This window comes from Aeromonas sp., assembly GCF_051657805.1.
Lineage (GTDB): Bacteria > Pseudomonadota > Gammaproteobacteria > Enterobacterales > Aeromonadaceae > Aeromonas.
This window is the reverse complement of record NZ_JBOFLJ010000024.1, coordinates 108,676-336,894: the sequence shown is the minus strand read 5'-3', so window position 1 is coordinate 336,894 and position 228,219 is coordinate 108,676. Positions and strand designations below refer to the sequence as shown.

General features: G+C 61.2%; 204 protein-coding genes, 4 tRNA genes, 1 other RNA gene, 4 pseudogenes and 1 riboswitch (2 of these 214 cut by a window edge). Of the genes and pseudogenes, 101 read left to right on the top strand and 112 right to left on the bottom strand.

All coding sequences use genetic code 11. The features are described from left to right. Positions 1-2,534, top strand: the 3' portion of a protein-coding gene (locus ACRCYW_RS10625; protein ID WP_438550072.1) for an AAA family ATPase. It extends 1,219 nt beyond the left edge of the window; the window shows 2,534 of its 3,753 coding nt (coding positions 1,220-3,753); the start codon falls outside the window, past its left edge; the stop codon is at positions 2,532-2,534. Between the two features lie 219 nt (positions 2,535-2,753). Here ACRCYW_RS10625 and crr read toward each other — a convergent pair whose 3' ends face one another. The 4 genes from crr to cysK all read right to left on the bottom strand — a co-directional run bounded on the left by crr (position 2,754) and on the right by cysK (position 6,745). Next, positions 2,754-3,263: a PTS glucose transporter subunit IIA gene (gene crr / locus ACRCYW_RS10620; protein WP_042061931.1), complete on the bottom strand. Its 510-nt coding sequence runs from the start codon at positions 3,261-3,263 to the stop codon at positions 2,754-2,756. Positions 3,264-3,305: 42 nt separating this feature from the next. After that, positions 3,306-5,033, bottom strand: coding sequence for a phosphoenolpyruvate-protein phosphotransferase PtsI (ptsI, locus tag ACRCYW_RS10615; protein WP_438550071.1), 1,728 nt, complete (start codon positions 5,031-5,033; stop codon positions 3,306-3,308). Positions 5,034-5,077: 44 nt separating this feature from the next. Next, positions 5,078-5,335 carry an HPr family phosphocarrier protein gene (locus ACRCYW_RS10610; RefSeq protein ID WP_005303128.1) on the bottom strand — a complete coding sequence of 86 codons (258 nt, stop codon included), beginning with the start codon at positions 5,333-5,335 and terminating at the stop codon, positions 5,078-5,080. A 441-nt stretch (positions 5,336-5,776) separates the two neighbouring features. Further along, a complete protein-coding gene (gene cysK, locus ACRCYW_RS10605) occupies positions 5,777-6,745 on the bottom strand; it encodes a cysteine synthase A (RefSeq protein WP_438550070.1) in 969 nt (322 codons plus the stop codon). Positions 6,746-6,908: 163 nt separating this feature from the next. On the opposite strand from cysK, the gene ACRCYW_RS10600 reads away from it, so the two are divergent. Genes ACRCYW_RS10600 through ACRCYW_RS10590 form a run of 3 tightly spaced genes read left to right on the top strand, consistent with a single transcriptional unit; the run spans position 6,909 to position 10,093 of the window. Next, positions 6,909-7,751 carry an AAA family ATPase gene (locus ACRCYW_RS10600; protein WP_438550069.1) on the top strand — a complete coding sequence of 281 codons (843 nt, stop codon included), beginning with the start codon at positions 6,909-6,911 and terminating at the stop codon, positions 7,749-7,751. Then, entirely contained in the window at positions 7,752-8,918 is a 1,167-nt protein-coding gene (locus ACRCYW_RS10595; RefSeq protein WP_438550068.1) for a vWA domain-containing protein, read from the top strand. A gap of 53 nt (positions 8,919-8,971) precedes the next feature. Beyond that, positions 8,972-10,093, top strand: coding sequence for a beta-ketoacyl-ACP synthase III (locus ACRCYW_RS10590; RefSeq protein WP_438550067.1), 1,122 nt, complete (start codon positions 8,972-8,974; stop codon positions 10,091-10,093). Positions 10,094-10,166: 73 nt separating this feature from the next. Here ACRCYW_RS10590 and tsaA read toward each other — a convergent pair whose 3' ends face one another. Then, positions 10,167-10,871 carry a tRNA (N6-threonylcarbamoyladenosine(37)-N6)-methyltransferase TrmO gene (gene tsaA, locus ACRCYW_RS10585; RefSeq protein ID WP_438550066.1) on the bottom strand — a complete coding sequence of 235 codons (705 nt, stop codon included), beginning with the start codon at positions 10,869-10,871 and terminating at the stop codon, positions 10,167-10,169. 227 nt (positions 10,872-11,098) lie between these two features. On the opposite strand from tsaA, the gene ACRCYW_RS10580 reads away from it, so the two are divergent. Next, on the top strand, positions 11,099-12,094 hold the full coding sequence (locus ACRCYW_RS10580; protein WP_438550065.1) for an NAD-dependent epimerase/dehydratase family protein: 996 nt from the start codon (positions 11,099-11,101) through the stop codon (positions 12,092-12,094). Between the two features lie 106 nt (positions 12,095-12,200). Here ACRCYW_RS10580 and ACRCYW_RS10575 read toward each other — a convergent pair whose 3' ends face one another. The 4 genes from ACRCYW_RS10575 to cydD form a co-directional block, all read right to left on the bottom strand. Then, on the bottom strand, positions 12,201-12,587 hold the full coding sequence (locus tag ACRCYW_RS10575; RefSeq protein ID WP_438550064.1) for a DUF488 domain-containing protein: 387 nt from the start codon (positions 12,585-12,587) through the stop codon (positions 12,201-12,203). A gap of 4 nt (positions 12,588-12,591) precedes the next feature. Then, positions 12,592-12,966 (bottom strand): Rcs stress response system protein RcsF, encoded by a 375-nt coding sequence (gene rcsF / locus ACRCYW_RS10570; RefSeq protein WP_438550063.1) that lies wholly within the window; start codon positions 12,964-12,966, stop codon positions 12,592-12,594. 189 nt (positions 12,967-13,155) lie between these two features. Further along, positions 13,156-14,925 carry a heme ABC transporter ATP-binding protein/permease CydC gene (cydC, locus tag ACRCYW_RS10565; protein WP_438550062.1) on the bottom strand — a complete coding sequence of 590 codons (1,770 nt, stop codon included), beginning with the start codon at positions 14,923-14,925 and terminating at the stop codon, positions 13,156-13,158. After that, positions 14,918-16,699: a heme ABC transporter permease/ATP-binding protein CydD gene (gene cydD, locus ACRCYW_RS10560; protein WP_438550061.1), complete on the bottom strand. Its 1,782-nt coding sequence runs from the start codon at positions 16,697-16,699 to the stop codon at positions 14,918-14,920. Before cydD ends, cydC begins: the two co-directional genes overlap by 8 nt. A 201-nt stretch (positions 16,700-16,900) precedes the next feature. On the opposite strand from cydD, the gene ACRCYW_RS10555 reads away from it, so the two are divergent. Then, positions 16,901-16,974, top strand: a tRNA-Gly gene (locus tag ACRCYW_RS10555). A gap of 102 nt (positions 16,975-17,076) precedes the next feature. Continuing rightward, a tRNA-Gly gene (locus ACRCYW_RS10550) sits at positions 17,077-17,151 on the top strand. Between the two features lie 172 nt (positions 17,152-17,323). On the opposite strand, the gene arcA is transcribed toward ACRCYW_RS10550, so the two are convergent. Then, the gene (arcA, locus tag ACRCYW_RS10545) at positions 17,324-18,043 is read right to left on the bottom strand and encodes a two-component system response regulator ArcA (RefSeq protein WP_010673581.1); all 720 of its coding nucleotides are present in this window, start codon (positions 18,041-18,043) and stop codon (positions 17,324-17,326) included. 377 nt (positions 18,044-18,420) lie between these two features. On the opposite strand from arcA, the gene ACRCYW_RS10540 reads away from it, so the two are divergent. Next, a complete protein-coding gene (locus tag ACRCYW_RS10540) occupies positions 18,421-18,837 on the top strand; it encodes a DUF3293 domain-containing protein (protein WP_438550060.1) in 417 nt (138 codons plus the stop codon). Between the two features lie 69 nt (positions 18,838-18,906). After that, positions 18,907-19,386 (top strand): putative 4-hydroxy-4-methyl-2-oxoglutarate aldolase, encoded by a 480-nt coding sequence (locus ACRCYW_RS10535; protein ID WP_438550490.1) that lies wholly within the window; start codon positions 18,907-18,909, stop codon positions 19,384-19,386. A gap of 4 nt (positions 19,387-19,390) precedes the next feature. Here the strand turns inward: ACRCYW_RS10535 and ACRCYW_RS10530 are convergent, their stop codons facing one another. Continuing rightward, the gene (locus ACRCYW_RS10530) at positions 19,391-19,867 is read right to left on the bottom strand and encodes a hypothetical protein (RefSeq protein ID WP_438550059.1); all 477 of its coding nucleotides are present in this window, start codon (positions 19,865-19,867) and stop codon (positions 19,391-19,393) included. A gap of 168 nt (positions 19,868-20,035) precedes the next feature. On the opposite strand from ACRCYW_RS10530, the gene ACRCYW_RS10525 reads away from it, so the two are divergent. After that, positions 20,036-20,425, top strand: a complete 390-nt coding sequence (locus ACRCYW_RS10525; protein ID WP_438550058.1) for an META domain-containing protein — start codon at positions 20,036-20,038, stop codon at positions 20,423-20,425. Positions 20,426-20,548: 123 nt separating this feature from the next. Here the strand turns inward: ACRCYW_RS10525 and aceK are convergent, their stop codons facing one another. Further along, positions 20,549-22,276 carry a bifunctional isocitrate dehydrogenase kinase/phosphatase gene (aceK, locus tag ACRCYW_RS10520; RefSeq protein ID WP_438550057.1) on the bottom strand — a complete coding sequence of 576 codons (1,728 nt, stop codon included), beginning with the start codon at positions 22,274-22,276 and terminating at the stop codon, positions 20,549-20,551. Between the two features lie 194 nt (positions 22,277-22,470). On the opposite strand from aceK, the gene ACRCYW_RS10515 reads away from it, so the two are divergent. The 6 genes from ACRCYW_RS10515 (at position 22,471) to ACRCYW_RS10490 (ending at position 28,912) form a co-directional block, all read left to right on the top strand. Further along, positions 22,471-23,163 (top strand): tRNA/rRNA methyltransferase, encoded by a 693-nt coding sequence (locus ACRCYW_RS10515; RefSeq protein ID WP_438550056.1) that lies wholly within the window; start codon positions 22,471-22,473, stop codon positions 23,161-23,163. A 270-nt stretch (positions 23,164-23,433) separates the two neighbouring features. Further along, on the top strand, positions 23,434-25,893 hold the full coding sequence (gene thrA, locus ACRCYW_RS10510) for a bifunctional aspartate kinase/homoserine dehydrogenase I (RefSeq protein ID WP_438550055.1): 2,460 nt from the start codon (positions 23,434-23,436) through the stop codon (positions 25,891-25,893). A gap of 2 nt (positions 25,894-25,895) precedes the next feature. After that, positions 25,896-26,870 (top strand): homoserine kinase, encoded by a 975-nt coding sequence (gene thrB, locus ACRCYW_RS10505; protein WP_438550054.1) that lies wholly within the window; start codon positions 25,896-25,898, stop codon positions 26,868-26,870. Next, complete coding sequence (gene thrC, locus ACRCYW_RS10500) at positions 26,867-28,141, top strand: threonine synthase (RefSeq protein ID WP_438550053.1); 1,275 nt, start codon at positions 26,867-26,869, stop codon at positions 28,139-28,141. Before thrB ends, thrC begins: the two co-directional genes overlap by 4 nt. Positions 28,142-28,238: 97 nt before the next feature. Beyond that, the gene (locus ACRCYW_RS10495; RefSeq protein WP_438550052.1) at positions 28,239-28,640 is read left to right on the top strand and encodes a YybH family protein; all 402 of its coding nucleotides are present in this window, start codon (positions 28,239-28,241) and stop codon (positions 28,638-28,640) included. A gap of 167 nt (positions 28,641-28,807) precedes the next feature. Continuing rightward, the gene (locus tag ACRCYW_RS10490; protein ID WP_438550051.1) at positions 28,808-28,912 is read left to right on the top strand and encodes a threonine synthase; all 105 of its coding nucleotides are present in this window, start codon (positions 28,808-28,810) and stop codon (positions 28,910-28,912) included. Between the two features lie 90 nt (positions 28,913-29,002). On the opposite strand, the gene kwaB is transcribed toward ACRCYW_RS10490, so the two are convergent. The 3 genes from kwaB to ACRCYW_RS10475 all read right to left on the bottom strand — a co-directional run bounded on the left by kwaB (position 29,003) and on the right by ACRCYW_RS10475 (position 31,298). After that, a complete protein-coding gene (gene kwaB, locus ACRCYW_RS10485; RefSeq protein WP_438550050.1) occupies positions 29,003-29,965 on the bottom strand; it encodes an anti-phage protein KwaB in 963 nt (320 codons plus the stop codon). Between the two features lie 2 nt (positions 29,966-29,967). After that, entirely contained in the window at positions 29,968-30,573 is a 606-nt protein-coding gene (gene kwaA / locus ACRCYW_RS10480; protein ID WP_438550049.1) for an anti-phage protein KwaA, read from the bottom strand. A 209-nt stretch (positions 30,574-30,782) separates the two neighbouring features. After that, positions 30,783-31,298 carry an REP-associated tyrosine transposase gene (locus tag ACRCYW_RS10475; protein WP_438550048.1) on the bottom strand — a complete coding sequence of 172 codons (516 nt, stop codon included), beginning with the start codon at positions 31,296-31,298 and terminating at the stop codon, positions 30,783-30,785. A gap of 577 nt (positions 31,299-31,875) precedes the next feature. Between ACRCYW_RS10475 and ACRCYW_RS10470 the strand changes: the two genes are divergently transcribed. From ACRCYW_RS10470 to tsgA, 3 genes are all read left to right on the top strand, one after another. After that, a complete protein-coding gene (locus ACRCYW_RS10470; RefSeq protein ID WP_438550047.1) occupies positions 31,876-32,256 on the top strand; it encodes a hypothetical protein in 381 nt (126 codons plus the stop codon). A gap of 287 nt (positions 32,257-32,543) precedes the next feature. Beyond that, positions 32,544-33,245, top strand: a complete 702-nt coding sequence (gene deoD / locus ACRCYW_RS10465) for a purine-nucleoside phosphorylase (protein WP_438550046.1) — start codon at positions 32,544-32,546, stop codon at positions 33,243-33,245. Positions 33,246-33,299: 54 nt separating this feature from the next. Next, on the top strand, positions 33,300-34,463 hold the full coding sequence (gene tsgA / locus ACRCYW_RS10460) for an MFS transporter TsgA (protein WP_438550045.1): 1,164 nt from the start codon (positions 33,300-33,302) through the stop codon (positions 34,461-34,463). A 78-nt stretch (positions 34,464-34,541) separates the two neighbouring features. Here tsgA and ACRCYW_RS10455 read toward each other — a convergent pair whose 3' ends face one another. Further along, positions 34,542-35,219, bottom strand: a complete 678-nt coding sequence (locus tag ACRCYW_RS10455) for a Crp/Fnr family transcriptional regulator (RefSeq protein ID WP_438550044.1) — start codon at positions 35,217-35,219, stop codon at positions 34,542-34,544. Positions 35,220-35,830: 611 nt separating this feature from the next. On the opposite strand from ACRCYW_RS10455, the gene ACRCYW_RS10450 reads away from it, so the two are divergent. The 8 genes and pseudogenes from ACRCYW_RS10450 to ACRCYW_RS10415 all read left to right on the top strand — a co-directional run bounded on the left by ACRCYW_RS10450 (position 35,831) and on the right by ACRCYW_RS10415 (position 41,183). Continuing rightward, entirely contained in the window at positions 35,831-36,094 is a 264-nt protein-coding gene (locus ACRCYW_RS10450; protein ID WP_438550043.1) for a BufA1 family periplasmic bufferin-type metallophore, read from the top strand. A gap of 66 nt (positions 36,095-36,160) precedes the next feature. Then, complete coding sequence (gene bufB / locus ACRCYW_RS10445) at positions 36,161-37,012, top strand: MNIO family bufferin maturase (RefSeq protein ID WP_438550042.1); 852 nt, start codon at positions 36,161-36,163, stop codon at positions 37,010-37,012. 37 nt (positions 37,013-37,049) lie between these two features. Then, the gene (locus ACRCYW_RS10440) at positions 37,050-37,805 is read left to right on the top strand and encodes an HvfC/BufC family peptide modification chaperone (protein WP_438550489.1); all 756 of its coding nucleotides are present in this window, start codon (positions 37,050-37,052) and stop codon (positions 37,803-37,805) included. Continuing rightward, a complete protein-coding gene (locus ACRCYW_RS10435; RefSeq protein WP_438550041.1) occupies positions 37,798-38,247 on the top strand; it encodes a DoxX family protein in 450 nt (149 codons plus the stop codon). The genes ACRCYW_RS10440 and ACRCYW_RS10435 overlap by 8 nt, the downstream gene beginning before the upstream one ends. A gap of 94 nt (positions 38,248-38,341) precedes the next feature. Then, positions 38,342-38,806 (top strand): GNAT family N-acetyltransferase, encoded by a 465-nt coding sequence (locus ACRCYW_RS10430; protein ID WP_438550040.1) that lies wholly within the window; start codon positions 38,342-38,344, stop codon positions 38,804-38,806. Positions 38,807-39,146: 340 nt separating this feature from the next. Beyond that, positions 39,147-39,917 (top strand): annotated as a pseudogene (locus ACRCYW_RS10425) (PAS domain-containing protein); the annotation flags it as partial. A 105-nt stretch (positions 39,918-40,022) separates the two neighbouring features. Next, on the top strand, positions 40,023-40,451 hold the full coding sequence (locus tag ACRCYW_RS10420) for a methyl-accepting chemotaxis protein (RefSeq protein WP_438550488.1): 429 nt from the start codon (positions 40,023-40,025) through the stop codon (positions 40,449-40,451). Between the two features lie 174 nt (positions 40,452-40,625). Beyond that, entirely contained in the window at positions 40,626-41,183 is a 558-nt protein-coding gene (locus tag ACRCYW_RS10415; protein WP_438550039.1) for a DUF3332 domain-containing protein, read from the top strand. A gap of 107 nt (positions 41,184-41,290) precedes the next feature. Here the strand turns inward: ACRCYW_RS10415 and ACRCYW_RS10410 are convergent, their stop codons facing one another. From ACRCYW_RS10410 to mobA, 3 genes are read right to left on the bottom strand one after another with little or no spacing between them, the layout of a single operon-like run. Next, a complete protein-coding gene (locus ACRCYW_RS10410) occupies positions 41,291-42,349 on the bottom strand; it encodes an FUSC family protein (protein ID WP_438550038.1) in 1,059 nt (352 codons plus the stop codon). A gap of 41 nt (positions 42,350-42,390) precedes the next feature. Further along, on the bottom strand, positions 42,391-43,164 hold the full coding sequence (gene mobB / locus ACRCYW_RS10405) for a molybdopterin-guanine dinucleotide biosynthesis protein B (RefSeq protein ID WP_438550037.1): 774 nt from the start codon (positions 43,162-43,164) through the stop codon (positions 42,391-42,393). Next, the gene (mobA, locus tag ACRCYW_RS10400; protein ID WP_438550036.1) at positions 43,161-43,799 is read right to left on the bottom strand and encodes a molybdenum cofactor guanylyltransferase MobA; all 639 of its coding nucleotides are present in this window, start codon (positions 43,797-43,799) and stop codon (positions 43,161-43,163) included. The genes mobB and mobA overlap by 4 nt, the downstream gene beginning before the upstream one ends. 255 nt (positions 43,800-44,054) lie before the next feature. On the opposite strand from mobA, the gene ACRCYW_RS10395 reads away from it, so the two are divergent. The 4 genes from ACRCYW_RS10395 (at position 44,055) to ACRCYW_RS10380 (ending at position 49,033) form a co-directional block, all read left to right on the top strand. Continuing rightward, positions 44,055-45,761: an NAD-dependent malic enzyme gene (locus ACRCYW_RS10395; protein ID WP_438550035.1), complete on the top strand. Its 1,707-nt coding sequence runs from the start codon at positions 44,055-44,057 to the stop codon at positions 45,759-45,761. A 410-nt stretch (positions 45,762-46,171) separates the two neighbouring features. Continuing rightward, positions 46,172-47,410 (top strand): uracil-xanthine permease family protein, encoded by a 1,239-nt coding sequence (locus ACRCYW_RS10390; RefSeq protein WP_438550034.1) that lies wholly within the window; start codon positions 46,172-46,174, stop codon positions 47,408-47,410. A 154-nt stretch (positions 47,411-47,564) separates the two neighbouring features. After that, a complete protein-coding gene (locus ACRCYW_RS10385) occupies positions 47,565-48,305 on the top strand; it encodes a dienelactone hydrolase family protein (RefSeq protein WP_438550033.1) in 741 nt (246 codons plus the stop codon). A 152-nt stretch (positions 48,306-48,457) separates the two neighbouring features. Beyond that, positions 48,458-49,033: a hypothetical protein gene (locus ACRCYW_RS10380; RefSeq protein WP_438550032.1), complete on the top strand. Its 576-nt coding sequence runs from the start codon at positions 48,458-48,460 to the stop codon at positions 49,031-49,033. Between the two features lie 85 nt (positions 49,034-49,118). Here ACRCYW_RS10380 and pgl read toward each other — a convergent pair whose 3' ends face one another. The 5 genes from pgl to ACRCYW_RS10355 form a co-directional block, all read right to left on the bottom strand. Next, entirely contained in the window at positions 49,119-50,132 is a 1,014-nt protein-coding gene (gene pgl / locus ACRCYW_RS10375) for a 6-phosphogluconolactonase (RefSeq protein ID WP_438550031.1), read from the bottom strand. Between the two features lie 118 nt (positions 50,133-50,250). After that, complete coding sequence (locus ACRCYW_RS10370) at positions 50,251-50,862, bottom strand: LysE family translocator (RefSeq protein ID WP_438550030.1); 612 nt, start codon at positions 50,860-50,862, stop codon at positions 50,251-50,253. A 128-nt stretch (positions 50,863-50,990) separates the two neighbouring features. Continuing rightward, positions 50,991-54,314: a mechanosensitive channel MscK gene (gene mscK, locus ACRCYW_RS10365; protein WP_438550029.1), complete on the bottom strand. Its 3,324-nt coding sequence runs from the start codon at positions 54,312-54,314 to the stop codon at positions 50,991-50,993. A gap of 147 nt (positions 54,315-54,461) precedes the next feature. After that, on the bottom strand, positions 54,462-55,874 hold the full coding sequence (gene pykF, locus ACRCYW_RS10360) for a pyruvate kinase PykF (protein WP_438550028.1): 1,413 nt from the start codon (positions 55,872-55,874) through the stop codon (positions 54,462-54,464). 434 nt (positions 55,875-56,308) lie between these two features. Then, positions 56,309-57,520: an RsmB/NOP family class I SAM-dependent RNA methyltransferase gene (locus tag ACRCYW_RS10355; RefSeq protein WP_438550027.1), complete on the bottom strand. Its 1,212-nt coding sequence runs from the start codon at positions 57,518-57,520 to the stop codon at positions 56,309-56,311. 209 nt (positions 57,521-57,729) lie between these two features. Between ACRCYW_RS10355 and ACRCYW_RS10350 the strand changes: the two genes are divergently transcribed. The 4 genes from ACRCYW_RS10350 (at position 57,730) to ACRCYW_RS10335 (ending at position 61,789) form a co-directional block, all read left to right on the top strand. After that, positions 57,730-59,709 carry a reprolysin-like metallopeptidase gene (locus ACRCYW_RS10350; protein WP_438550026.1) on the top strand — a complete coding sequence of 660 codons (1,980 nt, stop codon included), beginning with the start codon at positions 57,730-57,732 and terminating at the stop codon, positions 59,707-59,709. Then, entirely contained in the window at positions 59,706-60,020 is a 315-nt protein-coding gene (locus tag ACRCYW_RS10345; protein ID WP_438550025.1) for a hypothetical protein, read from the top strand. The genes ACRCYW_RS10350 and ACRCYW_RS10345 overlap by 4 nt, the downstream gene beginning before the upstream one ends. 171 nt (positions 60,021-60,191) lie before the next feature. Then, positions 60,192-60,830, top strand: coding sequence for a pyridoxamine 5'-phosphate oxidase (gene pdxH, locus ACRCYW_RS10340; RefSeq protein WP_438550024.1), 639 nt, complete (start codon positions 60,192-60,194; stop codon positions 60,828-60,830). Next, positions 60,830-61,789 (top strand): LysR substrate-binding domain-containing protein, encoded by a 960-nt coding sequence (locus tag ACRCYW_RS10335; protein WP_438550023.1) that lies wholly within the window; start codon positions 60,830-60,832, stop codon positions 61,787-61,789. The genes pdxH and ACRCYW_RS10335 overlap by 1 nt, the downstream gene beginning before the upstream one ends. Positions 61,790-61,922: 133 nt before the next feature. On the opposite strand, the gene ACRCYW_RS10330 is transcribed toward ACRCYW_RS10335, so the two are convergent. The 3 genes from ACRCYW_RS10330 to ACRCYW_RS10320 are packed head-to-tail and all read right to left on the bottom strand — an operon-like array spanning position 61,923 to position 64,368. Then, positions 61,923-63,104 (bottom strand): M20 metallopeptidase family protein, encoded by a 1,182-nt coding sequence (locus ACRCYW_RS10330; protein ID WP_438550022.1) that lies wholly within the window; start codon positions 63,102-63,104, stop codon positions 61,923-61,925. Further along, positions 63,104-63,553: a hypothetical protein gene (locus ACRCYW_RS10325; protein ID WP_438550021.1), complete on the bottom strand. Its 450-nt coding sequence runs from the start codon at positions 63,551-63,553 to the stop codon at positions 63,104-63,106. The genes ACRCYW_RS10330 and ACRCYW_RS10325 overlap by 1 nt, the downstream gene beginning before the upstream one ends. After that, complete coding sequence (locus ACRCYW_RS10320; RefSeq protein ID WP_438550020.1) at positions 63,550-64,368, bottom strand: DUF3100 domain-containing protein; 819 nt, start codon at positions 64,366-64,368, stop codon at positions 63,550-63,552. The genes ACRCYW_RS10325 and ACRCYW_RS10320 overlap by 4 nt, the downstream gene beginning before the upstream one ends. A 294-nt stretch (positions 64,369-64,662) precedes the next feature. On the opposite strand from ACRCYW_RS10320, the gene ACRCYW_RS10315 reads away from it, so the two are divergent. Both ACRCYW_RS10315 and ACRCYW_RS10310 read left to right on the top strand, forming a co-directional pair. Next, complete coding sequence (locus ACRCYW_RS10315) at positions 64,663-65,901, top strand: GNAT family N-acetyltransferase (protein WP_438550019.1); 1,239 nt, start codon at positions 64,663-64,665, stop codon at positions 65,899-65,901. A 157-nt stretch (positions 65,902-66,058) separates the two neighbouring features. Beyond that, a complete protein-coding gene (locus tag ACRCYW_RS10310) occupies positions 66,059-66,565 on the top strand; it encodes a GNAT family N-acetyltransferase (protein ID WP_438550018.1) in 507 nt (168 codons plus the stop codon). Positions 66,566-66,641: 76 nt separating this feature from the next. Here the strand turns inward: ACRCYW_RS10310 and ACRCYW_RS10305 are convergent. Both ACRCYW_RS10305 and ACRCYW_RS10300 read right to left on the bottom strand, forming a co-directional pair. Then, positions 66,642-67,682 (bottom strand): annotated as a pseudogene (locus ACRCYW_RS10305) (GGDEF domain-containing protein). A gap of 254 nt (positions 67,683-67,936) precedes the next feature. Then, positions 67,937-68,437 carry an SRPBCC family protein gene (locus tag ACRCYW_RS10300; RefSeq protein WP_438550017.1) on the bottom strand — a complete coding sequence of 167 codons (501 nt, stop codon included), beginning with the start codon at positions 68,435-68,437 and terminating at the stop codon, positions 67,937-67,939. 179 nt (positions 68,438-68,616) lie between these two features. Between ACRCYW_RS10300 and ACRCYW_RS10295 the strand changes: the two genes are divergently transcribed. Continuing rightward, complete coding sequence (locus tag ACRCYW_RS10295) at positions 68,617-69,048, top strand: GNAT family N-acetyltransferase (RefSeq protein ID WP_438550016.1); 432 nt, start codon at positions 68,617-68,619, stop codon at positions 69,046-69,048. 964 nt (positions 69,049-70,012) lie between these two features. Here ACRCYW_RS10295 and ACRCYW_RS10290 read toward each other — a convergent pair. The 4 genes from ACRCYW_RS10290 to ACRCYW_RS10275 all read right to left on the bottom strand — a co-directional run bounded on the left by ACRCYW_RS10290 (position 70,013) and on the right by ACRCYW_RS10275 (position 76,863). Continuing rightward, the gene (locus tag ACRCYW_RS10290; RefSeq protein ID WP_438550015.1) at positions 70,013-71,791 is read right to left on the bottom strand and encodes a restriction endonuclease subunit S; all 1,779 of its coding nucleotides are present in this window, start codon (positions 71,789-71,791) and stop codon (positions 70,013-70,015) included. Next, entirely contained in the window at positions 71,791-73,281 is a 1,491-nt protein-coding gene (locus ACRCYW_RS10285; RefSeq protein WP_438550014.1) for an N-6 DNA methylase, read from the bottom strand. The genes ACRCYW_RS10290 and ACRCYW_RS10285 overlap by 1 nt, the downstream gene beginning before the upstream one ends. A 99-nt stretch (positions 73,282-73,380) precedes the next feature. Further along, positions 73,381-75,840 (bottom strand): EcoAI/FtnUII family type I restriction enzme subunit R, encoded by a 2,460-nt coding sequence (hsdR, locus tag ACRCYW_RS10280; RefSeq protein ID WP_438550013.1) that lies wholly within the window; start codon positions 75,838-75,840, stop codon positions 73,381-73,383. A gap of 138 nt (positions 75,841-75,978) precedes the next feature. After that, positions 75,979-76,863, bottom strand: a complete 885-nt coding sequence (locus tag ACRCYW_RS10275; protein ID WP_438550012.1) for a hypothetical protein — start codon at positions 76,861-76,863, stop codon at positions 75,979-75,981. A gap of 840 nt (positions 76,864-77,703) precedes the next feature. Here ACRCYW_RS10275 and hcp1 point away from each other — a divergent pair. From hcp1 to ACRCYW_RS10230, 9 genes are all read left to right on the top strand, one after another. Then, on the top strand, positions 77,704-78,222 hold the full coding sequence (gene hcp1 / locus ACRCYW_RS10270; protein WP_438550011.1) for a type VI secretion system effector Hcp1: 519 nt from the start codon (positions 77,704-77,706) through the stop codon (positions 78,220-78,222). 287 nt (positions 78,223-78,509) lie between these two features. Beyond that, the gene (locus ACRCYW_RS10265) at positions 78,510-80,546 is read left to right on the top strand and encodes a type VI secretion system Vgr family protein (protein WP_438550010.1); all 2,037 of its coding nucleotides are present in this window, start codon (positions 78,510-78,512) and stop codon (positions 80,544-80,546) included. 9 nt (positions 80,547-80,555) lie between these two features. Further along, positions 80,556-81,944, top strand: coding sequence for a PAAR domain-containing protein (locus tag ACRCYW_RS10260; RefSeq protein WP_438550009.1), 1,389 nt, complete (start codon positions 80,556-80,558; stop codon positions 81,942-81,944). A gap of 77 nt (positions 81,945-82,021) precedes the next feature. Next, entirely contained in the window at positions 82,022-82,720 is a 699-nt protein-coding gene (locus tag ACRCYW_RS10255; RefSeq protein WP_438550008.1) for an ankyrin repeat domain-containing protein, read from the top strand. A gap of 81 nt (positions 82,721-82,801) precedes the next feature. After that, positions 82,802-83,500, top strand: coding sequence for an ankyrin repeat domain-containing protein (locus ACRCYW_RS10250; RefSeq protein ID WP_438550007.1), 699 nt, complete (start codon positions 82,802-82,804; stop codon positions 83,498-83,500). Between the two features lie 174 nt (positions 83,501-83,674). Beyond that, positions 83,675-84,616 carry a hypothetical protein gene (locus ACRCYW_RS10245; RefSeq protein ID WP_438550006.1) on the top strand — a complete coding sequence of 314 codons (942 nt, stop codon included), beginning with the start codon at positions 83,675-83,677 and terminating at the stop codon, positions 84,614-84,616. Positions 84,617-84,619: 3 nt separating this feature from the next. After that, the gene (locus tag ACRCYW_RS10240) at positions 84,620-85,537 is read left to right on the top strand and encodes a DUF4123 domain-containing protein (RefSeq protein WP_438550005.1); all 918 of its coding nucleotides are present in this window, start codon (positions 84,620-84,622) and stop codon (positions 85,535-85,537) included. A gap of 12 nt (positions 85,538-85,549) precedes the next feature. After that, positions 85,550-90,430, top strand: a complete 4,881-nt coding sequence (locus ACRCYW_RS10235; protein WP_438550004.1) for an RHS repeat-associated core domain-containing protein — start codon at positions 85,550-85,552, stop codon at positions 90,428-90,430. A 14-nt stretch (positions 90,431-90,444) separates the two neighbouring features. Further along, a complete protein-coding gene (locus ACRCYW_RS10230; RefSeq protein WP_438550003.1) occupies positions 90,445-90,951 on the top strand; it encodes an Imm26 family immunity protein in 507 nt (168 codons plus the stop codon). 180 nt (positions 90,952-91,131) lie between these two features. Here ACRCYW_RS10230 and ACRCYW_RS10225 read toward each other — a convergent pair. Beyond that, a protein-coding gene (locus tag ACRCYW_RS10225; RefSeq protein WP_438550002.1) for an IS1 family transposase occupies positions 91,132-91,826 on the bottom strand; the annotation gives its coding sequence in 2 pieces (ribosomal slippage) (positions 91,132-91,580 and positions 91,580-91,826; 696 coding nt in all). 126 nt (positions 91,827-91,952) lie between these two features. On the opposite strand from ACRCYW_RS10225, the gene ACRCYW_RS10220 reads away from it, so the two are divergent. After that, positions 91,953-92,645 (top strand): hypothetical protein, encoded by a 693-nt coding sequence (locus ACRCYW_RS10220; protein ID WP_438550001.1) that lies wholly within the window; start codon positions 91,953-91,955, stop codon positions 92,643-92,645. A gap of 240 nt (positions 92,646-92,885) precedes the next feature. Here the strand turns inward: ACRCYW_RS10220 and ACRCYW_RS10215 are convergent. After that, positions 92,886-93,090 (bottom strand): annotated as a pseudogene (locus tag ACRCYW_RS10215) (IS5/IS1182 family transposase); the annotation flags it as partial. Here ACRCYW_RS10215 and ACRCYW_RS10210 point away from each other — a divergent pair. From ACRCYW_RS10210 to ACRCYW_RS10185, 6 genes and pseudogenes are all read left to right on the top strand, one after another. After that, a complete protein-coding gene (locus tag ACRCYW_RS10210) occupies positions 93,055-93,168 on the top strand; it encodes an RHS domain-containing protein (RefSeq protein WP_438550487.1) in 114 nt (37 codons plus the stop codon). The pseudogene ACRCYW_RS10215 and the gene ACRCYW_RS10210 sit on opposite strands and share 36 nt — an antisense overlap. A gap of 30 nt (positions 93,169-93,198) precedes the next feature. Then, positions 93,199-93,381, top strand: a pseudogene (locus tag ACRCYW_RS10205) (RHS repeat-associated core domain-containing protein); the annotation flags it as partial. 15 nt (positions 93,382-93,396) lie between these two features. After that, positions 93,397-93,750 carry a hypothetical protein gene (locus tag ACRCYW_RS10200; protein WP_438550000.1) on the top strand — a complete coding sequence of 118 codons (354 nt, stop codon included), beginning with the start codon at positions 93,397-93,399 and terminating at the stop codon, positions 93,748-93,750. 14 nt (positions 93,751-93,764) lie between these two features. Beyond that, entirely contained in the window at positions 93,765-94,349 is a 585-nt protein-coding gene (locus tag ACRCYW_RS10195) for a hypothetical protein (protein WP_438549999.1), read from the top strand. A 48-nt stretch (positions 94,350-94,397) separates the two neighbouring features. Then, positions 94,398-94,892 (top strand): Imm26 family immunity protein, encoded by a 495-nt coding sequence (locus ACRCYW_RS10190; protein WP_438549998.1) that lies wholly within the window; start codon positions 94,398-94,400, stop codon positions 94,890-94,892. A 110-nt stretch (positions 94,893-95,002) separates the two neighbouring features. Beyond that, entirely contained in the window at positions 95,003-95,386 is a 384-nt protein-coding gene (locus tag ACRCYW_RS10185) for a hypothetical protein (protein ID WP_438549997.1), read from the top strand. Between the two features lie 630 nt (positions 95,387-96,016). On the opposite strand, the gene ssrA is transcribed toward ACRCYW_RS10185, so the two are convergent. Then, positions 96,017-96,376: a transfer-messenger RNA gene (gene ssrA / locus ACRCYW_RS10180) on the bottom strand. Between the two features lie 108 nt (positions 96,377-96,484). Beyond that, the gene (smpB, locus tag ACRCYW_RS10175) at positions 96,485-96,973 is read right to left on the bottom strand and encodes an SsrA-binding protein SmpB (protein WP_025326288.1); all 489 of its coding nucleotides are present in this window, start codon (positions 96,971-96,973) and stop codon (positions 96,485-96,487) included. A gap of 249 nt (positions 96,974-97,222) precedes the next feature. On the opposite strand from smpB, the gene ACRCYW_RS10170 reads away from it, so the two are divergent. Further along, the gene (locus ACRCYW_RS10170) at positions 97,223-97,657 is read left to right on the top strand and encodes an SRPBCC family protein (protein ID WP_438549996.1); all 435 of its coding nucleotides are present in this window, start codon (positions 97,223-97,225) and stop codon (positions 97,655-97,657) included. Next, the gene (locus ACRCYW_RS10165) at positions 97,650-98,009 is read left to right on the top strand and encodes an RnfH family protein (RefSeq protein WP_438549995.1); all 360 of its coding nucleotides are present in this window, start codon (positions 97,650-97,652) and stop codon (positions 98,007-98,009) included. Before ACRCYW_RS10170 ends, ACRCYW_RS10165 begins: the two co-directional genes overlap by 8 nt. 105 nt (positions 98,010-98,114) lie before the next feature. On the opposite strand, the gene ACRCYW_RS10160 is transcribed toward ACRCYW_RS10165, so the two are convergent. From ACRCYW_RS10160 to yiaY, 3 genes are all read right to left on the bottom strand, one after another. Further along, positions 98,115-98,750, bottom strand: coding sequence for an NAD(P)H-binding protein (locus ACRCYW_RS10160; RefSeq protein WP_438549994.1), 636 nt, complete (start codon positions 98,748-98,750; stop codon positions 98,115-98,117). 148 nt (positions 98,751-98,898) lie between these two features. After that, complete coding sequence (locus ACRCYW_RS10155; RefSeq protein ID WP_349918784.1) at positions 98,899-99,237, bottom strand: outer membrane protein assembly factor BamE; 339 nt, start codon at positions 99,235-99,237, stop codon at positions 98,899-98,901. A 136-nt stretch (positions 99,238-99,373) separates the two neighbouring features. After that, positions 99,374-100,525, bottom strand: coding sequence for an L-threonine dehydrogenase (yiaY, locus tag ACRCYW_RS10150; RefSeq protein ID WP_438549993.1), 1,152 nt, complete (start codon positions 100,523-100,525; stop codon positions 99,374-99,376). 390 nt (positions 100,526-100,915) lie between these two features. Between yiaY and udp the strand changes: the two genes are divergently transcribed. Next, positions 100,916-101,671, top strand: a complete 756-nt coding sequence (gene udp, locus ACRCYW_RS10145) for a uridine phosphorylase (RefSeq protein ID WP_438549992.1) — start codon at positions 100,916-100,918, stop codon at positions 101,669-101,671. Between the two features lie 139 nt (positions 101,672-101,810). Here udp and ACRCYW_RS10140 read toward each other — a convergent pair whose 3' ends face one another. After that, a complete protein-coding gene (locus ACRCYW_RS10140) occupies positions 101,811-102,509 on the bottom strand; it encodes an RluA family pseudouridine synthase (protein WP_438549991.1) in 699 nt (232 codons plus the stop codon). A gap of 197 nt (positions 102,510-102,706) precedes the next feature. Between ACRCYW_RS10140 and rihA the strand changes: the two genes are divergently transcribed. After that, positions 102,707-103,645 carry a pyrimidine-specific ribonucleoside hydrolase RihA gene (rihA, locus tag ACRCYW_RS10135; protein ID WP_438549990.1) on the top strand — a complete coding sequence of 313 codons (939 nt, stop codon included), beginning with the start codon at positions 102,707-102,709 and terminating at the stop codon, positions 103,643-103,645. A 24-nt stretch (positions 103,646-103,669) separates the two neighbouring features. Continuing rightward, positions 103,670-104,140, top strand: coding sequence for a hypothetical protein (locus ACRCYW_RS10130; protein WP_438549989.1), 471 nt, complete (start codon positions 103,670-103,672; stop codon positions 104,138-104,140). A 188-nt stretch (positions 104,141-104,328) separates the two neighbouring features. On the opposite strand, the gene ACRCYW_RS10125 is transcribed toward ACRCYW_RS10130, so the two are convergent. Both ACRCYW_RS10125 and ACRCYW_RS10120 read right to left on the bottom strand, forming a co-directional pair. Further along, entirely contained in the window at positions 104,329-104,625 is a 297-nt protein-coding gene (locus ACRCYW_RS10125) for a winged helix-turn-helix domain-containing protein (RefSeq protein WP_438549988.1), read from the bottom strand. Between the two features lie 38 nt (positions 104,626-104,663). After that, a complete protein-coding gene (locus ACRCYW_RS10120) occupies positions 104,664-105,194 on the bottom strand; it encodes a DUF1523 family protein (protein WP_438549987.1) in 531 nt (176 codons plus the stop codon). A 411-nt stretch (positions 105,195-105,605) separates the two neighbouring features. Here ACRCYW_RS10120 and ACRCYW_RS10115 point away from each other — a divergent pair, with 411 nt between their 5' ends. After that, positions 105,606-106,238 (top strand): LysE family translocator, encoded by a 633-nt coding sequence (locus ACRCYW_RS10115; RefSeq protein WP_438549986.1) that lies wholly within the window; start codon positions 105,606-105,608, stop codon positions 106,236-106,238. Between the two features lie 66 nt (positions 106,239-106,304). Here ACRCYW_RS10115 and ACRCYW_RS10110 read toward each other — a convergent pair whose 3' ends face one another. The 7 genes from ACRCYW_RS10110 to ACRCYW_RS10080 all read right to left on the bottom strand — a co-directional run bounded on the left by ACRCYW_RS10110 (position 106,305) and on the right by ACRCYW_RS10080 (position 112,504). Next, positions 106,305-107,405: a beta-N-acetylglucosaminidase domain-containing protein gene (locus ACRCYW_RS10110; protein WP_438549985.1), complete on the bottom strand. Its 1,101-nt coding sequence runs from the start codon at positions 107,403-107,405 to the stop codon at positions 106,305-106,307. Positions 107,406-107,453: 48 nt separating this feature from the next. Beyond that, a complete protein-coding gene (locus ACRCYW_RS10105) occupies positions 107,454-109,181 on the bottom strand; it encodes a potassium/proton antiporter (RefSeq protein ID WP_438549984.1) in 1,728 nt (575 codons plus the stop codon). Between the two features lie 301 nt (positions 109,182-109,482). Beyond that, on the bottom strand, positions 109,483-109,629 hold the full coding sequence (locus ACRCYW_RS10100; protein ID WP_005325762.1) for a hypothetical protein: 147 nt from the start codon (positions 109,627-109,629) through the stop codon (positions 109,483-109,485). 103 nt (positions 109,630-109,732) lie between these two features. After that, positions 109,733-110,422, bottom strand: coding sequence for a M15 family metallopeptidase (locus ACRCYW_RS10095; protein WP_438549983.1), 690 nt, complete (start codon positions 110,420-110,422; stop codon positions 109,733-109,735). A gap of 67 nt (positions 110,423-110,489) precedes the next feature. Beyond that, positions 110,490-111,620: a succinyl-diaminopimelate desuccinylase gene (gene dapE / locus ACRCYW_RS10090; protein WP_438549982.1), complete on the bottom strand. Its 1,131-nt coding sequence runs from the start codon at positions 111,618-111,620 to the stop codon at positions 110,490-110,492. A gap of 10 nt (positions 111,621-111,630) precedes the next feature. Further along, positions 111,631-111,981, bottom strand: a complete 351-nt coding sequence (locus ACRCYW_RS10085; protein WP_438549981.1) for an ArsC family reductase — start codon at positions 111,979-111,981, stop codon at positions 111,631-111,633. A 208-nt stretch (positions 111,982-112,189) separates the two neighbouring features. Then, positions 112,190-112,504, bottom strand: a complete 315-nt coding sequence (locus tag ACRCYW_RS10080) for a hypothetical protein (RefSeq protein ID WP_438549980.1) — start codon at positions 112,502-112,504, stop codon at positions 112,190-112,192. 285 nt (positions 112,505-112,789) lie between these two features. Between ACRCYW_RS10080 and dcuC the strand changes: the two genes are divergently transcribed. Together dcuC and ACRCYW_RS10070 are read left to right on the top strand one after the other, a co-directional pair. Continuing rightward, positions 112,790-114,166: a C4-dicarboxylate transporter DcuC gene (gene dcuC, locus ACRCYW_RS10075; protein WP_438549979.1), complete on the top strand. Its 1,377-nt coding sequence runs from the start codon at positions 112,790-112,792 to the stop codon at positions 114,164-114,166. An 84-nt stretch (positions 114,167-114,250) separates the two neighbouring features. Next, complete coding sequence (locus tag ACRCYW_RS10070; protein WP_438549978.1) at positions 114,251-115,390, top strand: M20 family metallopeptidase; 1,140 nt, start codon at positions 114,251-114,253, stop codon at positions 115,388-115,390. A gap of 95 nt (positions 115,391-115,485) precedes the next feature. Here the strand turns inward: ACRCYW_RS10070 and ACRCYW_RS10065 are convergent, their stop codons facing one another. The 5 genes from ACRCYW_RS10065 to bioA form a co-directional block, all read right to left on the bottom strand. Beyond that, entirely contained in the window at positions 115,486-116,142 is a 657-nt protein-coding gene (locus ACRCYW_RS10065) for a hypothetical protein (RefSeq protein WP_438549977.1), read from the bottom strand. Between the two features lie 146 nt (positions 116,143-116,288). Beyond that, positions 116,289-117,632 carry an anaerobic C4-dicarboxylate transporter gene (locus ACRCYW_RS10060; RefSeq protein WP_438549976.1) on the bottom strand — a complete coding sequence of 448 codons (1,344 nt, stop codon included), beginning with the start codon at positions 117,630-117,632 and terminating at the stop codon, positions 116,289-116,291. 317 nt (positions 117,633-117,949) lie between these two features. Then, positions 117,950-119,350 (bottom strand): asparagine--tRNA ligase, encoded by a 1,401-nt coding sequence (gene asnS / locus ACRCYW_RS10055; protein ID WP_438549975.1) that lies wholly within the window; start codon positions 119,348-119,350, stop codon positions 117,950-117,952. Positions 119,351-119,803: 453 nt separating this feature from the next. Then, on the bottom strand, positions 119,804-120,625 hold the full coding sequence (locus tag ACRCYW_RS10050; RefSeq protein WP_438549974.1) for a HAMP domain-containing protein: 822 nt from the start codon (positions 120,623-120,625) through the stop codon (positions 119,804-119,806). A 129-nt stretch (positions 120,626-120,754) separates the two neighbouring features. Then, complete coding sequence (bioA, locus tag ACRCYW_RS10045; protein WP_438549973.1) at positions 120,755-122,029, bottom strand: adenosylmethionine--8-amino-7-oxononanoate transaminase; 1,275 nt, start codon at positions 122,027-122,029, stop codon at positions 120,755-120,757. Between the two features lie 197 nt (positions 122,030-122,226). On the opposite strand from bioA, the gene bioB reads away from it, so the two are divergent. From bioB to htpX, 5 genes are all read left to right on the top strand, one after another. Further along, complete coding sequence (gene bioB / locus ACRCYW_RS10040) at positions 122,227-123,348, top strand: biotin synthase BioB (RefSeq protein WP_438549972.1); 1,122 nt, start codon at positions 122,227-122,229, stop codon at positions 123,346-123,348. After that, a complete protein-coding gene (gene bioF, locus ACRCYW_RS10035) occupies positions 123,345-124,559 on the top strand; it encodes an 8-amino-7-oxononanoate synthase (RefSeq protein WP_438549971.1) in 1,215 nt (404 codons plus the stop codon). The genes bioB and bioF overlap by 4 nt, the downstream gene beginning before the upstream one ends. A 103-nt stretch (positions 124,560-124,662) precedes the next feature. Next, entirely contained in the window at positions 124,663-125,496 is an 834-nt protein-coding gene (gene bioC, locus ACRCYW_RS10030) for a malonyl-ACP O-methyltransferase BioC (protein ID WP_438549970.1), read from the top strand. A gap of 149 nt (positions 125,497-125,645) precedes the next feature. Beyond that, positions 125,646-126,326: a dethiobiotin synthase gene (gene bioD / locus ACRCYW_RS10025; RefSeq protein ID WP_438549969.1), complete on the top strand. Its 681-nt coding sequence runs from the start codon at positions 125,646-125,648 to the stop codon at positions 126,324-126,326. Between the two features lie 111 nt (positions 126,327-126,437). Beyond that, complete coding sequence (gene htpX, locus ACRCYW_RS10020) at positions 126,438-127,310, top strand: protease HtpX (RefSeq protein ID WP_438549968.1); 873 nt, start codon at positions 126,438-126,440, stop codon at positions 127,308-127,310. Between the two features lie 115 nt (positions 127,311-127,425). Here htpX and ACRCYW_RS10015 read toward each other — a convergent pair whose 3' ends face one another. From ACRCYW_RS10015 to ACRCYW_RS09985, 7 genes are all read right to left on the bottom strand, one after another. After that, positions 127,426-129,228 (bottom strand): MOSC N-terminal beta barrel domain-containing protein, encoded by a 1,803-nt coding sequence (locus ACRCYW_RS10015; RefSeq protein WP_438549967.1) that lies wholly within the window; start codon positions 129,226-129,228, stop codon positions 127,426-127,428. Between the two features lie 175 nt (positions 129,229-129,403). Then, positions 129,404-129,619: a YdcH family protein gene (locus ACRCYW_RS10010; protein ID WP_438549966.1), complete on the bottom strand. Its 216-nt coding sequence runs from the start codon at positions 129,617-129,619 to the stop codon at positions 129,404-129,406. A gap of 285 nt (positions 129,620-129,904) precedes the next feature. Then, positions 129,905-130,495 (bottom strand): hypothetical protein, encoded by a 591-nt coding sequence (locus ACRCYW_RS10005; protein ID WP_438550486.1) that lies wholly within the window; start codon positions 130,493-130,495, stop codon positions 129,905-129,907. 11 nt (positions 130,496-130,506) lie between these two features. After that, complete coding sequence (locus tag ACRCYW_RS10000; protein ID WP_438549965.1) at positions 130,507-131,865, bottom strand: MATE family efflux transporter; 1,359 nt, start codon at positions 131,863-131,865, stop codon at positions 130,507-130,509. 130 nt (positions 131,866-131,995) lie between these two features. Then, positions 131,996-133,819: a SulP family inorganic anion transporter gene (locus ACRCYW_RS09995; protein ID WP_438549964.1), complete on the bottom strand. Its 1,824-nt coding sequence runs from the start codon at positions 133,817-133,819 to the stop codon at positions 131,996-131,998. A gap of 68 nt (positions 133,820-133,887) precedes the next feature. Next, a complete protein-coding gene (locus ACRCYW_RS09990) occupies positions 133,888-134,472 on the bottom strand; it encodes a nucleotidyltransferase family protein (RefSeq protein WP_438549963.1) in 585 nt (194 codons plus the stop codon). After that, positions 134,462-134,719, bottom strand: a complete 258-nt coding sequence (locus tag ACRCYW_RS09985; RefSeq protein ID WP_438549962.1) for a GNAT family N-acetyltransferase — start codon at positions 134,717-134,719, stop codon at positions 134,462-134,464. The genes ACRCYW_RS09990 and ACRCYW_RS09985 overlap by 11 nt, the downstream gene beginning before the upstream one ends. A 200-nt stretch (positions 134,720-134,919) precedes the next feature. On the opposite strand from ACRCYW_RS09985, the gene cysM reads away from it, so the two are divergent. Then, complete coding sequence (gene cysM / locus ACRCYW_RS09980; protein ID WP_438549961.1) at positions 134,920-135,804, top strand: cysteine synthase CysM; 885 nt, start codon at positions 134,920-134,922, stop codon at positions 135,802-135,804. Positions 135,805-135,878: 74 nt separating this feature from the next. Here the strand turns inward: cysM and ACRCYW_RS09975 are convergent, their stop codons facing one another. From ACRCYW_RS09975 to ACRCYW_RS09960, 4 genes are read right to left on the bottom strand one after another with little or no spacing between them, the layout of a single operon-like run. Further along, on the bottom strand, positions 135,879-137,063 hold the full coding sequence (locus tag ACRCYW_RS09975) for an iron-containing alcohol dehydrogenase (RefSeq protein WP_438549960.1): 1,185 nt from the start codon (positions 137,061-137,063) through the stop codon (positions 135,879-135,881). A gap of 47 nt (positions 137,064-137,110) precedes the next feature. Next, positions 137,111-137,611, bottom strand: coding sequence for a hypothetical protein (locus ACRCYW_RS09970; RefSeq protein WP_438549959.1), 501 nt, complete (start codon positions 137,609-137,611; stop codon positions 137,111-137,113). Further along, positions 137,598-138,179 carry a TetR/AcrR family transcriptional regulator gene (locus tag ACRCYW_RS09965; protein WP_438549958.1) on the bottom strand — a complete coding sequence of 194 codons (582 nt, stop codon included), beginning with the start codon at positions 138,177-138,179 and terminating at the stop codon, positions 137,598-137,600. Before ACRCYW_RS09965 ends, ACRCYW_RS09970 begins: the two co-directional genes overlap by 14 nt. Positions 138,180-138,187: 8 nt before the next feature. Beyond that, complete coding sequence (locus ACRCYW_RS09960; protein WP_438549957.1) at positions 138,188-139,621, bottom strand: coniferyl aldehyde dehydrogenase; 1,434 nt, start codon at positions 139,619-139,621, stop codon at positions 138,188-138,190. Positions 139,622-139,831: 210 nt separating this feature from the next. Here ACRCYW_RS09960 and ACRCYW_RS09955 point away from each other — a divergent pair, with 210 nt between their 5' ends. Further along, positions 139,832-140,125: a hypothetical protein gene (locus ACRCYW_RS09955; RefSeq protein ID WP_438549956.1), complete on the top strand. Its 294-nt coding sequence runs from the start codon at positions 139,832-139,834 to the stop codon at positions 140,123-140,125. Between the two features lie 56 nt (positions 140,126-140,181). On the opposite strand, the gene ACRCYW_RS09950 is transcribed toward ACRCYW_RS09955, so the two are convergent. From ACRCYW_RS09950 to ACRCYW_RS09915, 8 genes are all read right to left on the bottom strand, one after another. Next, positions 140,182-140,637: a C40 family peptidase gene (locus ACRCYW_RS09950; RefSeq protein WP_438549955.1), complete on the bottom strand. Its 456-nt coding sequence runs from the start codon at positions 140,635-140,637 to the stop codon at positions 140,182-140,184. Between the two features lie 129 nt (positions 140,638-140,766). After that, entirely contained in the window at positions 140,767-141,687 is a 921-nt protein-coding gene (locus ACRCYW_RS09945; protein WP_438549954.1) for a hydrogen peroxide-inducible genes activator, read from the bottom strand. A 303-nt stretch (positions 141,688-141,990) separates the two neighbouring features. Then, positions 141,991-142,956, bottom strand: a complete 966-nt coding sequence (locus ACRCYW_RS09940; protein WP_438549953.1) for an alpha-L-glutamate ligase-like protein — start codon at positions 142,954-142,956, stop codon at positions 141,991-141,993. Between the two features lie 3 nt (positions 142,957-142,959). Then, complete coding sequence (locus tag ACRCYW_RS09935) at positions 142,960-144,498, bottom strand: inactive transglutaminase family protein (RefSeq protein WP_438549952.1); 1,539 nt, start codon at positions 144,496-144,498, stop codon at positions 142,960-142,962. Positions 144,499-144,501: 3 nt separating this feature from the next. Further along, on the bottom strand, positions 144,502-145,260 hold the full coding sequence (locus ACRCYW_RS09930; RefSeq protein WP_438550485.1) for an ATP-dependent zinc protease family protein: 759 nt from the start codon (positions 145,258-145,260) through the stop codon (positions 144,502-144,504). Between the two features lie 82 nt (positions 145,261-145,342). Then, complete coding sequence (cmoB, locus tag ACRCYW_RS09925) at positions 145,343-146,320, bottom strand: tRNA 5-methoxyuridine(34)/uridine 5-oxyacetic acid(34) synthase CmoB (RefSeq protein WP_438549951.1); 978 nt, start codon at positions 146,318-146,320, stop codon at positions 145,343-145,345. Positions 146,321-146,323: 3 nt separating this feature from the next. Further along, entirely contained in the window at positions 146,324-147,061 is a 738-nt protein-coding gene (gene cmoA, locus ACRCYW_RS09920; RefSeq protein WP_438549950.1) for a carboxy-S-adenosyl-L-methionine synthase CmoA, read from the bottom strand. 325 nt (positions 147,062-147,386) lie between these two features. Next, positions 147,387-148,235, bottom strand: coding sequence for a DUF72 domain-containing protein (locus ACRCYW_RS09915; protein ID WP_438549949.1), 849 nt, complete (start codon positions 148,233-148,235; stop codon positions 147,387-147,389). 415 nt (positions 148,236-148,650) lie between these two features. Between ACRCYW_RS09915 and aspS the strand changes: the two genes are divergently transcribed. The 3 genes from aspS (at position 148,651) to ACRCYW_RS09900 (ending at position 153,103) form a co-directional block, all read left to right on the top strand. Continuing rightward, entirely contained in the window at positions 148,651-150,435 is a 1,785-nt protein-coding gene (gene aspS / locus ACRCYW_RS09910; RefSeq protein WP_438549948.1) for an aspartate--tRNA ligase, read from the top strand. Between the two features lie 74 nt (positions 150,436-150,509). Further along, positions 150,510-151,250 carry a YebC/PmpR family DNA-binding transcriptional regulator gene (locus ACRCYW_RS09905; protein WP_438549947.1) on the top strand — a complete coding sequence of 247 codons (741 nt, stop codon included), beginning with the start codon at positions 150,510-150,512 and terminating at the stop codon, positions 151,248-151,250. 233 nt (positions 151,251-151,483) lie between these two features. Then, on the top strand, positions 151,484-153,103 hold the full coding sequence (locus ACRCYW_RS09900; protein ID WP_438549946.1) for a phosphoethanolamine transferase: 1,620 nt from the start codon (positions 151,484-151,486) through the stop codon (positions 153,101-153,103). A gap of 70 nt (positions 153,104-153,173) precedes the next feature. On the opposite strand, the gene nagC is transcribed toward ACRCYW_RS09900, so the two are convergent. Genes nagC through nagB form a run of 3 tightly spaced genes read right to left on the bottom strand, consistent with a single transcriptional unit; the run spans position 153,174 to position 156,348 of the window. Continuing rightward, complete coding sequence (gene nagC, locus ACRCYW_RS09895; RefSeq protein WP_438549945.1) at positions 153,174-154,388, bottom strand: DNA-binding transcriptional regulator NagC; 1,215 nt, start codon at positions 154,386-154,388, stop codon at positions 153,174-153,176. A 4-nt stretch (positions 154,389-154,392) separates the two neighbouring features. After that, on the bottom strand, positions 154,393-155,538 hold the full coding sequence (gene nagA / locus ACRCYW_RS09890) for an N-acetylglucosamine-6-phosphate deacetylase (protein WP_438549944.1): 1,146 nt from the start codon (positions 155,536-155,538) through the stop codon (positions 154,393-154,395). A gap of 9 nt (positions 155,539-155,547) precedes the next feature. Further along, complete coding sequence (gene nagB / locus ACRCYW_RS09885; protein WP_438549943.1) at positions 155,548-156,348, bottom strand: glucosamine-6-phosphate deaminase; 801 nt, start codon at positions 156,346-156,348, stop codon at positions 155,548-155,550. 270 nt (positions 156,349-156,618) lie between these two features. Between nagB and nagE the strand changes: the two genes are divergently transcribed. Further along, on the top strand, positions 156,619-158,073 hold the full coding sequence (nagE, locus tag ACRCYW_RS09880; protein ID WP_438549942.1) for an N-acetylglucosamine-specific PTS transporter subunit IIBC: 1,455 nt from the start codon (positions 156,619-156,621) through the stop codon (positions 158,071-158,073). 121 nt (positions 158,074-158,194) lie between these two features. Further along, the gene (locus tag ACRCYW_RS09875; RefSeq protein ID WP_438549941.1) at positions 158,195-160,858 is read left to right on the top strand and encodes a beta-N-acetylhexosaminidase; all 2,664 of its coding nucleotides are present in this window, start codon (positions 158,195-158,197) and stop codon (positions 160,856-160,858) included. Between the two features lie 249 nt (positions 160,859-161,107). Here the strand turns inward: ACRCYW_RS09875 and ACRCYW_RS09870 are convergent, their stop codons facing one another. From ACRCYW_RS09870 to ACRCYW_RS09850, 5 genes are read right to left on the bottom strand one after another with little or no spacing between them, the layout of a single operon-like run. Then, on the bottom strand, positions 161,108-161,674 hold the full coding sequence (locus tag ACRCYW_RS09870; protein WP_438549940.1) for a nucleotidyltransferase family protein: 567 nt from the start codon (positions 161,672-161,674) through the stop codon (positions 161,108-161,110). A 38-nt stretch (positions 161,675-161,712) separates the two neighbouring features. Next, the gene (locus tag ACRCYW_RS09865; protein WP_438549939.1) at positions 161,713-162,702 is read right to left on the bottom strand and encodes an XdhC family protein; all 990 of its coding nucleotides are present in this window, start codon (positions 162,700-162,702) and stop codon (positions 161,713-161,715) included. Further along, positions 162,695-163,912 (bottom strand): c-type cytochrome, encoded by a 1,218-nt coding sequence (locus ACRCYW_RS09860; protein ID WP_438549938.1) that lies wholly within the window; start codon positions 163,910-163,912, stop codon positions 162,695-162,697. Before ACRCYW_RS09860 ends, ACRCYW_RS09865 begins: the two co-directional genes overlap by 8 nt. Then, a complete protein-coding gene (locus ACRCYW_RS09855) occupies positions 163,909-164,439 on the bottom strand; it encodes a (2Fe-2S)-binding protein (RefSeq protein ID WP_438549937.1) in 531 nt (176 codons plus the stop codon). The genes ACRCYW_RS09860 and ACRCYW_RS09855 overlap by 4 nt, the downstream gene beginning before the upstream one ends. After that, positions 164,436-167,267 carry a xanthine dehydrogenase family protein molybdopterin-binding subunit gene (locus ACRCYW_RS09850; RefSeq protein WP_438549936.1) on the bottom strand — a complete coding sequence of 944 codons (2,832 nt, stop codon included), beginning with the start codon at positions 167,265-167,267 and terminating at the stop codon, positions 164,436-164,438. The genes ACRCYW_RS09855 and ACRCYW_RS09850 overlap by 4 nt, the downstream gene beginning before the upstream one ends. Positions 167,268-167,795: 528 nt before the next feature. On the opposite strand from ACRCYW_RS09850, the gene glnS reads away from it, so the two are divergent. After that, positions 167,796-169,457: a glutamine--tRNA ligase gene (gene glnS, locus ACRCYW_RS09845; RefSeq protein WP_438549935.1), complete on the top strand. Its 1,662-nt coding sequence runs from the start codon at positions 167,796-167,798 to the stop codon at positions 169,455-169,457. A gap of 104 nt (positions 169,458-169,561) precedes the next feature. Here the strand turns inward: glnS and fur are convergent, their stop codons facing one another. Then, the gene (fur, locus tag ACRCYW_RS09840; protein ID WP_100860447.1) at positions 169,562-169,990 is read right to left on the bottom strand and encodes a ferric iron uptake transcriptional regulator; all 429 of its coding nucleotides are present in this window, start codon (positions 169,988-169,990) and stop codon (positions 169,562-169,564) included. 243 nt (positions 169,991-170,233) lie between these two features. Here fur and ACRCYW_RS09835 point away from each other — a divergent pair, with 243 nt between their 5' ends. Next, positions 170,234-170,716 (top strand): DUF4442 domain-containing protein, encoded by a 483-nt coding sequence (locus tag ACRCYW_RS09835; protein ID WP_438549934.1) that lies wholly within the window; start codon positions 170,234-170,236, stop codon positions 170,714-170,716. A 61-nt stretch (positions 170,717-170,777) separates the two neighbouring features. Here the strand turns inward: ACRCYW_RS09835 and fldA are convergent, their stop codons facing one another. The 4 genes from fldA to ACRCYW_RS09815 are packed head-to-tail and all read right to left on the bottom strand — an operon-like array spanning position 170,778 to position 172,701. Beyond that, complete coding sequence (gene fldA, locus ACRCYW_RS09830) at positions 170,778-171,302, bottom strand: flavodoxin FldA (RefSeq protein WP_349921596.1); 525 nt, start codon at positions 171,300-171,302, stop codon at positions 170,778-170,780. Positions 171,303-171,342: 40 nt separating this feature from the next. Then, positions 171,343-171,639 (bottom strand): LexA regulated protein, encoded by a 297-nt coding sequence (ybfE, locus tag ACRCYW_RS09825; RefSeq protein ID WP_438549933.1) that lies wholly within the window; start codon positions 171,637-171,639, stop codon positions 171,343-171,345. A 20-nt stretch (positions 171,640-171,659) separates the two neighbouring features. Beyond that, positions 171,660-171,881, bottom strand: coding sequence for a DUF2788 domain-containing protein (locus ACRCYW_RS09820; RefSeq protein WP_042077338.1), 222 nt, complete (start codon positions 171,879-171,881; stop codon positions 171,660-171,662). A 55-nt stretch (positions 171,882-171,936) separates the two neighbouring features. Then, complete coding sequence (locus tag ACRCYW_RS09815; RefSeq protein WP_438550484.1) at positions 171,937-172,701, bottom strand: alpha/beta fold hydrolase; 765 nt, start codon at positions 172,699-172,701, stop codon at positions 171,937-171,939. A gap of 288 nt (positions 172,702-172,989) precedes the next feature. Here ACRCYW_RS09815 and seqA point away from each other — a divergent pair, with 288 nt between their 5' ends. Together seqA and pgm are read left to right on the top strand one after the other, a co-directional pair. Then, the gene (seqA, locus tag ACRCYW_RS09810) at positions 172,990-173,502 is read left to right on the top strand and encodes a replication initiation negative regulator SeqA (RefSeq protein WP_438549932.1); all 513 of its coding nucleotides are present in this window, start codon (positions 172,990-172,992) and stop codon (positions 173,500-173,502) included. Between the two features lie 57 nt (positions 173,503-173,559). Continuing rightward, entirely contained in the window at positions 173,560-175,209 is a 1,650-nt protein-coding gene (gene pgm / locus ACRCYW_RS09805) for a phosphoglucomutase (alpha-D-glucose-1,6-bisphosphate-dependent) (protein ID WP_438549931.1), read from the top strand. A gap of 73 nt (positions 175,210-175,282) precedes the next feature. Here the strand turns inward: pgm and ACRCYW_RS09800 are convergent, their stop codons facing one another. After that, positions 175,283-176,164: a DMT family transporter gene (locus ACRCYW_RS09800; RefSeq protein WP_438549930.1), complete on the bottom strand. Its 882-nt coding sequence runs from the start codon at positions 176,162-176,164 to the stop codon at positions 175,283-175,285. A 94-nt stretch (positions 176,165-176,258) separates the two neighbouring features. Between ACRCYW_RS09800 and ACRCYW_RS09795 the strand changes: the two genes are divergently transcribed. Beyond that, positions 176,259-176,741: a MarR family winged helix-turn-helix transcriptional regulator gene (locus ACRCYW_RS09795; protein WP_438550483.1), complete on the top strand. Its 483-nt coding sequence runs from the start codon at positions 176,259-176,261 to the stop codon at positions 176,739-176,741. Between the two features lie 40 nt (positions 176,742-176,781). On the opposite strand, the gene mltB is transcribed toward ACRCYW_RS09795, so the two are convergent. The 10 genes from mltB to ACRCYW_RS09745 form a co-directional block, all read right to left on the bottom strand. Next, a complete protein-coding gene (gene mltB / locus ACRCYW_RS09790; protein ID WP_438549929.1) occupies positions 176,782-177,873 on the bottom strand; it encodes a lytic murein transglycosylase B in 1,092 nt (363 codons plus the stop codon). A gap of 95 nt (positions 177,874-177,968) precedes the next feature. Then, positions 177,969-178,574, bottom strand: coding sequence for a CDP-alcohol phosphatidyltransferase family protein (locus ACRCYW_RS09785; protein ID WP_438549928.1), 606 nt, complete (start codon positions 178,572-178,574; stop codon positions 177,969-177,971). Beyond that, complete coding sequence (locus ACRCYW_RS09780) at positions 178,567-179,244, bottom strand: ATP-binding cassette domain-containing protein (RefSeq protein WP_438549927.1); 678 nt, start codon at positions 179,242-179,244, stop codon at positions 178,567-178,569. The genes ACRCYW_RS09785 and ACRCYW_RS09780 overlap by 8 nt, the downstream gene beginning before the upstream one ends. 14 nt (positions 179,245-179,258) lie before the next feature. Beyond that, positions 179,259-180,890, bottom strand: coding sequence for an ABC transporter permease (locus tag ACRCYW_RS09775; RefSeq protein ID WP_438549926.1), 1,632 nt, complete (start codon positions 180,888-180,890; stop codon positions 179,259-179,261). A gap of 39 nt (positions 180,891-180,929) precedes the next feature. Then, positions 180,930-182,117, bottom strand: a complete 1,188-nt coding sequence (locus tag ACRCYW_RS09770) for an ABC transporter substrate-binding protein (RefSeq protein WP_438549925.1) — start codon at positions 182,115-182,117, stop codon at positions 180,930-180,932. Between the two features lie 22 nt (positions 182,118-182,139). Continuing rightward, positions 182,140-184,305, bottom strand: a complete 2,166-nt coding sequence (locus ACRCYW_RS09765) for an FAD-dependent oxidoreductase (protein ID WP_438549924.1) — start codon at positions 184,303-184,305, stop codon at positions 182,140-182,142. Further along, entirely contained in the window at positions 184,302-184,937 is a 636-nt protein-coding gene (locus ACRCYW_RS09760; protein ID WP_438549923.1) for a carboxymuconolactone decarboxylase family protein, read from the bottom strand. The genes ACRCYW_RS09765 and ACRCYW_RS09760 overlap by 4 nt, the downstream gene beginning before the upstream one ends. A 7-nt stretch (positions 184,938-184,944) precedes the next feature. Next, the gene (locus tag ACRCYW_RS09755; RefSeq protein WP_438549922.1) at positions 184,945-185,631 is read right to left on the bottom strand and encodes a DUF1499 domain-containing protein; all 687 of its coding nucleotides are present in this window, start codon (positions 185,629-185,631) and stop codon (positions 184,945-184,947) included. A 337-nt stretch (positions 185,632-185,968) separates the two neighbouring features. Continuing rightward, on the bottom strand, positions 185,969-186,247 hold the full coding sequence (locus tag ACRCYW_RS09750; RefSeq protein ID WP_438549921.1) for a peptidylprolyl isomerase: 279 nt from the start codon (positions 186,245-186,247) through the stop codon (positions 185,969-185,971). A gap of 118 nt (positions 186,248-186,365) precedes the next feature. Next, positions 186,366-186,740: a hypothetical protein gene (locus ACRCYW_RS09745; RefSeq protein WP_438549920.1), complete on the bottom strand. Its 375-nt coding sequence runs from the start codon at positions 186,738-186,740 to the stop codon at positions 186,366-186,368. Between the two features lie 540 nt (positions 186,741-187,280). Between ACRCYW_RS09745 and tamA the strand changes: the two genes are divergently transcribed. Further along, positions 187,281-189,053: an autotransporter assembly complex protein TamA gene (tamA, locus tag ACRCYW_RS09740; RefSeq protein ID WP_438549919.1), complete on the top strand. Its 1,773-nt coding sequence runs from the start codon at positions 187,281-187,283 to the stop codon at positions 189,051-189,053. Positions 189,054-189,174: 121 nt separating this feature from the next. Then, the gene (tamB, locus tag ACRCYW_RS09735; protein ID WP_438549918.1) at positions 189,175-193,023 is read left to right on the top strand and encodes an autotransporter assembly complex protein TamB; all 3,849 of its coding nucleotides are present in this window, start codon (positions 189,175-189,177) and stop codon (positions 193,021-193,023) included. A 114-nt stretch (positions 193,024-193,137) separates the two neighbouring features. Here tamB and ACRCYW_RS09730 read toward each other — a convergent pair. Continuing rightward, a tRNA-Tyr gene (locus tag ACRCYW_RS09730) sits at positions 193,138-193,222 on the bottom strand. 32 nt (positions 193,223-193,254) lie between these two features. Continuing rightward, positions 193,255-193,339, bottom strand: a tRNA-Tyr gene (locus tag ACRCYW_RS09725). Between the two features lie 126 nt (positions 193,340-193,465). Between ACRCYW_RS09725 and ACRCYW_RS09720 the strand changes: the two genes are divergently transcribed. After that, entirely contained in the window at positions 193,466-193,990 is a 525-nt protein-coding gene (locus tag ACRCYW_RS09720) for a VC2046/SO_2500 family protein (protein ID WP_438549917.1), read from the top strand. Positions 193,991-194,066: 76 nt separating this feature from the next. Here the strand turns inward: ACRCYW_RS09720 and hpf are convergent, their stop codons facing one another. Next, positions 194,067-194,405, bottom strand: coding sequence for a ribosome hibernation-promoting factor, HPF/YfiA family (gene hpf, locus ACRCYW_RS09715; protein WP_438549916.1), 339 nt, complete (start codon positions 194,403-194,405; stop codon positions 194,067-194,069). A 388-nt stretch (positions 194,406-194,793) separates the two neighbouring features. Between hpf and ACRCYW_RS09710 the strand changes: the two genes are divergently transcribed. From ACRCYW_RS09710 to yciA, 5 genes are all read left to right on the top strand, one after another. Further along, positions 194,794-197,319, top strand: coding sequence for a putative bifunctional diguanylate cyclase/phosphodiesterase (locus ACRCYW_RS09710; RefSeq protein ID WP_438549915.1), 2,526 nt, complete (start codon positions 194,794-194,796; stop codon positions 197,317-197,319). A 75-nt stretch (positions 197,320-197,394) separates the two neighbouring features. Continuing rightward, the gene (locus ACRCYW_RS09705) at positions 197,395-199,311 is read left to right on the top strand and encodes a transglycosylase SLT domain-containing protein (protein ID WP_438549914.1); all 1,917 of its coding nucleotides are present in this window, start codon (positions 197,395-197,397) and stop codon (positions 199,309-199,311) included. A gap of 181 nt (positions 199,312-199,492) precedes the next feature. Then, a complete protein-coding gene (locus ACRCYW_RS09700; protein ID WP_438549913.1) occupies positions 199,493-200,491 on the top strand; it encodes a LacI family DNA-binding transcriptional regulator in 999 nt (332 codons plus the stop codon). 244 nt (positions 200,492-200,735) lie between these two features. After that, complete coding sequence (locus ACRCYW_RS09695) at positions 200,736-201,551, top strand: NAD-dependent epimerase/dehydratase family protein (RefSeq protein WP_438549912.1); 816 nt, start codon at positions 200,736-200,738, stop codon at positions 201,549-201,551. Positions 201,552-201,761: 210 nt separating this feature from the next. Continuing rightward, the gene (yciA, locus tag ACRCYW_RS09690) at positions 201,762-202,160 is read left to right on the top strand and encodes an acyl-CoA thioester hydrolase YciA (protein WP_438549911.1); all 399 of its coding nucleotides are present in this window, start codon (positions 201,762-201,764) and stop codon (positions 202,158-202,160) included. A 6-nt stretch (positions 202,161-202,166) separates the two neighbouring features. Here the strand turns inward: yciA and ACRCYW_RS09685 are convergent, their stop codons facing one another. Further along, positions 202,167-202,391 carry a hypothetical protein gene (locus ACRCYW_RS09685; protein ID WP_438549910.1) on the bottom strand — a complete coding sequence of 75 codons (225 nt, stop codon included), beginning with the start codon at positions 202,389-202,391 and terminating at the stop codon, positions 202,167-202,169. A gap of 111 nt (positions 202,392-202,502) precedes the next feature. On the opposite strand from ACRCYW_RS09685, the gene ACRCYW_RS09680 reads away from it, so the two are divergent. After that, positions 202,503-203,348: an endonuclease/exonuclease/phosphatase family protein gene (locus ACRCYW_RS09680; RefSeq protein ID WP_438549909.1), complete on the top strand. Its 846-nt coding sequence runs from the start codon at positions 202,503-202,505 to the stop codon at positions 203,346-203,348. Between the two features lie 67 nt (positions 203,349-203,415). Here ACRCYW_RS09680 and ACRCYW_RS09675 read toward each other — a convergent pair whose 3' ends face one another. Further along, positions 203,416-204,672, bottom strand: a complete 1,257-nt coding sequence (locus ACRCYW_RS09675; protein WP_438549908.1) for a LysM peptidoglycan-binding domain-containing protein — start codon at positions 204,670-204,672, stop codon at positions 203,416-203,418. 54 nt (positions 204,673-204,726) lie between these two features. Here ACRCYW_RS09675 and ACRCYW_RS09670 point away from each other — a divergent pair, with 54 nt between their 5' ends. Continuing rightward, on the top strand, positions 204,727-204,945 hold the full coding sequence (locus tag ACRCYW_RS09670; RefSeq protein WP_438549907.1) for a hypothetical protein: 219 nt from the start codon (positions 204,727-204,729) through the stop codon (positions 204,943-204,945). 86 nt (positions 204,946-205,031) lie between these two features. On the opposite strand, the gene gloB is transcribed toward ACRCYW_RS09670, so the two are convergent. Next, a complete protein-coding gene (gene gloB, locus ACRCYW_RS09665; RefSeq protein ID WP_438549906.1) occupies positions 205,032-205,796 on the bottom strand; it encodes a hydroxyacylglutathione hydrolase in 765 nt (254 codons plus the stop codon). A gap of 81 nt (positions 205,797-205,877) precedes the next feature. Between gloB and ACRCYW_RS09660 the strand changes: the two genes are divergently transcribed. Continuing rightward, positions 205,878-206,600, top strand: coding sequence for a methyltransferase domain-containing protein (locus tag ACRCYW_RS09660; RefSeq protein WP_438549905.1), 723 nt, complete (start codon positions 205,878-205,880; stop codon positions 206,598-206,600). Positions 206,601-206,640: 40 nt separating this feature from the next. Here the strand turns inward: ACRCYW_RS09660 and rnhA are convergent, their stop codons facing one another. Beyond that, the gene (rnhA, locus tag ACRCYW_RS09655) at positions 206,641-207,105 is read right to left on the bottom strand and encodes a ribonuclease HI (protein WP_438549904.1); all 465 of its coding nucleotides are present in this window, start codon (positions 207,103-207,105) and stop codon (positions 206,641-206,643) included. 52 nt (positions 207,106-207,157) lie between these two features. Between rnhA and dnaQ the strand changes: the two genes are divergently transcribed. Both dnaQ and ACRCYW_RS09645 read left to right on the top strand, forming a co-directional pair. Next, complete coding sequence (gene dnaQ, locus ACRCYW_RS09650; RefSeq protein WP_438549903.1) at positions 207,158-207,892, top strand: DNA polymerase III subunit epsilon; 735 nt, start codon at positions 207,158-207,160, stop codon at positions 207,890-207,892. Next, positions 207,889-209,133 carry a TIGR03503 family protein gene (locus ACRCYW_RS09645; RefSeq protein WP_438549902.1) on the top strand — a complete coding sequence of 415 codons (1,245 nt, stop codon included), beginning with the start codon at positions 207,889-207,891 and terminating at the stop codon, positions 209,131-209,133. Before dnaQ ends, ACRCYW_RS09645 begins: the two co-directional genes overlap by 4 nt. A 60-nt stretch (positions 209,134-209,193) precedes the next feature. Here ACRCYW_RS09645 and ACRCYW_RS09640 read toward each other — a convergent pair whose 3' ends face one another. Then, complete coding sequence (locus tag ACRCYW_RS09640; RefSeq protein WP_438549901.1) at positions 209,194-210,711, bottom strand: HD domain-containing phosphohydrolase; 1,518 nt, start codon at positions 210,709-210,711, stop codon at positions 209,194-209,196. A gap of 166 nt (positions 210,712-210,877) precedes the next feature. Then, positions 210,878-213,334, bottom strand: a complete 2,457-nt coding sequence (fadE, locus tag ACRCYW_RS09635; RefSeq protein WP_438549900.1) for an acyl-CoA dehydrogenase FadE — start codon at positions 213,332-213,334, stop codon at positions 210,878-210,880. A gap of 251 nt (positions 213,335-213,585) precedes the next feature. On the opposite strand from fadE, the gene lpcA reads away from it, so the two are divergent. The 3 genes from lpcA to ACRCYW_RS09620 all read left to right on the top strand — a co-directional run bounded on the left by lpcA (position 213,586) and on the right by ACRCYW_RS09620 (position 215,707). Continuing rightward, positions 213,586-214,164: a D-sedoheptulose 7-phosphate isomerase gene (gene lpcA, locus ACRCYW_RS09630; protein WP_039038837.1), complete on the top strand. Its 579-nt coding sequence runs from the start codon at positions 213,586-213,588 to the stop codon at positions 214,162-214,164. 109 nt (positions 214,165-214,273) lie between these two features. Further along, on the top strand, positions 214,274-215,071 hold the full coding sequence (locus tag ACRCYW_RS09625) for a class II glutamine amidotransferase (RefSeq protein WP_438549899.1): 798 nt from the start codon (positions 214,274-214,276) through the stop codon (positions 215,069-215,071). Between the two features lie 300 nt (positions 215,072-215,371). Further along, the gene (locus ACRCYW_RS09620; RefSeq protein ID WP_438549898.1) at positions 215,372-215,707 is read left to right on the top strand and encodes an Hpt domain-containing protein; all 336 of its coding nucleotides are present in this window, start codon (positions 215,372-215,374) and stop codon (positions 215,705-215,707) included. Positions 215,708-215,722: 15 nt separating this feature from the next. Here the strand turns inward: ACRCYW_RS09620 and ACRCYW_RS09615 are convergent, their stop codons facing one another. After that, a complete protein-coding gene (locus ACRCYW_RS09615) occupies positions 215,723-216,646 on the bottom strand; it encodes a gluconeogenesis factor YvcK family protein (RefSeq protein WP_438549897.1) in 924 nt (307 codons plus the stop codon). Between the two features lie 108 nt (positions 216,647-216,754). On the opposite strand from ACRCYW_RS09615, the gene ACRCYW_RS09610 reads away from it, so the two are divergent. Both ACRCYW_RS09610 and ACRCYW_RS09605 read left to right on the top strand, forming a co-directional pair. Further along, entirely contained in the window at positions 216,755-217,939 is a 1,185-nt protein-coding gene (locus ACRCYW_RS09610; protein ID WP_438549896.1) for an FIST signal transduction protein, read from the top strand. 23 nt (positions 217,940-217,962) lie between these two features. Then, the gene (locus ACRCYW_RS09605; RefSeq protein ID WP_438549895.1) at positions 217,963-220,044 is read left to right on the top strand and encodes an ATP-binding protein; all 2,082 of its coding nucleotides are present in this window, start codon (positions 217,963-217,965) and stop codon (positions 220,042-220,044) included. Between the two features lie 264 nt (positions 220,045-220,308). On the opposite strand, the gene ACRCYW_RS09600 is transcribed toward ACRCYW_RS09605, so the two are convergent. The 4 genes from ACRCYW_RS09600 to narQ all read right to left on the bottom strand — a co-directional run bounded on the left by ACRCYW_RS09600 (position 220,309) and on the right by narQ (position 224,189). Beyond that, complete coding sequence (locus ACRCYW_RS09600) at positions 220,309-220,884, bottom strand: LON peptidase substrate-binding domain-containing protein (protein ID WP_438549894.1); 576 nt, start codon at positions 220,882-220,884, stop codon at positions 220,309-220,311. Positions 220,885-221,200: 316 nt separating this feature from the next. Next, positions 221,201-221,626 (bottom strand): globin domain-containing protein, encoded by a 426-nt coding sequence (locus tag ACRCYW_RS09595; protein WP_438549893.1) that lies wholly within the window; start codon positions 221,624-221,626, stop codon positions 221,201-221,203. Positions 221,627-221,838: 212 nt separating this feature from the next. Next, complete coding sequence (gene narL, locus ACRCYW_RS09590; RefSeq protein ID WP_438549892.1) at positions 221,839-222,477, bottom strand: two-component system response regulator NarL; 639 nt, start codon at positions 222,475-222,477, stop codon at positions 221,839-221,841. Continuing rightward, a complete protein-coding gene (narQ, locus tag ACRCYW_RS09585; protein WP_438549891.1) occupies positions 222,477-224,189 on the bottom strand; it encodes a nitrate/nitrite two-component system sensor histidine kinase NarQ in 1,713 nt (570 codons plus the stop codon). Before narQ ends, narL begins: the two co-directional genes overlap by 1 nt. A gap of 79 nt (positions 224,190-224,268) precedes the next feature. Further along, positions 224,269-224,409: riboswitch (molybdenum cofactor riboswitch) on the top strand. Between narQ and moaA the strand changes: the two genes are divergently transcribed. The 4 genes from moaA to napA all read left to right on the top strand — a co-directional run. Further along, positions 224,397-225,389, top strand: a complete 993-nt coding sequence (gene moaA / locus ACRCYW_RS09580; protein ID WP_438549890.1) for a GTP 3',8-cyclase MoaA — start codon at positions 224,397-224,399, stop codon at positions 225,387-225,389. (Overlaps the previous riboswitch by 13 nt.) A gap of 237 nt (positions 225,390-225,626) precedes the next feature. Beyond that, complete coding sequence (gene napF / locus ACRCYW_RS09575) at positions 225,627-226,139, top strand: ferredoxin-type protein NapF (RefSeq protein ID WP_438549889.1); 513 nt, start codon at positions 225,627-225,629, stop codon at positions 226,137-226,139. An 82-nt stretch (positions 226,140-226,221) separates the two neighbouring features. Beyond that, positions 226,222-226,488 (top strand): chaperone NapD, encoded by a 267-nt coding sequence (locus ACRCYW_RS09570; RefSeq protein WP_438549888.1) that lies wholly within the window; start codon positions 226,222-226,224, stop codon positions 226,486-226,488. Between the two features lie 195 nt (positions 226,489-226,683). Beyond that, on the top strand, positions 226,684-228,219 hold the 5' portion of the coding sequence (gene napA, locus ACRCYW_RS09565) for a nitrate reductase catalytic subunit NapA (protein ID WP_438549887.1). It continues 954 nt past the right edge of the window; 1,536 of the gene's 2,490 nt are visible here — the first part of the coding sequence; its start codon is at positions 226,684-226,686; its stop codon lies beyond the right edge, outside the window.

Genomic DNA, 228,219 nt, shown 5'->3' with positions numbered 1-228,219 from the left:
TGCTGCAGGAGTGCCGGCAGCAGCGTGAGCGGGTACAGGCGCTGGAGGCTGACCGACAGCGCTGGGCCCAGTGGCTCGACGATCGCAAGACCCAGATCCCCTTGGCGCCCCAGTGGCAACCCCTGCTGGCGGCCATGCAGGATTGGGCCGAGGGGCGGGGACAACAGCAGCGATTGCAGCAGCTTCATGCGCAGCGAATCCAGGCACTGCGGGAGCTGAATGGGAGCCTCGAACAGGGGCGGCGGGAGCGGGATGACTGGCAACAGGAGCATATCCGGCTGCAGCAACAGCACGATCGGCTGCTGGCCGAGGAGTGGGACACCAGGGTCGCCAGGGTGCAGGAGCAGCGTCAAGCCGACACCCAGCAACTGGCACGGGTGCAACAATTGCTGGAGCTGGCCCAGAGCGGGCGCAGTCACAGCGAGCAGCAGGAGCGGCTCTGCCAGGAGCTGAGCCAGCTCGAGCAACAGCTGACCCGCCTCGCCGCCTCGCACGGCGAGCGGGAGCCCGTGCTGGCCCGTCTCGCCATCCAGCGGGACGAGGCCCGCCTCGCCCTCGAACAGGCCAGGGCCGTGGCCAGTTTCGAGCAGCATCGCCACGAGCTGCAAGATGAGATGCCCTGTCCGCTCTGCGGCTCGACGGCGCACCCCTACCGTCAGAGCCAGCCCCAGGTGGCGGGCATTCTGGCCCAGCAGGGGGAGCGTGCCCGCCAGTTGGCGCTGGAGTGGGATAGGCTCAATCACCAGCATATCCAGGAGCAGAGCGAGCACGCGGAGCTGGCTCGTCAGCTGGCGGCCCGCCAGCAACAACTGCCAGCACTGACGGCGAGATCCGAGCAGCTTGCCCAGCGCTGGGCCGAACTCGGTGGGTTGGGACTGTCAGGGCAGCAGCTGCCACTGAGCCGGGGCCCTGCCGAGTGGACCGAGCTGCAGGCCCGGCTGCTGGCAGAGAGTGATGCGTTGGAGCAACGCCTGGCCGCGGGCCAGCAGCAGTTGCAGCAGGCCCGGCAGGGGCAACAGACATTGGCGGGGTTGCGAGAGCAGCTCGCCCAGCTCGGCGCCCGCCAGCAAGCCTTCGAGCAGAGATGGCACGAACAGGGGCGGCAGAAGGCCGAGTGGGAGGCCGAGCTCAAGGGGCTGGCGGAGCAGGAGGAGCACTTGTGCCAACGGCTGGCTCAGGGAGAGGCCAGGCTGGATCGTCAGATGGGAGCCGAGCCCTGGCGCCCCTGGGCCGAGGAGGGGCGCTGGCAGGAGTGGCAAGAGTGCTGTGAGGCCTGCCTGCAGGGGCAGAGGGAATGGGAGCGACTCGGTGCCGAGTTGGCGAATCTGACCCCCATCCTGAGTGCCCAGGAGGCGCGGACGGCGAGCCAGAACGAGCTGTTGCACAGGCTGGAGCGCGATTACAAGGAAGGGGAGCAGCAGCGGCAAGGGTTGCTGGCCAATAGGGACTCCTGCCTCGCCGGACGCCCCATCGCCGAGGTGGAGGAGGAGTGGCAGCGGCGGCTGCAAGAGGTGAACCGTCAGCTGGAAGCGGCCGCCCTGGCCTTGCGCGCCCTGCGTGAGAAACAGACGGAACTCAAGACCCGCTTGACCCAGTTGGAGCAGGACAAGCAGGTGAGCAGCCGCCGTCAGCGGGAGGTGCTGGGGCGCTGGGCGGCCCATGCCAGCAGCCTCGGCATCGCCGAGCACGAGCTGCGCCGCCTGCTCTCCCTCTCTGCCGACGAGATCAAGGGGCGGCGCGCCGCCTTGCAGCAACTGGACGAGGCTTTGGCCGAGGCCCGCACCCGGCTTGGGGAGCGTCGGCGGGCGCAGGCATTGGAGGAGGCCAAGCTCGAGCGTTACCGCGAGCATCACGGGGAGCTCAGCGCCCTCTCCGGCGAGGCGCTGACCCAGGCCCTGGTCGCCAGCGAGGCCCGCTGCCGCGAGCTGGAGGAGCAGTGGTTCCAGTGCAAGAGCACCCTGGCTCAGGCCGAGGCGGCGGCGCAGCAGGCGGGCAGTCTGCAGGCTGAGCTGGTGCGCCAGCAAGGGGTGGCGGATCACTGGCAGCAGCTCTCGGATCTCATCGGATCGGCCAGCGGGGCCAAGCTGCGCACCTTCGCCCAGAGCCTCACCCTGGAGCGTCTGTTGCTGGAGGCCAATGCCCAGCTCGCCGAGCTCTCCCCTCGGTATCGGCTGGAGCGGGTGCCCGGCACCGATCTGGCGCTGCAGGTGGTGGATCTCGACATGGGGGACGAGGTGCGCTCGGTGGACTCCCTCTCCGGCGGTGAGAGCTTCCTGGTCTCCCTGGCGCTGGCCCTGGCCCTCTCCAGCCTGTCGTCGCGCCAGACCCAGGTCGAGTCGCTCTTTATCGACGAGGGCTTCGGCACCCTGGATCCGGACAGCCTGGATCTGGCCCTCTCCAGCCTCGATTCCCTACAGGCGGCGGGACGTCAGATAGGCGTCATCTCCCACGTCCAGACCCTGGTAGAGCGTATCGGGGTGCAGATAAGGGTCGAGGCCCTAGGGGGGGGCGAGAGCCGGGTATGCCTGCCCTGAGCCCCTGAATGCCGATTTAAGCCAAAACCCCTGTCAGGCGTGGGTCTGACAGGGGTTCTTAGTTGGTTAATGTTTAACTGGATAGCATACGGCGGCAATAGCCAATTCATGGTGTGACACGCCGGATACGCCTCCAAGGTCTGGCAAACGACCATAAAAAAACCGAAGCCCAAGGCTTCGGTTTTTTGTTGCGGCAGCTGGCTTGAGACCAGGGTCGCCTTATTTCTTGATGCGGATCACCGGAGTCTCACCGACGGTCACGGCGCCAGTCATCTTGATCAGCTCTTTGATCTCGTCCATGTTGGAGATGACCACGGGCGTCAGGGTAGACTTGGCTTTGGCTTCCAGTACGGCCAGATCGAACTCGATGATGGTATCACCGCGCTTGACCTGTTGACCTTCCTGAGCGATACGGGTGAAGCCTTCGCCTTTCAGCTCAACGGTGTCGATACCGAAGTGAACGAACAGCTCGATACCAGAGTCGGATTCCAGAGAGAACGCGTGGTTGGTCTCGAAGATCTTGCCGATGGTGCCGTCGCACGGAGCCACCATCTTGTTGCCAGCCGGCTTGATGGCGATGCCGTCGCCGACGATCTTCTCGGCGAAGACCACGTCGGGCACATCTTCGATCGGTACGATTTCGCCTGACAGGGGGGCAAAGATCTCGATGCCACCGGTGTCAGAGCTGTCATCGGAAACCAGTTTCTTCAGTTTATCAAACAGACCCATAGTAAAAGCTCCTAGAGATGATTGTCGCTGTTTGCAGCGATCTTAGCAGACTGCCTTCTGCTTAATAAAGTTATCTACACAGGCTTCGATTTCGGCGGCGGTCGCAAAGCTCAGGGCCTGGTCTGCCATTGCCTTCACATCTTCGAAGTTGGTGTTACGGATAAGCTTCTTGATACGCGGTACAGAGATGGCGCTCATGGAGAACTCATCCAGACCCATACCCAGCAGCAGCAGGGTGGCGCGTTCGTCACCCGCCAGTTCGCCGCACATACCTGTCCACTTGCCATTGTCATGGGAAGCGTCGATGACCATCTTGATCAGGGTCAGGACGGAGGGTGACAGCGGGTTGTACATGGCGGAAATCATCTCGTTACCACGGTCGACGGCCAGGGTGTACTGGGTCAGGTCGTTGGTACCGATACTGAAGAAATCCACTTCCTTGGCCAGATGATGTGCCATCACGGCTGCAGCCGGGGTCTCGATCATGATACCCACTTCGATGGATTCATCAAAGGCTTTGCCTTCGGCGCGCAGTTCAGCTTTCAGCGTCTCTACGGTGGCCTTCAGGCTGCGGAACTCTTCGACGGAGATGATCATCGGGAACATGATGCGCAGCTTGCCGAAGGCGGAGGCGCGCAGTATGGCCCGCAGCTGGGCGTTCATGATGTCGGCGCGATCGAAGAAAATCCGCACGGCACGCCAGCCCAGGAAGGGGTTCATCTCTTTCGGGAAATTCATGTAGGGCAGTTCTTTGTCGCCGCCGATGTCCATGGTACGGACGATGATCGGCTGATCCGGCATGGCCTCTGCCACTTCTTTGTAGGCCTTGAACTGCTCGTCTTCGGTCGGCAGCGCATCACGGTCCATGAACAGGAACTCGGTGCGGTACAGACCCACGCCCTCGGCGCCATTGCGGATGGCACCCTCGGTATCCTTGACGGTACCGATGTTGGCGCACACCTCGACCTGATGGCCGTCCAGGGTGATGGCGGGCAAGTCTTTCAGCTTGGCCAGCTCATCTTTCTCAGCCTGGAACTGGGCCTGCAGCTCTTTGAACTTGGCCAGTTGATCGGCGGTCGGATTGAGGACGATCTGATTGTTGATCGCATCCAGTACCAGCACGTCACCATTCTTGACGCGCTCGGTGATATCGTTTGTCCCCACGATGGCCGGCAGCTCCAGGGAGCGGGCCATGATGGAGGTGTGAGAGGTACGGCCACCGATGTCGGTGACAAAACCCAGCACGTATTTCAGGTTGATCTGAGCGGTTTCGGACGGGGTCAGGTCTTTGGCGACCAGGATGACCTCTTCGTCTATGGTGCTCAGGTTGACAACGGCGATGCCCAGCACGTTCTTCACCAGACGGGTACCGATGTCACGGAAGTCGGTGGCGCGCTCACGCAGATAAGGGTCATCCAGCTCGGCCATCATCTTGGCGTACTGCTCGATCACCTCATAGATGGCTTTGTCGGCGGATGCCTTGTTGTCTTTGATGAAGGATCTGATATCCCCTTCGAGCTCCTCATCTTCGAGCAGCATGATGTGGCCTTCGAAGATGGCCTCTTTTTCTTCACCGAAGGTGCGACCGGCCATCACCTTGATGGCTTCCAGCTGTGCGGCTGACTTGGTGCGGGCTTCGAGGAAGCGGTTGATTTCGGCGTCAATCTGGTCAACAGAAATCTTGCCCTGATTGATAACGATTTCATCTTCTTTCAGAAGAAGCGCCTTGCCGAATGCGATACCGGGGGACGCAAGAATGCCAGATATCATAATCCTTCCTATTAAAACGACTGTGGGGGAGGAATAAAGCTGGATTACTCCAGCTCGTCCATCAGGGCAACCAGCTTCTCAACGGCTTTCTGAGCGTCCGGGCCGTCGGCCTGGATGGTCACGTTGGTGCCTTTGGTCAGGCCCAGGGTCTGCAGCTTGAACAGGCTCTTGGCGCTGGCGGATTTGCCACCGGAGACCACAGTGATCTCGCTTTGGAATTCTTTGGCTTCTTTCACGAACTGAGCTGCGGGACGGGTGTGCAGGCCGTTTTCAGCAGTAATAACAACAGACTTCTCGTACATGGTTTCACCCCATATTATTGATATTGTGTGGAGAGGTGGTTGCTTTTGAGGCTTCCAGTCTCACCGTGTCAGTATGGATATGTTGTAAAGTAACGAAATAAGACCTGCAATGGTTTAATCCAGGTCAATTTTCTGTGCAGTATTCGGTGCCCCGGCTAACTCTTTTTCGTTATCGCTCTACAGGCCGCACCAGTGCTGGCTTGAGATTAATTTATAACGAAAAATAACACTTTGTTACCTTGTGATACTTAGCCGGTAATCACCTCGTGACGCGGCACAGGATATGAGATTTATCACAGAATGTCTGCTTTTTTTGTCATCTCGGGATTTGTTATTTTACCCCAAAAAATAAGGGTCGTCTGACACTGTTGGCTACTGAGTTTAGCTCATAAAGAAAACGGCGCCCCGAAGAGCGCCGTTGTTTTGATGTAAGGGGATCAATTATTGCTGCAGTTCCTGCTCGCTGAACACCCCGGCGAACAGGGCGCTGGAGAGGTAACGCTCGGCTGCGCTCGGCAGCACCACCACTATGGTCTTGCCTTCGAACTCCGGCAGTTCGGCCAGACGGGCGGCAGCCACCACGGCGGCGCCAGAGCTGATACCGGCCAGGATGCCTTCCTCTTCCATCAGGCGACGAGCCATCTCGATGGACTCCTCGCTGCTCACCTGCTCGACGCGATCCAGCAGGGTCAGGTCCAGGTTGCCCGGAATGAAGCCGGCGCCTATGCCCTGGATCTTGTGGGGACCCGGCTTGATCTCCTGGCCAGCCAGCTTCTGGCTGATGACCGGGGATTCTGACGGCTCGACAGCGACGGAGACGATGGTCTTGCCCTTGGTCTGCTTGATGAAGCGGGAGACGCCCGTGATGGTGCCGCCAGTACCGACGCCTGCCACGAACACGTCGATGTCACCGTCGGTGGCTTCCCAGATTTCGGGGCCCGTGGTCTTCTCGTGGATCTCGGGGTTGGCGGGGTTCTCGAACTGCTGTAGCAGTACGTACTTGCCCGGCTCGGATTCCAGGATCTCGTTGGCCTTGGCGATGGCGCCCTTCATGCCCAGCGGGCCTTCGGTCAGCACCAGGTTGGCGCCCAGGGCCTTGAGCAGCTTGCGGCGCTCCAGGCTCATGGTGGCCGGCATGGTCAAGGTGATGGGATAGCCACGGGCGGCCGCCACGAATGCCAGAGCAATACCCGTGTTACCGCTGGTGGGCTCGATGATCTCCTTGCCCTTGGTCAGCACGCCGCGTTTCTCGGCATCCCAGATCAGGTTGGAGCCGATCCGGCACTTGACGCTGAAGCTCGGGTTGCGGCTCTCGATCTTGGCCAGCACACGGCCCTTGGTAACACGGTTGAGACGAACCAGCGGGGTGTTGCCTATGGTCTGGCTGTTGTCCTCAAAAATTTTGCTCATGGTGCTATCCCTGTGTTTGTTAAGGCGATGAAACAAGATTACCCTGTGATTTCTGAATGAGAAGTGACGAATCGTTATAACAATATGTTATTACAACATATAGAACTTATTCTTTATTACCTAGGCCCAGGGCGGGCCTTGTGCTACCAAGGAAACGGACGCCATGGGATTTGCAGGAAGCGATCGCTATCTCGCCTCAAAGGATCTGAGTATGGCCGTCAATGCGGCCGTGGTGCTGGAGAAGCCGCTGCTGATCAAGGGAGAGCCCGGCACCGGCAAGACGGTGCTGGCGGAGGCGGTGGCCGAGTCCCTCGGCGCCGAGCTCATCGCCTGGCACATCAAGTCCACCACCAAGGCTCAGCAGGGGCTCTATGAATATGACGCCGTGGCGAGGCTGCGGGATTCCCAGCTCGGGGATCCCAGAGTGGGGGACATCAACCACTACATCCGCCGTGGCAAGCTGTGGCAGGCCTTCAGCGCCGAACAGAGGCCCGTGCTGCTCATCGACGAGATAGACAAGGCGGACATAGAGTTTCCCAACGATCTGCTGCTGGAGCTGGATCGGATGGAGTTCGATGTCTATGAGACCGGCGAGCGGGTGAAAGCACGCCAGCGCCCCGTGGTCATCATCACCTCCAACAACGAGAAAGAGCTGCCGGATGCCTTCCTGCGCCGCTGCTTCTTCCACTACATCCGCTTCCCCGACAAGGCCGAGATGCAGGCCATCGTTCATTTGCACTACCCCAAGCTGAAAGACGAACTGCTGGACGAGGCCATGAGCCTCTTCTTCGAGCTAAGAGCGGTGGAGGGGCTGCGCAAGAAGCCGTCCACCTCGGAGCTTTTGGACTGGATCCGCCTGCTGCTGGCGGACGGCATCTCCCCCGAGGCGATGCGCAATCGCGAGCCGGGCAAGCTGGTGCCGGCCCTCTACGGTGCCCTGCTCAAGACGGAGCAGGATCTGCACCTGTTCGAGAAGCTCGCCTTCCTGGCCCGGCGCGGCGGCTGAATGCTGATCGATTTCTTCACTCACCTGCGTCGCCACAAGCTGCCTTGCAGCCTGCGCGAATTGCTGGACCTGCACGGGGCGCTGGCGGCCCGGCTCGCCCGCCTCGACATGGATGAGTTCTACCTGCTCGCCCGCTGCCTGCTGGTGAAAGACGAGGCCCACTACGATCGCTTCGATCGCGCCTTCGCCGAATATTACGACGGCCTGCAGGCCAGCCCATTGTTGCCGGAAACCTTGCCGGACGACTGGCTGCGCCAGGAGTTCGCACGGCTGCTGAGCCCGGAGGAAAAAGCCCTGCTGCAATCCCTGGGGGGCCTCGACAAGCTGCTGGAAACCCTCAATCAGCGGCTGGCGGAGCAGAAAGAGCGTCACGCCGGCGGCAACAAGTGGGTGGGCACGGGGGGCAGCAGCCCCTTCGGTCACGGCGGCTTCCACCCCGAAGGGATCCGGATGGGGGGTGAGGGCGAGCACGGCCGTGCCGCCAAGGTGTGGGAGGCACGCCACTTTCGCAATTTCAGCGACGATGACGCGCCCCTGGGGCAGAGGGCCATCCAGCTGGCCCTGCGCAAACTCAGGCGCTGGGTACGCAAGGGCAACCCGGATGAGCTGGATCTCGATGACACCATACGCAGCACGGCCCGTCAGGGCTGGCTCGATGTGAAGCTCAGACCCGAGCGCCATAACGGGGTCAAGCTGCTGGTGTTCTTCGACGTGGGGGGCTCCATGGACAGCCACGTGGCCGAGGTGCAGCGACTGTTCTCTGCCCTGCGCCACGAGTTCAAGCACCTGGAGTTTTTCTATTTTCACAACTGCCTCTACGACTTCGTCTGGCAGGACAACAACCGTCGCTTCGAGGAAAAATTCGATACCTGGCGCCTGCTGCGCACCTATGGTAGCGACTATCGGGTGATTTTGGTGGGGGATGCCAAGATGGGCCCCTATGAGATCACCTGGCCCGGCGGCAGCGTCGAGTACTGGAACGAGGAGCCGGGCCAGCTGTGGCTCGCCCGGCTGCAGCACCAATACCCCAAGCTGGTGTGGATCAACCCCCTCCCCAGACGGGAGTGGCTCTGGCATCCTTCCATCAAGCTGATGAATGACCTGATCGGCGGGCGCATGCACCCGCTGACCCTGGCCGGTCTCGCCGAGGCGATAGATCGGCTATAACCGCTTACCCTACAAAACAGACAAGCCGGGATTGCACCCGGCCAGGAGCAAAGATGACTTCCATAGTAATCAGCGGCTCAGGCCTCTATACCCCTCCCTTTGCCGTCAGCAACGAAGAGCTGGTGGCCGCCTTCAACCAATATGTGGATCTCTACAACGAGGAGAACGCCTCCGCCATCGATGCCGGTCAGCTGGATGCCAAGCAGCATTCGAGCTGCGAGTTCATCGAGAAGGCCTCCGGCATCAAGAGCCGTTACCTGGTGAGCAAGGAGGGGGTGCTGGATCCGGACATCATGCAGCCGCTGCTGCCCGAGCGCCCGGACGACAAGCCCTCCATCATGGTGGAGATGGCTGTGGCCGCCGCCGAGCAGGCGCTGATCGCCGCCGGTCGCGAGCCGGGCGAGATCGATCTGGTGATAGTGGCGGCCTCCAACATGCCGCGCCCCTATCCGGCGCTCTCCATCGAGCTGCAGCACTATCTCGGCACCACTGGCATGGCATTTGACATGAACGTGGCCTGCTCGTCCGCCACCTTCGGCATCAAGACGGCGGCGGATCTGCTGGCGGCGGGCACAGCCCGGCTGGCGCTGGTGGTGAACCCGGAGATCTGCTCGGGTCACCTCAACTTCCGGGACAGGGACAGTCACTTTATCTTCGGCGACGCCTGCACCGCGGTGCTGCTGGAGCGGGCCGAAGACTGCAAGGTGGCCAACCCCTGGCAACTGGTGGCCAGCAAGCTGGTGACCCAGTACTCCAACAACATCCGCAACAACTTCGGCTTCCTGAACCGCTTCAGCCCGCGCACCCGCTATGGGGATGACAAGCTGTTCCGCCAGCAGGGGCGCAAGGTGTTCAAGGAGGTGCTGCCGCTGGTGTGCGATCAGATCGCCGGCCAGCTGGCCGAGCAGGGCTGGGAGGCGGGGGAGCTGAACCGGCTCTGGCTGCATCAGGCCAACCTCACCATGAACCAGTTCATTGGTCGCAAGCTGCTGGGGCACGATGCCAACCAAGCGGAAGCGCCTGTGATCCTCGACCGCTACGGCAACACCAGCTCGGCGGGCTCCATCATCGCCTTCCACCTGTTCAATCAGGACCTGCCGAGCGGCGCCCGCGGCGTGCTCTGCTCCTTCGGCGCCGGCTACTCCATCGGCAGCCTGCTGCTGCAGCGTCGCTAATCATTCCGACCTTGCTTTCGCAATGAAAAAGCCACCCGTTTGGGTGGTTTTTTATACTGCATTGTTCGTGTTTTCACGCCATTTCTATGGCTATAACCAGGCAATCTGGTTCAGTTATCTTAAATTTTACGTTCAGGTCGAACAATCTCACCCCGTACTCTTTGTCGTCCGGCTTGCCCTTCTTGTAGGCCGGGCGCGGATCCTGGGCCAGCACCTCGCTCACCAGCTGGCGCAGCTCCGGGTGACGGGAGGCGAGTTGGTCGAGCTGCTGCTCCGCTTCAGGGCTGAAACTGACCGCCAGCGGCGGAGTGGGGGCATCCGGGGCGAAGCCGCCACGGGCGTCCGGCAGGCTGTCGGCGTAGGGGATGTAGGGCTTGATATCGACGATCGGGGTGCCGTCCAGCAGGTCCACCGCGCCGAGTTCGAGCCACAGCTTGCCGCGCTCACGGCCCACACCGTGCAGCTCCACCACAGAGAGGCCGAGCGGATTGGGGCGGAAGGTGGAGCGGGTGGCGAAGACCCCGACCCGCTCGTTGCCGCCGAGGCGCGGCGGGCGCACCGTCGGGTGCCATCCCTGGGCCATGGTCTGGTGGAACACGAAGCTGAGCCAGAGGTGGGAAAACTGCTCGATGCCGCGCAGCACATCCGGCTGATCGTAGGGAGGTAGAAGCTCGAGACGGGCACGGGCCGATTTGACCAGGCCGGGCTGGCGGGGGATGGCGAACTTCTCCTTGTAGGGGGAGCGGATGATCCCCAGGGTGTCGATTTCGAACTTCATGGCGCACTCGTGGCTAAAAAAACCCCGGCAATTTAGCACAGGCGCCCCCAAAACGCAGGCTCAGCGCCTCGCTCATCCCTTCGATGCCGTCGTGATCCCCGTCCCATCCCGGCTCGCCGGGGGCTGCCTCTTGGCGCCGACTTGCGTAGGGTAGGGGCAGGAAAAACGATTGCCATCCGCTCCGTGACTCTCGAGGTCGCCGAGCCGGTCGACAGGGAGTCACAGGGATGAAACTGCTTATCATAGGGGGCACCGGGTTTCTGGGCCGCCACCTCAGCGCCCTGGCGCTGGATTGGGGCCATGAGGTGACCCTGTTCAACCGCGGTCGCCGCCAGCACCCGGACTGGCGGGATCTGCATCAGCTGCACGGGGACAGGGACCATGATCTCGGTGCCCTGCACGGGGCCGGGCTGCATTGGGATCTGGTCATCGACACCTGCTGCTATAGACCCGAGCAGGCAGCCCGTCTCTCGGCGGCGCTGCTGGGGCGCTGCGAGCGCCTCATCTTCATCTCCACCATCAGCGTTTACCGCGACTTCGCCCTTAAAGGAATGGATGAGTCCGCGCCCCTGCACGCTATTCCTCCAGGGGAGATGCCGGAGGAGTACGGCCCCCTCAAGGTGCTGTGCGAGGCCGAGTATCGCGCCCGCTGGGGGGAGAGACTCTGCATACTGCGCCCGGGCGTCCTGTGCGGCCCCCAAGATCCCACGGGCCGCCTCGCCTGGTGGGTGAAGCGGGTGCAGCGGGGCGGCCCCTGGCTGTTGCCGGGGAGCGGGCAGGACAGGTTGCAATACCTGGACGTGCGGGACTGCGCCGAGTTCGTGCTGCGCGCCGCCGAGCAGCGCCTTGGGGGCGTGTTCAATCTGCTCAAGCCCGGTATATCGCTCGAAAACTGGGTGGAGCGCATTGCCGCTCGGCTAAACCCGGCAGTGCCCATCCAGCCCGAATGGGTGCCCTGGCCAGCGTTGCTGGCCGCCGGGGTGGAGCCCTGGCAGAGCTATCCGACCCTGCTGCCGAGCGAGCAGGCCGAGTATGCGGGTTACGGCCGGATCAGCGCCGAGGCCGCCATCGTCCAGGGGCTCAACTTCCGGCCGCTGGAGGAGACGGTCGCGGATCTGGCGAACTGGTTGGTGGAAGGGGGACAGGGCGCCACGACCGGGATGACGGCCGAGGAGGAGCAAACCCTGCGCCAGCGGGTGTTGGCCGCGCACGCCATACCCTAGTCGTACCGAGTCGGGACCCTGAATACGGAACGGTGTAGGGAGTGAAAAACCTCATAAAAAAAGAGGGCGCCTCGCGGGGCGACCTCTTTTATTGGGGGATGTGGCGCTAGCGCAGCATGGCGCCGCAACCGGCCAGCAGCTCTTTCAGTATGCCGCGATGGCAGCGGGATTCGTGCTCGCAGTAACAACCCACGGAGAGATCCGTGTGATGGGAGAGGGAGGCCAGCAGGGCGAGATCATGCTTGGCGGCCGGGGTGGCCATCTCGGCCTTGTACTGCTTCGAGAAGGCGGCCCACTGGGCCTGGGTCTCGGCGCCCTGACCGAGCTTCATGGTCTCGGGGCTGGGGGCCAGGTTGGGGAACCAGACGTCGTACCAATCCTGGCTCGCGAATTCGCTCTTGGGCACGCCACGGGGTGGCCTGCGCACGGTGCCGATGCGAAGCCCCTCGTTAGGCAGGCGGGGAGTGCCGAGGCGAACGACGGCGAGAGCCATGGGCTTATTTCTCTTCGGCGACTTTCAGCGCCTGGCCGTAGCAGATCACCTGCTTGAGGCAGCCCGGCACATCGCTGAACTCGGCGCACTTGTCAAAGCTCACGCCGTTGCCCCCCATGTCCGCCACCCGGCGGCGAGCCAGGGTACGGGCCTCACCGGCGTTTGGAACCGCTTGATTGGCATCGCTCTGGCAGGACTCCCCCTCGACGGTGCCGAGGTAGAGGTAGTTGAGGTCGGCGAGCTCCCCCTGTTCATAGATCCGCACGCTACCCGGCTTGAAGTACTCGTCGAAGTTTTCCTTGTCCAGATTGCTGTTGAAGGAGAAGTAGGAGCAACCGGAGGTGAAGAGGGGCAGCAGCAATAGGGTCAGGCGTTTCATGGCGATGTCTTGTTGAACAGTGAGGGGGCCATTATAGGGGCCAGTCGCAGCTGGCGACCAGCCCCATTTTTAGCCACCGGGATGGGATGTGACTGGGATCTGGCTTGGATCGGCATCGGCATCGACGGGCCGCCATCGGATTGGCGTCCTGCCAAAAGCAGAGAGGGGGCATGATGCCCCCTCTTGTTTTTAACGGATCCAGACCGGCGCGAGTCGCTGGTGCAGGCTGCGATAGTAGTCATCGCTCAGCAGCTCCTCGTGGGGGGCACACAGGCGGATCCGCCCCTCTTCCATCAGGGCGATCCGGTCCATCTGCTCCAGCCCCAGCAGGCGGTGGGAGATAAACAGCAGGGTGCGATCCGCCCCCAGCCTGAACAACAGGGCCATGATCTCCCGCTCGGTCTGGCTGTCGAGCCCCTCGGTCGGTTCGTCCAGCAGCCAGAGGGGGGCGTCGTGCAGCAGGGCGCGAGCGAGACCGATACGGCGGCGTTCACCACCGGAGAGTGGACGGCCGCCATCCCCGAGCCAGGCATTCAGCCCCCCCTCGACCAGTTCATCCGGGTTGTCCAGCAGGTTGGCAAGACCCACCTGCTCCAGCACTGCGATGAGCCGCTCGTCGCTGGCATCCGGCGCCGCCAGCTTGAGGTTGCCTCTCAGGGTATCGGCAAACAGATGCACCCGCTGGCTCACCACGGAGAAGGAGGCGCGCAGTGCCCCTTCGCCGTAATGGGTCAGCGGCTTGCCATCCAGAAGGATCTCCCCGCTCGCGGGCGTCCACTCCCGGGTCAGCAGCCCCATCAGGGTGGACTTGCCGCAGCCGGTCTGGCCGAGCAGCGCCAGCTTCTCGCCGGCATTGAGGTGCAGGGTGCAGCCGTGCAGCACGGGCTCGGCGTCTGTGCCGGGCTGAGCGACCGGGTAGCTGAAACTGAGATCCTTTATCTGCAGGCTGCCCGTGGCGGCCGGCTGTTGCTCGCTACCCCACTCGGGGGCCTTGGCCTCCTGCAGGATCTCGTTGAGACGGCGGGCCGAGGTGAGGCTGGTGGAGAGGTGCTGGAAGGCCCCCGCCAGCGGCAGCAGGGCCTCGAAGCTTGCCAGGGTGGCGAACACCATGAGCGCCGTGATGGGATCCGGGGTCGCCTCGCCCACCCCGTGGCCGGCCAGCCAGAGCATCAGGGTCAGGGTCCAGCCGCTCAGCAACTGGACGGAGGCATTGGCCAGCGCGCTGACCCTGGCCATGCGGGCCTGGGCGCGGATCAGCGCCTGCTCGGCCTGCTGCAGCTCATGGAGTGCCTGGGGGGCGGCAGCAAACATCTGCAGCTCGGCCTGGCCGTCCAGATAGTCCACCAAGCGGGTGCGCAGGCTGGACTTCTCGGCGATGAGGGCCTGACCCGGTTTGCGACCGAGGAGGTAGAACACCAGGGGCAGGGCCAGCATGCCGGCCAGCAGGATGGCGCCCAGGGTCAGGGTCAGCTCGCTGTCGAAGAAGGAGAGGAAGAACACCAGGCCGGCGCAGCTCAGCAGGGCCGCTCCTATGGGGGTGATGAGACGCAGGTAGACGTGATCCAGCGCATCGATGTCGGTCACCAGCCGGTTGAGCAGATCCGTCTGGCGGAAGCTGGCCAGGGTGCCGGTGGAGAGCGGCGAGAGCTTTTGCCAGAACCAGACCCGCAGCCGGGTCAGCACCCGGAAGGTGGCGTCATGGCTCACCACCCGTTCGCCCCAGCGACTGGCGGTACGGATGATGGAGAAGAAGCGCACCCCGCCGGCGGGGGTCATGTAGTTGAAGGTGTCGCGGGTGGCGACGGCCAGCCCGGCCACGGCGGCGGCGGAGAGGAACCAGCCGGAGAGGGACAGCAGTCCCATACCGGCCACCAGGGTGACGAAGGCCAGCAGCAGACCGGTGGAGAGGCTCAGCCAGTGCTGGCGATAGAGGCGCAGGAACGGCAGTAGATCACGCATCGAGAGAGTCTCCGCTAGCTTGTGACTGGTGTTGCGACAAGAGTCTGGCGAAGGGGCCGCTGGTCTCGCTGAGGTGCTGGAAGTTGCCTTGTTCCACCAGTTGGCCGCGCTCCAGCACCAGGATCTTGTCCATCTGGCTGAGCTGATCGAGGCGGTGAGTGATCATCAGCAGGGTCTGGCCTGCCGCTGCCTGTTCGAGGGTATTCATGATGGCGCGCTCCGAGTGGCGATCCAGGCTGGCGGTGGGTTCATCCAGCACCATCATCTGGGTACGCTTGAGCAGGGTGCGGGCGAGGGCGATGCGCTGGGCCTGACCCACCGAGAGGCCGCCCGCCTGATCCCCGATGCCATAGTTGAAGCCCTTCTCCCGCACGAACTCCCAGGCCTCTGCCCGTTTGAGCACGGCTTCCAGTTCGTCATCGCTGGCCTTGGGGTTGCCCAGCAGCAGGTTGTCGCGCAGGGTGGCGTGGAACAGCTGGGGGTTCTGGGAGAGCCAGCCGAGCTGCGATCGCCACTGGCCCATGTCGAGCTCGGCGAGCTCCTGGCCGTTGACCCTGAGGGAGCCGCGATAGGGGGCGAAGCCCAGCAGGGCGTTGACCAAGGAACTCTTGCCCGCGCCGCTGATGCCGACCAGGGCGGTGCGAGAACCGGGTTCCAACTGGAAGTCTATGGGACCGACCAGCACCTTGCCCTCGGCGCTCAGCACCTCGAGTGCCCTGGCCTCAACCCGGATGGGACCCTGGGTATGGAAGGGGGTTGTGCCGGACGCGGGTTCGCTGACCTCGGCTTCCAGGAATTCCAGCAGCTGTTCGGCGGCGCCGATGGCCTGGGCCTTGGCATGATAATGAGCGCCGAGCTCTCGCAGCGGCGCATAGAACTCGGGGGCGAGGAAGAGCACGAACAGACCGGTGAACAGGGTGACCTTGACGCCGTAGCTGCCGAAATCCAGGTGGTCGATGTAGGAGAAGCCGAAGTAGACCGCCACCAGGGCCACCGCGAGGGCGGCGAAGAACTCCAGCACGGCGGTGCTGAGGAAGGCCAGACGCAGCACCTCCATGGTGCGTTCCCGAAAATCTTCCGAGGCCTCGCGGATGGCCTCCCCTTCCGCCTGGGTGCGCATGAAGAGCTGCAGGGTGCGCAGGCCCTTGAGGCGGTCGAGGAAGTGGCCGGAGAGGCGCGCCAGGGATTGGAAGTTACGGCGGTTCGCATCGGCGGCGCCCACTCCCACCAGGATCATGAACAGCGGGATCAGGGGGGCCGTGCCGAGCAGTATGATGCCCGCTGCCCAGTTGACCGGGAACACGGCCACCAGGATCACCAGGGGGATGAAGACGGCGACCGCCATCTGGGGCAGGTAGCGGGAGAAGAAGTCCTGCATCTCTTCGATCTGCTCCAGCAGCAGGCTGGCCCAGCTCCCGGCAGGGAGGCGCTGGATATAGGCAGGGCCGAGGCGGGCGAGGCGGGTAAGTACCAGCTCACGGATGGCCAGGCGCACCGCGCTGCCGGCCTTGAAGCTGACCACTTCCCGGCCATAGGCCAGCACGGCCTTGCCGAGGGTCACCAACAGCAGGCTGATGAAGAGGGGGATGGATTGCTCCGGGGTCTGGCCCTCGATGATGAAGCCATGGAGCAGGGTGGCCAGCAGCCAGGCCTGTGCCACCATCAGCATGCCCTGGCCCAGGCCAAAACCGATGGAGAGACCGATCCAGCGTCGGCCATGACTCGACTGCTTGCGCAACCAGCCATAGAGATGTTTCTGCGTATCTTTGTCCATTACCACCCTCCTCAAACGAGTGGCGCAAGACTATCGTCGCCCCCATGGCTTGGCAACCTTACAGATGCGGGAGCCTTGGGTCGTTTGCCTGAAAAATAGACTGCATGCTCATTAGTTGGCCGAACAGCTTGATTTACTGCAAAAAACACCAGGGTGGTGATTGCGCTTGCCGGCAAAATGCATATAGTAGAGGCCACTGACGCGGGTGTAGTTCAATGGTAGAACGGTAGCTTCCCAAGCTGCATACGTGGGTTCGATTCCCATCACCCGCTCCAATTTCAAGTCCCGATAGAGCGCCGTCTTGTTCCTGCCTCTGCCTAGCACGCCATCCTGACGTTGACCCCATATCCGGTACTTATCGCTAGTTTTGATGCTTTGCGGGCATCGTATAATGGCTATTACCTCAGCCTTCCAAGCTGATGATGCGGGTTCGATTCCCGCTGCCCGCTCCAGCTTCCATGCAAAAAGCCCACTCCTGCGAGTGGGCTTTTTGTTTTCCGCCTCCTTGTCTGGCAGGCATTCTCTGCCGCGACTCTGTGCAAGGCAGCCATCGACGGCTCGCCGGAAACAGAAGAGGCGCCATCGGCGCCTCTTCTTACCACACAGGGATCTGACAAGCAGGGATTATTCCTGCTCCAGCTCGCCGCAGAAGCGGTAGCCTTCGCCATGGATGGTGGCGATGATTTCAGGGGTGTCGCCCACGCTCTCGAAGTGCTTGCGAATGCGGCGGATGGTGACATCCACGGTACGATCGTGGGGCTTGAGCTCACGGCCAGTCATCTTCTTGAGCAACTCGGCACGGGTCTGGATCTGGCCCGGGTTTTCGCAGAAGTGCAGCATGGCGCGGAACTCGGAGCGCGGCAGCTTGAACATGTCGCCCGCCGGGCTGACCAGGGCGCGGCTGTTGATGTCCAGCGCCCAGCCGTTGAACAGGTAACGCTCGACCAGCTTCTTCTCTTCACCACCGGCGGCCACGTTCATGGTGCGGCTCAGCAGGTTGCGGGCACGGATGGTCAGCTCGCGGGGGTTGAACGGCTTGGTGATGTAGTCATCTGCGCCGATCTCTAGGCCCAGGATCTTGTCGACTTCGTTGTCACGGCCGGTCAGGAACATCAGGGCGATGTTGTCATCTTCGCGCAGCTCGCGCGCCAGCAGCAGGCCATTCTTGCCTGGCAGGTTGATGTCCATGATCACCAGATTGATGGTGTGGGAGGTCAGGGCCTGATGCATCTCGTCGCCATTGTTGGCCTCGAGGACGATATAGCCTTCGGCCTCGAAGATGCTCTTCAGGGTATTGCGGGTGACCAGCTCGTCTTCGACGATCAGAATGTGTGGTGTTTGCATTGAGTATTCCCAGATTCTTATCAGTTAATTTTCGAAATTTTAACACTCTTTGGCGTTATCCGACCGGTCCTGAAAATTTATTACGTCATCCTGGGTATGAATATCAGGTCGAATCATCGCGAATTTGGTAGCTATGTCGGCAAACATCCATGTGCCACACACGGGGTCTCAACAAGTCTGGCTGAGCGGAGCCCTGAAAGGTAGTCCATTACAAAAGTTGCTGCATTTTATCAGTTAACAGGCGCATAACAACACTCTTTGCCGTCAGATAGCAACTTTTTAACTCTGGTTTGATATAAGTCAAACCCTGAGTTATCTGCATGATACTTGGGCTGGCTCGCTTTTTCGCCCCTATGAAATGTAATGGGATGTAACATGTGATTGACATGCGTTTGTGGGAAAACTACAGAAAAGTGTGCTTTATTGCCCCTTTCGCCCCGCCGGACTGGTCCGACTATGCCATTGTGACGGCCTGGAACCCGGGGAGCCAGGCGGTGGGAGGCCGCCGCAATGCCCGCCGCCAGCGCGCCTTGTGGCGCCTCATCCAACGTGCTGACGCCATGCAGGCCATGGGCCCGGTATGGGGTAGTGCCCTTGACGAGGGCTGGCAGGAGGAATCCTTGCTGTTGCTTGCCCCTCGTGCCGATGCCGTCCGGCTGGCGGCCGCCTTCGGCCAGAATGCCATCTACCGGGTCGAGGAGGGAGAACTCTGGCTGGAGCCTGTCCTGCTCAAAGGGGAGCCCTGCCATCTGGGTAGCCTGGCCGCTCACTGGATTGTCAGGGGCCCGGCATGATGAAAGAATGAGCGACGCACTCACCTATCTACCCACCTATATTCACTCACCCATGGAAGGATGACGATGATGCTGGATCTACTGCCCGATCTCTGTGATGAACACCCCGATAGCGTGCAGGTGGCCGAGCCGCTGTTTCGCGATTATGGCGGCAAGGCGCTGTTTCATGGAGAAGCGGTCACCCTCTCCTGCTTCGAGGATAACAGCCTGGTGCGGGAGCTGGTGACTCGCCCAGGTCACGGCAAGGTGATGGTGATCGATGGTGGCGGCTCATTGCGCCGAGCCCTGCTTGGGGATCAGCTGGCCATCAAGGCGGCGGAGCAGGGGTGGGAGGGGATCCTCATCTATGGCGCCGTGCGGGATGTGGGCACCTTGGCAACCCTGGCTCTCGGCGTCAAGGCGCTGGCGGCCTGCCCGGTGAAGACGGAGAAACGCGGCCTGGGGGAGATCGATGCCACCGTCTCCTTCGCGGGCGTGACCATCACGCCCGGGGATTATGTCTACGCCGATCTCAACGGCGTGTTGGTGAGCGCCAGCCGGCTGATCTGACGGCCTAGAAGTGCAGGCCCAGCCCCAGCACGAGGAACTGCTCGGTGCTGAAGGGGCTGACGCCGTAGTTGGCCGTGAGTGCCAGCTGGGGCGTTAGCAGCAGGCTGCTGTTGAGCTCCACCAGGGTGCTGGGCTTGCTCGTCTCCAGCTGTTTGACCTGGCTGCCGATGTTGAGGGAGGGGGAGAGCTGGTAGCGCACCCCTGAGCTGATGTTGAAACCGGCCTGATCGCCGCGAGTGCCGAGGGCGGGGCCGGCCTCCATGTAGAGGCTGATATCCTCTTCGACCGGATACTGATAGCCGGTATTGATGAGCCAGATGTCGAAGCTGTCGCTGGGGTGGGTCTGAGAGCCGAGCAGTACGCCGGAATAGCTTTTCACGTAGAGCTGGCTGTCGGTATCGTTCTGGAGAAAACTCCAGTCGGCTGCCTGGGCCGAAAGCGCGAATACGGATACGAGTGCGATGACGAGAGACTTGACCATTCGTTTCCCCTCCCTGGGTCCGAACAGGACTACAAGCATGGCACATAGCTTCTGGCTGTAAAGGCAACATTCGTCACAATAAAAGAGTTTAAATTGGCACCCGACTCATGCTACACAGGCCCGGTCACTCTGAGTCTTCATTAATTTTCTTCATCAAGAGGCGAACTCATGAACAAGAAACTGACCCTATTGGCCGCACTGGCCCTGGGAGGCTGCGCCATGGCGACGGGTTCCAATCTGGCTGCACTGCAGGCATCGACCTGGCAACTGCAAGGGGCGAGCGGCGATACCTTCACCCTGCAACTGACCGGGGACAAGGTGGCGGGCAAGGGCGGCTGCAACCGCTACTTTGGTGCCATCACCCAGCAGGGGGACGGTGTCCTGGCCCTGGGCCCCATGGGGGCGACCCGCATGATGTGCATGGGGGATCTGGCCGGCAAGGAGAACAGCTACCTGCAGGCCCTGGAGAAGGTCGCCGGCTTCGAGATCAAGGGCCAGCAGCTGGTGTTGCAGGATGCCAGCAAGGCGCCTCTGCTCACCTTCGATGCGATGAAATAATCCCGGGTACCGTCAGTGGCTGTCGCAACCAGACCGCCATGTCGTGCACAACAAGAAGGGACGCCGCGGCGTCCCTTCTTGTTGTAGGAAGACTTGTGTCGTGAAGAGCCTTGTTGGGCCTCCTCATCCCCCGCGCTGGAAGCGAAAGCGCTTCTTGCGCCGGTAGGGATAGACGTCCTCGAACACCCCCTCCTTGATGTTGCTTTGCAGCCGTTTCCAGTAGTTGGCGTCGAACAGCTCCTTGTGCAGCTGCATCATGATCTCCCGCACCTGGGGCTTTTGCAGCAAGAAGGTGGCGAACTCCTCGGGGAAGATGTCGTTCGGTGCCACCGAATACCAGGGCTCGGCGCTCCACTCGTCCTCCGGGTAGCGGGGCGGCGGGATCTGGCGGAAGTTGCACTCCGTCATGTAGCAGATCTCGTCGTAGTCGTAGAACACCACCCGGCCGTGACGGGTGACACCGAAGTTCTTGAACAGCATGTCGCCGGGGAAGATGTTCGCCGCCGCCAGCTGTTTGATGGCATTGCCGTACTCCTCCAGCGCGAGCCGGGTTTGCTGCTCGTCGGCCCTGTCCAGATAGAGGTTGAGCGGGATCATCTTGCGCTCCGTGTAGAGGTGCTTGATCACCAGCTTGTCTGCCGTGATGGTCAGCGCCGAGGGGGCCACCGTCTTGAGCTCCGCCAGCAGCTCGGGGGAGATCCTCTCCAGGGGGAACTCGAAGTTGGTGAACTCCTGGGTGTCGGCCATGCGGCCCACCCTGTCGTGCTGTTTCACCAGCCGATATTTGGCCTTCACCTGCTCGTGGCTCACGTCCTTCGGGGGCGTGAACTCGTCTTTTATCACCTTGAACACCACGTCGTAGGAGGGGAGGGTGAACACACTCATCACCATGCCCTTGATGCCGGGGGCTATGATGAACTGCTCCCGACTCGCTGCCAGGTGCTGCTGGTAGTGGCGATAGAGCTCCGTCTTGCCGTGCTTCTGGCAACCGATGGCGTTGTAGATCTCGTAGTCCGGCTTGCGGGGCATGATCTGGCGCAGGAACAGCACATAGAGGGCCGGCACCGGGGCATAGACCATGAAGTAGGCGCGGGCGAAGCCGAAGACGATGGAGGCGAGCTCGGGCTCGAAGATGACGGTATCCACGTAGATGTGCTGGCCCGTGCTGAGCAAGGGCAGTATGAAGGGATGCACCTCGTCCCTCACCCGGATCAGCCCCACCAGATAGGCCCCCTTGTTGCGGTAGAAGACCTCCTTCAACAGCTCGATGGCGAACGGCTCCTCATGCAGGATACTCGGGCCGTTCTCGGCAAGATGGCGGTGGATGTCGACAATATCCCGCTGTTTGTCCTCGTAGGGCAGGGTGAAGCTGTAATCCCCCAGCAGCTTGCTCAGGGTCTGAGGCAAACGAGTCAGATCCGTGCGATAGACCCGCAGCAGAGCACCGAGATCCGGGTGCTCCCCCCGGCTCACGAAGGGATGGATGTAGAGGTTCTCGTCGCGGATGTTGCGATGGCGGAAGATGCGGCGATAGACGGAGTTGAAGAAGGACTCCGCCACCTCGAAGTTCTCGCATTGGGGCAGCAGATCGCTGAAGGCCCCCTTCACCTGCTTGAGCAGGGACTGGCTTGGCAACTGCTCCCCCATCATCTGCTTGATCTGGGCCGTGGTGGCGCCCACGTGATGATCGTAGAGGCGGATGCGCTCGCGCCCGGCGAGTTGCACTCCCAGCCAGTCGCTGTTCTCGAAGCGGCTCTTGCTGCCCTGAGTGATCTCGAGAAAGCGGCTGTAAAATGACTCGAAGCGCTGCAAGATCGTTTCTGCGACCGCCTGTTCCAATGGCTGCGGCATCTCTACCTTCCTTGTGATCTGTCAGTCCGATGACGTCTGCGTTTGTCTGCAGTTTGTTCACATATCGGGCCACTATGGCAACATTCAAACATCCGTTCAAGTGGCATTTTTTGAGGATAAACGGTAGATTGCGCCCCTGTTTTGCCGATGGTCCACCGCCCTTCTCGACCGCGGCCCCTCCAGGAGAAAACCCGATGAAACTCTATTTTGTACTGGTGGCTCCGGCCCGCGCCGCGAACGTGGGGGCCGCCGCCCGCGCCATGAAGACCATGGGCTTCGATGCCATGCGACTGGTGGCGAGTCGGGTGCACGAGGAAGAAGAGGCGAGCTGGGTCGCCCACGGTGCGCAGGAGATTTTGACCGAGGCCCAGGCCTTCGACACCCTGGAGGAGGCGCTGGCGGACATGGATCTGGTAGTCGCCACCACGGCCCGTCAGCGTGGCCGCTATCAGCACTACCTAACCCCGGCCGAGATCCGGGATCAGATCCGTGCCAAGCCCTCATTGAACAGGGTCGCCATCGTGTTCGGCTGTGAGGAGTCCGGCCTCTCCAACGAGCAACTGGCCCAGGTGGATCTCATCAGCTATCTGCCCCTCAAGGTGAGCTACCCCTCTCTGAACCTGGGTCAGGCGATCATGCTGTATGCCTACGAGATGAGTCCGCTGCTGGATGAACCCGAAGCCGTAGCAGAAAATTTTGATAACGCCGGGCAGGTTCGGGTGCTGAAAACCAAAACAGCAGAAATTCTCGGCGAACTCGGAGTTTCACAGGATGAAAAACTGCATCAATGGGTGATGGACCGAGTACCCATGCTGCCGCAGCGGGATCTGAATATGCTGCATCTGCTCTGTAAAGACCTAGTTCGCCGATTTGAACGCAAGGAGTAAAGCGGTTTAGGTTGACAGCCCATCACCCGGCGCGGTATTGCTAAAAGCCAGCTTCGTTCAAGAGTGTTCGTCATGCAGTCATTCATCAACGTCATCACCACCACCATTATTACCGGTACCACCACAGGTGGCACTGGGGCCGGTTGATGCGCTGACGAACAAGCACAGAAATCAGAAAAGGCCCGTACCCACCCAGTACGGGCCTTTTTGTTGGATGATTTTCAGAACCATAGTCGGGCAGATTTTTAAGGATCAGAGGGAGAGAAAGCGATGAGAGTGTTGAAGTTTGGCGGGTCTTCACTGGCCGATGCAGAGCGTTTCTTACGGGTAGCCGATATCGCGGTGAACACCCACGGTCAGTCTCAAGTAGCCCTGGTGCTGTCGGCCCCGGCCAAGGTGACCAACCACCTGGTAGCCCTGGTGGAGCAGACCAGCCGCGGCATGGATGCCAGCAGCACATTGTTCGAGATCAACGGTATCTTCTCCCGCCTGCTGGCGGGGCTGAAAGCCGCCTATCCGGCGCTGGATGACAAGGCGCTGCTGGCGCGTCTGACAGCTGAGCTGGATCAGGTGGAGCGGCTGATGCAGGGTATCCGGCTGCTGGGGCTCTGCCCGGACAACGTGCAGGCCCGCATCCTGAGCCGCGGCGAGAACCTCTCCATCGCCTTCATGCACGAGCTGCTGCGGGTGCGCGGCCTCGAGCTGGATCTCATCGTACCGGAGCAGTTGCTGGTCACCGACGGCGGCTATCTGGAAGCCCACGTCGACATCGAGGCCTCCCGCCTGCGCTTCGCCGCCAAAGGCTTGCGCAGCGATTGTCTCTACCTGATGCCGGGCTTCACCGGCGGCAGCGACAAGGGCGAGACCGTGCTGCTCGGCCGTAACGGCTCCGATTATTCAGCAGCCGTCTTGGCCGCCTGCGTCGATGCGGAGTGTTGCGAGATCTGGACCGACGTGGAGGGTTGCTACAACTGCGATCCGCGCCTGGTGCCGGATGCCTACCTGCTCAAAACCCTCTCCTACAAGGAGGCGATGGAACTCTCCTACTTCGGCGCCAAGGTGCTGCACCCCAAGACCATCGCCCCGGTGGCCCAGTTCCATATTCCCTGCCTCATCAAGAACAGCTTCAACCCGCAAGGGCCGGGGACGCTTATCGGTGTCGAGCAGGGGGATGACGATCTGAAAGTGAAGGCCATCTCGGATCTCTCCGGCATGTGCATGTTCAACGTCTCCGGCCCCGGCATGAAGGGCATGGTGGGCATGGCGGGCCGCATCTTCTCTGCCGTCTCCCGCGCCGGGGTCAGCATAGTCCTCATCACCCAGTCATCCTCCGAGTACAGCGTTAGCTTCTGTATCCACAGCTATGACAGCGACAAGACCCGCAAGGTGCTGGAGCGCGAATTCGAGCTGGAGTTCAAGAACCAGCTGCTGGATCCGCTCGAGATCATGACCGATCTCGCCATCATCTCCCTCATCGGCGACGGCATGCGCACCAGCAAAGGGATGGCGGCCCGCTTCTTCACCTCATTGGCGCAGGCCTCCATCAACATCGTCGCCATCGCCCAAGGGTCGAGCGAGCGCTCCATCTCCGCCGTGGTGCGGGATCGCAAGGTCGCTGAAGCCATCAAGGCCTGCCATCAGAACTTCTTCGGCAGCCAGCAGTTCATCGACCTCTTCGTTGTCGGTGTCGGCGGTGTCGGCGCAGCCCTGGTGGATCAGATCGCTCGCCAGCAACCCGTGCTGGCCGAGCAGGGCACCGGCCTGCGGGTGGTGGGCATCGCCAACAGCCGCCAGATGGCGGTCAACAAGGATGGGCTCAATCTCGCCAACTGGCGTGAACAGCTGGTGGAGGCCCGCGATAGCTTCAGCCTGGAGGCGGTGAAGAAGGCGGTGGAAGAGAGCCACCTCATCAACCCGGTGATCGTCGATTGCACCTCCAGCGAGGCGGTCGCCGTCCAGTATGCGGACTTCCTGGCCGCCGGTTTCCACGTGGTCACCCCGAACAAGAAGGCGAACACAGGGTCGCTGGATTACTACAAGGCGCTGCGCCGCACCGCCCGCCAGACCCGTCGCAAGTTCCTGTACGAGACCAACGTCGGCGCCGGCCTGCCGGTCATCGAGAACCTGCAGAACCTCATCAAGGCCGGTGACAAGCTGCGCGCCTTCGACGGCGTCCTGTCCGGGTCGCTGTCCTTCATATTCGGCAAGCTGGACGAGGGCATGGCCTTCTCCGAGGCCACCGGCATTGCCCGTGGCAACGGCTTCACCGAGCCGGATCCCCGCGACGATCTGAACGGCATGGACGTGGCGCGCAAGCTGCTGATCCTGGCGCGCGAGGCCGGCATGGCGCTGGAGCTGTCCGATGTGGAAGTGGAGCAGGCATTGCCGCCGGGCTTTGATGTGAGCGGCGATGTTGAGGCCTTTATGGCTCGCCTGCCACAAGCCGACGGCTGGTTCCGCGACCAGTTCGCACTGGCCCAGAGCGAGGGCAAGGTGCTGCGCTACGTGGGGTCGATTGAGGGAGGCAAGTGCAAGGTCGCCATCAAGGCAGTCGGCGCCGATGAGCCGCTGTTCAAGGTCAAAGACGGGGAGAACGCGCTCGCCTTCTTCTCCACCTATTACCAGCCCATCCCCCTGGTGCTGCGCGGCTATGGCGCCGGTACCGAGGTGACTGCCGCCGGCGTCTTCGCCGACGTGCTGCGCACCCAGAACTGGAAGCAGGAGCTATAAGCATGAGTTCAGACATGTACGGCAGTGTAGTGGCCTATGCCCCGGCCTCCAGCGCCAACCTGAGCGTGGGTTTCGATGTGTTGGGGGCGGCCCTCGCCCCCGTGGATGGCTCCCTCTTGGGGGATCGCGTTCAGGTCAAGGCCGCGGGTGTACCCTTCGCCCTCTCTTCCGTGGGCCGCTATGCCCACAAGCTGCCGGATGATCCCAAGAAGAACATCCTCCATGACTGCTGGCTCGCCTATGGCGAGGCGTTGGAGAAGCGCGGCCTTGGTCTCAAGCCGCTCGAAATGGTGCTGGAGAAGAACCTGCCGGTGGGCTCGGGCCTGGGTTCCAGCGCCTGCAGCGTGGTGGCGGCACTCGAAGGCCTCAACGCCTTTCACGGCGCCCCCCTCAATGAACACGACCTTCTGCTGCTAATGGGGGAGATGGAGGGGCGCATCTCCGGCTCCGTGCACTACGACAACGTGGCCCCCTGCTATCTCGGCGGCATGCAGCTGATCGTGGAAGAGGCGGGCGTCATCAGCCAGGGCATTCCTGTGTTCGAGCAGTGGTACTGGGTGGTCTGCTACCCGGGCACAGTGGTCTCCACCGCCGCCGCCCGCGCCATACTGCCTGCCCAGTATCGCCGCCAGGATTGCCTCACCTACGGTCGTCGACTGGCGGCGTTTGTGCACGCCAGCTACAGCCAGCAGGAAGGGTTGGCGGCGAGTGTGCTCAAGGACGTTATTGCCGAGCCCTATCGCGCGGCCCTGATCGAAGGTTTCAACGAGGTGCGGGCCCAGGCGGCCCAGAACGGGGCATTGGCCACCGGCATCTCGGGCTCCGGTCCCAGCGTCTTCGTGGTGATGAAGGATCTGGCCCAGGCCGAGCGCATGAAGGATTGGATGGACGCACATTTCGTGCAGAACGAAGATGGATTTGCCCGGGTCTGTAAATTGGACATGGCCGGGGCACGGGTAACAGGAAGCGAGCTATGAATCTTTACAATATCAAGGACAAGAGTGAACAGGTCAGCTTCGCCCAAGCGGTGCGCCAGGGGCTGGGTCGCGAACAGGGGCTCTTCTTCCCCGAAAGACTCGAGCCGCTGGCCGACGTGGACGCCCTGCTAGCGCTGCCGCTGGCCGAGCGTTCCGCTCGCATCATCAGCCACCTGTTGGGGGACGAGGTGCCTGCGGCCAAGGTGAGCGATCTGATCGATGCCGCCTTCACCTTCCCGGCGCCCCTGGTGAAGCTGAAAGATGGCACCTATGCCCTGGAGCTGTTCCACGGCCCGACCCTGGCGTTCAAGGACTTCGGTGGCCGCTTTATGGCCCAGTGCTTGGCGACCTTCAGAACCAACGACAAAATTACTATCCTCACCGCCACCTCGGGCGACACAGGCGCCGCCGTGGCCCACGCCTTCTACGGGCTGGAGGGGATAGAGGTGGTCATCCTCTATCCCAAGGGCAAGATCAGCCCATTGCAGGAGGCGCTGTTCTGCACCCTGGGCGGCAATATCCGCACCATCGCCATCGACGGCGACTTCGATGCCTGTCAGGCGCTGGTGAAAGATGCTTTCGACGACGAAGAGCTGAAAAAGGCCATCGGCCTGAACTCCGCCAACTCCATCAACATCAGCCGCTTGTTGGCCCAGGTCTGTTACTACTTCGAGGCGCTGGCCCAGTTGCCCAAGGCGGATCGCGCCAAGGCGGTCATCAGCGTGCCGTCCGGCAACTTCGGCAACCTGACTGCGGGCCTCATCGCCAAGGCGCTGGGGCTGCCGGTGAAGCGCTTTATCGCCGCCACCAACGCCAACGATACCGTGCCGCGCTACCTCAAGACCGGCCAGTGGGAGCCGCACCAGACGGTCGCGACCCTGTCCAACGCCATGGATGTGAGCCGCCCCAACAACTGGCCTAGGGTAGAAGAGCTGTGCCGTCGCAACGGCTGGGCGCTGGAGACCCTGGGCTCTGGCATGCGCAGTGATGCCGAAACCCGTGATGCGCTGAAACGCCTGCATGAGCTGGATTACCTGTGCGAACCCCATGGCGCCATCGCCTGGGATCTGCTGAACGAGCAACTCGGTGAAGATGAGGTGGGGGTGTTCCTCTGCACCGCCCATCCCGCCAAGTTCAAGGAGTCGGTGGACGAGATCCTGGGGCTGGATGTGCCGCTGCCGGGCCCGCTTGCCAAGCATGCCGCCCTGCCGCTCTTGTCCCACAACCTGCCGGCGGAGTTCGCCCCGCTACGAGCCTTCCTGCTCGGTTAAGCACTTATCAAACATCCCCGGCCTCGGGGGATGTTTGTTTTCAGCCTCAGGCGGGGAAATCCGCATTGGATTATCGCTTTGGATTAAGGAGCACTGCATGAGCCAGCATCCACTACGCGCGCTTATCGAGACCTGCGACGCCGCCATCTCCCGGCGCAACTTCGACGCCCTGATGGCCTTCTACGCCGAGGACGCCGCTTTGGTGGTCAAACCCGGCATGGTGGTGCGCGGCATTCCCGCCATCCGCCGCGCCTTCGGGGCCATCTCGGATTACTTTGACGGGCAGCTTGAGGTGACTCAGGGCGCCATGGAGGTGATCGAAGGGGCCGACAATGCGCTGGTAATTATGGAGACCAAGCTGAATTACCCGGATGGTAAAGGCGGCCGGATCGACGAAACCCGCCGCGCCACCTATGTGTTTCGCAAGGAGGCAGATGGGCAGTGGCGCTGTACCATAGATAACTCCTATGGCACCACCTTGCTGGATGCAGACCTATAAGTTGCAGAATCTGCTGATAGTGCTGTCCTACTACCCGGGCACCTTGCTGTTGATCTCCCACGATCCCGACTTTGTGGCGGGGGTAGGGATTGAGAGGGAGTATTGGTTGAAGGGGGAGAAACAGATACTGACAAACGTATGAGCCTCTACACAAATTTAAGGAGTCGGTGGACAAGATTCAGGGTCTGGATGTGCCGCTGGCCAAGCTACCGCTGCTCTCCGTTAATTTGACTGCGGAGTTTGCCCGGTTAAGAGCCTTTCTGCTGGCTTGAGTCTTGGCCGCGAGCTAACCGATAGAAATAAAAATCCCCCGGTAACGGGGAATTTTTATAGCCAAGGGTATAAAACACGGTCGTGCATTGTTAGTGAGTTTCAACTTCATCCTTCGCGACACTTTCATAGTAAAAGTCAGTTAATTGCGAAGTTAAAAAATCATCCATTAATATCTTTATAAATAGATCTTTGGATACTTTGGTATCGAGCATTATTTTTGTTTTTTCAGGGTTAAAGCGGATTCTGTTTTTTAATGCTGGATATGCTTGGCAAAATGCAATGATTTTATCATTGCTAATATTTGAGGAAAGCACTGGAGATGATTTCGCGACCCTTGTTAACTTTCTTGCATATTTTACGTCACTTACCAAATTCTCCAACTCACTGATGTTGGATAAAATGTCTTTGTTTCTAATTGCAGCTATGCCTAATGCGGCTTCTTTTTTTATGACGTCATGAAAGCCAAAACTCTTTTCAATGACATCCAATTCAAAAATAAAAATACCTTTTTCTGTTCGTATTAGCTGAAAGTTATCACTAATCCTAAAAAAGTCATCATTTATTTTTTCAAATTTCGAATGAGATTGTTTCAAAAAGAAATGCTTTTTCGAAAAAATGTTTACTGGAGCCATAGTTTTATATAAAACTATCTGTTTATTGTGATCCCCAATCTCTATCAGTAGTACTTTGATATTATCAATGCCATCCTCATCTACTTTAAAAAACTCATGGTCATCAGTCTCAACTACTTTGTTCATAGCATTGAGTTCATCAGGTATATCAAGATCATAGTAGTAAATAACCTTTGATCTGCTATCTGATGAGGATAGGTTTAAAATGCTTAAATCTTCGTTATCGATCACTGTCGACTGTAATTTGGTAAGAAATAGTGAAATTAATCCACCTTGTGCTTCAGGATTAATATCCATTTTCTTCGGAGTATCATCTCCCTTTACTAGTGCATATACAACAACTGATATTTTATCTTTATTTTCAATGAAATATTGTAGCTCAGCATTTAATAGCTGTTTTCTTTCAATGGCTTTTGTCATCATCAAACCTTATAATCTGAATAGTAAATTCTGTCATCTAATTTTATGTACCTTACAAGGTCATTATTTTTTAGCTTTTGGCGGGTAATAACAATAATGTCATCTCTAGTTTGATTGCCTTTAAATTCACCACTAACTTTGTAAATATGAAACCCCAGTAAAGCCAATGATGGATTTGCATAAAAAAGATCTGTTTTTATATATATTACGCCCATGACAATTAGTAGTATTACAAGAACGAAAATATATTTTGTTTTTTCAAGATCAAAGGTTATCAATGGTATTACGTATGTTGCCAAAAAAGTCAGGTGTTCATAGTTTATGCTTTCAATTTTTGTTATTTTAAAAGGGATTTCAGGTGTTTGTCTAACGTCACTTTTGAATTTTAAATAACAGCAAACACTATATATAAAAATGCCAATGAAGATTATTGATGTTGTATTTCTTTCAATTAAATTATAAGTTCCAATGAATTCGCATTGTTCTCCAAAACAAACTGGAATATCAATTGTAATGATTATAAAAAATAAAAAAAGTAGTGATAGAGACAATATGTAGAGGCTGGCTTTTTTATATGTATTACTCCAGTGATAATTTTCTTTATTCATAGAACCTCCGTTCTATTACCTTATCCTGTATATTGGGCTAAATACTGTAGGTTGGTGCTGAACGAAGTGAAGCCCAACGTTTACCGAGAAAGCTAAATTCGGTTTCTTATTTTCTATTGTCACGATTCCTATCGTATTTTAGACATCATATCTCTCATTTGTTGGGCTTCGCTGTGCTCAGCGCCAACCTACAACAAATCCCAAGCCGATTATTCCCGACCCGAGTTACTATCAATGGCCCAATCTGGCCCTATCCATCCTGCGGTGATATGGCGATGAATGGAGGAGTAAGGCCAATCGACCGGCTTGGCACAATAACCATGTTTGACCGGATTGAAGTGGATGTAATCGACATGGGCTTGCAGATCCTTGTCATCCCGGATCAGATATTCCCAATAACGGCGTTGCCAGATACCGCGTTCCCGTTTTCTGAGTCGGCTCTCCTGTATCCGCTCTGTTTTGGCGAGCCTTCGTGAAAAGCCAGCCTTGATCAGAGACCAGCGCATGGGATAGTCACTGTCATCGGGCGGTAGTTGCCAGATGGCATGGAGATGATCCGGCATCACTACCATGGCAATAATTTCGAAGGGGTGTTGCTGTTTGACGTAGCGGATCACTTCGCGCAGCAGGTCGATGTGACGTACCAGCAGATCCTGTTTTCGGTCAGCCAGGTTGACGGTGAAGAACCAACATGCCCCACTGGTTGTTGCTCGGCGATAGCGCATGGTTCTCCTTTCCGGTATCGGGCGGAAATATCCAGTCTGTTCGGTTGCACCGAATGACCACCAACTGACCGAGGGCATGCGTGTTGGGCTAACTTCATCAATCACAGTGCAAAGCCACGCTACCGCCCGTGGATTAAAGCTTCCAATATGCTCCATTGACCAGCGAGGGCTGAGGCCCATCGCAGCAATAGGCAACGGATGGCTATGTTAAGCCAATTGAATCTGCTCTCACCAGACAAAAAGTGACGTAACTATCAGGAATATCTGCGTTTTATGCGCCAGCTCAATAAATCGCAGTGGCTGGGTACAGGATTCCCATGGCCCTTGATTTTATTGGGGGCGGCGAGCGTCGCGGAGTAGAGGGGGATGGCTTGCTGTTGAAGAAGGGCTGGCCGGGGAGAATCCCGCTCAGCCAATCGGCGCTATAGTGCGGGCTATGGTGCCCTGTGCTCCGTGGCCCTTGCTGGCGAGGCGGAGGATCTGCGGCAACAATCAGCTGTTGTCATAACAGTTACTTGCAATCAGATCACCATGCAAACAGGTCACCATGCCAACACATCACAATAAGGAACGTCATATGAAGCGTATTGCCATCCTGTTCGGCCTGCTCTGCGGCAGCGTGCTGCTGGCCAATCCGGTCTTTGCCAACGACGCTGCCCAGTTGCAGTGCGAGGCGCAGGCTGTGGCCAAAAAACTGGCGGGCGCCGCCAAGACCAGCTTTGTCGGCAAGTGCGTGAAAGATGCTGCTGGCGCTGCGACCGGCGAGTGCGAGAAGGCGGCGGCCGACAAGAAGCTGGCCGGCGCGGCCAAAAACAGCTTTATCCAGAAGTGCGTGAAGACGGGCGCGGCGATGGATCCGGCGGCCAAGTGCGAGAAGGCTGCGGCCGACAAGAAGCTGGCTGGCGCGGCCAAGAACAGCTTTGTCCAGAAGTGTGTGAAGGATAGCGCCGCCAAGTAAGGGGTTTTCTTGTCCGGTGTGTTTGCGGGGGGCCATCAAGGCCCCCCGCGCTTTTTGGGCGCAGGGGCGTTATTGCTGAATGGGTGACGGGGCGTTTGCCGCAGGGGCAGGGTTGGGTTGTGTGGAGGCAGATAAGCAGCGGCGCAGGGTGGCAAGCGGGGCTGCCCCGGAGAAGTTGCCGGAACTGGGATCTCGATCGGGGCAACAGGACTTTTGTCCTGCAAGGGGCGAGGGGGCGGGGGCTAGGATGCCCTCATCCACACGAGTCAAACTGGAGCACAACAACAATGACCGCTCATATCAATGCCAACCCGGGCGATTTCGCCGAGACCGTCATCATGCCGGGGGACCCGCTGCGGGCCCGCTATATCGCCGAGACCTTTCTGACCGATGCGCGCGAGGTGACCAATGTGCGCAACATGCTGGGCTACACCGGCTATTACAACGGCCAGCGCATTTCGGTGATGGGCCACGGCATGGGGATCCCCTCCATGGTGCTCTACGCCCACGAGCTGGTGAACGACTTCGGGGTCAAGCGGATCATCCGCATCGGCAGTCTGGGGGCGACCCAGCGCCACGTGCAGATGCGTGACGTCATTCTGGCGCAGGCGGCGGGCACCGACTCCCCGACCAACGCCAAGCGCAGCGCCGGCTACCAGATGGCCACCTCGGCCGACTTCGCCCTGCTGTACAAGGCATTTACCAAGGCGCAGGAGAAGGCGATTCCGGTCAAGGTGGGCAATATCTTCACCGGCGATCTCTATTACGATCCGGACGAAAACCTCATTCCGGCGCTGGAGAAGTTCGGCGTGCTCGGCATCGACATGGAGGTGGCCGGTCTCTACGGGCTGGCCCATCAGCAGGGGATCGAGGCGCTCGCCATCCTGACCGTCTCCGACCACTGCCTGACCGGTGAAGAGACCACTGCCGAGGAGCGGCAACTCTCCTTCAACCAGATGATCGAGCTGGCGCTGCACACCGCGCTGTAAGCGCCGCAGCCCGCCCAACCCTGCACGCACCCTGACCCTTATGAGAGATCCAATATGAACAATAAGCTCTCCCTCACTGCCATCAGCTTCCTGGCCAACTTCGTGATGGCCGGTTTTGCGACCCAGTTCGGCATGCTGATCGACCCCATCGCCGCCAAGTTCGGCGCTGACGTCAATCAGGTGGCCTCCATCTTCTCCCTGCTCAACGGCGGGGCGCTGGCGGGCACCATTGCCGCCTTCTTCCTCATCGAGAAGGTGGGCCTCAAGCGGATGACGCTGCTCTGCTACGGCCTGATCGCGCTGGCGGCGGCCGCGCTTCATCTGACCGGCTCGCTCTATGTGGTGATGGCGGCCATGACGGTGATTGGCCTGTGCGGCGGGGTGGGGCTCTGCATCGCGGGGACGCTGGTGGTGAGCGTCTGGCAGGCGCGGATGCAGAGCACCATGCTGGTGGTGCAGGATGCCACCTTCAACGTGGCCGGGGTGGTCTTTCCACTCATCACCACCTACACCCTGACTCACGCCATGGCGTGGAGCTGGAGCTATCTGGCGGTGGGCGTGGTGGCGCTGGCGACCATGCTGGTGGCGGTGCTGACCAACTTTCGCAGCTGCGAGGCAGGCGGCGAGAGCGCCGGCAACGAGCACTCGGAGTGGAACCTCGGCATCATCAGCGGCGGGGTCGGGCTCTTTCTCGGCATGCTGGCGCTCTACACCTTCCTCACCTGGGCGCCCATGTTCGTGAAGAACAAGTTCGGCATCCCCTTCGAGGAGGCGGGCAACATCATCACCCAGTACTGGACGGCGGCCCTGCTCGGTGCGCTGGTCTCCACCGCCATCGTGACCCGCATTGCGATCCGCACCTTCCTCTTGGTGATCATCACCCTGGCGATGGGGATGACGACGCTCATCGTCACCACCGACAGCCTGAGCCAGCTGCCTTACCTCACCTATGGTTACGGCTTTGTCTGCGCGGCCCTCTACAACGCTTTTATCGCCTACGGGGTGTCGTTTGTGCGGCAGGCATCGAGCAAGAACGTCTCCTATATCCTTATCAGCGGCAGCGCGGGGGCCATGTTCAGCCCGGCCATCAGTGCCCTGCTGGAGCAGGTGATCGGCCTGCAGGCGGTGATGTACGCCATTCCGCTCATCTATGGCGTGATCCTCGCCATGCTGGTAGCGTCGCTGCGCATGGCCCGGCCGCAGCCTTGTCTCGCCTGAGCGGGAGAATGAACAGCAAGAGGGGCGGTATAAACCGCCCCGCTTTTTTGTCTTTAACTGGCAACTGATGTCCGCGACTTATGGCTGCTCCAGAAAGGCCTGGAGCCCCGCCAGATCGCGGATCTGCAACCCCTCTTCGCCGCGCTCCACGAGTCCCTTATCCATCAGCTCTTTCACCGCCCGCCGGTAGACCCGATCCGTGGTGCCAAAGCGCTCCGCCTCCTGATACCCCTTGCGAAAGCCGCTCACCGGGTTGTGGTGACAGTGGCTGTGATAGAGGTCGAGGGCGATGTTGTAGCTGATGGGGTAGAGCATGCGGCAGGTGAAGATATCCACCGTGTCCTGATAGTCGATGGCAATGGCGGTGGCAAAGAAGAGCGCCACCCTGGGGTGGGCGACCAGCGCCTGCTCCAGCTGTTCGCCATCGATGCGGGCCACTTCCAGCGGCTCCTCGGCGATGATATCGAGCTGGCAGCGATAGCCGGTGAAGAACTCCATCTCGCCAAACAGCTGGTGGTCGCACTCCAGGGTGCCGAGCTGAAAGCGGCGGCCATTCATGGCGGTGTGGCCCATGGCGATGCGGCCGCTCTTGACCAGCACCAGATCCCGCAGCGGTTCGCCCTGGCGCATCAGGGGCTCCCCCTCGGGGAGCAGGCGCCGCTCCGTGATGCAGGAGCCGACCACCTGTTCGATGAGATCGTGGCCGGCTTGCCAGTGGGGCTGAAAGCGCCCCTTGAGAAGGGGTTTGAGTTGCATGGGGTTCCGGGTCGTCGCCAAACACAAACGGCTATTACACACGTTCGCACCCGGATACTCCAGCCCCTGGTAGCCTGACGTCTTGTCAAGGACACAAGCGATCCCTGCCTTGTGTGTCATCGCATAGCGGCAGACGGGCAAGCAGCAAGAGATTTTGTGGCAGATATGGCCAAGAACAACTTTATCCAGAAATGCGTCAAGACGGCCTGAGTACCGGGCATGGCTGGTGGAAGGGGCCTCTGGCCCCTTTCTCTTTTTATCGAGACCCATCAGTGACTCTCACGGCCTGGGAGGTGGCGGCAGCACGTGTGATAGGTTTTTGACTGCAGGCCGTGTTTGATGCGGTTTGACGGGGTAGGGCATCTATTCCCGTACCGTGGTCGCCGCTGCCGGGCAGAGGGGCAGGCTCCCGTCTTTTTATCTGCATTTATTTTTCATATATAAAACAGCTTGTTACCTGAATTTTCTTCATCTATTTCTCCCAATATCGCCTTTTGATGAAATCTTTTCTGCCCGGCACCGGTTCTATAGGGGGTAGCCGGCGCGCAAGCCCGGCAACACATTCACACCGCAGATATCAGCCATTCGGCTCAACAATAAGGAAGATCCCAATGAACGTGAAAAAAAGCACAGTCCTCACCTGCGCCATGACCGGTCTGCTTGCCCTGGGGGCCCAGATGGTCGCCGCCCCGGCCATGGCCGCCGAGGAGAAAGAGAAGTGCTACGGGGTGGTGAAGGCGGGCAAGAACGACTGCGCCACCAAGACGGCCTCCTGCGCCGGCACCGCCAAGATGGATGCCCAGGGGGATGCCTTCGTGGTGGTGCCCAAGGGGTTGTGCGAGAAGCTGGCGGGTGGTTCCCTGCAACCCAAGTAAGCGACACACCATGATGTGGCGACTGGGCCACATCATGGTTTTCCCTCGATGACTGCGAGCCTCGCCATGAACCCTTTGATCGGTATCGGATTACGCCCCCCTCACTATGACGACCTTCGCCAGACCCGCCCAGCCGTGGGCTGGCTGGAGGTGCACAGCGAGAACTACTTCGAGCGCCACGGCCTGGGCTTCGAGGTACTGGCCGAGCTTGCCGGTCACTACCCCATCAGCCTGCACGGGGTGGGCATGTCGCTCGGCTCCGCCGATCCCCTGGATCCTGTCCATCTGCGTCAGCTCGGAGCCCTGGTGCGGGATATCCGGCCGGTGCGGGTCTCCGAGCACCTGAGCTGGGGCAGCATCGGCGGGCGTTACTTCAACGATCTGCTGCCGGTGCCCTACACCCAGGCGGCGCTGGCCCGGATGAGCGACAAGATAGAGGAGGTGCAGCAGACCCTGGGGTGTCAGCTGCTCATCGAGAATCCCTCCTCCTATCTGCAACTGCCCGGCGAGATGAGCGAATGGGCGTTTCTGGCCGAACTCGTCCGGCGTAGCGGTTGCGGCATCTTGCTCGATCTCAACAACCTTCATGTCAGTGCCTTCAACCACGGCTTCGACTGCGCCGACTATCTCTCGGCCATAGACCTTGACCGGGTGGGGGAAATTCACCTCGCCGGTTACACCGACAAATCCCTGCCCGAGGGGCACCTCTACATCGATACCCACAGCGCCCCGGTGGCCGAACCTGTGTGGGAGCTTTATCGCCAGAGCTGCGCCCGGCGAGCCATCCCCACCCTGATCGAATGGGATCTGGATATACCGCCGCTGCCGGTACTCCTGGGGGAGGCGCAGCTGGCGAGCGACATCATCAGCGCCGCCCAATCCATGCCCCCCGTGGCCGGGGAGGTCTTTCATGCCTGAGCTGGCCCCCTTGTTCTGCCCATCGCACCCTGTCGATCTGGCGCCGTTGCGGCGTGTACAGCAGGGGTTTGCCGCGGGGTTGCTCGGCGACGACGATGCGGCCCTGGGGCTGATCGCCCCCTCGACCCTGCCTGCCGAAGCCCTCTTGCAGGTCTATCGCAACAACTTCGTGCTGGGCCTGAGCGAGGTGTTGGCCAGCACCTATCCCGCCGTCGAGGCCATGGTGGGGGGAGCGTTCTTCGCCGCCGCGGCCCGCGGCTTCGTGCTGGCCGAGCCGCTGAGAGAAGGCTCTGTCATGCACTATGGCGAGGGCTTTGGTGATTGGCTGGCGGCCCTGCCCACTACGGCGACACTGCCCTGGCTGGGGGAGCTGGCCCGCTTCGAGTGGACGCTGGAGCGCGCCGCCCTGCTGCCAGCGGATCCCCGTGTCTGGCCGACGGAGCGTCTGGCAGCCGTCCCCCCGGTGCGCTGGGAGCAGTTGGTGCTGCAAGTGGCGGGCGACATATTGCCGTTCGAGAGCCCCTATCCGGTGCTGGCGCTCTGGAGGATGGCCCTGCACGGCGGCCCCGAGGCCGGCGATCTGGACGCCCCTTGCTGGCTGGCGCTCAAGAAGCGGCCGGATCACAGGGTCGAACCCGTCTCCCTCGGCCTGCCCGCCTGGCAACTGCTGCAAGGCTGTCGCCAGGGGCAGCCGCTGGCCACCTTGCTTGGTCAGGATCCCGTCTTGGCCAAACACCTGCCCACCCTGGTTACCCTCGATCTGCTGGTCGATCTGGAGCTTGCCTATGACTGAACACACCGCATCCTCGTGCCCCTGGTCCGAGCGACTTCAACCCAGCCTCGCTGGCGCCGTGCTGCTGCTCGCCCGGCTCTGGGTCGCCTTTGTCTTCCTGCGCTCCGGCTGGCTCAAGCTGAGCGCCTGGGACTCCACCCTCTATCTGTTCGAGTTCGAGTACCGGGTACCCCTGCTGCCCTGGCAGTGGGCGGCCTATGTGGGCACGGCCACCGAGCTGCTGTTGCCGCTCTTGCTGGTGGCCGGCCTCTTTACCCGTCCGGTCGCCCTCTTGCTGTTTGGCTTCAACATCATGGCGGTCGTCTCCTACCCCACCCTGTGGGCGGGGGGCTTTTACGATCACCAGCTGTGGGGCTGGATGCTGCTGACCCTGGTGGTGTGGGGGGGCGGACCCCTGGCGCTGGACCGCTGGCGCCTTGAAAGGGGGCGCCGGCAGGGTTAGCCTGCATGAGCAACGAAGGGGCCTTTGGCCCCTTTTTCATCCCCGGTGACGGCGGACCAAAGAGGAGGATTTTCATGGGTTCAGGGAGCGCGAGATGAGAGTACGAGAGGCCGGGCTGGCCGATATCCCCGCCCTGGTGGCGCTGCGTTTGCAGCTGTTTTGCGAGTTGGGGGAGCTTGCCACCCCCGAGGCGGATCCTGCCCTCTGGCAGGCGACCCAGGCCTATTTCACGCAGTCGATGCAAGAGGGCAGTGGTCGCTCCTGGCTGGTGGAGGTGGACGGGCAGCCAGTGGCCTGCGGGACCCTGGCATTCTTCGTGCGCCCGCCCTATCCCGGCAATCTGAGCGGGCGGGAGGCCTATCTGCTCAACATGTATACCCGCCCGGATTGGCGAAATCTGGGCATGGCGAGCGCCCTGCTCGATGCCATGGCCAACTGCGCCAGGGAGCTGCAACTCGGCAAGCTGTGGCTCCATGCCAGCGAGGAGGGGCGCCCCCTGTATGAGCGCATGGGCTTTGTGGCCAACCCCGCCTATCTGGAGTGGTGCCCCGCCGACTGATGCCGCCGACATTGAGCGGATAGGCCTTCTGGGTAAGGCGGCCAATCTGGAATGGCGCCCGCCGGGCTAAACCGCTGACACCGATGATCCGAAACTGTGTGTTTGACGTACTGTCTGCCCTTGGCACCCTTGCTGCTTTTCTATACACTGCGCGCCCCCGGTAAATGAGAGGTATCTGGGGCAAGTTGATGTCTGCTCATCGGACCTCAACAGGCGTGTTCCCTTCGGGTTCGGCTCTGTCGATAACAGGCTGCCTTGAGGGTGCTCAGTGGCTGTGCAGGCGTGATAGGAACAAGGGGCGACATGGCTCCATTCATACGGGTTCAGAGGTAGATCATCCATGTTCAATAACAAACTGAAGGCGCAGCTGCAGGCTTGCCAGAACGAGCTCGATGAGCGACAGGGGGTGGTGGAGGCCATCAGACAGGGGGTCGCCACCGTCATCTTCTCTCTACAAGGGGAGATCCTGGAGGCCAATCCGGCCTTTGCCAGCCTGGTGGGGTATGGGGCCGGTGAGCTGGTGGGGCAGGATCACCGCCTGCTCTGCCCAAGGGACTGGGCCCAGTCTCCCGCTTATCAGCAGTTCTGGGACAGGCTTCGCCAGGGGCAGGTGGAGTCCGGTCTGTTCGAGCGCGTCAACCAGGGCGGCGAGACGCTCTGGCTGGCGGCGAGCTACTTGCCGGTGAGGCAGCAGGGCAAAATGGTGCGGGTGATGCTGATTGCCAGCGACACCACGGCCCGGGAGCAGCAGTTGCAACGTCAGGAGGCGCTGGCCCAGGCGCTGGACAAGTCTCAGGCGATGATAGAGTTCACCCCGAACGGTGACATCCTGAGCGCCAATGCGAACTTCCTCGCCTGCATGGGTTACAGCGCGAGCCAGCTGCAGGGCAAGCATCACAGGATCTTCTGCGACGAGGCCTTCCTGCGCGAGCAGCCCCACTTCTGGGAGGAGCTGGCCCGCGGCCAGTTCAAATCCGGCCTTTTCATGCGCTACAACAGCCAGGGCGAGGCGATCTGGCTGGAGGCGACCTACAACCCCATCCGGGACGGGAGCGGCAGGGTGGTCAGGGTGGTCAGGGTGGTCAAGTTTGCCAGCGACATCACGGCGCGGATCCACCAGAACAATGCCACCCGGGATGCGGCAAGGCTCGCCCACAGCACGGCCCAGGAGACCCTGAGCAGCGCAGAGCAGGGGGCGGGCTTGCTGCGCGCCGCGGTGGAGACCTCCTCCCTCATCGCGACCCAGGTGGAGCAGGCCATCGACCTCATCGGCCAGCTCAACGAGCAGTCGAGGCACATAGAAGCCATCGTCTCCACCATCAGCGCCATCGCCGATCAGACCAATCTGCTGGCCCTCAACGCGGCCATTGAGGCGGCGCGGGCGGGGGATCAGGGTCGCGGCTTCGCCGTGGTGGCGGACGAGGTGCGCCAGCTGGCGGCCCGCACCTCACTCTCGACAGGCGAGATAGCCAAGGTGGTGCAGAAGAACCGGGAGCTGACCGCCCAGGTGACCGGCGACATGGCCGGGGTGGCGGGGAGCGCCGAGCTCGGCAGGGAGCAGATAGCCCGGGTCGACGCCGTCATGGTGGAGATCCGCCAGGAGGCGAACCGGGTGTCTGAGACGGTCTCCAACCTCTCCATCTGATCGGACCCGCGCGGGGGGCGGCCCCCGCGACGGGTTCTGGCACGATCGCCAAAAGTGTGAGCGGTCAGTCAGCCAAACTGAATACCGCCTGTACCGACTCCCCCTTGTGAATTGTTCAGCCCTCTCCCCTTGATTAGTCTGCCGGCTCATTATTCATTGAGCTGGAGTCAAGTGATGGCAGTTGGACAGAAAGGCAGGGCCGCGGCCCTGTTGCTGGGTATGGTGGCGAGCCTTGGATTGAGTGGTTGCATGGGGTCCATGGGCCTCTCCGCCATGGTGACCAAGGGCAACCTGAGCGTGGTGGATAACCGCTATGGCCGCGCCGGGGTCTTCGTGCTGCTCTCCCCCGTCTATGGTCTGGCGGCGACCGCGGATCTGTTCGTGTTCAACACCATCGAGTTCTGGTCCGGCAAGAACCCCATTACCGGCAAGTCGCCGGCCCTGGTGGATCAGAAGGCGGATGCGGTGATCAAGGTGAACCAGCACCTGGATCCGGCCCTCAACAAGGTGCCGCTCGCCATGTTGCCCCAGGGAGTGCGGGAGGTGGAGGTCACCTATCCTGACGAGCGTACCGCCCAGATGGAAATTCACTATTTGGATGGCCGCAGCAGCATGATGCGCGGTGAAAAGCGCGGCGATCAGGTGGATCTCTATCTCGACGGCAAACTGGTCTCGACCCTGACCGAGCAGCAGCTGGCCGAGATGAGCCAGGCGAAACGCACCCTGGCCTGATGCCGCGGCCGGTCAAGGCTGGCGTGATGATGGTTGTGAAAAGCCCCGCATTCGCGGGGCTTTTTTATGGGCGTATGCTGCTTCATGGGCACCGGCTTAGGGATGCCTCAGGGGCGCTGGAGCGGCTTGCCGTAGGGCTGCAGCACTAGCCCGAGCAATCGACTCAGTTGCTTGAGCTGCAGGGTGAGCTGCAGGTTGAGCCAGAGGTAGCCGCTGATGCTGGCCTCTTCGGCACTCAGGCGCACCCGGGTGGTGGTCTCGTCCAGGCAGGCGATGGCGAACTCCAGCTCCCGCTGATCACCGCTCTTGAGCATGAGGGCGAGTTGGGTGATCACCGTCTCGGTCGCCTGCTGACAGGCCCGCAGCTCGGGGGCGCTCTGCATCAGGAAGTGGCTGTGGCGATTGTTCCAGTAGGTGTTGGCCAGCATCTCCAGGGTGCAGAGGGTATTGCGAAGGGTGGTCTGGATGGCCTCGAAATGGGGGGCGTTGAGGCGGGTCTCCTTGACCGCCGGGGCCAGCAGGGGGCGCAGGCTGACCATCTTGGCGAGCAGGCGGGCGTGGCTCCGGGCCAGCTTGGGTCGCTCCAGCACGTTGGGGGAGAGGTGAGTGTGATAGAGGCGCTGGGCCATCATCAGGGTGTCGTGCATCTGCAGCCGCCAGTGGAGGTAGGCCCGCTGGGGATAGATGCTGCAAAACAGCAGCGCCAGCAGGGAGCCCAGGATCACGTCACCGCTGCGCCACAGGGCCGTCTCTATGTCGCCGGGCTTGCCCCCCATGACCACCCCCAGGGTGATGCCGATGAGCAGCCCCACATAGGGCCGCTTGCCGAGGGCCAGATAACCGCACAGGAACATGATGGCGCAGCTCCAGGCCAGCATCAGCGGCATGGAGTAGAGCTCCAGATAGAGGGCCACCACACCGCAGGCCGCCCCGAAGATGGTGCCCACCACCCGCTGCAGGGCGCGGGAGAAGACATTGCCCCAGAACGAGATGGGTCCCATCACCACTACCAGGGTGATGAGGGGCCAGGTGCTCTCCGGCAGCTGGAGCTCCCGGGTCAGCAGGAAGGTGAGGGTGAAGGCCAGGGCGATGCGCAGGCCGTGCACCAGGCGGTAGCGGCCATAGACCAGCAGATCGAGGCGGGAGAGGGGGGCGTTCAGGCGCAAGGGCGTCGTCTCATCTCGGGTTGAATGAAGAGGCCGGGGGCTTAGGTCGCTCCGGTCGGCAACAGGCGGATCCAGACCTCCTCTCCCTGTGCCACGGGCCGGGAGGAAGGACGCTCGATGAGGCAGTTGGGATCCGGCGGGGCCGCTGACATCAAACCACTTGCCGGCTGTACCTGCAAGCGGCCACTGGCATCCTGGCTCACATGACCGAGCAGAGGGCCGCTTTCCCCCGTCGGTATCACCGTGCGGATGCGGGCGAGCAGGCGCAGGGGGGCCGACGCCCTGGGGGGCACTGCCGCGCCTGCCCGTTCGGCCAGCCGCTCACAGATAAAGTCGCAGAGGGGGGAGAGGGCCGCGAAGCCGAAGCGGGGCAGCGCCGTGGCGACGGGGTCATCGCTCACCAGGGCGATCACATCGGGGTCCGTGGGGAACATCAACGGTCGGCCGATGGCCGCTCTGTGCAGCTCTATCTTGGGGAAGTGCTCGTGCTTGAAGCCCTCGATGAGCAGCAGATCGAGGCGCGACCAGTCAAAGCTAGCCAGCAGCTCGGCGAAGGGGGGCTCGCCCTCCGGGGTCTCGCGGATGAGGGCATGGCGCAGGCTGGAGGCGGCCATCACCTGGCCGGCCCCGGCCTGGCGCAGGCGGTAACTGTCCTTGCCCGGCTTGTCCATGTCGAACTGGTGGTGGGTGTGCTTGAGCACCCCGAGCCGCAGGCCGCGCTCGCGGAGCCGCGGGATAAGCTGCTCCAGCAGGGTGGTCTTGCCGGTGCCGCTCCAGGCCACGAAACCGAGCAGAGGCAGCGGGTTGTCCATCATGGCTTCTCCTCGCAGGCGCCCTTGCCGCTCGCCTTCAGACGCGCCTCGTACTCGGCTAGCTCGTCGGGGCTGTTGAGGTTGATAAAGGCGTCAGGCTGGTCGGCAAAGGGCACCACCGCCATCTTGTGGCGGCCAAACCAGGCGGCAATCTTGCGCTCCCCTTGCGCCAGCGCCTGCTGGAGGGAGGGGGCCAGGGGGCGGCTCAGCAGGGCGACCACGGGTTGCAGATGGCTGCCGTCGTGGGCCACCACCAGCTCGGCGTCCGGCTGCTGGGCCAGCGCCGCGCGAAAGCGGCTCATCAGATCCTGCGGCAGGCCGGGTCCATCGCAGGGGACGAACAGCACCCAGTCGTGGCGAGCGGACTTGAGGCCCGCCAGCATGCCGGCGAGGGGTCCCTGAAAATCGGCGAATTCATCACAGATGACGGGGGCGAGCGCGCGGTAGCGCGCCTGGCTGCGATTGGCGTTGATCAGCACCTCGTCCACCTGGGGCCGCAGGCGCGTCAACACATGTTCGATGAGGGGCTGGCCTGCCAGGGGTACCCAGCCCTTGTCATCCCCTCCCATACGGGTGGCGCGGCCACCGGCCAGGATCACGGCACTGACGGGAAAGGGGTGGGGGTCGCGGATTGTCATGGCGCTCCAGATGGTTGAATCAAGGTGTAGGTCGGCGGCGCACTCCTTGTGCGGGGGCGTTCGCTGGCTGACGATCTTGCGTCAAGGGCGCCGGGCCTGCAACCCAATCCGGGGCTCGGGGCCGAGAATGGCGGGCTTTGGCCGCAGGGTATGGCTGAGGTCACAAAACCGGAAGGCCAAAGGGCTTATGATGCGCTGTTATGAGTCTTGCTCTCCTGCCGAATGGCAACTTCATGTAAATCAAAGAGAATGACTATGGCTACCGGACAATATCTGCTGTGGAAAGACGCACAGGGAGAGGATTTTCGCCCCGTCTCGCTGACAGGCACCAACCTGCTCAACGATCGCAACCTCAACAAGGGCACCGCCTTCACCGAACAGGAGCGGGCCGACTTCGAACTCGACGGCCTGCTGCCCCCCCAGGTGCAGACCTTCGAGGCGCAGCTGGAGCGGGTCTATGAGGCCTTCCTGAGCGCCTGCAGCGACATGGAGAAGTACCAGAACCTGAGGGCGTTGCAGGATCGCAACGAAACCCTGTTCTATGCCCTGCTGTCCCGTCACGTGGAGGAGATGACCCCCATCATCTACACCCCGACCGTGGGCAAGGCGTGCCAAGAGTTCAGCCACCGCTACCAGAAGGCGCGTGGCCTCTACATCACCCAGCACAACGTCGATGACATGGGCTCCCTGGCGCGGCACATGGATGCCAAATCGGTGCGCATCATAGTGGTCACCGACAGCCAGGGCATACTCGGCATCGGCGATCAGGGGGTGGGCGGCATGGGGATCCCCATCGGCAAGCTCTCCCTCTATACCCTGGCCGCCGGCATCCACCCCGCCTGCTGCCTGCCCATCGCCCTGGACGTGGGCACCGACAACCAGGCCCTGCTGGATGACCCCATGTACCTGGGGCAGCCCCATAGACGCATCCGTGGCAAGGAGTATGACGACTTCATCGACAAGTTCGTGGCCGGGGTCAAGCGTCACTTCCCGAACGCCGTCTTGCAGTGGGAAGACTTCAGCAAGTCCAACGCCTTCAACAATCTCTCCCGCTATCAGCAGGCGCTGCCGTCCTTCAACGACGACATCCAGGGCACGGGGGCCGTGGTGCTGGCGGGGATCATCGGGGCGGTCAAGTCCAAGAATGAGACCCTGGGCCAGCAGAACTACCTGGTCTATGGCGCCGGTGCCGGCGGGGTCGGGGTGGCGGATCAGATCTGCGCCGGCATGATCCGCGAGGGGCTGGATCCCCAGGCCGCGCGGGATCGCATCTATATCATGGATACCCAGGGGCTGGTGTGCGACAACCGGGAAGAGCTCGACGAGTACAAGCGCCGCTACGCCAAGCCGGGCCTGCTGCTGGCCCAGTGGGGCGTACAACGCGCCTGCTTGAACGACATTCTGCGCCATGTGCCCATTACCGTGCTGCTCGGTACCAGCGGCTCGGGCGGCGCCTTCAAGGAGGAGCACATCCAGTTGATGCTGGAGCACAGCGATCACCCCATGGTGTTCCCGCTCTCCAACCCGACTGCAAACTGCGAGGCCCTGCCGGAAGACATCTACCGCTGGAGCCAGGGCCGTGCCATCGTCGCCACCGGCAGCCCGTTCAAGGACGTGCACTTCGAGGGGCAGGACTATCGCATCGGCCAGGGCAACAACGTCTTCATCTTCCCAGGGGTGGGGCTTGCGGCCATCGTCAGCCAGATCCGAGAGATCAGCCCGGATATCTTCACCACAGCGGCCTTTGCCCTGGCGGAGTGCGTGAACGAGGCGGATCTGGCCCGTGGCTCCGTCTACCCGCGCATCAGCGATCTGCGCAACATCTCGGTGCATGTGGCGACTGCCGTGCTCAAAGACATAGTGCGCCGGGATCCGTTCCACCCCCTCATCGGCCAGGATCTGCAGCAGCATATCCTGAGTCACATGTGGGAGCCCGTGTATCTGCCCTACAGAAGGGTGTGATGGCCGCGGGTCTCACAGGCCTATAGCCCGAAGCCGGGCTGACACGGAGAAGGGGATGGCCATGCCATCCCCTTTGTCATTGCACCCGGGTCAGGATGGGGGTCAGTGTTGGGGTAAAGATGCGGGACTCAGGGAAATGATCGGGTCGGCGCTCACAATTTGCCCCCCTTGCCAGCCTTGTCAATAAGATCTGGATGAAAAACGTTTTGCGCCGGCCGTAAAAGTGCGTAAAATCGCTTCCTCGATGCTTGTAGCAACGAATCCCGCCTAAAAAGCCAGTTTCATGCCCTCCCCAAGCAGTAAAAGGTAACGAATGACGCCATTTCGTGCGTTTCTTGCCTTGAAGATCTGTAGTGATGACTGGAAAGTGTCAATTATCCCTGTCAGTTATCAAAAAATTAAGGACACCCATGTTTTCCTTGGTCAAGCAAAGTGTCGCCGGGCTGCAAATTCTGTTTGTCGCCTTCGGTGCCATGGTTCTGGTGCCCCTGCTCACCGGACTGAACCCCTCCATGGCCCTGCTTGGCGCCGGTGTAGGTACCCTGCTGTTCCAGCTCTGCACCCGTCGCCAGGTGCCGATCTTCCTCGGCTCCAGCTTCGCCTTCATCGCCCCCATCATCTACGCCACCCAGACCTGGGGCCTGCCCTCCACCATGTTCGGCCTGTTCGCCGCCGGTTTCATGTACTTCATCCTGGCCGGCATCATCCGCGCCCGGGGCATGGGGTTCGTGCACAAGCTGCTGCCCCCCGTGGTGATTGGCCCGGTGATCATGGTGATCGGCCTCTCGGTCGCCCAGGTGGCCTGCAACATGGCCATGGGGCGCGCTGGTGGTGAGCAGGTAGTGCCCCCCGCGACTGCCCTGACCCTGGCGGGCATCTCATTGGCGGTGACCCTGATCGCCGCCGTGTTCTGCAAGGGCTGGATCAAGCTCATCCCCATCCTCTCCGGCGTTATCGTCGGTTATGTGGCCGCGGTCATGATGGGTCAGGTGAGCTTCGATGGCATGGTCAACGCCCCCTGGCTGGCGTTGCCCCACTTCGTGACCCCGGAGATCAACTGGGCCGCCGCCCTGTTCATGCTGCCGGTGGCCATCGCCCCCTGTATCGAACACATCGGCGGCGTGCTCGCCATCGGTGGCGTGACCGGCAAGGATTACACCAAGGATCCGGGCCTGCACCGCACCCTGGCCGGTGACGGCATCGGCGTCTGCTTCGCCGGTTTCATCGGTGGCCCTCCCGTCACCACCTACGCCGAAGTGACCGGCGCCGTGATGATCACCCGCAACTTCAACCCGGTCACCATGACCTGGGCTGCGGTGTTCGCCATCATTCTGGCCTTCTTCGGCAAGTTCAACGCCCTGCTCACCTCCATCCCCATGCCGGTGATGGGCGGCATCATGCTGCTGCTGTTCGGATCCATCGCCGCCATCGGTCTCAAGACCCTGGTGGAGTCCAAGGTGGACTTAGGGCTAGCCCGCAACATCGCCATCGTGGCCGTGACCCTGACCGTCGGCGTGGGTGCCCTCGAGATGAAGATCGGTGACTTCGCCCTGGCGGGCGTGGGCTTGGCCTCGGTAGCCGCCATCCTGCTGAACCTTATCCTGCCGGCTCACTCCGAGATTGGTGCCATGGAGAGTGCCAAGGATTAAGGCTCCATCCTTCATCTGATTCGACAAGAGGCCACCATCCGGTGGCCTCTTGCTTTGTGTCACCCGCCGAGTCGGTGCCGTTTGGGCTTTTGTCCTTCACCCCGGTCCCTGACGGCTACAATCAGGGGCGTCATTACAGGTAGAGGGAAACGCGATGAAGAAGGCATGGATCCTGGCCCTGATCGGGCTGATATGGGGCGGTGCGGCTCAGGCCGGCGCTGTGCGCTACGAGATCGATGGCCAGCAATTCGAGGGCTATTACCTGGCGGCGGGCAAGGGGGCGCCCCTGGTGCTCCTGGTACACGACTGGGATGGTCTGACCGATTACGAGGTCAAGCGGGCCGAGATGCTGGTGGCCCTGGGTTACAGCGTGTTTGCGGCCGATCTGTTTGGGGCAGGGGTGCGGCCGACCGTGGTGGAGGAGAAGAAGAAGCTCACCGGCGCCCTCTATCAGGACAGGCCCAGGATGCGCAAGCTGCTGGCGGGGGCCCTGGCCGAGGCGGGTCGGCAGGGGGGACGGCTCGACAACGCCGTGGCGCTCGGCTACTGCTTCGGCGGCGCCGCCGTGCTGGAGCTGGCCCGCAGCGGCGCCGATCTCAAGGGGGTGGTGAGCGTGCACGGCGGGTTGGAGACCCCGGCTGGCCAGGATTACAAGCAGACCAAGGCCCAGCTGCTGATCCAGCACGGCAGCGCGGATCAGGCGGTCTCCCTCGGGCAGTTCGCGGCCCTGATCGCCGAGCTGGAGAGCGCCGGCATCAGGCACGAGGCGACCAGCTATGGCGGCGCCCCCCACGCGTTCAGCGTGTTTGGCTCCGAGAACTACAGGGCCGATGCCGATGCCAAGTCCTGGCGGCGCTTCACCGAGTTTCTGGGGGAGGTGACCAAGGGCGAGTAGGCTGACCCTATACTCAGTCGACAGGCCCTTGCCCCGCGTGTTCGTCGCAGCGGGCAAGGGATGGCGATGACGGGCCGGCACCCACCGGCTCGCCGTCAGATGGCGGAAAGGGGCCGGCGCCTCTTTTCGGTCAACTGGAAAGGAGTCATGACATGCGTCACTTACGGCTATGGAGCCAGATCCTGCTCCTGTTGCTGCTGGCGGGTTGCGGTGCCAAGGGGGATTCCCCGGCCGAGCAGCGCAGCAGCATCTTGCAGATGCGCGAGCAGGCGCTCTCAACCCTCTATGCCAAGGATGGGAAGATCAGACAGGAAGTGGCCAGATCCAAGGGGTATGCGGTGTTCAGCAACGTGAACAACAACCTGCTGCTGCTCAGCGCCGGCAGCGGCTATGGGGTGCTCCGGGATAACCGCAACGGCCGGGATACCTATATGAAGATGGCTACCGCCGGTTTCGGGGTGGGCATGGGGATCAAGAAATTCCAGGCCCTGATCATCTTCAACGATACCACCGCCCTGGACAGATTCATCACCACAGGCTTCGATGCCAGCGCCCAGGCCGATCTGGCGGCCAAGTCGGCGGACGATGGCAAGGTGGTGGTGAGCGAGGCGGCCAACGCGGACTTCCAGAAGGTGAAGATGTATCAGCTCACCGAGCAGGGGGTGGCGGTGCAGGCCACCATGCAGGGTTACAAGTATTGGCCGGATGAGGATCTCAACGGCAGGTGATCGCCTGTCTGTCCTTGAACGCAGGCGGCGCTCCATGAGCACCGCCTGTTTCTTTATGGCTGTCAGGGCCCTGAGCCCGGATCACTCAGGCGGTGCGCCCATCCAGCGCCAGGACCCTCACCCACATGGCCCCCTTACCCACCTCATGGCGAGCGGCTGGTGTGAGTTGGCCCGTCTCCCCGTCGATGCGGTGCAGGATCAGATCCTCGCACGTCTGCCCGGTGGCGATGAGCCAACGACCGCCGTGGTCGATGGCAAAGCCGCGGGGGCAGGAGGCGGTGGGGAAGTGGGTGAGGACGCTGAGGCTGCCATCCGTCTCGCTCACCCCGAACAGGGTCAGCAGGCTGCTGGCCCGCTCGCTGGTATAGAGGAAGCGCCCGTCCGGGGTGAGGTGCAGGTCCGCCCCCCAACGCTCCCCCTCATAACCCGATGGCAGCATGTCCAGGGACTCCCGCAGCAGGATGCGTCCGTCCGCCTCCCTGTGGTAGCGGTTGAGGGTGCCGTCGAGCTCGTTGAGGCAGTAGAGATCGCCGTTGCTCGGATGCAGTGCCAGATGACGTGGCCCGGCACCGGGGGCTGTGTGCCGATCCCCCAGAGGGTGAGGCACCAGCCGACCCTCTTCACTCAGGGCGAAGCGGCGGATGGCGTCCTCTTTGAGGCTGGCCACCAGCAGCTCCTGCCGCCCCTGTCCATCCACCAGCAGGGTGACCGAGTGGGCGGCCATGAGATCGTCGATGCGCTGATGCATCCCGAGGACCCGGCCGGCTTCATCCATACGGGAGACGCTGAGGTGGTTGAAGGCATAGGAGGCGGCGAAGAAGAGCTGACCCGCCGCATCGGTGCAGGTGTGGGAGGCACTGCCCGCGAGGGGCGCCGAGGCGGGGTCACCGAGGCGGCCATCCGGGCCTATGGGGTAACTCAACACCTTGAAGTCGGGCCGCACCCCGGCATAGAGCCAGCGCCTGTCCGGGCTGATGACCAGAGGCTGCACCTCGCCGCCGGTCTGCACCTGCTGCAGGGGCTGGAGCCCGGAAGCGGTCAGCTCGAAGACATGGATCAACCCGCTCACCGGGTTGGCGATATAAACCACTTGCTGCATGACGCCTCCTGATGGCGATAGGGCCCGCGTGGCGCGGGTGGGATGGCTTGGGGATGGTGGCACAGATGGGGGCTTGAGCCCAGCACGGCCGCGGCCCAATTCCCCTGGCTGGGCGGACTCAGGCCAGCTGTTGCCAGAGCTCCCGCACCACGGGGGCGACGGAGAGGGCCAGCAGCGCCCCCATGGCCTGATTGAAACGGCGGCGGGCCCGCTCGCCGGCGAGCCAGCGCTTGAGCACGGAGCCGAACAGCAGCCAGATGCCGACGCTTGGGAAGGAGATGATGAAGAAGGTCAGCGCTAGGGTGAGGTTCTGCTCATAGAAACCGGCCCCGGCGCTGGTGAAGGCGGCGATGGCGCCTGTGGCCACCACCCAGGCCTTGGCGTTGACCCACTGGAACAGGGCCCCCTTGAGAAAGCCGAGGGGACGGGCCTGCCCCTTGCCCGCCAGTTCGTCCGCCGAACGGGCGATGAGCCAGGCCAGATAGAGCAGGTAGAGGGTGCCCACGCACTTGATGACGAGGTGCAGGGAGGGGAAGAGGGTAAATAGTTGGCCGAATCCCAGCCCCACCAGCAACAGCATCAGGGTGAAGCCGACGCAGATGCCGGCCAGCAGCGGCAGGCTTCTTCGTACCCCGAAGTTGACCCCGGAGCTCATCACCATCAGGTTGTTCGGCCCCGGGGTGACCGAGGAGGAGATGGCAAACAGCACCACGGCATAGAGATAGTCCATTCAATCCTCGCGCTATGACATTCCTTGTCCCCTCTATATTGGGGAGCCCGCCTCCCTTTCAAGGGGAGCCAGGCCGCAAAAAAAACGGGCCCCGTGATGGGGCCCGTTGTGTGTCGAGATGAGCAGGATCAGCTCGCTTCGCCGTTGCGCCGGGGAGGCGGCAGGCTGGTGCGGGACTCAATTTTCTGTTCATCCCCCTGCTGGTTCTTGATGTGCACGTCCATCTGGTTGAAGGCGATGTCGATGCCGTGCTCACGGAACAGCACGTCGATACGGCGGTTCAGCTCATCGATGGCCGGGTTGCGATCCCCGAGCTCGCTCACGAAGAAGCGCAGCTCGTGATCCAGGGTGCTGGCACCGAAGGTGAGGAAGTAGACGATGGGGGCCGGATCCTTCAACACCCGGCTGTTCTCCATGGCTGCCTGCATCAACAGCTTGCGGGTCAGCTCCAGATCCGAGCCATAGGCCACCCCGACCCGGGCGATGACCCGGGTGACGGTGTCCGACAGGGACCAGTTGACCAGCCGCTCTATCATCAGCTGCTGGTTCGGGATGATCACCTCTTTGCGATCGAAATCGGTCAGGGTGGTGGAGCGGATGCGGATCTTGTTGACCGTGCCCGAGATGGTGCCGATGGTGACGGTGTCACCGATCCGGACCGGGCGCTCGAACAAGATGATGATCCCCGAGATGAAGTTGGAGACGATCTGCTGCATGCCGAAGCCGATACCCACCGAGAGGCCGGCGGCCAGCCACTGCAGCTTCTCCCACTGTACCCCCAGCATGGCCAGGGCGGTGAGTGATCCCACCCCGATGAGCGCATAGTTGAGCATGGTGGTGAAGGCGTAGGCGGTACCCTGGGCCAGGCGCATCTTGGAGAGCACCAGCACCTCCAGCAGGCCAGGCAGGTTGCGGGCCAGGGAGAGAGCGGCCCCGAACAGGAAGAGGCCGGTCAGCACATCGCTCAGGCTGATGGGGAAGAGCACGGCGTTGGCGCCAGTCCCCTCGCTCTTGTGCCAGAGCACCACGCTGTCGAGGTAGGTGAAGACCGCCACCAGATCGGACCAGAGCCAGTAGAAGGCGACGCCGAACACCAGCAGCAGCATGATCCGGGTCAGGCGCAGGGACTGCTGGCTGACATCCTCCAGATCCATGGGCTGCTCTTCGATGGCCTCGCCCCCTTCCGCATCTTCCTGGGTCTTGTGCTCACGCTTGGCGACGGCGCGGCGATAGGCCAGGCGGCGGGCTGCCAGCTCCAGGCCTCGCAGGGCGGTGCGATAGACCAGGCTCCAGATGATGATGAGGTAGAAGGACTCAATCAGTCGTCCGGTGAGTTTCAGGGCCGTGTAGTAGTAGCCGAGCGCCGCCAGCACCATGAGCGCCACCGGTGCCAGAGCCAGGGCGACCGCCGTCAGGATCTGCAGCATGCTCGCCTCGCCCTTGATGCGGGCGCGGGAGATGGGCAGCACCAGATAGCCGGCGAGCCCCAGCAGCACCAGGGTCAGGGCCTGACCGATCACGTCGTTGCCAAGAGAGGAAGGCTCTACCACGGCCTTGGTGGAGAGCATGATCAGCGGCAGCAGCGGGATCCACAGGTAGCGCATGCTGGCACGCTTGGCCTGCAGCTCGGCCCTCGGCATGCGGAAGTGGCTCTCGCCGATGCCGCCGGGTCGCATCACCGACAGGTAGACGCTGAACACCAGGTAACCCATGGCCAGGTTCAGGGTGATCTGGAAGATGAGTTTGGGGCTCAACAGGCCGCAATAGGTGAGCAGCAGGCCGGCGGCCAGGATGAAGAGGGTGCCGGGCAGGCGCTGCAGCACTGTGTAGAACAGGGCGCGCGGGGTGTGCCACTGGCTGTCCTGGCGGAAGCGGCCGAGATCCTTGGCGATCTTCTGCTGGCGGGCGATGATGGTCGGCCGTTTCCACAGCAGCAGGCCACCCACCAGCAGCAGCGGGAAGGCGAGCAATGAGATGGGCAACAGCATTTCGCCCCACTTGCTCCAGTCCGGCTTGAGCACCCAGTCGGAGGCCTGCTTGTAAGCCTGTGCGGGCCAGTTGATCAGCCACTTGCCATCGATGGGCTTGTTGCTGCTGACCCAGAAGATGTGCTGCTGCAGGGTGAACTCGATGGAGGCATAGACCCGGCTCAGCTGTTGCTGGGTCAGCTGCAGGCTGATGGCGTTGGTCAGCTGGCTGTCGAGTTGACGGTTCAGCTGATCGAGCAGGCTGATGCGGGTGTCGATGAGCTTGGAGAGGCTCTCCTTGTCCTCTTCGCTGACCGGCTCGCTGCTGCCGGCGATCAGGCTGTCCAGATACTGGGTCTTCTGGAACAGCTGGTCACGCTGCTGGCTCAGCTCGAACTGGGCCAGGTGCAGATCGGCGATCTGCTCCTCCAGGTTCTTCACCAGGGTGGAGGGAGCCGCCTCCAGCTGCTGGTAGAGCTGGTAGAGGATGCGTGACAGCAGCAGGTTGCCCTTGAGCATCTGCACCTGTTCATTTAGGTTGCGCTCGGTCTGGGTACCGCGCTCCAGCCAGCTCTTGGCCTGCAGGTTTTTCTGGGCGAGGGAGTTCAGGTTGGCGGTGGCGCTGATGAGCTGCTGGCTGAGCTGGTGGTTGATCTCCTGCTCTTTTTGCACCAGGGGATTGTCGGCGGTGGCTACCAGCTCGCCGGTCTGCTCGGCGGTCTTCTCGGTGTCGCCGAGGCGCTTGGCGCTGCTCTGCTCCTGCAGGGCCTGCAGCCGTTGCTCCTCGTAGGCGAGGCGAGCGCTCTGGTAGTCCCGCTGCTTGACCACGAGATCCTGCATGCTGGTGCGGTTATCCAGCTCCTTTTGCAGGTTGGCCAGTTGCAAGTCCAGCAGGTTCAGCTCGGTATTGAGCTTCATCTTCTCGGCGCTGCTGATGCTGTCGCCGGAGTTCAACCGGGTGCGGATCTCCTGGCTGCGCTGATAGGCGCGGCTCATGTTGGCCTGGGCCCGCTCCGGCAGTGTCTGCAGGCTGGTGATCTGGCTGCCTATGGTGCCGAGCGCCTCCTGAGATTCCTGCAGATTGGCCATGATCTCGGCCTGGCGGTTCTCCAGCTCGGTCAGGCTCATGGTGGCGTATTCGCTCTTGAGCTGCTCCGGGCTCTTGCCCTGGGTCAGGTTGTCGAGCTTGGCGCCGATCTCCCTGAGCTCGCTGGGCAGTGAACGGACCCGCAGGGTCTGGGCCTTGGCCTTCTCCTGCTCCTTCTCGATGCTGTCGAGCAGGCTCAGGGTATCGGTCAGGAACTTCTGATCCGCCTGCTGGCTGACGGTGAGCGTCTCGGATTTGCCGAGGGCATCGAGGGAGCGCTGAACCGTTGCCCGTTGCGGCACGTCCTGCGCCAGGGCTTGCGGGGCGCAGAGGCTGAAGAGTAAACAGAGCAGCGGCAACCACAGGGCCGAGGCTCTTCTGAACTGTAATGAGGGCATAAAACTTCCGGGTTATTACGCGATATTGTGGAGATTTCTGACTTGACTGAAATCCGCGTGGATTCTAACACCGGGCCGGAGGGGGCAGCAGGGGGGAGGATAAAAAAAACGGCGCCCGCAGGCGCCGTTTGATCGGTTCAGGACTGATTACAGAACGTGAACGGAAGCGGTGTTGGTCGTGCCGCTCGGTACCAGAGCACCGGAGACCATGACGACCACGTCACCCTTCAGACCCATGCCGCTGGCCAGAGCCGCTTCTTTGCCGATGCGATAGAAATCGTCGGTAGAGGCGATGCTGTCAACCACGTGAGCAACCACACCCTTGGTCAGAACCAGCTGGGCAGCAGTCTTCTTGTTGGTGGTGATGGCCAGGATCCAGGCTTTCGGGAAGTACTTGCGGATGGCCTTGGCAGACTTGCCGCCTTCGGTGGCAACCACGATCAGCGGGGCGTCCAGCTTCTCGGAGGTCTCGACGGCGCCCTTGCAGACGGCTTCGGTGATGCGCAGCTTGTTGCTGTCGTTGGCAGCAGACAGGTTGGACGGCATCACGGCATCGGTACGCTCGCAGATGGTGGCCATGATGGTCACGGCTTCCAGCGGGTACTTGCCCTTGGCGGATTCACCGGACAGCATGACCGCGTCGGTACCGTCCAGGATGGCGTTCGCCACGTCGCCGGCTTCGGCGCGGGTCGGACGCGGGTTCTTGATCATGGAATCCAGCATCTGGGTGGCGGTGATGACCACTTTGCGTGCCTTGTTGCACTTGGTGATGATCATCTTCTGGGCGAAGATCACTTCTTCTACCGGGATCTCAACACCCATGTCGCCACGAGCGACCATGATGCCGTCGGAGACAGCCAGGATGTCGTCGAAGTTGTCCAGGCCTTCCTGGTTTTCGATCTTGGAGATGATCTGGATGTTCTCGCCACCGTGGGCCTTCAGGTGCTCACGGATTTCCAGCACGTCTTCTTTCTTGCGAATGAAGGAGGCGGCAACGAAATCAACGCCTTGCTCGCAACCGAAGATGAGGTCGCGCTTGTCTTTCTCGGCCAGGGCCGGCAGCTTGATGGAGACGCCCGGCAGGTTGACACCCTTGTTCTCGCCCAGGTCACCGTTGTTCAGCACCTTGCAGATGACTTCGCGTTCGGTGATCTCGATGACGTCCAGACCGATCAGGCCGTCGTCCACCAGGATGCGGTTGCCGACGCGCAGGTCGTTGGCGAAGCCGGCGTAGGTCACGGCGACCTTGTCCTTGTTGCCAACCACGGTCTGGTCGGTGGTGAAGGTGAAGGTCTGGCCAGCGACCAGAGACACATCGTTGCCACCTTCCAGTTTCATGGTACGGATTTCCGGACCCTTGGTATCCAGCAGGATGGCTGCGTGCTTGCCGGTCTCGGCCATCACTTCACGCAGGTTGCTGATACGGGTGCCGTGCTCTTCGTAATCACCGTGAGAGAAGTTCAGGCGCATGACGTTCATGCCGGCGTCGAGCATCTTGCCGAGCATTGCTTTGGATTCGGTCTTGGGACCTATGGTGCAGACGATTTTGGTCTTTTTCATGTCAGTCTTCATGGTTAAGGAGTTTCCGCCGTGCAATATACACCAGTTTTTGGATACTTTTTATGATCCAGAAACAACGTTTTGAGCTAAAACAGCCTCATTTCACAAGATAACGTTTTCGCTCACGGTTGATTTTAGGGGCTAAAATAATTGGTTTCGCTCACCACAGCCCATTTGGTGCCCATCATCCATGCACAGGGGCGCACCGATCTTATGTAGTTAAATAACAAAAGCGGTTCAAGAAGCGGGCGATGGCATCTGGATGGGCCAGGGTCTGCCGGAGCGCCTTCAAGTGTAGCGAGAAGCCGAGCCGTCGCCAGGCAAAGGGAAGGGTAAAATGGTGGCGGCTGTGCAGGGTAGATGACAAAAGAGGGGCACCGCTGAGATAGCGGTGCCCCTCCTATTAAGCAGCTTTATATAGTGGTGGCAGAGAATCAGCCGATACGCTCGATCCGCGCCATGTAGAAGCCGTCGAAGCCGGTCTCGGCCGGGCTGACGCTGTGATCATCCAGCAACCTGTAGTTCGCGTTGGCAGCCAGGAACTTGTCCACCTGCTGGCGGTTTTCTTCGGGCAAGATGGAGCAGGTGGCGTAGACCAGGATGCCGCCCACCTTGGTCATCTGGCTGTAGCGCTGCAGTATCTCTTCCTGCAGGGCGACCAGCACAGGCAACCGCTCGGCGGTGTCGCGCCACTTGGCATCCGGATTGCGCTTGAGAACACCCAAACCGGAGCAGGGCACGTCCAGCAGCACCCGATCGGCGGTGCCCTTGAGGCGCTTGACGGTCTTGCTGCTCTCGATGACCCGGGTCTCCACGTTGTGGGCCCCGGCGCGGCGGGCGCGTTGCTTGAGGTTCTCCAGCTTCCACTCTTCCACGTCCATGGCGAGCAGACGGCCCTTGCCGTTCATCATGGCGGCCAGGTGCAGTGTCTTGCCACCGGCGCCGGCGCAGGCGTCGATGATGCGCATGCCGGGGGTGACTTCCAGGGCCGCGGCCACCAGCTGGGAGCCCGCATCCTGCTGCTCGAACCAGCCATCGGCGAAGGCCTTGGTGCGGAACAGGGCCGCATCCGAGGTGACCTGCAGGGCGCTCTCCACCCCCTCCACCGGGACTGTGGTGACATGCTCCTTGGCCAGGGCTGCTTGCAGCTCTTCCTTGGTGCATTTGAGGGTATTGACCCTTAGATAACGCTTGGGCATCCAGGCCAGGGCGGCGCGCTCGGCAGGCCAGGCCTCGCCGAGTTGCTCGCTGCCGAGTTTCTCCAGCCAGGTGGGGCAGCCATCCATCAGCACAGGGTTCTTCTTGGCCTCGGTGAGGCGGCGGCGGAAGGCCTCTTCATTGAAGCGATCCAGCGTCGGGTTGTTCGGTTGGGCTATCTTGTGGAAAGCGTGCCAGCTGTGCAGCAGCGGCCAGACGTTCTTCGAGGCTTGGCGTACCTGGATGCCGGTCAGGAAGCAGTAGAGGCTGAGGCGGCGCAGCAGATCGCCGGTGACCAGGGCAATCCTTGCCTGTTCTTGGGGTTTGAGTTCGATGCCGGAGAAGTGACGGGCATAGGCCCTGTCCAGGGTGAGACCCTGAGCCAGCACATCGTCAACGATGGCAACGACCAGATCCCCGAAACGGGGCAACAGTGGGGACTTGAGCATGAGATTAACCTTGGCCAAAAAAGGATGAACCGGCCCCATCACGGAGGGGGTTCTGAAACGGACAAATCCGCGCAATGATAGGGGCTAGACTGAGCCGGTGCAACCATCCCCATTCGGGGAATGTACAGGGGATGGGGCTGGACTAATGACGGCAGCGGGCAAATGATGCCGTGGCAGTTCGGGTGAACGCATTAAAAAGGAATAAAAAGATGCAGTTGATGAAATTCTCCCCGCTGGCATTGCTGGTGGCAGGCCTGATGGCCTCCACCGGTCTGGCCGCCAAGGAGTGGCAGACCCTGGTGGCGCGCGCCACCAATAGCGACGGCTACGAGGTGCGGGCCAATCAATACCGGATAGCCACAGTACCGGTCGGGTACTTCGATGCCCTGAAGGCGGGTACGCGCGAGCTGACCCTGCCCCTGCCGGATGGCAAGGAGGTCGTCTTCGCCCTGCAGCCCTATGATCTGCTGCCTGCCGACCTGGCAGCAAAATATCCCGATATCCTGACCTTCAAGGGGCAGAATATACGATCGCCGACCGACACGGGCCGCTTCGATCTGAGCCCCCAGGGGTTCCACGCCATGTTCAGCCACGAGGGCCGCATGGTGTTCGTCGATCCCCTGCGCAATGGCGAAGGCTACGCCGTCTATTACCAGCAGGATGCCCACAGCCGGCTGGAAGAGGAGGCGGACAAGGTCATCGGCAGCGAAGCCAGGGCGCTGGCGCGTCAGGTGCTGGTGAATGGCAACGAGCGCAAGCGCTACGTCATCGCTGTCTCGGCGGCGGGGGAGTACACCCAGTATCACGGCGGCACGGTGGCGGCCGGGCTGGCAGCCATCACCACCATGCTGAACCGGGTCAACGAGGTGTACCAGCGGGATGTGGCGGCCGAGTTCCAGCTCGCCAGCGGCAACGACACCATCATCTATACCGATGTCGCCACGGATCCCTTCATGAACGATGACAACGACATCGATATCAACGTCAATGTGCAGAAGAGTGCCCAGAGCCTGGCCGGCACCAGGCTCGGCCCCTTCGATATCGGCCACGTGGTCAACACCGGCGGCGGTGGCCTGGCACAGCTCAACTCCCTGTGCGGGGGGGATGAGCGCTCGGCGGGGATGACGGGATCCCCCAATCCGGTGGGGGATGCCTTCTTCATCGACTACGTGGCTCACGAGATCGGCCACCAGTTCGGTGCCGAGCACACCTTCAACGGCACCACGGGCAGCTGTGGCGGCGGCAACCGTTCCCCGGGCCAGGCCTGGGAGCCGGGCAGCGGCAGCTCCATCATGGCCTATGCGGGGATCTGCGGGGAGGAGAACCTGCAGGCCAACAGCCTGCCCTACTTCCACAGCAAGTCCATCGAGCAGATGCGGGCCCACATGGCCACAGTGCCGAGCTGCGGCACGGCCCTGAGCCTGACCAACAACGCCCCCCAAGTCGCCGCCGGCAGTGATTATGCGATCCCGGCCAACACCCCCTTCGTGCTCAAGGGGGCGGGCGCGGATCTGGATGGGGATCCCCTCTCCTACACCTGGGAGCAGATCGATCTGGGCAACGCCTCGGTCAGCGCCGCCAGCATGATCGACGACGGTACCCGCCCGATCTTCCCCTTCGTGGCCCCCACGGCGGTGCCGGAGCGCACCCTGCCGAGCCTGCCCTCCCTGCTCACCAATACCCTGGTGAAGGGGGAGGCCTGGCCGACGACCAATCGGATGCTGAACTTCCGCCTCACGGCCCGGGATGGCAAGGGCGGGGTTGGCAGCGACGAGATGCAGATCCAGGTGGTCAACACCGGCCAGCCCTTCCGCCTGACCAGCCCGCTGGTGACCCCCCTGGCCGCCGGTCACAACCAGACCATCGGTTGGGCGGTGGCGGGCACCAATGCGGCACCCATCAACTGCAGCACGGTCGACATCGCCATGACCCGTGACGAGGGGGCGAGCTGGACCCTGGTCGCCGGCGGCCAGCCCAATTCGGGCTCGGCGAACGTGGCCATTCCGGCCGGCAGCGACGGCACCGCCCGCCTGAGGGTCGCCTGCAGCGACAACCTCTTCTTCGCCATCAGCCCGTTCAAGCTCTCCGTGACCCAGCGGGTGGAAGAGAGCGGTGGCGGCGGCGGTGGTACCCTCGGCCTCTGGACCCTGGCCCTGGCGCTGCTGGGTTGGCAGCGGAGACGGGGATGAGAGCCGGTTACGCCCTGCTGCTGGCCCTGCTCACCGGTTGTCAGGCGGATGCCGGCACCCTGGAGCAGGCGGTGGAGCAGAGTCTGACCCTGCAGGATTACCGGCTGATCGTGCGGGCCGGGCGCGGCGAGGTGGCGCCAGGTATCCCGGCCGAGGAGCAGGCCGAGGCCAAGGCGCGCTGCGGCGTGCGCTACCTCGACGGCCTGGGGGATGTGATCCGCCCCGAGCAGAAGGAGGAGCATGCCAGGCTCAGCGCCTATGCCGCCGAGTACAACAGGCACATGCTGGCCCACTGTCCTCCCATAAAATAGCCGCAGGAGAAACAATGGCGGGCCTGGCTGGGTCAAGGATCGGGGAGGCGCAAGCCTCCCCGCTTTTTTGGGCGGCCGTTTGCGGGGATGCGGGCTTGAACCCCGCCCCCGCTCGTCGCACAATGCCCCCATGCAGGCCGCACTGGCGGCAAAGAGAGAAGGAAAATCAAGATGATGGATGTAGCCGATCTGCGCCGTGAGTACACCAAGGGTGGATTGCACCGGGCCGATCTGCCGGCCCAGCCCCTCGAGCTGTTCGAGAAGTGGCTGGCCCAGGCCTGTGAGGCCAAGCTGACCGATCCCACCGCCATGGTGGTGGCGACCGTGGACGCGGACGGCCAACCCTGGCAGCGCACCGTGCTGCTCAAGCACTACGACGCCCTGGGCATGGTGTTCTACACCAACATGGGCAGCCGCAAGGCGGGTCAGCTGGAGGGCAACCCCCGCATCAGCCTGCACTTCCCCTGGCACCCCCTGGACCGCCAGGTGCACGTCACCGGCCGGGTGGAGAAGCTCGGCACCCTGGAGGTGATGAAGTACTTCCACAGCCGCCCGAAAGACAGCCAGATCGCGGCCTGGGTCTCCCAGCAGTCCTCCCGCATCTCGGCGCGCGGCGTGCTGGAGGCCAAGTTCCTCGAGCTGAAACAGAAGTTCGCCAAAGGGGAGGTGCCGCTGCCTAGCTTCTGGGGCGGCTATCGGGTCGTCATCGACACCGTGGAGTTCTGGCAGGGTGGGGCCCATCGCCTGCACGATCGCTTCTACTACAGCCGGGAAGGAGAGGGCTGGCACATCGAGCGTCTGGCTCCCTGATGAACATCGCCCGTCTCAAGAACTTCACCGAGATAGTGAAGAACAACTTCAACATCTCGGCGACGGCGGAGAAGCTCTACACCTCCCAGCCGACCCTCAGCAAGCAGATGAAGATGCTGGAGGATGAGCTGGGGCTGGCGCTGTTCACCCGCAAGGGCAAGAACCTCATCGGCCTGACCCCCATGGGGGAGCAGGTGATGGAGCTGGCCAAGGGGGTGGTGGCCCAGGTGGATCAGATTGGTCAGCTCTCCTCGCGCGAGCAGCTCGCCACCAGCGGGGTGCTGCGCATCGCCACCACCCACACCATGGCGCGCTACAAGCTGCCCGCCGCCATCACAGAATTTTCCCGTCGCTATCCCGAGGTCAGCCTCCATCTGCATCAGGGGGCGCCGGCTCAGCTCGCCCAGATGGTGCAGAACGGGGACGTGGAGATGGCTATCGCCACCGAGTCCATGCACCTGTTCGACGAACTGGCCACCGTCCCCTGCTACCGCTGGGGCCGCAGCGTGGTGGTGCCCCACGGCCATCCGCTCATCGACTGCCAGCCGCTCTCCATGGGGGATCTGGCCCGCTACCCCCTCATCACCTATGTGTTCGGCTTCACCGGCCGCTCCAAGATGGACGTGGCGTTCGGCCGCCACGGTCTCAGCCCCCGCATCGTGCTGACGGCGACGGACACCGACATCATCAAACACTATGTGCGCCTCGGCATGGGGGTGGGGGTGATCGCCTCAGCCGCCTTCGACGAGGGGGACAAGGAGAGCCTGGTTGCGCTCAACATCGATCACCTGATCGCCTCCAGCGTGGTCCACGTCTGCCTGCGCAGGCACGTGCACCTGAGGGACTACATGTATGACTTCATCCATCTGCTGGCCCCCCACGTGAGCCGGGAGACGGTGCAGCTCTCCCTCCTCAATCAGCCCCAGGCGACCAATTTGGCGACCCTGCCCTGGCTCTGACGCCGGGGCATAAAAAAAGAGAGGCCAGTGGCCTCTCTTTACATTGGGTTGCAGGTTTTTACGCCGCCCGGGTCGCCAGATTGACGAAGATCCGGGCGCCGATCAGCGGGCTGCCGCCGATCCTCCTTGCCCGTCAGTCGGTCCTGGTCGCCAGATTGACGAAGATCTGGGCCCCTATCAGCAGGCAGTCGTCGTCCAGGTAGTAGGGGTTCGCATGCAGGTAGTTGCAGATCCCCTTGGCCTGGCAGCCGCTGCCGAGGAAGAACATGGCTCCCATGCGCCCCGGCGTGGCGTTGATCATGTAGCTGAAGTCCTCGCTACCGGTCATGGGCTGGCCCTGGGCATTGATGCCCTCGGCGGGCAGCACGGGGCTCGCGGCCTGACGCAGCCGCTCGCAGGCGGCGCCGTGGTTCTCCACCGCCGGGTAGCCGGCATAGACCATGCTGGTCTTGAAGCCGCGCAGCTCGCTCTGGGCGACCATGTCCTTGAAGCTGTTTTTCAGGATCTGATCCGTCTCGGCATCCATGGCGCGGATGGTGCCACGGGCCTGCACGTGATCGGCCACCGCATTGGGGATGGTGCCGCCGTTGATCATGCCGCAGCCGAATACCGCCGGGCTGAAGGGGCTGGTGCGCTTGGCTACTATGTAGTCCATGTCTTCGATGATGCGCACCGCCTCGCGGATGGCGTCCAGCCCCTTGTGGGGAGTCGAGCCGTGGGCGGAGATGCCGTGCACCTCTAACGTCCAGGCCGAGCCCCAGGAGGACATGACCCCCTGGTTGAACTTGATGGTGCCGGTCTCCATGGCGCCGTCGTTGTGCAGGGCGTAGACCTCGTCCACCCCCTCCATGCAGCCGAGTTCCACCATCTTGCCGGCCCCCGGCACCCGCATGTCCTCTTCCGCCATCTGGAAGATGATGCGCACATTGTATTGCAGCCGATCCTGGTGAGCGGCCAGGAACTTGGCGGTGGTCAGCGCGATCGCCATGTGGGAGTCGTGGCCGCAATTATGGGCCATCCCCTCGTGGGTGGACTTGAACGCCACCTCGCTCATGTCGTGCATCTCGAGGCCGTCCATGTCGGCGCGAAACGCGATGGTGGGCAGGCTGGGGTCTATGTGCAGATCCCCGTGAAAGCCGGTGAAGCCCGGGTAGTCGGTGATCTGGTAGCCGAACTGTTCCATCAGCTGGCGGCAATAGGCCGAGGTCTTGAACTCGGCGCCGGAGTATTCCGGGATGCTGTGCAGGTGGTGGCGCACCTCGCAGCTGAAATCACGCAGGGCGAGCAGGTCAGGTTCGATATGGTAGTCGTGCATCAGATGATCCCTTGAATGGAGAAGCCGAGTTGGGCAACCAGCGAGGCGCCGAAGAAGCAGCAGGTGGAGACGATCATGAAGATGAGGATCACCTTCCAGGACATCTTCTTGAGCTCCTCGAGTTGACCGCCGACGGAGAGGCCGGCGAAGGCCAGGAGCGGCACGCAGCAGGAGAGGAAGGAGATCTTCGCCACCGCGTCGATGAAGAGGCCGCGCACCGGGGTCTCCGGCAGGCAGATGAGGATGCCGATGATGGTCGCATAGGCGAAGGCCGGCAGGGAGGAGGGCAGGTAGCGCTTGGTCACCAGGGAGGCGAACACCACCAGGGACATGGCGACGAAGCTGTCCCCCATCTGCCACAGCGGCAGGCCCGTGGTCAGGGTCTGGGTGAACATGGCCAGCAGGATCGCCAGGAAGACGAAGCGCATATCCATCACGATGCTTTTCATGCTTGCTCTCCTTTGGAAGAGATGGCGAAGATCTTCTCGGCAAGGGGCAGTCCCAGATAGGTGAGGGAGAGGGCGCCGAGGGCCGATGAGAGCAGGTTGGAGGCAGCGGCGATACTCAGCACCTGCTGGGCCAGCGCCTCGTCCAGACCGTTGATGAGGGCGCCTGAGGCGGCACTCAGCATGGATCCCGAACCCACCCCTGAGCCGGCGGCCAGGGCCAGCGGATGTAGGCCGGTCAGCGGCGCTATGCTGCCGAGCACGCTGAACCAGAGGGTGCCGATGACGGAGCCGCATAAGTAGATGGCGAGCACACCTATGTACTCCTGGGAGCCGGTGCCGAACTTGCCCTGAATGACCGCGACCGAGGGTTCACGGCTGATGGAGGAGCAGGCCCCGATGGCGCGGCGACCGAAGCCGAACTTCACCGCCAGCGGGATGGCGATGAGGATGGGCAAGAGGTTGCCTATCTCCTGCAGGAAGAGCGGCACCCCGACGCTCAGGATCATCTTGAGGTTGGGGATGATCATGCCGGCATACTGGGTACCGAGGATCAGCAGGCTGAAGCCCACCATCTTGCCGCAGAAGCCTTCCTCCTTTTCGGTGAAGAGCTTCTTCCAGCCGGGGATGCGATCCTTGACCGGTTTGGCGGAGACTATCATGCCGATGATGACGGCGAACAACATGGGCAAAATGGGGATGATGGCGATGCCGATCTTGATCTCCTGTTTCCCAATCAGATACTGGGCCACGAAGATCAGCAGGGCGGTCGCCAGGGTACTGACTAACACCGTCTTGAGGGGAGTGGTTTGCTGCATAGTCTTTTCTCTTGTTATGCATGGTTATTCATGAACCCGCGCTGGTGGTGCATGATGTGGCCATGATAGGAAGGGAGAGACCCCATTAATGTGACCTTCATCAAGGCGGACATATGGCATTTTTTCATGGGGTATGCCGTTTAACCATGATAAAAATAGGGTTTAACAGCCGGTTAGCAGGCTGTCATGCTAGCGGTTGAATCGTGGCCCGTGACGGGACGCAGGGTGAGGAAGTTGCATACGGCAGGCCCTCCAGAATGCCCTGCCATCACAACGGTGCACCTTGGGGGAAGGATGGAGCTATTGATTGAAGGGGGCCTCTGGCGGCCCCATTGGCTGGCGGCCCTGCAGGCATGGCGCGGGCAGGGGCACAGCTGGCAACTGCTGCAGAGCAAGCGGGCCGGGCGGGATCCACAGATCCCGGCTCCCTGGGCGGCCTGCCCGCCGGACGGCATCCTCTCGGCCAGCGCATTGCTCGCCGCCTGGCTGGACGGGGACGAGGCCCCCGTGATGGCGGTCGATCCGAGCCGGCAGATCCTGATCTGCACCTCCAGCGCCCTGCTGATCCTGGCCAAGGAGAGCGGTCTGCTCACCCTGGGGCCCGTGGGGGCGGATCTGACCCTGGGGCCGGACGACGATCTGGCCGTGGTGCTGGAGAGGCTGCTCGCCCGGCGCCTCTCCATCCCCGAGCTGCGTGAGCCGGGCCCGGGAGCCCTGGTGTTGCGCCCCTTGCGGGCGGAGGATGAAGCCGAGATCGCGCGCTACTGCGCCGACGGCGCGCTCGCCCGCTATACCCTCAACATTCCCCACCCCTATCCGTCGGAGGCGGCCCGGGACTGGCTCGCCATGAGCGGGCGCAAGGCCGCTCTCGGCCTTGGCCGAACCTGGGCGCTGAGCCTGCCAACCGGATCTGAACCTGCCCCCTTGCTCGGGGTCATCTCGTTGCACTGGAGCGGGGAGCTCGCCTGGTGGGTGGGGGTCCCCTGGCAGAACCGGGGGCTCGCCACCCGGGCGGCGACCCTGGTCAAACGCTTTGCCTTCGAGCAATGGCAATTACCCGCCCTGACGGCCCGCCATATGCCGGACAACCTGGCCTCCGGCAGGGTGATGGCCAAGATAGGCATGCACTGCTGCGGGGTTCGGGCCGGGACTGACGGTCAGGGGACGCTCAGCCACTGGCGACTGGATCGCGCCCCCATCCTGTCCGCCCCCCTGCGGGCTAGCCTGATCCCCTGGCTTGAGGATGAGAGGGTAGTGGTGGCCATACTGCACGGCCCCTGGGAGCGGGAAGGGAGTGGTAATACCCCAGAGCTGGCGCTCTTTATGGATGACGAGATGGATGGCGAGGGGCAGGACGGCACACCTGGGCGGGCGACGGCCGGGCTGGTGGTGAGATCCCATCCCGTCTCATGGCTAGAAGGGGAGGGGCCCCTCTCCTGGACTCATGGGGATGGCGTGCTGCTCAAGGAGCGGGGAGAGCTTGGCCTCAACTATCTGCTGGTTCTGAGGGATCCAAGACGGGGGGATCGCTGATACCGCATCGGGTGGGATGAGCGGGTCGCGCGGGGGCCGTCCCCGCGGCCGCATTCGTTTTCCTGAGTCCGGCCTCCCATTTTCGGATAAAGCCATTCAGGTCGGGGGCCACTTGTGTGGAATAATGGCCGCCCTGCCGTACGAGGAGTTATGCCCTATGTTGAGAACCGAGCGTCCCGGCGACATGCTGCCAGTCTATGAGCTGGTGAGCGCCGCCTTTGGCCGATCCGATGAGGCCGAGCTGGTTAATCGCCTGCGCGAATGTGGGGCCGCCGTGGTCACCATGGTCGAGGAGGAAGAGTACGAGTTCATGGGACACCTGATGCTGAGCCCGATCACCATTAACGGTCAGGAGGGGCCCTGGCTCGGCCTGGCGCCGGTGGCCGTGCACCCGGACTGGCAAGGACAGGGCATCGGCTCGGATCTGGTGCGCGAAGGCTTGGACACGGCGCTGGAGATGGACTGGAAGGCGGTGGTGGTGCTCGGGGATCCCGCCTACTACGCCCGCTTCGGCTTTCGTCCCGCCAGCGAGTTTGGCCTGAACTGCATCTACGAGGTGCCCGCCGACTGCTTCATGGCGATGGAGCTGCAGCCCGGTGGCCTCGCGGGGTTATCGGGGGAGGTGCTCTATCACCCCCTGTTTGACGAGATGGAAGAAGAGTAACGCAGCGACCCTCTCCTGAGTCCAGGATGCCGCTCCCCAAGGGGAGCGGCATCTGTTTTGGGTCGTCGGAAAGCCGTCAGGAGGATTGCTGCTTGGCCTCGTACATCGCCTTGTCGGCCCCCTCGATGAGCTCGTTGGCGGTGACGAACTGCTCATTCCCCGTCACGCAGATGCCGATGCTGATGGAGTACTCGGGGTAGGCGGTGGTGAAGGCGGCCTCGATACGATCGCCGATGTGCAGGGCGGTGGCCCGGCTCGCCTCCGGCAGGATGACGCAGAACTCGTCGCCACCGATCCGGCAGGGGAAGTCCGACGCGCGACAGCTCTCGGTGATCGCCTGTCCCAGGGTTTACAGGACTTCATCCCCCTTCGCATGACCGAAGGTGTCATTGATGAACTTGAACTTGTTGACGTCGATGTAGATCACCGACAGGAAGCTCTTGCGGCGGATGGCCGCATTGAGTTCACGCATGATGGTGCGATGCATGGCCCGCTTGTTGTAGAGCTCGGTGAGGGGGTCCCGCTCCGCATGGGCGCTCAGGATCTTGGACTTCTCCTCCAGCTCGCGGGCATAGGTCTCCATCCGCTTCTTGGCATTCTCGACCGCACTCAGCAGGGTGCCGATATAGGTGTCGAACACCAGTGCGGTGTCGAAGCTGATGAGCTTGTCGAGGGCCCGCAGCACCTGGGGCAGCTCGGACGGGTTGGCCATGTGCTCGATCAGCACGTCTTCCACCAGGTATTTGAGGGTACAGCTGGCGGAGAGGTAGAGCTTGGGCTCGACGCCGATACGCTTGTGCACCAGGCCGATCCGCAGGCGGCTGTTGACATAGGCGTTGTCGTAATGGCCTGAGAACAGCTCCTGGATGTAGCGGCGCTGGGCGTTGCGCAGCCGCTGCAGGGTGTCGGCGTCGCCGATCAGCAGAGCTATCTCGTCAAATTGCGTCTGCTTGTCGTAGAACTTGGCGACTAGGCTGTCCAGATGCTGTTCTATGATGGGCTGCTGCTGCGCCAGCAGATCCAGCTCCCCCTGGGTCAGCTTGAAGAGCTCCATCCGGCGTTGGATTTCGATCTCATTGATGTTGAATTGCTCAAGCAGTGTTTTCTCGATCAACATGGCTACCTCATGTTCCCCGGCTTGGGGCCGGGTATGGTTCTTATTATGTGTTATCTCGTGATGGGGCAGGGAGGACATTCCCTGCCGGAGGCGATACTTCCATGAATAGCCGGTGTTGATGAAGGTTTCAATATTATCTGTTTGTTTTTATTGATAAACACAGCTGAACGGAGGGCTTTCATCCCTGCCGGGCGAGAGGCGACAGCCCGCGCCATGGCCCCGCCATTTCGGCTTGGAAAGGCCGAGGTTGCCCATCACTGTGCCAGGGCCTTGAGCTGCTGCCGGGTGGGGGGATTGCTCCAGTCGATGGGGCCGTGGGTGAACCTGTATTGCAGTCTGGGGAGGCTGATCTCCAGCCACTCTTCCCGGAAGTAGGCATAGCCGAGGTCCCAGTCGGGATCGTTGGCCCAGCCGGTCTGCAGGAAGTGGAGGCGGGTGCCCTGGCCCTCCGGCACGAAGCGCAGGCTGATGAGGGTCTTCTGCTGGCGGATATGGGGAAACTGGGTGGGGAAATTCCAGCTGAAGCTGAGCAGGTCGTGAGGCATCACCGCCATCACCCGGCACCCCTCGCTGCCTCGCTCACCCAGGGGGGCATCCGGCCGGAAATAGATCTCGAACGGGCCGTTTGGCTCGGCCACCATCAGGCACTCTGGTGCCAGAAAACTGCGCAATCCGCTCTCCGTGGTCCAGGCGCGCCAGACATCGTCGATGTGGGCCGGAACCAGAATGCTGCCTTCTATCTGCTTGTTATCCATAAATCAGTGAACCTCGAACCAGTCATGGATGGGACCCAGGCAGTATAGTCCCTCGGGCGATAAAATAGGCAGCCCTGGGTCACGCATTATGTATTCAAGAGGGTCTGTGCTGCGCATTTGACAGCGCGGCGGGATCCACCGCAAAGTGGGCGAGGACGACCAGGAAAAAGGACATCTTCATGATCAGAGCGATGCGAGCGGCGGATGCGCCCGTGCTGGCACAGTTGTTCCTCAAGGGCAGGCGGCAAGCCTTCGAGTGGGTCGAACCCTCCCTGTTCCGGCTGGAGGATTTCGCCGAACAGACCCGGGGGGAGCGGATCTGGGTGGCGGAGAAGGGGGGATCCCCCTGCGGCTTTGTCTCCATCTGGGGGCAGGAGAGCTTCGTGCATCATCTCTATGTGTCGGCGGACTGGCATGGGCAGGGGGTCGGTCGGGCCCTGCTGGCCGAAGGGTTGGCCGGATTCAGGAAACCGGCGTCCCTCAAGGTGGCCACCCGCAACACCACGGCGCTGGCCTTTTATCATCGCCTCGGTTGGCAGAACACGGACGAAACCGGCCACTGCGACATCACAGGCCCCTGGCGGCGGTTGGTGCTGACCGCCGAGGAGTGACTAGGCGAGAGATGGCGTGAACACCGGCAATCGAGCATAAAAAAGGCCACTTCCTGCGCTGGGGGAGTCTGAATCAATGGCTCATGGTATTGATTTTAAATGATTTAATGATGTGATCTAGAGCTGTGGTGTTGCCGTTGGTGTTACTGGCGAATAAGCCACCCCACATTTTTGCCATTGAGGCGTACCGGTCTACCCCGCGGAAAAGCCAGCCAGATTTCCGGCTACTTAGAGCGCTCGCGACGCAATTCTCGGGATGCGGGTTCAAATCCCTATGACCCGGATCCCACGATTCATTCTCACCGTGTTTTTCTTTGCGCCGATGTAATTCGTTTTGCGCAGAACTGCGCAATTGCGCAATCTCTAAGCCTCCCACTTCCTCCCCAGGCCTTGCCACGCCTCGAGCATCCAATATTGGTCTGTCCGTTGCATTTCGTTTTTGCGCAGTTCCAGTACGCAGAGAAGTGCGCAATTTGCGAAGTTAGTAGTGCGCAGTTCAGAGGGGATTGCGCAGGTGGTGAAAGAGGCAAGTAGCCGGCCCAGGAGGAATAGTTCATCTGGTAGCTGTGGGGTGTTGTTTCACCTGCCGTGGCAGGAGCGCTCCATCACCCCCTTGGCTTTCTGCCGGCTTAGGCGCGGAGTTTGCGGTCAGTACCGGTACCGGGTGTAACGGAGCCTAGTCGAGTTAGGTGCGGAGTTACCGTTATCGGAGCGTTCGAGCATAGCCGTATCAGGGAAACGACGACGCTGGTGAGCACAGCTAATGGCCAGGGAATGGCGCCGCATGAACAGAGCCCACCAGGTGGCGGGAGGGAACATAGACGACTTCGGATGAAAACATGAGGCCTTTATCCTGCAAAGCATGTAAAAGAGGGGGCTACTAGATGCCCATGCTGGGCATGCCTGCAACCCCCTATGGCGACTCAATCAGCAGGCCATCCCCAACGTGGCGGGGGATTCATCATCAGCTAAGAACGCCCTCCACCAGCGACTCAGCCAGGGCAAGCTGGGTCTGCTGGCTGGTTTGCAGGCGGGATTTTAGTTGGTCGCAGAGGATCATTAGTTCATCAACTCTCGCAACAATTCGATATTGTTCTTCTAATGGTGGACATGGAAAAGTATATAGAGTAACGCTATTTGCAGATAAATTAGGTTGTGCTGAGCCATTATCAAAACGATAAATCTGTGAGCGTCCCACCGGGCTTATTAAATATTTATAAATGAATTCACCTAAACCCTTAATATGTGGCCTAATAATCATTAATGAAGATGCAATTGCGCCCTCCTCAAATGGTTTGACGAATGCGGTCTTGCCAAATGTTGCCCCACGCAAACAATAAACTAAATCATCAGGTTTAATCTTCCCACTTTTTAATGAATTGAACTTCTCTTGAGAAATAAAATTCATGTCTTGTGTAGATAATGTGCCATCTGGATTAATGTGGCCAGTATTAATCCAAGCAATCCCTGCGCTAACATATTCATCCTTATTAGGATAGTTCTTACTTCTATCCCCATTGATGAAATCTGCTAAAAATCCAAATTTGCACCACATCCACCCCTCTGGCAACTCAAACAGCATTTCCTCTTCGCTAATCGCAGGCAGCGGTTTCTCTTTTTTAATTTTCTTCTCTTTAACCAAACGTTCCTTTTCTGCGGCGATACGTTCCAGCAGTACTGAGGCGGGATCATCGTTGGGGTCTTGAGGCACGAGCTTGCCCATCACCGCTAATTGCAGAATGATCTGCTTGAGAGCGTCGATGCTGGCATCGGTGGTAAAGAGGGTATCGAAGTGAGTGCTTAGCCGCGCCCAGTTTTTCGCCAGCTCGTCGGCATCGGCACTGTCTGTCAGCGTGGTGAGCAGGGTTTCCACCAGCGTCTGATGGGCCGCCAGCTGCGCCTCGCTCTGCTGCTCCAACTGGTCGCAGAGGGCCATAAGCTCATCCACTTTGGCAACGATGCGGTGCTGTTCTGCGAGTGGAGGAATCGGAAACTCAAACTGCTCTAATGTTCTCTTGCTGAGACCTTCGATGGCCATTCCAACTTGTCGACCCCATATCAAGTCTTGAACGAGGGGAGACTTTATTCCTAAATGAACAAATGGAGCCAACTCATCAATTAACAAACGGATAATTGTGACATGCTGACTTACGTTAGCCTCTTTAATCGAATCAGGAAATATCAATGTTCGCCCTAATGATGCGCCTGTAATATTTAAAAGCACATCACCAGGAATGACTTTAGTTCCTTCCATCTTTAGATGTGTGTTTTCATCGATATACACAACATCATCCAATCTCAGCCCCTCATTCCACACGTTCTGAGAGCGCAGGAAAGGAACACCTTCCGAGACATAGGCACTTTGTCCACCTCTAGGTGTGCTACCCGACCCCATTTTACTGGTTAAGTCTCCCAGACGAATACACTCCCACCCTTCCGGTAGTTCGAATGGCTTCTCTTCCTCGCTAATTTTTGGCAAGGCTTTGGTTTTTTTTATTTTTCCCTCTTTCACTAACCGCGTCTTTTCGGCAGCAATCCGCCCAAGCAAGACAGAGGCGGGCTCATCGCTGGGATCTTGCGGTACCAGTTTGCCGCGTACGGCCAGCTCCAGGATCAGCTCACGCAGCTTTTTGATGCCGGTGAGCTCTAGCTTGCTGTTACTGCCACGGCCGGCACTGCTCTTGGGGCGTACGGCGGAGGTCCATAGGTCCAGGTGGTCGGTAATCAAGTTCTCGATCGCCATTACGCCTGCTCCCCATGTTTGGCCGCGTCCTTGCCCAGCGCTTCGCTCAGGATGGCTTTTAGCTGGTCGCGCAGGGTCTGGATATCAGCCTGTTGGCTGGCATAGCTGGCCAACAACTCATCCGGATCGTGGCTGACCTGCTCACCGACATGGGGGTTTTTGATATCGAGGTTGAAGTTGCGCTCGATGATGGTGTCGATACTAACCTTCCAGGCCTGCTCGGTCTCAACCCGGGCGGCAAACCCATCTGCCTCGTCACCCCACCAAGCGATCTCGGTCTCGAATTCCTCAAACTTCATCGGCTTGGTCTTGCTGTAGCTTTTGGCCCCGGCCGGGTAGGGATGCTCATAGAACCAGATATCTTTGGTTGGCAGGCCCTTGGTGAAGAACAGGATATTGGTCTTGATGCCGGTATAGGGGGCAAAGACGCCGTTGGGCAGCCGCACTATGGTGTGCAGGTTGCATTCGCTGGTGAGCAGTTGCTTGATCTTGGTCTTGACCCCTTCGCCAAACAGAGTGCCATCTGGCAGCACCACGGCAGCGCGGCCGCCCTTTTTCAGCACCTCGATGATGAGTTGTAAGAAGAGATCGGCAGTCTCACGGGTGCGCATATCTGCAGGGAAGTTCTGCTCGATACCGTCCTCTTCAGTGCCACCGAATGGTGGGTTACTCAGGATGACATCGATGTCGCTGTCCCAACTGGAGAGCGGTTGGTTGAGGGTGTTGCAGTGGCGGACCTGAACTGGTACTTCAATGCCATGAAGAAGCATATTGGTGGTACAAAGCAGGTGTGGCAGTTGCTTCTTCTCCACCCCCATGATCTGCTGCTGCAGAGTTTGATGGTCGCTGACTGACTGGACGTAACGCTCTTTCACATGGTCAAACGCACAAGCCAGGAAACCGCCGGTACCGCAAGCCGGGTCCATGATCCTCTCCCCCAGTTTGGGGTCGATGCGGTTGACCATAAAGCGGGTCACTGCGCGTGGGGTGTAAAACTCACCGGCGTTACCAGCGCTCTGAAGGTCACGCAGGATCTGCTCGTAGATATCACCAAACAGGTGGCGCTCACTGCTGTCGGTAAAGTCGATTTCGTTGAGCTTGTTGATCACCTGGCGCAGCAGAGTGCCGTTCTTCATGTAGTTGAAAGCGTCAGAAAACGCCTCTTTCACCACAAAGCCACGGGGATTAAGTTTGATGCTGACAGGCAGGTTTTTCAGGCTATCAAACAGATCGTTGTTGATGAAGTCGAGCAGTTCATCGCCAGTGATCCCTTCACCATCTGCAGCCCAGTTACGCCACAAGAAGCGCTCGGGGATGGGGTGGCGATATTCACTGCCATGTTCAAATTCCAACTCCTCTTCCTGGGCATCGAAGATTTTAAGAAACAGCAGCCAGGAGAGCTGGCCTAGGCGCTGGGCGTCGCCGTCGATACCGGCGTCCTTGCGCATGATGTCCTGGATAGATTTGATGACTGAGCTGATGGATGACATGGTTTTCTCTTTCTTGCGAAGACGTCAGAAACATCGATAAAAACAAGTGGCCATAGTCTGTATGGCCACTCGGGTTACTGTTCTATTGCCGGGAAACCGTCAGGCGCGCTGTTGCTCGCTGTAGATCTCTTGCTCCAGCTCGGTGATGGCCTGCTCAAACTGTTGGGGGCCACCAAAGCCTTTTTTGGCCAACTCCAGCGGACGCCCCAGCTCGGTAAAGGGGGCGACTTTGAGCGCGTCCTTGGTTTCTATTTCGGCAACGCCTTGGTCAGCATATTTGTCGAGCAGATTTGTCAGCACTTGCTGAGCGGTCTCGTTGTACTTGGTGAAGTAGTTACGCTTTTTGACGTTGTCGGCCCGCTCGCGGCGGGTCAGCGGCGGCTGATCGTATACCACATGGCAGATAAGGTCGAACGGGTCGAGCTCTTGGCCCACTTCGGCACTTAGGACATCCCACAGCACCCCTACCTGGGCCAGCTCATCCATGATGGCCTGCTTGCGCTCAGCAGCTTGCCAACGTCTAGTGAAGTCATCAAGGGTGGCGCACTCCTTGAGCAGGGTCTTACGGGTGTAATCCTTGAACGACTCGGTCACCAGCTTGCCATCAGCATCGTAATACTGCACCCGCTCGGCAATGATACTGACGGAAACCCCGTTGACATAATACTTGCGGACTTCCGACTGAGGATCACCTGTTGGGTCAAAGGCCCCCCCCTGGCCACCACCCGTGCTACCTGTGGTATAGGTTCCTTCTCCTTCCCCAGTATTGCCAACAGCTCCCGGCTCACTTCCATCACCTCCCTCATCTGCTGGTAAGGGGTCTGCACCATCGATGATGTCGCTAAGACCATCATCTGGGTCATTAATGGCTTCCGGCTTGGTAACGATGACTCGTACAGGGTCACCATCAAAACGAGGATCGGCAAACAGCTCCGTGGCCTTCTTGAAGTCGAGAATGGTGAACCAGAGCTTGCCGTACTTGTCGTCGATACGAGTGCCACGGCCGATGATCTGCTTGAACTTAGTCATGGACTGAATGTTCTGATCCAGCACTACCAGCTTGCACGTTTTGGCATCCACCCCTGTGCTCATCAGTTCAGAAGTCGTGGCGATGACAGGATATGCTCTCTTGGGGTTGATGAAGTTATCGAGCTGGGCCTTGCCAAGGTCATCATCACCGGTGATTTTCATCACGTAGCGCTCGTCCTTGGCCATCTGCTCTGGATTGAGGTTGACCAACGCCCGTCGCATCCTGTCGGCATGATCGATGTCGTTACAGAAGACGATGGTCTTTGCCATTGGATCTGTTTTCTTGAGGTAGTTCGTTATAGTCTCGGCCACCAGCTGAGTTCGCTCATCGATCACCAGGGTGCGGTCAAAGTCCTTCTGGTTGTAGATGCGATCTACTATCTCGTTGCCCTGTTTATCCAACTGTCCCTTCGTGGGCCGCCACCCCTGCAGGTCCACGTTGATATCGACCCGCACCACTTTGTAAGGGGCAAGAAAACCATCCTCTATTCCTTCTTTCAGAGAATAGGTATAGACGGGGTCACCGAAGTAATCGGTGCTGGAGACGGTCTCGGTTTCTTTGGGCGTGGCTGTCAGGCCAATCTGTGTGGCCGATGAGAAGTATTCGAGGATCTCGCGCCAGGCACTATCCTCGGCAGCACTGCCGCGGTGACACTCGTCGATGATGATCAGGTCGAAGAAATCTGGAGAGACTTGTTTGAAAGCTTTCTGAGTCTCTTCTGGTCCAGTCAGCGCTTGGTAGAGGGCAAGATGAATTTCAAAAGCTGGATCGACGGTGCGACCCGTCACCTTGGTCATCGCTGAACCGAAGGGCTGAAAATCGTTCTGCTTAGTCTGATCCACCAGAATATTACGGTCGGCAAGGAATAGGATGCGCTTCTTGGCTTTGGCCTTCCACAAGCGCCAGATGATTTGAAAAGCGGTATAGGTCTTGCCGGTACCGGTAGCCATCACCAACAGCACTCTATCCTCGCCGGCAGAGATAGCCTCTATGGTTTTGTTTATAGCCTGCAGTTGATAGTAACGAGGGCTCTTGTCGCTACCATCCGAATAATAGTCCTGGCTGATCATGGGTAGTTGAGCTGATGTGTAGCCTTTCCAGCTACAGAACTTATCCCACAACTGATCGGGGGTGGGGAAATCAACTAGCGAGACCTCGGTCTCCAGCTGCTGACCATTAGTTTTGTCATGGAAAATAAAACCGTCACCGTTGCTGGCAAAGACAAAGGGCACATCCAGCATGCGGGCGTAGTCGAGCCCCTGTTGCATGCCCTTACCGACCTCATGCTTGTTGGCTTTGGCCTCGATCACCGCCAATGGCAAGCCCATCTTGTGATAGAGCACGATATCGGCCGATTTCACCTTCTTGCGGGCCGCCATCTGGCCACGTACCACCACTTTACCGTCCCGCAGTTTCACCTCCTGGCGGATCTGGGTCAGGTCATCCCACCCGGCGGCCTTGATAGCAGGCAACAGGTATTTGGAGATGATATCGGCTTCGGTGAGGGTTGCCTTGTTGATCTCGGCCATGAGTGATTTCCGTATACGGGACAGAATTAGTCGAAATCATCTCATAGAATCAGCCAGATTGGGTTGATCTTGGACTCATTAAGGATACGAATAGAAACGCCTTGGGACGACATGGCACTCAGGCATCACTGGCCCACACTAGCTGACGAGGTTTTCCAGGATTTGCTCCGCTTCTGGCATATCTTGGCGATCGCTGACCATCAGGTAGCGGAGGGTGTCCTTGGCTTCTTCCCGGGTCCGCGGCCGTAGCTCTGCCAACAAGCCGAAGATGAACCAGTCTCGGGCAGACGACTCCATGCGGTGCTCGTAATCGCCACTGGTATCACAGGCCTTTCGCAGGTAGTGAAGGTCATTCCAGTAGGCCAACTCGTGAAGGCAGTCACTCAAAGTGTGCGGCATCAGTTCGGGTAGAGCCTTGAACCGATCGGCCACCTGTTCCGGCGGGTAGTCCCATTCCACTCGCTCAACCGTTCGCAGGCTCTCCAGGCAAAATACCTCCGCCGGTGTGTCATCCCACAGTTCATCCCCGAAGCGCCCGACCGCCTCGGCTTCCTTGGCTCGTCGTTCGATGGCACGCTCTGCCAGGCCATCTAGGTTGGCAAAGCCGATGCTGCCAAGGCCTGCCATGATATGCCCGGCACTGGCCGCCAGCCACTTACCGTAGCGCGTCTCAAGCTCCTCGAGTGGGGTGGTTATCCGGCATGCAGCTTCCTTGGCTTGTTCAATCCGGTCCGGATCACCAGTCTCCATCATCTGGCGTAGCCAGAGTAGGGCATCGATTTCCTTGTCTCCTGTCACCACCAGCTGGGGTGGCAACTCTGGAACTGTCGGCAAGGTCTCCCTGCTGCTTTGCCGTGGAGGCAAGGTGAACATGGCCCGGTGCTTTGAATTATCGGCAAACAGCCCCGACCGGCTGATGATGGACTTCACGGTACCCAATGGCAGGCCGGCTATGTCAGCCACCTCCCTCATTGAGTGCTGGCGGCGCAGTTCGAGCACCCGCTCTCGTTGTTCGTTGGTCAATCTCAAGGCAACCCCCTGTTGCAGTAAAAGTGTGATCTCGATCGGCTGTCTGCACTCTATGTATGAAAAAAACGGTGGCTACAGTGGCTACGCGGCTACAACTCCCCTCTAGGCCGCGCCATTGCTGGGTTTGTCGTGTAGCCACTACTCAAAAAGGTGGTGGCTACAGGTGGCTACAGCCCCCTTTTGTAGCCACCATTTTTGTTTCTTCTTTCACGCCCGCGCCTGAGGCAGAGAAGGCAAGGGTCACACTCGGTGGCCCTTTAGTTCCTGTTGGCAGAGACTCTGGGGTAGTAAGGTTGTTTTTGAGACTTCCACTTGTCGCTTCAGTCGACATAGATAGGTGACAGTACAGCGTGATTCCAGCCAGCAGTTTGCTCTATATATCAAGTAGGCGCTGGTTGCACTGGTTACGAGGTTACATTGCCTTCTAACTCACGCCATCATTGGCTTCTACTGTAACCATGTCCCTAAGAAATGGTGGTTACCGGTGGTTACACAACCACTCTAACAGTGGCGATAGGTTCTTGGCGAAGCCAAGTCGTTCCTATGGCTAGGGCTAAATATCTATACAGTAAGCCTGTGTGAATAATAACGATATCGGTAGTCATTAATTTCTGCTGAAGCAATTCTTAGCATGGAAATAAGAATTAATAACTATTATTTCAAGTCTTGCCAGTCCATGACATCTGTTTGAGCAAATTATTGCGCAAGCACTATCACACAGTTCAAATATGTGAACATAAAATATTGATTATTAAGTAATTAAGTGAGTGGCATAGTCACTGCTAATGGTTCCGGTTGAGTGTCATTACCGTTTGACCAATCAGGAGCATACCTATGCCAACCCCATGTTATATCAGCATCGAAGGTAAAACCCAGGGCAACATCACCGCCGGTGCTTTCACTTCTGACTCCGTCGGCAACATCTTCGTGCAGGGCCATGAAGACGAGATGCTGGTACAAGAGTTTCAGCACGTTGTGACCGTACCAACTGACCCGCAATCCGGTCAGCCGGCTGGTCAGCGCGTCCATAAGCCGTTCAAATTCACCGTGGCCCTGAACAAGGCAGTGCCGCTGATGTACAACTCCCTGGCCTCCGGCGAAATGCTGCCGAAAGTGACCCTGAAGTGGTACCGCACCTCTGTTGAGGGCAAACAAGAGCATTTCTTCAGTACCCTACTGACCGATGCCACCATCGTCGACATCGACTGCCAGATGCCCCATTGCCAGGATCCGGCGAAGTCTGACTTCACCCAGCTGATCCAGGTCTCTCTGGCTTACCGCAAGATCGACTGGGAGCACACCGTCGCCGGGACTTCAGGTGCCGATGACTGGCGCGCCCCGATCGAGGCATAAGACTCGCCTTTTATGCCCGTTATTTCTTCTAATCAGGCCGGTTATACAACCGGCCTATTTCCTTATTTTTCAGTTAGTTAATTTTTTCGTGGTTTTTATGTTTTGCCATCTCCCTGCTTACGCGGAGTGATTGCAAAGCAATAAGAGGTGTCCTGTTATGCAGAGACAATCAACGTATTACCCGTCTTGTTACTTATCTCTAGTTGTCGAAAATGGACCGGAGAGGGCGGTAGCGTGTTGTTTTAGCAGGTTTCAGGTGGTGTTTGGAGAAGTGACAGGGAGATATCATGGCTAATCAGACCGGACTGCAGTTCACCGTTAAGGTGGGGACGCTGCCAGATCCCACTTTTGTAGTGGCCGGCTTTACATTGAATGAGGCGTTAAGCGATCCGTTCACACTTGCGTTGGAACTGGCAAGTAGCCAGCCTGATATCGATTTTGGCGCTGTACTGGATCAGCCGTGCGAACTGTTGGTGTGGTATGAGGGCGAGCTGCAGCGGCGTGTGAACGGTGTTGTGAGCCAGTTCGAGCAAGGTGACAGTGGTTTTCGGCGTACTCGCTACAGCATGGAAGTCAAACCAGCTCTGTGGCGATTAGGTCTGCGTCACAATGCCCGAATCTTTCAGGCACAAAAGCCGGAAGAAATCATGGGGGCCTTGCTGCAGGAGCATGGCATTACTGATTACGCCTTTGCACTCAAAAACGCCCATGCTCAGCGGGAGTACTGCGTACAGTACCGGGAGTCCGACCTTGAATTCATCAATCGCCTCGCAGCAGAAGAGGGGATGTTCTATTTCCATGAATTTGAGCAAGGCAAGCATCGTCTTGTGCTTGCAGACAATACAGCCGCACTCACCGATGGCCCCGCGCTCTTCTTCAATTTGGGCAACCGCTCGCTAGAGCAAGGGCCCTATGTTCGCAAGTTTCACTATCGAGAAACGGTGCGCCAAGCTGAGGTTGAACTCAAGGACTACAGCTTTAAAACCCCGGCGTATGCCTTATCTCATAAAAAGCTAGGGAGTGAACTTGAGCACCAGCGTGACACTTATCAGCACTTTGACTATCCAGGGCGTTTCAAGCAAGACCCCAGTGGCAAATCCTTCACCCAATATCGGCTCGATGCGTTGCGCAGCGATGCCATGGCGAGCCGAGGTCAGTCGAACTGTGCGGTGCTGTTACCAGGTCAGACTTTTGCACTCAGTGAGCATCCTAATGCTGTCCTGAATACCAACTGGCAAGTTGTCAGCATTCTCCATACCGGTAAACAACCTCAAGCCTTGGAAGAGGAAGGCGGAGATGGGGCAACAACTATCACTAATGAGTTCACGGTAGTCAAAGCACTACAAACCTGGCGACCACAATTACCTCATAAGCCCATGGTAGACGGTCCCCAAGTTGCCATGGTCGTGGGCCCTGCAGGTGAAGAGATCTATTGCGATAAATATGGCCGGATCAAGCTGCAGTTCCCATGGGACAGATATGGCGCCAGCAATGATCAGAGCTCCTGTTGGGTGCGAGTCAGCCAAGGTTGGGCCGGTGGCCAATATGGCATGATGGCAGTGCCCCGTATCGGTCATGAGGTCATCGTCTCATTCCTGGAGGGGGATCCGGATCAGCCTATCGTGACTGGTCGTACCTATCATGCCACTAATCAAACCCCCTATGTGTTACCCGAGCATAAGACACGTACGCTGTTGCGAACTGATACACATAAAGGCAAAGGATTTAATGAACTGCGCTTTGAAGATGAAGCATCTAGAGAGCAGATCTACATCCATGCCCAAAAGGATATGGACGTCGTCATCAACCATATTCATCGCCAAAGTGTGGGACTGGATCAACATCTGACAGTCAATCAAGATCAGTTCCAGCGGGTGGACCGCCATAGTCATCGCACGGTAGCCCAAGATGATTTTGAACAAATTGGGCAGGATCATCATCAGCTTATCGGCCGCCATTTTGTACAAAAAGTGATGGCTTCATTTAAGCGCTTCATTGGTGGGGGAGAGATAACCCATTTAGATGGTAGCCGCCAGACATCGATCTCCGGTGGGGAAGAGATGATAGTTGGCGCACATCAGCGTGTAGTGGTGGGAACAGATAGCTACCTCAAGGCTACCGACATTGTGCTGGAAGCAGGGCAGGCTCTGACCATCAAAGGACCCGGTGGTTTCATCAAACTTGACGCAGCCGGGGTAACTATCTCGGGCAATGTGGTCAAGATCAATGACGGTGGCTCTCCCGGCGCCGGCACTGCGCCGGTTGCAATAGAGCCGGAAGCACCCAATAAGCCCACCTTGCCGGATGCGCCGGATCGCCGCTAAGGAGTCGATATGCCAAGTGCTGCTCGATTGGGCGATAGCTGCGCCGGTCACGGCTGTTTTCCTGCCACACCGATCATTGCTGGTAGTGGCGATGTCATCATTAATGGCAAGCCTGCTGCACGCAAAGGTGATTCCGTGTTACTCCATGCTTGCCCGTGTCCCAACATGCCCCACGGCATTCATAGCCGCGCTATTTCTGGTGGCTCTAGCAATGTGTTTATCAACGGCAAAGCGGCGGCCAGGGTAGGAGATGCCATTGGCTGTGGGGGCTCTGTCGCCGCAGGCAGTGGCAATGTGATTATTGGGGATAGCCCCTATCAATCGCCGGCCAAAAGCTGCGCCGAACAAGCCGCCAAAAAGCGACTGCCACTGCTGGCGCTTTCTCCCATGCTGGTGCCATGGCAAACACTGCTCGAGTGGGCTGCCCCTGTGGCCTTGCCAGAGGTGGAAAAAGCCTTAACGGAAGCTCAGCGTAAGCTGCGCTACCAGGCGCGTAAGCAATTATCCGAGCGTGCCGCCAAGGTGCCTGGGCTGGCTGATGCAGGCAAGCGTCTTGGTTTTAACAATGACAACATATTACGGGCAGAGGCCGCGAAGCATGTCTATGCCGTCGATGAATTTAATCGAGGAGCTCGGACGGCTTTACCCACAGCCCCTGTCGGACTTGAGTTACTTGATACCAAGAAAATACCCGGCCTAGAAAAAACGGAATTTACGAATAAAACGACAGGATTTGGTGCGGCCTTGTTCAAATCTTCCATTAACAACGAGACCATGCTCACCTATCGTGGGACTAACAATGCGGTCACCGGCCGATTGGATTGGATGACCAATGCCGCTCAGGGAATTGGTTCGGAAACCAAGCAATACAATCAGGCAATGGACTTAGCTCGACAGGTAAAAATGGCGGTTGCTTCTCCTTCATCCCCATTGGTTGCGGTGGGGCATTCCTTGGGGGGAGGAGAAGCCTCAGCAGGGGTTGGTGCTACCGGTCTGCCCGGTTATACCTTCAATGCTGCTGGGTTACATGCCAACACGGTCAGCCGCAAAGGTGGCTTACCACTGGACAAAATAGGTGAGCTGATCACGACTCAGGCAGTCGATGGGGAGGTACTCACTATGGTGCAAGGAGTGGGAAAAATGGCGGTACCCACTTTGTTTGCTGGAATTGGTAGTGCGGTGGGGGGCTCGGGCGGTGCGGCTATTGGTGGGGCCTTGGGAGGTATGCTATTGGCAGGGGGAGCGCTGCCTTCTGCTGCCGGTAAGATGTTACCCTTGCCCTCTCAAGGGGGGAATCCCATCGCTCGCCACGGTATGGATCAAGTTATTGCTGGTATTGAAGCGCAAAAGAGCGAGGATATTGGCACCATAACCAGCAAGCTTGGAGGAGTAAAATGATATGGGTTTCTCGTTTGAAGATGTTTTGTGTAGGGGTGTTGGGTCTGTTATCAGCATGTCAGGTGGGAGGAAAAAGTATGCAGGCCAGTGAGTTTTTTCCAGCCCCAGTAGTTAGCGTGTTGGATGCTATCCAACGCGGTGATGAGGCAGCTGCGCGTCGCCAGATAGAGCAAGGTGTTAATCTAAATATCCAGGGAGAGGAAGGGATAACTCCACTGCTTTGGTTAGTTTATGAAACTAAAGATCATAAAGCGGTCAAGCTTGCTCTCAAGGTTGGTGCCGACCCAAACTATAAGAATGGGTTTGGTGAAAATATTGTCAGCTCTGTTGCTGGTTCCAAGTTTCCCGAACTGCTGGATGTGGTATTAGATGCGGGAGGAGATCCCAATTCGTTAGGGGAGAATGGTGTCCCTGCGATATTTAATGCAATAGGAGAGGCTCGATGGGCCGATATCAAGTTATTGGTAGAGCATGGTGCAGACCTCAATTTAGTCGATGGCCCTGGTCGTAATAGTGCTTTATATGGGGCATTTATCAATCAATATGAAGTTGTCTACTGGTTGCTGCAGCATGGTGCCGATTTTAGACAACGAAGTTCAGTAGGAGCGGATCTGGCCTACATCGTCGACGATAGCCTCTCACTTATGGATAAGTCTTCTCCTCAGTATCCTTGGGCTATAAAAGTAAAGCAGTTTTTGATAGATAACGGTGTTAAATTTCCTCCTTTGACGCCTGCTGAAGTACGTGAACGATGGGCCAAGGGTGAGCAGCTCTAAATGTGCTCGAGGTCCTGCCTAATGCTTCTCTGGGTCACTGTGCTGAGCTCGTTATCTGCGTGCCAAGTGGGAGGGAAAAGTATGCAAGCCAGTGAGTTTTTTCCAGCCCCTGTAGTGAATGTTTTGGATGCAATCCAGCGTGGTGATGAGGCTGTAGCTCGTCGTCAGGTTGAGCAAGGGGTTGACCTTAATATACAAGATGAAGAAGGTATTACTCCGTTACTATGGCTAATTCTTGAGACTAAAGATTACAAAGCGGTCGAACTTGCCCTGAAAGTGGGGGCAGATCCCAATTATAAAGATGGGTTTGGTGATAACGCAGTTTGCTCCGTTGCTGGTTCTAAATATCCAGAACTGCTCAAGGTTGTTTTGGATGCAGGAGGGAATCCAAATTCTCTGGATAGAAATGGTGAGCCAGCTATATTCAATGCAATTGGTGAAGCTCGCTGGGCTGATATTAAATTATTAGTAGAGCGTGGTGCAGATCTTAATCTGACAGATGGACCTGGTAGCAATAGCGCATTGTATGGTGCATATATTAACCAATATGAGGTTGTTTATTGGCTGTTGCAGCATGGTGCCGACTATAAAATGAGAGACAGCGGTGGTTCAGATTTAGCCTACTCAGTGGAAGACAGCCTATCTTTAATGGATAAATCATCACCTCAATATCCATGGGCTATTAAGGTAAAACAGTTTTTGATTGATAAGGGAGTTAAATTCCCACCGTTGACTCCTGCGGAAGTACGTGAGCGTTGGGCTCGCGGAGAAAAGGTATAGTGATGTGTAATAGTGGGCAGGGAAATTCCGGCCCACCGTTTAACGACTGAATTACGTTGTGCGGCTGATAATTTTAGCCATGTTCTGCAGTTACTTAAACCCCTCCTGTCCTATAGGCATGTGTATATAAGAGCAGCTTGCTCCATTAAAGCCACAACTAGATAGGCAATTCTGATGCTGTTTCCTATATTCGATATCGTTAGAAATGAAACATCGAAATTATATGTTGTTGTTGACATCACCAAATTTGAAGGTGGTATTGATTATTGGAAATCTTTATGTAATAGATGCCAAGAATATTGGCGCTTATTGCCTAATAAAAATCATGTTCAAGGTTACCCCGCCTCTGAACTTCTGCTGCTTTCCATCGAAGAAGGCGCGGCAACGGAAAGCCTGCTGTTATGGATCTTGTCACATGAATGCTACCCTGACGTGGGTGTCGTGCTACTGACAGCAACTGCTGAGATAAATGAAGTTCAGCGAGTGTGCATGGCTCGCCTCACCTGTATTTACCCGGATGAGCGTCACACATTTTTCCCCTTTCACGAACCCACCTTGCTAAGGACATGGCTCGCAATGGTTGACTTGCCAACGAAGCAACAGTTTGAGGCTCAATTTCTAGCGATATATGTACCCGAAGTGGTGGGCGCCGGCTATTCAAGGTCGCAATTTGAATGTCTCGGGGAGCGAGGGCTGTCCACTAACCAGCCTTCACAAAAATATGAAAACAGACTGAGCGCAGAGAATTATCGAGTATTGACCAATCAAGCTCGCTATCAATATCTAACCAAAACCCTGTTCATCAGGGCCAGCGAGTATTATCCCTTTGAGCTGAGTATTGAGTGGCTGGAGCTGCGCTTTATCAGCGGAATTACATTGGCAAAAGAGTTTTATCCCTCTGCATCGGAGGATGAGTGGGAATCCTGGTCAGCACATCGCTGGATTATAGGTTCTGATTATTATCGGCACCCTCAGTTTATCAAATTGGTTTCCCACTACTCGCTATCGATGGCCATTAAAAAATTCAAGATGGACGCTGTGCTGGTGAGTGATTCAAGAGCTCATTTTCATCGGCGTGAATGGATGTTTGGCCTGGCAGACGACAAAGGAGCGTAATGCGTGACCGATAACAAGATGATGGTATCTGGTAGGTATAACGATGATGAGTGGCAGAGCCTGCTTGATGGGCAAGGTCTGTTCATGTTTGCCGAGGCAGCCATCAATGATGCTGTGCCCAGCTTGGCTGAAAAATGGGGTGGCAGCCTCGAACAGACCAGGCTGTATTGGGGGGAGACGGGAAAGCTGCATAGCACTATCTCGCCTTATCTCATCCCGGTTCATCGTGGAAGTTGGCCAGAGCTCCAGCGCCTTGTCATCCATCAAGCTGGATGGGGGCTGATGCTGCAACTCGATTGGTTCATGTTGGCGTATACGCCGCTCCAGCAGTTGCAAGCATTGCTGGCTCATCTGCGGCAGTGGTCCTGGATAGAGACACCCGAAAATGAGACTGCCATATTGCGGCTCAGTGATTGGCAGGTGGTTAAGCCCCTTTTGATGGCAAGCTCTCCCGCCGAAGCCACTGCGCTGTTTGGCCCTAGCGCCAAGATCATCGATGTGTCACCCGAGGGCGGATGTGAACATCTCAATCTTGTTGAGCGGGTTGAACATGACCTTGCTGGACGCACACCCCAACAGTTGTCGCCCACTCAATGGTCTGCATTGAACTCGCAATCAGATCGTATTGCACACGATGAGTATGTTGCGCATATCCAAGCGCATCATCAGGTGGTTAAGGGGTGGCAGCCAGAACAGTTGTTCTATTTCGTCAAAGAAGGTGAGAAAGAAGCAACCTCCCATGGGTTCAAGAATCAACAAGATGTTATCCGTTTCTTGAGTCTCAAATTGGAAATGCCGGCGGGGTTTATGGCGTTTCCCTGGGCAAAAAAAATAATGGATGACCCAATCGAATTAGTTGGTCAACAAAACCGCATGGATAGGTTGTTTGAACAGGCACTTCATGAATTGGATAAGGAATAGGTTGAGGGACTCATGAGTAAAAATAAAACAGCAAGCCTGATGTCCAGTGATGAGGCTGCCAAGAACAACTTTTCGACCGATAACATCATTTCTGGCGGATGCGTAAAGTGTGGCTGTGAAGTCATCATTCATTATCATTATGACGATGGGAAACCAGTCCCTAATGCCCCTTTCGTGTTGACAGACAGCAATAAGAAAGAGATCAGTGGCAAGACGGATAAAAATGGACTCTGTAAGATAAAGGATATGGGGTGCGGCCCTTTTGAATTACTGCTGGAAGAAGGGAGTGACTCATTCAAACCTCAGGAAACGTTGCAAAATAACCCGGTCTTTCAATCCAATCCTGCCCATGCTGCATTAGCTGCCGAATATTTCACGTTGTTTCTTATTCTGCGCCAGCAAGGACTTATTGAATATGACGCCTCTGACAGTGACGCAGATGAAGTTGATGTCGATGACGTCGGTATGCTCGGTGGGATTTTCAATAGTGTTCCGGACAAGTACAACCAGGCCTACAAGCGCTTTTGGGAATTGGATAAAAAAATAAACAAAGGTAGCCGTGAGCTCAAAGTTGCCGTCAACAAGATACATCACAGCTTAGCTGCTGAGTTAGGTGATAAGGCCAGCAGCAATGAAGCGGTACTCTTGGTGTGTGAAGTACTGCTGGGGTTTGTTCCTGTGGTTGGTCAGGTCATCGACCTGTATGCGATTGGTGAGTGGGGTTACGTCTCCTACAAGGAGCCAGCAAAGCTGGATGATAATCTGCACTTGGCGGGAGGGGCGCTGTGCTTGATAGGAGTTATCCCCGGCTTTGGTGATGCCATCAAGGTCAGTGGTAAGGCCATTATCAAGGCATTGAAACTGGGCGATAGGAAGGCGATCCAGTTTGCCATCAAGACTATTCGCAGCCTGTCTAATGGCAACCTGATTAAAGGGTTGACGGAGCTACGTTCCCAGATATCGACATATGGGCAAAAAGCCAAAGCCATTTTGCTGCAGGTGATTGCGGCCCTGAAGAAAATGCTGATAGACCCGGCGAGCAACCGCTGGTTGATTGCCATGATGAAGGAGCAAATTACCGGGATTATCCACGCGCTGGAGAAACTCTCGGCAAAATACGACTCAGCACTTGCCTATATAGCAGCAAAATTTGATGAATTTATTGGCAAGGTGGTCACCCGTGTCACTGGTTCACCTCGGGCGAAAGGGCGAGCTGAACTGCCTGAAGGCGTCAATGCCGGCCGCAACAAGGGTGATGGTGATCTCGATAAACCTCCCACCGAAACAACCCAAGCTGGGCAGGCAGATGGTACTAACTGTGCCTCAACAAAAACGTGCCAAGGGAAAGGTGAGCCGGTCGACATGGCCACCGGTTTCGTGTTCGAACGCCGGGAGGATTGGCGCTTAGCCAGCTTGTTGCCAGTTGGATTTACTCGTTACTACCGCTCTGGCGGGCCGCGTCGGCCCGGCATCCTGGGTTCGCTCTGGCGTACGGAATGGGACATGTCACTGGAGCTGCAAGGAGGCATGGTTGTCTTCACCGATGGTGAATTTAACCAAGCCTTCTTTACCCTACCTGATGAGGGGGAGTGGGCGCAAAGCCTCTCTAACCCTGAGTGGCGGCTGACCCGTACTGAAGGTCTGCTGCAACTGCATCATTTGGATGGTCGTCGTTATGGGTTCGAGCATGCCCGTGGTCCTCACCTCTACCTGACGTCCATGAGCGATGCCTATGACAACACCATGCGTTGGGTATGGGAACGGGGTCGGTTGGTACGCGTGCTGCTAGCCGATGGCCGCTATATTCGGGTCAGTCATCAGGGGCGCTATGTCAGGGCGCTCACCTTGGTAATGTCGGAATTTGACCCTCCGCGCCAGCTCTCCCGTTATGAGTATGATGCCAATGGTGAGCTGCTTGAGGTGCGGGCCGGAGCCGGGCGCAGTTTTGACTATCAGTATTCACCGCAAGGGTGGCTCACCCGCTGGAGTGATCTGGCCCAGACCTGGGTTGAGCATGAGTACGATGTGCAGGGGCGCTGTCTGGTCAACCGCTGCGCCGACAACTATTGGGATGGCTACTTCCGTTATGACGATACCAACCTTACCAGTTACTACCACAGTGGTTTTGGTGGTGTTACCACCTATGTGAGGGATGAGCGTAACAATATCCTACTGCGCCGTGAGCCAGATGGCGGCGAGACCCGCTTTGAGTGGATGAACAATCAGTTAGCTGCGCTGGTCAATCCGCTGGGCCAGCGTACCGAGTTTGAGCGTAACGAATGGGGTCAAGTCACCCAGATTATCTTGCCCGATGGCACGACACACCATTATGGCTACGATGAGGCGGGTAGGCTGCAGGCCTATATCGATCCCCTCGGTCAACCTTGGCAATACAGCTATAACCATCTGGGGCAGCTTGAGACGGTGACGAATCCTATGGGGCAAACTTGGAGTCATGAATATACCCCCCAAGGGTTGCTTTCGGCCATGACCGATCCGAGTGGGCTGCGTAGTCAATGGCAATATACCCCACGTGGCTTGCTGGTTCGCTACGAGCCGGCAGTAGGTGCGCCCTGGCGCTTTGAGTACGACCCGCAGGATCGTTTGGTTGCCCGTTATCAGCAGAGTGACCAACACACCTTGGTTCGTCGCTGGGAGTATCGCCATCACGAGCAGCAGCCAAGCAAGGTTATCTATGAAGATGGCACCGAAAGCCGCTTCGATTATGATATCGAAGGCAATCTGGTGCGACTGACTGATGCCCTTGGTCAGCAACATCAACTTGCCTATAGCGCCTTTGACAACCTCCAGAGCGTGACCGACCCGCTGGGGGCGACTACCCGTTATTACTACAATGCCGAGAGTGAGTTTGCCGGTGTTACCAACAGCCTAGGGCGTAGTTGGCGGTATGAGTTTGACCACTGTGGCCGGGTGGCCAGAGAGGTACACTACGACGGTCGTCGCTATGACTACCGTTATGATATGGTCGGCCAGCTTGTCTTGCGTCGTGCGCCGGATAACGCCGAGCTGCACTATCACTACGATGCGTTGGGGCGGTTAAGCAGAGTTGAAGCTTTGCGTGAGCATGGCGAGCGTGAGGGGGAGACTCATTTTGCCTATGACGCTGCCGGTCGTTTGCTGCGAGCCAGCAATGCAGATGCCCTGGTGGAATACGAGTGGGATGTGCTGGGGCGGGTGGTGTGCGAGCGCGTCAATGGCGAGAGTATCGAGAGTCGTTACGGCGAGGCTGGCCAGCGTGAGACCATCACCGGCTTGCTGGCGCCACTGGGGCTGGCTTGGCAGCAAGGGCGACTGACCCAGCTCACCGTGGGCAGCCGCCAGCCCCTGCAGTTTGCCCATGACCGGCAAGGGCGTGAGCAGGTGCGCCAGAGTGAGGCCGGTTTTACCCTCAATCAGGGGTGGAGCGCGACTGGGCTCTTGCTCTCTCAATCCCTGGTGCCGGCGAGCGGCGCTGTACCCGACACCCTGTCGCGTCACTATCAGTATGATGCCCTCGACCGCCTGGTTGGGGTCAACGACAGCCACTGGGGCGAACAGGGCTGGAAGCTCAATGGCAACGGTCAGGTGGTGGCTGAGCGCAGCAAGCGCGGTCACGAGCGTCAGGCCCGACTGTTTGGCTATGACAGTGAACTGAATCTCTGCGAGCTCTCCCATATTCTGCCAAGCGATGGGCAACCGCTGTCCAGCCAGCAGGCACAGGCCGAGCCGCTGCGTCAGTATGATGAAGCAGGCAGAGTTAGCCAGATTGGGCAACGTCAGTACCGCTATGACAAATGCGGGCGTTTGTGTGAAAAGGTGGTATCACGGCCCGGATTCCGCTCCCAAACCACCGAGTTCCGGTGGGATGCCCACGACCGCCTGCAGCGAGTTACTTTGCCGGATGGCAGCCGCTGGCGTTATCGCTACGACCCCTTTGGCCGCCGTATTGGCAAGGAGCGGGAAGGTCAGGTGTCAGCGTTGGCCGCCATTACCCGGGTTCATTATCGCTGGGATGGTGACCAGATGGTACAGCAACAAAGCTACCGGGCCGATGGCAACGCCGCCCGTCAAGTGCAGTGGGTCTATGAGCCGGGCAGCTTCAGACCGCTGGCACAGTGGGAAGTCGAAGCAGAGGGCGAGCGTCTGCACTATATCGTGACCGATGTGGCGGGCACCGCCCGCGAGCTGTGCAGTGAAGCTGGTGACATCCTCTGGCGTGGTGAGCAGCGGCTGTGGGGCAACTATCGCGCCGATGTTATCCCACAACAGCTCAGACGCTTCCTCGGGGATGCAGCCAACGAAGAGACCTACTGCGAATTACGTTATCAGGGTCAGATCTATGACCAGGAGACGGGGCTTTACTACAACCGGCACCGTTACTTTGACCCTGAGTTGGGGCAGTATATCTCGTCGGACCCGATAGGATTTGCAGGAGGGCTGAGGCCACAAGGGTATGTGCATAACCCGCTGGAGTGGGTGGATCCGTTAGGGCTCGTTGCCCTTGATGATAAAGGGTGGAGTTTGTATCACATCATGAAAGGTGATGATGTTGTGTATGTCGGGATAACAAAGGATGTTCGGACGAGAACAACACAGCATACAAATTCAGGAAGACTGGGGCGTGGTTATGAGCTTGTAGAGGTTGAGAGCGACCTTACTCATGCTCAAGTCAGAGGGTATGAACAAGCGGATATTGAACATTACAAAACGTTAGATACTTCTCAGCGTGGAGTCTACACAGAAGATGGTAAATTTAATGCTGGAGCAGGCAACCGTGCCCGCTCTTACGACCCCAGCAGATTGAATGATCCTAATGATAAGAGGGCCAAAGCGTTTGATGAAAATTATAGAAATAGAATGTCATCACATTCATCTTCGAAGAAAAAATGCTAACTTCGTGGGGGCGTATGAAAAAAATTGATGTAGGTACTTGTTTTTACATTCCGCTTGAAAACGGTGAGTTTGGTTTCGGGTATATTGTTTATGATGAGCAGTTTCTCATTGTGAATATATTTGATTTTAAATCGAACAGTTGCAAGGATGTTATCTCTGCTTTTAGTAGACCACTTTTGATTGAGGGGTGGCTAATCGATGTGGTTGTTTTTGCTAAGATAAAAAATGCAATGTACCCAAAGTGGGAGTTACTACGTAAAGTTATATATGACAACCCTAGGTTCCCTGTAAATCCTATAGTAGTATATGGACTACCAAGCAGGCTCAAATGCCTAAATTATGTAACTGGCGACACGTTTGATGCTACGGATGATGATGTGAAAACTTACCCTAAATTTATTACGAGACATTGTGATTATTACTCTGCTTTCGTAAGGTTAAAGTATTCTGGGGTTCAGTTTGATAGTCTGCAGTTCGATGAAAATCTTGATTGCTATATACCAGTGCTCAATGGCTTGTAATTTTTGCCATTAGCAGAGGTTGCATTAATGTTACGTGATTGGATGTGTTGGTAGCCAAGCGTCAGTGAAGTGTTGGCGTTTTTACTTGCAGTAAAATAGGTAATATATCTGAAGTCGCAGCTTCAAAGGAAGGAAATGAGTTTTTGATGATTTTGTTGAAATTCCTGGTAATGCCTCCAATCAGTTTAAATGGTATTTCTCGATAAAGGCACCGATCACCTTCTCGTGCAAATCGACAGAGCGCGAAAAGCAGATGGTCTTGCGAGCCAGCCGTTTGATCCGGGTTCGAAGTGTCAGGTTATTACGCTCAATCCGCTGCGTGAATATCTTCCCGGTCAGATGCTTCTCAGCCGGGACTTCCCTGGCGTAGCTGCCCCAGTCATCGCTGGTGATGAACCTTATCTGAAACGGTGAGAGCAAGGCTAACAACTGACGGCATGTGGCATCAGTCCGGGGGCCAAAGGTGTAGGCCACAACTCGCTTTCGCTTGGTGTCAAAGGCATACCAGAGCCAGTTTCGCAGTGCTTTGTTACCGACGAAGGACCACTGCTTATCGAGTTCGCAGATAAGGGCTACATCGTCCAGCGCGGCTTGGTTAGAGGTTACTTGCCTTGGGTTGAGTTTTTTAAGGTGCGCAGGACGGTGTTGATGCCAATCTTAAGCACTCGAGCGGTGTCACGGATGCCGGCGCCATTGAAGGTCATGTCGACAATCTTGTCTTTCACCCCGGGTTTGCGGGCCTCGTAGGTATAGGTGAGCTGGAAGACATGAGGGCAAGCAGGGCAGCGGTAACGGGCATGACCCGCTGGGGTCTTGCCATGGCGGTAGACGCGGTCGGATTGGCAGCGAGGGTAATGGACGTTGATGGTGGCCATGAGAAATGCTGAGCCTCAAAAGCCACCATCATACACACTCAACTGATTGGAGGCATTACCGAAAAAATATACCGGAAGTGATGGACTTTCTGACTTCAACAACCCTTATTTTAATTAAGTGATAGCATGGATATCTCATCGTTTAAAAAATATATAAAATTGGCACCAGAAAATGTATCCGAGTGGCAGCGGTGGGAAGAATCATTGCCTACCTTCGATTCTATATTGCCAGTTTTGGATTGTGTATATAACTCTGAGTGGCAGCGTGATGATTGGAAAGCAATAATGGCGTTCATTCGAAAAGGTTATTTGGAGCGAAATGAAACGTCTGAGTTGGTTAGTGGTGTTAAGCATGTCAACATATTTAACTCTAAAGTTATTAATGTGAAAATAGATGTCGCAATTTCATTAAACTTCTCCATTGTTCGTTCATTGGAATCGATAAATTTATACTCGAACTCAGTAGAGTCATTAAGTGTGTCTCATGCAAGCAAACTCGCTGAGATTACTGGGAACATCCAGGGTTTAAGTTATTTATCTTTAAATAAATGTCAAAAACTAGATATTGGCTCGATCATTCCAACTCTTGATAGAGTAAGAATTCTAGATCTCAGTGGGAACCCACAGTTGTCTAGTATTGACGAATTACGTGGAAATAAAAATATTTTTGCGTTGTATCTGATTGAGACGAATGTAATTAAGAATAAAGAGACAGTGGATGTCTTGGCTTCGATGCCAAGCTTGAAAAAACTTTGGATTAAAGCAAACAAAAATGAGTTGGAAGTTTTGAGAGAAGCTTTACCAGAGATTGTAAATTAAGTATGGAAAAATCAGGGAATATATGGCCCTAGGCTCGGCTAGCGAAGCGTAATTGGGCGTTCGTGAATGATAAATGACAATAAAACTCGGGACAGTTACCGCGTTATTCATTACCAGCCGCGCTAGATATCCTGCCTTGCCACTATCGTTACGATGTCCTCAGCCGCCTAGTTGGAGCGAACAAGGCATTGTTTCCAAAATAAACTATCAAGCCACAACTGCTGTAGCCCCAAGTGACCGTTACCCTTGGGGCTTTCTGACTGGCAGACCAAGGGCATCCAGTTTGTTTATCGCTCTTACATATGCCATTACTTTTCCCACTTGGCCGTTTGTAGTTATGCAGACTGATTTTCTCCGCCATCAACTCTTCAAACTCGCACATCGCCGTTGCCGCCAGCGAGCGACCGTTATCCCTTCTTCCGCATCGGGAACTGCCAGAGAGCTTTGCAGTGAAGAGGGAGATATTGTCTGGCGGGGTGAACAGCTCTTTTGGGGCAACCATCGCACCGATACGATACCGTAACAGCTCAGGCGTTTCTTAGGGGATACTGCGAATGAAGAAACCTACTGCGAGTTACGCTATCAGGGTCAGCTTCATGATCAGGAAACAGGTCTCTACTACAACCGCCACCGTTACTTTGACCCTGAATTGGGGCAGTATATCTCGTCAGACCCGATAGGATTTGCTGGGGGGCTTAGACCACAAGGGTATGTACATAACCCGTTGGAATGGGTGGACCCGCTGGGGTGGGTGGGTGATCCAGCTAATGCGACCCATATCACGTATCAAGGTATAAAAGATGGAAAACCCTATGTCGGTTATGCAAGTAAGCCGGGATTCGGCCATAGCGCTCAAGATGTTTTAGATTATAGATATGGTAATAACTACGACGCATTTGATATCGAACCTAAGCCGTTCTACCGAGGGGAGGGGATAGAGGGGAAATCTACCGCAAGAGGCTTAGAACAGCGGCGATTTGAAGAGCTAGGTGGATTAGAAGGAACATCAAACAAACAAAATCCTGTAGGCCCAAACAACCCTAGAAGGGATGAGTATTTACGTAAGGCTGATGAGCATAACAACAAACCACCTAAAGGGTGTTAAGAGGGTCGACTAATATGGTCGTTAGGAAAAAAGATTTACAAGTTGATACTGTCTTCTCTATTGAAGTGCCGGAGCATGGATACATTTTGGCTCAATTGAGAGAAGATTGTTGCATGGATGTTTTCGACAACCTGAGAAAAAATAACTCATGGGAAGGTGAGGATCTCAGCACTACCCCCATTTTATTCACCATTGTGGTCGCGGCACATAGGCTATTAAAACTATTCTCAATGCAAGTGACGAGTATAGTTAAAGTCAACGATAGACCACAACCTTCAATGAGTTTGGCATTCAGTTCAGAGGTAAGACCGTCTACAGGCCTACCTGGCCTAAGACTTGAAAAACATGGTAAAATATATGATCCAAATAATGTGGATATTATAGTGCCTTTATTAGATGCTGAAAAGCATCGCGATATACTATACTCATTTGAGTATCACGGGGTGGTGGGAAAGCCAGATGTTTTATTAGAGCGCATTAGCAATTTTTATAAAACTGGAATTAACTGGGACAAGCAAAAAACAATATTATACCCTGAGCTGCCACCACCTCCTAAAGGATACATCAAGGTTACGAGTGATAATCTTGTTGGAGTATGATTCCAGCTGGTTTTTAGTTGATGTGATTGACCCTAAGAAGGGGGGGGCATGAAAGCTGGCGATGTATACTCAATTCCATTGTTTTTAACAGATGTTAGTGGGCTGACAAGTTTTTCTCGCTATGATTTTACTAAGGAAGGAATGACTTTCTGTTTTGCTAGGGTAATTGAACATAGAGGGGGAAATGGTCTTATCATCGAAGTGTTTAATATTCAAGGAAGCATAAACATACCACTTTCGGAAATCATTAGTTCTTCTCGCCTTTTCAATCCAGTAACTGTCGCTGGTGAAGCTATTAAGAAGAAGAGATGGAGGCTAGTTGGTTCGACTGATTACGATAAAGAAAGAGACTCTAAGTATAGTGAAATTACTTTTCTTATCGGTCCTCGAGAAAATCGCTCGATTTGGAAAGGAGGGCATGAGTTATCTATAGAGAATTCAACTCACTCTGGTATTGAAGAATTTATTGTTTGGCCAGCCGTACAAATTGAACGAAGGATAGTTCACGATCTTGAAAAGCTAAACGATATTAAAAAAGTATAAACTTGAGCTTTAGGTTTATATCATTATACCGGCATTGCGCCGGTTTTTTAACGAAAAAATAAATTGCAGGCATTCTTGAGTAATGTAATCAAATGATCTCGGAGATAGCCATGGATGCAATTGGTTTTTATGAAGATGACGAAGGTATTTGCTGTGATATTACATTGGAATCATTTGTAGATGTTCCTGTCCAGGTTGTAAATCTCGAGACCTATGAAATTGATGGTAAATTCATCACGGATGTTGAGTATCTTCGTAATAACCAGCGCGAGATGAATTCGAAAGTTAATGAAGCAATATCCGAGTATATTAAAAGAAAATACCATTCTGATACTGTTGATTTCAAATTAGTCAAAGTGTATGCCTTTCATGATGAAAAAAGTATATATGGGCTTGTCTTCACTTGGGATGGTGATTCAGAACACGGAGTTGGTGTTAAAGTCGATAATACCGATGTAATTAAAGTCGGTCCTGCAGAGGTATCATTCACATAAGCTATATATAACTTAGCCTAGAGGGTGCTTGCATAATAAAGCACCCTTTTTGATACGTCCATTTTTGAAAGAGTTTACTATCTTGACTAATACGTCAGATACCAGAGTAAACATTTAGATCGAGATTAACCAGTGTAACCAATGTGTAACCATTCAATTTTATGTCAGTGGTTACAGCGGAATCTCTTGATACATGAGGCTTTGGTTATTTTTCTGTAGCCATGTAACCACTGTAACCACCATTTTTTCTTCTTTCTTTCACGCGCGCACGTGGAGCGATTATGACCTGAGTATGATGTGGTCTTTATGGTCCCTGTTGGCTAACGCTATTTGTATTCTCGGCTATCATCCTCATCGGTCAATACACGTTCGGTCAGCACATAGACCCTTGATGCTTTACCCATACCCGGCAATCGATAAAGGTGCTGTAGCCGATTCTTGTCTTTGCTCACGGCACATCCCCCCAGCAGTAACACCAAAACCAGTGTTACAAAACCAATGTGACCGTAGATGTTACTCTTATGACTGGATTTAGGCGACTCGCTCGGACTACTGCGGACAACAAAAAACCCGCGAGACGTTGAATCTTGCGGGTTTTTGTACTTCTTCGTTCCCGGCCGGAACATTATTTGGTGGAGCTGGGGGGATTTGAACCCCCGTCCAAAATTACTACATCCTCGGCACTACATGCTTAGTCACTCTTTACATTCGCCAACCCGCTGCGGAGAGACACGCCACGCATTGACTAGCTCGATTGGTTTTAATGCTTCCGCCCCGAGCAGGACTTCCACACGATCCTGTGAAGGATGACCTTCCATTTCCCTAGGACACAGGCAAGCTAGGGGAGAAGGGCTCAGCGCAGGTTATTAAGCTGCGAGTGCGTAGTTTTCGTCGTTTGCGACTATTTTTTTGCGGTTTATTAACGAGGCCTACCGCACCTCGGCATGCACCTTGGGTTTCGTGAATCTTGTCGAATCCAGAATCAGCCCCAAGTTGTCTAGAGCGATTGTACGCAAAAAACCTGTCATGGCAAGGCGTTGATGGCAATCGACCGGCCCGGGCCGGTCGATTGCTGGTTTATTGGGCGACCCGATGGGATCAGCCGCGGTTCTTGTTCTTCATGATGCGGGCTTTTTCCCGATCCCATTCGCGGGCCTTGGTGTCTTCCCGCTTGTCGTGTTCCTTCTTGCCCTTCACCAGGCCGATCTCGACCTTGACCCAGCACTCCTTCCAGTAGAGGGCCAGCGGCACGATTGTGTAGCCCTGGCGGGCGGTCAGGCTCTCGAGCTTGTCGAGTTCGCGGCGACTCAGCAGCAGCTTGCGGGTGCGGGTCGGGTCGCACACCACGTGGCTGGAGGCGGCGTTGAGGGGCAGGAAGCTGGAGCCGAACAGGAAGGCCTCTCCCTGCAGGAAGATGACATAGGCTTCGCTGATGTTGGCCTTGCCCGCCCGCAGGGATTTGACTTCCCACCCTTGCAGGGACAGGCCGGCTTCCACGCGCTCTTCGATGAAGTACTCGTGACGGGCGGTTCTGTTGAGTGCAATGGTGCTGGACCCGGCTTTGTTTTTACTGTTCTTTTTGCTCATGACGGGGGCCTTAGGCGATGTTGATGAAGGCGCATTATACGTGGGCGGCGGCGGCTGTAAAACGCGCAGCCGCTCGACTGTCTGCTTTATAGGCAGTTATGGGGTTATTTTGACTGGAGGGGTGACAGGCGACCGGTTGAGGGAGGCTGTCAGGCGCCCGATGGCGCGAATGGCGGCGATGTGCGCAGTTGTGGGGAGGATTTTGGCCAGCAAGGTGATAAAATCCCGGCGATTGGATGAGGAAACCCCATGCCCCGTATTACTCGCAGTGCCCTGGTGATGTTCAGCGCGGAACAGATGTTCCGGCTGGTCAACGACGTTCACGCTTACCCCGAATTCCTGCCGGGCTGTGTCGGCAGCCGCGTTCACGAGGCGGGTGAAGACTACATGACCGCCTCGGTGGATGTGGCCAAGGCGGGCATCGCCAAGACCTTCACCACCCGCAATCGGCTCGATGCCAACCGCGCCATCAAGATGGAGCTGGTGGAGGGGCCCTTCAAGACACTGGCGGGCTGGTGGACCTTCACGCCGCTGGATGTGGACGCCTGCAAGGTGGAGTTCGATCTCGATTTCGAATTCACCTCCAAGCTCATCGAGCTCGCCTTCGGTCAGATCTTCCGCGAGCTGGTGAGCTCCATGGTGCTGGCCTTCTCCAATCGCGCCAAGGTGGTGTACGGTGTCTGATCTGCTCAATATCGAAGTCGCCTACGCCCTGCCGGAGCGTCAGACGGTACTGCGCATCCGGGTCGTCCCCGGCACCAGCGTGCTGGCCGCCATCGAGCAGTCAGGCATCGTCGGCAAGCACCCGGAGATCGATCTCGCGGTCAACAAGTTCGGCATCTACAGCCGCCCGGTCAAGGGCAGCGAGCCGGTGCAGGACGGGGACCGCATCGAGATCTACCGCCCCCTGATCGCCGATCCGAAGGAGATGCGCAAGAAGCGGGCCGAGAAGGCCAAAGAGGAGGGACGTGCCGATGTGGTCACCGGCGGGCGCCCCGACGTGCACCGCAAGCGGGACGATGGCGACCCGGCCTGACGGGCCAGGCCACATCCGCATCGAAAAGAGGCGCCATGGCGCCTCTTTTTGTTTCTTGCTGCATCTATACCCTGCGGTCTCGATATCGCCTGTCAAGCGAAGTCGTCACAGGGCTAGCAGTCTCTCATTCTCCACGATGTCGATGCCTTCTTCCTGATCGGCGAGCACCGTCAGGGCGTGGGCCACCTGGCGCGCCTCGATGGCGCGCCAGCGGGTGAAGCGCCCGCGCAGCAGGGGCTTGACCAGGGGATAGACAGCCTGGATGAGCAGCTCCGAGGTGCGCGGTGGCTGGCGATCCCCGAGCAGCATGGCGGGGCGCACTATGGCGAGCCGTTGCCACTCCAGGGCCAGCAGGGCCTGCTCCATCTCCCCCTTGGTGCGGGGGTAGAGGGCGGGGGAGTGGGGGTTGGCGCCCAGGCTCGAGACGATCAGCAGGCGGCGGCAGCCGTGGCGACGGGCGAGGGCGGCGAAGGCCAGCACATAGTCGTGATCGACCCGGCGAAAGGCGGCATCCGAGCCTGCATCCTTGCGGGTGGTGCCGAGGCAACAGAAGGCGATGTCGACGGGGGCGGGTAGAGTGGTCTCATCCAACTGCTCGAAGTCCACCGGCAACCAGTGGCGGTTCGGGGCCGGTTCCCCCGGCGTGCGGCAGAGCAGGGTCAGCGCGTGGTCGGCGCCGAGCTGGCGGACGAGCTCGCGGCCGATGAGGCCGGTGGCGCCGGCGATGAGGATCTGGCTCATGGGATCTCCCGGTGTGGCACTCAGGCCCTGTGTGGATGGAGGCCCTTCAACCTTGGGCCAAGCCGGCGCGCGCTTCAACCCGGACACCCTAGTTCGGGATGCCGGCCCCCAGAAACACAAAACCGGCCGGGGCCGGTTTTGTGTGCAATCAGAGCGGGGTGGTGAAGGCCGCCGGGAGCGGGAAGTCACCGGTGGCGGTGGAGAGCCGGTCACCCACGAAGTTCAGGGTCAGCTCCTTGCGTTCCTTGTCGCCGCGGCCGGGCGTGAACTCATAGAGGTAATACCAGGTATTGGGGTCGAAACCGTCCCGCAGCATGGGGGAACCCAGCACGTACACGACCTGCTCGCGCGTCATGCCCTGACGCAGTTTGTCGACCTGCTTTTGTTCTACGTAGTTGCCCTGGGGAATATCGATGCGATAGACCAGGCTGCAACCGGACAGGGTGAGGGCGGTCAAGGCCGCGGCAATCAGGTGTTTCATCCGCATATCGGGTTCAGATCATCCATACAGTCTTTTTTAGCTCGGCAAATCATACCCACTCCCTGTGCGGAAGTAAAAAGCCATTGATCCACCTGCCAATAAAAAGGGCCGCGAGGCGGCCCTTGGCAAAGCGGGGCAAGGCCTACATGGCGGCCCGGAAGATATCGACTATCTCGGCGTGAGTCGCCTGCTTGGGGTTGGTGAAGCCACAGGCATCCTTGAGGGCATTGGTGGCCAGCACGTCGAAGTCGTCGGCCTTGACCCCGAGCTGCTCCAGACCGGCGGGGATATTCACATCCCGGGCCAGCGTCTTGATGGCGGCAATGGCGGCGGCGGCCCCCTGCTCGTCGCTCATGGCGCTCACGTCCACCCCCATGTGGCGGGCCACCTCCTTGAGACGGGCGGCGCTCACCTGGGCGTTGTAGGCCTGCACGTGGGGCAGGAGCACCGCATTGCAGACGCCGTGGGGCAGGTCGTAGAAGCCGCCGAGCTGGTGCGCCATGGCGTGCACATAGCCGAGGCTCGCGTTGTTGAAGGCCATGCCGGCCAGGAACTGGGCATAGGCCATCTGCTCGCGGGCCTGCAGATCATCCCCCTGGTGGACCGCGGTGCGCAGGTGTCTGGCGACGAGCTGGATGGCCATGATGGCGCTGGCATCGGTCACCGGGGTGGCGGCGATGGAGACATAGGCCTCGATGGCGTGGGTCAGGGCATCCATGCCGGTGGCGGCGGTGAGGCCAGCGGGCTTGGCCAGCATCAGCTCGGGGTCGTTGACCGACATCAGGGGGGTGACGTGTTTGTCGACGATGGCCATCTTCACGTGACGGGCCTCGTCGGTGATGATGCAGAAACGGGTCATCTCGGAGGCGGTGCCGGCGGTGGTGTTGATGGCGATGAGAGGCAGTTGGGGTTTGGCGGAGCGATCCACCCCCTCGTAGTCCTGAATGCTGCCACCGTTGGCCGCCACCAGGGCGATGCCCTTGGCGCAGTCGTGGGGGGAGCCGCCGCCCAGCGAGATGACGCAGTCGCACTGGTTGGCGCTGAGCATGGCCAGCCCCTGCTCGACGTTGGTCATGGTGGGGTTGGGCTTGGTGTCGTCGAACACGACGCTCTCTATGCCCTGTTCGGCCAGCAGGGCGGCGACCCTGGCCACCACGCCGATCTGGTTGAGGATGCGGTCGGTGACGATCAGCGCCTTGCGATAGCCATAGCCCTTGATGTCGGCGGTAGCCTCCTGCAGGCAGCCGGCCCCCATCAGATTGACCGCGGGGATGTAGAACTTGAATGTTGCCATGATGGCCTCCGTCATTTAGCCATTTAGTGGTAATTGGCGGCCAAGATAACAGCCTCTCTGGCCCGAAACAGGGTTCAATGGTATCTGGTTTACAACTTTGTGGACTCGATCGCGATCTGGCAATCCACCGGGAAGGGGCCCTTGACAAGGGGCGGGAAGGCGGTGATAACAGAAAAACGTTTTCCAATTAATTCATCACGTTAGCAAACGTTTTGCATGAAATTGGCGGTTGTCAATGCGTGAAACTGTGAGTTGCCTCAAGGATTTGGAAAGCGCTTTCGACCATAGTTGCGCCTTCCCGAACGAGGGGAAAACAGGCTTGAAAATTACATAAAGAACCATCTTATCTGCACGCTGCCATCCGTGGCGGGGCGCAACCAGGAGTCCACTATGTCTGATGTTTTTCACTTGGGTTTGAAGAAAGCTGATCTGCAAGGCGCCACCCTGGCGATCGTTCCCGGCGACCCCGAGCGCGTGAAGCGTATCGCAGAACTGTTGGACAACCCGGTACATTTGGCCAGTCATCGTGAATTCACCACCTGGCGCGGCGAGATGGGCGGCACCGCCGTCATCATCTGCTCCACCGGTATCGGCGGCCCCTCCACCTCCATCGCGGTGGAAGAGCTGGCCCAGCTGGGTATCCGCACCTTCCTGCGCATCGGCACCACGGGCGCCATCCAGCCGCACCTGAACGTGGGCGACGTCATCGTCACCACAGGTTCAGTGCGCCTCGACGGTGCCAGCCTGCACTTCGCGCCGATGGAGTACCCGGCCGTCGCCGACTTCGAGTGCACCACCGCACTGGTCGAAACCGCCAAGGAGCTGGGCTCCAAGCTGCACGTGGGCGTTACCGCCTCCTCCGACACCTTCTACCCGGGTCAGGAGCGCTACGATACCTACTCCGGCCGCGTGGTGAGCCGCTTCCAGGGCTCCATGAAGGAGTGGCAATCCATGGGCGTGCTGAACTTCGAGATGGAGTCTGCCACCCTGTTGACCATGTGTGCCAGCCAGGGCCTGCGCGCCGGTATGGTGGCGGGTATCATCGTCAACCGCACCCAGCAAGAGATCCCGAGTGCCGCGACCATGGCCAAAACCGAATCCGATGCGATCAAGATCGTGCTGGGCGCCGCCCGCAAGCTGATCTGACGCTCTCTTAACAGAGAGTACCGAGTGGGGGTGGGGGCCGCTGCGAAAGCACGGCCCCTATCTTTATCTGCCGTTCAGCCCTTTCCCCATCCAGCTCACTGCCTCACCCCCGGTTTCATTCCCCGGCTCTTCTGCCAGATCAAAACGGCGTGGCACAGGTCACCGCCATCTGCTCGCCGCTCACCGGATGCACGAATGTCAGGGCACTGGCGTGCAACATCAGCCTGGGTGTCCGCTCCGTACCCGGCTGGGTCAAGCCGCCGTAGAGATCGCATCCCAGAATGGGGTGACCCAGCCACTGGCAGTGGATGCGCAGCTGGTGGGTGCGGCCCGTCTCCGGGCTGAGCCGCACCCGTGTCACGGGCAGGGGCTCACCGGCCTCGTTCAGGCGTTCGGTGCGCGTCAGCACCCGATAGCGGGAGCGGGCGGGCTTGCCCCGGGCGACGCAGATCGCCATCAGGGGGAACAGGGCCGGATCCTTGGCGATGGGGGCGTCGATCACCCCCTCATCCTCGGCGAGGTGGCCCCAGAGCTGCGCCTCGTAGGTCTTGGTCACGGCGCGCTGGCTGAACTGCTGGCAGAGCAGGGCGTTGATGGCCTTGTTCCTGGCGACCACCATGATCCCCGAGGTACCGAAGTCGAGGCGGTGGATCAGGGTGCAGCCGGGGTACACCTGCACCAGCCTGTGGTGCACGGAGTCGAGATTGAGCGGGTTCTTGCCGGAGAGGCTCAACAGGCCGCTCGGCTTGTTGATGAGCAGCAGGTGCTCGTCCTCGTGCAGGATCTCAATGGTGGCGGCGCAGGGAGGCGCGATAAAGGTATCTATGATGGTGGACATGGTGCACTGGGACTGAAAAGGGAGGAGGATCATACCCGAACGGAGGGGGTGCGGCGAATTTGGGTTGAGACGGCGCCCGCCTCGCGGCTAACTGCTTGATAACGTGGGGAAGGGGCCGTTTTGTGACCCCCTCCAGAGTTAATCCTGCCGCGGCTTGCTAAGGTATGTCTCCCTGTCTTGTTGTAAGGAGTCTCCCCATGGCGTTGCCCGTTATTCTCGATTGCGATCCCGGCCACGATGATGCCATCGCCCTCATCCTGGCGCTGGCGAGCCCGGAGCTGCAGGTGCTGGCGGTCACCACCAGTGCGGGCAACCAGACCCCGGACAAGACCCTCAACAACGCCTTGCGCATCCTCACCCTGCTCGGGCGCCACGACATCCCGGTGGCGGCGGGAGCGCCCAAGCCCCTGGCCCGGGAACTCATCATCGCCGACAACGTACACGGCGAGTCAGGCCTCGACGGCCCCAGGCTGCCGGAGCCCGGCTTCGCCCCCCAGGCCATGACGGCCCTGGAGCTGATGGCCAGGACACTGCGGGAGAGCCCGGAGCCGGTGACTCTGGTGCCGACTGGCCCGCTCACCAACATCGCCCTGCTGCTGGCCGCCCACCCGGAGCTCCATCCCAAGATTGCCCGCATCGTGCTGATGGGGGGCGCGGCCGGGCCGGGCAACTGGACGCCGGCGGCGGAGTTCAACATTTATGTGGATCCCGAAGCGGCCGATATGGTGTTCAGCTCCGGCCTGCCCATCACCATGTGCGGGCTGGATGTGACCCACGAGGCCCAGGTGATGGACGAGGACATCGAACGGGTGCGGGCCATCCCGAACCCTGTGGCCCAGTGCGTGGCCGGGCTGCTCGATTTCTTCATGATCTATCACAGAGACCCCAAGTGGGGTTTCCTCGGTGCGCCCTTGCACGATCCCTGCACCATCGCCTGGCTGCTGGCGCCGGAGCTCTTCCACGGGATAGACTGCTGGGTCGGCGTGGAAACCCGGGGCACCCATACTGTGGGGATGACGGTGGTGGATCGCCATGGCTTGACGGGCAAGCCGGCCAACGCCCGGGTCCTGCTGGGACTGGAGAGGCAGGGCTTCATCGATCTGCTGGTACGGCGCCTGCAGGCATTCAACGGATAACTGGGATCAGAGAAGGGGCGGGGGATGCGAAGAGAGACGCTGGCAGCGCTGGTGTGTGTGCAACTGACGGCGTGCGCCACGCCATTCGAGTCGATGTGGCAGGGGCTGGCGACCTGCGATCTGGACGGTCTCTATCTCGACAGCGAGACGGGGGAGGCCTCCCATCCCCTGCTCAAGACCTTCACCCCCTACAAGAACGCGGACGGCTTCGCCTGGTACAAGACCCATCAGGAGTTGCACGGCCTGCCCATCACGGGCTTCCTCATCCCGAGCTCCACCTTTGAGGTGCACGCTCTCTTCGTCGACACCCCCATCGCCAATGCCAGGCGGCTGACCCACAACGCCTATGGCAGCGAATTCACCGACGAGGAGAAGCACAACAAGGGGGAGGCGCCCCTGCTGCTGCGCGACCCGAATAACCCCAAGCGCTCCATCATCGACTGCACCCAGGGGGAGTCCGAGGAGCCGCTGCCGGAGGAGCCCTTCCCGGAATAGCCGCCTATCTCGGGCCAAGCGCCGGATATTGCAATGAGAGAGGGGAGCCATGGCTCCCCTCTTGTCGTTATCGCTTGGTCAAACCCTCAGGGATAACCGAGGGTCTCCTTGATGGCGGGCAGCTGAGCCGCAATCCAGTCCGGGTTGCATCTGTCCCCAGTCGCTGAGTGCGTAGCCCTCATCCAATTTCAGGGATAATCTAGGGTGTCCTTGATGGCGGGTAGCTGAGCCGCAATCCACGCGGGGTTGATGGGACCCCAGTCGCTGATGCGATAGTGCCCCTGCAGGTGGCGTGCCCCCTCGGTCTGCTCGAAGAGGCAGAGGATGTCGAGCTCCGCCAGCGCCGTCAGGGTATCCTGGGCGGTGCGCCTCGGCATGCCGGTGGTGGCCATGATGGCGGGCACAGTGTCCGTCCCCTGGCTGATCAGATAGGCCACATAGAGGCGCCGGTAGAAGCTGGTGCGGGTCTTGCTGGGTTCTGTCATGGTCGATTCCGTTATCCGCGCTATGAGACAGGCCGGGTTTACAGCTCATCCTCGAGCCGGTCGAAGTAGCGCCAGGTCGCGATGGCGGCCTTGCCCATCACCAGGGCCCAGATGCCGAACCAGAACCAGCGGAAGAAGCTCCAGGTGGAGGCGTCGGGCGCCGTGGTCTCGATCTTGGTGACGTTCGGGAACAGGGAGAACATGTTCACGCGCCAGCCGTAGGAGGTGATGATGGCCAGGCGCTTCTCGAACTCCATGGACTTGGCCTTGGCCTGGACGTCGGCGGCGTTGAACTTGAAGTAGAAGGGCCAGCCCCAGAGGGTATCCTCGTTGCGGAACACCCGGATCTTCTCGCCGGGACGCTCGGTGTAGATGTAATAGACATCCACGGTGGGGCCGTCGGCCGGGTTCTTCTGGCTGATGGGGCCGTCCTTGTCGGTACGCTTCACCTCGACCCCTGTGATGGTGGCGATGGTGTGCTCCGGCAGGTAGTAGTCGAGCCAGAGTGCGGAGAGCAGGGCGATGAGGCCCAGGACGATAAAGGCGGGTTTCTTGAACTTCAGGCTCATGGTGTTCTCTGTGAGGGGCAGTGACGTGCCTCTACCATACCCATATTTGCGAATAGAGCCCAGCCCCTAATGGCGCCTAATGTTCAAAAAGCCGTTTAAAACGGGGCTGGGTATAGCACCGCACTGGCTGAGCTGACTCGCAGATGGGCGAGAGCGTACGTTCCGGGGTGACCCGTCATGGGATCCTTGCCTGCCCTGCTGATGACGCCAGCAGCTGGCCGTCATAGCATCGGCTGCGTCAGCTTCTGCGCGCCCGCTGGCAAGTGTGTCAGAGGACGATCGCCGTTTGTTTGTACAAGCAGAGCCCAGGCTGGGCTCCGATGGCTGAAATCGGCCGACAGCACAGGTTTTTTCTTGTGTGAAAAGAGGGGGATGGGCAAGATTGATGGCTTGTTACCATGGAGGTGTAGTGTGTCCCACTGGATTGATCCCGCTATTCTGGCGCTGTTTATTCCCACGTTCTTCTTCGTATCCGTGACTCCCGGCATGTGCATGACCCTGGCCATGACCCTCGGCATGAGTCTGGGGGTGCGCCGCACCCTGCACATGATGTGGGGGGAGCTCATCGGGGTCGGTCTGGTTTCCGTACTCTCCGTGGTGGGGGTCGCCGCCGTCATGCTGCACTATCCGGCCATCTTCGCGGCCTTCAAGTACGTGGGGGGCGCCTATCTGTTCTGGCTCGGCATCCAGATGTGGCAGGCCAAGGGCAAGATGGCCATTCCGGCTGACTTGTCGAAGGAGCAGGAGACGAGCCGGTTGGGACTGGCGGTGCAGGGGTTCGTCACCGCCATCGCCAACCCCAAGGGCTGGGCCTTCATGATCTCCCTGCTGCCCCCCTTCATCAACGCGGCCAAGCCGATGGCGCCGCAGATCAGCGCCCTGGTGGCCCTGATCCTGGTCATCGAGTTCTCCTGCCTGCTGCTCTATGCGAGCGGCGGTCGCACCCTGCGCCACTTCCTCGCCAAGAGCGGCAACGTCACCCTGATGAACCGCATCGCCGGCTCCCTCATGCTGTTTGTCGGCGTCTGGCTGGCCTTCGGCTGATAGCCTCGCCATGCAAAAAGGCCACCTGCAAGAGGTGGCCTTTTTCGTGAACGGCTGGCAACTTGGCTAGTCGGTCAGGCAGTCCGGATCGAACACGTATTCCCCCGCCAGCCAGCGCAGTATCTCGTCGACACAGCTCTGATCCTGGAACGGCAGGTAGCGGGCCTTGAGATGGGCCTGCTGCTCAGGGGTGAGCTGGGCCAGGCCTATGTCCTGGAAGAGCGGCAGATCGGCCTGGATCATGGCGGAGATCTGCGGGCCGCAGGTGGCGTTGAGGGAGGCGTGCAGCGCCTTGTCCGGATCGTACTGCTTGCCGAGTCGGTAGCTCATGGGCAGGGTGGCGAGCGGTAGCGCGGAGAGGGCCGCCTGCTTCATGGGGTTGACCGCGTGGCCCGCCACCAGGTCGCCGAGTTCGGTGCGATTCTCGAAGGCGCGCAGGTGCAGGAAGCTGCTGGCCTTGCTGCCGTCGTTGACCGGGTAGTTGTCCCACAGGAACGGCTTGCGGTGCAGCCAGTCGGCGGCCTGCTTGAGGTGCGCCGCCGGGTATTCGCTGGAGCAGACCCTGGGGCCGGTCCAGAAGATGTCGAAGCGCTTGTCCAGCCCCTGCCCCAGATCCTGCAGATAGTGGGGGGGCATGGCGCCAAATACCTTCTCCAGCACGGGATCCGTGGAGTAGTAGCTGGGGCAGAACAGCAACCGGCTGGTACGGGTGTGGGCGGCTATGTCGTGGGCTATGGTGAGCTGCCAGTGGGCGAGATCCGGGGTATCCCCCTTCATGTCGTCGAACAGCACCGCCAGTATGTCCGGTTGGAGCTCTTGCTCGATGACCCTCAGCTTCTCCAGCAGGGCGGGGCGCTGGCGATCGTAGTCATGATGGGCCCCCATGGGGCTCAGGCCCACCCCGAAGGCGAGGCCGTTGTCCCGGCACTGCTGGGCGAGCCGGCGCAGGGCGGCTAGCTGATCCGCAGGCCAGGGCTTGGCCCAGTGCTTGCGCAGATAGCCGTCCTCTTTCGGGGCATAGATGTAGAAGCCGTAGCCGTGGCGGGGCAGCCACTGGGCGTAGCGGGCGCGGGCCTCCCAGCTCCAGCCCTTGCCGAAGAAGCCCTCGATTAGGCCGAGTTTGGGGGAGGGAGGGGTGAGACCAGACAACAGTGTTTGGTAAGGCATGGGCAACTCCCTGCTCGCTGAGCACATTGTTATGGGCAGACTCGCGTCTTAAACCGGATCTTCTTCCAGGAAGCGTACCCCTATCTTGCGAGGCTCACCCTCTTCCATCTCGGCCACCGTCCAGAGCAATCCCTGCCAGGCAAAGTGGTCACCGACCACCAGATTATCGCCCAACTGGCCAGCGATAAAGTCGCCTAGGGTCAGATCCGCCACCTCGCTCACATCCAGCCCGTAGAGCGGGGCGAGATCCACCAGCTTGGCGGCCGCCTCCAGCAGGAAGTCACCGAAGAAGCGCGGGCCCAGATCCTGCTCCGGCGCCTGGCTGAACAGCTGGCCGAGGGCGGGGAGATCGCGCTCGTGGCCGATGACGCAGAGGATGTCGTCGGACTGCAGCCGGGTACTGCCCGAGGGGTGCAGCAGCTCCTGGCCCCGGAACAGGGCGCAGATGCGGGTGCCCTCCGGCATGCGCAGCTCGCGCAGGGGAGAGCCGATGCACCACTTCTCGGCGCTCAGACGATAGACGAAGGTCTCCCACTGGCTGTCGAGATCGATCTCGAGGCCGGAGCGGTTGATGGGCGAGGGGGGCGCCGGTACCTCGACTCGCGCCAGGCGGGAGGCCAGCGGCAAGGAGCTGCCCTGCAGGATGAGGGAGACCAGCACCACGAAGAAGGCGACGTTGAAGTAGAGCTGGGCGTTCGGCAGCCCCGCCATCATGGGGAAGACCGCCAGAATGATGGGTACGGCGCCGCGCAGCCCCACCCAGGAGATGAACCAGCGCTCCCGGGGGGCGAAGTTCTTGAACGGCAGCAGGCCGATCCAGACCGAGACGGGGCGGGCGAACAGTATCATCCAGCCGGCCAGCACCAGGGCCGGCAGGGCGATGGGCAGCAGGTTGCTCGGGGTGGCGAGCAGCCCCAATACCAGGAACATGCCGATCTGGCTGAGCCAGGTCAGGCCGTCCAGCACCGACAGCGTGGTGCTGCGGCTGCGCAGGGAGAGGTTGCCGAGCAGCAGGCCGGTGAGGTAGATGGCGAGAATACCGCTGCCACCGAGGGCCGTGGTGAGGGCGAAGATGAGCAGACCGCCGCTCACGGTGAGCAGGGGATAGAGACCTGGGGCCAGGCGGGCTGTGTTGATGAGGCGCCACAGCAGCCAGCCGCCGGCGAGGCCGATGCCGGCGCCGAGGCCAAACTGCTTGCCGAGCTGCAGCAGCAGGAAGGTCCAGTCCAGGCTCTGCTGCTGGGTGGCCAGCACTTCGATCAGGGTGACGGTGAGAAACACCGCCATGGGATCGTTGCTGCCGGACTCTATCTCCAGGGTGGCGCTCACCCGCTCGTTCAGGCTGCGTCCGCCGAGCAGGGAGAAGACGGCCGCCGCATCGGTGGAGCCGACGATGGCGCCGATGAGCATGCCCTGCATCAGATTGAGATCGAACAGCCAGGCGGCGGCGAGGCCGGTCAGGCCCGTGGTGATGGCCACCCCGACGGTGGCGAGCGACAGGGCGGGCCAGAGGGCGACCCGGAACGAGGAAACCCGGGTGCGCATGCCGCCGTCCAGCAGGATGATGGCGAGAGCCAGGTTGCCCACCAGGTAGGCGACCGAGTAGTCGGCGAAGTGGATGCCGCCGGGGCCATCCTCACCGGCCAGCATGCCGACGGCGAGGAAGATGACCAGGATGGGGATGCCGATACGGGAAGAGAGCGCGCTTAACAGGACACTGCATCCCACCAACAAGGCTGCGACAAAGAAGAAACTGTTGATGGTGGTGGCATCCAATGGCGAACTCCTTATGGCGGGCTGCAAAACAGGCACATTATATGCAGTTTGAGCCCCCTTGTGTGGCTTAATCGTGCATTAATTTGCAGTTTTTTACCTTTCGGTGCTGTTTTTAAGCAAAAAGAAGGCGTGAAGAAGCAAGAATGAAATGAAAATGAAACAGTAACGTTCGGCGCCGGTGATTGGCACCGATAGGGGCTTTGAACGAGGGGAGGGCAAGGGGCTCCGCCGGGAGCGGCAGGCAGGGAGGGTGAGGCAGAAAACCGGCTCAGGGCGCCGGTTTGGCGCCCCGAGCTCGGGGTCAGTCGTCCTCGTCGTCCTTGACTTCCCGGATCTTGTCCCTGTATTTGGGCAACTGCTTCTCGAGCTGTTTCATGTCCTTGATGGCGTTGAGAAACAGGCCGAGCAGGAACAGCAGCGGCAGCCCTATCCATAACCACAGACTCATGGGTTAGTCCTCCTCTCGCTGAGACAAGGGGTGACGTCATGGCTGACCAGGCGCTCGTCAAGCCGTGTCAGCATGGTCAATTTGCCTTCAATACTCCCTGTCTTCATGAGTGATCCCTCGTGTTGAGACTGGGGGTGACGTAACGGGCCAGGATCTCGTCCAGATGGGCCAGTATGCACTCCTTGCCTTCAATATCCGCCTGCTGCAGGCAAAGCGCCAGCGCATCGGGATCGAGTCGCAGATCTTCCGACTCCAGCCGGAAGCTCAGGTGCCAGGGTTCGTAGGCGACCCCGCAGCCTGCGCCACTGAGCTGGGCAAAGGGGAGGAAGAAGCCGAAGTCGTTCATGTGGTCCCCGAGCCAGGCGCTCAGTTCCCCAAACCAGCCGTTCCCCTCGTACTCCCAGGGCTCCAGCGCCAGCTTGGTGCCCGCGGGCAGGCAGTCCGGATCATAGATGTCCAGATCCGTCCCCCAGTGGTGGCGGCTGGTGCCGGGCAGGGCGCTCCAGCGCAAGATGGCGTGCAGCCGCTCGGGCTCGGAGAGCGCGGCCGCATCCAGCGGCTGGCCGGCGGCGTCCAGCAGGGGACGCTCGCCGCGCCACTTGCCATTCCAGATGGCGAGCTGGCGATCGAAGCCGCGCCAGCTGGAGGCGGGCTGCAGGTTGTGCCCTTCATAGGCTGCGGCCACCTGCATGTCGTTGAAGGCCGCCGCGGTGGCGACGGTGAGGCGGTGGGGGCCACGCCCCAGCAGGGTCAGGTGGCTGTCGTCCAGCCCCAGCAGTTGATCCTGGGTCATGTCCGCTCCTGTGCGGTGAGATGACTAGGGTGGGCGGCCCGCGGGCGGCCCGGTCGGTATGGCCGCATCATGAGGCCAGCAGGCGCTCCAGCACCCCTTGGTACATGTCCGCCAAGAGATCCAGATCCTCGGCCTTCACGCACTCGTTCACCTTGTGGATGGTGGCGTTGACGGGCCCGAGCTCGATCACTTCCGCGCCCGTGGGGGCGATGAAGCGCCCATCGGAGGTGCCCCCCGTGGTGAGCAGGGCGGGGCGCTGGCCGTTGACGCCCTCGATGGCCGCCACAGCGGCATCCAGCAGGGCGCCGGTGTCGGTCAGGAAGGGCTGGCCGGAGAGGGTCCACTTCAGTTCAAAATCCAGCCCGTGACGAGTCAGCAGGGCCTCTACCCGATCGCGGATCGCCTGGTCGGTGAGCTCGGTGCTGAAGCGGAAGTTGAACTGGACGTGCAACTCGCCGGGGATGACGTTGGAGGCGCCGGTACCGGCCTGGATATTGGCAATCTGGAAGCTGGTGGGGGGGAAGTAGGCGTTGCCCTCATCCCAGACGGTACTGGCGAGCTCATCCAGCGCCGGGGCCGCACGGTGGATGGGGTTGTCCGCGAGATGGGGGTAGGCCACGTGGCCCTGCACCCCGCGCACCAGCAGATCCCCGGTGATGGAGCCGCGGCGGCCGTTCTTCACCACGTCACCGACTTCACTGGTGGAGGAGGGCTCGCCGACGATGCACCAGCGGATCTTTTCGCTCCGAGCCTCCAGGGTGTCGATCACCCGGGTGGTGCCGTTGATAAAGGGCCCCTCCTCATCGGAGGTGATGAGAAACGCGATGGAGCCCGCATGATCCGGATGCGCGGCCACGAAACGCTCGGTGGCCACCACCATGGCGGCGAGGGACCCCTTCATGTCGGCGGCGCCGCGGCCGTACAGCATGCCGTCCTGTATGGTCGGCTCGAACGGCGGGGTGTGCCACTTCTCCAGCGGTCCGGCCGGCACCACGTCGGTGTGACCGGCGAAGCAGAACAGGGGCCCCTCGGTGCCACGGCGGGCCCAGAGGTTGGTGGTGTCTTCAAACACCATGGGTTCGATGACGAAGCCCAGGCGCGCCAGGCGCTCGGCCATCAGGGTCTGGCACCCCTCGTCCAATGGGGTCACTGAGGGGCGGCTGATCAGATCGCAGGCCAGGTTGATGACATCCGACATCGGGTTTTCCTTAACGAGAGAAGAGGGATTGGTAGTGGTCGGCCTTGAAGCCGAGGTGCAGCTCGCCGTCCTTGTCCAGCAGGGGGCGTTTGATCGTGGCGGGCTGGGCTAGCAGCAGGGCGCGGGCTTTTGCATTGTCGAGCCCCTGCTTGTCTTCATCTGGCAGGGCACGGAAGGTGGTGCCACGGGTGTTGAGCAAGGCTTCCCAGCCGAGTCGCTCGAGCCACAGGTCCAGCTCGGCAGGCGCCAGGCCGTCGGCCCTGTGATCGTGGAAGCGGTATTCGACGCCGGCCTCGTCCAGCCACTTGCGGGCCTTCTTGATGGTGTCGCAGTTCTTGATGCCATAGAGGGTGGTGGCCATGGGGATCCTTGGTCTGCGGGCCTTGGCCCGACATGGAAAAGCGTGAATTCACGGGAAGGCCCGATTCTGGCATCCCGATCTCGCGATGGCAACGGCGGCGCCTCGCCGCCTGCGTTTTTCCATGGACATTCCGACCAGATGGAGAGAGCCAAAAAGCACAAAACGCGCCAAGGGGCGCGTTTTGTCGTATTGGTGTCCAGCCGGGGGCTTATGGCGAGACGGGCCACTGGTAATCGAATACCCGGGCACGCTCCCAGGGGGCGTTGGGCAGGCTGGAGGAGAGGCCGGCGTACTTGCCCACATCGTCCACCACTATGGTGGAGAGGATCGGCAGCTCGTGCTCGGTGCAATACATGCGGATGCGCTGCAGCAGGGTGCGCAGCTCGTCCTGGCTGCTCTCCAGCCCGGCCCGTTTGGCCAGCTTGGAGTAACGAATGGTGGTGCGCTCCTTTGCAGACTCGACGAGGATGTCCCACAGCTTGTAGTCGCAATTGGTGCTCTCTACGGTGGCCAGGTTTGTCATAACTCTCTCCGGTGCGAAATGGTCGCTCTGTGTCGATGGGCATCTTGGCCAGTTCAACCGCCGTGGATGTTGATCCAAAGCAAAAAAAGTTGAGGTTATTGGTCTTAACACCACGAAGAGGGATTCTAGAACCTTATTGCTGGTTTTAATGGCTGTTTTATGTGATTGGTGTGGAATTTAATGCTACAGGCGCCCATTCAAGTCATCTTTATTGATAGGGATCAAGGGGAAAGCCGGGCCTCACCACTAGATTTCGCTCTTCGATAATCTTCTCAGGAGCGCACTTTGGAACTCTTATTCGTCTCGTTCGTGCTGATCGCCGTGGTCTACGGCATCGTCAAGGACTATAACCCCCAGGCCGTGCTGGCGCTGGCGGGGATGAGCCTCTTCACCCTGGCCTACTGGCTCGGGCTGCATCCCATCCTGCCCGCCGACAAGAGCACGGGGTTTGCCCTGTTCGACCTGTTCGAGGTGTTCAAGGGGATCTTCTCCTACCGGGCGGCGGGGCTCGGCCTCACCATCATGGCGGTGGCCGGCTTTGCCACCTACATGTCCCACATCGGCGCCTCCCAGGCCCTGGTGCGGGTGGCGGTCAAGCCGGTGGCGGGGATCCAGTCCAGCTACCTGATGCTGGCCATCTGCTACCTGGTGGCGGTGTTCGTCTCCCTGTTCGTCACCTCGGCCACCGGCCTCGGCCTGCTGCTCATGGTCACCATGTACCCCGTGATGCGCAATCTCGGCATCAGCCCGGCCTCCGCCTGCGGCGTCATCGCAACCTCCCAGGCGTTCGAGATCGGCCCGACCCAGACCAACGCCATCTTCTCCGCCGGTCAGTCCGGCATGGATCCGACCAGCTACTTCGTGGATTACCAGATCTGGCTGGTGGCCCCCATGCTGCTGGTGACCATGGTGCTGCACTTCTTCTGGCAGCGGCACTGCGACCGCAAGGATGGCTGGGATCCGGCCCAGCACAGAGGCGATCACGCGGAGCTCGACGAGCAGGGGACGGACGAGGTGAAGGCGCCGACCTGGTATGCCCTGCTGCCCATCATCCCCTTCGTGCTGATGATGACCTTCTCGAAACTCCTGGTGAGCGACATCAAGATGAGCGTGGAGGTGGCCATGCTGCTGTCCGTGTTCCTCGGCATGCTGTGCGAGCTGCTGCGTAGCCGCTCGGTGCGCACCGCCTTCGCGGGGCTGTCGAGCTTCCTCGACGGCATGGGCAAGGTGTTCGGCCCGGTCGTGGCGCTCATCGTCTGCGCCGAGCTGTTTGCGGAATCCCTCAAGGCCATAGGTGCCATCGATACCCTGCTGCACTCTGCCAGCAACGCCGGTATCGGCAGCGGTCTGATGACGCTAGTGATGGTGGGCCTCATCATGGTGGCCGCCGTTATCATGGGCTCCGGCAACGCCGCCTTCCTGAGTTTCTCCACCCTGGCCCCTGCGGTGGCGGCCAAGTTCGGGGTGCCGGCGGTGACCATGCTGCTGCCCATGCAACTCGCCTCCAGCATAGGGCGCAGCATCTCCCCTATCGCCGCCGTGTTGATCGCCTGCGCCGGCATCGCCAAGGTCTCCCCCTTCGTGGTGGTCAAACGCACCAGCGTGCCCATGGCGGGCGCCCTGCTGACCGCGCTGGCGCTCAACTATCTGCTGTTTATGTAATCAGGTGGCGGACGGCCCGGTCGTCCGCTCTTTTCACTCGGCTGTCGGATGGGGAGCCTGCCTTCCCACCCCATGGAGACGATGATGACAGACATGCACAACGGTTTTTCCCTCGACACCTATCTGGCGGATCTCGCTCCGCTCATCAACCTCGATTGCGGCACCCGCACCCCGGCCGGGGTGGCCAGGGTTGCCGACATCATGACCGAGAAGTATGAGGCCATCGGCTGGCAGGTGGTACGCCATCAGTTCGCCGATGAGTGCGGCCCCTGCCTCGAGATCACCAATGCCCCCGGCGCCACTCACTACGACGTCATGCTGGTGTGCCACATGGATACCGTGTTCCCGGAAGGAACCGCCGCCAAGCGGCCGCTGACGATCGAGGGCGATCAGGCCTTCGGCCCCGGCGTGTCGGACATGAAGAGCGGCCTGCTCTCCACCTGGTATGCACTCAGCACCATGGATCCTGATGTGCTTGCCAGGTTGAAGGTGCTGGTCTGCTGCAACTGCGACGAGGAGATAGGCTCCCCCTGGTCCAAGGATTGGCTGGTGGAGAAGGCGAAGCAGAGCGCCTGCGTGCTGGTGGCGGAGGCGGCCCGCCCGAGCGGGGATCTCATCAGCGCCCGCAAGGGCAACGCCAAGTACCGCATCCGCTTCCACGGCAAGGCGTCCCACGCGGGCTCTGCCCTGGCGGAGGGGGTCTCCGCCATCACCGAACTGGCGAACTGGGTGCTCGCCATCAACCAGCAGGTGAACATGGAGACAGGTACCACCATGAACGTGGGGGTGATACAGGGCGGCACCGGGGTCAACGTGGTGCCGGACTTTGCCGAAGCCATCGTCGACTTGCGCTTCTGGAGCAATGAGGAGGCCGCCGCCGTGCACGACAGGCTCGGCTTCATGGCCAAGAACCCCTTCCTGGCCGGTTGCCGGGTCGAGGTGGAGCGCCAGACCTTCAAGCCGGCCATGCGCCCGAGCGCGGATACCCGGGCGCTGATGGCGCTGGTGGAGGTGGCCGGCCAGGAGGAGGGGATCCCCTTCAACTGGCTGGAGGCGGGCGGTGGCTCGGATGCGAACTTCACCGCCGCGGCCGGGGTACCGTCCTTGGATGGCTTCGGCCCCATGGGGGGCGGCTTCCATTCGGAGAGCGAGTTTCTGCTGCTGGAGAGCATAGAGCCGCGCATTCGCCTGCTTAAGCGGGTGCTGACCAAGCTGGCCAAATAGCGCTGATGAAAAGCAAAACGGGAGGTCATCGCCTCCCGTTTTTTATCTCTCGTACCTGCGAACATTCATCCCGCAGAGCCGTTCTTCTTGCGCCCTCAACCTTCATCCTCCAGCAGATAGGCAAGCTGTTCCTGACGGGCAACCTGCCAGTGACCGAGCGCCAGCGGTGCCGCAAAGCCCGGGCCGTCCGTCACCATGGTGTGATATTCCCCCTGCTCGCCGCTGGCATCGAAGCCCTGCTCCGCGGCCAGTTGCTGCAACTCGGCCAGGGTGGCCCCATCGAGGGTGCGTCCCACCCAGTCCTCTGCCAGCACCCGGGTATCGACGCAGGATAGATGAGCCCGGATGCCGCGCGCCTGCAGGTCCGCCAGCAGCGCCTCTCGGGATTGCTGCCAGAGCGGCTGATACACGGAGAGACCGAGCGGCCGGCAGCGGGCGCAGATCCAGTTATCGGCGCCATCCACCCGGTCGATGTCGCCGGTGACCACCCCTTCTATCCCCCACTCCCGTTGCAAATCGGCCAGCGCCTCTTCGTAGCTTTGCTCGAACGGCGCCTCTATGGTCACCAACCGGTGGGGGAGATTGAGGGCCTCGGCCTGGCGCCGCACCAGGGGCAGGGGGTGGGCCAGGAAACTGGGGTTGGGGGGGCCGAAGGTGACCAGGGCGACGATCTCATGACCCTGCTCGCGGGCATGGCAGAGGGCCTGCATGGCATCCTTGCCGCCGCTCCAGAGCGCGATGACGCGAGACATGGGGGCTCCTTGGAAAGCTGAAAAGAAGGCATGCTAACCCGCCGGGGACATTCGGCAAAGGGGAGAGAGGGTGGCTGGAAACAGACAGGCCCCCGAAACGGGGGCCTGTTGGGTCATGGCATCAGAAGTGCCAGGGGGTGAGAGAGTTACAGCAGCACGTTGGTCAGCAGATAGCCCAGGGTACAGGAGGTGGCGACCCCGATGAGCCCTGGAATGATGAAGCTGTGGTTGATGATGAACTTGCCGATGCGGGTGGTGCCGGAGCGGTCGAAGCCGATGCAGGCGAGATCGCTCGGGTAGGTCGGCAGCACGAAGTAGCCGTAGCTCGCCGGCAGGAAGGCGATCAGCAGCTTGGGTTCGACGCCCAGCGCCAGCCCCATGGGGGCGATGGCGGTGAGGGCCGCGGCCTGGCTGTTCACCAGCTTGGAGATGAGGAAGAGCACCAGGGCATAGGTCCAGGGCTGGGCCTGCACAACGTGGGCCAGGGTCTCTTTGAGCAGCGGCATGTGGGCCTGGAAGAAGGTCTCGCTCATCCAGGCGACCCCGAATACCGAGAAGATGGCGACCATGCCCGCCTTGAACACGGCGCCGTTGGAGATGTCACCAGGCTTGACCTTGCAGCGCATCAGGATCACGGCGCCGGCGATCAGCATCATCATCTGGATCACCAGGTTCATGGAGAGGGGCCCTGTCTTGCCACCCATCTCGAACACCGGGCGCAGGGAGGCGTCGGCCCCCAGCACCACCACGGCGGCGATGGCGGCGAAGAAGATCCAGGTTGACCAATAGGCCTCTTTCGGGAACTTGGTGTTGAGCAGGGTCTCGCCGCCGCCGTAGATGAACTCACGCTGCTGCGGATCCTTGATCTTGGCCTGGAACTCCTCGTCCTTGTCCAGATCCTTGCCGCGGCGCAGGCTCCAGAGGGCCGCCACTATGACCCCGGACAGGGAGGAGGGGATGGCGATCATCAGGATGTCGAGCAGACTGTAGGCCTGACCGATGCCGTGACCGGCCGCCAGGATGGAGACCATGGAGACCACGGCCACCGACACCGGAGAGGCGCAGATCGCCATCTGGGAGGCGACAGAAGCCACCGCCATGGGACGTTCCGGGCGGATATTCTTCTGCAGCGCTATGTCGGCGATGATGGGGAACATGGTGTAGACCACGTGGCCGGTGCCGCACAGGAAGGTGAGGGTCCAGGTGGTGAGCGGCGCCAGTATGGTGATGTACTGGGGGTGACGGCGCAGCAGGCGCTCGGCCACCTGCATCATCAGGTTGAGGCCGCCGGCGGTCTGCAGGGTAGCGGCGCAGCCGATCACCGCCAGTATGGTCAGCATCACCTGTACCGGTGGCTCACCCGGGGTGAGGCCGAACACGAAGGTCAGCAGGAAGAGACCTATGCCGCTGATGAGACCCAGTCCCATGCCCCCGAAACGGGTACCCAGCAGCAGACAGCCGAGTACCACCATAAATTCCATGAAGATCATTCCATTACCTCGTGTGATTCGATCCATGCAGGCGCAGGGCCCAGGACGGGATTATCTGTTGTTATTTAGCCCTAAAGGGTTAGTGGTTATTTTGCCTACCCAAAAGGGGTAAAAATTTGAGGTGGTTCAATAACCCATGTTTTTCCGATTTAAGTGCATAAAAACTACGGTTTTGAGGGTGAAATCGGGGCTGAAAGGTGGGAAGCGGTGAGCAAGGAGGGGGTTGTGCTAAAGAGGCGGGTAGGTGCAGGCGTTCGCGAGACAATAAAAAAGCCGACCCTGGGGTCGGCTTTTTGCGATTCGCGCGCTGTTCGCGATCAGAACTCGGCGGTACGAGGGGTACGCGGGAAGGGGATGACGTCGCGCACGTTGCCCATGCCGGTCACATAGACCACCAGGCGCTCGAAGCCCAGACCGAAGCCGGAGTGGGGCACGGTGCCGTAGCGGCGCAGATCGCGATACCACCAGTAGTCTTCCTTGTTCAGGCCCATCTCGGCCAGGCGGGCGTCCAGCACGTCCAGACGCTCCTCACGCTGGGAGCCACCGATGATCTCGCCGATCCCCGGGGCCAGCACGTCCATGGCGGCGACGGTCTTGCCGTCGTCGTTGAGGCGCATGTAGAAGGCCTTGATGTCTTTCGGGTAGTTCTTCACCACCACGGGGGACTTGAAGTGCTCCTCGGCCAGGTAGCGCTCGTGCTCGGAGGAGAGATCGATGCCCCAGGAGACCGGGAACTCGAAGCTCTTGCCGCAGTTTTTCAGCACTTCGATGGCGTCCGTGTAGTCGATCTGGGCGAAGTCGGAGGCGACGAAGCGCTCCAGACGGCCGATGGCATCCTTGTCAATGTGCTGGGCGAAGAACTCCAGATCGTCGCGGCGCTCGGTCAACACGGCGTTGAAGACGTATTTCAGCATGGCTTCGGCCAGGGCGGCGTTGTCTTCCAGATCCGCGAAGGCGATCTCCGGCTCCACCATCCAGAACTCTGCCAGGTGACGGCTGGTGTTGGAGTTTTCGGCGCGGAAGGTCGGCCCGAAGGTGTAGACCTTGGACAGGGCGCAGGCATAGGTCTCGACGTTCAGCTGGCCGGAAACGGTCAGGAAGGTCTCCTTGCCGAAGAAGTCCTTGTCGTAGTCCACCTTGCCGGCCGGGGTACGCGGCAGGTTTTCCAGATCCAGGGTGGAGACGCGGAACATCTCGCCGGCGCCCTCGGTGTCGGAGGCGGTGATGAGGGGGGCGGCGATCCAGAGGTAGCCCTGCTCATGGAAGAAGCGGTGGATGGCCTGGGAGAGGCAGTTGCGCACGCGAGTCACGGCGCCGACCACGTTGGTGCGGGCGCGCAGGTGACCCTGCTCGCGCAGGTATTCGATGCTGTGGCGCTTGGCGGACATGGGGTAGGTGTCCGGATCCTCGACCCAGCCCACCACCTTGACCTCGGAGGCCTGCAGCTCGAAGGATTGGCCGCTGCCCTGGGACTCGACCACCTGGCCGGTCACTTCCACGGAGCAGGCGGTGGTCAGACGCAGCACTTCATTCTCGTAATTGGCCAGGGTATTGGGGACGACGGCCTGTACCGGATGGAAACAGGAGCCATCGGATATGGCCAAAAATGAGATCCCCGCCTTGGAATCGCGGCGGGTCCGGATCCACCCTTTCACTGTCTGGGTGGTGCCGACCGCATACTTACCGGTCAGCACATCTACTACGGATGCGTGCGTCATCGAAAATTTGTCTCCAGCTTGTTCTTGCAGCGCTATTGGCAACACTAGGGGTCTGGCCCGGGCACAGGTGGCCCACCATGGCAGACTAAGCCGTTCATCTTACCCGCGCAGGAGTGATAAACAAGCAAAAATGTCTGTCCCCCTCGGGCTTTTCAGCAGGAAGCGTGCGGGCTTGGTCGAATGGCAGGGGAGGGGGCGCGAAGGCGCGAAGAGCGGGGGTGGATGGACTGATAAGGCGACTGCTGGGGCCGGCCACCCTCCTTGGCTATCTGGCCGATGGCGAGGCCGAGGCGCGCCAGTGCAGGTCCTCCTCGCGCCCGGCTACTTCATGGGCTCTGGGTGCGTCGCTGGCGGACCTGGGTCTATTGCCGATCTTGGTACCCAGCCGCTGTTTCACTATCTGGCCCTGGCTCAGCCTGCCTTGTCTTCGGGGGATGCCCGAGAGGTCTTGGACTAGGCCTCTTCTGGATCTGCCATGGGGCGCTGGCCGAGCTGGCGTTCTGCACTGCCGAGCTGTCGCTCCACGCTGTCGAGCATCTGGTTGTAGGCGAGCGCCAGCCGGCCAATCTCGTCTCCCTCATCCCCCTCCAGCCTGTGGCCGAAGTCGTGGCGATCGGTCGCCTCCTCCATGGAGCGGGTCAGCTGGTTGAGGGGGCGCACTATCCAGGTGCGGATGACCCAGAGGGTCAGCAAGAGCCCCAGGCCGAAGATGACGGTGAGGCTCAGCGCCGAGGTGAGGATGTTCTTCTCGACCCGGGTAAACAGGGTGTCGAGGGAGTAATCGAAGCGCACCGCCCCCAGCACTGTATTCTCTGCCACCTGGTGGCAGCTGGTGCAGTCGGTGCCGCGAAGGTCTTTCTTGGCCAGCAGGGGGCGGGTCACCACCAGGCGGCTGTGCAAGCCGTCGTGGACCACCTCCAGGCTGCCCTTGCCCGCCAGCGCCAGGGCATCGAACCTGTCCTTGGGCGCCTCGACATCACGTCCGGGGCCGTACTGCTTGTTGACCGCCGCCCCGCGCACTATGCGGGCATCCTCCACGTGGGCGTGGTCGAGGAACTTGCTCCGCAGGGTGTCACGGGCTTCCATCTTGCCGGTCAGCATCAACATGTTGAGGCCGTCGAAATAGGCCTCTGTCTGCTCATGGCTCTGCTCCTTGATGAGGGAGAGGATGAGATCGCGCTCGCGCACCGCCTGATAGGCCGCGGAGAACACCAGCACCATGGAGAAGATGAACAGCAGGAAGAAATTGATTTTGGCAGCGATGGAGAGGCGCATGGGAAAAGGTACATCTGTTGGGTAAAACCCACACAGTCTACTCCCCTTGCCCCCGGGCTTTTGATGGTTTGCTCACATTCTGATGAAAAAGAGTCAAAAGACCCCGTCTCACGACGGGGTCGGCCTGACTCAGAGCTCTCCCTCGGCGATGGCCTCTGAAATGGCATGGGTCAGCACGCGCAACTCAGCCTCCGTGATGACGAAGGGGGGCATGAGGTAAATCAGCTTGCCGAAGGGGCGGATCCAGGCTCCCAGCTCGACGAACTTGCGTTGGATGCGCGCCACGTCCACCCGCTCTTTCATCTCCACCACGCCGATGGCGCCGAGCACCCGCACATCCGCCACCAGCGGGCTCAGGGTCAGCTGCACCAGCTCGCTTTGCAACTGATGCTCGATGGCCTTGACCCGCTCCTGCCAAGGTGATGCCAGCAGCAGCTCGATGGAGGCGTTGGCGACGGCGCAGGCCAGTGGATTGCCCATAAAGGTAGGCCCATGCATAAAGACGCCGGCCTTCCCATCACACACGGTGCGAGCCACATGCTCGGTAGTGAGCGTGGCCGACAGTGTCAGATAGCCGCCGGTGAGGGCCTTGCCGAGACACAGGATGTCCGGGCTGATCCCGGCCCAGTCACAGGCAAACAGCTGGCCGGTGCGGCCGAAGCCGGTGGCGATCTCGTCGGCGATGAGCAGTACCCCGAACTCGTCGCACAGGGCGCGCACCCACTGCAGGTAGCGAGGGTGGTAGAAGCGCATGCCGCCGGCCCCCTGGACTATGGGTTCCAGCACGATGGCGGCGATCTCCTCATGCTTGTCCGCCATCAGGGTGGCGAGCTCCACCACGCACTCTTCGTTCCACTCTGCATGGAAGCGGCAGCTCGGTGCCTCCACGAAATAGTGCTCGGGCAAAAATCCCCGATAGAGCTCGTGCATGCCGCCATCGGGATCGCAGACGCTCATGGCGCCGAAGGTGTCACCGTGATAGCCGCCGCGCAGGGAGACGAACTTGGCGCGGGGCGTGCCCTTGGCGTGCCAGTACTGCAGGGCCATCTTGAGGGCCACCTCTACCGCTACCGAGCCGGAGTCCGCCAGGAACACCCGATCCAGCCCGGCCGGGGTGATCTCCACCAGCTTGCGGCATAGTTCGATGGCGGGGGCGTGGGTCAGGCCGCCGAACATGACGTGGGACATCTTGCCGAGCTGGGTGGTGGCGGCTGCGTCCAGCTCGGGCACCTGGTAGCCGTGCACGCAGGCCCACCAGGAGCTCATGCCATCCACCAGCTGGCGGCCGTCGCTGAGGGTCAGGGTCACCCCCTGGGCGCTCGCCACTTCATAGCAGGGCAGGGGCTGGGTGAGGGAGGTATAGGGGTGCCAGACGTGGCGCAGGTCAAATTCTTGATTGGTCATTATGTGTTCTATTGTCAATTCAGCTGATCTGGTCGGTGTTGACAGTCTACGCCTGCTGCTTACACTAGCCAACAATTTCAGCCACTTACTCGGTGGCCGATCCTGCCATCGGTCGCAGATCCAAGGTCTGTGCCTGGCATCCCGGCGAGCCGCCCCATCGAGAAGGCGAAGCCCTTCAACACCACTGGAAGCCATTCATGCATTCACTCCCGACGGGCCAACGGGCCCTGCGTCACGACTGGACCCACGACGAGGTCCAGGCCCTGTTCGCCCTGCCGTTCAACGATCTGCTGTTCCAGGCCCAGACGGTGCATCGCGCCCACTTCGACCCGAACGAGGTGCAGGTGAGCACCTTGCTCTCCATCAAGACCGGGGCCTGCCCGGAGGATTGCAAATACTGCCCCCAGAGCGCCCGCTACCACACCGGCCTCGAGGCCGAGCGGCTGATGGAGGTGGAGAAAGTGCTGGAGCGGGCCCGGGAGGCCAGGGCCAACGGTTCGTCGCGCTTCTGCATGGGGGCCGCCTGGCGCAACCCCAAGGAGCGGGACATGCCCTATATCCTGCAGATGATCGAGGGAGTGCGCGGGCTCGGCATGGAGACCTGCATGACCCTGGGTATGCTCACCGCGGATCAGGCCGCACGCCTCGGCGCCGCCGGTCTTGACTACTACAACCACAACCTCGACACCTCGCCGGAGTTCTACGGTGACATCATCACCACCCGCACCTATCAGGACCGCCTCGACACCCTGGAACACGTGCGCGGCGCCGGCATGAAGGTCTGCTCCGGCGGCATCGTCGGCATGGGGGAACAGGCGCGGGATCGGGCGGGCCTGCTGATTGCCCTCGCCAACCTGCCGCGCCACCCGGAGAGCGTGCCCATCAACATGCTGGTCAAGGTGAAGGGCACGCCGCTCGAGAACGAGGAGAACCTGGACCCGTTCGAATTTATCCGCACCATAGCGGTGGCGCGGATCCTGATGCCTGCCTCCCATGTGCGCCTCTCCGCCGGGCGGGAGAAGATGAACGAGCAGATGCAGGCCATGTGCTTCATGGCTGGCGCTAATTCGATTTTTTATGGCTGCAAGCTGCTGACTACCCCGAACCCCGACGAGAACAGCGACATGCAGCTGTTCAAGCGCCTCGGCATCCGCCCGGCAGAGCGGGCCCAGAAGCCCGATGCGGTGCAGACCGAGGAGCTGGAGGCCGAGCTGCGCGCCCGGGCTGCCAGCCAGCCGGTGAGCGGCGAGCTCTTCTATGACGCCACCCGCCAGCGCAAGGTTCCGTCATCAGCACAAACCCCTGCAAAGTCCGTATGAAGGCGGTGCACCTGACGACCCATCGTGGCCCCTTCCCCCTGGGCGAGTCGCTGGCCGCCCGGGAGCAGCAGGGCTTGCTGCGCTGGCGCATCCCGACCGAGGGGTCGACCGGCTCCAGACTGCGGGTGGAAGGGCGGGATTACCTCAACTTCTCCTCCAACGACTATCTGGGGCTGGCGGGGGATAAGGCCATCAAGGCCGCCTTCGCGGCGGGGATCGAGCAGTATGGCGCGGGATCCGGTGCCTCCCCCCTGGTGACCGGCTACAGCCGGGCTCACCAGCAGTTGGAGGAAACCCTGGCCGAGTGGCTCGGGCTGGAGGCGGTGCTGCTGTTCAACTGCGGCTTCTCGGCCAACCAGGCTGTGCTGAAAGCCTTGCTCGGCAAGGAGCACCTGCTGTGGCAGGACAGGCTCAACCACGCCTCCCTGCAAGAGATGGGCAGCCAGCTGCCCTGCAAGATGCGGCGTTTCGCCCACAATGACATGGGAGCCCTGGCCAGCCAGCTGGAACCCGATCGGGGGCTGATCGTCTCCGAGGGGGTGTTCAGCATGGACGGGGATCAGGGTCTCTGGGGCGAGCTTAGCCGGCTCGCCGCCCAGAGCCATAACTGGCTGATGATCGACGACGCCCACGGCCTCGGCGTGCTGGGGTCAGAGGGGCGCGGCACTCTGGCGGCCCAGGGGGTGGATCCCGCAGGGGTTCACATCCAGATGGGTACCTTCGGCAAGGCGCTCGGGGTGGCCGGCGCCTTCGTGGGGGGCAGTCGCGAGCTGGTGGACTATCTCGTCAACTTCGCCCGCCACTACGTCTACAGCACCCATATGCCCGCCGCCCAGGCCTGTGCGGTGAGCGAGAGCATCAGACGGGTGCGCGCCGCCGATGAGGGACGCGCCCACCTGAGCCGGTTGATCGCCCGCTTCCGGCAGGGGGCCGGCCAGCTCGGTTGGACCCTGGGTAATAGCGAGACCCCGATCCAGCCGTTGCTGGTGGGGGAGAGCCGCGCCGCCCTCGCCCTGAGCGAGCGTTTGAAGGCAGCCGGCCTCTGGGTCGGCGCCATCCGCCCCCCTACAGTGCCTCAGGGCACGGCGCGCCTTCGCATCACCCTGAGCGCAGCCCATCGGGAAGAGGATATCGACCGCTTGCTGGCGGGGCTGGGGCCCTGCCCTGAACCCGGAACCGGGTCGCTGGGGGGAGGGGGGAGCCATGGATAAATCCCCTGTCTCGCAGGCTCACTCGCCAGATGAGGGTCTGCATGGACCCGCTGCTGGCCCGCAGCGTCTTGGCTCGCAGCCCTCTGGCTCACAACGCCAGGAGATGGCGGCAGCCGAACCCTTCCAGCGGGTGGACAAGGTGCAGCTGGCGCGGCGCTTCGGTGCCGCCGCCCGCCACTACGACGCCCATGCCCGCTTCCAGCAGGAGGTGGGACAGGCGCTGCTGGCGCGCATGCCCCAGGGGGGAGAAGGGACAGTGGCGGCCGGGCATCGGCACGTCGCCGATTTGCCCGAGAGCGGCCTGGATCTCGGCTGCGGCACCGGCTTCTTCCTGCCGGATCTCGCCGGGTGCTGCCAGCGACTCTACGGGCTGGATCTCGCCCCCGGCATGCTGGCCCAGGCCGCCCGGCGCGATAGCGGGGCTTTGCTGCTGTGCGGCGATGCGGAGGCGCTGCCCTTCGCGGATCAGAGCCTTGACTGGATCTTCTCCAGCCTGGCCCTACAGTGGTGCGAGCGGCCGGTCCAGGCCTTCGCCGAGCTGCACCGGGTGCTCAAGCCCGGCGGTCAGCTGCTGTTCTCGACCCTGCTCTCGGACTCCCTCTGGCAGCTCCGTGAGGCCTGGCGCACGGTTGACGAGTCTGCCCATGTCAATCGCTTCCTGGGGCTGTCACAATTGCGCCACGCCGTGGCCGATGGCGGTTTTGCCCTGATGGAGCTGGAGTCACTGACCTGGCAGCTGGCCTATGGGGAGCTCGGCTCCCTGCTGCGGGACCTCAAAGGGATAGGGGCGAGCCAGGTCAACGACGGGCGTTCTGCTGGCCTTGGCAATCGCCAGCGCCTGCAGCGTCTGGGGGAGGCCTATGAGCAGTATCGTCAGCCGGACGGCCTGCTGGCCGCCAGCTATCAGGTCTGCCTCGGACGCCTGATCCGCCAATAGCAGGCACTGATATGCCAATAGAAATCAGGCTCGTTCGAGACAGCCATCAGCCGGCCCTGCGGCAAGCGCGGGGCCGGTACCTTTACCATCGCACATCATGAATGCGCGGGGCGGCCAAGAGGCCGTCGCCATCGCGCCGAGGAGTCATCATGGCCAAATCCTTCTTCGTCACCGGCACCGACACAGACGTGGGCAAGACGCTGGTTGCCCGCACCCTGCTGCAGGAGTTCGCCGCGCTGGGGATCCCCTGCGCCGGCTACAAGCCCATCTCGGCGGGCTGTGCCCGCACCGCCGAGGGGCTGCGCAATCAGGATGCCCTGCAGCTGCAGGGTGCCGCCAGCCTGAAGCTCCCCTACGATCTGGTCAATCCCTTCGCCTATGAGCCCCCCATCGCCCCCCATATCGCCGCCCGGGAGGTGGGGGAGTCCATCGAACTGGACGGCCTGAGCGCCGGGCTGAGGGCCATCGAGCAGGCGGGGGCCGAGCTGGTGATCGTGGAGGGGGCGGGAGGCTGGTTCCTGCCCCTGGACAGAACCCACCTGCTGTCGGACTGGGTCAAACAGCAGAATCTGCCGGTGATAGTGGTGGTGGGGGCCAAGCTGGGTTGTCTCAACCACGCCCTGCTCACCTTCGCCGCCATCCGCAATCTGGACCTGCCCATCGCGGGCTGGGTCATCAACCGGCTGGATGAGCGCATGAGCCACTATCCGGAGAACCTGGACACCCTGAGGGGCTTGCTGCCGGCGCCGTTTTTGGGTGAAATACCCTTTGTAAACAATCCACTCGAGGCGGATCTGCGCGGCTGCCTCGACGTCTCGCCTCTGCTCTGAGGGGGACATTCAGCAAACATTCATCGAGTCTATCTATTATCTGGGACAGAAGTGGTACTGGGTCGACGATGGATCGAATCGGACCACACATCTATCTTTCAAGGAGTCAATATGAAGCGAATTATGCTATTCCTGGTGACCAACCTGGCCGTCATGCTGGTGCTGGGGGTGGTACTCAATATCCTGTTCTCGGTTCTGGGGATCAACAAGTCCAGCATTTCCGGTCTGTTGGTGTTCTGCGCCGTGTTCGGTTTTGGGGGTTCCTTTATCTCCTTGCTGATGTCCAAGTGGATGGCCAAGCGCAGCTATGGCGTCCAGGTCATCGAGCAGCCCCGCAACGAGACCGAGCACTGGCTGGTGAGCACTGTGGCCCGTCAGGCCCGTGAAGCCGGCATCAAGATGCCTGAGGTGGGGATCTACGACTCCCCCGAGATGAATGCCTTCGCCACCGGTGCCCGCCGTGACGACTCCCTCGTCGCCGTTTCGTCCGGCCTGCTCTACAGCATGAGCCGGGACGAGGCAGAAGCCGTGCTGGCCCACGAGGTGAGCCACGTGGCCAACGGTGACATGGTGACCCTGACCCTGATCCAGGGGGTGGTGAATACCTTCGTGATGTTCTTCGCCCGCATCGTGGCCGGCGTCATCAGCAACTTCTTCAGCTCCAACAACGAGGAAGAGAGCAGCAGCACGGGTGGCTTCGCCTACATGATCACCGTCTTCGTGCTGGAGATGATCTTCGGCGTACTGGCCTCCATGATCGTCATGTGGTTCAGCCGTCAGCGTGAGTTCCGCGCCGATGCGGGCGCCGCCAAGCTGGCCGGCCGCGACAAGATGATCGCCGCATTGCAGCGCCTCTCCCGTGGTGCCGAGCCCCAGATGGAAGGCTCCATGATGGCGTTTGGCATCAACGGCAAGCGCTCCATGAGCGAGCTGTTCATGAGCCACCCGCCCATCGAGCAGCGCATCGCCGCCCTGCGCGGTTAAGCACACCGCAATGAAAAATGGCTGCCCTTGGGCAGCCATTTTTGTTTCCGTACTCGCAACTGACTCGGGCCGGGCTCTCGCCCGCCAATCGCGGTGCGCTTGTCTGGCCGCCCGGTTATTTGATCACCAGATCGGTCAGCGGCACGGCGCAGCAGGTGAGGATCTTGCCCTCGGCCCGCTCCGCGGCCGTGATGGCCGGCGCGTCCGGGTGATCCACCTCCCCCGAGACCAGGGTCTGCTTGCAGCTGCCGCAGATGCCGGCGCGGCAGCTCCAGGGCAGCTCCACCCCCTGCTTGTGGGCCTGATCCAGCACTGTGCCCTGGTTGTTGCCGGCGAAGCTCTGCTCGCCGATGCGCAGCTGCACCGCCTGGTGGGGCCGGGCCACCGAGAGGATGGCGCCGCCGAAGCTCTCCTGCCGGATGCGCCCGGCGGGCACGTCCAGCGCCTGCAACAGGTCGACCGCCTCGCTCATGAAGCCGTGGGGGCCGCACAGGAAGACCTCACGGGCCGCGAGCTCAGGCACCCTGGTCAGGTGCTCCTGGCAGAGACGACCGCGCAGACCCTGCCAGTGGGCGTCCGGTTGGCTCAGTATCAGCGTGAGACCCATGCCGGCCTGGCGCAGGGCGTGCAGCTCGGCGGCGGCCGGGATGTCGGCCTCGCCGCGGCACAGGTGCATAAAGTGCACGTCCCCCAGCTCCCCGCGCAGCAATAGGGTGCGGGCGATGGCGAGCATGGGAGTGACGCCGGAGCCTGCCGAGAGCAGCAGCAGCTTGCGTTCGCGCCCCAGATGGAAGTCACCGGCGGGGGCGGAAGCCAGCAGGTGGTCGCCGACCTTGAGCTGACTGTGCAGCCAGGGGGAGATACGGCCGTCACCGAGGCGCTTGACGCTGATGCTGTAACGCTCCGGCCGATCCGGCGTGGAGCTCAGGGTGTAGCGCCGTTGCAGCCGCTCCCCCTTGATGTCCAGGCTGATGGGCAGGTGCTGGCCGGGCAGGTAGTCCGGCAGGGGCTCGCCGTCGGCCCCCTCGAACCAGAAGGTCTCCAGATCCCGGGCCAGGGGCTCGCGAGCCACGCACACCAGCTCCCGTTTCTTCGGCGCCCCGTTGGGGTAGACGGGAGGACGGGCGCGTTCCAGCACCTCGATCTCGCTGCCCGCCTCGATCCAGCCCTCGTTCAGGGCCACCAGGTTCTGGCCGAAATAGACCTCCCCATCCTCACCGCGGCGATAGCGGGTCAGGGTGGCGAGCGGCTCCTTGAGGGCGTTGAACCGCTCGCTGCCGGGTTCTACCGTGGTCATGATGCAGCGGCTGCAGGGTTTGGCCACCAGGAATTCCACCTCACCGATGCGGATCCGCTTCCAGCCATCCTCCTCGAACGGCAGGGTGCCACCCGCCACCAGGTTGGTCCTGAACTGGCTCATCTGATGCAGGGCATCGGATCTCAGGTTGAGATCGTCCAGGGATCCCTGACCGATGAGCAGCAGGGGGTAGCCGTCGGCGAAGCTGACCCGGGTGCCCGTCTTGGCCCGGAAGCGATCGGAGCGCTCGCCGAGCCAGAGCAGACGTACCGGCTCTCGCGCCACCTGGCTCAACCAGCCATCCGCCTGATCATGAGTGTGCAGGGCCTGGAAGCTGTCGCTCCAGACCCCGGTGGCCTGGGGGGCGCGGCTGAAGTCGCTCTCCAGCAGGGAGAGGGGAGCCATGCCCGGGTAGCGCAGCTGCAGGCCGCTGTCCATGGGGGTGGCCACCACCAGTTGCAACTGGGGGTGGGTGCGGGCCGTGATGAAGCTGCCGTCCGGCTTGACCACCATGTAGCGGCGATCCCCGAGCAGCCCCTCCTCGGTCACCCGGGCGCGGGAGAGTGGCATGCCTGCCGTCGATTTGATGGGATAGAGGTGGATGCTGTCGAGCCTTGGCATGTCAAAGTCCTTGTTAATCACGGGAGGGCAGATGTTAACCGTCTTGGGGGCGCCAACCAAGCCTTCAATGGGGGAGCTAAGTGGAATACTCGCCCATGGAGGATGAGCAACAAAAAGCCCGGCGCTGGGGCCGGGCTGGGGGATAAGTTGCTTATCCGTGCATTCGTCGAGGCGTCTAGTGTGGATGTTGTTTGAGGATGTCGTATATCTCCTCTTTCAGTTTAAGTTTCTGTTTTTTCAGATCCTTCACCTCGGAGCTGTAATCGCTGGCGTGATGCTTCTCCAGTTTTCTAATCTCCGCATCCAGGTCGTTGTGCAAGTCAAACTTCTGCTGGAAATGGACATCACTGCTCTTCAGTTTCGAGATGAGTTCTCTGTACTCTGGGAACATGTAATGCAGCCTCCTTTTTGCTGTTTGATTGTGCCTTGACCTTCAAACTACCCCTAAGCTCGTCGCAGAAATGTGATCCAACTCATATTCGGGGCCAATGATTTGCTCTCCCCGTAAGGAGTTTTTTAACTGATTGAATCGCAAGCTGATAAGCCGGTTCTCAGTAGGCAGAGAGTCCTAAAACTGCCAGCGGGATCACAACTTCGCAGCCTGATGACGGGTGAGGGGCATCGGGTGGGCAGCAAAAAGGGGCCTGCGGCCCCTTTTGAATAACGCCGATGGCGTTTATTCCTTCTTCTTTTTCTTCTCGGGCAGGGGCTGGCCGTTACGGGCGATGACCTTGCCTGCCTCGAAGCCCACCTGGGCCGCCAGCTCTTCCAGATCCGGCGCCTTGGCCTCGTTGCCGATGGCGTACTGGTAGTTGGCGATGGTGATCTTCTCCGCCACCGGGGTGCCGGGGACTATGGGCTCGCGCCAGCCCTGGCCGATATGGGCCACCAGGGTGCCGTTCATGATGAGCTCGCCGACTATCTCCTGGGTCGGGATGCCCTTGCCATAGGTCAGACCCTGGGCATGTTTCTTGCCCACCAGGGGTTCCTGGCTTGCGGAGATCAGCTTGGTGCGGATCAGCCACTTGGGATCCTTGGTCTTGCCGAGCGCCTTACCGGTCTGGTACTCGTTGATCTTGATGGTCTTGATCATCTGAGCCATGAATTCCTTGGTCAGGGCCTTCTGGGCCTCGCTGCTCTCATCGATGACGATGGGGGCCACATACCAGGTCTGGGGGGCCGGTGCCTTGGGGGCCTTGGGCGCGCTCTGCGCCATGGCCAGCGGGCTGAGCAGCAGGGCTGCCAGCAAGAGTCCGATTTTCTTCATCATGATTCTGCTTATGATTCCACTGATGGTTCAACGAGGATTTTGTTTTGCCAGCGGCGACTGCGCCAGCGCCAGAACATGGCCAGGCCGCGCACCCACTCGTCGCAGGCGAGCGCGAGCCAGATACCGACCAGCCCATAGCCCTGCATGATACCAAGGAAATAGGCCAGGGGAACGGCAATTCCCCACATGGAGAGGAGCGCCATGTAGAGGGGGAAGCGGGCATCCCCGGTGGCGCGCAGGGCGTTGATCACCACCAGATTGAAGGTACGGCCGGGCTCGAGGATGAGGCTGATGAGAAACAGCTGCGCCACCTGGGTGATAATGTCGGCATCGTCGGTGAACAGGCTGATGATGGCGCGCCCGTTCAGGGCCGCAGCGATGGCGATCAGGGTGGTGACGATGAGGCCGAGCTTGAGGCTCTTGAGCAGTTGCTTGTAGGCCTGCTCGAAGCGCCGCGCTCCCGCCAGATGGCCGATGATGATCTCGTTGCCAAGGCCGATGGAGAGGCCGAACAGCAGGATGAACAGGCAGATCTGGAAGAAGTAGGACTGGGTCGCCAGCGCCTTGTCCCCGAGCAGGCCGACGAAGGCGGTCACCACCATGAACTGCAGCATCCAGGAGAGGTTCTCCCCCGCCGCCGGCAGGCCTATGTGCAGCACCTTGTCCAGCATGGCTTTGCTCGGCCGCACTATCTCCGGCAGGCGCAGGCGGATGCCGGTCTTGCGGGCTACCAGCCACACCAGCAGCACCACGCCGACGATGCGGCCCGCCACCGTGCTGATGGCGACCCCGGCCACCCCGAGCTGGGGCAGGCCGAACCAGCCGTAGAGCAGCAGCAGGTTGCCGACGAAGGTGATGAGGTTGACGGTCAGGGTCACGTACATGGCCTGACGGGTGTGGCCGTGGGCGCGCAGGGTGGCCGCCAGGCAGAGGGCCGCCGCCTCGGGTAGCAGGCACAGACCGATGATCTGCAGGTAAAGGGTGGCATCCCCCATCAGGTTGGCGGGCAAGTTCATCAGCGCCAGCATGGTGCCGGCACCGGCCATGACCCCCACCGCGGCCACCAGGCCAACCAGCAGGTTGAAGCCGATGGCGGTGTGGATGACGACCCGCGCCTTCTCCTTGTCACCGGCCCCCAGATACTGGGTGATCACCACGCTGGTGCCGATGCTGACGAAGCTGAACAGGGTGATGGCGAGATCGAACACCTGGTTGCCGACGGCCAGCGCCGCCACCCCCTGGTAGGAGACGTGCCCCACCATGAAGGTGTTGAGGGCCCCGGTCAAAAAGTGCAGGGCGAGATCGATAAATAGCGGCCAGGTCAGGGCGAAGAGGGTGCCCGGGCCCGCGTGGGATTGAGTCTGCATGGGATATCCAACTGCTGATGATGGCCCTCGTCAGGGTCATCCGGACGGGCATTTAACACCAAGAGCCTGAGCGGTGCAATGGGGGATCCCCTCACCCCTTCCCGCGGGGGAGGGGTGAGGGGAGGACGGTTCAGGCCGGGGTGGCGCCGGCCTCCTGCTCGGAGGGCAGGGTGAGGCGCGCCGAGTCCGGCAGCACCTCATCCCTGGGCCAGGAGGGGCTCTGGCTGTCCGGAACCACCTGCTCTGCCTCGTCATCCTTGAACACAGGCTCCCGGTAACAGCGGGTCAGGCGCAGGGCCTGGTACATGTCGGGGCAGATGACGATGCCCTCCTCGCCGACCCGGATCCCCGCCTGCTGCAGCCAGTGGGTCATCTGGCCGTGACGACCGGCCATCACCATGTGGATGCCACGCCGCTTCAGATCCTTGTGCAACTCCCCCACCATGCTCATCACGCTGATGTCCTGATGGGTGAAGCAGGCGACGGCGTCGATCACCAGGCACTTGGGACTTCGGGGATCCTGCACCAGCAGCGCCAGCACCCGCCGCTTGAAGTAGGGGGCGTTGAAGTAGGTGAGCGGGGAGTTGAAGCGGTAGACCAGGATGCCGGGGATGGCCTTGGCCTGCTCGTTGTCCCCCAGGGTGCGCACCACCCCCTCGTCGTCCATGCCGAGCAGCTGATCCGTGGGGCGCATCACGTTGCGCAGGAACTGGAACAGCCCCAGCAAGACCGCGAGGGTGATGCCCGGGATCACCCCCATGGCCAACACGCTGATGAAGGTGATGAGGGCCAGCCAGAAGGCGGCGCGGTCGGAGTTGCGCAGGGCCCAGAGGCCGCGAAAATCGGTCAGGGACAGGGACGCCATCACCAGCACCACCCCGAGGGCGGCGGTGGGGATGTATTGCAGCGGCGAGGTCAGGTAGAAGGTGACCAGGGCGATGACGGCGGCGGCTATGATGGAGACCAGCTGGCTCTTGCCGCCGTTGGCATCGTTGACCGCGGTGCGCGAATCCGCGCCGCTGATGGCAAAGCCCTGGGAGGCGGCGGCGGCCAGGTTCGCCATGCCGAGGGCTCGAAACTCCTTGTCCGCATCGATCTCGTAGCCGTTCTTGGCGGCGAAGCTGCGGGCGGTGAGCATCATGGAGACGAAGCTCACCATGGCGAGGTTGAGGGCGGGCAGCACCAGTTCGCGCATCAGGCCGGGGGGAAACTCCGGCATCTGGAAGGCGGGCAGGCCGGAGCCGATGGCCCCCAGGGTGGCGATGTCGAAGCGGCCGAGGTCAAAAGCCCATACCAGGGCCGCGGTCACCACCATGGCCACCATGGAGGAGGGCCAAGCCGGCCTATAGCGTTTGGCCAGCAGCAGGGTGAGCAGGGCCGTCAGGCTCATGGCCAGGGTGGGCAGATGGGTCTGGGTGATGTAGTTGGTGCCGTTCAGGATCCGCTCGATGAGGTAGCGTTCGCTGAAGGTGAAGCCGAAGATCTTGGAGAGCTGGCCCACCATGATGGTGATGGCCACCCCGTTGAGCAGCCCCATCAGGATGGGACGGGAGAGAAAGTCCGCCAGCACCCCCAGCTTGAAGCGGCTGGCGATGAGGCACCAGAAGCCGGTCATGGCGGTCATGGTCATCACCAGTTGCCAGTGGCGGGTGGCATCCCCGGCGGCGAGGGGGGTCACCACGGCGGCGATGACGGCGCAGGTGGCGGCGTCCGGGCCGACGATGAGCTGGCGTGAGGTGCCGAACAGGGCGTAGACCAGCATGGGCAGGATGCAGGAGTAGAGGCCGACGATGGCACCGACCCCGGCGAGTTCGGAATAGGCGATGGCCACGGGCAGCGCCACGGCGGCCACCGACAGGCCGGCGCGAAGGTCCGGCACCAGCCAGGCCCGCTGATATTGCAGCAGGGCGGCGAGGCCCGGCAGCCAGCGTTCGAGAGAGAAGAATTCGCGCATTATTTAACCCATTGAGTTATAAACAACTTTTGGTAGTTTGCCCAAGCATGCATGGGCATTGCAACGGCCTATGGCCACAGGACCTCAAGGTCGGGCCAGAGCGACTGCCAGCCCTTCTGCTGGATGCGGTCCACGAACACCTGGCTATCCTGGCGGCATCTGGGGTTGGCGAGCACTCGCAGCGACCAGTTGTGCTCAAAGCCGTAGGGGGCCAGCCACTGGAACCCGTCATCGGCCAACAGCCTGACGCCGATGCAGGTGGGCAGTTCCACCCAGTGGCTGAGGGCCTCCTGGCTACTCCCGAAAGGAGAAACCCGTTGTCGCAGATGCATGCGGGCCTGGTTGCGCACCTCCCAGCGCTGATCGGGCAACCGGGCGCTGAGCCAGGCCTCGTGATCGGCCTCCGCCAACCCATCCGGATCACTCTTGTCCAGATAGATGAGATCCACATCGTTGAGCGGGGTAGAGGCGGTTTTCTGGTGCAGGTGATCCCAGATAAGGTTTCGCACAAACCCGGCGCCGAGTGCCCAGTCGGGCAGGGCCAGATCCCGCGCCGCCCGCAGGCAGTCCATCCGCAGCGGATCGGCCCGCAGCAAGGCCTCGGTCCGTGCCTGCAGGTGCATATCTTGCTGGGTCTGGGTATCACTTGGCATTGCGGCGCAGCCAGACCTCGATATAGCTGCAGCTGGGCACTATGGTCAGCCCCTTCTCCTGGCTCCAGTCGTAGAAGGCGCGGGCCAGCTGGTCGGCTATCCCCTGTCCCCGCAGCTCGCTTGGCACCTGGGTGCTGTAAGCCTCGACCGTGTTCGCATCCAGCGGTCGGTAGGCGAGGCGGGAGAGTTTGCCGTCGACAAGGCTGACAAATTGATGCTCATCGGTCTGATGAAGGATTTCGCTCATGGTGGCTCCTCGAACTGTGACAAGGGTGATGAGAACATGCTGGGGGGCTTTTGCCAACCACGCTGTCGGCCAGTGCCCGTCTGCCGATCGCCCGCTTTGACTATCCATCCCGCTCGCTTACACTGGCCGCCGGTCCGCGGCCGCGAGCCAAGGGGCTGATAAGCCAAGGTATAGAACAGTTAACGGAGGATGGATCCCCTATGGCCTTTGCCACCCTGGAGAGTTTGATCGGCAATACCCCGCTGCTGCGGTTGCAGCGCATCAATCCCCACCCGGGGGTCACCCTGCTGGTGAAGCTGGAGGGCAACAATCCCGCCGGCTCGGTCAAGGACAGGCCGGCCCTGAACCTCATCAAGGCGGCTGAGGTGAGTGGTCACTTGCGTCCCGGCGACACCCTGATCGAAGCCACCTCGGGCAACACCGGCATAGCGCTCGCCATGGTGGCGGCCGCCCGGGGCTATCGGATGCGGCTCATCATGCCCAGCAACATGAGCCAGGAGCGGCGCGACGCCATGCAGGCCTACGGCGCCGAGCTGGTGCTGGTGGACGATGGCATGGAAGGGGCGCGGGATCTCGCCCTGGCCATGCAGGCGCGCGGAGAGGGGCTGGTGCTCGATCAGTTCAACAATCCGGCCAACCCGGATGCCCACTATCTGTCGACCGGCCCCGAGATCTGGCACCAGAGCGAGGGGGCGGTCACTCACTTCGTCTCCGCCATGGGCACCACGGGCACCATCATGGGGGTTTCCCGTTATCTCAAGGAGCGGAACCCCGCCATCGAGATCGTCGGCCTGCAACCGGCGGAAGGGAGCCAGATCCCCGGCATCCGGCGATGGCCCGCCGCCTATCTGCCCACCATCTTCGAGCCGGCGCGAGTCGATCGGGTGCTGGACGTGACGCTGGAGGAGTCCCTGGCCATGATGCGCCGCCTGGCGCGGGAAGAGGGGATCTGCTGCGGGGTCAGCTCAGGGGGCGCCGTGGCGGGGGCCCTGCGGGTGGCGGCCAGCCTGGATCGCGGGGTGGTGGTCGCCATCATCTGCGATCGGGGGGATCGCTACCTCTCCACCGGGGTGTTCAGCAGCTGAGGGCCTGAGCCTGGGCGGCATTCGATGGGGGATCAGGCCGGCCCTATCCCCTTGATCATCGCTATTTTCCCTTTTTATTCCCACACCTGCTCCAGCAGGGCCAGCAGCTGTTCCCTGTCGGCATCCTTGCGGTTGTAGAGCAGGGCGCCGTCGTCGATGGCGAGATCCCGTATCTCCACGAGCAGGGAGCGGTCGGTGACGCCGGCCTCCGCCAGGGTGCGCGGCAACCGCACTTCCTCCCACAGGGTGTCGCGCAGGCTGTTGATGGCATCCAGGCAGGCCTGCGGCCGCAGGGAAGGCGGGGTCGCGGCGAAGCGTTCCGCCCCCGCCAGCGGCAGCAGCAGGCGGGCGAGCTCCTCGTCTATCTGTGGCCTGTTGTAGTCCAGCACGGCGGGCAGGAAGAGGTTCATGCACAGGCCGTGGGGCAGGTGGCAGCGGGCCCCCAGGCTGTGGCCGAGGGCATGGACCAGTCCCACCATGGAATTGGAGAATGCCATGCCCGCCAGGGTGGAGCCTTCCGCCAGTTGCAGCCGCAACCCCTTGTCCTGGGGGGATCCCAATACCTTCGGCAGGGCATCTGCTATCTTCTCCACCGCCCCCAGGGCCAGGGCGTCGCTCACCGGGTTCTTGCCGTTGCCGATGAAGGCCTCGATGGCGTGGGTCATGGCATCCATGGCGGTGGCGGCCGTGATGGGCAGCGGCAACCCCTGGGTGAGGCGGGGATCCAGCACCGCCAGCTGGGGCAGCAGGAAGGGGGAGGTGAAGGGCACCTTGCGCCCGCTGTGCTCGTCCCGGATCACCGCCACCAAGGTCACCTCGGAGCCTGTGCCCGAGGTGGTCGGCACCACGGCCAGGGGGTTCAGGGGACGAGTGAGGCTGCCGGCCCCGGCGTGTGCCATCAGGTTGTTGCCCCCCAGGGTGGCGAGTATGTTGACGGCCTTGGCGGTGTCGATGACGGAGCCGCCCCCCAGCGCCACCAGGCTGTCGCAGCCTAGGGTGCGATAGCGCACGGCTATCTGCTCCACCACGGCGGTGGAGGAGTCTGCGGGGATCTCGTCCCAGCAAGCCGCCACCGGCAGACCCCCCTCGGCCAGCAGACCCTGCACCAGGGTCGCCAGCCCGCTGCCGCTGACTCCCTTGTCGGTGAGCAGCAGGGGGCGCGATGCCCCGAGGGCCATCAATTCGCTGGCGACCTGTTCCAGCGCCTGTTCCCCGGCCAGCACTTTGACTGGGCAGAAGAAATCGTAGTATCGGCTCATGGGTGACTCCCTGTGTCTGAGCGAGTAGAACGTGGCGGACGGGGCATTCAGCCCGTAAGCAGCCCGAGATAGATGCGGCCGGCCCGCACGGCCTTGTCGACGGGATCCGGATAGTGGCGCATCAGGGGCTTGGCGATGAAGGCGGGCAGGATCAGGGCCTGCAACTGCTCGATGGCCCGTACCAGGTGCATGGCGGTGGTGAGATCTCCCTCCACCAGCAGGCGGTTCTCGCAGAAGGCCTGATTGATCCCGAGGCGAAAGCTCAGGGCCCGAAAAGCGATGGCCGGGTGTTTGAAAGATACCCGCAGCGGATGCACCGCCCGGGACGGGGCGCCGCAGCGCCAGCGGCCATCCTGCTTGTGGAGGTTCAGTCCCCGCCGGTAGCCGTTTATCTCCAGCCGGATGCAGGTGCCGTCGGCCAGGGGGGAGAGCTCGCGGCGCACCGATTCATCGATGCGGGCGGCCCGGCACAGGGTGCGGCCCAGCACCCAGAGCAGGCTGAGACTCCAGAGACGGTGGCCGGTTGAACGCAGCTTATCCAGCGTCATGGGCACTCCTCGCGATGGCGGACCAGAACAGGGTGAAGGCGCCTTCCTGCCAGTCGGCGTCTCGCCCAAGCTCGGGCCGGTCGACGAAGAGGGAGGCGCAGGCCAGGAACTGGCTCTGGCACACCTCCAGCATCAGCTCGGGGGGAACGGGATGCAGGGCGCCGTCGGCCTGACCCCGGGCCAGCAGCCGGGGCAGGAAGCGCAGGGTGTCACTCAAGATCTGGCTGCGCAGGGGGCGTGCGAGCAGGGGGGAGTGGAAGAAATCCAGCACGAACTTGAGCTCATAAGGATGTTCGATCATCCAGACCATGGCCTGGCCCCAGTAATGGCGGGCCTGCTCCCTGAGGGGCAGGGCAGGCTCCGCCTCGCTGATGGCGGCCCCGAGGCGCTGTTTGATGTCCTGATAGAGCTGCTGGATCAGCACCTCCTTGCTCGGGAAATGGTGAAACAGGGTGCCGTTGGCCACCCCGGCAGCCTTGGCGATCCGGGCGGTGGCGGCCCCCTGCAGGCCATCTTCGGCGCACAGGGTGAGGGCGGCTTCCAGGATCTGGCGGCGTTTGTCTGTCATGGGAACTCCTAGCGCAGAAACAGGGCCATCATCAGCCGCTGATACCAGCGGCCATAGGGGGGGTGAACAAGGGTGCCCGGGTTGAATTTTCCCCGGCGCAGCACCGTCTTTGCCTTGGAGAAGGTGAGGAATCCCTCGTGGCCGTGATAGTGGCCCATGCCGGAGGGGCCGATGCCGCCGAAGGGGGCGTCGTCCGCCGCCACCTGGAACAGGCTCTCGTTGATGGCCATGCCGCCGGCGTGGGTCTCCCGAATGACGCGGGCCTGCAGCGCCGGATCCAGCGTCATCAGGTAGAGGGCCAGCGGGCGGGGGCGGGCGGCGATATAGGCCAGCGCCTGGTCCAGATCGTCGTAGGGGATGAGGGGCAGCAGGGGGCCGAAGATCTCCTGCTGCATCAGTTGGCAGTGCTCAGGCACCTCGGTCAGCAGGTGGGGGACCAGCCGCCGGCTGCCGTCATCCCGGGCCGGCGAGGCGCAGGGGTGCAGCTGGGCGCCCGCCTGCTCGGCCTCCGCCAACCAGGCGGTGAGGCGCTGGTACTGGCGCTCGTTGATGATGGCGCCGTAGTCCGGGCTCGTCACCCCCTTGGGATAGAGGCGAGTGAAGTGGCGCCGGTAGGCGTCGATGAAGGCCTGCTCCTGACCGCGGGGCAGCAGCACATAGTCCGGGGCCACGCAGATCTGGCCGGCGTTGAGGCTCTTGCCGAAGATCATCCGCTCCACCGCCAGGGCCAGAGGCATGTCGGGGGCGACGAGGCAGGGGCTCTTGCCGCCGAGCTCCAGGGTCAGCGGCGTGAGCTGGGGGGCCGCCGCCGCCATCACCTGGCGGCCCACAGCGGTCGAGCCGGTGAACAGCAGGTGATCGAAGGGCAGGGTACTGAAGGCCGCCGCCACCTCGGCATCTCCCTCGATGACGAGCACCTGATCTTCATCGAACACCTCGGCCAGCAGGGTGCGCAGGGCGGCATTGGTGTGAGGGGTGAACTCGGAGAGCTTGATCATGGCCCGGTTGCCGGCGGCGATGGCGCTGATGAGGGGGCCGAGACTCAGCATCACGGGGAAGTTCCAGGGTACCATGATGCCCACCACCCCGAGGGGCTGGTAGTGCACCTCGACGGTGGCCGGCGCCAGCAGCAACCCGGGGTGGCGTCGCTCGGGTTTCATCCAGCGGCCCAGGCGCTTGCGGCAGTAGTTGATCTGCATGACGCAGGGCAGGATGTCGGCGATCAGGGAATCATGGTCGCTGCGCCGGCCGTAGTCGCTGGCCAGGGCCTGGCAGAGGGCTTGCTTGTGGGCGAGCAGGGCCTGTTTGAGCCGCAGCAGCCGGTCCTTGCGCGCATCCAGGCTCGGCATGGGCTCTGCCTGATAGGCCTGTCTGAGGCGAAGCAGTTGAGCTGGCAGGGCAAACTTGTCGGTCTCTGTGGCGTGCAGCTGTATGGCTTCCATGAAAGACTCCGTTCGAAAAATGGCCGACTGATTAGTCGGTCTGAATTTACCCCGATGTTGATAATTTGTAAACATCTGACGATGTGCACACTCGCAGGGGGAGGGATAGGGGTCGTGAACTGTGCTCTGAGCCACAGTTTTTGGGAGTACGGATTGGGTTTATATCCAATAGTGGGTAGTTTTGGCTTGTCTATCTTATGGAGAGCAGCGATGACCAAGGAACTGCACAGCCTGTTGGCCAGGCTCGACGATGTGATCGAGCGCATGCCGGAGAGTTTCAACACCTATGAGTTTGTCCAGAAGCTGGCGCTGAAACACCAACGGGAGTATTTCGCCGCCGGCCACTCCCTCGCCGGGCAGGAGGGCTGCCTGCTGGGGGCGCTGCACCAGAAGATTGCCGAGGCGCTGGCCGCGTGTGATGGGGTGATAGAAGGGGCCCTGTTGCCCTGCACCACCCCCTGGGGGGAGAGGGCCACCTCGCCCCGCTGGCACCGTAAGCACTGAGGGGCAGGCAGATAAAAAACAGGGCCCAATGGGCCCTGTTCGCTTCTCTGGCGTCCTCACTGGGTCAGGCGGCGGGCCTGCCAGTAGCGGCTGTTCCAGTAGACGTTGTCGAGACGGGAGCGGATCACTCCCTTGCTGGTGGAGGCGTGGATGAACTCCCCCGCCCCCGTGTAGACGCCGACGTGATACTGCTGCCAGCCGGTCTTGAAGAACACCAGATCGCCGTACTGCAGGCGGTAGCGATCCACGGGGCGGCCGAGGCTAGCCTGGGACTCCGTGGTTCTGGGCAGCTGGTAGCCCAGCACCTGGCTGTAGGCGAGCTGGGTGAAGGCAGAGCAGTCGAGGCCGGCGCGATCCTCGCCCCCCATGCGATAGGGGACGCCGCGCCACTGCTGATAGAAGCCATCGAAGGCGCCGCTCTGGCGGGGGGCCACGGGCTGGGGCTCCGGGGTGCTGGAGCAGGCCGTCAGCAGCAGGGCCAAGAGGGGAGGTAGCAGCGAGGTGCGAAGCATCCGGACTCCTTCATGGGATACGAGACTCATCATAGCCACATCATTCTGCCTGTAACCTGAATATCGATAGCATAACGTGCTGCATTTCGCAGATATTTTACTGGCAGCAAGGTGCCATTCAGGCAATTTCTATTCGACCAGCTCCTTGGGAGGGGCGATCAGCGGTGCCAACAGCTCCGACAGCTTGTAGAAGGTCTGCACCCGGGTGGTGCTTGGGCGCCATACCAGACCGATCTCGCGATAGGGCTTCTCCCCGGGTAGGGGGATGGCTACCAGATCCGAGTTGTCGAGGATGCCGGCATCTATGGCCATCTGGGGCAGGAAGGTGGTGCCAAGGCCGGCGCCCACCATCTGCACCAGGGTGTGCAAACTGGTGGCGGCGAAGGGGTTGATCTTGCTCTTGTCCCGCAGCCGGCAGGCGCTCACCGCATGTTCCGTCAGGCAGTGCTCCCGCTCCAGCAGGAAGATGCTCTGGTTGGGCAGCTCCTTGTAGTCGAACGGCATGTGCAGAGTGGCAGCCATATTTGACGGCATCACCATGTGGAAGGGATCTATGCCCACCACCTTGCTGTGGAAGCCGCCGATTTCCACCGGCAGTGCCAGGATCAGCAGATCGAGCTGCCCCTGCTCCAGCTGCTTGAGCAAGTTGGTGGTGGTGTCTTCCCGCAGCAGCAGTTCCAGCTCCGGGTAGGCCTTGCCGCACACCTGCAGCAGCTTGCTCAGCAGGAAGGGGGCTATGGTGGGGATGCAGCCGAGGCGGACGGTGCCGTGCATGACACCTCCCTGCTGCTGGCCGAGCTCCATCAGATCCCGGGCGTCGGAGAGCAGGTGGCGGGCCCGCTCGACGATCTCCATGCCCACCGGCGTCATGATGAAGCTCTTGTGATCCCGCTCCACCAGTTGCAGCCCCATCATGTCCTCCAGGGTCTGGATCCCGGTACTCAGGGTGGACTGGCTGACATGGCAGGCCTTGGCGGCGCGGTTGAAGTTCTTGTGCTCGTCCAGAGCGACCAGATATTGCAGCTGTTTCAGGCTGGGCCAACGTTGCATAAAGAAACCCGATAGTTGCTATCTATTTGATTTAATTAATCTACCATCGGCAAACGGGTTTGTCGCCGGGATTAGGCGCCAATCTGGTTGCTGGCAGGGCGTGGAACGCGTCCCCTGGCGGCGCCGTGGCAGGCCGGTACAGGGGCTCTGGCAGCTTATCCTCTTCATCCGCGCCGTTGAAGCGCTCCGGCGAGGGGATGTGATGGGGATCCGCATCAGACGCCGTGCCTCGCCTCTTCAATCAAGACAGCCATAAAAAAACGCGCCATTGGGCGCGTTTTTACGATGGACTGTATCTCTGGGTTACTCGTCGAAGATACCGAAGTGATCCTTGGCGAAGTTGACCCGCTGATCCACCGTCATTTTGACCTGGCCCAGCTTCTCGATGGTCTTGAGGTTGGGCACCAGGCCGCGGCCGTTGGCGATCTGGATGGCGAGGCCCGGACGGGCGTTCAGCTCCAGCAGCATGGGGCCGCGGAACTTGTCGAGCACCATGTCGGTGCCGATGTAGCCAAGCCCCGACATCTCGTAGCAGGAGGCCGCCAGGTTAAGCAGGGTATCCCAGTGGGGCACCTTGAGCTCGTAGAGATCCAGGCCGGTATCCGGGTGATGGCGCAGCGGGTTGCCGAACTGTACCGCCCGCAGGGCACGGCCGGTACGCAGGCACAGACCCACCCCCACGGCGCCCTGGTGCAGGTTCGCCTTGCCGTCCGAGGCCGAGGTGGAGAGACGCATCATGGCCATCACCGGGAAGCCCTTGAAGATGATCACCCGGGCATCGGGGACCCCTTCGAAGGAGTAGCCGTCGAACACGTCGTCGAAGTTGATGAGCCCTTCCACCAGCGCCACGTCGGGCTTGCCGCCGAGGGAATAGAGCCCCGCCAGGATATTGGAGACATGACGCTCCAGATCCTGGCCGTTGCTGGCGCTGCCGTTCGGCTTGTAGAAGAGGCCATCTTCCTGGCGCAGGATCACTAGGATCCCCTTGCCGCCCGAGCCGCGGGCCGGCTTGATGCAGAAGCCGGGCCAATCCTTGACCAGGGTCGTGATCCGCCCCACGTCGTGCTGTTCGCGGATGGTGCCGATGAGCTCGGGCACCGTCACCCCCGCATCCAGCGCGATGCGCTTGGTCTTGAGCTTGTCATCCACCAGCGGGTAGAGGCTGCGCGGATTGTAGCGGCTGATGTAGGAGTGGTTGCGCTTGTTCATGCCGAGGATGCCTGCCTGGGACAGGCTCCACGGACTGGTGTATTTCTGCCAGAACCACATCTGTTACTTGTCCTTACCCGGGGTGCCGCCGGACTTCATCTCGTCTACCAGCGGCTTGAAGCGCTTGAGCTCGCTCAGCTTGTAGCCGGTGTAGTTACCCATCAGCAGCACGGTGGCCATCAGCACCAGCTGCAGGCCGAGGAAGTTGAAGGTCAGGTGACGGATGAGTTCGTTATCCATGGCCAGGTAAGCGATGACCGCCACCAGCAGGGAGCCGCCACCCTGGCGAACCACCTCCTTCGGACCCTCTTCTTCCCACAGGATGGACATCCGCTCGATAGTCCAGGAGAGGATGATCATCGGGAAGAAGGTGATCTTCATGCCGTCGGTCAGCCCCAGCTTGAAGGCCAGCGCGGAGAAGATGCCGATCATCGAGATCACCATGATGATGATCGCCGATATTCGGGCCACCAATAGCAGGTTCAACCTCGAGAGATAGGACCGGATGATGAGGCCGGTACCGACGATGAGCAGGAAGCCCACCAGACCCGTGATGAGGGAGGTCTGGATGAAGGCCACCGCGATCAGCACCGGCATGAAGGTGCCCGAGGTCTTGATACCCACGATGACTCGCAGGAACACCACCATGAGCACGCCGATGGGGATCAGCAGCAGACCCTTGAACAGGGCTTGCTCCTCCAGGGGCAGGCTGTGGATGGAGAAGTTCATCATCTCGGACTTCTCGAACTTCTGGGCCAGGGCCACGTTCACCGGCTGTTCCTGCTCGATCATCGAGAAGGTCACGCGGGAGTTGTGGCCGCCGGTCACGTCCAGCAGGGCGCCTGAGTTGTATTCCCACAGCAGCAGGTTGGCCGGCTGGCCCTGTTCACCGGTCTGCGGGTTGAACAGCTTGTAGTCGGTCGGGCTGTTGAACACCTGCAGATAGTCCACCAGTTCCTGGCGGCGGCGACCATCTTCCATGTTCAGGGCATGAACCACCCGGGCCGGCACGTCTGCGTTGTTGAGCAGCTCGGCGATCAGGTTGGCGCGGGTCTTGTGGGATTTCAGCAGCTCGGCGTTCTGCTCCTGCTTCTCGATCTCCTTGATGATCTCGCGAGTCAGGGTGTAGCCGTCGGCGGAACGCTCCTGCGCCCGCTCCAGGATCTGCTTCATCGCGGTGGCGTAAGGCTCACTCTCGATCTGTTTCTCGATGGCAGGGGGCTGGGGATTCGCGGCCGGCTTGGCATGGGCATCGGCCATCATGTCGACGCGGTAGTAGAGCTCCTGACGACCGGAGGCGGTGCGGATGGACCACTCGGCGCGGGCATCCCCGTCCTTCTCGACGAACGACAGACCATAGCCCGGGCTCGCGGCGTTCTCGTTCATCAGGGTGAAGCCGGGCTGGGTGCCCGGGATGGCCAGGGAGGCGATGACCGGCTCACCGGTCGCCTCAAACTCCAGCTTGGCTTCGATGGACCAGATCTGACGTTTCTCACCGGGCGTCAGAGGAACATCCAACGCGGCGTGGTGATAGATAGTCATACCCAGGCCGACAATGTACAGCAGGGCAACCAGCAGATAGAACGGCTTGCGGGAGACCATGAATTATTTCACATCCTTGAGCTTGGGTTTGGGTTGGATATATTCGCGGGCCACATCGACCACGGCGATGTCTTTGAGGAATTCACGGCCCAGCAGCACGGGGAAGGTCATGTCGCTGCGATCTTTCAGGGTAAATTCGGCCTTCTCGGTCATATCGCCGATGCGCACCGCGAGGCGTACCACGGGGCGACGGTCGAGATCGTCGGCGGAGGCCTGACGGACGCGAACGTGGCGCACCAGGGGGGCCTCGATCTGGATCTTGTCATCCATCTCCTGATGGCTCAGGAAGAAGCGCACCCAGTTCTTGCCGTTGCGCTCGAAGATGGTGATCTCCTGGGCGCTGATGGAGGAGGTGGTGGCGCCGGTATCGACCCGAGCCTGGAAGGCATCGTTGGCCGCATCGACCCAGATCCACTCGGCTTCACCCACCAGCAGCTTGCCATCGACGGTGTGACCCTGGCTCGGCGCCGGGCACTTCTCGGTCGGGATGGGCATGGCCTTGGGGGGCTCTGGCGGTAGCTGAGACAGCTTGCTGTCGACTTTATTCACGGACTCTTTCATGTTGGTGACATCGGTGTTGAGCTGAACCAGCAGGTGCTGTTGCTGCACATACTGCTTCTGTTGCTGTTCCATGGATGTTTGCAGGCGTTGTTCGCTGAGGCTTATCTCGTTGCGAAGGTCGGCCAGCGTCAGGGTCGGAACCGGGGGCGCTTTCTCCATACTGACACACCCGCCGAGACTGAGCAGGGAGAGCAGGGTCATTCCTTTTAATTTGCTTTTCATGTCATTCATTTAACTGTGCTTCCTGGAATTGGGTCAGTGTAACTTCCACAGGCGCCATCGGCTAGTCTTTGGCCTTCCTGGCAATCAGTACGGCACGCTTGGGTGCCGGATATCCTTCCACCGTGAGCGCCGGATCGGCGGGATCCAGATAATCGCTCAGGGATTCATTGATCATCCAGTCGGTACGACGCTGTTCGTCGGTGCTGGTCATATTCTCGTCCACGATCCGCACGTCCTTGAATCCGCAGCGCTCGACCCAGAGTTTGAGGGCAGCGCTCGAGGGGATGAACCAGACGTTGCGCATCTTGCCGTAGCGATCCCTGGGAACCAGGACGTCATTGACGCCGCCGTCGATCACCAGGGTCTCCAGCACCAGCTCCCCATCGTCTTTCAACTGGTTGCGCAGCTGTTCGATGTGCTCGATGGGGGACTTGCGATGATAGAGCACCCCCATGGAGAAGACGGTGTCGAAGGCGCGCAGCTCCGGCAGCTCCTGGATGCCGAGGGGCAGCAGGTGAGCGCGCTGATCGCCCCCGGCGAAGTGACGGATGGCCTCGAACTGGCACAGGAACAGGGGGCTGGGATCGATGCCGACCGCCAATTTCGCCCCTTCGCCGACCATGCGCCACAGGTGATAACCACTGCCGCAGCCCACGTCCAGCACATAACGCCCCGCGAGCGGGCTGATATGGGGCAGCACCCGATCCCACTTCCAGTCCGAGCGCCATTCCGTATCGATGTGGATGCCGTGGACATGGAAGGGGCCCTTGCGCCAGGGCATGAACTGGCGCAGCAGGCTCTCGGTCTTCTTGCGCTCCCCGTCACTCAGGCTGCTTTCGTCCCCAATCTCGACGCGGCTTTTCAGCTCGATATGGCCGGGGGCGACGGAAGGCAACTTGTTGAGGGCACGGTTCCAGCGCGGCAGATCCCCGTGCAGGTTGTCGTGCTGCCAGGCGTGCAACTGGGCGGGCAGGGTATGCAGCCAGTGGCTCAGCCGGTTCTTGGCGATCAGTTGATAAAAATTGGCAAAGTCGATCATGGCTTAGTTGGTGTCGCTGGCTTTGATGGCAATCATGGAACCGAAGTTGAAGCACTGGAACCAGAGATCCTGATGGGCGAAACCGGCCTCACGCAGGCGGGCCTGATGGACCGGCAGGCTGTCGGTGCGCATCACGTTCTCGAGGGCGGTGCGCTTCTGGCTTATCTCCAGCTCGCTGTAGCCGTTGGCCCGCTTGAAATCCAGGTGCAGGTCGATGAGCAGCTCGTTGACCTGTTCATCCTCGAAGCGGAACTTCTCGCTCAGGATCAGGATCCCGCCCGGGCGCAGACCGTCATGGATGCGGCGAATGAGGGCGGTGCGCTTCTCGGGCTCGACGAACTGCAGGGTGAAGTTGAGCACCACCACGGAGGCGTTCTCGATCTCGATGTCGCAGATATCCGCCTCGATGAGCTCCACCGGCACCTCGGACTTGAAGCCGGAGAGATGGGCGCGGGCCCGCTCTATCATGGGGTGGGAGAGGTCGACGGCGGTGATGGTGCAACCGGACTGGGTCAGGTTGCGACGCATGGCCTGGGTGGCTGCGCCGAGGGAGCATCCGAGATCGTAGAGACGGCTGTCTGGCTGGGCGTAGCGGGTGGCCATCATGCCGATGGCGGAGATGATGTTGCTGTAACCCGGCACCGAGCGCTGGATCATGTCGGGGAAGACATCGACGACCTGCTCGTCAAAACAAAAATCCCCCAGGCGGGCGATGGGGGCGGCAAAAATCTGATCGTGCATGTTGGCGCAACCTGACGGTCGGGACAGAACCCGGCTGTGTTATTCAATGGGGTTGTGGCGCAACGCTCTGGCGTCGTCACCGGTTGACGGACGGGGTAGCGGCCTTGAAATCCCTGGTGCCGCCTCCGTTCGCAACGGGCCATCATCCTGGCCCTTAGCGGGACCGCGCCGATTGTTGCAGACTGTTGCAAGAAACGGGGGCTGGCCCTGTTATATGGGGCGCTAGTGTAGTGGATTGACTGGCGTTTGTCTTGACGGCGCACCCCCTGGAGCCACAAAAAATCGGCTTTTTTTGCCCCCGGCCGGTGGCGGCGGAACGGGCGGGCTAAAAGTGCAGTTCCCCCTGGCGCGCGCGATCGTTTTCCCCCGGCCAGGTGGCCATTTCGTGACCGAGCAATTGGCAGATCTGGCGGGCCAACCTCGGTGCCTCGGCATTGTCGGCGGTATGAATAAAGAGGTAGAGATCCTTGCCCTCGACAAGCCACTGCTGCCAGCGGGGCAACCAGGGTGGCAGGAAGGGGTGATTGTCCTCGGGGCGTGGGAGGCCGATGAGGCGCACCACCGGAGCCTGGGCGGTGGCGAGCAGGTGCACCGGGAGCCTCGGCTTCTTGCCCTGGGCGTCTATCATGGCCGTGCTGCTGGCGGGCACCGAGAAGAGCGGGCGGGAGTCCAGCATGATGCGGTTGATGCCCTGCTCCATCAAGAGCCGGTTCAGGGCGCGCTCCGCCTCTCCCTTGGCGAAGAAGTCCGGGTGGCGCACCTCGAGGGCATAGGTGAACGCCCGCGGCAGGCGGCGGAAGAATTCCGCGAGGCGTGGCAGGCCAGCGGGGCCGAAGCGGGCGGGCAGTTGCAACTTGAGCAACCCCAGCTTGTCGTGCAAGGGCTCCAGCAGGCGGATAAAGGCCGTCACCTCCTGGTCGACGCTCACCAGATCGCTCTGGTGGCTGATGGTCTGGGGAAACTTGAAGCCGAAGCGAAAGTGAGCGGGCACCGCATCGGCCCAGCGTCGCACCGTCTCGGGGGTCGGCAAGGCGTAGAAGGTGGTGTTGCCTTCCACGGTATTGAACACCCGGGCGTAGTCGGCGAGGTGCTCGGCGGGTCTGGCATTCATGCCCAGCAGTTGGCCGGGCCAGGCCGGGTGTGACCACTGGGGAAGACCCAAATAGAGGCTCATAGGGAATCCTGTCTGCGGGTTTGTCTCGTTTCGCACCCATTTTTGCGCCAGGACAAGAAAAAACAGGGCAAAGGAGGCTGCGGGCTATTTTACCCAAATGGGGGTTTTCCTCTATAATGCCAGCCCTTTTGTTTGCCAATTCGTTGTGACTCATGCGCTCATGTACCCGGAGAGGTCATGATGGCGCCCACGAATTGAGCAGACACGACGCTGCCGATGCCATCGTAGAGCCCTATCCGGGACCTGTGGTTGCACCGCCTCGGCAGTACTTATCCGGCTCGGGGGAGCCGGATGATATGAGACTGATTTCAAACCGGGTAAGAACCAAGATCTGGCCAGCTATGAGACAGACGGTGCTTGCCAGTCGTGCCCGGCGACCCAAACCGTCTCTCTACTATTTCGAAGGAAGAAGTCCATGCGCTCTATCTATTGCGGACAGGTCAATGAGGCCCATGCAGGGCAGACCATTACATTGTGCGGTTGGGTCCATCGTCGTCGTGATCTCGGTGGTCTGATCTTTATCGACATGCGTGACCGGGAAGGGATCGTGCAAGTGTTCTTCGATCCGGACAAGCCGGATGCCTTCGCCCTGGCCTCCGAACTGCGCGGTGAATTCTGCATCCAGGTGACCGGCGTGGTGCGCACTCGTCCCGAGTCCCAGCGCAACAAGGAGATGGCCACCGGTGCCATCGAGGTGTTCGCCCATGAGCTCACCATCATCAACCGTTCAGAGCCGCTGCCCATCGACTTCAACCAGGTCAACAGTGAAGAGGTGAGCCTCAAGTACCGTTATCTGGATCTGCGCCGTCCCGAGATGGCCAAGTACCTGAAGACCCGTGCCAAGGCCAGCGCCTTCGTCCGTCGCTTCATGGACGAGCAGGGCTTCCTCGACATCGAGACCCCCATGCTGACCAAGGCGACCCCGGAAGGAGCCCGGGACTACCTGGTGCCGAGCCGGGTGCACAAGGGCAAGTTCTATGCCCTGCCCCAGTCCCCGCAGCTGTTCAAGCAGCTGTTGATGATGTCCGGCTTCGATCGCTACTACCAGATCGTCAAGTGCTTCCGCGACGAAGACCTGCGCGCCGACCGTCAGCCTGAATTCACCCAGATCGATGTGGAGACCTCCTTCATGACCGCGCCGCAAGTGCGCGAGCTGATGGAAGAGATGATCCGCCAACTGTGGCAACACGTGCTGACCGTGGATCTGGGCAACTTCCCGGTGATGACCTTCGACGAGGCCATGCGTCGCTTCGGTTCCGACAAGCCGGATCTGCGCCTGCCCATGGAGCTGGTGGACGTGGCCGATCTGCTGACCGCGGTGGAGTTCGCCGTGTTCGCCGGCCCCGCCAACGACCCGAAAGGCCGTGTGGCGGCCCTGAAGGTGCCGGGCGGCGCCGAGCTCTCTCGCAAGCAGATCGACGAGTACACCAAATTCGTCGGCATCTATGGCGCCAAGGGACTGGCCTGGATGAAGGTCAACGAGGCGGCCAACGGCCTCGAGGGCGTGCAGTCCCCGGTGGCCAAGTTCCTGTCTGACGCGATCGTGCGCGAGATCCTGGCCCGTACCGGTGCCGCCGACGGCGACATCATCTTCTTCGGTGCCGACAGCAAGAAGGTCGTCTGTGACGCCATGGGCGCCCTGCGTCTGAAGGTGGGTCGCGATCTGGGTCTGGTGGAAAACGTCTGGAAGCCGCTCTGGGTCATCGACTTCCCCATGTTCGAGGAGGACGGCGAGGGCGGTCTGGCGGCCATGCACCACCCCTTCACCGCGCCGAGCAAGCTGAGCCCTGCCGAGCTGAAGGCGAATCCGGTCGGCGCTTATGCAAACGCCTACGACATGGTGATCAACGGCTACGAAGTGGGTGGCGGCTCTGTGCGTATCCACAACAGCGAGATGCAGTCCACCGTGTTCGACATCCTGGGGATCACCCCGGAAGAGCAGCGCCTGAAGTTCGGCTTCCTGCTGGATGCCCTGAAATACGGCACCCCGCCTCATGCCGGTCTGGCCTTCGGCCTGGATCGTCTGAGCATGCTGCTGACCGGCACCGACAACATCCGCGATGTGATCGCCTTCCCGAAAACCACGGCGGCAGCCTGCCTGATGACCGATGCCCCGAGCTTCGCGAACCAGGCTCAGCTGACCGAGCTGGCCATTGCCACCGTCGCCAAGGCAGATGCTAAGGCAGAAGGGGCAGAGTAACTTGTTCGGGCCGCACTAGCGGCCCGATTAATTCCATGTATCTGATTGATTTATAAGTATAACGGAGAGTTTTTATGGCAGGTCACAGCAAATGGGCCAACATCAAACACCGCAAGGCGGCGCAAGACGCCAAGCGCGGTAAGATCTTCACCAAGCTGATCCGTGAAATCACCACCGCAGCCCGTCTGGGTGATGCGGATCCCGCCAACAACCCGCGTCTGCGCGCGGCCGTGGCCGCCGCCCTGACCGGCAACATGACCCGCGACACCATCAACCGCGCCATCGCCCGTGGGGCCGGTGGCGGTGATGGCGAGCAGCTCGAGACCATCGTCTACGAAGGCTACGGCCCGGCGGGCTCCGCCGTCATGGTGGAGTGCCTGACCGACAACCGCAACCGTACCGTGGCCGAGGTGCGTCACGCCTTCAGCAAGTGCGGTGGCAACCTGGGCACCGACGGCTCCGTCGCCTACCTGTTCAGCAAGAAAGGCCTGCTGACCTTCGTGGGGGTGGATGAAGACGCCCTGATGGACGCGGCCCTGGAAGCCGGTGCCGATGACGTGGTCACCGAAGAGGATGGCTCCATCGAGGTCTACACCAGCCCGAACGACTTCGGTACCGTGCTCGATGGTCTGGAAGCCGCAGGCTTCAAGCCCCAGAGCGCCGAGGTGACCATGATCCCCTCCACCGAGGCGGAGCTGGACGCGGAGACCGCCCCCAAGCTGATGCGTCTCATCGACATGCTGGAAGATCTGGACGACGTGCAGGAGGTGTACCACAACGGTTCCATCTCCGACGAGGTGGCGGCGACCCTCTGATCCCGCCCGTCTCGTGAAAACGGCAGCCATCGGCTGCCGTTTTTTTTGCCTTGCACTATGCAAAAAGACTCATTTTTATCCGCTACGCCGACTCTTAATTCCCGCTTAAGTTTGCCTTCCTAGTCTCTCCCTGTATCCGGGCCGCCGTGCCCGTCCTTGTCTGCTCGGGATGAGAGACAGGGGAAAATGCCCCCTGGAGGGCCTAAGATCTAATGGCTTGTCGGAGTATTCCTATGCGTTTCACCCTCGGCGTGATGAAGGTCAACCTGTTGCTGGTGCTGCTGTTTGCACTGGTGTTCAACTGGCCCATCTTCCTGCACTTTTACCGTATCCTCACCGCTTTGGAGCACGTCAAGACGGGCTTCGCCCTCTCCATCCCCTTCGTGCTGATGGCGGCCCTCAATGCGGTCTTCCTGCCGTTTACCTTCAAATATGTGCTCAAACCCTTCTTCACCCTGATGATCCTGACCGGCTCCATCGCCAGCTACGCCATGCTCAAATACGGCGTCATCTTCGATGTGGGCATGGTGCAGAACATCATAGAGACCAACAGCGGGGAAGCGACCTCCTACCTCAACGGCTCGGTGGCGCTCTGGTTCCTGCTGACCGGCGTGCTGCCGGTGCTCTGCCTGCTGGCGATCAAGATTGACTACCCCAGCCTCTGGTACAAGGGGCTCGGCATGCGTCTGGGCTCCATCGCCCTCTCGCTCTTGTTCCTGGGCGGGGTCGCGGCGCTCTATTACCAGGATTTCGCCTCGGTCGGTCGCAACAATCACACCATCGTCAAGGAGATAGTGCCCTCCAACTATGTGCGCGGCGTCTATCGCTACTTCCGGGACATCGTCTTCGCCACCCCCATCCCCTACGAGCAGATCGGGACGGATGCCAAGATAGTGGGCAAGCGCGACAAGCCGACCCTGATGTTCCTGGTGGTGGGGGAGACGGCCCGCAGCAAGAACTACTCCCTCAACGGCTATCAGAAAGAGACCAACAGCTTTACCGGGCAGGAATCCAACATCGTCTCCTTCAAGGATGTGCGCTCCTGCGGCACTGCCACGGCGGTCTCCGTGCCCTGCATGTTCTCCAACCTGACCCGCCACGAATATGACGAGACGGTGGCCAAGTCCCGGGACGGCCTGCTGGATGTGTTGCAGCACGCCGGTGTCTCCGTGCTGTGGAAGGAGAACGACGGTGGTTGCAAGGGGGTGTGCAAGAACGTGCCCACCATAGAGATAGAGCCCAAGCAATATCCCGGTCTTTGCAAGGGGGGCTCCTGCTATGACGAGGTGCTGCTGCAGGGGCTGGATCGGCAGATCGCCGAGATGAAGGGGGGCAACAAGCTGGTGGCCTTCCACCTGATGGGCAGCCACGGTCCGACCTACTATCGCCGTTACCCGGCCGCGGATCGCTTCTTCCTGCCGGACTGCCCGCGCAGCGACATCGAGAACTGCAGCAACGAGGAGCTGGTGAACACCTATGACAACACCATCCGCTACACCGACAAGGTGCTGTCCCAGCTGATTGCCAAGCTCAAGACCCTGGAGAGCCAGTACAACGTGGGCCTGGTCTATCTGTCGGATCACGGCGAATCCCTCGGCGCCCTGGGGCTCTACCTGCACGGCACACCGTACAAGTTCGCGCCGGACGATCAGACCCGGGTGCCGCTGCTGACCTGGTTCTCTCCCCAGTTGCAGCAGGATCGCCAGCTGAACCAGGAGTGCCTGCGCCAGGAGGCGGGCAGCAAGCGCTTCTCCCACGACAACCTGTTCCACTCCATGCTCGGCATCATGGATGTGCAGACCAAGGTCTACGACGGGGCGCTGGATATGTTCAAGCCCTGCCGGGCGGGGTAGGTCAGCAAAAAAGCGCGCAATAAGAAACGGCAGCCACTGGCTGCCGTTTTTGTCTAGCAAGACCTTAACCTTATTTCTGCTCCATGATGATCTGCAGCAGATCACCCTCCAGCAGGGAGCGCTTGACCAGGGCGAAGCCCCCTATGGTGGGCTGGTTCTGGAAGCGTGCCTTGACGATGGGCAGGCCGCGGTGGAAGCTCGGCAGGGACTGATGCTCGACGCAGCGACGGATGGCCGGGATCAGGATCTCCTCGGCGGCGGTGATTTCCCCGGCGATCAGCACCTTCTGCGGGTTGAACAGGTTGACCGTGATGGCGATGGCCCGGCCCAGATGTTCTCCCACGTTCTCGATGACGCTGCGGGCCAGCTCATCCCCCGCCACGGCGGCCTTGCACACCTCCTGGATGGTGATGTGCTTCTCCTGCAGCGAGCTGGAGTGACCGCGGCTGATAAGCTCCTTGACCTTGTCGACGATGGCCTCGTTGGAGGCGATGGTCTCCAGGCAGCCGAAGTTGCCACAGTGGCAGCGTTTGCCGAGCGGCTCCACCTGGATGTGGCCTATCTCGCCGACGTTGCGGTTCTGACCGAGGAACACCTTGCCCTTGGTGATGATGCCCGAGCCCGCCCCCTGGTGCACGCTCACCAGGATGGAGTCCATGCAGTCGCGGGATTCGCCGAAGAAGTGCTCGGCCAGCGCCAGGGAGCGGGTATCGTTGCCCACGTAGCAGGGCAGGTTGAAGTGGTGCTCCAGCAGCTTGGCCAGCCCCAGATTGCGGATCTGGTAGGTCGGGGTGTAGATGACCATGCCGGACTCCGGATTGACCAGCCCCGGCATGGTGAGGGCAACACTGATGAGGTTGCGGCTGCGATCCGTATTGGCGTCGATGAAGGCGCCGATCTCCCGCAGCAGCATGTCGACCACGGGTTGTTGCTCGATCTCAGTCACCTGGGTGATGTGCTGATCGAGCTCCTTGCCGTCGAGGTCGTACAGGCTGAGCTGCAGGTAGCCGCGACCCAGTTTGGCGGAGACAAACTGAAAGCGATGCTTGATGGTGGTCAGGGAGATGGCGCGCCGCCCGCCAGTGGAGGCTTGCGGTGAGGTCTCCCTGATCAGCCCATGCTCGATCAGCTGCCGGGTTATCTTGGTCACGCTGGCCGGGGCCAGCTGACTCAATTCGGCAATCTTGACCCGGGAGATGGGCCCTTGCAGGTCAATGAGTCGATAGACGACGGCACTGTTCACCTGCTTGATAAGATCTACGTTTGCTATTTGTCCGCCAGTCATAGTGTCACTGTTGTGTGTAGTGTCCGTTAACCACGGTCCCGCAGACCGCGAAGGCCTGATCAAAGACGGTGAGGTTGGCAATTTTTCCGACCTGGATACTACCGAGACGTGAGTCCCATCCAATGGCGCGAGCGGGGTAAAGGGTGGCCATTCTCAGTGCTTCATCGAGCGGTAAACCGACCTGTTTGACCAGATTTTCCACCCCTTCGATCATGGTGAGGGCGGAGCCGCCGAGTGTACCATTCTCGTCGATGCACTGACCATCACGCAAATAGACGGTTGCCCCACAAAAATCAAACTTCTCAAAGCCTTCCGGTGCACCGGCCGCGGCGGTCGCGTCGGTGACCAGCACCAGCTTCTCCCCCAGCATCTTGTGGGCAAGGCGCACGTTGGCCCAGTGCACGTGATGGCCGTCGACGATGATGCCCGCATAGACATCCTTGCGATCGTAGATGGCACCGACCACCCCAGGCTCACGGCCGTTCACGGTCGGGGTCATGGCATTGTAGAGGTGGGTCGCGAAGCGGATGCCGCTGTCAAAGCCGGTCATGGCCTGCTCGTAGTTGGCGGCGGTGTGGCCTGCGGAGACCAGGATGCCGGCCTCCACCAGGCGGCGGATGTGCTCCGGCTTGTTGCGCTCCGGCGCCAGGGTGATCTTGGCGATGGCATCGCCGTTGGCGCAGAAGAAGTCGATCATCTCGTCGGCGGGCTGGCGGATCTGCTCTGCCGGGTGGATACCCTTGCGCTTGAGGTTGGTGTAGGGACCTTCCAGATGGACGCCGAGCACCTCGTTCGGGTGGGCGGCCATGTAGTCGCGAGTGACTGCCACCGCCTGCTTCATGTCCGCGTCCGGGCTGGTGATCAGGGTCGGCAGGAAGCTGGTGGTACCGGACCTGAGGTTGGCCGCCTGCATGGTGGCCAGGGTCTCGACCGAGATGTGGCCGTTGAACATGACGCCGCCACAACCGTTGAGCTGGACGTCGATGAAACCGGCGCTCAGGTTGGCGCCGTGCAGATCATGTTGTTTGACACCGGCAGGCAGTTCGTCCTGACGCAGGATGGCGACGATGCTGTCGCCATCGATCAGGACGCCATGGCCGGTCAGCACGCAGCTGCCGGTATAGATGGTGCAATTAGTCAGTGCGTACATGGGGACTCCTCACAGGTGCTTGATGTTGTCGACTTCCAGTTGCTGGAAGTAGCGCACTGTCTTCACCTTCAGCTCCATGGTGGAGGGCTCGTCACACACGACGATGCCTTTCGGATGCAGCTGCAGGGTGGAGATGGTCCACATGTGGTTGACGCTGCCCTCTACCGTGGCCTGCAGGGCCTGGGCCTTGGCGTGACCGATCACCAGGATCAGGATCTCCTCGGCGTCCATCAGGGTGCCCACGCCCACGGTCAGCGCCAGCTTGGGCACCTGATCCATGTCGCCGCCGAAGAAGCGGGAGTTGGCGATGCGGGTGTCTTCGGTCAGGGTCTTGACCCGGGTACGGGAGGCCAGGGAGGAAGCCGGCTCGTTGAAGGCGATGTGGCCGTCGTTGCCGACGCCGCCCATGAACAGGTTGATCTTGCCGTAGGACTTGATCTTGTCCTCGTAGCGCTGGCATTCGGCCACCAGATCCGGCGCATTGCCGTTGAGAATATTGATGTTCTCCGGACGGATGTTCACGTGGTTGAAGAAGTTGTTGTGCATGAAGCTGTGATAGCTCTCTGGGTGCTCCTTCGGCAGACCCACGTACTCGTCCATGTTGAAGGTGACCACGTGCTCGAAGCTCACCTCACCGGCCTGGTACAGCTCGATCAGACGCTTGTAGGTGTTGAGCGGGGTGCCGCCGGTGGGCAGGCCCAGTACGAAGGGGCGGTCACTGGTGGGCTTGAACGCATTGATGCGGTCAACGATGTAACGGGCAGACCAGAGACCCACTTGGCTGGCAGACTTCAACGGGATCAGGCGCATTTCTATACCTCTGTACGGGTTGCGGCAGTCTATCGACGGCAAGGACGAGACACTTTTTTAAGTTGTTTTATAGCGTAAATAAAGATTGCGGACTAAGCCACATCAATCGACTACTTTTATCTCTGTTGAGTGATAATGATCACGAATGCTGGTTTATTAATTTGCGCAGCGAAATAAAACCCATAGACTGCCAATCAAGCCTTGATGGCTTATGCGTCGAACGTGATAAGCACTTAATTTCTAGAAAAACATCAACTAAGGAGAGGAACCGTGAACATTCTCGGTTATTTACAAAAGATCGGCCGTGCCCTGATGGTGCCGGTGGCGGTATTGCCTGCCGCAGCGATCCTGATGGGGGTTGGCTATTGGATTGATCCGAACGGCTGGGGCGGTGACAGTGCGCTGGCAGCCTTCCTGATCAAGGCGGGTGCCGCCATCATCGACAAGATGGCCATCCTGTTCGCTGTCGGTGTTGCCTACGGCATGTCCAAAGACAAAGACGGTTCCGCCGCGCTGGCCGGTCTGGTCGGCTACCTGGTGGTGACCACCCTGCTGAGCCCGGGTGCCGTATCCCAGATCCAGCAAATCCCTCTGGATCAGGTCCCTGCAGCGTTCGGTAAAATCGAGAACCAGTTCATCGGTATCTTGACCGGTGTCATCGCCGCCGAGCTGTATAACCGCTTCAGCGGCGTCGAGCTGCACAAAGCGCTGGCCTTCTTCTCCGGCCGTCGTCTGGTGCCGATCGTCACCTCCGTGGTCATGATCGTGGTCTCCTTCATCCTGATGGCCGTCTGGCCGGTCATCTACGGTGGCTTGGTGCACTTCGGTGAGTCCATCGTCAGCATGGGCTCCAGCGGCGCCGGTATTTACGCCTTCTTCAACCGTCTGCTGATCCCTGTGGGTCTGCACCACGCCCTGAACTCAGTGTTCTGGTTCGACGTGGCCGGCATCAACGACATCCCGAACTTCCTGGGCGGTCAGAGCTCCATCGAGGCGGGTAAAGCCGTGGTGGGCGTCACTGGTATGTACCAGGCTGGCTTCTTCCCCATCATGATGTTCGGTCTGCCGGGCGCCGCGCTCGCCATCTACCACACCGCGAAGAAAGAGAACAAAGAGAAAGTTGCATCCATCATGATCGCAGCCGCCTTTGCCGCCTTCTTCACCGGGGTGACCGAGCCGCTCGAGTTCTCCTTCATGTTCGTGGCACCGGTACTCTACGTCATCCACGCTGTGCTGACCGGTATCTCCGTGTTCATCGCCGCCAGCATGCACTGGATCTCTGGCTTCGGCTTCAGCGCCGGTTTTGTCGATATGTTCATTCAATCGCGCAACCCGCTGGCGACCCACTGGTACATGCTGCTGGTACAAGGCCTGGTGTTCTTCGGTCTCTACTACGTCATCTTCCGCGCCGTGATCGTCAAGTTCAACCTGAAGACCCCGGGTCGTGAAGACGACGAAGCCGTACCGGTACAGGCTCAGACCACTGACCGCACCGAGCTGGCCAAGCAGTATCTGGAAGTGTTGGGTGGTCATGACAACCTGGTCACCATCGATGCCTGCATCACCCGTCTGCGTCTGACCCTGAAGGATCGCAGCGTCGTCGACGAGCGCAAACTCAAAGCCCTGGGCGCGGCCGGTGTGGTCAAGCTCGGCGAGCAAAACCTGCAGGTGATCCTTGGCCCCTTGGCCGAAATCATCGCCGGTGAGATGAAAGCCCTGCGTTAATCGAGCACGAGCTCACCTCAAGACTAAGTCCATTGTTGACATAAATAAGGGCCCCGCTCTGGGGCCCCATATAAAAAAAGCCAAGAAAATCCAACCTTTACTTCAAACGAGAGCAGCAGTTATGAACTTGAAACATTCTCTGTTAGCCATTGCCATGTCTACCGTTTTCACCGCCCAGGTACAGGCAGCCGATACCGCCAAGCAAGCCGTGGTCGATTCCATCGCCAATAACCTCGTCGTCAAGTACGAAGTGGTGACCAACGATGGTGCCGGCGCCGGACTGGATTGCCAGGCGCTCGGTTCCGAGTGGGCGAGCTGCGGGGTGGCCAAGCTGCACCTGACCAACACGGGTGCGGACGTGACCTCCAAGGACTGGAGCATCTATGTCTCCTCCATCCGCCGCATTCAGCGCGTCGACAACGACCAGTTCACCATCACTCATCTGACCGGTGACCTCTATCGCCTCTCCCCGACCGACAAGTTCCAGGGCTTTGCCAAGGATGCGACGGTCGAGGTGCCCATGGTGGTGGAGTACTGGGTACTGTTTGAAACCGACATCATGCCGAGCTGGTACGTGACCGCCGAGGGCGCGGAGCCCAAGGTGATCGCCAGCATGAGCAACATCGACGATGCCACCACCTACGAGAAGCCGATGCCGGCGGATGGCTGGAAGCGTACCAAGGATGACAACAACATCCTGATGAACAGCGAGACCCGTTTCGCCGCCAACCAGTCCAGCACCCTGTTGCCCGCCAAGCAGATCGATGATCGCATCCTGCCGACCCCGCACAAGCAGGTGATCAAGGCTGGCCCCCAGGTGGATCTCTCCACCATCAAGCTCAATGCGCTGGACTTGCCGTCCGACCGCGCCGACGTCATCAAGGCTCAACTGACCAAGCTGGGTGTTACCCTCTCCGACACCGGCTATCCAGTGACCGTCAAGCTCGGCAGCAAGAACAAGCAGGCTGAAGGTTATGACATGACCATAGGCCAGAAGGGCGCCGTGATTCAGGGCCACGATATTCAGGGTGCCTTCTGGGGGGCCCAGTCCCTCATCTCCCTGCTCGGGGTGGATGACAAGAAAGTGAGCCAGATGGTGGTCGAGGACGCGCCGCGCTTCGAATACCGTGGCATGCAGACCGACGTGGCCCGTCACTTCCGCAACCCGGAAACCCTGCGCAAGCTGATCGACCAGATGTCCGCCACCAAGCTGAACACCCTGCACCTGGGTCTGACCAACGATGAGGGCTGGCGCATCGAGATCCCGGGCCTGCCGGAGCTGACCGAGGTCGGCAGCGAACGTTGCCACGATCTCTCCGAGACCCAGTGCATCTTGCCGCAGCTGGGTTCTGGCCCTGGCAGCGACAACATGGGGACCGGCTTCTACAGCAAGGCCGATTACATCGACCTGGTGCGCTATGCCAAGGCCCGCGGCGTGACCGTGATCCCCGAGATCAACATGCCGGCCCACGCCCGTGCCGCCGTGGTCTCCATGGAGGCGCGTTACAAGCGTTTGATGGCGGAAGGCAAGGAAGTGGAGGCGAACCAGTATCGCCTGACCGATCCGGCGGACACCTCCAACGTCACCTCGGTCCAGTTCTACGACAAGATGTCCTTCATCAACCCCTGCCAGCCGGGCGCCGCTACCTTCGTGGCCAAGGTAATGGACGAAGTGGCCAAGATGCACGAGGCCGCCGGTCAGTCGCTTACCGCCTGGCACTACGGTGGTGACGAGGCGAAGAACATCATGCTGGGCGGTGGTTATCAGGATCCCAACACCACCAAGAAGGAAGAGCTGGTGGCCTGGAAGGGCAACACCGACTGGAGCAAGCAGGACAAACCGTTCGGCAAGTCCCCCATGTGCCAGAAGATGATCGACGACGGCAAGATCAAGGACGTGGCCGAGCTGCCCGTCTACTTCGCCAAGGAAGTGAGCGAGATGGTCAAGGGCCACGGCTTCTCCACCCTGCAGGCGTGGGAAGATGGCCTCAAATACGCCAAGGATGCCAGCGTCTTCGCCACCGACAAGACCCGGGTCAACTTCTGGGAAACCCTCTACTGGGGTGGCTTCAACGAGGCGATGAAGTGGGCGCACAACGGCTATGACGTGGTGCTCTCCAACCCGGACTACCTCTACTTCGACTTCCCGAACGAGGTGCACCCGGCCGAGCGTGGCTACTACTGGGCCACCCGCTTCAACGATACCCGCAAGGTGTTCGCCTTCGCGCCGGAGAACCTGCCGCAGAACGCCGAGACCTCGGTGGACCGCGACGGCAACGCCTTCGTCGCCAAGGGTGATCAGGAGCCGGTCAAGTTCAAGGGGATCTCCGGTCAGCTGTGGAGCGAGACGGTGCGCACCGACGCCCAGTACGAGTACATGGTTTACCCGCGCATCTTCTCCGTAGCCGAGCGTGCCTGGCACAAGGGCGGTTTCGAGCTCGACTACGTGAAGGGTCGTGAGTTCTCCGGTGCCACCAAGTTCGTCAACAAGGCGACGCTGAACAAAGAGTGGAACCAGTTCGCTAACCTGCTGGGTCAGCGTCAGCTACCGAAGCTGGATCAGGCCGGGGTGGAATATCGCCTCTCCGTACCGGGCGCCAAGATCGTCGACGGCGTGCTGGAAGCGAACGTGGATCTGCCGGGTCTGCCCATCCAGTACAGCCTGGATGGCAAGAGCTGGAGCGCCTATGACGCCGCGGCCAAGCCGAGCGTGACGGGCAAGGTCTACCTGCGTACCACCAGCTTCGATGGCAAGCGCACCAGCCGCGTCACCGAGCTGAACTGATAGGCCGATAGATTGGCACAGGGTGGGTCGCAAGACCCACCTTTCCCAAGCCCGATGGCCATCGGACTTGGGAAAGGTTGACTGTGCGTGTGAACCTTTGTTGTGTGTGTATTGTCTGTTTTTCATCACTTGTGACCCCGCCTAGTGCGGGGATTTTTTTATCTGCCGAACGGCAATCTTTCGGTGAGAATGGCGTTGGCGTTGGCCGATGACAGAGACAAACACTGCCAGATAGGGAGGGGTCTCCGATCAGAGGGGGTCGTTTGGCCAGTCGATGTCTTGCACACAGCCGGGATCATCGAGTGGCAGGCAGCGCAGGCGCGCCTGGTGATGGGCCACTATGCGCTGCGCCCCCTGTTCACCGCTGAGGCTGGCGAGCTCGGGCAGCAGGTCGGCGGGGAAGCTGACGGGATGGCCGGGTTGCCCCAGGTAGAGGGGGCGCACTATCTCCCGGCCCGACTGAGCGGCCCGGAGCGCCTGCAGGCTGGCAGACGAGAGGTGGGGCATGTCGGCCAGGGCTATGGTCAGGCTGTGAATGGAGCTGCCTTGGCTCAGCAGGGTCCGCACGCCGTGGGCCAGACTGTCCCCCAGGCCCCCGTCGAGGGGCACCTGGGTGAGCTCGGCCCCGGAATCCGCCAGCAGGTGGCGCAGCGCCTCGTCGTCGCGGCGCAGCACCACCAGCACACGGTCATGAGTAGGAAGCAGGGTCGAGAGGGTGCGCAGGATCAGCGGCGGTGAGCCGGCGAGGCGCTTGTCGCTGCCATAGCGGCGGGAGAAGCCCGCGGCCAGCAGCAGGGCAACCCGTTCAAACGGCATCTGGGGGGCTCCTCAATATGAGTTCATGCAGGGTTGGTTCAGGCCCCATGGGCGGTGCGCGCCAAGGTGATGCCCTGGCGCACGGCGATCAGCTCCGCTAGCACGGCGATGGCGATCTCGATAGGGGTCTTGCTGCCGATGGGCAGCCCGATCGGCGCGTGGATCCGTGCAAGCTGGCTCTCGCTTGCCTCGCAAACCCGTTGCAACCGCTCCAGCCGGCGTGCACTGGTACGGATTGAACCCATGGCGCCGAGATAGAAGGCCTTGGACTCGAGCCCCGCCATCAGGCCGGCGTCGTCGATCCTGGGATCGTGCGCCAGCGCGAGCACGGCGCTTTGGGCCGTGGCATGGCGCTCGACGAAGCGCTCGGGATCGCACCATTCCACGTCGATGCCACCCTGCTCAGGCCCCCAGTGCCAGTCGGCGCGGTAGGGCTCACGGGTATCGCACAGCCGCACCTCGAAACCGGCGGCCTGGCCGAGTCGCGCCACTTGCTCGCTCACCTGGCTGATGCCGAGCAGCAGCAGGCACCAGCGCTGGGCGTAGGCGAGCCGCACCTTACCGGGCTCGTCCTGCTCGCACTGGTCCTGGTGCTCGCCTGCGAGATAGCGGCGAACCCCTTGCTCAAGCAGCACCTCCCGCACGAAGGGGAGACCCCCTTGCAGCCGGGTCAGCCACTCATCCAGATCCGCCATGGCCTCGTCGCCTGCGAGGCGCTCCACCAGCAGCCGGATGCGACCACCGCACGGCAGCTCGAACGCACTGCCGTCGGGGGCGAGATGGGCGCCATAGTCCAGCAGGCTCAAGGGCGAGTCATGCCCCCCCCTGGCCAACATGGCGACGAAGGCATCCTCGATGCAGCCGCCCGAGATGGAGCCGCTGCGGCTCGCGCCGTCGGTGGCGAACAGGGCCCCCTTGGGACGGGGGGCCGAGCCATAGGTGTCGACTATGCTGCACAGCCAGATGCTCCGGCCCTGAGCGAGCCAGGCGAGGCTCTGGCGCAGCACCTCCAGCTGGGCGCTACTCATCGTGCCCCCCGACAATCTCCTGCCTGAGCGCCTTGATGTCGTCGGCCGTCAGGGTCGAGGGCTGGTGGGCCCAGGTCTGGCGCAGGAAGTTCACGAGATCCGCCAGTTGCTGTTCGTTGAGCTCCTTGGCGTAGCTCGGCATGGGGGCGAAACGCTCGGTCTGGCTGTAGCTCTGGGCCGGGATCCCGCGCAGCAGCACCGCCAGGGTGTTGGTCGGCGTCTTCTGATCCAGGGTGGCGTTGGTGTACATGGACGGCGTCACGTTCGGCTTGCCCTGACCCTCCTGGCCATGGCAACCGGCGCAGTAGCTGTTGTAGAGCGCATAGCCGGGGTGCGCGCTATCAAGCCGGACCGGCTTGGGTTCTGGCACCGGCAGCGGGATGTCGCTACCCAGCAGGTAGCTGGTGACGGCGTGCATGTCCTCGTCGGTCAGATAGGCGAAGCTCTTCTCGACCACGGGATACATGCCGGCGAAGACGCCCCCCTTGACCGAGTAACCCTTGCGCAGCAGCTTGGTCAGGGAGTCGTGGGTCCAGCCCTGGCGCCTGAGCTCGGTGGCGGTGATCTCCGGCGCCATCACCCCCTCGATCATGTTGCCCTTGAGGTAGTTGGTTTCATCCATCGCCATGAACACGTTCCGCGGCGTGTGGCACTCGCCACAGTGGCCCAGCCCATCCACCAGATAGCGGCCGCGATTCCAGTTGTTGCTCTTGGCCGGATCCGGCTGGAAGGGGCTGTCGTCGTGGGCCACCAGGTTCCAGGCCATCAGACCGGTACGTATGTTGAAGGGGAAGGAGACGTCGTTGTCGCGGTTCGGGGTGGCGGCTGGCCTGGTCTGCATGAAGTAGGCGTAGAGCGCCTTCATGTCCTCATCCGTGACCAGATGATAGGAGGTGTAGGGCATGGCGGGATAGAGACGTCCACTGGGGGCGTCGCCGTTGTGCATCACCTCGCGAAACTGCTCATAGCTGTACTGGCCGATCCCCTGGGTCTTGTCCGAGCTGATGTTGGTGGAGTAGACGACGCCAAAGGGGGTCTCGAAGCCGAGCCCCCCAGCGTACTTCTGGCCACCTTCTGCGGTGTGGCAGGCGGCGCAGTCACCGACCCTGGAGAGGTAGGCCCCCTGTGCCACCAGGGGATCCTGGGCATCGGCCCCGTGCACAGTGCCTGCGCCCAGCAGCAGTGCGAATGTGAGTCTGGATAGCATCATGTGCGTACTACCCCCTCCGCGATCAGCATGGCCTTGACCCCCTCGTAATACTTCTTGTAACCGGTGCAGCGGCAGACGTGATCCTTGAGTGCCCCCTCTATGGTGGACTCGAGATCGACCATGGCCACCGGCTGTTTGCGCAGGCGTTCGAGCAGGACTGTCGTCTCGTTGACGAAACCCGAGGTGCACCAGCCGCACTGGAAGGAGAAGTGATCGAGGAAGGTCTTCTGCACCGGGCTCAGGGCGATCACCTTGCCGAGGTTGTTGCGCTTGGCGTGGCCTTCCACCGTGCGTATGCGCTGGCCGTTGAAGCGACCCACCCCGTTGATGCAGGTGCGCACGCTCTCGCTGGTGCCGTCCGCCCCGTCGACAACTATGGTGCAGGCGTGGCAGACACCGACGCCGCAGCCGAACTTGGTACCGGTCAGGTTCACATACTCGTGCAGGAAGTCGATCATCATGGTGTTGTCATCCACGTCGATCGGGCCGATGAGACGGTCGTTGATGGTCATGTTTACGGTGATCATTGGATGGCCTTCTGAATGTCGGTTGCAGTGACGGGAAGATGATAGAAGCGGGTACCGGTCGCCTGATAGATGGCTTCGACCAGGGCGGCGACGACGGGGATCATCACCACCTCGCCTATGCCCTTGGTGGCGTCGGTGGGGGAGAGGGGCTCCAGCAGGGTGTGGGTCAGGTTCCAGACCGGCAGCTGATGCGCGAGCGGCACCTGATAGCGGTTCAGGTTCCAGGTGCCGTTGCCCGGCCCCTCTTGGCCTGGTGGCAAGTATTCATACAGGGCGTGGCCGACCCCCATGGCGAGGCCTCCCTGGATCTGGCCTTCCACCAGTTCGGGGACGATGACCCGACCGGCATCCAGCCAGCTGTGCGCAGAGAGGATATGCACCTTGCCCGAGCCCTTCTCCACTGCGATCTCGACCAGGGTGGCGCAGGGGGCGTAGTAGGTCACCATGGCGTTGTTCAGGCTGGTGCTGGGGTAATGGGCCTGGGTGCGCTCGAGCAGGTGATAGCCGTTGGCATCGGCCTGGGCCCGTTTCTCGCTGCTGGCCCCCTCGCCGTAGCGCAGCGCCAGCGCGTCTATGGGCAGGCGCAGGCTCTGACCCTCGATGGTGAAGTCGCATTCGGCCCAGGCCCAGCGGTTGAAGGCGTGCACCATGGCGCCGGTGATGAGGCCGTTGGCGTGGGCATGGGCCGCCAGCAGGGAGAGGGGCAGTGGCGGCATGCCACGGGTCGTGAGGCCAGCCGGGGTCCAGCTCGCCTCGCTGGAAGGGCCCAGATCCAGATTCGCCTGACCGACGAAATACTGCTTGCGCCAGATGGCGGTCGCCGCCGGCCAGAGTGTCTGCTCAAACAGGAGGCGGGCAGCCGTCGCGGTGACGTGACTCTGGAAGTAGGAGGAGATGGAGGCCGAGGAGGCCTGTGGAATGGCCAGCGTCCAGCGCGGGTTCTTCTGCATCTCGTCCTGGCGTTCCTGAGAGATGGTGTAGGGGTTGTCCGTCTCTTCCAGTTTGAAGCTTTCCCAGAGCGCGATTTCGGCGAGATCTATGGTGTCGGCCGGCTGGCCAAGGTAGCGGCTGACGATCTCGGCCTGAGAGGTCTGGATCCCGGTGCCCATCTCCATGCCGCTGATCTTCAGCAGTATCTCCCCCTTGCTGGTCAGCTCGACACAGGCCGAGGGTGCCACGGCACCCGTGCCGTAGTCCTTGGTGGTGATGCTGAACCCTGTGCCGTGCAGGCGATCGGGGTGCTGGGCCTCATAAGCCTGCTTCCTGCTCTCACGCTGGGCCCAGGCCTCGTGCTGCCCGGCCATCGCCAGGATCTCGGGGTAACGGTTGTTGCCCTCGGGGATGGCGCCCTGGGTATTGGGCTGACCCGGCTTGATCAGGTTGCGGCGCCTCAGCTCCAGCGGATCCATTTTGAGCAGCGCGGCGGCCTCGTTGACCATCATCTCCATGGCCGCCATGGTCTGCAGGGAGCCGTAGCCTCGCATCGAGCCGCAATCCGGGTTCTCGGACGGCAGGGCGACCGCCGTGATGTCGTTCTTGGGCAGGTAGTAGACGCCCTGGATGGCGCTGGCGCCCACGCTGGCGACTGAACCGGTGAAGTTCAAGCGACCGCCGCCATCCACCGTCATGGAGGAGATGAGGGCGCGGAACTGGCCGCTCTGCCTGTCGAGCACCAGCTTGTTTTTCATGTTGAACGGATGACGCTTGAGGCCACCCTGGAACTGCTCGAAACGGTCGTTGGCCAGGCGCACCGGGCCGTTGCCATAGATGGCGGCGAGCAGGCCGTAGAAGGGGAATATGGTGTGATCCTTGGCTCCGAAGCCACCGCCGATGAAGGGGGAGTGCACCACCAGCTTGTCGACCTTGCCAGCCAGCGGCCCCTTGGCCAGCATCTCGGCGGCTTCGTAGTAGAAGTCGTGAGGGGACTGGGTGCTCACCACCAGGTGCATGGTGCGCGCCTTGGTATCGAACCAGCCGTTGAAGTTTTCCGGCTCCATCATCATGGGTTCGATGAACTGGGTCTGATAGGTGCGATCCAGCACCAGGGCGTCTTCGGCTTTAAGTTCCTCGTGTACCAGCTCGGCCTGATACATGCCCTGTTCACCCGCATCGCCATCGGCCTTGGGGGTCGGCCATACCGGCTGGTGATCGACGATGGCCGGGAAGAAGAGGCCGTTTTTCAAGGCGCTGTATTGATCGGCCATGCCAAGCTTGCCCTCGATCCGGATGATGCGCCAGCAGGCCCAGGGATCGCGGGAAGTTGCGACCAATGGCGCCGGGTCGCCGTAGCGCACCACCTTGTCATTGAATTGCAAGGTTTGCTTGGCCCGATTGAAGGTGGCGAAGTCCGGGAAGAGGAGCATAGCGGCGGCCTGGCCCAGATAGTCCGGGGTGGCGCCTTCGTTCACCAGCATGTTGATGCCATAGAAGGCGGGCAGCTCGACGCCGTCGCGCAGCAGATCGGCTGCGGTGAGCACCCGGCTGGGCTGGGCATTGGCGGTCAGCACGGAGAGATCCAGACCCAGATAGCGGCGATCCGCCTTGTCGAGCCGGATCAGCAGCGCATGTTGCTGCTGGGACGGCCAGCCAGCCAGGTCCTGGGCGCGATAGTCCCGGCTGTAGATCTTCTGGCCGGTCACCTTGGCCAGGCCATCGCTGCGAAACTTGACCTTGCCCCCCTGTTTCCACTGGCCGAGCAAGGCGGGATCGAAGACCTCGTCCTCCATGCCGGACAGGGAGAGGTTAGCGAGGAGGGGGGCGCTGTAGACGGCGATGCCGGCGATGACGCACTGCTTGATGAATTCACGTCTTGATAAGGGATAGGACATGGTTCGGCTACCTGTGTGAGGGAGGCGGGTGGCAAGGGGGAAAGGGACAGGGCTGTCGACCATCTTCCCTGATGTCACAGCAGAAAATGACAATGTTATAAATAAGATACTAGGGTGATGCGATTTGGAAAATGTCGGGTTTTTATTTATGCCAACTCGATCCGGTTTGGCGGCGCGATGCACTGATTGTTGGCAGTTAGTTTCGCCATGTTGGAATTTAATAGTGAAATGTTAGCAATCAATGGCGTTTTATTTGTCCTCATAAGACACCCATTTGTGCTCGGGTGACTCGCCCCACCTGTCATTCTGATCCGATAATCGCTTTTGTGGGTCACGATTGAGGCCTTGCTGAGGGGCTCTGAACTCGGGGAGCAGGCATCCCCCAGATATGAACGGGGCTCGGTGTGATGTCATACAGGGCGCGGCGGCAAATTCCTGTTGAGCCTCATGGGTGAATAGTGGATCATTGTCGGTTTCTAAGCGGGGGCGCGCGGTTGCCCCATGAGCTGAGACTTTCGAGGTGAATTCATGAGCGAGGCGAGCAGCCCAACCAACTTTATCCGTCAGATCATCGATGAGGATCTGGCTAGCGGTAAGCACAAGAGCGTGCATACCCGTTTTCCACCCGAGCCGAACGGCTATCTGCACATCGGCCACGCCAAGTCCATCTGCCTGAACTTCGGCATCGCCCGCGACTACCAGGGCCAGTGCAACCTGCGCTTCGATGACACCAACCCGGCGAAGGAAGACATCGAGTTCGTGGAGTCCATCAAGCAGGACGTGCAGTGGCTCGGCTTCCAGTGGAATGGCGAGATCTGCTACTCCTCCGACTATTTCGACAAGCTGCACGGCTATGCCGTAGAGCTGATCGAGAAGGGTCTGGCCTATGTGGACGAGCTCACCCCCGAGCAGATGCGCGAATACCGTGGCACCCTGACCAGCCCGGGCAAGAACAGCCCGTTCCGCGATCGCAGCGTCGAAGAGAACCTGGCCCTGTTTGCCAAGATGAAGAACGGCGAGATGGCCGAGGGCAGCGCCTGCCTGCGCGCCAAGATCGACATGGCATCCCCCTTCATCGTGATGCGCGACCCTGTCATCTATCGCATCAAGTTTGCCCACCATCACCAGACCGGTGACAAGTGGTGCATCTACCCCATGTATGACTTCACCCACTGCATCTCGGACGCCCTGGAGGGGATCACCCACTCCCTGTGCACCCTGGAGTTCCAGGACAACCGCCGCCTGTATGACTGGGTGCTGGACAACATCAGCATCGACTGCCACCCCCGTCAGTACGAGTTCTCCCGTCTGAACCTCGAATACACCGTCATGTCCAAGCGCAAGCTGAACCTGCTGGTGACCGAGGGGCACGTGAGCGGTTGGGACGATCCGCGCATGTTGACCGTCTCCGGCCTGCGTCGCCGTGGCTACACCCCGGCCTCCATCCGCGAGTTCTGCAAGCGCATCGGCGTGACCAAGCAGGACAACATCGTCGAGATGAGCATGCTGGAAGCCTGCATCCGCGAGGATCTCAACGAGAATGCCCCGCGCGCGATGGCCGTGCTGCACCCCCTGAAGGTGGTGATCGAGAACCTGCCTGCCGACGAGGTGCTGAGTGCACCGGCGCATCCGAGCAAGGCCGAGATGGGCAGCCGCGAACTGACCTTCAGCCGCGAGATCTTCATCGACGAGGCGGACTTCAAAGAGGAAGCCAACAAGCAGTTCAAGCGTCTGGTGCTGGGTAAGGAAGTGCGTCTGCGCAACGCCTATGTCATCAAGGCCGAGCGGGTCGAGAAGGATGCGGATGGCAAGGTGACCTGCGTCTACTGCTCCTACGATCCCGAGACTCTGGGCAAGGATCCGGCCGATGGCCGCAAGGTGAAGGGGGTGATCCACTGGGTCAGCGCCACTCACTCCCTGCCGGCGGAGATCCGTCTCTACGATCGCCTGTTCAAGATGCCGAACCCGGGTGCCGAGGATGACTTCGAGGCGGCCCTGAACCCGGACTCTCTGGTCATCATCGAGGGTGCCCGTGTCGAGGCCTCCCTGAAAGATGCCAAGCCGGAGTTTGCCTACCAGTTCGAGCGCGAAGGCTACTTCTGCGCCGACAACAAGCTCTCCAGCCCGGAGCACCTGGTGTTCAACCGCACCGTGGCCCTGCGGGACGTCTGGGGCAAGGCCGAAGGCTGATAGCCAGATTTAGGGCAGGGGAGACCCTGCCTTGTTTAGCGGATAACGGATACAAAAAAAGCCAGCGTGATGCTGGCTTTTTTTATGGGCAGTGGCAGCAGGAGTTACTCCTCGTGCTTGCACTCACCGGAGGCGCAGTGACCGTACAGATAGAGGCTGTGGTTGGTCAGGCGGATGTTGTGGGCCTTGGCGATGTCCCGTTGACGCTGCTCGATGACCTCGTCGGAGAATTCGATCACCTTGCCGCAGTCGAGGCAGACCAGGTGGTCGTGGTGCTCCTGGGTCGCCAGCTCGAACACCGACTTGCCCCCTTCGAAGTGGTGGCGGGTGACGATACCGGCATCATCAAACTGGTTGAGGACGCGATAGACGGTGGCGAGACCAATCTCTTCACCCTGATCGATCAGCCGTTTGTACAGATCTTCCGCACTGGTGTGCTGGCAGTCCGGCTGTTGCAGGATTTCCAGGATTTTGACGCGGGGCAAGGTGATCTTGAGCCCGGCCTTTTTCAATGCTTGGTTGTTGTCAGCCATGTTCTATTTATTCGCATTCTCGAAGGTGTGGTTATTCTGATTGACTGCCGAGGGAATGGCAACCACGAACTCGCTTGGCCTGTCATTATAGGTCGTAGCCATGTGGAAAATAAACCCAGCGATTCAAGGGCTTTTGTGGGTTAATGCCCTCGTGGGACAAATTGTGCCTGTGGTGGCCAGGCTTGCTCATGAAGGGAATGTTGATAAGATGTAACTTCTTCATAATCTGGTCGGATGAGATCCATGGATTGGCTTTTTGACAATGCGGCCTGGGTGCGCCGCGCCCTCAACGCCTGGCCCCCCTTCTGGGGCGCGGGCATCAAGATAGAGACCCTGAGCGATGACTTTCGTTTCTGCCGGGTCACCCTCAAGTCCCGCTGGTGGAACAAGAACGCAAACCGGACCCAGTTCGGTGGCAGCATGTTCGCCATGACGGATCCCATCTATCCGTTGATGCTGATGGGGCACTTCAAGAACCGTTATTACGTCTGGGACAAGGCAGGCAGCATCAATTATATCAAGCCGGGCAAGGGGATGCTGGTGGCGGAGTTCAACCTGACCGACGCCAAGCTGGCCTCCATCGTCGCGGCCACCGAGCGGGGGGACAAGCACTTTCCCGAGTTCGAGGTGCAGGTGCTGGACAAGGGGGGGGAGCTGGTGGCCCAGGTCAAGCGTACCCTCTATGTGAGATCCAAGCCGGAGCACAGGACGACCGGCCAGGGTTAACGGTGACTGCCACAAAAACAACAAGGGCCCCAGCGGGGCCCTTGTTGCGAGAGGAGGTGGATCAGGCCAGTTCGCCCAGATTCAGCTCGTCGTGCAGTTGCTTGCACCAGCCCTTGACGCGCTCGGCGGTCAGCTCGGGTTGGCGATCCTCGTCGATGCCCAGGCCGACGAAGTGCTTGTCGTCCACCAGGGCCTTGGAGGCTTCAAATTCGTAGCTCGCGGTCGGCCAGTTGCCGATGACGATGGCGCCCTTGGCTTCGACGATGTCACGCAGGGTGCCCATGGCGTCGAGGAAGTACTCGGCATAGTCTTCCTGATCGCCGCAGCCGAAGATGGCTACCAGCTTGTTGGTGAAATCGATCTCTTCCAGTTCGGGGAAGAAGTCATCCCAGTCGGCCTGGGCTTCGCCGTAGTACCAAGTCGGGATACCGAACATCAGCAGATCGAAGCTGTCGATGTCGGCCTTGCTGCTCTTGGCAATGTCACGGACTTCAATCAGTTGTTTGCCCAGTTCTTTCTGGATCATCTTGGCGACAGCTTCGGTATTACCGGTATCGCTGCCGAAAAACAGACCTACACTAGCCATAGTGTTTAGTTACCCGTATTTGGTGTTGATGCTTAACGGTTCAGATTGCGACGCCTGCTGCAAAAGCAGACTCAATCTGTTGCTTCAGGATAGATTGGATCAGCTCGGCTCGGCTGACGTTCTGTTGCAGCGCAAGTTGGTTCAGGCGCTCCAGCAACTCGGCCTCCACCTTTAACTCAACCCGTTTCAGACCGTTCTCCCGATCGCGCTTGAGCTGGTTGCGCTTGTTGATCTTGAGCTGGGTCTCACGGGGGAGTGGATTGGTCTTTGGCCTGCCGGGGCGCTTCTCATTGGCGAACAGATCCAGTGTTGTTCGATCAGTTTGCTGTTTGGCCATACATCACAGATGAAAAGTAGTTAGCCGATCCCTGAGCCTTCCCAGCCCATTTCGATCAGCCCCTTGGCGACAAAACCCGCGCAACCCAGAAACAGAACCAGCCAGACGACGAAACGGCCGAAACGGGGCACGTTGCCGCGTTTGAGCACGTCTTGAATGGCCAGACCAATCAGCAGGAAGATGGCCACGAAGAATAGCTTCAGGCCCAGACTCTCGATCAGATCGATATGTTCACTCAGCATGGATTGCGCACACTCCTTATGACGGGCGCACTATATCACAAAGGATTTGAAACTGTTAACCGCCTGTCGACAGGAAATCCACAACCAATTTATTGAACAAAACCGGTTTTTCGGCGTGCAGCCAATGGCCGGTGCCGGCGATGACGCGGGCCTTGGCGGCCGGGAATTGCGCCATCACTGTCTGGGTGTATTCGGGCAGCACATAGTCAGAATCCCCCCCCTTGATGAAGAGGGTCGGCCCCTCGAAGCGGGTCCCGCTGTCGGGCCAGCCCATGATGTTGGCGTAGTTGTGCTCGAGCGCCGGCACGTTGAAGCGCCATCCCCAGCCAGCGTCATTCTTGGCAAAGGATTTGAGCAGGAACTGACGCACCCCCGGGATCTCGATGTGCCGGGCCAAGGTAGCCTCGGCCTCGCTGCGGCTCTGGGGCGGATTGGCGAGGGTGGCGTTGAGGCCGGCGAACACATTCTTGTGACGGGCATGGGGATAGGCGACTGGGGCTATGTCGGCCACCACCAGCTTGCTGACCCGCTCGGGGGCCTGCTTGGCCAGCTGCATGGCGACCTTGCCCCCCATGGAGTGACCCACGATAGCCACCCGCGCCAGACCCAGGTGGTCCAGCAGGGCGAGCACGTCGGCGGCCTGCTGGGGGTAGCTCATCTCCCCCGAGTGAAAGGAGGCGCCATGGTTGCGCAGATCGATGCTGATGACGCGAAACTGCTCGCTCAAGGGGCGGGCCAGCAGGCCTAGGTTGTCCAGACTGCCGAACAGGCCGTGGATCAGCACGACGGGGGCACCCTGGCCCTGCTCCTTGAAGTTCAAATACGGATTCTGTTGCAAAATGACACCCTATCGGTCGATGGCGCTGTCGCCAGATTTTTAATGCATTGAAAGAAAAGGATTTCACTCTCTCGTCGGGATTTTTTTGTGGTTTTTTTTCAAAAAGTCACCCCGGGATCGGCTATCAGTGCGGGGGATCACACATCTGGTTGCGCATTATGCCGTATTCTCCATGAGATTCATGCACATCTGTCCGCCCCTTGCTTGGGCTGCCGGGTTTGCCTATGTATAATCGCCGCATCCGAACTTCGACGAGCCCAGCGCATCCCTATGAAAACCATCGAGCTTGATGACGATCTCTACTTCTTTATCGCGAGCCAGACCCGGCATATCGGCGAGAGTGCGTCCGATATTCTGCGTCGCCTGCTGGAGCAACCCGGTCAGCGTACGCCGGTCGCCAAGGCCGTGGCGCCAGTCCAGGCTCAGCCCCAGCCGGTGGCTGATGCGCAAGGGCTGCAGGCCCTGCTCGATGCCGGGACCTTGCAGCAGGAAGAGAAGTCCATCAACCGCTTCATGCTGGTGCTGAGTACCCTCTATCGGGATAACCCGGAGGGCTTTACCCAGGCCACCGAGATCAAGGGGCGCAAGCGTGTCTATTTCTCCCGGGATCCGGAGGCGCTGCGGGCCAGTGGCAGCACCACCAAGCCCAAGCAGGTGCCGGATACCCCGTTCTGGGTGATCACCAATACCAACACCAGCCGCAAACAGAACATGGTGGCCCAGCTGATGAACAGCATGGGTTATGACGAGGATTTGACTGCTCGGGTGTGCGCAGCGGTTTAACGGTTCACTGACTCAAGGCCTTGCCAGGCAAGGCCGCCATCAAGCAAGGAAAACGCCATGGCACAGCATCCTCACGCCGGCAAGCCGGCTCGTCTTTGCGATCTGACCAACATCCCCCGTCTGGTCAGCGCCTACTACCTGAACAAACCGGACATGAGCCGCCCCGAGCAGCGAGTGGCCTTCGGCACCTCCGGCCATCGCGGCAGCGCCCTGCACAGCGCCTTCAACGAATCTCACATCCTGGCGGTGACCCAGGCCCTGGTGGAGTATCGTCAGCAGGCCGGCATCACAGGGCCCCTGTTCGTCGGCATGGACACCCACGCTCTGTCCGAGTCTGCCTTTGCCAGCGCGGTGGAAGTGCTGGCGGCCAATGGGGTCGAGACCCGCATCCAGGCCGGCCTCGGCTTCACGCCGACCCCGGTCATCTCCCACGCCATCTTGCGCCACAACGCTGGCAAGCCGGCGGCCCTGGCGGACGGCGTGGTGATCACCCCGTCCCACAACCCACCGGAGGACGGCGGCTTCAAGTACAACCCGCCCCACGGTGGCCCCGCCGAGGGTGAGATCACCAAGTGGGTGGAAGACCGCGCCAATGCGATCCTGGAAGCGAACCTCGCCGGCGTGAAGCGGATGCGCTTTGCCGAGGCGCTCAAGAGCGCTCTGGTGGTCGAGCACGATTACGTCACCCCCTATGTGGACGACCTGGAGAACGTGCTGGATCTGGCGGCCATCAAGCGCGCTGGCATCAAGATAGGGGTTGACCCCCTGGGTGGCTCCGGCGTCGCCTACTGGGACGTCATCGCCAAGCGCTACGATCTCGACATCGAGGTGGTCAACTACCGCGTCGATCCGACCTTCTCCTTTATGACCCTGGACAAGGACGGCAAGATCCGGATGGACTGCTCCAGCCCCTTCGCCATGGCGGGCCTGATCGCGCTCAAAGACAAGTTCGACATCGCCCTTGGCAACGATCCTGACTACGACCGTCACGGCATCGTCACCAAGGCCGGCCTGATGAACCCTAACCACTACCTGGCGGTGGCCATCCAGTACCTGTTCACCCACAGAACCGGTTGGGCAAAAGAGGCGGCCGTCGGCAAGACGCTCGTCTCCTCTTCCATGATCGACCGGGTCGCCGGCGAGATCGGCCGCACCCTGAAAGAGGTGCCGGTCGGCTTCAAGTGGTTCGTGGACGGCCTCTACAGCGGCGAGTTCGGCTTCGGCGGCGAGGAGAGCGCGGGCGCCTCCTTCCTGCGCAAGGACGGCACCGTCTGGACCACCGACAAGGATGGTTTCATCCTGGCCCTGCTGGCCGCCGAGATCTTGGCCGTCACCGGCAAGGATCCCCAGGCCCACTACGATGCCCTGGAAGCCAAGTTCGGCCGCTCCAGCTATCGCCGCATCGATGCCCCTGCCAACGGTGCACAAAAAGCCGTGCTCTCCAAGCTGGATCCGGCGCTGGTGGAAGCCTCCACCCTGGCGGGGGATCCCATACTCGCCAAGCTGACCAAGGCCCCTGGCAACGACGCCGCCATCGGCGGATTGAAGGTGGTGACCGAGCACGGCTGGTTCGCGGCGCGCCCCTCCGGCACCGAGTCCATCTACAAGATCTACATGGAGAGCTTCAAGGGCGAGGCCCACCTGGACCTGATCCAGCAGGAGGCTCAGCTGATCGTCTCCGCCGCCTTGGCCAAGGCCGGCGTCTGACCCTTTCTGGCGTCAACCCATGTGAAAGAGGAGCCCTGGTGGCTCCTCTTTTTTATGTCGTTTTTGACCCCGGTTAACCGTTGTCCACCTTGCCGGTGGCGGCCTTGCGGGTCTGCCAGCGTTTGAAGAAGGGGCGGGCCGGCAGCTTCATCAGGAACAGGGAGAGCAGGATCACCCCTATGCCGAGCCACTGGCGACCGTCCAGGCTCTCCCCCACCATGAGCACCCCGAGGGACACCGCCACCATGGGGTTGGTGAGGGCCAGCATGCCCATCACCTCGGGGCCGTGACGCTTGAGACCCCACAGCCAGGCCCAGTAGGCGAGCGCCGTGTTGAGCAGGATGAGCCAGCCAAAGGCGGGGGCACTCGCGAGGTGAGGCATGGGCATGGGCCCTGCCAACCACCAGGCGATCGGGATCAGCATCAGGCCGCCGAGCAGCAGCTGCCAGGCGGTGAGTGCTAGCAGATCGCTCACCGGCCAGCGCTGCATCCAGCGGCTGGATTGACCGATGAGTACGGTGGCGAGCAGGGCGCAGGCTACACCGACGGGATCCAGATTGGCGGAAGGGTTGAGCAGTAGCAGGACACCGGCCAGCCCCATCAGCCCCAGCAGCAGCCACTTCAGGGTCGGCCGCTTGCCATCCTGCAGCCAGGCCAGCGCCATCAGGATGAGCGGCAGAGTGGCGCCGAGGGTGCCTGCCACGGCCCCCGGCAGGCGGAAGGCCGCCACGAACAGCAGGGCGAAGAAGGCGGTGATGTTGCAAAACGCCAGCAGGAATTGGCGGCTCCAGGTGAGCGGCGGCCAGCGCGGATGCAGCAACAGCAGCAAGACGCCGGCGGGCAGCGCTCGCCATACCGCCACCCAGTAAGGGGAGTAGTCGGTCAGGTAGAGGCTGACGAGGGCATAGGTGCTGCCCCACAGCAGGGGGGCGAGCAGGGCGATCAGCAGCGGCATGGTTATCTCATGAAGAAGTATCTTTAAGTAAAGATACATTAGCCACGAGTTGGTTTATTATCAAGTATCTTTATGAAAAGATAATGGAGCCATGATGGAGACAGATCACGTGGATCTGCTGCTGGGGCAATGGGCACGGCAGCGGCCGGATCTCGACTGCAGCCCCATGGGGGTGTTTGGGCGGGTGGCGCGGATGGCGGCCATCGCCGGGCGCGAGATCAATGACGAGCTCAAAGAGTGCGGCCTGCTGGGCTCGGACTTCGACATTCTGGCGACCCTGCGCCGCGCCGGTGAGCCGCTGACCCCGACCGCCCTCTACCAGTCCGCCATGCTCACCTCGGGGGCCATGACGGCGCGCCTCGACAAGCTGGCGGAGCGTGGCCTCATCGAGCGCCAGGCCGCCCCGAGCGACAGGCGAAGCCTCCTGGTCTGCCTGACCGAGGCGGGTAGAGAACTTATCGATCTGGCGGTGGAGCGGCACGTGGCGAACGAGCAGCGTCTGCTGGCCCCATTGACCGGGCCTGAACAGGTGCAACTCGCGGCCCTGCTCAAGCGCTGGCTGCTGGAGAACGAATAGCAAAACGGGCCTGATGGCCCGTTTTTACGTTTTGGCGGAATTAATAGCTTCCTTTGGCGTCTTTCACCGCCAGGCCCAGCTGCCACACCGCCATGGCGTAGTGGGTGCTGTGGTTGTAGCGGGTGATGGCGTAGAAGTTCGGCAGGCCGTACCAGTATTGATAGCCGGTCCCCACGTCCAGGCGCAGCAGGCTCGCCTCCTTGTGATTGCCCAGGGATGCGATGGGGGCGAGGCCGGCGCCGCGCAGGGTGGCGACCGGGTAGCGGGTCTGGAAGCCGTGTTCATAGCCGGGCAGCTGGCCCTGGCCGCGCACCGCCACCGGTTGTCCCTTCTCCCAGCCATGGGCCTTGAAGTAGTTGGCGACGCTGCCGATGGCATCCACCGGATCCCAGAGGTTGGTGTGACCGTTGCCGTTGAAGTCCACCGCATAGCTTCGGAAGCTGGACGGCATGAACTGGCCATAACCCATGGCACCGGCGTAGGAGCCCTGCGGCTCGGCGGGATCCATGCCCTCGTCCCGGGTCATCACCAGGAAGGCCTCCAGCTCGCCGGTGAAGAACTCGGCCCGGCGCGGATAGTCGAACGCCAGGGTCGCCAGGGCATCCAGGATGCGGGTCTTGCCCATCACCCGACCCCAGCGGGTCTCCACCCCTATGATGCCGACGATGATCTCCGGCGGCACCCCGTAGATCTGTTGCGCCCGATTGAGCTCGCTCTCGTATTCGCGCCAGAAGTTGACGCCGTTCTGGACGTTGTCCGGGGTGATAAACTTGGCGCGGTAGCGATTCCAGGCACCGGTCGGCCCGGTGGGGGGCGTGCTGGTCGGTGCCTGGGCATCCATCAGACGGATGATCCAGTCATAGCGCTGGGCCTGGGCCAGCACCTGGTGCAGGTCGGCGTCGTTGAAGCCGTGCTTCTGCACCATGCGCTGCACGAACCTGTCCACGTTCGGGCGATTGGCGAAATCCCCCTTGCTGACCCCCTGGCTGTACATCGGTTTGCTTGGCGGCGTCTGGTTGATGAAGGCGCTGTTGGGTTGTGGCTTGACCACGGGCTTGGGTGCCGGTGTGCTGCTGCAGCTCTGGAGCAGCGGCAGGGCGGAGAGGGTGAGAAGGCAGACAAGGCGGTGCATAGGGATCTCAAAAGGCCTGAAACTGAGTGTCGTCATGGTAGAGCATTGGCGCCGGTGCGCAAGTGCCGAGTCGCATCGCAGCCTCTCAAATGAATCTAGTCCCGCAGGGTGTGATAACCGCTCCAGAGTCGGGTGATCGTGGTGATGAGGCAGAGCAGGGCGAAGCCGTAGGCAAGCGCCGGGAAGGCGGCGGGCCAGAGGCACATCAGCACGAACAGGGCTAGGGTCTCGCTCCCCTCGGTGAGACCGCCGAGATAGTAGAGGGACTTGTGGTGGTAGACGGGGTTCTCGATCCCCCGTTTGCCCGCCATGATGGCAAAGGCCAGGAAGCTCGAGCCCGTGCCCATGAAGGCGAACAGCAGGGTGGCGGCGGGCAGGGCATTGGCGGGGGCTGCGAGGGCAAAGCCCAGCACCACGGCGGCATAGAAAATAAAGTCGAGCGTGATGTCGAGGAAGCCGCCGCAGTCTGTGATGCCATTCTGGCGCGCCACGGCGCCATCCAGCCCGTCCAGCAGCCGATTCGTGAGGATGGCGAGCAAGGCCCAGCCATGCAGCCCCTGTGCCAGCAGCGGGAGAGCCAGCATGCCGATGGCAAAGCCGGCGAGGCTTATCTGGTTGGCGCTCACCCCGGCCCGACACAGGGGGCCGGCCATGAGCGCAAGGGGGCGACGAATAAGGGGAATGATGCGGCTGTCAAACAAGGTGTGGCTCCTCCGGGTTGAAGAAAGAGGGGGGCATGAGATCAAGAATGGTGCCCGGTGCATCCTCTTCATCGTGGGTGACCAGTATGGCCGGGATCTTGCGTTCTGCGATGCGCTCGAACACCAGGGTGCGGAACGCGGATCTCAGGGGTTTGTCGAGGCGCGAGAAGGGCTCATCCAGCAGCAGGGCCGCGGGCTCGGCGAGCAGGGTGCGCATCAGGCTGACCCTGGCCTTCTGGCCGCCGGAGAGCTGGCCCGGCAGCTTGTCGGCCTCGGCAGCCAGCCCCACCTCGTGCAGGGCCGTCAGCGCCGCCTCCCGCCTGGCAGTCATCCCCCTGAGGTGGGCGGGCAGGCCAAACATCAGATTCTCCGCGGCGCTCAGATGGGCGAACAGCAGATCTTCCTGGAACAGCATGCCGATGTGGCGCTGCTGGGGCGGCAATGCCGTGAGTCGGCGATCACCCAGGTACAGATCACCCTCCAGCCGGAACGGGCCTCTCCCCGTCAGCACGCCGGGCAACACACCAGCCAGCGCCGCCAGCAGCGAGCTCTTGCCACAGCCGCTCGGTCCCATCAGGGCCAGCACCTCGCCGGGGGCCACCTCAAGGGCGGGCAGTGCCAGCAGCAGGCGATCGTCGAGATGGAGGTGCAGGGGGGAGGTGTGCAGCATCGGGAGGTCTCGGGTTAGCGGGCGCCCTTGAGCGCCGGGTTGAGTCGGGCGGGCAGCCAGAGTACCAGGGCATACACGCAAAGAGGCAGCAGCAGTTGCAGCAGACCGTAGAGCCCCGCCAGCCGCCGGTTGAGGCCGCTGCCGATGGCGACCGCCTCGGTGGTGATGGTGACGACGCGGCCAGCCCCGAACAGCAGGGTAGGCAGGTACTGGGCCAGGCTGACCGCCGCCCCGACCCCGAAGGCGAACAGCAGCGGCCGCGCCAGCAGGGGGGCCTTCACCCGCCACCAGGCTCGCCAGGGACTGGCGCCGAGCAGCAGGGCCGCCTGGCTGAGGCGACCGTCAAACTGGCGATAGGGGCCGTGCAGGCAGAGGTAGACATAGGGCGTCACGAACAACAGCTGGCTCCAGAGCACCCAGCCCCAGCCTATGCCCCCACCCAGCCCGTCGATTTGCAGCCGCAGGCCGAACAGCAGGCTGGCCTGGGGCAGCAGCAGGGGCAGGCAGATGAGCCAGAGTGGCCAGGGGCGTCGGCCCTGCTGCGCCTCCAGGCTCAGGATCACCAGCAGCAGGGCCATGGTGGCGGAGGCGAGGGCGAGCAGCAGGCTCTGCCCGAGCAGTGGGGCCAGGGTCGGCAGCAGATCCTGCCAATACCGGCTATTCCACTGGCTCGGCCAGAGCGCCGGAAAGGGCCAGCGCCGGGTCAGGGACCAGAGCAGCAGGCTGGCCAGCACCAGCAGATTGATGGCGAGCAGGCTCCACACCAGCAGCCCGGTCCAGTGATGACCGAGGGGGGCGCGGGCTCGCCTCACTCCATTGAGGCAATGTGCTTTGCCCATGTTCAGATGACCCCACTCCAGCAGCCGCAGGGCGGCGAGCAGCAGCAGGTTGGCGGCCAGCAGCAGCAGGGCGCCGCTGGCGCTGACGCCGCGCCAGCCGAGATCCGGGTCCTGATACCAGAGCCAGAGCCGCACCGCCAGGGTGGGCGGAGCGTCTGGCCCCAGCAGCTGGGCGAGATCCACCACGGCCAGGCCGTAGGCGGCCACCGCATAGAGCGGTAGGCGCAGGGCGGGCCAGAGGGCGGGCAGCAGCAGTCGCCACCAGATCTGGGGGGGACTGAACCCCATGGTCTGACCGAGCCACTGCTGGCGGGCCACCCTGGCAGGGTCCAGGGCCGAGAGCGCCATCAGCAGCAGGAAGGGGGTCTCCTTGAGGATGAGGGCGGCGATGAGGCCGAGCCCGAGGGGATCGCGCACGCTCTGCCAATCCGGCGGCCATTCGAAACCGGTGAGAGCGGGGGAGAGCAGGCGCAGCAGCCAGCCGGAGGGGGCGAGCAGGAAGGCAAAGCCGATGGCGAAGGCGACGTGGGGCATGGCCAGCAGAGGGGAGAGCAGGCGGCGCAGCCAGCGCATCCAAGGCCGCCCGTCCCCCTGGGCGAGCACCAGTGCAGTTAGCAGCAGGGCCCCCAGGGTGGAGGCTCCCGCCACCCAGAGACTGAGCATGAGGGAGTGCCAGAGCCCGGGCTGGTCCAGCAGCAGGCGTAGATTGTGGGCGGCCAGACCCTCGGCCAGCAGCAGGAAGAGGCCGCCCACCAGGGGGGCCCCGAACAGCAGGGCACAGAGCAGGATGAACAGGGCGCGTCCCATGGTCAGCGGGCTGCCATCTCGATGGTTTTTGTCAGGGGATCAATGGCCATAACGCTCGGCCCAGGCCGCTTCCAGTCGCAACTGCCAGCTGGGGTGGGGTTCGGCTTGCGCCTTGAAGCGCAGGGCCGGGGCCGAGCCTTCGGGCAGGGCATCCCTTCGCAAGACGCTGGGATCCCCCCAGACGGCGGGATCAGCCTTGCGGGCCTGGGCGGCGGGGCTCAGCAGGAAGTTGGCCACCACCTTGGCGCCGGCCCGGGCGTTGGCGTTGAAGGGGATGGCGAGAAAGTGACTGTTGGTCAGGGCCCCCTTGGCCATGGTCACGGCCTTGATGCCGGCGGGCAGGGTGCCGTTTTGTACCGAGCTTCGGGCCTCGGAGGGATTGAAGCTGATGGCCATGGCGAGCTCACCATCGTCCAGCAACTGCCTGGTCTCGGCGGCGCCGGTGGGGAACAGCTTGCCCTTGCGCCAGAGGCTGGGGTGGAGGGCGTCGAGCCAGGCCCAGAGGGGGGCACTCAGCCGATCGAACTCGGCATCCGTCGCCTCCCGGTAGAGCGGCGCGGGATCCGGCGTCAACTCCAGCAGGATCTGCTTGAGGAAGCTGGAGCCGTGAAACTGGGGGGGCTTGGGATAGGTGAAGCGGCCGGGGTGGGCCTTGGCCCAGGCGAGCAGGGCCGCCGCCGAGGTAGGGGGCGTGCCGACTTCCTCCTTATTGACCATCAGATTGAGCTGCCCTATGCCCCAGGGGGCCTCCAGCCCGTCCACCGGCACGGTGAAGTCCTCCGTCACCGGCAGTTGTCTGTCCACCAGGGCCATGTTCGGCAGCTCACCGGTAAACGGTGCCCCCAACAGCCCCTGTTCCTTGAGGGCCTTGAAGTTCTCGCCGTTGACCCAGAGCAGGTCGATGGGCCCCCCCGCGTTCTTGCCCGCCTGCTGGTTGGCGAGCAGCTGGCTGACGCTCTGGGCGATGTCATCTACCTTCACTTGCACCAGCTTGACCCCGTACTGACGCTGGATCTCGGTGCCTGCCCACTGCAGGTAGGCGTTGATCTCCGGGCTCCCCCCCCAGGCGTTGAAGTAGACGCTCTGGCCCTTCGCCTCCTGCAGGGTCTGCTGCCACAGGGGATCATCCGCCGGCGCCGCCTGCAGGGTGCCGGCCATCAGCAGGGGCAGGGCGGCCAGTCGCAGGGGGCGCAGCAGGGTGCGAAGCCGGGGGAGAGTCTTGGGCATGATGATGACCTCGTACATAGGTTCAGACGCCACGGCGCCAACGGTGATAACGGGCTAGCCAGGGCAGCAGGCGCCTGGGCTGATGGGCCCGTTGCCAGGTCCCTGCCAGGTATTTGTTCCCCTCCACCAGGGTGGGGTAGGGATGAATGCAGGAGAGGATCTTGCGAAGGCCGAGCCCCTGTTTCATGGCCAGCACGAACTCCGCGAGCCGCTCCCCGGCCGCCTCGCCCACCAGGGTGGCGCCGAGGATCCTGTCCTTGCCGGGCACCGTCAGCACCTCGACGAATCCCGAACGTTCCCCATCGGCGATGGAGCGGTCGAGCTCCGCCATCTCGAAGCGGGTCAGCTCGAAGGGGATGCCGTGGATACGGGCTTCCCGCTGGTTCAATCCTACCCGGGCGATCTCAGGGCTGGTGAAGGTGACGGTCGGGATCACGCGATAGTCGGCTCTGAAGCGTTTGAAGGTGCCAAAGAGCGCGTTGACGGCGGCGTACCAGCCCTGGTGGGCCGCCACGTGAGTGAACTGGTAGGGTCCCGCCACGTCCCCCACCGCCAGCAGGCTGGGATAGGGGGTGGCGAGGTACTCGTCGACCCTGATGGTGCCGTCCGGGGAGAGGGGGATCCCCAGTTCCTCCAGCCCGAAGCCGTTGACGTTGGCGACCCGGCCGAGGGCCAGCAGCAGCCGATCCCCGTCCAGCACCAGCTGCTCGTCATCCCGGAGCAGGTGCAATCGAATGGGGGGCGACTCGGTTTGTGTACCCTCGGATGATGGCAGATAGTCGACCCGCTCGGCGCGCCAGCCGGTGAGTACCCGCACGCCGTCCGACTCCATCCGGGCCTGCAACAGGGCCGCGACCTCGGACTCCTCCCTGGGCAGCAGCTGATCTGCCAGCTCCACCAGGGTGACGGGGACCCCGAGCAGAGCCAGGCTCTGGGCCAGCTCGCAGCCGATGGGGCCGCCCCCCAGCACCAGCAGGTGGCGGGGCGCCTCGCGCAGCTGCCAGAGGTTGTCGGAGGTAAGGTAGGGAACCTCCGCCAGCCCCGGCAGATCCGGGACGCGGGGCCGGGCACCGGTGGCGATGACGATGTGGTGGGCAGAGAGGCGCCGGCCGTTCACCTCCAGCTCCCAGGGGGAGACGAGGCGGGCGGCGCCTTCGATGCACTCTACCCCCAGCCCCTGATAGCGCTCCACCGAGTCGTGGGGCTCGACGGTCTTGATCACCTCGGCCACCCGGGCCATCACGGCGGCGAAGTCGGCCCGGGACTGGGCTGGGGTGAAGCCGAATTCGGCCGCACGGCGCTGCTCGGCGGCGAAGCGAGCGCTTCGGATCAGCGCCTTGGAGGGGACGCAGCCGGTATGGAGACAATCCCCTCCCATCCTGTGCTGCTCGATGAGCCCGACCCTGGCCTTGACCGCGGCGGCTATGTAGCTGGTCACCAGGCCGCCGGCCCCGGCGCCGATGACCAGCAGGTTGTAGTCGAAGCGGTCGGGTTTGCGATAGGGGGCGTGGAGGCGGCGCAGGGCCAGTCGTTGTATCAGCACCTTCATCAGCCAGGGCATGAGCCCCAGCAGGGTCAGCGTCAGGATGAGGCCGGGGGAGAGGATGTTGCCCGTGCTGGTGAGGGTCGCGAGCTCAGCGCCCGCCAGCACATAGACGAAGGTGCCCGGCAGCATGCCGAGCTGGCTCACCCAGAAGTAGGTGCTGACTCTGATGGGGGTGAGCCCCATCAGCAGGTTGACCAGAAAGAAGGGGAAGAGGGGGATGAGGCGCAGGCTCAGCAGGTAGAAGGCCCCATCCTTTTCCATCCCCTGCTCGAATTGGGCCAGCCGGTCGCCAAAGCGCCCCCTGACCCAGTCCCGCAGCAGGAAACGGGCACTGAGCATGGCGAGGGTCGCGCCGAGCGTGCTGGCAAAGGAGACCAGCAGCAGCCCCCAACCGACGCCGAAGACGGCGCTGCCCGCCAGGGTCAGCAGGCTGGCCCCGGGCAGGGAGAGGGCGGTGCTGATCACATAGAGGGCCAGGAACAGCAGCGCCGCCTGGCCGAAGTGGGCCTCCACCCAGGCGACCCCCTGGGCCTGGCGGGCCTGCAACTCGGCGAGGCTCAGGTAGCGGCCGAGATCCAGGGCGAAGAAGGTAGCAATCAACCCCAGGATAAGCAGCAGCAACAGCAGGCGAGATCGACTCATGGCTGGGGTTTGTCCTGCCGGGGAGGGGTTACCTGCTCGGTTGTCGGTTCTGCGACGCTGGAGGTATCCGGCGCCGCGCCGCGTTCGGGCTGCACCTGAAGCTGGCAGAAGCCCTGGGGGGCGATGTCGAGGGCGGCGTTGAACTTGGCGGACATGTTCTGGAAGGCGATGAGGCCGGTCAGCTCCACCAGGGCGTCGTCATCGAACCAGGGCTTGAGGCGCGCGGCCTGCTCGTCGCTCACCCCGTCCAGCCCGGTCATGGCTTCGGTGTAGTCGAGCACGGCCCGTTCCCGCTCATCGAACAGGGGGCTGGTGCGCCACTGGGCCAGGGCCTCGACTTTCCCGCTGGAGCCCGCCCGCTTGATGAGCGTCATGGCGTTGATGTCGACGCAGAAGCGACACCAGTTGAGCTGGGAGACCCGTACAGTGACCAGGGAGCGCAACACGGGATCGATGGGGGAGCGCTTGCGGTTGATGACCCCGTACAGGGTCGCCACGGCGGCGAACAGGCGGGGGGAGCGGCCCCAGCACTTGCCGGGGGTCAGCACCTGGCCGTAGTTGCGCTTCTGCAGCCAGAAGAAGGGGCGGATAAACCAGGCGTAGTCCTGATCGGGTTTCACCTCGATGCGCATCTTGGCCTCAATCTTTCATCTTGGGTTTATAGGCCTGGCCGAGTCGCTCGTTCAGGCGCTCCTTGAAGTCCAGGATCCGGGCGCGGTTGACCCCGAGATCGCTGCGGCCCTGGCGGGAGGCGGAGCGCATGTCGACCCGGGTCTCCTGGGGACCCTGGAAGATACGCAGCGCCACGTCGTCCTCGAAGCCGAACCAGGGGCTGGTGACCACTGCGTCGAGCCCGCTCGGCGTCTCCCTGACGCGCCAGCCGAGCTCAGTCATCAGCTCCTCGGCCTCGGCCAGCACCTCGGCGGGGGACGCCTGGGTATAGAGAGGACCGGGGTTGCCGGTAAATGCTTGCAAAGGCGCGGGATTGATCGGCAGATCCTGCGCCGTTCTGAGCTCTTCGGCCCAGGCGAGGCGGGGGGGATGGTAGGGATCCGTGCTGACGTCGTTGGTCAGTGGCGCGTGCAGCGCCTGCAGCAGGAACAGCAGGGGCAGCAGCAGGGGGACTATGCCCCAGAGATCCGGCCACAGGTTGGTGGTGCGGCGACGGCGCCAGGGCAGACGCAGCAGCAGGCAGAGGCTGAGGAGGGCGCCGCCCAGGCAGAGGATGAAACCCGCCCACCAGGGCCAGAGATGGGTGCGGCTGCCGAGGGCTCCCCCCAGGGGCAGCAACCAGGCCAGCAGGGGCCACCACAAATAGCTGGGCATATCAGGGATCCACGGATTTTGATGGACAATGCTCAGAAGGATAAACTTAATTGACTGATAACGTTAGTAAATTAATCCATCCCTCGCGGCTTTTCACCCCGGCGACGGCTCAGTCAGACCCGGTGGAGAGCCAGGTAGAGAGACAGGCAGAGAGCCGGGTCCGGGTGGCGATACAGGGCGGCGGCATCGGTCGAGCTATCGGCGGGGATGCTGGCAAGGCGCAGGGAGTGGCAGGGGGAGAACCGGGTCGCAAGGCGGTTGGCAAGGCATGGCCTCGGACCATTTACGAGGGGAGCAGGGGCGGCGGAACACCACCCCTGCCTCGCAGCACCAGGGCTCAGCTGCGGTAGAGCACCTTGATGAGGTGGAAGCCAAACTTGGTGCGCACGGGGCCGAGCACGGTCAGGAGCTCCCCCTTGAACACGGCATCGTCAAACGCCTTGACCATGTCCCCCTTGGAGAACTCCCCCAGATCCCCGGAGCGTTTGCCGGACGGGCAGGTAGAGAAGCGCTTGGCCATCTGGCCGAAGTCGGCGCCCTTCTCGATCTTCTCCTTGATCTCGAGACACAGCTTCTCGGTCTTGACCAGGATGTGCTGGGCACAGGCTTTCTTCATGGGGGGCTCCTCGGCGGATGACAATGGCTGAACAGGGTTGGCTAAAAAACCAGGGGCGCAAGATTACCCCAAATCGGCCGAGGCGTCAGCCGCCGATGGCTGAGAAGCGGCGGGGTCTTCAACCTCGGGCGTTGGCGGCCAGCCGCGCCCGGGGGCGGGCCTGCCAGAGGATCTCCAACCCCAGCAGGGCGTAGAGGCTCCAGATGGCCAGCGGGTTGAGCCACTCCCCCCCGAGCTGCAGGGTGAGCAGGGCGCCGCCGGCGAGCAGCAGGGTGATGCCGGGCAGACGCCAGTGGGCGGGCAAGGGGGCCAGCAGGGCCATCCCCAGCAGCAGGGCGAGGCCGAAGGGCAGGTTGAGGGCGGTGAAGGCCAGCGCCTGTTGTCCGCTCATGCCGGTCAGCAGGGCCAGCAGGGCGCTGCAGCAGGCCAGGAAGGTGATGAATTCGAGTCGGTCGGCGATGTAGTCCGCCATCTGTTCGCTACGCATGGGCATGGGATCTCTCCTGCAATGGATGGGATCAGTGTGGGGCAGGGGGGGCGCCAGTGGCAGCGGGATAAATCGATTGGATTGAACGATGCTTTCAGATTTTCGGTTCAAGTCGTTGATTTAAACTTGTTTTCCGAACAAATGGCGACTGGCTAAGCGCGCCGGATGTAGGCATGATGTCAAGTAGCGCTTGACTCTCTGAGGGGCCGGGCAACCGCCGCTCCGACAGAGGCTGTCGCGCGGAGACATTGGGGGAGCAGCTCGACTCCCTGGGGACGAGAAAGGGTCCCAGTGCCGTTTTTTTACCCAAGGCTGCCGAGAGAGTGTCCAGTTTCGCCCCCTGAGGGCGGGGTTTTCGCCGACGGCCCCTGATTAGGGGTACGGCTTGGGGCAAGCCGCTGCCAGAATAGAGAGGGAAGCGCGGGGGGCATGCGCTGCTGCTCCGAGCGCGGTTATGCTAGGATGAGCGGCGCTTCTCGGGGTCACTCCCCATTATCATTCTAATTAATACAGCCATTTAATCACGTTATGCGGGGAAATCGACGTTTGACAGGATGCTATCCTCTCCTGCCAGCAGGAACCAGATCGCCCGGACGATATTGTCGTTCCGGGCTCGGTGCTTTGCTCGCCCTCTGCCTCTTGCTGCTGGCGATGCCTGCCATGGCCGCCAAGCTGACCTATCAGATCAAGGGGGTGAAGGGGGAGCAGAAGGATAACGTCGAGGCCTATCTCAACGCCCTGCCCGTCTATCAGGAGCGCCAGTACCGCACGGCGCGTACCCGGATCACCGAGGAAGTGCAAAAAGCGCTGCAGGTCTATGGCTACTATCAGCCCAAGATCACCCTGAACCGGGACAAGAAGGCCCCCGCCAAGGTGGTGATAGAGATAGACAGGGGCAAACCCGTGCTGATCTCGCGCCTCGACATCCTGCTGGAAGGGGATGCGAGCAACGACGAGATCTACAGTGCCCTGCTGGACAAGCTGCCCCTCAAGGAGGGGGATCCCCTCAACCACGGCATGTACGAGTCCATCAAGGCGGATCTCGGCAGCCTGGGGCTGGCCCGGGGCTACTTTGACGCCAAGATCAGCAAGAGCCAGGTCAAGGTCTACCCGGATCAGGGCAAGGCGGAGATCTATATCCTGTTTCGCTCCGGCCCCCGCTACCGCTTCGGCGACATCCACTACGATGCGACCCCTGAGGCCCTGCGCCTGATCCGGCCCCTCATCAATATCCAGAGCGGCGAGCCCTATCTCGCCATCCGCCTCGCCGAGATGTCCCAGGACATCTCCTCCACCAAGCTGTTCAAGCAGGTGGATATCAAGCCCATGATCAGCCAGGCCGAGAACAACAGGGTGCCGGTGCAGGTGACCCTCTCCAACCGGGTCGATCACGAGATCGAGGTGGGTGTCGGCTACGCCACTGACGTGGGGCCGCGCATGAGCGCCACCTGGGAGAAGCCCTGGGTCAACCGTTACGGCCACAGCCTCTCCAGCACCGCCAAGGTCTCGGCACCTGAGGCTGAGCTCAGCTTCGACTACCAGATCCCGGTGGGTAACCCGCTGCGGGACTACTACTCGCTGCAGGCCGGTTACCAGTACACCAACAACAACGATACCCGCTCCGATCTCACCAGCATCGGGGTGCACCGCTGGAAACGGCGGCCGGAGAGCTGGGACAGGGACGTCTTCATCCGTCTCGAGAACGAGCGCTACGTGCAGGGGAGCGACGAGGGCAACAGCCTCTTGCTGATCCCCGGTGTCTCCTGGTCGCGGCTGCGGGTGCGCGGCGGCCTGGTGCCGGAGTGGGGGGATCGCCAGCAGCTGACCATGGAGTTCTCCAGCCCCTACTGGGGATCCGACATCAACTTCATGCGGGTGTGGGGGCGCAGCAAGTGGCTGCGTACCCTGGGGGAGGATCACCGCTTCCTGATGCGGGTCGAGCAGGGGGCCATCGTCGGGGACGACTTCTCCCTGGTGCCGCCCTCCCTGCGCTTCTTCACCGGTGGGGATCAGACGGTGCGTGGCTACGGCTACGAGACCATCTCCCCGCGGGATGCGGACGGCAAGCTGACCGGCGGCCGCTACACCAGCGTGGGCAGCCTGGAGTACAACTACCGCTTCAGCGAGAAGTGGCTCGGCGCCCTGTTCGTGGATACGGGCACCGCCACCGTCGACTACAGCGAGGCCTGGAAGATAGGCACCGGCTTCGGGGTACGCTGGGTGACCCCCATCGGCCAGGTCAGGCTGGATCTGGCGGTCGGCATCTCCGAGGAAGACAAGCCGCTGCGGCTGCACTTCGCCCTGGGGCCAGAGCTATGAGGCAGAGTCTTGCGCTGCTTGTTAAATATTCTGTGATATCAAGTGCTGCCAACCCCACACTTGATGGTGTGATCCATCTATTCTGGCCGCTGCGGCTGCATTTCTCGCTGGGGTCTGCATCGTGATCTGGGTAAAACGCATTTTCTTGTGGTTGATGGGCATCATCTTCCTGCTGCTCATCGGCGTCAGCCTGCTGGGTTTCACCCATCAGGGCAACAAGTGGCTGTGGCAACAGGCCAAGTCGGCGCTGCCGTCCCTCAAGGGGGAGCTGGTGGCGGGCCAACTCGGCTACGGCTGGACCCTGGAAGGGGTCGGTTGGCAGGATGAGCTGGTGGATGTCACCGTCGAGCGTGCCGTGCTGGACTGGGATCTCGGCAAGTTGCTGCAGGGCAAGCTCTGGATCAAGTCCCTGGCGGTGACTCACCCCGTGGTGCGGGTGGCCGGATCCGAGCCCGTGCCAGAGGAGCCGTCAGAGCCCTTCGTCTGGCATCCCTTGCCCCTTCGCATCCAGTTTGACAGCCTCAGAGTGGCGGATCTGGACCTGATCGTGCCTGGCGTGGCGGTGACCCTCAAGGATCTCGACATAGGTGCCACCCTGAATCGGCAGGGGCTCATCGTGCGTGGGCCTGTGCTGGATGGCCTCAACATAGTGCTGGCGGAGGCCCCCAAGGACGCGGCCGACGACAAGAAGCCTGCCGACAAGACGAAGCAACCCGCCAAGCCGGCGCAGAGCAAGGCGGCCACTGACAAGCAAGACAAACAGGACAAGCAAGCCGGCGGTGCCTCCCTGGCGGCCACGTCGCCTGAGGGTGCCAAGGCAGGCAAGAGCGGCAAGGGCAAGGCCGCGAGCAAGCCCGAACCCATCAGCCTGCCCGCCATTCGCCTGCCATTCCCCATCCAGCTGGAAGGGCTCAATGCCACCAAGCTGCGCTACCAGCAAGGTGAGCTCATCGAGGGACTCGACAAGCTGCTGCTCAGCGCCACGGCCAGGGAGGAGCGCATCGATGTACGTGAGCTCTCACTGCGCCACGACATGGCGGATCTGGCCCTGAGCGGTCATGTGCGACTGATCGACGACTATCCTCTGGCCCTGACCCTGGATGCCAAGGCCCGCAAGGGGCTCAAGCAGTGGGAGCTCGATACCGAGAAGGCGACCCTCAAGCTGGATGGCTCCGTGGGCAAGCTGGCGCTGGCGCTGCAGGCCAAGGGGCCGGTCGCGGCCAATCTCAAGGGGACTCTGGCGGCCCTGGATCCCGACTTGCCGTTCGAACTGGCGCTGGACTGGCCGCGCCTCGGCTGGCCGCTGCACAAGCCCGCCAAGGATGAGCCCGGCTATCAGCTGGACAAGGGCACCCTGAGCGCCAAGGGCAAGCTCTCCGGCTATCAGTTTGCCCTGAAGACCGCTGGCAAGGGCACGGACGTGCCCCCCTTCAAACTGGCGATCGAAGGCAAGGGGGATCTGAACCAGTTCAGCCGCATCGAGCTGTTGCTCAATGCCCTGACCGGTGAGCTCAAGCTCGACGGCAAACTGGCCTGGAGCAAGGGGGTCCAGTGGCAGGGCAACACCGAATTCAAGGGAATAAACCCGGCCGAGCTGGTGCCCGAGATCAAGGGCAAGCTGGGGGGCAAGATCGCCAGCCGCTTCGAGCTGACCGAGGCGGGTCATTGGCAGCTGGCGCTCCCCGAGCTCAACATCGAGGGCAAGCTGAACCAGTATCCCCTGGCCCTGAAGGGGACCCTCAGCGGCAACGACAAGATGGAGTGGACCATCCCCTCCCTGGCGCTGCAAAGCGGCCCGAACCGACTGCAGGCCAAGGGGGCGTTGACCCAGCAGGCCTGGAAGCTGGATGCGGATCTGGATGCCCCCCAGCTGGGGGGCCTCTATCCCGCCCTCAAGGGGGACATCAAGGGCCAGGTGCGCGTCACCGGCAATCAGCAGGCTCCCAGAGTGAACGCGGATCTGGCCTCTGGCCGCCTCGTCTATGACGGCATTGTGCTCAAGAGCATCGCCATCAAGGGCAATGTGCTGGCCTCCGACAAGCCTGCCGGCGAGCTGTCGATGACGGTGGCGAGCCTGGTACAGGGGGCGAACAAGCTCTCCGATCTCGCCCTCAACGCCAGCGGCGATCTCAATCGTCATGGGCTGACCTTGACCATGAAGGGGGATCCGGTGGCGGCGAACCTCAGCATCAACGGCAGCCTGCGCGGGGATCACTGGCGCGGTGCCCTGTCCGAATTGAAGCTGAAGACGCCCCTCAAGCGCTGGACCCTGGCCGCCCCCTGGGCGCTGGATGCGGATCTGCCCAGGCAGCGGCTGACCATGGGGGATCTCTGCCTCGGCTCCCAGGGCTCGACGCTCTGCGTCAAGGGCAGCCAGATCTCTGCCGCTCAGGGCAGCCTGGAGTTTGCCCTCAGCCAGTTCGATCTCAAGCGCCTGCGCCCCTGGCTGCCGGACAACTTCCGCTGGCAGGCTGTGCTGTCGGCGGATGGCCGGGCCAGCTGGCGCGGCTCCCAGCCGACCCTGCACGCCACCGTACGCACCACCCCGGGTACCCTGGTGGCGGACGAACTCAAGACCGATTATCAGCGCCTCGAGCTCGGGGTCGACTTCGAACGCCAGCAGGCGGCCATCCGCCTCGATTTCGCCTCGGAGAAGATAGGCAACATAGACACGGATCTGCTCATCCGGGAGCCTGACGGACGGGGCCAGCTGTCGGGTCAGCTCAAGTTCGACGATCTCAAGCTGACCGCCTTCGCCCCCCTCATTCCCGAGGTGCGCTCCCTGCAGGGGATCATCTCCGCCAATGCCCGCTTCGACGGCACCCTCAAGGCGCCTCTGCTCTATGGGGAGCTCGCCCTCAGGGATGGCGAGGTGCAGACCCACTCCGACATGGTGACCCTCTCCAAGCTGGTGACCCGCCTCAAGATAGACGGCAACCGGGCCGAACTCGATGGCTCCATGCTGGTGGGCAAGGGCCCCCTGGCGCTGGGGGGCTGGATGAGCTGGGCCAGGCAGCCTCTCACCGGCAGCCTCACCATCCAGGGCAAGGATCTGGAGGCCCAGTATCCCGGCATGGGACGAGTGCGGGTGACGCCGGACATCGCCATCTCCCTCGGGGAGGAGACCAAGGTCAGCGGCAAGGTGGAGATCCCCTGGTCGCGGATCTTGGTCAAGAGCCTGCCGGACAGCGCGGTGGCGGTGTCGGACGACGTGACCGTGATCTACGACGACATCCCCCCCGTGCCCAAGGCCGAGCCCCTGCCGATGGAGATCAACCTCGCCATCCGACTGGGGGACGACGTGCGCCTCGAGGCCATGGGCCTCAAGACCAAGATGGCCGGCGGGCTCACCATCCGTCAGGATCCCTCCAAACCCCTGTCGGGCAACGGTCAGCTGGAGCTCAAAGATGGGCGCTTCAAGGCCTACGGCCAGAACCTCATCATCAAGGAGGGGCGGATCATCTTCTCCGGCCCCATCGATCAGCCTTATCTCAATATCGAGACCTATCGGGATCCCGATACCATAGAGGACAACGTGACCGTCGGTGTGAGGGTGACGGGACCGGCCGCCAAGCCGAAGATCACCGTCTACTCAGAGCCACAGATGGCGCAGTCCGAGCAGCTCTCCTATCTGCTGCGGGGCAAGGGGCTGCAGACTGGTGGCGAGGATGGCGGCTTCAACGGCCTGCTGGTGGCGGGCGCCGTCAGCCAGGCCAACGGGGTGGTCTCCAGCCTGGGTGAATCCCTCGGCATGAGCGATGTGGCCCTGGATACCGCCGGCAGTGGAGACGATACCCAGGTTACCCTGTCGGCCTATCTGCTGCCCGGCCTGCAGTTCCAGTACGGGGTCGGGGTGTTCAGCCCCATCGCCGAGTTCAAGCTGCGCTACGAGGTGATGCCGAGACTCTACCTGCAGGCCATGAGCGGGGTGGCCCAAGCGGTGGACATCTTCTATCGCTTCACCCTGTGAGGCAGGCATGAGTAGGAAACGGGAGGCTAGCGCCTCCCGTTTTCATTGGGGCTGGCGACAAGATGCGGGAGCCAAAAAGCGAAAACCCGGCACGGGGCCGGGTTGTCTGAAGAGTGGTGGAGGGAGAAGGATTCGAACCTTCGAAGGCAGAGCCGTCAGATTTACAGTCTGATCCCTTTGGCCGCTCGGGAACCCCTCCACGGGGTACTTTCCTGATTGTTCGCACTTGAATGGTGGAGGGAGAAGGATTCGAACCTTCGAAGGCAGAGCCGTCAGATTTACAGTCTGATCCCTTTGGCCGCTCGGGAACCCCTCCCCAAGTGCGAGGCGCATACTAACAGATCCCTCACCGTTGTGAACCCCTTGCCGGGGATTTTTAATGCTTAAAGGATCGGGTTGACGGCCGATAAGCAATGAAACCCCCATTTATAAGATTTATCCCATGTTGCCAAACGCTATTCGCGATCGCCTGCTCGTCGATGAAGCCCAGCTGGGTCAGCGTTTAAACCAGGATCTGCGACAAGGGGACAGGGCCGACTTTCGGCTGCACCTGGCACTGCTGACCGACGCCGTCGAAGAGCAGCCCTGGTTTGGGGAGCGGCCTGCCGGCGCCCCCGACCGCCGGGAGTGGCGCCAGCACTTCGGCTTGCCGGCGCAGGCTCCCCTGCAGGGCGGCGTGGAGGAGGGGGATGCCAGCGATATCAACGAGCGCCTGCAGCAGGGGGGCTGCGCGCTGGATCTGCAGCTCTGGTTGGCGCTACGCTCCCCCCCCATAGTGGCGAAGACATCGGTGCTGCCTCCCGCCGTCTACGACAACCTGTCGGCCCTCGGCCGCGAGCGCTGGCAGGCCAGGCTATCGTCTGATGTACCGGGGTCGGTGCCGAGGGGAGAAGACCCCCTGTTGATGCTGCCCCTGCTCGATAAGTTGAAGGGAGGGGTGGAGGCGGGGCTGCACTGGCTGAGCTGATGGCTGAAAGAGGGGCAGCAAAAAGGCGGGATAACCCGCCTTTTTCGTCAATCCTGGTGAGGAGTGCTGTGCCCTGTCAGACATCGGCCTCATCAGGTTCCAGCTGCGGCGCTTCTTTGGCCGAAGCGCGGCGCGCGATGGGCTTCTCGGTGTGGCGGTTGAGCTGGCGTTCCAGCTTCTGACCCAGTTCGGTGACGGCGGCGTAGAGATCCTCGTGCTCTGCCTGCGCAAACAGCTTGCCATTGGGGACGCCGGCCTTGGCCTCGACGATGTACATCAAACGCTCTTTCGAGATGATCACATGAGGCGTGATAAGAGGCACCTGAAGACGCTCGAGCTTTTCAAACCGGGATTCGATGCGCTCGCGGATAGCCGGGGTAATCTCAATGATTTTACTGGTAATTTCAATTTTCATATTGGCCCCCTTCGGGTCGTCTTGCTTGTGTTTTCACCTCCAGATTACCCATGTAGACGGATGAATGTGTGATCTGGATCACGAAATATTCTCGCGGTTATTTAGCGAATTATAAATTGTGACCTTTTCCGGTTTCGTGCCAAAAACCGCTTGAGCTCAGCGAAACCGGCAGGCAGTATGGCGGAAGTAGGATCGTTTCTGTCCCCCCTTGGCAGCGCCTTGTGCCGACCTGATCTCTGGTCTCTGCCCCCTGGTCTCGAATATCTTTGTCCATATTCATCCCATCCCACCGCAGGCGGATTGCCGTGTGCCGGTGAAGATATGCGTTTACAGATACCGGCTCGCAGGTGTTCGGGCGGGTAAGCTGGTTGTAGTGTTGGAGTCGTAAATGAAACAGCAAGCCACTCAACTGATGTGGTTTTATGATCGGCAACTCGAGAAATGGAGTCTGTCCGATCATCTCTCCTGTCAGCCCTGGCAGGGGGAGGGGGCCCACCCTTGGGCCACAAGGCTGGTACAGGAAGATGAATCCGGCTTCGCCGAGTTTCTCTCCAGACTCCATGACTCGGATCAACCCGGGCAGTTTATCGGCCACCTGCAGGACGAAGACGGAGCCATGCACCACGTGCTCTGGTGCGGCCAGTATGTACCCGCCCAGGGTCTCTGCTGTGGCTGGGTGGCACCTCTGGACATGGCGTCCCGCCCCCCGGACAGCGGCCAGTCGGCCACCCTCTCCCCGCAACCCCCATTGCTCCAAGATCCCTTGCTGGCCCAGCTGGCGCAGGCACTCTCCGCCAAGACGGGGCTCGACTTCTGCCATACTCTGGTCAATGAACTCGCCCATATTCTGGGGGCCAGCGCGGTCTGGCTGACGGAGTATCAGGGCAGGGACAGGCTCAAGGTGCTGGCGAGTCAGGGCATAGAGCTCAAGGAGTACTCACCGGCCCAGATGCCCTGCCAACACCTCTATGAGCAGGACGCCGCCAGCGCCGCGCCGGTGAGCGGGCGGCTGATGGAGGGGGCCGGTACCCTGCCCGGACAGTACTATTATGCCCAGCCGCTGCGGGATCGCGCAGGCCAGCTGCTGGGTCACCTGGCCCTGCTGTTCCCGAGCGAGATCCAGACCGCCAACCTGGACGCCGTGCTGACCCTCTTCTCGGCCCGCATGGTGGCCGAGCTGGAGCGCCTGCACAGCGACGCCCAGTTGCGGCTCTCCGCGGTTGCCTTCGAAACCCACGAAGGGATCATCATCACGGATCCCGAGTTCAAGATCCTGCGGGTCAACCACGCCTTCAGCCAGATCACCGGTTTCGACAACCAGGGGGTGATAGGCCAGCACCTCGGCAATGATCTCTGGTCCGGTCTGGGGGGGCTTGGCTACGAGCTCAGCAGCCTCACGCGCTGGCAGGGGGAAACCCTGCGTCTGCACGCCGACGGCCGTGCCTACCCCCAGTGGGAGATCGTCACACCGGTGCAGGACGACAAGGGGGGGATCAGCCATTACGTCATCTTCTTCGAGGACATATCTGAGCGTAAGGCGGCGGAGCGCCGCATCCAGGATCTCGCCTACTACGATGAGCTGACCGGCCTGCCCAATCGCCGCCAGCTCCATGAGACCCTGGCCCAGGCCTTCATCGAGGCGAGCCGCGAGCACCTGGTCGGCGCCCTGCTGTTCATCGATCTCGATCACTTCAAGACCATCAACGACTCCCTCGGCCACGCCACCGGCGACTGGTTGCTCAAGGAGGTGGCCAGCCGCCTCAAGCGCCTGGTGCGGCAGGGGGATTGCCTGGCCCGCCTCGGCGGTGACGAGTTCGTATTGCTGCTGCCATCGCTCTCGGCCAGCCCGCCCCAGGCGGAGATGCAGGCCGACATGATTGCCGAGCGCCTCATCGGGGAGATTGCCGCCCCCTATAGCCATGGGGGCCAGGTGCTGCATATCGGCGCCAGCGTCGGCATCACCCTGTTCCCCGGCCGGGAGCAGGAGGCGGGGGACTTGCTCAAGCAGGCGGACACTGCCATGTATCAGGCCAAGTCGGCGGGGCGCAAGACCCGGCGCTTCTTCGATGCCTCCATGCAGTTGCAGGCCGACCGGCGCCTGCTCATCCACAACGAGCTGCGCAGCGCCCTCAACAACCAGGAGTTGACGCTCCACTACCAGCCCCAACACATGGTGGAGGGCGGGGAGTTCATCGGGGTGGAGGCGCTGATCCGCTGGCAGCCTCCCGGCCGTGCCCTGGTGTCGCCGGGGGAGTTCATCCCCATCGCCGAGGAGACGGATCTCATCGTCGACATCGGCAACTGGGTGTTGCACGAAGCCTGCTCCCAGTATGTCTCCTGGGAGGAGAGCGGCATCCACGTGCCCCAGCTGTCGGTCAATGTCAGCGCCAAGCAGTTCCATGCCCACGACTTCGTCGAGCGTATTCACGACGTGCTGGCGGCGACCGGCATGGATCCCGGCAGCCTGAACCTGGAGATCACCGAATCCGTGGTGCTCGGCCATGCGGAAGACACCATCAGCAAGATGGCCGAGCTCAAGACCCTCGGCATCAGCTTTGCCATCGATGACTTTGGCGCCGGCTACTCCTCCCTCAGCTACCTCAAGCGGTTGCCGGCGGACGAGCTCAAGATAGATCGCTCCTTCATCCAGGACATACCCAGGGATGGGGACAACATGGCCATCGTCGAGGCGGTGATCGCCATGGCGCGTCACATGGGTTTCAACGTGACGGCGGAGGGGGTGGAGTCGCGCCAGCAGTTGGAATTCCTGCAGGCGCAGGGGTGTCATTTCTATCAGGGATACCTCGCCTCCAAGCCGCTGCCCGTGCCCTATCTGGAGCGTTATATCGAGCGCCTGTCCCGCAGCGAACGGCACCCTCCTGCCGATAAAAATAGTGTGGCGTCGCCCCCCTGATTAGCGGGTAGAATGAGGGTCATATCACCACCGCCAACGGGCGGTGGCTCTGCCTCTCAAGGGAGTACGCTATTCGTGAAAGCCGTCTGGGGAATCATAGTATCGGCGCTGTGCGCATCCGGGTTTGTGGCGCAGGCTTCGGCACAAACCATGGAGCAATCCCTCTACCGTCAGGCTTATGATGCGGTGCGCGCCGATGATCAGGCCCGTTTCCAGCAGATCCGCGCCCGCCTGACCCACTACCCCCTGTTGCCCTACCTGGATTATTACCAGCTGGCCTTCCGGCCTGGGGCGGCGGATTATGGCGACGTGACCCGCTTCATCCGCCAGCATGGGGATACCCCCCAGTCGAACCGGCTGGAGCGCGCCTATCTCACCTATCTGGCCCAGAGCCAGCAGTGGTCCCAATTCCTGCGCTTCTACCCGGCCAAGCCCAGCTCCACCGACCTGCTCTGCCAGCACTACCAGGCCCGCTATTACACCGGGCAGCAGAAAGAGGCGCTGCGCGAGGCGGGTAAACTCTGGCTGAGCGGGCAATCCAGGCCGGATGCCTGCGATCCCCTGTTCGATCTCTGGCAGCAGGCGGGACTGCGCACCCAGGACAAGATCTGGCAACGCATGCAGCTCGCGTTCGAGACGCAGAACCCCAATCTCATCCGCCACCTCGGCGCCCAGTTGGGGGGCAGCCTGAAACCCTATGGGGATCAGATGATCGCCCTCTATGATCAGCCGGCCCGGGCGATGAACCCCGTCTACTTCACGACGGCCCCCCAGTCCCGGCACTTGCTCGCTCTTGGCCTGGCGCGCTACGCCAATCAGGAACCCGAGGCGGTGCTGCGCCAGCTGGGGGAGATGAAGCGACGCTTCGGCCTCAGCCAGAGCGAGGTCGCGACCGTGGAGCGTGCCGCCGCCCGTCGCCTGCTGCTGGACAGATCCACCGCCCAGCGTGGCTGGCTGGATGCGACTCTGGCGCGCAGCAAGGATGCCGAGCTGCTGGAGTTGCGAGCTCGCCTCGCCATCTGGGAGCTGGACTGGCGCGGGCTTGAAGGCTGGGTCAAGAAGATGCCCATGGGGGCCCAGAAGGAGGATCGCTGGCGCTACTGGATGGCTCGTTCCCTCGAGGTGCAGGGTCAGCAGAAGGCGGCGCGGGATCTCTATCTCGAGACCGCCAACCTGCGGGGCTTCTACGGCTTCATGGCGGCCCAGCGCACCGGCGTGCCCTATCGGATGAAGAACCAGAGCTCGGGGCACAAAGTGCCGGACTGGCGCACGGCGAGCAGCCGCTGGCCCTTCCTGCTGCGGGTGCGCGAGCTGTTGGCCATGAACGAGATCACGGCGGCGCGCTCTGAGTGGATCCACAACATGGATCGCAACAGCGTGGCCCAGCGCATCGAGTTTGGTCACATCGCCCTCAATCAGGGCTGGCACGAGCTGGCGATCCTCTCCAGCATCCGGGCCGAGGCCTGGGATGCCTTGGACCTGCGCTTCCCGCTGCCCCTCAAGCGCACCTTCTCCCAGATGGCCCAGGAGCGGACCATGAACACCAGCCTGCTCTACGCCATCTCCCGCCAGGAGAGCGCCCTCTACCCGCTGGCGCAGTCGCCGGTGGGGGCGCGGGGCCTGATGCAGCTGATGCCGGCCACCGCGAAGGAGACCGCCAGCAAGCTGGGGGTGCCGTATCGCAATGAACAGCAGCTGTTCGATCCGGCCATGAACATCCGCCTCGGCAGCGCCTATCTCAAGCGGCTGCTGGATGTGTATGACGGCAACCGAATTTTGGCGGCGGCGGCCTACAATGCGGGGCCTGGCCGGGTGAAACGCTGGCGGGAGCAGAGTTCGGACAAGCCGATGGATGTCTGGGTGGAGAGCATCCCCTACCGGGAGACGCGCAACTATGTGCAGAACGTGCTCTCGTTTGACCTCATCTATCAGCACAAGCTACAGCAGCCCCTGCGCTTCATGTCCGATCGGGAGCTGAATCACACCTACTGAGGCAAGGAGGCCGTCACCCCGGTGGCTGCCTCCCATTGTTCCCCCAAAATGGTTATCATCCCTTAAGTTTTGTTACAAAAGGAAACCTGCCAGGTGATCGGGCACCCCATCTTGGGCTGGCAGGTTCGATATAATGACCCGATCAACAACACAAACAGGCTTTTCAACCAAGGACTAGAGAGTGGCAACGATCAAAGACGTTTCTCAGCTGGCGAATGTGTCCATCTCGACGGTGTCGCGTGTTATCAACAACACGGCGCAGGTCGCCCCCGAGAAGCGTGAGGCCGTGCTGGCGGCCATGAAGGAGCTGAGTTTCCGCCCCAACAGTTTCGCCCAGGCGCTGGTGAGCAAGCGTTCCAACTGCATCGGCGTGCTGGTGGGGGATCTCTGCGGCGGTCCCTTCTTCGCCCAGATGATGCGCGGCATCGAGAGCGTGGTCGACAAGGCGAACAAGTTCACCATAGTGGTCTCCGGCAACCACGACGCGGCCCGGGAACGCCACGCCATCCAGGCCCTGCTGCAGCGCCAGTGCGACGCCCTGATCCTGCACAGCAAGGCGCTGCCGGATGAGGAGCTGAGCGAGCTGGCGGCGGGTTCAACCCCCATCGTCTTCATCAACCGCCAGGTGCCGGGCTGCGAGGATCGCTGCGTCTGGCTGGACAACCAGGCAGGCATCACCACCGCCTGTCAGCACCTGCTGGATGCGGGCCACCGCAAGATTGCCTTCGTCACCTCGGATGACGAGGAGTTCGTAGACGGTCAGCAGCGGATGGCCGGTTATCGTTTCGCCCTGCAGCGGGCGGGTATAGCGCTGGATCAGTCCCTCATCGGCCGCGCCTTTGCCGACGAGAAGGGGGGCTATGTGGCCATGAGCGAGCTGCTGGCGCGCGGGGTCGAGTTCAGCGCCGTGCTTGGCTTCAACGATGCCATGGTGGCGGGGGCTATCTCCTGCCTGCTGGAGCGGGGCTACAAGATCCCCCAGCAGGTCTCTGTGGTGGGCTTCGACGACATCCCCTACGCCCGCTACATCTATCCCAAGCTCACCACGGTGCGCTATCCCATCGAGGAGATGGGGGAGCGGGCGGCGGAGCTCGCCCTGCTGTTGCTGGATCACAAGCCGGCCGAAGGGCTAGCCCTGAAGTTTGAAGCCGAGCTGGTGAGCCGGGAGTCCGTCGCCTGAGCGAAAGTTGGCCCCAACTGGGCCGACTTTTTCGCCTCGAATTGAAAGCGCTTTCAGAAATCCTTTTCAACTGTGATCGGCTTCAAAGCTTTTTGCCCGCGCTGCCACTAGCATAGGCCCCACGAATTAGGAGCGTGCGCTCCCGATTTTCCCGCTGTGGGAGGTAACCGGTCAATCCGGCTATTTCCTTCGTTACTTTCGACGGCCATCATGGATGGCCGTTTTTTTTTGCCGAGATTTTGCGATGACAACAGAGCATGAGTATCAGACGGGAATAGTGGGAGCGGGCTGGCTGGGATTGCCGCTGGCGAAGGCGCTGCTGGGGCAGGGTCACTCGGTCGCTGTGACGGTGAGCTCGGCCGAGAAGGCCGCGCGGCTGCAATCGGAAGGCATCACCGCCTTCCCCCTGCGGCTCGCCCCCGAGCTGGCCGAGCCCCTGCCATTTCGCAGCCAGGCGCTGGTTGTCTGCGTGCCGCCGAGCAAGACGGAAGACTATCTCGCTGCGGTGGCCCGTCTGTGCCAGCTGGCCTTGGCGGCGGGCACGAAAAGGGTGCTGTTTATCAGCGCCACCTCGGTGTGGGGGCCGGGGCAGACGGAGGAGGAGTCCCCGCATCCGGCCCATGAGCGAGGGGAGCGGATGCTGGCCGCCGAGCACGCCGTGCTGCAGGCCGGGTTTGAGTGCGCCATGGTGCTGCGTCCCGCCGGTCTCTACGGCCCGGAGCGGCATCCCGGCCGCTTCCTCGCGGGCAAGACGCTGGCGGGGGGGGATCAGGCGGTGAACCTGGTGCACCTGGACGATGTCATCGTCGCCTGCCTGCTGGTGCTGGATAAGGGGCAGGATGGGGAGGCCTACAACCTGAGCGCCCCCGTTCACCCGCGCCGAGAGCAACTCTACCCCTTCGCGTCCCGTCTGCTCGGCCTGACGCCGCCTGTGTTCACCGAGCCGAGGGGGGAGTTTGCGCCCATCGAGGGGCAGCGTATCTGTCAGCGGCTCGGCTTCGTCTACCGTTGGCCCGATCCCGCCCACTGGTTTGCGGATCCGGCAGCACAATCAGATTGAAACAAGATGGGGCTCAATATTATCTGCTGCGTCCCATAGGCTAGGCCCGTGCTCGCTGCCCAGGCAATTGCGATTTGCCAAGGGCGGGCTCCCCCCCTATCATGCCGCATCCATAGTGAGTGTGCGGTCATGATGCGGGCCGGGCGATGTCATCCAGGTGAGTCGCATCCTGCTTCATGGCGCCCTCTCTCCACATCATAGAGAGCCGTAATGATGGTCGATACCACGCGTCACCCCGATGGGGAGCTGTTGCTGAGAACCCTGGCAATGCCAGCCGATACCAACCCCAATGGCGACATCTTCGGGGGCTGGATCATGTCCCAGATGGATATAGGTGGGGGCATCATGGCCAAGGAACTGGCGAAGGGGCGCATCTGTACCGTCTCGGTCGAGGGCATGACCTTCCACAGTCCGGTCAAGGTGGGGGACGTGGTGTGCTGCTACGGCCGCTGCCTGAAGGTGGGACGCAGCTCCATGCGGCTGAAACTGGAGGTCTGGGTCAAGCCGGTGCTGCGGGAGAACGAGGCCCAGCGTTACTGCGTGACCGAGGGGGTCTTCACCTACGTCGCCATCGACGATCAGGGGAAATCCCGGCCCGTGCCGGTCTGATCCGGTTCAGGCAAGCCGGGCGCTGATGATGGATATCTCCTGCTCAAGCCCGGTTTTTTGCCGTATCATGCGCTCCAGCATCTCTTCCGAGCCGACACACTGGAAAGTGTCGAACAGGCAGAGATCGCACTGGGGATCCCGCCTGATCTGGTAGACGGTGGAAAGCTCCACTTGATGACAAGTTCCTTGTTGATCGTAGAATGTCACGCGGTACTGGTGCTGTCTCGCCATTGCGGGATCCCTCATGGATGAGTCGGGCCGGACACGAATAATGAGACTAGTCGGCGTTCATGACATTGGTGATGGTCGTGACGCCTTGCAGAGGCAGGTGGTTGTTAGCCAATGAAAAATAGTTATCGCATTCTGGGGACCTCCCTGCTGACGCTGGGATTGGTCGGCTGTTTCGAGGTGCCGGATCAGGATCATCTGGTCACGGCGGCGGGCATAGTGCCCGGGATGAGCTGCCATAAGCCACCGTTGGTGGCGCTGGCATCCACCGCTTTGCCTCGAGAATTTGGCATCACCGTCTGGAATCTCTATAAAGGGCAGCGTAAAAACTGGCGAGAAGGGCTGGATGAGTATGCCAAGTCCCAGGATCTGGTGCTGCTGCAAGAGTCCGCCACCCGGCCCGAGATGCTGGATTGGCTGAAGCGAGGCGACTTCCAGTGGCAACAGCTGCAGGCCTTTACCCAGGGGGGGGTCTCCTTCGGGGTGATGACGGTCGCCAAGACGCCCCAGGCCTTCGTCTGCGGCGTGCGCTCCCCCGAGCCCCTGCTGCGGATCCCCAAGTCCGGTCTGGTGAGCCTCTATCCCCTGCAGGGGGATCCGGACGGCGTGCTGGTGGTGAACCTGCATGCGGTCAACTTCGAGCTCGGCATGGCCACCTTCCGCGAGCAGATCAACGATCTGACGGCCCTAGTGCATCGCCATCAGGGGCCCGTGATCCTGGCCGGGGATTTCAACACCTGGAGCGACAAGCGGGAATACTGGCTGAACAAACTGGTGGGAGAGCTCGGCCTGCAGGAGGCCATCCCGGTACCGGATCTGCGCCGTACCGCCTTCGGCCGTCCGCTGGATCACCTCTACTACCGCAACCTGGATCTGGTGGAGGTGAGCTCGCCGGCCACCGACGCCTCGGATCACAACCCCATCATGGCGCGCTTCGCGGCCCAGGCCATCACGCCCTAGGGGGCGATGGATGGCAGGCAAAAAAATACCCCGCACTCGCGGGGTATTTTTTATCTGGCTTCATCCATCAGCTGTTGTTCTTCACGAACAGGGTCAGCTCCTGACCCGGTTTCAAGTAGTCGCTCTTGCCCAACTGATTCCAGCGCATCACGTCGTTGACGGCGACCTGGAAGCGGGCGGCGATGGAGGAGAGAGAGTCTCCGCGACGCACCTGATAGACCATGGACTTGTTGCTGCCCTTGCCCTGCTTGGGCCAGACCACCAGCTTCATGCCAGGCTTGAGGGCCGACTTGGCGTTCAGACCGTTCCACTTGGCCAGATCGGCGTGGGTGACCCCGTGTGCCTGGCTGATGCTCCACAGGTTGTCACCGGAGCGCACCTGATACTGGATCTTGTTGCCACCGTTGCTGGCGAGCTGCTGCGGCTTGCTCTGGGCGGCCTGACTCACCATGGCTTTGCCGCCGTTGGGGATGATCAGGCTCTGGCCACGGCGCAGGTTGTTGCTGCGCAGGTTGTTGGCCAGCTTGAGCTGCTGCACGCTCACCCCGTGATTCTGGGCGATACGGGACAGGGTATCTCCGCTGGTGACCTGATAGGAGCGCACACCACGGCTGCGTTCACGCTGGGGCAGATCGGCCAGGGCCAGCTCCAGGGTGTCGGCATACTCGACGGGCACCAACAGGTTGTAGGGGCCACGGGGCGACGTCATGCCGCGCTTGAGCGCGGGATTGAGCGCCTTCAGCTGGGAGGCCGAAACCCCCGCCAGTTGCGCTGCCACGTTCAGATCGATCTGGCCACCTGTGTTGATGGTGCGCAGTTGCGGCTTGTTGGCCAGCATCGGCAGGGTGACATTGTATTTGTCCGCGTTGCGGATCATGTCAGCCATGGCCAGGATCTTGGGCACATACATCCGGGTCTCGCGGGGCAAGTCCAGGGACCAGTAGTCGGTCGGTCGACCGGCCTTCTGGTTGCGGATGATGGCGTTGCGCACCCGGCCTTCACCGGCATTGTAGGCCGCCAGGGTCTGCAGCCAGTCGCCGTCGAAGAAACGGTTCAGGTACTCCAGATAGTCCAGTGCGGCGTTGGTGGACGCGATCACATCGCGACGACCGTCATACCAGTTGTCGTGGCGCAGGCCAAAGTTCTTGCCGGTCGCAGGAACGAACTGCCAAAGACCGACCGCATTGCTGCGGGAGCGGGCATTGGGATCGAACATGCTCTCGATCATGGGGATGGTAATAAGCTCCATTGGCAGCTCACGCCGTTCGATTTCCTCTACCATCAGATACAGGTAGGGCTCAGCCCGGCTGGCAATGGTCGCCATATGCTTATCATTACGCAGTAACCAATCACGCTGTTGGCGGACTCGGGCATTATCGTGCGAGTCCAGCTGCATATCATCGCTGATACGCACCCACAGGTTATCAGTGTCATCCAGCTCTTCTATCTGTTCGTCACCGAACAGCAATCGGGAAGAGTGTTTCTTGTACGTTTTCTTGTTGACTTGGGGGGATTTGATCGGCTCGATTGCCGTTACCGCCCGGTCATCCTGATGGCTCAGGTTTTGACAGCCGCTGAGAAACAGCGCCGCCAATAAGGCCGTTCGTAGCTTCATCTCGCTCAGGTCATATTGGAAAAACAGCCCGCATCATAAGGGGCAATGGCCCCCTGATCAAGGTTTGTTCAAAAAACGTCCTTCCAGCGACGCAGGACGGCGAAGGTATCCTCCGGATTTTCCAAGCATTTCAGGGCGTATTTTTCAGCAGAAAATTTCACCGAGTCCTGCTCGCAGCGCATAAATACGTTGAAATGACGCTCATCCCCCAGACGGGAGGGGAGACTCGGCAGGCCCTGCTGGCGCAGCTTGCTGATCAGTCCGATCTGGCGCTGGATCGCCAGGTTGTCCGGCTCCACCGCGTGGGCGAAACGCAGGTTGGAGAGGGTGTATTCATGGGCACAATAGAGGAGGGTGTCGTCGGGCAGGGCCGCGAATCGCTGCAAGGAGGCATACATCTGGGCAGGGGTGCCTTCGAACAGACGACCGCAGCCGGCGGAGAAGAGGGTGTCGCCGCAAAACAGCATGCCGTTGCCGTGATAGGCGATGTGGCCCAGGGTATGGCCGGGTACGTGCATGACCTCGAGACTCAGGCCATGCCAGTCGATCCGGTCGCCATCTTCGAGCCACTGGCCCTGATGATCCGGCATGGGGTCGTGCCTGGGGCCATAGAGGCGGGCGAGGGGGAACTGGCCGAGCAGCTCGCCCACACCCCCCACATGATCCTTGTGGTGATGGGTCAGCAGGATGGCGTCGAGCTCTAGCCCCAGGGCCTCGAGCCGTGCCAGCACGGGGGCCGCCTCGCCCGGATCGACCACCAGACAGCGATTCTCGTGTCGGATCAACCAGATGTAATTGTCGCTGAAGGCGGGAATTGTGATGACGGTATACATGGGTCGGTGTCTCTTAGTGTTCTCTTTGTGGAAGGGATCTTATATAACAGGATGGCATTCGAACCCCGGATTGGTCCCATTATGCAGCTGGCTCGTACCGAACAACAGATCGCGATCCCGACCAGCTGGTCGATGCTGCCCATGGGTGACTGGGTGGCCGCCGAGCTGCAGGAGCGCCTCGATAACTGGTGCCCGCATCTGTTTGGCTATCATCTGCTGAAGATTGGCGCCCTGAGCGCCGAACTCTCCTGCGGCAACTCCTCCATCCGCCACCAGATTGGCATAGCCCCCGAGGGGCGGGTGTTGGACATAGTGGGGGATCCCCTCGCCCTGCCGGTACGCAGTGCCAGCGTGGATGCCTGTCTGCTCGCCCATTGTCTCGATTTCTCCCAGGATCCCCATCAGGTGCTGCGCGAAGCCGAACGGGTGCTGACCGACGACGGCTGGCTCATCGTCAGCGGCTATAACCCGATGAGCCTGGTGGGCCTCGGCCACTATGTGCCCTTCATGCGCCAGCACCTGCCCTGGTCGGCGCGCATGTTTACCCCGACCCGGGTAACGGACTGGTTGCAACTGCTGGGGTGCGAGGTGATGTTCGACGAGCGTTTCGGCTTCTCCTTCATGGGCAGGCAGAGCCGGGTGGCCTGGTGGCGGGAGAGTCTGGGGCGGGATTATTGCCGCCCGCTGGCCTCGGTCTACGTGATCGCCGCCCGCAAGCGGCGTTTCCCCATCACCCCGGTGCGCAGGCGCTGGCGCCTGCCAAATTCGATGGCGGCACCGGGCATGGCGCGTCAGGGGGGATAAACTCAGGCCGAGTCGTGGCAGGGGATCTTCACCCTGATGCTCAGGGCTGATAGCCGGTGTCTTCGGCGAGCTGTTTGCCGCTCGCCGCATCCCGGGCCAGCTCGTCGCAGCGTTCGTTCTCCGGGTGGCCGGAGTGGCCCTTGACCCAGAGCCATTCGATCTGATGGCGCGCCACTTCCGCATCCAGCGCCTGCCAGAGGTCGACGTTCTTGACCGGCTGACGGTTGGCGGTCATCCAGCCTTTCTTCTTCCAGCCGATGATCCACTGAGTGATCCCCTGGCGCACATACTGGCTGTCGGTGGTGAGCCTGACCTGGCAGGGTTCGTTGAGGGCACGCAGTCCCATGATGGCCGCCATCAGCTCCATCCGGTTGTTGGTGGTGAGGCGATAACCCCCCGCCAGCTCCTTGCGATGCTTGCCATAGACCATGACGGCGCCATAGCCGCCGGGGCCCGGGTTGCCGAGGCAGGAACCATCCGTATATAAATCAATCTGTTTTAACATGAGCCTTGGGGTAAACTAGCGAGCAAAGCTGAAGTTTGACATAGATTGGATCATGAGCACACCCCAACTGAATCGCCAGATCATTCTGGATACTGAAACCACAGGTATGAACACGGCAGGCGGTCCCGTCTACCTCGGCCACCGCATCATCGAGATCGGCTGTGTGGAGGTGATCAACCGCAAGCTGACCGGCAACCATTTCCATGTCTACATCAAGCCGGACCGCCTGGTGGACCCCGAGGCCATCGCGGTACACGGCATCACGGATGCCTTCCTGGCGGACAAGCCCGCGTTCAGCCAGATAGCGGACGACTTCATCGAGTTCATTCGCGGCGCCGAGCTCATCGCCCACAACGCGCCCTTCGACGTGAGCTTCATGGACTACGAGTTCAGCAAGCTCGGCCTCAGTTTCAAGACCGCCGATATCTGTGGCATCACGGATACCCTGGCGATGGCGCGGGATCTCTTCCCCGGCAAGCGCAACAACCTGGACGTCCTGTGCGATCGCTACGGCATCGACAACTCCCACCGAACCCTGCACGGGGCCTTGCTGGATGCGGAGATCCTGGCAGACGTCTACCTGCTGATGACGGGTGGCCAGACCAAGCTCAATCTGGCCAGCGAGAGCAGTGAGAGCGACAGCAATCAGGACACCAGCATTCGACGGCTGGCGGACGATAGGGCCCCCTTGCGGGTGATCCGCGCCAGCGACGAGGTGGTCGCGACCCATGAGTCGCGCCTCGATCTGGTGCAAAAGAAGGGGGGAGCCTGCCTGTGGCGGCAATGAGCAAGTTCTGGGGGGGCCTGCTGTTGCTGGCTTCGTGCGGATTGATGGCCAACGAGGTGTTTGCCCCCTCCGACATCCCCTTGCTCGACAACCGGTTTCGCATCGATTACGGGGTGAAGGAGATCACCTTCATCATCAAGCGCCAGCCGGATACCCCCTCGGTGATCCTGGTGCGGCCAGATGGCAGCAAGCTCTATGTGGGCAAGGTCACCCCTCCCGACGTGGGTTGGCTGGCGCTGCCGGATCAGGATCTCATCACGGTGCGCGACCCCATGCCGGGTCCCTGGCAGGCCATAGGGGCGGTGGATCCGGACAACCGGGTGCGCCTGTTGACCGACATCCGGCTCGAGAGCGAGCCGCTGCCGGCCCGTCTCTATCAGGGGGAGCGCGTCAAGTTGCAGTCCCGCCTGCTGATCGATGGCGAGGCCCCCGATGCCGGCTACTACCTCACGGATCTCGGCATGACGGTGCGGCTGCAGCAATTTGGCGACGACAGTCAGAGTGGCGAACCCGTGCTGGAGCAGACCCTGGGACACTATCGCGATGACGGCAAGGGGCTCGATGAGCGACCAAGGGATGGCACCCTGACCGCCGAGGCCGTGCTGGATGTGCCGGCGGGCAAGTACCGCGCGCTCTACAGCACGGGCAATCAGGTGTTCACCCGTGCCCAGTCACAGCAGGTGCTGCTCTATCCCATGCCGCTGAGCTATACCCTGACACCTCCCTCGGACGAGGCGGGGGCCAGCATCGTCCTGCACATCGATGGTGAGGAGCTGGATCCGGCCTCCGTGGTCATCCAGGGCAAGGCGGCGAGCACCGCCGGGGATCGCCAGGTGTTCAATGCCGTGGCGAGCGGCCCCGACGTACGCATCGATCTATCTGCACTTAAAGAGGTGGGCCAGTACAAGGTGGAGGCCACCCTGTTTGGTACGACGCGCCTCGGGCGCGAGATCCAGCTGCAACTGCCTGCCAAGTCGTTCAACATCTTGCCGGTGCTGGCCCCCACGCCCTCCGCCGCCCCGGCGCCCAAGCCGGTGAAGTTCGAGGAGCGGGAGAGTCGCCCCTGGCTGCCCTGGGCCCTGGGGGGCGGCGCCGCATGCCTGCTTCTGCTGGGAGGCGCAGGTTTCCTCCTGCTGCAAAAACGCCGTACCCTGCACAAGGCGATGGCGGCGCAGAAGGCGCAGAGCGAGGCAGCTGCTCCCCCTGTGCCCAAGCTGGATCTGAACCTGCCGCAGCAGTGATGCCCGCCTGTGAAAAAGCCGCCCATCGGGCGGCTTTTTCATTGCGCGTTTCAGCAGGTCTCAATGTTCCCCGACGTAGATGTCCTTGTACTGATCCCGGATGTCGAGGAACTTGTCCAGGTTGGTCAGCATCAGATCCACCAGCTGGGGATCGAAGTGCTGGCCCCGCTCGGATTCAATAAGAGCGAGCACCTTCTCCTGCGGCCAGGCTTTCTTGTAGCAGCGATCCGACCCCAGGGCGTCGAACACGTCGGCCAGGGCCACGATGCGCCCCTCCAGCGGGATGGCTTCGCCGCCGAGCCCGTTGGGGTAGCCGCTGCCGTTCCATTTCTCGTGGTGGCTGCCGGCTATGGTGGCGCCTATCTGGAACAGGGCCAGATCGCTGCCGGAGAGCATGTCCTGCCCGAGCTGGGCGTGGGTCTTCATGATCTCCCACTCCTCGGGGGTGAGCTTGCCCGGCTTGTGCAAGATGGCGTCGGGGATGCCCACCTTGCCGATGTCGTGCAGGGGGGAGGCGCGCTTGATGAGCTCGCAGCGCTCCTCCTGCATGCCGAGCAGTTGACAGAACAGCTCGGTGTAGAGCGCCACCCGCTTGACGTGAAGGCCGGACTCCTTGGATCGGGTCTCCACCAGCTCGCCGATGCGGTAGATGATCTCCCGCTGGTTGTCGCCGATCACCTCGTTGAGCCGGATGTTCTCCAGCGCCACTATGATGTTCTCGGTGAACAGGCTCAGCAGGCCGGTGTCCATCTGGTTGAGGGGGCGGCTGGTCTCGATGTGGAACAAGAGGTGGTGGCGGGCATTCTGGCAGTAGAGCACCAGCTGGTTGCCGTCGTAGACGTTGGCGCCCTTGGTCATGGCGTGACGCAGTATGGCGGGCGCCTCGCTCAGACGCAGGGCGGGTCCGTCGCTGAGGAGAGGTTCCAGCACCTGATCCCGCACCTCGTAGGCCAGATGCTTCACGTCGTAGATCTGGGACTCTTCCAGATTGAGCAGGGCGCTGAGCTGGGTCTGGGCACCCTCGACGAACTGGCGCAGGGCCCGCTGCTCGAAGATCCCCTTGGAGGCTTCGATCACCTTCTCCAACCCCTGGCGGTTGCTCTCCAGGGTGCGGATGTCCCGATAGGAGCGCAGGCTGGCTCGCAGCAGGGTGCGCAACTTCTGGGAGGTGAGCTCGGTCTTGTCCTTGTAATCGTTGATATCGTAATTGGCGACGACGTCATCTTCCGGCGCCTGACCGGGCTGGCCGGTGCGCAGCACGATGCGCACCATCTTGTTGTGCAGCTCGCCCCGCACGAATTTCACCACCTCCAGGCCGGCGTGATCGGCCTCCATGACCACATCCAGCAACAAGAGGGCGACATCCGGGGTACTGGCGAGCAGGGCTTTGGCCTCGGCGGCGGAATAGGCATGCAAGAAGTCGATGGGCTTGCCGTCAAACTCAAATTTGCTCAGGGTGATCTTGGTGATGCGATGCACCTCGGGCTCATCGTCCACTATCATCACCTTCCAGCCGGGAAGCCGGCTGCTGGGTTGGTCCAGATCGTCATCGTCAATAATCAGGATTTGATCATCCATTATGCAATCCTGTCTTGGGTTCTGTGGTTACCTTAACCGCTTCACCAAGGATAGGAAACGGCTTGATAAACAAAATATGATCCAGCTTCCCTCTCTTTTTTATCCCCCATGCCGACCATGAAAAACGCCTCCACAAAGGGAGGCGTTTTGGCGTTCAATCGTCGGTTCAGGCTGCCCTGTGATAGGCCGAGGGTTCAAACAGTGCCTTGTTGGCCACCAGGTCGACGGGATCGAAGTCATCGACGTTGATGGTGCGCAGACGGCTCTGCTCGGCACGGCGCAGCAGCTCGGCTTCGCCCTGGTTGATGATCCCGAGTGCGAGGCCCGCGTCGGCGACCTTGTCCAGCTGGGTGAAGGGGCGTTTGCTGCCTTCGGCCTTGCAGATCTTGTCGAACAGGGGCTCTGCGGCAAGCACGTCATCCAGCGCCTGCTCCAGCAGGCCGAAGGGGTTGCCCTCCTCGCGGGTGAGGTACTGACCCTCGGCCAGACGGTCGCGGGTGGCGCTCGGTGTCTGCAGCAGCCGGGCAACCTGCTGGTCCAGCTTGTCGGACGGGCGCTTCAGGTCGCGGCCGAGGGGCAGCACGATGGCGCGCAGGGCCAGGCCAACCCAGCGATTCGGGAAGTTGCGCAGCAGCTCGTCGATCGCCTCCTGTGCCTTGAACATGGCGTCTTGCAGCGCCCAGTGCAGCAGCGGCAGATCCGCCTGCTGGCGACCCTCGTCCTGGAAGCGCTTGAGGGCGCTGGAGGCGAGGTAGAGCTGGCTCAGCACGTCGCCCAGGCGGGCGGAGACCCGCTCCTTGCGCTTGAGCTCGCCCCCCAGGGTACCCATGGCCATGTCGGACAGGAAGGCCAGGTTGGCAGACAGCCGGGAGAGCTGCTGGTAGTAACCCTTGGTCTGATCCTTGTACGGCGCCGCGGCGAAGCGGGCACCGGTCAGGCCCAGCCAGAAGCTGCGCACCAGGTTGCTGATGGCGAAGCCCACGTGGCTGAACACCGCCTTGTCGAACGCCTTGAGCGCCACTTCCTGATCCGGGTGGCTGGCGGCCAGCATCTCCGGCAGCACATAGGGATGGCAGCGGATGGCACCCTGACCGTAGATGATCATGCTGCGGGTCAGGATGTTGGCCCCTTCTACCGTGACGGCGATGGGGGCGCCCTGATAACCGCGGGCAAGGTAGTTGTTCGGCCCCATGCAGATGGCCTTGCCGCCGTGCACGTCCATGGCGTCTATGATGCACTTCTGGGCACGGTCAGTGAGGTGGTACTTGACGATGGCGGAGATGACCGAGGGTTTCTCCCCCAGATCGATGCCGGTGACCGTCAGCTTGGCGGCGGCCCCCATGATGTAGGCGTTGCCACCCAGGCGGGCCAGCGGCTCCTCGATCCCTTCCATCTTGCCGATGGGCAGCTTGAACTGGCGGCGGATGCGGCTGTAGGCGCCGGTGGCCAGGGCCAGCATCTTGACGCCACCCGTGCTGTTGGAGGGCAGGGTGATGCCGCGGCCGACGGAGAGGCACTCCACCAGCATGCGCCAGCCCTGGCCGGCCATGGCGGGGCCGCCGATGATGAAGTCCAGCGGCACGAACACGTCCTCGCCGCGGGTCGGACCGTTCTGGAACGGCACGTTGAGGGGGAAGTGGCGGCGGCCTATTTCGACGCCAGCTATGTGGGTCGGGATCAGGGCGCAGGTGATGCCGAGCTCCTCTTCCTCACCAAGCAGGTGATCCGGGTCGCGTAGCTTGAACGCGAGGCCGAGCACGGTGGCGATGGGGGCCAGGGTGATGTAGCGCTTGTTCCAGGTCAGGCGCATGCCGAGCACCTCTTCCCCTTCCCACTCGCCCTTGCAGACGATGCCAAAGTCGGGGATGGAGCCAGCATCAGAACCCGCCTCCGGGCTGGTCAGGGCGAAGCAGGGGATCTCCTTGCCTATGGCCAGACGAGGCAGGTAGTGGTCCTTCTGCTCCTCGGTGCCATAGTGCTGCAGCAGCTCACCCGGGCCGAGGGAGTTGGGTACGCCCACGGTGGAGGCGAGCACGGCGCTGGCGCCGCACAGCTTTTGCAGTACGCAGGACTGGGCATAGGCGGAGAATTCCAGCCCGCCGTATTTTTTCTTGATGATCATGGCGAAGAACTTGTGGTCCTTCAGGTACTGCCACACCTCGGGGGAGAGATCCGCACGCTCGTGGGTCACTTCCCAGTCGTTGACCATGCGGCACACTTCCTCCACCGGACCGTCCATGAAGGCCTGCTCCTCTGCGCTGAGGGTGGCGACCGGGATGGCGTGCAGCTTCTTCCAGTTCGGATTGCCGGCAAAGAGGTCGGCCTCCCACCAGGTGGTGCCCGCCTCGATGGCTTCCTTCTCGGTGCGGGACATCTCCGGCATGATGGATTTGTAGATCTTGAACAGGGGCTTGGTCAGCTGATTGCGGCGAAACTCCACCAGGTTGAGGGGGATGGCGATCACGGCGAACAGTACCCACACCAGCAAGGGGACATGGCCATAGAAGGCGCCGATAACCAGGGCCAGGGCCGTGGCAAGGGTGGCGGTGAACAGGGACGCCCGGCGATAAGCCATGGCGCCGATCACCAGGATCACTCCGAGCAGAGTGAGGGTCGTCGTCATTTTTCGCTCCTTGAATGAGTTGCCAAGTTTGATTGAACTGATCCAGAGGTCTGACCTGTTGGATGTGGCCTCTGTTGTAATTCATGGGCACAAAATTATCAAGCTGTTTACAACTTGGTTACCTCCAGGCTGTGAGCCAGCTAACGGGAGCCGTTTCCTGCGCCCTTGCCGGGGCAGGGGGCGACGGCGTGATCAGCTTGTGCGACAATGGGGCGACCCTATGTTGGACGATACAAAGAGACATCAGACCCATGTACCAAGAACTTATCCGCAATGAATTGACCGAAGCTGCCAGCGTGCTCCAGGCGTTCCTGGCCGATGAGCAGAACCTGAAGAATATCGAGGCCGCCGCCAAGCTGCTGGCCGACTCCTTCAAGCAGGAAGGCAAGGTGCTTTCTTGCGGTAATGGTGGTTCCCACTGTGATGCCATGCACTTCGCCGAGGAACTGACTGGTCGTTACCGGGAGAACCGCCCGGGTTATGCCGGCATCGCCATCTCGGATCCGAGCCACCTCTCCTGCGTCTCCAATGACTTTGGCTACGACTATGTCTTCTCCCGCTACGTGGAAGCGGTCGGTCGCCGCGGCGACGTGCTGCTTGGCATCTCCACCAGCGGCAACTCCGGCAACATCCTCAAAGCCATCGAGGCTGCCCGTGCCAAGGGCATGAAGGTGATCGCCCTGACCGGCAAGGACGGCGGCAAGATGGCCGGCCTCGCGGACGTGGAGATCCGGGTGCCCCATTTCGGTTATGCGGACCGCATTCAGGAAGTGCACATCAAGGTGATACACATCCTGATCCAGCTGGTCGAAAAAGAGATGGCCAAGTAAGAGCCCCTCTCAGGATGAGGAACGACGAAGCGGCATCGACCGACCGTGTCGTTCCTCATCTGCGGAGATCGCTAGAAAAAACGCAATGGATCCAGGCAGTGGAGGGGATATGTGTGAACTGCTCGGCATGAGTGCCAATGTGCCGACCGACATCTGCTTCAGCTTTACCGGGCTGATGCTGAGAGGCGGCAAGACGGGGCCTCACAAGGATGGCTGGGGGATCACCTTCTACGAGGGGCGCGGTTTTCGCACCTTCAAGGATCCCGAGCCCAGTGCCCAGTCCCCCATCGCCAAGCTGGTGCAGGCGCTGCCCATCAAGAGCCGCGCCGTGGTCAGCCACATCCGGCAGGCCAACCGGGGCTGCGTCTCCCTGGAGAACACCCATCCCTTCACCCGGGAGCTCTGGGGGCGTTACTGGACCTTCGCCCACAACGGTCAGCTGACGGGTTACAAGAAGCTGCCGACCGGGCGTCACCGTCCGGTGGGGGATACAGATAGCGAGCACGCCTTCTGCTGGTTGCTCGGCAAGCTGGAACAGAAATACCCCAGATCTCCTGCCAATTTTCCCGCCATGTTCCGCTACCTGGCGACCCTGTGCGACGAGTTGCGCACCCTGGGGGTGTTCAACATGCTGCTGTCGGACGGGGAGTTTGTGATGACCTATTGCAGCAACAACCTCTACTGGCTGACCCGCAGAGCCCCCTTCGGGGAGGCGCGTCTGCTCGATGAGGACGTGGCCATCGATTTTCAGAGCGAGACCACCCCCAACGACGTGGTGACCCTGATCGCGACGAGGCCGCTGACCGGCAATGAAAACTGGGTGAAGATGGCCGCCGGGGAGTCTTGTCTGTTCCGGCTGGGGGAACTGGTGCATGGCAAGGCCCTGAGGCCTCAGACGTCTGAATAAAAAAATACCAGGGTAGAATCCTACCCTGGTTCTTCGCAGCAGCCATACAGGCAAAAAGGGATGAGAGAGGTGTTGCTGAGTCGCATCATTCTCATGGCTTGCATTGTTATTTTATTGTTAATTTTGTTGCAACATTAATTTTCATCTCGCCGTGTCGGCATCTCGATAACTTGAGCTGGTTCACATTATGGTGAGGCCCCCGGGCGGCTTGGGTTGACCGCGGTGTGAAGCCCGGATGACAGCCGGTTTCATGATCGACTATATTGTGGTCTGTTTGGATACCATCAAAGGAATGGGAAGATGGAGTGGCTGGATCAGAAGGTGCTGCGGCAACTGGCGGAAGACATCGGTCAGGAGATGATGCCCGTGGTCATTTCAGTGTTTGTCGAGGAGGTGGGTGAGCAGCTCGCCCAGCTCAGGCCGCTGTATGAACAGCGGGACTGGTCCGCCCTGGCTCGACTTGCCCATAGCATGAAGTCCTCCTGCGGCAGTTATGGCGCAGAACCCAGCTATCGGCAGGTGCTGGCGCTGGAGCTCGCCTGTCGTGAGGAAGATGCCGATGCGGCCGGAGAGCTGCTGGCCCAGCTGGAACACTCCCTGCCGCAGGTGTTCTCTCACCTGGCGCGCTATCACTGATCCTGGCCGCCGGGCTCAGCCCAGCTTGTCATGGGCGAGGTGCCAGCCCTGGATCACGCCGTCCAGCGCCAGCCTGAGTTTGCGGCGATCATGGCGATGGGGCAGGGCAGCCTCGCCGAGATCCGCCAGGATGAGGCGGTGGGCCAGCTCGGGAACCGCCTGCTCCTCGGGGGCCAGGATGGCATCGATGCGACCGCTTCCAATTCTCTCCTCCAGCCAGCGATATTGATTGGGCAGCGTGAGCTGACCGGCCGGCCCCTCTTCCGCCACCAGATTGCTGATGAAGACGACGATGGCCTGGCTGTGCCGAATGGCGTCCGCCAACTCGTCGAGCAGCAGGGGCGGCATGACGGAGGTGAGGAAGCTGCCGGGCCCCAGGATGATCATGTCGGCCTGGGTCAGGGCCTGCACCGCTTCCCTAGTGGCCGGCACCATGGGACAGAGCCCCAGGGCCTGTGGCGGCGTCGCGAGCTGATCGATGGAGACCTCTCCCAGGATCTGGTCGCCACAGGGGGTGTGGGCGCACAAGTCCGTGGGTTGCTCGGACATGGGAAGCAGCTGGGGCTCGATCTTCAGCATATCGCTGATGAGACGGATGGCGTCGAGGGGGCGGATGCAGAGGTTGTCCAAGGCTAATAGCATCAGGTTGCCGAGGTTGTGTCCCGCGAGCTCCCCCTTGCCGGTGAAGCGGTATTCGAACAGCAGGCTGCCGATGCCGGGTTCGGTCACCAGCTGGTTCAGGCAGTTGCGCAGATCCCCCCAGGCGATGCACTCCTGATTCTTGCGCAGGCGGCCGGTGGAGCCACCGTTATCCGTGGTGGTGACTATGCCGGTGAGGCGGGGTCCCAGAAACGAGAGGGAAGAGAGCACCCGGCCCATGCCGTGGCCACCACCAATGGCGACGACGCGTTCAAAGTCATTGATATTGTTCTGCCACATGTCTTTATCCTGCGGGGGGCGTGAGCATCATTGTAGCCAAGCTGGCCAGTTAATTAGTTGATAAGGGTATGGTTTTTGCTTGCCTTGTGCATCGCATACCACGAGGAGATGGTGTTGAACTTCCTGACGGCTCACTCTATTGCACAGACGACCCCGCTGGCCGCCGAGCAGATAGCGGATCGGCTGTTCGATCAGATACCCCACCCCCCTGCACTCTTGCTGGTCTATTTTACTCAAGCTCACGATGTTGCGGTACTGCGCCAGACACTCAAGAAACGTTTTCCGGAGAGCCGGCTCATCGGTTGCAGCTCATGTTGCGGGATCCTGACCCAGGCCGGCCACCATGCAGAGCAGGGGTGGGGCCTGGCGGTGGCCGCCTTCTATGACAGCAAGGGGGCTTACGGCGTGGCGGGCCAGGCCGGGGATCGGCTGGATGCCCGTCAATTGCTGCGCGCAGCCATCGCCGATGGGGGGCGCCCAGGAGAGCTGCCGCAACTCATCTTGCTCCACACCAGCCCCGGGCTGGAAGAGGTGATGCTCGCGGGGATAGAAGCGGAATTTGGCACGACGGTTCCCGTCGTGGGCGGCTCGGCGGCGGATGACGGCGTCAGGGGCCAGTGGCAGCTGTGCTGGGATGAGGGGGAGAGCCAGCAGGGCTGCGTGCTGGCGGTGCTCTACCCCGATTGCCAGCTCGCCTTCCAGTTTCATTCCGGCTATGTGCCGACCGAGCGACATGGCATCATCACGGCGCTGGATGGCCGGGAGGTGCTGACCATAGATCACGAGCCGGCAGCCCGAGTCTATGCCCGCTGGACGGAGCGACAGGAGCCCTGGTCGGTGGGCCCCATACTGCGGGAGACGACCCTCTCCCCGTTGGCCCGCCAGGTCGGCTTGCTCGATGATCTGCCCTATTACAAGCTCTCCCATCCCGAGGCCGTAACCCCCAGAGAGGGCCTTCGCCTCTTCACCGAAACCCGGTTGGGGGAGCGGTTGCAGCTGATGTACAGCAGTCAGCAGGGCTTGCTGCAACGCAGCCTGAATGCGGTGCGGATCGAGCCCGAGTACGGGATGGCGGGTACCCTGCAACCCTTCGGGGCCCTGGTCATCTTCTGCGCCGGCTGCCGCTTGGCGCTGGGGGATGAGTTGAATGATGTGGTCAAACAGTTTCGCAATCAGTTGGGGGAGATCCCCTTCGTCACCCCCTTTACCTTCGGCGAGCAGGGGCGTCTGCCCCATGGCGAGCTGGCTCATGGCAACCTCATGGTATCGAGCGTCATTTTCCTCGATAGCTGAGCGGATACAGCGTTGGACACAAGATGATAGGCAATAGCGAACTCGAGGCCCTGGGCGACAAGCTGCAGACCACGCTGGTGGAACTGGTGCGTTGTCGGGAGCGAGAGGCCAAATATCGCCAGGAGTCCCAGGCGTTGTTGTGCGGGGTGGCTACCCTGGCGGATGCCCAGAGCCTGGAACAGGTGCTGGACAGCCTCATTCTCGCGCTCAAGCCCTTCATCGGCTTCGAGCAGGCGGATGTGATTGCCTGGGGGACCTCGAACGGTACGACCCATCTCAGCACTCAACCGGGCGAAGTGGGCCGTCCCTGGCCCCTGACTCCACTCTTCTCGCGCGCCATCGCAGGGGAAACCCTGGTCATCTACGACCCGACCCAGTTGCCCGAGCTCGCTCCCCTGGTGGGGGTGGCGGGCTGGGCGAGTGTGATGATGACGGGACTACAGGCTCCCGGCTTCTGCGGGATCCTCATCTGCCGGCACAGCGTGGCCGGCACCTTCGATCTCAAGAGCAAGGCAGCCATGCAGCGCTGCCGACCGCTCATCTCACAGGCCCTGGTCAACATCGCCTACCGGGCTCGCCTGCAGGAGCAGGTCGAACTCAAGACCCTGGCGCTGCAAGCGAGCGAGCAGCGCTTTCGCAGTTTCGCCGCCATGGCCTCCGACTGGTTCTGGGAGACGGATCCCGAGCATCGACTCAGCTATGTGTCGGCCCCCGGTTACCAGGGGGAGCTGATCACCCGCCAGACGGGCCGCAGCCTCTACGACTTTGCCCATGACAAGGGGGATCCGGAGTGGTGCAAGTACCGGCGGCTCATCATGAATCACCTCCCCGTGCGGGGGATGCGTGCCCAGGTCACCCTGGCGAGCGGCCCCTGCTGGATGGAGATCAACGCCGAGCCCTGCTTCGATGGGGCCGGTGCCTTCGTGGGCTACCGGGGCACGGCGCGGGACATCGGCAACCAGATCCGCCGTGAGCAGGAGCTGGCGAGGGCGAGGGATGAGGCGGAGAGTGCCAACCGGGCCAAGTCACAATTCCTGGCCATGATGACCCACGAGATCCGCTCCCCCATGAACGCCGTGCTGGGGATGCTGGATCTGTTGCAGCACGGGGGGCTGGAGACGCCACAGCAGGCGCTGCTTGGCCACGCAACCCACTCGGCTCACCTGCTGCAGACCATCATCGACGATGTGCTCGACTTCTCGAAGATCGAATCCCACACCCTGGCGCTGCACTGCGAACGCTTCGAACCCGCCCGGCTCTGCCAGGCCCTGGTGGAGCCCTTGTTGGCCCAGGCGGATGGCAAGGGGGTGCGCCTTCACTGGCAGTTGCATGAGGCCCTGCCAACCCAGTTGCTCGGGGATCCGGTTCGTCTCTCCCAGGTGATCGGCAACCTGCTCGGCAATGCGCTGAAGTTCACCGCCAGCGGCGATGTGCGATTGTTGCTGGAGTGGCGCTGTGAGCGATTGAGGGTCTCGGTGACGGACACCGGCATCGGCATCTCCCCCGAGGATCAGGCCCTGCTGTTTGAGCCCTTCTATCAGGTCGACAGCTCCGCCAGCCGCCGTTTCTGTGGCTCCGGCCTGGGGCTCGCCATCAGCCGACGCCTGGTCCAGCTGATGGGGGGAGAGATAGGTCTGCAGAGCACGGTGGGGCAAGGCAGCTGTTTCTGGTTCGAGCTGCCCGGCATGGCGGCCCCTGAGCCCATCGCCGTTCAGGTACAGAGGGATGAGCCCGGGATCCAGGATCTGGATGTGCTGGTGGTGGAAGACAGCCCGGTCAATCAGCTGGTGGTGTCCCTCATGCTGCAAAAACTGGTGTGCCGGGTACGGGTGGCGAGCAATGGGCTGGAGGCCTTGGCACGGGTCGGCGAGCAGCTGCCGGACCTCATCCTGATGGACATGAGGATGCCGCAGATGGATGGGCTGGAGGCGACCCGGCGGTTAAGGGCCATGGGCTGCGAGGTGCCGATAGTCGCGCTGACGGCCAATGCCATGGCAGAAGACAGGGTGCGCTGCCTGGCGCAGGGCATGAACGACTTTCTGGCCAAGCCCATCAGTCTGACCCGGTTACGGAGCTGTCTGCTGCGACATTGTCGGGTCTTGTGAGCGAATTTTGGATAAAAAAATGGTCAACCTGTTGGTTGACCAATTCTTCAGCAAATACTGAAGAGAGCACGGGATAAATCGGGTTGTACGATCCTATATGAAAGAGTCGTGCCAACTTTTATTAACCTGTTATTGCGGCTTGCGGCGCTATTTTCATGGTTTTATGGCTGCATGCGAGTCGCAAAATGCGAATGTTATATTTTCATTGTAAGAATTTTCGCATTTTGCAACGTACGGTTGACTCACTACCGGTTCACTACTGACTCACTGTGCGATCAGTCGGCGCAAGAACTGGCGCGCCGCTTCACTGTTCTGTTTGGCAATCAACATCTGTTTCTCATAGATGGGCATGGGCAGGATCTCGAGCCAGCGCTGGCAGAGCCAGGCGGCATCGTCAAACTGCTTGTCCGGGTAGAGTTCATCGAGTTCCGGATACTGTTCAAACACCTCCTGCAAACGGCTCACCAACTGCTTATCACTGAGATCCGAGTGGGCGCTCGGCCAGTTGGGCAGGGTTTCTACCTGAGCAAGGCGTAAGCCCGACTCGCCGGTTTCCATCTCATGAATGCAGAAGCGTTCCAGCCCGAGCACGGTGACCCCAAGCAAGCCATCGTTGAGGGTATAGAAATCCGTCACCTTGACCCGGGTTCCGACCGGCAGGATCCGCCCGCTGGCCCCCGCGTTGGTGGTCTCTTCCATCACTATGCCGAAGCCCCGATCGTCGATGAACGACTCCTTGAGCATCTCTATGTGGCGTGGTTCGAACAGACGCAGGGGGAGCTTGCCGCCCGGCAGTATGTGAGAAGGCAAGGGGAACAGTGCTAAGGGTTGAAGTTTCATGTTCCATCCTCCGAGTAGTCATGTCTGAATGTGACAATGCAGTGACTGTGCCAGAGGGTGAGAAATCATCGATAAGCGGCTGTGGTTCGGCTTGGGTATGACTAATAGTCTTTTACAATCATATGGTTATTATTTTTTCTAAATCTGACAGGAATTCGAGACGGGATGGGGAGTGGATAGTATGACTGGGCCTCGAACATGGCCCATCTGCAGAACGGGAGAAGAGTCGCAGATTGCAAATAATTCTCATGCATAATGCACGTCTCCAATGAGTCGCATTGTGCACACAGCTCAATCTGTATGGGGGCTGTGAGGGTCAGGCAAGGGTATCTGTGGGTTGCCTGAGGCCTTCTTGCATCAGGGCTGCAATCTCGTTATACATCTGCGACCAGGCGGCGGCCAATTCTGGCGTGAACCGCCCCTCCAGCCGTCTTGACAGCACCACTGTCATCGCCTGCTTCAACAGGTCGAACTGGTGTGGCTGCACGTTGAACTTCTGATGGCGGCGGCCGAGATCCCGGATGATGAAGCTCAGGGCGTCGAGCTGCTCCAGGCTGGTGATCACAGTGTTCAGGGTCTCGGACACCTTGGCGATCGGCATTCCCGAAGGATCGGGAAAGAGGTTGATCAGTTCAGGCGAGAGGCGAAACAGCTCCTCGTACACCTCCAGCACATAGGAGTTGTTCAGGGCGGTGACCTTGCCCCATGCCTTTTGTACCAGTTCGATCTGTGTGGGGGTCATGCTGCCCATCCTTTCGCTGTGGTCGCCTGAAATAATAATGCATCTACTCAATAGAAGGTTGAGGGAGATCAAAAGTGTTTGAGTGGCCCGCTCGTTGCCCGAGATGGTGAGAGACGAGCAGCAAAAGGCCCCGCCATGGCGGGGCCTTGTTGACCGGGAGCGAGCGCAGGTGGATGGCCCTGGCCAGCTTTGCGAGAGTCGAAAACCCCTGACTAGTTGCGCTGCTCCAGGTACATGACGGCGGCTTCCACCCGGCTCTGGGCCTCGAGCTTCTTCAGCAGGCTCTTCACGTGAACCTTGACCGTGCCCTCGGAGATATGCAGCACGGAGGCGACCTGCTTGTTGGAGAGGCCCTTGGCAATCTCCCGCAGGATCTGCATCTCGCGGCGGGTCAGGCTCTCGAGCTTCTGTTGCAGGTGATCCAGCTCGTAGATGTTCTCGAGATAGGGGCGCAGCGGCTCGCTCAGGATCTGCTTGCCGGTCATCACGTCAGCGAGCTGACCGAGCAACATGTCGGGCTCGGTGTCCTTGAGCAGATAACCGTCGGCGCCGGCCTTGAGCAGGGCCACCACGTCCTGGCGGGCGTCGGAGACGGTCAGGATCACCACCCGGGAGGTGACCTCTTCGGCCCGCAGTGCCTTGAGGGTATCGAGACCGGACAGTCCCTTCATGTTGAGGTCGAGCAGGATCAGATCCGGCTCGGACTCCTTGGCAATGGCGACGGCGTCGGTCCCGTTGGAAGCCTCACCGATCACCTCGATGTTATCTTCCAGGGCCAGCAGTTGCACAATTCCCTTGCGCATGAGGGGATGGTCATCCACGACCAGAACACTGTATTTCATCTCGTCCATCAGGCGTCTCTTGTTAGGCTGGTGGGGAAGGTCAGGTGCACACGGGTGCCACCGGAGGGCGGCTCGCTGATGGTCAACTGACCGTGCAGCTTGCTGGCGCGCTCGTTCATGATGCTAAGACCGTAGTGATTGACCGCGGAGCTTGCGCCCCCGATCCCGACACCATCATCTGAAATCTGAACCTGGATGTTACCATCAGTCAGGGTCTCACAGCTAACCTGGATACGCCGTGCACCGGCATGTTTGATGGCATTGAGCACTGCCTCACGAATTAGCTGCAGGATGTGAATATGCTGCCCGGCCTCCAGATCCGTGTCGGCCAGACCGTATTGAAGCCCGATCTCCGCCCCGGTCTGGGGTTTGAGCTGTTCCAGCATGACGCCGATGGCTTCCCCCAGATTCGCATCGCCGATGCTGAGGCGGAAGGTACCGAGCAGCTCGCGCAGCTGGATGTAGGCGCTGCTGAGCCCCTCGTCGATCTGCTGCATGGCCGCCTCGGCCTTGACGCCGTCCCCCTTGGCGACGGAGCGCTTGAGCAGGGTAGACTGGATCTTGAGGTAGGAGAGGGCCTGGGCCAGGGAGTCGTGCAGCTCGCGGGCGATGACGGCTCTCTCCTCCATCAGCAGCAGGCGCTGGTGTTGCAGCAGGGTCTGATCCTTGTGCAGCACCTGGGCCAGCAGCATGGAGAAGTTCTTCATCAGCCGCTCGTCGATGGGGTGGTCGCTGATCATGTCAAGTCGGCCGTACTCCTGCTCATCCATCTGCAGATAGAAGCTCACCACGGTCTCCAGATCGCCGGGCCAGCCGTTGCGCCCCGTGATGTAGACCGGCATGGCGTTGTGCTCGAAGCGGGTCAGCCGGATGTAGTCGATGTGCTGATGGGCGGCGGCCCGCTCCAGCAGCTTCTGCAGGGTACGGCGGCTCAGCGGCGCCGCGTGCAGCTTCTGGGCCGTGGAGTAGAGGAAGGAGAGGGTATCGTTGGCCTGCTGCAGCTTGGCGGTCTTCTCCTCCACCTTGCTCTCCAGCTCCCGATAAAGCTTGCCGAGATCGTCCGCCATGGTGGCGAAGGCCCCCGACAGCTCTCCCAGCTCGTTCTCGCAATGGGGGGGCAGGGCCAGGTCGAACTCCTGGCGCTGGATCTGGCGGGCGCAGTGCACCAGCTGGTTGAGGGGGGCTACCACCTGCTGGCGGGTGAAGCGCACGGTGAACCAGGCGATGGTGATGATGGAGAGCAGCCCCAGCCCCTCCGCCAGCGCCAGCATGCGTACCTTGAACTCCACGTGATACTGCATCTGGTTGACGAAGTCGTCGATGGCGGCGACAAACTGCTCCGTGTTATCGGTGTAGCGCCTGGGGGTGGCATTCTCGATGTGTTCGCGCATCACCTGCCACTGCAGCAGGACCTCGCCATAGGTACGGCGCAGGGAGGCCGGGGTGATCCAGCGCTGGGTCTCCTGCAACTCGGGGGCGCGCAGGGTCTGCTCGAACTGGGCGAGGCGCCCGAGCACGGGTTGCTCCTTCTCTATTTCATAGGCCATCCGGTAGGCCTGCATCCGCAGGGATCCAGACAGGTTGATGGCCTTGGCGTCGGGCACCGAATAGAAGAGGGTGACCATGGCCACCACGGCGATCAGGCTCGCCATGAACAGGATGAGCAGCATGGAACGGCCGATGGCGCTGCTGACCGAATGCACTCTGAACCACTTTCCCATGTCGCTTGTTCTTCCCCGGATCCGGCAATAACCCCACAAAGTAGCATGGGAGTGTACTCCAACTTGTGCTAGCATCGAAAAACTAGATGAACTCCGAGCTGTTTTCGCCTAAGTCGTTGAGATAAGGGGAAACAGCCGTCAGCCGCCGTATGAGCTGTAAGGGTCAGGAAAGAAATGCCCTGGCCTCCCGTATTTGGAAAGGTGTTTATGTTGCCACTTGAAGATGGGTTTTCCCGTCGTTTTTACTATCTGCGTCTGTCGGTGACTGACGTCTGCAATTTTCGTTGTACCTACTGTCTGCCCGATGGCTATCGCCCCGCGCAAGGAAATGAGGCGCGCAAGTCCTTCCTCTCTCTGGATGAGATCCAGCGCATCGTCTCCGGCTTTGCCGCCATGGGGACCCGCAAGGTGCGCCTGACCGGCGGCGAGCCCTCATTGCGTCGTGACTTCACCGCCATCATCGACACCGTGGCCAATACCCCGGGCATCGAGAAGGTGGCCATGACCACCAACGGCTATCGCCTGAAAGAACGGGCCAAAGAGTGGTTCGATGCGGGCCTGACCGCCATCAATGTCAGCGTCGACAGCTTGGATCCCCGCCAGTTTCACCAGATCACCGGCGAGAACAAGCTGGCGGAGGTGATGGAGGGGATAGAGGCCGCCCTGGCCGCCGGTTTCAAATCGGTGAAGATCAATGCGGTGCTGCTCAAGGGGCTCAACGATCACCAGCTCGGGACCTTCCTGGCCTGGATAAAAGACAAGCCCATCGAGCTGCGTTTCATCGAACTGATGCAGACCGGGGAGATGGATGCGCTGTTTCGCGATCACCACACCAGCGGCGAGCTCATTAAGCAGCAGCTGCTCGGCAATGGCTGGGTGCAGCAGCTGCGTGGCCAGGACGATGGCCCGGCTCAGGTCTTTATGCACCCGGAGTCGCAGGGTGGGGTGGGACTTATCATGCCCTACAGCAAGGACTTCTGCGCCGGTTGCAACCGGCTGCGGGTCTCCTCCGTCGGCAAGCTGCACCTGTGCCTGTTTGGTGACAGCGGGGTGGAGCTGCGGGATCTGCTGCAGGGGGATGACCAGCAAGACGCGCTGCAGTCTCGGATCCGCGAGGCCCTGATCGGCAAGGCGGCGACCCATCGTCTGCACGAGGGCAATGCCGGTATCACCCCCCATCTCGCCTCCATCGGCGGCTGATTGGTTCATCTCCCGTTCAAAATAGCCACCGATTAATAAGCAATCCTCACATAGGGGTATTTTGAGTTGCCCCTCTGTTGCTTTATTGCGCCAAGGGTTTGATCCAGCGCAAGAATCCCCCCTGTTTATCTCCCTGGTGGTATATCCCTGAACTTGTCAGGGTCGCAATATACACCCAATCTTATAATCGGTATTAAAAATGCCAGTCACGCATCTCCCCTAGGAAGAGGAAGCCATATGCCGGATGGGGTCGACCTGTCACGTCGCGGTCTGTTTCGAGGCAAGCTGAGTGCCCGCACGCCGGAAGTGCAACTGCCCTGGTCCATCCCCTGGCCCGATTTCGTGGCCGATTGCACTCGCTGCGGCGACTGTCTGGCGGCCTGCCCCGAGCAGATCCTGGTGAAAGGGGACGGAGGCTTTCCGATCGTGGATTTCCAGCTGGGGGAGTGCACCTTCTGCACCGAGTGCGTCTCTGCCTGCAAACAGCCCCTGTTTCGCCCGACCTCCGAGGTGGCGTGGGACTATGTGGCCCATATCGAGGCCGGTTGCCTGGCCCTGGACCAGGTGTACTGCCAGCGTTGCCAGGACAGCTGCGAGCCGAGGGCCATCGGTTTCTCTCCCCGGTTGGGGCAGGTCCCGACTCCGGTGATAGACGCTGATAGGTGCAACGGTTGCGGTGCCTGTGTCGCGGATTGTCCGGTTGGCAGCATCAAAATCAGCATGCCGGGTGGTGCAGTGTCACTTGGCTAGCACATCTGAATGCCATTCTGGTGGCATGGCGGCGATGCCGGTGCCAACCACCCAGAGCAGAACAAGGGAGTAGGGAAACCATATGAGCCGAGAAGAGTTTCACGTATCCAGCCTGGTGGTGCTGACCCAGCCCCCCCTGCGCCATCAGCTCGCCCAGCAGATTGCCACCCTGGATGGGGCCGAGATCCACGCCGTCAGCGACGAGGGCAAGTTGGTGGTGACCCTGGAGGGAATGAGCCAGCGTCCCATCATGGATGCCATCGACGCCATCCAGGCCATGCCCGGGGTGCTCTCCGCTGCCCTCATCTACCACCAGTTTGATGAGCTCGACCAGCAGGGTGAGGAGTAAGGGGGCAAGAGGCAGGGCCATCAAGGCATCGCCTCGATGCCAGATAGCAAGGAATACGTGTTCAGGGTTGCGCCAACGGGCTTCATCGGGGCGGCCAGGGATGCGAGAAAGGCGAGGCGTGTTGTTCACCGCCCTGAGCTACTAACAGATCGATACACTCGACAACTTACGCGATAAGCGATGTGAGGATATGCCATGAAGCTGAGTCGACGCGACTTTATGAAGGCCAATGCGGTGGCGGCAGCCGCTGCGGTGGCCGGTGTCAGTGCCCCCACCCTGGCGGCGAACCTGATCACCAGCACCGACAAGACCGCCATCACCTGGGACAAGGCCCCCTGCCGCTTCTGCGGTACCGGCTGCTCCGTGCTGGTGGGCTCCCAGGAGGGCCGCGTCGTGGCGACCCAGGGGGATCCCGATGCCCCGGTCAACCGTGGCCTCAACTGCATCAAGGGCTACTTCCTGTCGAAGATCATGTACGGCCAGGACCGACTGACCCAGCCCATGCTGCGCATGACCAACGGCAAGTTCGACAAGAACGGCAACTTCGCCCCCATCAGCTGGGATCAGGCGTTCGACATCATGGCGGAGAAGTTCAAGGCCACCCTGAAAGAGAAGGGCCCAACCGCGGTCGGCATGTTCGGCTCCGGCCAGTGGACCGTCTGGGAAGGCTATGCCGCCGCCAAGCTGATGAAGGCGGGCCTGCGCTCCAACAACCTGGATCCCAACGCCCGTCACTGCATGGCTTCCGCCGTGGTCGGCTTCATGCGCACCTTCGGCATGGATGAGCCCATGGGCTGCTACGACGACATCGAGCAGGCAGATGCCTTCGTGCTCTGGGGCTCCAACATGGCGGAGATGCACCCTATCCTCTGGTCGCGCATCTCGGATCGCCGCCTGTCTCATCAGGATGTGCAGGTACACGTGCTCTCCACCTTCGAGCATCGCAGCTTCGAGCTCGCGGACAACGGCATGGTGTTCACGCCCCAGACCGATCTCGCGATCCTCAACTACATCGCCAACTACATCATCCAGAACGACAAGGTGAACTGGGAGTTCGTCAACAAGCACACCCAGTTCCGCAAGGGGGTGACCGACATCGGCTACGGCCTGCGTCCCACCAACCCACTGCAACAGAAAGCCAAGAACCCGGACAGCGGTGACTCCACCCCCATGAGCTTCGACGACTTCGCGAAATTCGTGGCGGATTACGACGTCGATTCCGTGTCCAAGCTCTCCGGCGTCTCCAAGGAGAAGCTGGTGAAGCTGGCCGAACTCTACGCGGATCCGAGCAAGAAGGTGGTCTCCTACTGGACCATGGGCTTCAACCAGCACACTCGCGGCGTCTGGGCCAACAACCTCTGCTACAACATCCACCTGCTGACCGGCAAGATCTCCACCCCGGGTAGCGGTCCCTTCTCCTTGACTGGTCAGCCTTCCGCCTGTGGCACCGCCCGGGAAGTGGGTACCTTCGCCCATCGCCTGCCCGCCGACATGGTGGTGACCGAGCCCAAGCACCGCGCCATCGCCGAGAAGATCTGGAAGCTGCCGGAAGGCACCATACCGGACAAGGTCGGCTATCACGCCGTGCTGCAAAACCGCATGCTCAAAGACGGCAAACTCAACGCCTACTGGGTGATGTGCAACAACAACATGCAGGCCGGCCCGAACATGAACGAAGAGGGGCTGCCCGGTTATCGCAACCCGGCCAACTTCATCGTGGTCTCCGACCCG

Coding starts and splice junctions, on each gene's coding strand:
- crr (WP_042061931.1), bottom strand. CDS start 3,263: ATGGGTCTGTTTGATAAACTGAAGAAACTGGTTTCCGATGACAGCTCT.
- ptsI (WP_438550071.1), bottom strand. CDS start 5,033: ATGATATCTGGCATTCTTGCGTCCCCCGGTATCGCATTCGGCAAGGCG.
- ACRCYW_RS10610 (WP_005303128.1), bottom strand. CDS start 5,335: ATGTACGAGAAGTCTGTTGTTATTACTGCTGAAAACGGCCTGCACACC.
- cysK (WP_438550070.1), bottom strand. CDS start 6,745: ATGAGCAAAATTTTTGAGGACAACAGCCAGACCATAGGCAACACCCCG.
- ACRCYW_RS10600 (WP_438550069.1), top strand. CDS start 6,909: ATGGGATTTGCAGGAAGCGATCGCTATCTCGCCTCAAAGGATCTGAGT.
- ACRCYW_RS10595 (WP_438550068.1), top strand. CDS start 7,752: ATGCTGATCGATTTCTTCACTCACCTGCGTCGCCACAAGCTGCCTTGC.
- ACRCYW_RS10590 (WP_438550067.1), top strand. CDS start 8,972: ATGACTTCCATAGTAATCAGCGGCTCAGGCCTCTATACCCCTCCCTTT.
- tsaA (WP_438550066.1), bottom strand. CDS start 10,871: ATGAAGTTCGAAATCGACACCCTGGGGATCATCCGCTCCCCCTACAAG.
- ACRCYW_RS10580 (WP_438550065.1), top strand. CDS start 11,099: ATGAAACTGCTTATCATAGGGGGCACCGGGTTTCTGGGCCGCCACCTC.
- ACRCYW_RS10575 (WP_438550064.1), bottom strand. CDS start 12,587: ATGGCTCTCGCCGTCGTTCGCCTCGGCACTCCCCGCCTGCCTAACGAG.
- rcsF (WP_438550063.1), bottom strand. CDS start 12,966: ATGAAACGCCTGACCCTATTGCTGCTGCCCCTCTTCACCTCCGGTTGC.
- cydC (WP_438550062.1), bottom strand. CDS start 14,925: ATGCGTGATCTACTGCCGTTCCTGCGCCTCTATCGCCAGCACTGGCTG.
- cydD (WP_438550061.1), bottom strand. CDS start 16,699: ATGGACAAAGATACGCAGAAACATCTCTATGGCTGGTTGCGCAAGCAG.
- arcA (WP_010673581.1), bottom strand. CDS start 18,043: ATGCAAACACCACACATTCTGATCGTCGAAGACGAGCTGGTCACCCGC.
- ACRCYW_RS10535 (WP_438550490.1), top strand. CDS start 18,907: ATGCTGGATCTACTGCCCGATCTCTGTGATGAACACCCCGATAGCGTG.
- ACRCYW_RS10530 (WP_438550059.1), bottom strand. CDS start 19,867: ATGGTCAAGTCTCTCGTCATCGCACTCGTATCCGTATTCGCGCTTTCG.
- ACRCYW_RS10525 (WP_438550058.1), top strand. CDS start 20,036: ATGAACAAGAAACTGACCCTATTGGCCGCACTGGCCCTGGGAGGCTGC.
- aceK (WP_438550057.1), bottom strand. CDS start 22,276: ATGCCGCAGCCATTGGAACAGGCGGTCGCAGAAACGATCTTGCAGCGC.
- ACRCYW_RS10515 (WP_438550056.1), top strand. CDS start 22,471: ATGAAACTCTATTTTGTACTGGTGGCTCCGGCCCGCGCCGCGAACGTG.
- thrA (WP_438550055.1), top strand. CDS start 23,434: ATGAGAGTGTTGAAGTTTGGCGGGTCTTCACTGGCCGATGCAGAGCGT.
- thrB (WP_438550054.1), top strand. CDS start 25,896: ATGAGTTCAGACATGTACGGCAGTGTAGTGGCCTATGCCCCGGCCTCC.
- thrC (WP_438550053.1), top strand. CDS start 26,867: ATGAATCTTTACAATATCAAGGACAAGAGTGAACAGGTCAGCTTCGCC.
- ACRCYW_RS10495 (WP_438550052.1), top strand. CDS start 28,239: ATGAGCCAGCATCCACTACGCGCGCTTATCGAGACCTGCGACGCCGCC.
- kwaB (WP_438550050.1), bottom strand. CDS start 29,965: ATGACAAAAGCCATTGAAAGAAAACAGCTATTAAATGCTGAGCTACAA.
- kwaA (WP_438550049.1), bottom strand. CDS start 30,573: ATGAATAAAGAAAATTATCACTGGAGTAATACATATAAAAAAGCCAGC.
- ACRCYW_RS10475 (WP_438550048.1), bottom strand. CDS start 31,298: ATGCGCTATCGCCGAGCAACAACCAGTGGGGCATGTTGGTTCTTCACC.
- ACRCYW_RS10470 (WP_438550047.1), top strand. CDS start 31,876: ATGAAGCGTATTGCCATCCTGTTCGGCCTGCTCTGCGGCAGCGTGCTG.
- deoD (WP_438550046.1), top strand. CDS start 32,544: ATGACCGCTCATATCAATGCCAACCCGGGCGATTTCGCCGAGACCGTC.
- tsgA (WP_438550045.1), top strand. CDS start 33,300: ATGAACAATAAGCTCTCCCTCACTGCCATCAGCTTCCTGGCCAACTTC.
- ACRCYW_RS10455 (WP_438550044.1), bottom strand. CDS start 35,219: ATGCAACTCAAACCCCTTCTCAAGGGGCGCTTTCAGCCCCACTGGCAA.
- ACRCYW_RS10450 (WP_438550043.1), top strand. CDS start 35,831: ATGAACGTGAAAAAAAGCACAGTCCTCACCTGCGCCATGACCGGTCTG.
- bufB (WP_438550042.1), top strand. CDS start 36,161: ATGAACCCTTTGATCGGTATCGGATTACGCCCCCCTCACTATGACGAC.
- ACRCYW_RS10435 (WP_438550041.1), top strand. CDS start 37,798: ATGACTGAACACACCGCATCCTCGTGCCCCTGGTCCGAGCGACTTCAA.
- ACRCYW_RS10430 (WP_438550040.1), top strand. CDS start 38,342: ATGAGAGTACGAGAGGCCGGGCTGGCCGATATCCCCGCCCTGGTGGCG.
- ACRCYW_RS10415 (WP_438550039.1), top strand. CDS start 40,626: ATGGCAGTTGGACAGAAAGGCAGGGCCGCGGCCCTGTTGCTGGGTATG.
- mobB (WP_438550037.1), bottom strand. CDS start 43,164: ATGATGGACAACCCGCTGCCTCTGCTCGGTTTCGTGGCCTGGAGCGGC.
- mobA (WP_438550036.1), bottom strand. CDS start 43,799: ATGACAATCCGCGACCCCCACCCCTTTCCCGTCAGTGCCGTGATCCTG.
- ACRCYW_RS10395 (WP_438550035.1), top strand. CDS start 44,055: ATGGCTACCGGACAATATCTGCTGTGGAAAGACGCACAGGGAGAGGAT.
- ACRCYW_RS10390 (WP_438550034.1), top strand. CDS start 46,172: ATGTTTTCCTTGGTCAAGCAAAGTGTCGCCGGGCTGCAAATTCTGTTT.
- ACRCYW_RS10385 (WP_438550033.1), top strand. CDS start 47,565: ATGAAGAAGGCATGGATCCTGGCCCTGATCGGGCTGATATGGGGCGGT.
- ACRCYW_RS10380 (WP_438550032.1), top strand. CDS start 48,458: ATGCGTCACTTACGGCTATGGAGCCAGATCCTGCTCCTGTTGCTGCTG.
- pgl (WP_438550031.1), bottom strand. CDS start 50,132: ATGCAGCAAGTGGTTTATATCGCCAACCCGGTGAGCGGGTTGATCCAT.
- ACRCYW_RS10370 (WP_438550030.1), bottom strand. CDS start 50,862: ATGGACTATCTCTATGCCGTGGTGCTGTTTGCCATCTCCTCCTCGGTC.
- mscK (WP_438550029.1), bottom strand. CDS start 54,314: ATGCCCTCATTACAGTTCAGAAGAGCCTCGGCCCTGTGGTTGCCGCTG.
- pykF (WP_438550028.1), bottom strand. CDS start 55,874: ATGAAAAAGACCAAAATCGTCTGCACCATAGGTCCCAAGACCGAATCC.
- ACRCYW_RS10355 (WP_438550027.1), bottom strand. CDS start 57,520: ATGCTCAAGTCCCCACTGTTGCCCCGTTTCGGGGATCTGGTCGTTGCC.
- ACRCYW_RS10350 (WP_438550026.1), top strand. CDS start 57,730: ATGCAGTTGATGAAATTCTCCCCGCTGGCATTGCTGGTGGCAGGCCTG.
- ACRCYW_RS10345 (WP_438550025.1), top strand. CDS start 59,706: ATGAGAGCCGGTTACGCCCTGCTGCTGGCCCTGCTCACCGGTTGTCAG.
- pdxH (WP_438550024.1), top strand. CDS start 60,192: ATGATGGATGTAGCCGATCTGCGCCGTGAGTACACCAAGGGTGGATTG.
- ACRCYW_RS10335 (WP_438550023.1), top strand. CDS start 60,830: ATGAACATCGCCCGTCTCAAGAACTTCACCGAGATAGTGAAGAACAAC.
- ACRCYW_RS10330 (WP_438550022.1), bottom strand. CDS start 63,104: ATGCACGACTACCATATCGAACCTGACCTGCTCGCCCTGCGTGATTTC.
- ACRCYW_RS10325 (WP_438550021.1), bottom strand. CDS start 63,553: ATGAAAAGCATCGTGATGGATATGCGCTTCGTCTTCCTGGCGATCCTG.
- ACRCYW_RS10320 (WP_438550020.1), bottom strand. CDS start 64,368: ATGCAGCAAACCACTCCCCTCAAGACGGTGTTAGTCAGTACCCTGGCG.
- ACRCYW_RS10315 (WP_438550019.1), top strand. CDS start 64,663: ATGGAGCTATTGATTGAAGGGGGCCTCTGGCGGCCCCATTGGCTGGCG.
- ACRCYW_RS10310 (WP_438550018.1), top strand. CDS start 66,059: ATGTTGAGAACCGAGCGTCCCGGCGACATGCTGCCAGTCTATGAGCTG.
- ACRCYW_RS10300 (WP_438550017.1), bottom strand. CDS start 68,437: ATGGATAACAAGCAGATAGAAGGCAGCATTCTGGTTCCGGCCCACATC.
- ACRCYW_RS10295 (WP_438550016.1), top strand. CDS start 68,617: ATGATCAGAGCGATGCGAGCGGCGGATGCGCCCGTGCTGGCACAGTTG.
- ACRCYW_RS10290 (WP_438550015.1), bottom strand. CDS start 71,791: ATGGCGATCGAGAACTTGATTACCGACCACCTGGACCTATGGACCTCC.
- ACRCYW_RS10285 (WP_438550014.1), bottom strand. CDS start 73,281: ATGTCATCCATCAGCTCAGTCATCAAATCTATCCAGGACATCATGCGC.
- hsdR (WP_438550013.1), bottom strand. CDS start 75,840: ATGGCCGAGATCAACAAGGCAACCCTCACCGAAGCCGATATCATCTCC.
- hcp1 (WP_438550011.1), top strand. CDS start 77,704: ATGCCAACCCCATGTTATATCAGCATCGAAGGTAAAACCCAGGGCAAC.
- ACRCYW_RS10265 (WP_438550010.1), top strand. CDS start 78,510: ATGGCTAATCAGACCGGACTGCAGTTCACCGTTAAGGTGGGGACGCTG.
- ACRCYW_RS10260 (WP_438550009.1), top strand. CDS start 80,556: ATGCCAAGTGCTGCTCGATTGGGCGATAGCTGCGCCGGTCACGGCTGT.
- ACRCYW_RS10255 (WP_438550008.1), top strand. CDS start 82,022: ATGCAGGCCAGTGAGTTTTTTCCAGCCCCAGTAGTTAGCGTGTTGGAT.
- ACRCYW_RS10250 (WP_438550007.1), top strand. CDS start 82,802: ATGCAAGCCAGTGAGTTTTTTCCAGCCCCTGTAGTGAATGTTTTGGAT.
- ACRCYW_RS10245 (WP_438550006.1), top strand. CDS start 83,675: ATGCTGTTTCCTATATTCGATATCGTTAGAAATGAAACATCGAAATTA.
- ACRCYW_RS10235 (WP_438550004.1), top strand. CDS start 85,550: ATGAGTAAAAATAAAACAGCAAGCCTGATGTCCAGTGATGAGGCTGCC.
- ACRCYW_RS10230 (WP_438550003.1), top strand. CDS start 90,445: ATGAAAAAAATTGATGTAGGTACTTGTTTTTACATTCCGCTTGAAAAC.
- ACRCYW_RS10220 (WP_438550001.1), top strand. CDS start 91,953: ATGGATATCTCATCGTTTAAAAAATATATAAAATTGGCACCAGAAAAT.
- ACRCYW_RS10195 (WP_438549999.1), top strand. CDS start 93,765: ATGGTCGTTAGGAAAAAAGATTTACAAGTTGATACTGTCTTCTCTATT.
- ACRCYW_RS10190 (WP_438549998.1), top strand. CDS start 94,398: ATGAAAGCTGGCGATGTATACTCAATTCCATTGTTTTTAACAGATGTT.
- ACRCYW_RS10185 (WP_438549997.1), top strand. CDS start 95,003: ATGGATGCAATTGGTTTTTATGAAGATGACGAAGGTATTTGCTGTGAT.
- smpB (WP_025326288.1), bottom strand. CDS start 96,973: ATGAGCAAAAAGAACAGTAAAAACAAAGCCGGGTCCAGCACCATTGCA.
- ACRCYW_RS10170 (WP_438549996.1), top strand. CDS start 97,223: ATGCCCCGTATTACTCGCAGTGCCCTGGTGATGTTCAGCGCGGAACAG.
- ACRCYW_RS10160 (WP_438549994.1), bottom strand. CDS start 98,750: ATGAGCCAGATCCTCATCGCCGGCGCCACCGGCCTCATCGGCCGCGAG.
- ACRCYW_RS10155 (WP_349918784.1), bottom strand. CDS start 99,237: ATGCGGATGAAACACCTGATTGCCGCGGCCTTGACCGCCCTCACCCTG.
- yiaY (WP_438549993.1), bottom strand. CDS start 100,525: ATGGCAACATTCAAGTTCTACATCCCCGCGGTCAATCTGATGGGGGCC.
- udp (WP_438549992.1), top strand. CDS start 100,916: ATGTCTGATGTTTTTCACTTGGGTTTGAAGAAAGCTGATCTGCAAGGC.
- ACRCYW_RS10140 (WP_438549991.1), bottom strand. CDS start 102,509: ATGTCCACCATCATAGATACCTTTATCGCGCCTCCCTGCGCCGCCACC.
- rihA (WP_438549990.1), top strand. CDS start 102,707: ATGGCGTTGCCCGTTATTCTCGATTGCGATCCCGGCCACGATGATGCC.
- ACRCYW_RS10130 (WP_438549989.1), top strand. CDS start 103,670: ATGCGAAGAGAGACGCTGGCAGCGCTGGTGTGTGTGCAACTGACGGCG.
- ACRCYW_RS10125 (WP_438549988.1), bottom strand. CDS start 104,625: ATGACAGAACCCAGCAAGACCCGCACCAGCTTCTACCGGCGCCTCTAT.
- ACRCYW_RS10120 (WP_438549987.1), bottom strand. CDS start 105,194: ATGAGCCTGAAGTTCAAGAAACCCGCCTTTATCGTCCTGGGCCTCATC.
- ACRCYW_RS10110 (WP_438549985.1), bottom strand. CDS start 107,405: ATGCCTTACCAAACACTGTTGTCTGGTCTCACCCCTCCCTCCCCCAAA.
- ACRCYW_RS10100 (WP_005325762.1), bottom strand. CDS start 109,629: ATGAGTCTGTGGTTATGGATAGGGCTGCCGCTGCTGTTCCTGCTCGGC.
- ACRCYW_RS10095 (WP_438549983.1), bottom strand. CDS start 110,422: ATGACCCAGGATCAACTGCTGGGGCTGGACGACAGCCACCTGACCCTG.
- dapE (WP_438549982.1), bottom strand. CDS start 111,620: ATGTCGGATGTCATCAACCTGGCCTGCGATCTGATCAGCCGCCCCTCA.
- ACRCYW_RS10085 (WP_438549981.1), bottom strand. CDS start 111,981: ATGGCCACCACCCTCTATGGCATCAAGAACTGCGACACCATCAAGAAG.
- ACRCYW_RS10080 (WP_438549980.1), bottom strand. CDS start 112,504: ATGACAAACCTGGCCACCGTAGAGAGCACCAATTGCGACTACAAGCTG.
- ACRCYW_RS10070 (WP_438549978.1), top strand. CDS start 114,251: ATGACAGACATGCACAACGGTTTTTCCCTCGACACCTATCTGGCGGAT.
- ACRCYW_RS10065 (WP_438549977.1), bottom strand. CDS start 116,142: ATGTCTCGCGTCATCGCGCTCTGGAGCGGCGGCAAGGATGCCATGCAG.
- ACRCYW_RS10060 (WP_438549976.1), bottom strand. CDS start 117,632: ATGATCTTCATGGAATTTATGGTGGTACTCGGCTGTCTGCTGCTGGGT.
- asnS (WP_438549975.1), bottom strand. CDS start 119,350: ATGACGCACGCATCCGTAGTAGATGTGCTGACCGGTAAGTATGCGGTC.
- ACRCYW_RS10050 (WP_438549974.1), bottom strand. CDS start 120,625: ATGCGCCTCTCCATCGCTGCCAAAATCAATTTCTTCCTGCTGTTCATC.
- bioA (WP_438549973.1), bottom strand. CDS start 122,029: ATGACCAATCAAGAATTTGACCTGCGCCACGTCTGGCACCCCTATACC.
- bioB (WP_438549972.1), top strand. CDS start 122,227: ATGCATTCACTCCCGACGGGCCAACGGGCCCTGCGTCACGACTGGACC.
- bioF (WP_438549971.1), top strand. CDS start 123,345: ATGAAGGCGGTGCACCTGACGACCCATCGTGGCCCCTTCCCCCTGGGC.
- bioC (WP_438549970.1), top strand. CDS start 124,663: ATGGCGGCAGCCGAACCCTTCCAGCGGGTGGACAAGGTGCAGCTGGCG.
- bioD (WP_438549969.1), top strand. CDS start 125,646: ATGGCCAAATCCTTCTTCGTCACCGGCACCGACACAGACGTGGGCAAG.
- htpX (WP_438549968.1), top strand. CDS start 126,438: ATGAAGCGAATTATGCTATTCCTGGTGACCAACCTGGCCGTCATGCTG.
- ACRCYW_RS10015 (WP_438549967.1), bottom strand. CDS start 129,228: ATGCCAAGGCTCGACAGCATCCACCTCTATCCCATCAAATCGACGGCA.
- ACRCYW_RS10010 (WP_438549966.1), bottom strand. CDS start 129,619: ATGTTCCCAGAGTACAGAGAACTCATCTCGAAACTGAAGAGCAGTGAT.
- ACRCYW_RS10005 (WP_438550486.1), bottom strand. CDS start 130,495: ATGAAGAAAATCGGACTCTTGCTGGCAGCCCTGCTGCTCAGCCCGCTG.
- ACRCYW_RS10000 (WP_438549965.1), bottom strand. CDS start 131,865: ATGCAGACTCAATCCCACGCGGGCCCGGGCACCCTCTTCGCCCTGACC.
- ACRCYW_RS09995 (WP_438549964.1), bottom strand. CDS start 133,819: ATGCGCGAATTCTTCTCTCTCGAACGCTGGCTGCCGGGCCTCGCCGCC.
- ACRCYW_RS09990 (WP_438549963.1), bottom strand. CDS start 134,472: ATGCCAAGTGATACCCAGACCCAGCAAGATATGCACCTGCAGGCACGG.
- ACRCYW_RS09985 (WP_438549962.1), bottom strand. CDS start 134,719: ATGAGCGAAATCCTTCATCAGACCGATGAGCATCAATTTGTCAGCCTT.
- cysM (WP_438549961.1), top strand. CDS start 134,920: ATGGCCTTTGCCACCCTGGAGAGTTTGATCGGCAATACCCCGCTGCTG.
- ACRCYW_RS09975 (WP_438549960.1), bottom strand. CDS start 137,063: ATGAGCCGATACTACGATTTCTTCTGCCCAGTCAAAGTGCTGGCCGGG.
- ACRCYW_RS09970 (WP_438549959.1), bottom strand. CDS start 137,611: ATGACGCTGGATAAGCTGCGTTCAACCGGCCACCGTCTCTGGAGTCTC.
- ACRCYW_RS09965 (WP_438549958.1), bottom strand. CDS start 138,179: ATGACAGACAAACGCCGCCAGATCCTGGAAGCCGCCCTCACCCTGTGC.
- ACRCYW_RS09960 (WP_438549957.1), bottom strand. CDS start 139,621: ATGGAAGCCATACAGCTGCACGCCACAGAGACCGACAAGTTTGCCCTG.
- ACRCYW_RS09955 (WP_438549956.1), top strand. CDS start 139,832: ATGACCAAGGAACTGCACAGCCTGTTGGCCAGGCTCGACGATGTGATC.
- ACRCYW_RS09950 (WP_438549955.1), bottom strand. CDS start 140,637: ATGCTTCGCACCTCGCTGCTACCTCCCCTCTTGGCCCTGCTGCTGACG.
- ACRCYW_RS09945 (WP_438549954.1), bottom strand. CDS start 141,687: ATGCAACGTTGGCCCAGCCTGAAACAGCTGCAATATCTGGTCGCTCTG.
- ACRCYW_RS09940 (WP_438549953.1), bottom strand. CDS start 142,956: ATGTGGTTCTGGCAGAAATACACCAGTCCGTGGAGCCTGTCCCAGGCA.
- ACRCYW_RS09935 (WP_438549952.1), bottom strand. CDS start 144,498: ATGGTCTCCCGCAAGCCGTTCTATCTGCTGGTTGCCCTGCTGTACATT.
- ACRCYW_RS09930 (WP_438550485.1), bottom strand. CDS start 145,260: ATGACCCTGCTCTCCCTGCTCAGTCTCGGCGGGTGTGTCAGTATGGAG.
- cmoB (WP_438549951.1), bottom strand. CDS start 146,320: ATGATCGACTTTGCCAATTTTTATCAACTGATCGCCAAGAACCGGCTG.
- cmoA (WP_438549950.1), bottom strand. CDS start 147,061: ATGCACGATCAGATTTTTGCCGCCCCCATCGCCCGCCTGGGGGATTTT.
- ACRCYW_RS09915 (WP_438549949.1), bottom strand. CDS start 148,235: ATGAGCCTCTATTTGGGTCTTCCCCAGTGGTCACACCCGGCCTGGCCC.
- aspS (WP_438549948.1), top strand. CDS start 148,651: ATGCGCTCTATCTATTGCGGACAGGTCAATGAGGCCCATGCAGGGCAG.
- ACRCYW_RS09905 (WP_438549947.1), top strand. CDS start 150,510: ATGGCAGGTCACAGCAAATGGGCCAACATCAAACACCGCAAGGCGGCG.
- ACRCYW_RS09900 (WP_438549946.1), top strand. CDS start 151,484: ATGCGTTTCACCCTCGGCGTGATGAAGGTCAACCTGTTGCTGGTGCTG.
- nagC (WP_438549945.1), bottom strand. CDS start 154,388: ATGACTGGCGGACAAATAGCAAACGTAGATCTTATCAAGCAGGTGAAC.
- nagA (WP_438549944.1), bottom strand. CDS start 155,538: ATGTACGCACTGACTAATTGCACCATCTATACCGGCAGCTGCGTGCTG.
- nagB (WP_438549943.1), bottom strand. CDS start 156,348: ATGCGCCTGATCCCGTTGAAGTCTGCCAGCCAAGTGGGTCTCTGGTCT.
- ACRCYW_RS09875 (WP_438549941.1), top strand. CDS start 158,195: ATGAACTTGAAACATTCTCTGTTAGCCATTGCCATGTCTACCGTTTTC.
- ACRCYW_RS09870 (WP_438549940.1), bottom strand. CDS start 161,674: ATGCCGTTTGAACGGGTTGCCCTGCTGCTGGCCGCGGGCTTCTCCCGC.
- ACRCYW_RS09865 (WP_438549939.1), bottom strand. CDS start 162,702: ATGAGTAGCGCCCAGCTGGAGGTGCTGCGCCAGAGCCTCGCCTGGCTC.
- ACRCYW_RS09860 (WP_438549938.1), bottom strand. CDS start 163,912: ATGATGCTATCCAGACTCACATTCGCACTGCTGCTGGGCGCAGGCACT.
- ACRCYW_RS09855 (WP_438549937.1), bottom strand. CDS start 164,439: ATGATCACCGTAAACATGACCATCAACGACCGTCTCATCGGCCCGATC.
- ACRCYW_RS09850 (WP_438549936.1), bottom strand. CDS start 167,267: ATGTCCTATCCCTTATCAAGACGTGAATTCATCAAGCAGTGCGTCATC.
- glnS (WP_438549935.1), top strand. CDS start 167,796: ATGAGCGAGGCGAGCAGCCCAACCAACTTTATCCGTCAGATCATCGAT.
- fur (WP_100860447.1), bottom strand. CDS start 169,990: ATGGCTGACAACAACCAAGCATTGAAAAAGGCCGGGCTCAAGATCACC.
- ACRCYW_RS09835 (WP_438549934.1), top strand. CDS start 170,234: ATGGATTGGCTTTTTGACAATGCGGCCTGGGTGCGCCGCGCCCTCAAC.
- fldA (WP_349921596.1), bottom strand. CDS start 171,302: ATGGCTAGTGTAGGTCTGTTTTTCGGCAGCGATACCGGTAATACCGAA.
- ybfE (WP_438549933.1), bottom strand. CDS start 171,639: ATGGCCAAACAGCAAACTGATCGAACAACACTGGATCTGTTCGCCAAT.
- ACRCYW_RS09820 (WP_042077338.1), bottom strand. CDS start 171,881: ATGCTGAGTGAACATATCGATCTGATCGAGAGTCTGGGCCTGAAGCTA.
- seqA (WP_438549932.1), top strand. CDS start 172,990: ATGAAAACCATCGAGCTTGATGACGATCTCTACTTCTTTATCGCGAGC.
- pgm (WP_438549931.1), top strand. CDS start 173,560: ATGGCACAGCATCCTCACGCCGGCAAGCCGGCTCGTCTTTGCGATCTG.
- ACRCYW_RS09800 (WP_438549930.1), bottom strand. CDS start 176,164: ATGCCGCTGCTGATCGCCCTGCTCGCCCCCCTGCTGTGGGGCAGCACC.
- ACRCYW_RS09795 (WP_438550483.1), top strand. CDS start 176,259: ATGGAGACAGATCACGTGGATCTGCTGCTGGGGCAATGGGCACGGCAG.
- mltB (WP_438549929.1), bottom strand. CDS start 177,873: ATGCACCGCCTTGTCTGCCTTCTCACCCTCTCCGCCCTGCCGCTGCTC.
- ACRCYW_RS09780 (WP_438549927.1), bottom strand. CDS start 179,244: ATGCTGCACACCTCCCCCCTGCACCTCCATCTCGACGATCGCCTGCTG.
- ACRCYW_RS09775 (WP_438549926.1), bottom strand. CDS start 180,890: ATGGGACGCGCCCTGTTCATCCTGCTCTGTGCCCTGCTGTTCGGGGCC.
- ACRCYW_RS09770 (WP_438549925.1), bottom strand. CDS start 182,117: ATGCCCAAGACTCTCCCCCGGCTTCGCACCCTGCTGCGCCCCCTGCGA.
- ACRCYW_RS09765 (WP_438549924.1), bottom strand. CDS start 184,305: ATGAGTCGATCTCGCCTGCTGTTGCTGCTGCTTATCCTGGGGTTGATT.
- ACRCYW_RS09760 (WP_438549923.1), bottom strand. CDS start 184,937: ATGCGCATCGAGGTGAAACCCGATCAGGACTACGCCTGGTTTATCCGC.
- ACRCYW_RS09755 (WP_438549922.1), bottom strand. CDS start 185,631: ATGCCCAGCTATTTGTGGTGGCCCCTGCTGGCCTGGTTGCTGCCCCTG.
- ACRCYW_RS09750 (WP_438549921.1), bottom strand. CDS start 186,247: ATGAAGAAAGCCTGTGCCCAGCACATCCTGGTCAAGACCGAGAAGCTG.
- ACRCYW_RS09745 (WP_438549920.1), bottom strand. CDS start 186,740: ATGCCCATGCGTAGCGAACAGATGGCGGACTACATCGCCGACCGACTC.
- ACRCYW_RS09720 (WP_438549917.1), top strand. CDS start 193,466: ATGTTGCCAAACGCTATTCGCGATCGCCTGCTCGTCGATGAAGCCCAG.
- hpf (WP_438549916.1), bottom strand. CDS start 194,405: ATGAAAATTGAAATTACCAGTAAAATCATTGAGATTACCCCGGCTATC.
- ACRCYW_RS09710 (WP_438549915.1), top strand. CDS start 194,794: ATGAAACAGCAAGCCACTCAACTGATGTGGTTTTATGATCGGCAACTC.
- ACRCYW_RS09695 (WP_438549912.1), top strand. CDS start 200,736: ATGACAACAGAGCATGAGTATCAGACGGGAATAGTGGGAGCGGGCTGG.
- yciA (WP_438549911.1), top strand. CDS start 201,762: ATGATGGTCGATACCACGCGTCACCCCGATGGGGAGCTGTTGCTGAGA.
- ACRCYW_RS09685 (WP_438549910.1), bottom strand. CDS start 202,391: ATGGCGAGACAGCACCAGTACCGCGTGACATTCTACGATCAACAAGGA.
- ACRCYW_RS09680 (WP_438549909.1), top strand. CDS start 202,503: ATGAAAAATAGTTATCGCATTCTGGGGACCTCCCTGCTGACGCTGGGA.
- ACRCYW_RS09675 (WP_438549908.1), bottom strand. CDS start 204,672: ATGGCGACCATTGCCAGCCGGGCTGAGCCCTACCTGTATCTGATGGTA.
- gloB (WP_438549906.1), bottom strand. CDS start 205,796: ATGTATACCGTCATCACAATTCCCGCCTTCAGCGACAATTACATCTGG.
- ACRCYW_RS09660 (WP_438549905.1), top strand. CDS start 205,878: ATGCAGCTGGCTCGTACCGAACAACAGATCGCGATCCCGACCAGCTGG.
- rnhA (WP_438549904.1), bottom strand. CDS start 207,105: ATGTTAAAACAGATTGATTTATATACGGATGGTTCCTGCCTCGGCAAC.
- dnaQ (WP_438549903.1), top strand. CDS start 207,158: ATGAGCACACCCCAACTGAATCGCCAGATCATTCTGGATACTGAAACC.
- ACRCYW_RS09645 (WP_438549902.1), top strand. CDS start 207,889: ATGAGCAAGTTCTGGGGGGGCCTGCTGTTGCTGGCTTCGTGCGGATTG.
- ACRCYW_RS09640 (WP_438549901.1), bottom strand. CDS start 210,711: ATGGATGATCAAATCCTGATTATTGACGATGACGATCTGGACCAACCC.
- fadE (WP_438549900.1), bottom strand. CDS start 213,334: ATGACGACGACCCTCACTCTGCTCGGAGTGATCCTGGTGATCGGCGCC.
- lpcA (WP_039038837.1), top strand. CDS start 213,586: ATGTACCAAGAACTTATCCGCAATGAATTGACCGAAGCTGCCAGCGTG.
- ACRCYW_RS09625 (WP_438549899.1), top strand. CDS start 214,274: ATGTGTGAACTGCTCGGCATGAGTGCCAATGTGCCGACCGACATCTGC.
- ACRCYW_RS09620 (WP_438549898.1), top strand. CDS start 215,372: ATGGAGTGGCTGGATCAGAAGGTGCTGCGGCAACTGGCGGAAGACATC.
- ACRCYW_RS09615 (WP_438549897.1), bottom strand. CDS start 216,646: ATGTGGCAGAACAATATCAATGACTTTGAACGCGTCGTCGCCATTGGT.
- ACRCYW_RS09610 (WP_438549896.1), top strand. CDS start 216,755: ATGGTGTTGAACTTCCTGACGGCTCACTCTATTGCACAGACGACCCCG.
- ACRCYW_RS09605 (WP_438549895.1), top strand. CDS start 217,963: ATGATAGGCAATAGCGAACTCGAGGCCCTGGGCGACAAGCTGCAGACC.
- ACRCYW_RS09600 (WP_438549894.1), bottom strand. CDS start 220,884: ATGAAACTTCAACCCTTAGCACTGTTCCCCTTGCCTTCTCACATACTG.
- ACRCYW_RS09595 (WP_438549893.1), bottom strand. CDS start 221,626: ATGACCCCCACACAGATCGAACTGGTACAAAAGGCATGGGGCAAGGTC.
- narL (WP_438549892.1), bottom strand. CDS start 222,477: ATGGACGAGATGAAATACAGTGTTCTGGTCGTGGATGACCATCCCCTC.
- narQ (WP_438549891.1), bottom strand. CDS start 224,189: ATGGGAAAGTGGTTCAGAGTGCATTCGGTCAGCAGCGCCATCGGCCGT.
- moaA (WP_438549890.1), top strand. CDS start 224,397: ATGTTGCCACTTGAAGATGGGTTTTCCCGTCGTTTTTACTATCTGCGT.
- napF (WP_438549889.1), top strand. CDS start 225,627: ATGCCGGATGGGGTCGACCTGTCACGTCGCGGTCTGTTTCGAGGCAAG.
- ACRCYW_RS09570 (WP_438549888.1), top strand. CDS start 226,222: ATGAGCCGAGAAGAGTTTCACGTATCCAGCCTGGTGGTGCTGACCCAG.